Origin of the sequence: Streptococcus chenjunshii, assembly GCF_003086355.1 — a bacterium.
Classification (GTDB): Bacteria; Bacillota; Bacilli; order Lactobacillales; family Streptococcaceae; genus Streptococcus; species Streptococcus chenjunshii.
Map to the genome: position 1 here is coordinate 57,672 of NZ_CP031733.1, position 230,686 is coordinate 288,357.

A 230,686-nucleotide genomic window follows, 5' to 3' on the forward strand; every position below is an offset into this window, starting at 1 on the left:
ACTCCCAACAAACTGCTAAAAGCTACCATATCTCTATAATCATTAAATTGATAAGGGTAGTGCACATCAATAAAAGGTATATATCATTATGTTCACCCCATTTAATAAAGAAATTTAGTAGAAAAATCGTTAAAAATAATGCAGTATTAAAACTATAAACCATAAATTTAAATTTTCGAGAGGGGGAAATAGCCCGTTTCAGTCTAAATTCTTGTACACTGAAAATTCCTTGGAGAAAAGTTAAACTGATTGCAGGGACAGCCCACATCAGAAGTTCAAGCGCATCGTCATCATTGGAATAAAGAAGAACAGCAGAAATGCTAATAACAGCTAGAAAGTAGGACAATCCTGTTACAAGATAAAAACTTAGTTCTTCTTTTGGAATAGCAAACTGTTTATAAAGCAAAGGATTGATATAAAGTAAAATTATATACAGAAGAGGATAAAAGAGAATTGCTATTATCTTACCTACAAAATTTAGAGAAAGGTGTAAACTGTAATCGAAATTAACGAGAATAGAGAGAAAAGCTAGAAATGAAAAAATTTCACTGAATATATAATAGTTATCATTTAGTGTAAAAGAAAATTTCTTATTGTGTAAACTAACAATAATGATACATCTTAAACCAATCAAAGTGATAATCAAAAATGTAGTTATTATATGTGGAACTTTTGGGAACCACGCAGCCAATAAGTATAATAATGGGACTGTTAAAATATCTGTAACAACACGTATCCAAGGTTTACTGTTGATAAACCATTTACTAAAATAGAAAACAATCAGGATTAAGCATAAAATAAGACATTCAAATATTAGCTTATTTAACTCAAAATGATAGAATGCTAAATTTCAAGTTGAAGTTAGCCACTGAATACAATTTCTCTAGGTGTCTTGTAGTTTAATATTCGTTTGGGATAATTGTTTATCCACCATTCAATCTGAGTGGCCAGTTTTCTGGTCGCTCTTGTTTTTCCCTTGGGTAGGAAACGTCGAATAAGACGGTTGTGATTCTCATTAGAGCCTCTTTCCCAAGAGCAATAAGGGTGAGCATAGTAGATCTTCTCTTCACTAAAAATCTCGCTTAGTCTAGCAAATTCTGCCCCATTATCAGCTGTGATTGACGTGATCTGATATTCCTGTAAAATGCTCGACAAGGCTTCGTTAACGGCTTGTGCTGTCTTACTGGGCAAGTAACGAATGATTTCATACCTGGTTTTTCGATCTGTTAATGTCAGAAAGCAAGGCGCTTTAGCCCGTGTCTGAACAACCGTATCAATCTCATAATGCCCAGCCTCCAGTCGTTGAGTGATCGCTTCAGGCCGCTCCTCAATCGACTTTCCAACAGGCATGAAATTAGGACTGGCTGTTTTCTTAGGGGATTTGCCTTTTCTTGGATACAGCCTATCTGCCTTAGTCAGCCCCAGGTACCCCTTGTCCATCCAGTAGTATATGGTGGATTGTGGGACGTTGACTTTACGTTTTGAAATCATCTCAGGTGACCACTTCAGCTTGATGTAGTGGACAATGGTTTCCTTGACTTTCTTCGTGAGACTAACAGCTTTACGGCTATTTTTTCGATTAATCTCATACACTTCCTGAGCTCTATCCGCCCTATAAAGCTTCTCAAACTTCCCCTTACGCACCTGTTGGAGGACCAGTCCACGTTTCATCTCGTTGTTTATCGTTTGAGGAGCTTTGCCTAAGAGACCTGCAATCTCACGATTAGATTTCCCTTCTTGCTTCCAGCGTTCAATCAAGCGGCGATCAGCTATTGTCAAGTGCTTGCCTGTTGGTGTATAATGGTCTTGCATCTCTATGTCCTTTACTTGTGTTTTCGTCAACTACAAGTGTAACATAGAGGTGTTTTTTTGCATCTAAGTGGCTAACTTCATTTTAGAACTTTCAAAAATGATAGAATAAATAAAATTCTGCCAAGGTTAGTTCGCCGAAAATAAAAGAGTAGGCAGGAATTATCCATATCAAATCATTTTGTCTTATTTTAGATTGAAAGGCTTTTGGAAAAAACTTTAACAATAAGAAACATCTTAAAAGAGTGATTATCAAGATAGTAGCAAAGATTAAATAATAGTACGTAAAATGAGCTGCTATAGCACAAAGCGTATTAAGCAAGGAAATCAACAAAAAATAAATTATATATCGCCAATTATTTTTTAGAAAATCCACTATTAATTTCTTGTTACTAGCTATTTCACTTACGAAATTCTTCAATGACGGTTCCTCCTTTTTTAGTGTTCATTATAGCATACGTAGACGAATCACGACACTGTCTTGTAACTTGATATTTGTTGTGCTGGAATAAGGATTTCGTGAGTTGGAAAGTTTGCTTTTAATGAACAGGAGAAGTTTATAAGAAGTGATACCAATTTATTAATACCACAATGAATACTAAGTTTTTGGTATAATTAACTAGAATAGAATTTGATAACTATAAGGAGGAAATTTATGTCTAACATTTTAAATGATGAAATTTCAAAGATTATTTCAATCGCTGCTCAACATGGTGAAAAAATTGCTGAAGAAAAGGCATTTGATATTTTAATATGTTCACTTTATTGCTATAACTCTTTGGATTATGAAAAAAATTGGTTTGATATATATAATGAAAATATTACAGATGAAAAATCCGATGGAGGCATTGATTTTGTTTATTTTGATGAGGAAAATTCAAAGGTTATATTTGGACAAAATAAATATTCTCAGAATATAGATGTTAATGAAGCAGTAGCTGAATTGAGGAAATTAGATGCAACAGTTAAAGATTTTCAAAATAACTCTACAAGTAAATTAAGCAAGGAAGTGAAAAAAAGGATTCTTAATGCCTTAGATAGGTTAACAGAAGAAAACGAAGGAAATTTTGATTATGTATTTGCCTCACTGTCTACTTTTAAAACAGAGAATGTAATCTCAAAAGTTGAATCAGATAGTCAATATGCTGATTTATATTTTTATAATTTAAAAACAATTGAGAAGACAATTATAGATTTGAAATCAAAGTTGAAAGTTGTCCGTGAATATAAATTTAATTTAGATAGGTCTAAGAATGCTTTAGAATATAGCTCAGATAGAAGTGAAGGGATTGTAGTTAATATTAGTGCCGGAAGTTTAAAGAAAGCCTTTGATCAGTATGAAAGTGAAGGGTTGTTTAATTTAAATATCAGAAGGTACATCAAATCTAAAAATGTGGATGAAGCAATAAGAAGTACTATTACAAAAGACAGCGAGAACTTTTGGTTTAAGAATAATGGCTTAACAATTGCTTGTAAAGATTATATTTTAGATGGAAATAGTATAAAAATTTATGATTTTTCAATTGTCAATGGGGGGCAAACGAGTACTTTAATCGCTAAAGATTATAAATCAAATAAGGAAGATTTTTATGTAATGTGTAAAATTGTAAAAAGCAGTGAGGAATTAGATGAAGATGCAACAATGAGATTTTACAACGAAATTGCTGAAGCGACCAACTCACAAAAACCAATCCAGCCCAGAGATTTAAAATCTAATGCCCCAGAAATGCTAAAATTACAGCAATTACTAGAGGGCAAAGATTATTTTTTGGAGATAAAAAGAGGAGTTTACGCTCCACGAAAATATGGAGATAATAAGATAAAAAACGAAGAACTGGCTCAACTGTACTTTTCGTTTGTTTTACAAAAACCTGGAACAGCTCGTTCAAATAAAAGATCACTATTTTCAAACAACGCTCATTATAAACAAGTTTTTTTGCAAAAATTTGAAAAACAACCAGAAAAAATAGAATTTTTAGTTGATTTAATACAGCTGAGTAAGAGAATTGATAAAGTTATTTTGAGATATAAAGCAGAAGATTATAAGAAGTTGAACAATGATCAGATGAATGTACTCGCTAATTCTAAGCAAACCCTAATGGGATTACTTGGCTTCATCTATTCTCTTGTAAATAAAGATTCTGATCTTTCACAAGTCAGAGATATCACCCAATATTTTGAATTTGGATCTTTTATCTCAAATTATAAGGAGGATGATATTGATGAGAAAATCTCACAATTGATTTATGAATTAATTGATTGGTTAACAGAAATATATATAAATGAATTTGAGTTTGGAAGAGTAACAAGTGTAAGTAATTTTTTGAAAACAGACAAAAAGTACAGTGAAGCAATCTTAGAGAAATATGCAAATCATTTGAATAAGAGGAAAAATAAAGAGGAATTAATAGACTACTATGGTAGCTTATTTAGAAGGTGAGAAGCCGGAGTCTTTTTTTACCTTTGTCTAATTCTATGAGATTGTTCATTAGCATTAAAAGTCAATCACAATTTATAACTATAATTGTGGTTTTTCTTTAATACGATTTATCCACAACCCCATATTCCCGAACAAATATGCTATAATAATCCTATATAATTCGTGAAATGGGATTGTTTTGCGAAAGGATTTTAGTTTTTGGATAATGGTTGTCAGGATTTTCATGTGAGGTATCTGAGTTATGAAACTTTTGGTTGTTGGGTCTGGCGGTCGTGAACACGCGATTGCGAAGAAATTGTTGGAGTCTCCTCAGGTAGAGCAGGTCTTTGTGGCACCTGGGAATGATGGGATGGTGCTTGATGGTCTGGATGTGGTCGATATCGGAATTTCCGAACATTCTGCCTTGATCGCTTTTGCTCAGGACAATGGTGTTGCCTGGACCTTCATCGGTCCGGATGATGCTTTGGCTGCGGGTATCGTTGATGATTTTAATAAGGCTGGGCTCAAAGCGTTTGGGCCAACCCGACTAGCGGCGGAGCTGGAATGGTCCAAAGATTTTGCTAAGGAAATCATGAGCAAATACGGTATTCCCACAGCGGCTTACAGGACGTTCTCCGATTTCGAAAAAGCTAAGGCTTATATAGAAGAGCAGGGAGCTCCCATTGTGGTTAAGGCTGACGGTCTGGCGCTGGGTAAGGGCGTGGTTGTGGCTGAAACAGCTGAGCAGGCAGTTGATGCTGCGCGGGACATGCTGCTGGACAATAAATTTGGCGATGCAGGTGCACGTGTGGTGATTGAGGAATTTCTGGAAGGTGAGGAGTTTTCGCTTTTTGCCTTTGTCAATGGTGATACATTTTATGTTATGCCGCCGGCTCAGGACCATAAGCGTGCTTATGACGGTGACAAGGGGCCTAATACAGGCGGTATGGGGGCTTACGCACCTGTGCCTCATCTGCCTCAAGATGTAGTAGATGCTGCGGTGAAAACTATTATTAAACCGGTTTTGGAAGGTATGCTGGCAGAAGGCCGTCCTTATCTTGGGGTGCTTTATGCCGGCCTTATCCTAACAGCTGATGGTCCTAAAGTTATCGAGTTCAATTCGCGTTTTGGCGATCCGGAGACGCAGGTGATTTTGCCGCGTCTGACTTCCGATTTTGCCCAAAATATTACGGCTCTTTTGGCAGGGGAAACACCCGATATCATCTGGACTGATAAAGGTGTAACGCTTGGTGTAGTTGTTGCCTCAGAAGGTTATCCGCTGGCTTATGAGAAAGGCGTAGCGCTGCCTGCCAAAACAGACGGCGATATTATCACCTACTATGCAGGAGCTAAGTTTGCTGAAAACAGCAGGACACTGCTGTCTAATGGAGGCCGGGTCTATATGCTGGTCACCACAGCAGATACTGTTCAGGCTGCACAGGACAGCATATATAGTCAGCTGGACTATCAAAAGACCGCAGGCCTCTTCTACAGAACAGATATTGGGAGTAAAGCTCTTGGAAAATAAATCTTGTATCTTAGTCAGTGCCTGTCTGTTAGGTGAAAACTGCAAGTATAACGGCGGTAATAATTATAATCAGCAGGTTGTTGATTTTGTGTCCGATAAGGAAGTTATCGCAGTTTGTCCGGAGGTTGCTGGCGGTCTGCCAGTTCCCAGGAAGCCTGTGGAGCTCTCCGGCGGGCATGTTCTTGATGCTGAAGGCAAAGTCTATGATAAGCCGTTTCAGGACGGGATTGCTCGTACACTTGCTTGTCTGGAAGGAAAAAGGGTTGATTTAGCTGTCCTTCAGTCCAGAAGTCCATCCTGCGGTGTCCATCAGATTTATGATGGCTCCTTTTCCGGTAAGAAAAAAGCAGGGAGCGGCCTTTTTGCTCAAAAGCTTAAGGACCTTGGGTATCAGGTTCTCGATGCTGAAGATATGAATCAAATGAAAGGAAAACGATGAAACCAGTAATTTCCATTATTATGGGATCCAGCTCCGACTGGACTACCATGAAAAAAACAGCAGATATGCTGGATACATTCGGGGTCAGCTATGAGAAAAAGGTGGTCTCTGCTCACCGCACACCGGACCTTATGTTTAAATATGCTGAGGAAGCGCGCGGCCGCGGGATTAAGGTGATTGTCGCCGGAGCAGGCGGAGCCGCTCACTTACCTGGCATGGTGGCCGCCAAAACCACTCTTCCGGTTATCGGGGTTCCTGTCAAATCCCGGGCTCTGTCCGGACTGGACTCTCTTTATTCTATTGTGCAAATGCCTGGGGGTGTGCCTGTAGCAACTATGGCCATCGGTGAAGCAGGAGCGACTAATGCGGCGCTGACAGCTCTGCGTATCCTCTCTGTTGAAGACAGTGCGATAGCAGACAAACTGGCCGATTTTGCCCGTAAACAAGGAGAAATTGCGGAGGCTATGACAGATGAGCTCGACTAAAACGATTGGGATTATCGGCGGCGGCCAATTAGGGCAAATGATGGCCATATCAGCCATTTACATGGGCCACAAGGTGATTGTCCTAGACCCAGCAGCAAATTGTCCGGCTTCGCGTGTGGCAGAGATGATTGTGGCACCTTACAACGATGTAGAGGCTCTTCGCCAACTGGCAGAGCGCTGTGATGTGCTCACTTATGAGTTTGAGAATGTCGATGCCGATGCGCTGGATGCTGTCATCAGGGAAAACCAGCTGCCTCAGGGAACAGATCTATTGCGCATTGCCCAAAACCGCATTTTTGAAAAAAATTTTCTGTCAAAGGAAGCAGGTGTACCGGTGGCCCCTTACAGAGTTGTTACCTCCAGCTTGGATTTAGAAAATCTTGATTTATCCCGAAGCTATGTTCTTAAAACGGCAACGGGAGGCTATGACGGCCATGGACAAAAAGTTATCCGCGGGCAAGCTGATCTTGAGGAAGCCAGCCGGCTGGCCAATTCGACCGAATGTGTTTTGGAAGAATTTGTCACTTTTGACCGTGAAATTTCGGTCATTATCTCTGGCAATGGGACCGATATGGCTGTTTTTCCGGTTCAGGAAAACATTCACCGCAGCAATATTCTTTCCAAAACCATTGTCCCGGCTCGGATTTCAGATGAGTTGGCTCAAAAAGCCCAGTCTCTGGCGGTACAAATTGCTAAAAAATTGGGACTGTCAGGGACCCTCTGCGTGGAAATGTTTGCGGCAGATGATAGCATCATCGTCAACGAAATCGCACCGCGCCCACACAATTCAGGTCACTACTCTATCGAAGCCTGTGACTTCTCGCAGTTTGATACGCATATTTTGGGGATTCTTGGCCAACCACTGCCCGAAATCAAACTCCATGCGCCTGCTGTCATGCTCAATGTCCTTGGTCAGCACATGGATAAAGCCCAGGCCTATATTGCTGCTAATCCTAGCGCCCACCTCCACCTTTATGGTAAACTAGAGGCAAAGCCTAACCGCAAGATGGGGCACGTGACGGTGTTTAGTGATATGCCTGATGAAGTTGAAGAAATGGGAAAAGGAACAGATTTTTAATGATAATGCAATCATTCATGTCCTGTTGAAAATAGTCAAACAGGCGTAGTTAAGGTAGCCTTGCTTCAGCAAACGCGGCTGTATAGGGATTTAAGTAAGTTTATTCAACAGTTGCTAGTAGGCAATACGCGTTTAAGGAAGACAATTAGTTATAAAGTTGAGTTTTAGGTGAATACTATGAAAACTATCGGTCTTATCGGTGGGATGAGCTGGGAGAGTACGGCTTCCTATTATCAGCTCATCAACGAAGCAATCAAGGAAGAACTTGGCGGTCTCCATTCAGCAAAAATTCTGCTCTATAGTGTAGACTTTGCTGAGATTGAACACTATCAATCCAGTGGTGATTGGGGCAAAAGTGCTCAGGTCTTGTCTGAAATCGCTCAGAAGTTGGAGCAGGCTGGCGCAGATTTCATTGTCATCTGCACCAATACCATGCATAAAGTAGCTCCGCAGATTCAGGAAAAGATTTCAATTCCTATCCTGCATATTGCACAAGCCACTGCTGAGGCACTGCTTGAAAAGGGGATTCAAAAAGTTGGTCTCCTAGGCACTAAGTACACCATGACTCAGGATTTTTACAAGGAAAAGTTACTTGAGGCAGGTTTGGAGGTAGTCATTCCGGATCAGGCTGGTGTTGAGGAAGTCAACCGCATCATTTACGACGAGCTCTGTCTCGGTCAAATCAAAGGAAGCTCCAAACAACTCTATCTCAGCGTTATCGATGATTTGAGAAAAGCTGGCGCAGAAGCAGTTATCCTAGGCTGCACCGAGATTGGTCTTCTAGTCAAACAAGAAGATACAGATATGCCCCTCTTTGACACAACAGCTATTCATGCACAGAAGGCAGCGAAATTTGCTATCAGCAGTGTAATCTAGATAAAAGAGAAAGCCAAGAGATGACAGTGTTTGGTGACGGCTTGTCACTCCTAAAATAATCTGGAGACAGACTGCTGTTATTTCTTTTTAGTATTTGGCTGGTTATAGTTGAAAACTGCTGCAGGGAAAGGATTTGCTTTTGATATGAAAATTTGCATTTTGGGCTTAGGTGTCATAGGAACAACTTACGGTCATGTGTTTCAGCAGGCCGGACATCAAGTAGAGCATCTTGTGAGAGATGGCAAGACGGTTCCTGAACAGTTAACTGTTGATTTATTAGACGGCCGTTATTCCAATAAGGGGGAAGAAAAAAGGGCCTTTTACCATGTTCATTTAGCCCAGCCTGATACGGCATATGACTTTATTTTTTTAAGCGTCAGGAACGGTAAGGTCAATGAGGCCGTTGAGACACTCAGACAGAAAAAAATAAGAGGGAATCTTGTTATCTTCTGCAATTTTTGGATGACCGGTGACGAGATTGCTGAACTTGCCAGAGATTATAACTATGTTATTGGTTTCCCGACCGCTGGCGGCCATCTTGAAGGAAACCATCTGGAAGCCGTTCTATTTGACCATGTGATGCTCGATGATGAGAAAAAGACAGCCATTACTAACTATCAAGATTTAAAAAGTCTGCTGCAGTCAGCTGATATTAAGGTAGAGGTTCCTTATGATATGGTAGAATGGATATGGATTCATATGGCTATTAATGCGGGAGTTACTTCAACGGCAGCTGGTCTTGGCCATTTGGATAATCCGCAGAAACTGGCGGTTGATTTGATGAAGGATTCGCAAAAGCTGGCATTGGCAGTTAAGGTGATTCGCGAAACGACCCGAGTGACATCTGCCTATGGCGTTGATTTGAAAAGGTATAGGGGAGAGCTGCTTCCTTATAAGCTGCCTGCATGGCTGGCTGGGAAAATTATGAAAGCAATGTTTGCCAGCAATCAACTGACCAGACGGATTATGACCCTGCATAATGATAAAGATGATATCTTCTATGGCTGCCAAAAGGTTTACAGTGCCGGGAAAAAAGCTGGAGTTTCGATGCCTCTCTTTACCGAAAATATCAAAAAGCTTGTCCCTTATTTCCAAAATTATTGAAGGAGACTTTATGATTCAGATCATAACTCATGCTTTTATTGCAAATGGTAAGACTGGTGTAGTTGAAATTGTTTTTGCCTCGGCTGATAAAAAAGCTGTTAACAGCAAAATGGCAGAACTGAAAACCCAGTTTCCAAACGATTATCTTGCTGTCTATGACCTTCCGCTGGATACGGATTTGAATAAACTTCCTCATTATCCATCAGTGGCCATTGGGAGAGAGGATTTTGAATGATTAGTAATCGGTCTGAGAATATAAATGCAGATAACCGGCTTAATAAAAGGAACAAGCTAGGAGCAAGGGCACCGCTGAACTGAATCCGGGCTACAGACTGTGCCAAAAAGATAACCATGACCTATCTTCCTTGATATAGTCATAAAACATACTTAAGATAAAACTGAAAGGAGTGAGAGGGTCCCGAGATTTGAACTCGTGCTAAAAGTGTCAGAAAAAAGATGGACTTCCTTGTGTGCAAGCACACGGCGTCAGTCTCCTATTTTTCTCTCGCTTTCTTAACACCCTCTGTATCATAATTATGCTAGAACGTTATTCCCGCCCTGAGATGGCGACTATTTGGTCGGAAGAAAATAAATACCGCGCATGGCTGGAGGTTGAAATCCTCGCAGATGAGGCCTGGGCGGAACTGGGGGAAATTCCTGCGGAAGATGTGGCCCTCATTCGGGAGAAGGCTGACTTTGATATTGCCCGCATTCTGGAGATTGAAGAGGAGACCCGCCATGATGTGGTGGCTTTTACTCGTGCGGTGTCTGAAACCCTTGGCGAGGAGCGCAAGTGGGTTCACTATGGTCTGACCTCTACCGATGTGGTGGATACAGCTTATGGCTACCTTTATAAGCAGGCCAACGATATTATCCGTCGCGACCTTGATCATTTCACCGAAATTGTGGCGGAAAAGGCGCGTGAACACAAGTATACCATTATGATGGGCCGTACGCATGGTGTTCACGCGGAGCCGACAACCTTTGGGCTCAAGCTAGCGACTTGGTACAGCGAAATGAGGCGCAATATAGAGCGGTTTGAGCATGCCGCCAGCGGTGTGGAAGCTGGGAAAATTTCTGGTGCTGTGGGGAACTTTGCCAATATTCCGCCTTTTGTGGAGAAATATGTCTGTGAAAAATTAGGTATCCGTCCGCAGGAAATTTCGACACAAGTACTGCCCCGTGACCTCCACGCGGAATACTTTGCCGTATTAGCCAGCATCGCCACATCAATTGAACGCATGGCGACTGAAATCCGCGGCCTGCAGAAATCCGAACAGCGTGAAGTGGAAGAGTTCTTTGCCAAAGGTCAAAAAGGGAGCTCAGCTATGCCCCACAAGCGCAACCCAATCGGTTCTGAGAATATGACTGGGCTTGCCCGTGTTATCCGCGGGCATATGGTGACGGCTTATGAAAACGTTGCGCTTTGGCACGAACGTGACATCTCCCATTCATCGGCTGAACGTATCATTGCGCCGGATACAACCATTCTGATTGACTATATGCTCAACCGTTTCGGCAATATCGTTAAAAATCTTACGGTTTTCCCAGAGAATATGAAGCGCAACATGAATTCGACCTTCGGTCTGATTTACAGTCAGCGCGTTATGCTTAAGCTTATTGAAAAAGGCATGACCCGTGAGCAGGCCTACGATCTTGTCCAGCCAAAAACAGCCCAGTCTTGGGACGAGCAAATTGATTTTAAACCTCTTCTTGAAGCCGATAAAGAGGTCACTGGCAAGCTCAGTCAAACAGAGATTGATGACCTCTTTGATCCAAGCTACTACGCTAAACGTGTGGATGATATCTTTGCTCGGATTGGTTTGTAAGCAAGATATTTTGCTTAGAAACCTGTTATACTGTAAGATTTTAAAGTTTTTACGGGACAATATCTGGTGCCTAAACACTGCTATGAGCTATAGTTCAACGGAAAATGCCTTTTTCATACATCTCCAAAATAAACACTTGTTTTCGTAAATTTTTAGGAGCATTATAAAAAAGAGGAGAGGTGATTAGATATGGAGTATCAAACAGAAGTCGTTATTGTTGGTGCCGGAGCAGCCGGTTTTGGAGCAGCTCTCAGCTTGGTCGATGCAGGTAAAAATGTTATTATGCTTGAAAAAGGCGATCGGTATGGCGGTGCTGGCATGTTTGGAGCAGAAGGTTTATTTGCTGTTGGCAGCAAACTTCAGCAGGCTTCAGAAGATGATAAAACGCGTCATTACAAGCTTCAGGATGCCATAGAAGAAATGCTGAATTATACCCACCATCGTTCAAATGCCCGTATAACGCGTGCCATTCTAGAAAAATCTGCTGATACAATTGCATGGCTGCAAGAACATGGTATGGAAACTGAGCTGGTAAATAATACGCAGGAAGTCCATCAAGACCATGCAATGGTTTATCACCAATACATTGATAAATTTGCTGCATTTGACAGAATGAAAGACTATTTTGAAGCAAAAGGCGGCCTTCTTTTAACCGAAACAGCCGGTCAAGATTTGATTTATCAAGAGAATCAGATCAAAGGAGTAAAAGCGGTTAAGGCTGATGGTGAGACAATTGAAATTAGCTGCCAAGCTGTTGTTCTAGCAGACGGCGGTTTTGTTGGGAATGCAGAGATGGTTGCTGAGGCTTTGACCATCGCCCCAGAATTCCTTTATAGCATGGGAGAGCGTAAAGCGACAGGGGATAGCTTCACAATGTTAGAAAAGTTGGGGGTTGAAACGCGTCAACACCGCTACTTTGAAAATCATGCTGCTACAGTTGTGTCAAAAACGAATCCTAAATGGCGAAATATAGCTGTATTTACCTTGACGAATTTGCCTTTTCTATGGGTCGATGCACAGGGCAAACGCTTTGTTAATGAAGAAATTGTCTATGATTTTGCTCTATGGGGGAATGCAACTTATACAGCCGGCGGCTATTATTACTACATTATGGATCAGGCGCAGGTTGATTTTCTAAAAACAAATGTTTTAGATTGGACCCAGTCCTTTGAACGTACTTTTGTGACATTGGCACATCAGCCTATGACACATCAAGTTGGGCCTTTTCCGACTTTAGACAGTGATTTGGAAGAAGCTGCTGAAAACGGCGCAGCTTTTAAAGCGTCAAGTTTACAAGCATTAGCAGAACAAATCGGCTGTTCCTCCCAATCCTTGAAAGAAACAGTTGAGACCTATAACACAGCTATCCAGCAAAAGTCGGATACAGAATTCGGGAAATCCGAAACGTTTCTGAAATTTCCTATCGCAGAAGGGCCGTTCTACGCGGTTTGTCCTATTTCTACCTCATTAGGTACTATTGGCGGTATTCCGGCTAATGAAGCTTTTCAGGTGCTGTACCCTGATCAAAAACCTGTCAAGGGAGCTTTTGTAGCGGGTAATAATGCAACCGGTATGTATGATAACTCCTATCCGACCCTAGAGGGAATCAGCTGTGCGTTTGCATGGAATTCCGGCCGGATTGCAGGTGAATCAGCCGTTAAATTACTGAACCAGGGAGTATCAGCGTATTATTGTTAGAATATATTTGAGTCTTCTTTAACGGATTTGCCTATTGTCTAAACTATATTTTTTGCTTAAATTTTCGGAGATGAGGCAGGGACAAAAAGTCCTGCCTCGTTTTACTTTTTTAAACAGATGAGTTTGGCGAAGTGATTGATTGGAGGTGGGATAACAAAACCGAAATCATCATGTTATGACAATTGACCGATTTTTGTCCCACTCTCATTTTTAGTAAAGCATGCGGTCTCTAAACTTAAAATCGACCAGTTTAAACAAAAGGGAATATCCCTTGTTTTTTTTAGTCAAAATGATTTGTTAAATATGTCAGTCCGTGTTAAAATAAGCTAATAAAAAACGAAAGAAATTTTAGGAGCAAGTGTGAAAAAGTTTGGTGGGAAAATTAAACGTTTAAGGCTTGCAAATAAGCTGACACGGGAAGAACTTTGCGGAGATGAGACGGAGCTGTCTGTCAGGCAGCTGGCGCGGATTGAATCAGGGCAGTCAGCCCCTACGCTTAATAAAATAAGGTATATTGCTAAATGTTTGGGAGTAACTGTTGGTGAGCTGACAGACGGTGAAAGTTTTGCCCTGCCTGCCCGTTATGAGGAACTGAAATACCTCATTATGAGGACACCGATATATGATGACAGCAGCCGGGTTGAATTGGTTGAGACTTACTTTGATGAGATATATGAATATTATTACAATAGCCTGCCCGAAGAAGAACAGCTGTCCATCGATGTTCTTCAGTCTTCTTTAGATGCCCACATGACGGATAATATTGAATTTGGCAGCGGACTGCTGCAGGATTACTTTGAGCAGGTCAAAGCTAAAAAAGTTTACGGTATCAATGATCTGCTGCTTATCGGACTCTATTTTTATCAAAGTTCGTCTGATCACATTTACCTTGATGATACTTCTTTAGAAACTTTGGATATGCTGGCCGGCCGTCTGGTTCTTCAAACCAGATATATCGTCCCCAGTCATCTTTTTCTGCTGCGAGATGTCTTGCTGCAGTGCAGCGGCCTGCTTTTACTGACCAAATCTTATCAGCATCTCTTAACCATTGTTCAGGAACTGAATACCATCATCAGTAAAACTCAGGACTACCAAAAGAAACCGCTGGTTGATATGATCGAATGGAAATATTATCTGTATGTGGATCAGGATTTCAGCGCAGCTCAGCTGAAATATCAGCAGGCTGTGCAATTCTCTGTTATGATTGATGACGAGATTTTAAAAGAAAATTTAGAGAAAGAATGGCGGAACGACAGCCTGCAGTTAAGAACATGACATTTTTGTCATGTTCTTCTTGCTTTGGCGCATGTATAATAAATGCAGTTTATCAGAAAGGAGGGGTGAAGATGTTCCAAGCCTTTTTAGGGTCTATTTGGTGGTTTAGATAAAACCAAAAGTCTCCGAAATGAGAAATTGCATCATGTCATTTCTTACTTGTCTCAAAACAAAGGATGAGGTCTTCTCATCCTTTTTCTGCTGTTGGCGGAACGCTTAATGCTGCAATGTTTGAAACGAAAGGACAGGTTGTCATTGAAAATACGGTCCGGACTTGCTATACTAATCTCATGACAAGAATTTTAGACAATCATTTAATGGAAGATGAAGAAGCACTTGAGCCGACCCTCCGTCCTCGTTATTTAAAAGAGTATATCGGCCAGAATAAGGTGAAAGAGCAGCTGAAAATTTTCATTGAGGCTGCTAAAATGCGGGATGAAGCTCTGGATCATGTTCTTTTATTCGGTCCTCCGGGACTTGGCAAAACGACAATGGCTTTTGTTATCGCCAATGAACTCGGCGTAAATCTCAAGCAGACTGCGGGACCGGCGATTGAAAAAGCCGGAGATCTGGTTGCTGTACTCAATGATTTGGAACCGGGAGATGTTCTTTTTATCGATGAGATTCACCGGCTTCCTATGGCGGTTGAGGAAGTTCTCTACAGTGCCATGGAGGATTTTTACATCGATATCATGATTGGAGCCGGGGATACCAGTCACAGTGTTCATTTGGATTTGCCTCCTTTCACGCTTATTGGGGCAACGACACGCGCCGGTATGCTGTCCAATCCTTTGCGTGCTCGGTTTGGTATCACGGGGCATATGGAGTATTACAGCACTGAGGCTCTGACTGACATTGTTGAACGGACAGCGGCTATTTTTACGATGGCCATTGAACATGAAGCGGCTGCGGAGTTAGCTAGGCGCAGCCGCGGGACACCGCGTATCGCTAACCGTTTGCTCAAGCGCGTGCGGGACTACGCCCAAATTATGGGAGACGGGAAGATTAATAGAGACATGACAGACAAGGCCTTAAACATGCTCGATGTCGATCATGAAGGGCTGGATTATGTGGATCAGAAAATCTTAAAAACCATGATTGAAGTATACAAAGGAGGACCGGTCGGTCTGGGAACCTTATCTGTCAATATTGCCGAGGAACGTGACACGGTTGAAGATATGTATGAACCCTACCTGATTCAAAAAGGCTTTATGATGCGGACTCGAAGCGGGCGAGTGGCTACAGCCAAGGCTTATGAGCATCTGGGTTATATTTATCCTGGAGAAAATTAATAATTTTAACATCTTTATGCAACCAGACTGTCATTTATATGACAATCTGGTTATTTTTATTTAGTCAAAAATTTTTTCTTTATTTTTTTGTTATAATAAACGAATAGGAGGATGATATATTTATGAAAAAAACAATTAAGTTAACCTTACTGACTGCCAGTATCTTGGCACTTGCTGCCTGCAGCAGCAATAATCAGACAGAAAACTCAAAGACCGCCTCTTCCAGTTCCAGTGTAACTAAGAGTACGAGTTCTGATAAAACGACATCAAGCAGTCAGTCTGATACTGGCAGCGGTAAAGGCATAACTTACAGTGATGGCAGCACAATTTTAGTTAGCGGTTCCAATAATTTTAAGGTAACGTTGAATGATGGGACGGATATAACAGCAACTGATGATGGAACCTACACCATTCTTGATTCGGACGGAACAACAGTAACTAAAGCAGCTGACGGCAGCTATGCGATTGTTTTATCTGATGCTACAAACATAGCAGCCAAAGGAGACGGCACATATGTCATTACAAGCGCGAGCGGGGAAGTTAAAATGGGCTCCAACTTAAGTGAGATTGATGACTATTTAACAGAAAACGGCTATCCGACTATTGAGGACTATGACGAAAAGGTAGAGGATATTAAGGACTATATTGACAGCCATTAAAGACTATTGGTCTTGTTGCTGGATTTTAACCAGCAATGGGGAAATCAGCAATTGATCAACAGCCAGCTGAGTTTTTTGCTGCCGACAGGCGCAGAAAGCTTGGCTGTTTTTTTGAGGTAAAGCCTTATTTAAAGTGGAAAATCCGTTAAAAATAGGGTAATATTAAAGGAGGAAAGTAACATTAAAAGGAACCTCAAAGATGAAAAAAATCTGTTTTGTTTGTCTGGGCAATATTTGCCGTAGCCCTATGGCTGAATTTGTGATGAAGGATATGGCTAAAGGGCAGCCTGTCCTTGTAGAAAGCCGGGGGACCTCAGGCTGGGAGCACGGCAATCCTATTCATTCCGGGACACAGACTGTTTTGAAGCAACATCGTATCGTTTTTGATAAAACGAAAGTTTCTCAGCGCATCAGTCTGAAGGATTTTACGGATTTTGATTATCTTATCGGCATGGATAAGGATAATGTGCGTGATTTAAAGCGTTTGTCTGATGGCAGATTTACTGAGAAGATCTTTTTATTTACAGAAAATGGTGTACCTGATCCTTGGTACACAGGAGACTTTGCTGCAACTTATGATCTGGTGAAGCAGGGCTGCCGGTATTGGCTGTCAGTGCTTTCTGAAAAGGCGGAAAATTGATAAAGAAGAGGAAGGGATAATAATGAGAAGGTTTAAGCTGACACGGGAGAAATTAGAACTTGCAAGTGTGCTTCTTATTGTAGTCTGCGGACTTTCTGTGCTCCCTCTTGCTTTTAAAGAAAAGACGGCGCTGACCTATGATGATGGGAAAATAAGCTACACAGGCTATGTTGTTAATAACCGGATGAACGGCCAGGGAAAGCTGACTTATGAAAACGGCGATGTCTATGAAGGGCAGTTTACTAATGGGGTGTTCAACGGTCAGGGGACGTTTACATCAAGTCATGGCTGGTCTTACAGCGGCAGTTTTAAAAACGGTCAGGCTGACGGCCAAGGGACTCTGAAAGCTAAGAACGAAGAAGTCTATACAGGCACCTTTGTACAGGGGATTTATCAAAAATGAGAATAAAATGGTTTTCTTTAATACGTGTTTGCGGCCTGCTGCTGGTGCTGCTTTACCATTTCTTTAAAAACACTTTTCCAGGCGGCTTTATCGGTGTTGATGTGTTTTTTACGTTTTCAGGCTATCTGATTACAGTCTTGCTGATAGATGAATATGCCAGAAATAAGCGCATCAACCTGCTGGCTTTTTTTAGACGGCGGTTTTACCGAATTGTTCCGCCTTTGGTATTAATGATTCTTTGCATTATGCCTTTCGTCTACTTAGTTCGTTCAGATTTTATTGCGGGAATCGGCCGGCAGATTGCGGCAGCTTTGGGTTTCGCCACTAATTTTTATGAGATTATTACGGGCGGGAATTATGAAACACAGTTTATTCCCCATCTTTTTGTACATACGTGGAGTTTGGCCATCGAGGTTCATTTTTACATTATTTGGGGCTTTTTAGTCTGGTGGCTGGCCAGACAAGGTTACGATAAGAATAAATTAAGAAGTCTTGTTTTTATCTTATCAGCGGCTCTTTTTGCGCTTAGTTTTGGCAGCATGTTCATCAGAGCCTTTTTCGTAGACAATGTATCGCGTATTTATTTTTCAACACTTTCTCACACCTATCCCTTCTTTTTAGGAGCCATGGTTGCTACACTGTCAGGTGTAGCAGAAACAACAGCGCGCTTCAAGCGCAATTCACGGCTCTGGTCCGTGAGGCGCACGCTTTCTGTTTTTGCTGGCAGTTTTTCTCTTTTGCTGATATTGAGCCTGCTGCTTGATTTTAACAGCCTTGTAACTTATCTTTTTGGCTTTTTCCTGGCAAGTTTCTTTACGGTGCTGATGATTTATGCGGCGCGCGTGCTTCATGATAAAACAGCTGATCTGAAAGAACCGCTTATTATAACCTTTTTAGCAGATATCAGCTATGGCATGTATCTCTTTCACTGGCCTTTTTATATTATTTTCAGCCAGCTTTTGCCTAATGTGTTGGCCGTTCTGTTAACCCTCTTTTTCTCACTTGTCTTTTCGGCTTTATCTTATTATATTATTGAACCATTTATTGCAGGTAAAAAAATCAGGCTTCTTGGAGTTGATTTTAATCTCACTCCTTATAAAAAATGGCTTTATGGCACAGTCGGTTTCCTGAGTGCCCTAACGCTTGTGACAGTGATTGTGGCTCCCAGAGTTGGTGCTTTTGAAACGGAATTAACTGTTAATTCTTTAAAACAAGCCCAAATGAATCTTGAACGTACACATACATTAGCTGCAGGAGATGCAAGTGCACTCAGTGATGTTATGGTTATTGGAGATTCGGTTGCTTTACGTTCCAGCGACGCTTTTGCTTCACTCTTACCGGAAGCACAGCTGGATGCTTCAGTAAGCCGCGATTTTGATGATGCCTTTACTATTTTTCGGAATCATCTGGACAGCGGGACCTTGTCAAAAGTCGTTGTACTGGCTGTCGGTGTCAATTCGCTGGACCAATATAAAGAAGATCTCGACCAGTTTGTGGAGGCTCTTCCTGATGGTTATCGTCTGGTTCTGGTCACCCCTTATAATTCTAAAAACATAACTCAGGTTTCAGAAGTCAGGGAATACGAACTGCTGCTTGCTAAGACCTACGATTATCTTACTGTTGCCGACTGGTATCAGGCTGCTGTTGATAATCCCGATATCTGGAACGGCACAGACGGTGTTCATTACAGCGATGCTGATGAAGAGGGAGCTAACCTCTATGTAGAAACTATTCAGAAAGCTGTTCAAAAAGCAGCAAAACATCCAGCTAAAGGGGAGTCGGAATGATAATGAAATGGAGAGTGGGACAAAATCGGTCAATTGTCATAACATGATGCTTTCGATTTTGTCGTCCCGCCTCCGCACAGTTGCTTAGAGAAACTACTATTCTGTTGTGCCGCAAGGGATGGGAACTTCCACTGCGCCAAACTCATCTGTTTAAAACAGTAAAACGAGGAGGACTTTTGTCTCAGCCTTGTCACTGTTTTTTTATTTGAAGTCCGTCTTTTACAGATTAAAAAACTTCAAAAAAATGAAATCGTTTACTGCTCAAAAAGTTTCTGATTAGCTGTTTACAAATAAAAATGATAGAGCTATAATAAAGGTGACAGAGGATGTCAGAAAAATAAGGGGGATAAAAATGACTGAATTGTTCTATGATGTTTTAGCAACAGTTTGGATTTCCATTGCTGGGGTAGACTCGCGCTGGGAATATTAATTAATTGACTTTACTAGTAGCGAAATGATTCAACACCGCGCCTTTAGACAGGTTTTGCAGCTGATTCAGCTGCAGGTCTGCCTAAGGGCGTTTTTATGATAGCGGTTTTTAATTTCTAGGTAAGTTTTGTCTGCCTCTGGTTAAGTTCAGACCGCTAATTTTGATGTGGTGCAGACATAGTTGGTTTCCTCTGTTTTTCATTCTCGTGCCTAACGCTCAGTCATTTTATTGCAGCGAAAAATTTCTAATGCCTGCCTCTTCATAAAGCAGATCCTTATTGCTTTTAATATAAAGCTTTTGCTATTTTCCGGCACTTCACTCAAATATTCAGAAAATTATGGTATAATGCATGTACAAGACTATCTAGATAAAGAGGAAGAAGTATGACCTTGATATACCAGTCAACACGTGATGAAAACAATAGAGTAACGGCCAGTCAGGCTATTCTGCAAGGCTTAGCAGCTGACGGCGGACTGTTCACCCCCCTGTCCCTGCCCAAGCTCAATCTTGATTTCGATCAGCTTCAGCAGGCATCATATCAAGAAGTTGCTAAACTTGTTTTAGCCGCTTTTCTGGATGACTTTACAGAAGCAGAACTGGATTACTGTATTGAATCTGCTTACGATGATAAGTTTGATACTCCTGCCATCGCACCCTTGGTTAAAGTTGAAGGACACTATAACTTAGAACTGTTTCACGGCTCCACTATTGCTTTTAAGGATATGGCTCTGTCCATTTTGCCTTATTTACTAACAACATCTGCCAAAAAACAGGGGGTAGATCATAAAATTGTTATTCTGACTGCGACATCAGGTGATACAGGAAAAGCTGCTATGGCTGGTTTTGCTGATGTTCCGGGAACGGAAATCATTGTTTTTTATCCTAAAGGCGGGGTCAGTAAGATTCAGGAACTCCAGATGACCACCCAAGAAGGAGCTAATACCCACGTTATTGCCATAGAAGGAAATTTTGATGATGCTCAGACCAATGTCAAAGAGATGTTTAATAATTCAGATTTAAAGCTGAAACTTCAGGAGCATCAGATGCAGTTCTCATCAGCAAATTCGATGAATATCGGCCGTTTGGTGCCACAGATTGTTTACTATATCTATGCTTACGCTCAGCTGATTAAAACAGAACAGATTAAGAGTGGGGATGAAATTAATGTAACCGTCCCGACAGGAAATTTCGGCAATATCTTAGCCGCTTACTATGCCCGCCAAATTGGTCTGCCTATTGGCAAGCTGATTTGTGCTTCCAATGAAAACAAGGTTTTGGCAGACTTCTTTGCGAGCAGAACTTATGATAAGAAGCGTCCTTTCCGTGTGACAACGAGTCCTTCTATGGATATTCTAGTGTCGTCAAACTTGGAGCGTCTGCTTTTTCATCTGCTGGACAATGATGCTGCTGCAACGAAGCGTTTAATGGATGAACTGGCAGTCAAAGGAGAATACCATTTGCCTGAAGCGGTGAATCAGGATATTCTGAATTTATTTGCAGCGGGTTCTGCAACAGAAGAAGAGACGGCAGCTGAAATCAAACGTGTTTACGAGCACTCTGCTTACATTGAAGACCCACATACGGCAGTTGCTTCTGCGGTTTACCGGGCTTATGCTGAACGTACAGGAGACCAGAGACCGACAGTTATCGCTTCAACGGCCAGTCCTTACAAGTTTCCCCGTGTCGCAGTAGAGGCTGCTACAGGAAAAGATGCAGGGAATGATTTTGCAGCTGTACGTGAACTGCATGCCTTGTCAGGTGTTGCTGTTCCTAAGGCTGTAGCTGGCTTGGAAACGGCAACTGTCCGCCACAGAGCGGTTGTTGCCAGCAAGGCGATGCAGGAGGCGGTTGAAGACTGTCTCGGTCTTTCCTGATAAAAAAGCACAAGCAGTCAGAAAGACTGAAATACAGAGGCACATGATGCGTACCCCTTTCTTTTGGCTGCGGTGCTTTTCTTATGTAATAGTATGAATTCAAAAAAGAACATTATTCAGCTGGCTCTGCCTGCTATGGGGGAAAATATTCTGCAGATGCTTATGGGAGCTGCAGATAATTTCTTGGTAGCTCAGGTAGGTTTAGCTGCGGTTTCCGGAGTATCAGTTGCCAATAATATTATCACGGTATATCAGGCTTTGTTCATTGCCCTTGGTGCTGCGGTTTCCAGTTTGATTGCTAAAAGCTATGGCGAAAAAAATCTAGCCCAGACCAAACGTTATCAGTCAGAATCAGTTTTTGTGACGTTAATTCTTGGGCTGGCTTTAGGTCTGTTTTCTTTGGTATTCGGCAAAACGGTTCTGAGATTGCTGGGGACAAGCCCGTCAGTGACACAGAATGGCGGGCTCTATCTAATTATTGTGGGCGGTCTGATTTTCGGTTTAGGGCTAATGACGACTTTCGGGGCACTTCTGCGGGCACAAGGCAAATACGTACTGCCTATGACGGTCAGTTTGCTGATTAACTTGCTTAATGCCTTGCTGTCCGCTTGTGCAGTTTTGGTTTTTAACTGGGGCGTTGCGGGTGTCGCGGCTGCAACTGTTTGTTCACGTTTGCTCGGGGTCTTGCTTTTGGGCAGCCAGCTTCCTGTTAGAGAGATTTTCAGCCAGATAAGGCTGCGGGCGGATAAAGAGTTGCTGGGCTTGGCTCTGCCTGCTGCAGCTGAGCGTCTGATGATGAGAGCCGGCGATATTGTCATTGTAGCGATAATTGTGAAATTTGGTACGGAAGCTGTTGCTGGCAATGCCATCGGAGAGACCCTGACTCAATTTAATTACATGCCTGGGATGGCTGTCGCGACAGCGGCTGTCATTTTAGTAGCCCATAGTCTGGGTGAAGGCAATAAGAAAGACATCAGACTTCTGGTTAGAGATTCTTATCTTATTTCTTTATTGTTAATGCTGCTGATCGGGGCCTTGATTTTTTTCTTTGGCCGCAGTTTGACAGGCCTGTTTACTGTAAACACAGCAGCTGTTCAGGCTAGTCTGATTGTTTTGTTTTATTCTTTTATCGGCAGCCCTGCAGCAGCAGGAGCGCTTGTTTTCACAGCTGTCTGGCAGGGACTTGGTCAGGCTAGGCTTCCTTTATATGCGACGACTATTGGAATGTGGGGAATCCGCATTGTCCTCGGCTCTGTTCTGGGTCTTTTTCTTGGTCTGGGTCTGGCTGGTGTTTGGCTGGCGACACTTATGGATAACGTATTTAGGTGGTTTTTTCTCTACTGCAGATACAGACAGTTTATACAGGAGAAGTAGAATATAGTAAAAAACGCAGCTTCGGCTGCGTTTTTTTGAAACCCTTTTCCTGAATAAAATCAAAAAAAATAATAAAAACCCCTTGCAAAGCCTTGTCAAATCTGATATTATAGGTGGGTGCTGTAAAAAAAAACAGCTTTAGCTATGATGCAAGAGGTTGCGACACGCTCGGTTGCATTGCCACGCAATCGCCTGTCGGTTTTCTTGAAGAGCTAGCCTATTATCGTAAATAGACGAGAGGAGAAAAGATGGCAAATAGAAAAATCCGTATCCGCCTGAAGGCTTACGAACACCGTACATTAGATGCGGCTGCTGAAAAGATTGTTGAAACTGCAACACGCACCGGTGCGACAATTGCCGGACCTGTTCCGTTGCCAACTGAACGCAGTCTTTATACAGTTATCCGTGCGACTCACAAGTACAAGGATTCTCGTGAGCAGTTCGAAATGCGGACACACAAGCGTTTGATTGACATTATCAACCCGACACAGAAAACAGTGGATGCTTTGATGAAACTGGATCTGCCAAGCGGTGTCAACGTGGAAATCAAACTTTAATTAATATAAGGGCCTGTAAGTGCTCTTGTGAAAAAACTGAGCAGGAAAGCTCGGAAAACAAAAATAAAATATAGTAAAGGAAATAGTTCTCATGACAAAAGGAATCTTAGGGAAAAAAGTGGGAATGACTCAAATCTTCACAGAAAACGGTGAATTTATTCCTGTAACAGTCATTGAAGCAACACCTAATGTTGTGCTTCAGGTTAAAACTGTCGAAACAGACGGTTATGAAGCTGTTCAAGTAGGTTTTGATGACAAACGTGAAGTGCTGAGCAACAAACCTGCCAAAGGCCATGTAGCAAAAGCTAACACAGCTCCTAAGCGCTTCATTCGTGAATTCAAAAACATCGAAGGCTTGGAAGTTGGTCAGGAAATTACAGTTGATACTTTCGCAGCCGGTGATGTTGTTGATGTCACAGGAACAACAAAAGGAAAAGGTTTCCAAGGGGCGATTAAGCGTCATGGACAATCGCGCGGACCGATGTCACACGGCTCACGCTATCACCGCCGTCCGGGTTCGATGGGGCCGGTTGATCCTAACCGTGTCTTCAAAGGCAAAAAATTAGCCGGACGTATGGGTGGCAACCGTGTAACAGTACAAAACCTTGAGGTGGTACAAGTGATTCCGGAAAAGAACGCTATCCTTATTAAAGGTAACGTACCGGGAGCTAAAAAGTCACTTGTTACCATCAAATCAGCAGTTAAAGCTGCTAAATAATAAGGAAAGGGGAAATCAGTAAAAATGGCCAACGTAAAACTATTTGACCAGACTGGTAAAGAAGTCAGCGAAATCACTTTAAACGATGCTGTCTTCGGAATTGAACCAAATGAAGCGGTTGTTTTTGATGTATTAATCAGCCAGCGTGCCAGCCTTCGCCAAGGAACACATGCGGTAAAAAACCGTTCTGCTGTTCGCGGCGGTGGGCGTAAGCCGTGGCGCCAAAAAGGAACTGGGCGTGCCCGCCAAGGTTCTATTCGTGCGCCTCAATGGCGTGGCGGCGGCGTTGTTTTTGGACCGACTCCGCGTTCGTATGCCTACAAACTTCCGCAGAAAGTTCGCCGTCTTGCTTTGAAATCAGTTTATTCAGCAAAAGTTGCTGAAAATAAATTTATCGCTGTGGACGCTCTTTCATTCGCAGCTCCAAAAACTGCTGAGTTTGCAAAACTTCTCGCTGCGCTTGATGTTGATACAAAAGTGCTCGTTCTCCTTGAAGAAGGCAATGCATTTGCTGAACTGTCAGCTCGCAATCTTCCTAATGTGACGGTTGCTACAGCCGGAACTGCAAGTGTTCTTGATATTGTCAACAGCGACAAGGTTTTAGCTACTAAAGAAGCGATCTCTACGATTGAGGAGGTTCTTGCATAATGAATTTGTACGATGTCATTAAAAAACCAGTTATCACTGAAAAAGCAATGTACGACTTGGAATCAGGAAAGTACACATTTGAAGTAGATACACGTGCACATAAGCTTTTGATTAAGCAGGCTGTCGAAGCTGCTTTTGAAGGGGTTAAAGTTGCCAGCGTTAATACTGTCAATGTTAAACCGAAAGCAAAGCGTGTCGGCCGCTACACTGGTTTTACAAGTAAAACTAAAAAAGCGATTATTACACTGACAGCTGATTCTAAAACAATTGATCTGTTTGAAACAGAAGCTGAATAATCTAAGGAGGAAATAAGGTGGGTATTAAAGTTTATAAACCAACGACCAATGGCCGTCGTAATATGACTTCTTTGGATTTTGCAGAAATTACTACTACAACTCCTGAGAAATCACTGCTTGTTCCTTTAAAGAACAAGGCAGGCCGCAATAATCAAGGCCGCATTACTGTCCGTCACCAAGGCGGCGGGCATAAACGCCACTACCGTTTGATTGACTTCAAACGTAACAAAGATGGTGTCGAAGCAATTGTTAAAACAATTGAATATGATCCAAACCGCACAGCTAATATCGCTTTGGTGCATTACACTGATGGCGTGAAAGCTTATATCCTTGCGCCGAAAGGTCTTGAAGTTGGCCAGCGTATTGTATCAGGGCCGGATGCAGACATCAAGGTCGGCAACGCGCTTCCTTTGGCCAACATCCCTGTTGGTACTGTTGTTCACAATATTGAGCTGAAACCTGGAAGAGGGGCTGAACTTATCCGAGCTGCTGGTGCTTCTGCTCAAGTGTTGGGACAGGAAGGCAAGTATGTGCTTGTCCGCCTTCAGTCTGGTGAAGTCCGGATGATTCTCGGGACCTGCCGTGCTACTGTTGGTACTGTCGGCAATGAACAGCAAAGCCTGATCAACATCGGTAAAGCAGGGCGCAGCCGCTGGAAAGGGATTCGTCCTACAGTCCGCGGTTCTGTAATGAACCCTAACGATCACCCGCACGGTGGTGGTGAAGGTAAAGCGCCGGTTGGACGCAAAGCGCCATCAACTCCTTGGGGCAAACCTGCACTTGGTTTGAAAACACGGAGCAAAAAAGCTAAATCAAATAAACTTATTGTTCGCCGCCGTAACGAAAAATAGGCGTCTGAACATCAGAATACATGCTTATGGCGGCTGAATTGCCGTAAGCTCAGAGTGCAGTCTTTTTATGCACAGGCACTCTGTTGATATTATCCGCCAGCTCGGTAGGGCAGTGATAGTTTAAACTGCTGCAGCTTATCTAAAAGCCTTTGCTGGTTTTAAAGTCAGAAGAGGTTTCTTCTGGTTGAGCCTGATGCAAAGAAAGCAGTTCGTTTTCTATCTCTTCTCAAGCCGCTGTGGTATCTATTTTAAAGGAGAAAAATAAAAATGGGACGCAGTCTTAAAAAAGGACCTTTCGCCGACGAGCATTTAATGAAAAAAATTGAAGCTCAGGCTAATGACGAAAAGAAAAAAGTAATTAAAACTTGGTCGCGCCGTTCAACGATCTTCCCAAGTTTTGTCGGATATACAATCGCAGTTTACGATGGACGCAAACATGTTCCTGTTTATATTCAGGAAGATATGGTAGGCCACAAACTTGGTGAATTTGCACCGACAAGAACTTACAAAGGTCACGCAGCTGACGATAAGAGAACACGTCGTTAATAGGAGGAGAAAACACAATGGCAGAAATTACTTCAGCTAAAGCAATGGCTCGTACAGTGCGTGTTTCCCCTCGGAAAACACGTCTTGTGCTCGATCTTATCCGCGGTAAGAACGTTGCTGATGCAATTGCAATTTTAAAATTCACGCCTAACAAAGCCGCTCGTGTAGTTGAAAAGACACTCAATTCAGCTATCGCTAATGCAGAAAACAATTTTGGCTTGGAAAAGGCAGATTTAGTGGTGTCTGAAACATTTGCAAACGAAGGACCGACGATGAAACGTTTCCGTCCGCGTGCGAAAGGGTCAGCTTCACCGATTAATAAACGGACAACTCACGTTACCGTAGTTGTAGCAGAAAAATAAGGAGGTAAAATCGTGGGTCAAAAAGTACATCCAATTGGTATGCGTGTCGGAATCATCCGTGACTGGGATGCGAAATGGTATGCTGAAAAAGAATACGCGGATTACCTTCATGAGGATCTGGCAATCCGTAAATTTATCAACAAAGAGCTGGTGGATGCTTCAGTTTCAACCATTGAAATTGAGCGCGCTGTAAATAAAGTTATTGTTACAGTTCATACTGCTAAACCTGGTATGGTTATCGGGAAAGGCGGCTCAAATGTTGATGCACTTCGTGCTCAGCTCAATAAACTGACAGGCAAACAAGTTCACATTAACATCATTGAAATTAAAGCGCCGGACTTAGATGCTCACCTTGTGGGTGAAAATATTGCCCGCCAGCTTGAGCAGCGTGTTGCTTTCCGCCGCGCTCAAAAACAAGCTATTCAGCGGACAATGCGTGCGGGAGCTAAAGGAATTAAAACACAAGTATCAGGCCGTCTGAACGGTGCCGATATTGCCCGCAGCGAAGGCTATTCAGAAGGGACTGTTCCGCTTCACACACTTCGTGCCGACATTGATTATGCCTGGGAAGAAGCTGACACAACTTACGGTAAGCTTGGCGTTAAAGTTTGGATTTACCGCGGCGAAATTCTTCCAGGCCGTAAAAACACTAAAGGAGGGAAATAACAGATGTTAGTACCTAAACGTGTTAAACACCGCCGCGAATTTCGCGGAAAAATGCGCGGTGAGGCTAAAGGTGGCAAACAGGTGGATTTTGGAGAGTACGGTCTTCAAGCTACAACAAGCCACTGGATTACCAACCGTCAGATTGAGGCTGCCCGTATTGCTATGACACGTTATATGAAACGTGGCGGTAAAGTTTGGATTAAAATTTTCCCTCATAAATCATATACAGCTAAAGCAATCGGTGTGCGTATGGGATCTGGGAAAGGTGCGCCTGAAGGCTGGGTAGCTCCGGTCAAACGTGGCAAAGTGATGTTCGAAGTAGCCGGTGTTTCCGAAGAGGTGGCACGGGAAGCACTTCGCCTTGCCAGTCACAAACTGCCGGTTAAGACTAAATTCGTAAAACGTGAAGCAGAGTAAGGAGAAGACATGAAACTTCAAGAAATTAAAGATTTTGTTAAAGAGCTTCGTGGCTTGTCTCAAGAAGAGCTTGCTAAAAAAGAAAACGAACTCAAAAAAGAATTGTTTGATCTTCGTTTCCAAGCCGCAGCAGGTCAGCTTGATCAAACTGCCCGTTTGCGCGAAGTGAAAAAACAGATTGCCCGAGTTAAGACAGTTCAGGCTGAAACGAAAGAATAGATTGGGAAAGGAGTCTTCTAACTAATGGAACGTAATCAACGCAAAACCCTTGTTGGACGTGTTGTCTCTGACAAGATGGATAAAACAATTACTGTTATAGTTGAAACTAAGCGTAACCACCCAGTCTATGGTAAACGTATCAACTATTCAAAGAAATATAAAGCACATGATGAAAACAATCTTGCTAAAGAAGGCGATATCGTTCGTATCATGGAAACTCGTCCATTGTCAGCTACAAAACATTTTCGTCTTGTAGAAGTGATCGAGAAAGCTGTTATTATCTAATATTAAAACTAAAAGGAGAAAAGTGAAATGATTCAACAAGAAACTCGCTTGAAAGTTGCTGATAATAGCGGTGCCCGTGAAATCTTGACTATCAAAGTGCTTGGTGGCTCAGGACGTAAAGTTGCTAATATCGGTGATGTTATCGTTGCTTCAGTGAAACAAGCTACTCCTGGTGGTGCAGTAAAAAAAGGTGAAGTTGTTAAGGCTGTTATTGTTCGGACAAAATCAGGCGCACGCCGTCCGGATGGATCTTACATCAAGTTCGATGAAAATGCAGCAGTTATTATCCGTGATGACAAAACCCCACGCGGAACCCGTATCTTTGGTCCGGTTGCCCGTGAATTGCGTGAAGGGGGCTACATGCGGATTATCTCCCTGGCACCAGAAGTGCTTTAATGCGAAGCATACTCTAAGTATCAAGCATAAATTTATTTTGAACAACAAGACACTGCCTTGTCTTAAACAAGCCTGTCTTAATGTTCTCAACTAACCCCCTCTTTAAAAAGCCTTAGTCCCCTAGCTGTTGGTTAGGGTGCCCTCAGGGCGTAAGAAATATAATAGGAGAAAACGTAAATGTTTGTAAAAAAAGGCGATAAAGTTCGTGTTATTGCTGGTAAGGACAGAGGTGTTGAATCTGTTGTCCTCAAAGCTCTTCCAAAAGTAAACAAGGTAGTTGTTGAAGGTGTTGCAATTGTAAAAAAACATCAGAAACCAAATGCCGAAAACCCTCAAGGGGCTATTGTTGAACAGGAAGCACCTATCCATGCATCAAATGTTCAGGTGCTTGATAAAAATGGCGTAGCAGGCCGTGTCGGCTATAAATTTGTTGACGGCAAAAAAGTCCGTTACAACAAAAAATCAGGCGAAGTGCTTGATTAATCACGAAGGAAAGGAGAGGCATAATGGCAAATCGCTTAAAAGAAAAATATATCAATGAAGTTGTTCCTGCACTGACAGAAAAGTTCAATTATAGTTCTGTGATGGCTGTTCCTAAAGTTGAGAAGATTGTTCTCAATATGGGTGTGGGCGACGCTGTTTCAAATGCGAAGAACCTTGAAAAAGCAGCTGAGGAATTGGCTCTTATTTCAGGGCAAAAACCCCTTATTACCAGAGCTAAGAAATCAATTGCTGGCTTCCGTCTTCGTGAAGGTGTCGCAATTGGAGCAAAGGTTACGCTTCGCGGTGAGCGAATGTATGAATTTTTAGACAAACTGGTTACTGTTTCACTGCCGCGTGTACGTGATTTCCATGGTGTTCCGACAAAATCATTTGACGGACGTGGTAATTATACGCTCGGTGTGAGAGAGCAGCTGATTTTCCCAGAAATTAATTTTGATAATGTTGATAAAGTCCGCGGACTTGATATCGTTATCGTTACAACTGCCAATACTGATGAAGAATCGCGTGAATTATTGACAGGTCTTGGTATGCCTTTTGCAAGATAATAAGGAGGTTGTGAATTGGCTAAAAAATCAATGATTGCTAAGAGCAAACGCCCTGCGAAGTTCTCTACGCAAGCTTATACACGCTGTGAACGCTGCGGCCGTCCGCATTCTGTTTACCGCAAATTTAAACTTTGCCGTGTCTGCTTCCGTGAATTGGCTTATAAAGGCCAAATTCCAGGAGTGACAAAAGCTTCTTGGTAAACCGATGGCATGAAGAGCGCTGTGGACAGGCAAATTAGGGAGATGTGGCTGTCTGGCGTGCAGACTTCTATATTTACCTGTTCATCGTGTGAACCCGAATTGAGCTGGTGCTCAAAACGGACTTAAACAAAAGGATACAAAGCTGTTCATTATATTTGGGCACGGGTCTAAAGCCTATGTGAAAAGGATAAACGTTTTAGAACGGTAAGGCTTCTTTAGCAAATTTCCTATTCTGCATTGTAGTTTTAGGTTCCCTTTGTATCGTCAATTAACTAGCAAGTGAAAAGCATCAAACTACTAGCTAAGAGGAGAAAAATAAAATGGTTATGACTGACCCGATTGCAGACTTCCTGACACGCATTCGCAATGCTAATCAAGAAAAGCATGAAATGCTTGAAGCTCCTGCATCAAACATTAAAAAAGGTATTGCTGAAATTCTTAAACGTGAAGGCTTTGTTAAAAATGTTGAAGTGATTGAAGACAATAAGCAAGGTATTATCCGTGTTTTCTTAAAATACGGACCAAATGGCGAACGTGTCATCACGAACTTGAAACGTATCTCAAAACCAGGTCTTCGTGTTTATGCTAAAAGCGATGATCTTCCTAAAGTTCTTAACGGACTTGGAATTGCAATTGTTTCTACATCAGAAGGACTTTTGACAGATAAAGAAGCCCGTCAAAAGAATGTCGGCGGAGAAGTGATTGCCTATGTATGGTAATCTCGTCAGAGCTTACCCCTTAAAAGACTGTTGATATTAGGTTGAGCTGTGGTGAAAAAAGGGTTTCTGATGTGCTCAGACACTCAGTTGATGACTCTGTTTTTGCTTTAGCTTTTGAGGCCCTTTAATCATAAGTCGCCCCGTGAAAACTAGTCGCAGTTGCAAGCGGCTTGATAATCTAACAGGAGAAAATAAATTATGTCACGTATTGGTAATAAGGCAATTGTACTGCCTGCCGGTGTTGAAATCACCAATAAAGATAACCTTGTTACTGTCAAAGGTCCCAAAGGGGAACTCAGCCGTGAGTTCAGCAAGGATATTGAAATCAAGGTTGATGGCAGTGAAATCACACTCCATCGTCCGAACGATTCTAAAGCAATGAAAATGATCCACGGAACGAGCCGTGCTAATTTAAACAATATGGTCGTTGGTGTTTCAGAAGGTTTCAAAAAGGAACTTGAAATGCAAGGGGTTGGGTACCGTGCCCAGCTTCAAGGCCAAAAATTAGTTCTTTCGGTTGGTAAATCGCATCAAGATGAAGTGACTGCTCCAGAAGGAATTACTTTTGAAGTGCCGTCAGCGACATCAATCATTGTTTCTGGAATTAATAAAGAAGTTGTCGGTCAGACAGCTGCTTACATTCGCAGTCTTCGTACCCCTGAACCTTATAAAGGCAAAGGTATTCGCTATGTTGGTGAATATGTCCGCCGTAAAGAAGGGAAAACAGGGAAATAAGATTGTGGCAGAATATGCGGTTTGGTTTTTCTGCTGCATATTGAACGTTTTATATCCTGTCAATAGACAAAGAAAAATAATATTTAAGAGGTGAAAATTGTGATTTCGAAGCCAGATAAAAATAAACTCCGCAAAAAACGCCATCGTCGTGTCCGCGGTAAAATCTCTGGAACTGCTGATCGCCCACGTTTGAACGTTTTCCGTTCTAATACAGGCATCTACGCTCAAGTAATTGATGACGTAGCGGGTGTAACGCTTGCAAGTGCGTCAACTCTTGATAAAGAAGTTTCTAAAGGAACGAAGACAGAACAGGCCGCTGTTGTTGGCAAATTAGTCGCTGAACGCGCAGTAGCTAAAGGTATTTCTGAAGTGGTGTTTGACCGCGGTGGATATCTCTATCACGGCCGTGTTAAAGCTTTGGCTGACTCAGCTCGTGAAAACGGATTGAAATTCTAAAAGGGAGGACACTGAATAATGGCATTTAAGGATAATGCAGTTGAACTTGAAGAACGTGTAGTTGCGATTAACCGAGTAACAAAAGTCGTCAAAGGAGGCCGCCGTCTTCGTTTTGCCGCTTTGGTTGTTGTCGGAGACCGCAACGGCAATGTTGGATTTGGTACTGGCAAAGCTCAGGAAGTACCGGAAGCTATTCGCAAAGCATCTGAATCTGCTAAGAAAAATATGATTGAAGTCCCAATGGTGGGAACTACAATTCCTCATGAAGTCCGCTCAGACTTCAGCGGAGCACGCGTTCTGCTGAAGCCTGCCGTTGAAGGGGCAGGTGTTGCTGCAGGCGGTGCGGTACGTGCTGTTGTTGAACTTGCAGGTATTGCAGATGTATCATCAAAATCATTAGGATCAAATACACCGATCAACATTGTGCGTGCAACAGTTGAAGGTCTGAAACAGCTTAAGCGTGCTGAAGAAGTTGCTTCTTTGCGCGGGCTTTCAGTTGCTGATTTGGGATAAGAAAGGAGATTAACATGGCTCAAATTAAGATTACTTTGACTAAGTCTCCGATCGGACGCAAACCAGAGCAAAGAAAGACAATCGCTGCTCTCGGACTTAGCAAGATAAATAGTTCGGTTGTTAAAGATGACAACGCAGCCATTCGCGGCATGGTCAACAAAGTTGCACATTTGGTTGCTGTTGAAGAAGCTAAATAAGATAGGTCCGTCAAATACAGCCGGTCTTTTGCCAGCAAACAGTTTATTTGCTGGATGTAAAGCCGTGCAGGTGTTTGGCTGACTTTGCATATAAGCAGTTGAGTCGCGGAGGTCTTCCTGCGGCTTAAACTGAACTAGTAAGTATAGGCGAGTTGATGCAGCAGAGTTCCTTTTTGCTGTATTGGCGCTAGCATTTTACAAATAAGGAGAAAAAATAAATGAAACTTCATGAACTCAAGCCTGCTCAAGGCTCTCGTAAAGTTCGTAAGCGTGTGGGCCGCGGCAGTTCATCCGGTAACGGCAAAACTGCTGGCCGTGGACAAAAAGGACAAAAGGCTCGCAGTGGCGGCAGCATTCGTCCTGGATTCGAAGGTGGACAAACGCCGTTATTCCGCCGTCTCCCAAAGCGTGGATTTACTAACATCAATGCTAAGGAATATGCTATTGTCAATCTTGAACAGTTAAATGTTTTCGAGGATGGTACTGAAGTAACACCGGCTCTTCTTAAGAAAGCCAGAATTATTCGTGCTGAAAAATCAGGCGTAAAAATTCTTGGCAACGGTGAATTAACTAAAACCTTGACTGTCAAAGCAGCAAAATTTTCGAAATCTGCTGAGGCAGCAATCACTGCTAAAGGTGGTTCTATCGAAGTCGTTTAATGAGAGGTAACTCATTATGTTCTTTAAATTACTCAAAGATGCTTTAAAGGTAAAAAATGTAAGAAATAAGATTTTCTTCACACTTTTTATTATCCTTGTCTTTCGGATAGGCACCCATATTACAGTCCCCGGAATCAATGCTAAAAATCTCGGCCAGCTCAGCGATCTTCCTTTTTTAAATATGCTGAATCTGGTGAGCGGTAATGCTTTGGGCAATTTCTCTGTTTTTTCAATGGGGGTCAGCCCTTATATTACAGCTTCTATCATTGTTCAGCTGCTGCAAATGGATATCGTGCCGCGCTTTGTTGAATGGAGTAAGCAGGGAGAAGTCGGACGCCGAAAATTGAATCAGGCGACACGCTATATTTCCCTGATATTTGCCTTTGTGCAATCGATAGGTATTGCTTACGGTTTCAATGCTTTATCAAGTGTAGGTATCGTAGCCACCCCTAATCTGCAAACCTATTTGCTGATCGGGGCTTTATTGACAACCGGCAGTATGATTGTAACCTGGCTGGGCGAGCAGATTACGGATAAAGGCTTTGGGAATGGGGTTTCGATGATTATCTTTGCCGGGATTATTTCTTCGATTCCCGATACTGTCCGTACGATTTATGAAGATTATTTCGTTAATATCCGGTCCGGTCAGTTGAACCATTCGTTAATCGTTGTTGGTATTTTGCTTCTTGCGACACTTGCAGTGATTTTCTTTACGACTTTTGTTCAGCAGGCTGAATACAAAATTCCGATTCAGTACACAAAACTGTCTCAAGGAGCACCAACCAGTTCTTATCTTCCTTTGAAGGTTAATCCGGCTGGAGTGATTCCTGTTATTTTTGCCAGTTCTATTACTACTATTCCCAGCACGGTTATTCCTTTCTTTCAAAATGGAAGAGATATTCCTTGGCTGACGACTCTGCAGAATCTTTTGAACTATCAGACGCCATCAGGTATGTTAGTCTACGCTCTGCTGATTGTGCTCTTCTCTTTCTTTTATACGTTTGTTCAGGTCAATCCGGAAAAAACGGCAGAGAATCTGCAGAAGAACTCTTCCTACATACCTAGTGTGAGACCTGGCAGAGAGACCGAAGACTATATGTCATCGCTGCTCAAAAAGTTAGCAACAGTTGGCTCTGTTTTTCTGGCTTTTGTTTCATTGAGCCCAATTATTGCCCAGCAGTGGCTGGATTTATCCTCCAGTGTTGCTCTGGGGGGGACCAGCCTGCTGATTCTTATTTCAACGGGTATTGAAGGCATGAAGCAGCTGGAAGGCTACCTTTTAAAACGACAGTATGTCGGTTTTATGAATACAGCGGAAATTAACTGATGCTGCAGTGTTTGAATTTCAGATAAAAGCGGGCTTGAGATAGCTTTCTGGCTTATTCATGATTAACTGAAAGAAGCTTAGATTGTATATCGTCAGGTTCGCTTGTTTTTAAAGTGTAAGCTGAAAGCGTCTTATGCTCAGTCTTTTGCATGATTATATGTACTGACTTTTACTGGCACTTGAATCAAACAACAGGCTGTAGATACTCGGTAAGGCTTTGACCTAAGAATAACGAAAAAAAAGCTCTATGGCTGACGGGAGCGGCAAGGTATTTGTACGGCCGTTTCAGACTAAAATTTTGGGGACAAACAATGCAGCTGTCCCTGCTTAAAGGGGCTTACGTTTGGCCCTCGCTTTAAATTAAGGAGACTAGCATGAATCTTTTGATTATGGGGTTGCCCGGTGCAGGAAAAGGCACTCAAGCAGCTAAGATTGTTGATGAATTCGGAGTAGCGCACATTTCTACCGGTGACATGTTCCGTGCTGCTATGGCTGAACAAACCGAGATGGGACTGTTAGCTAAATCCTATATTGATAAGGGGGAGCTTGTTCCGGATGAAGTGACAGACGGAATTGTCAAAGATCGTCTTTCTCAGGATGATATCGCAGCCAAAGGTTTCTTGCTCGATGGCTATCCGCGTACGATAGAGCAGGCACATGCTCTTGATGACATTTTGGGGAGCCTCGGTTTGAAACTTGATGGCGTCATCAACATTGATGTTGATCCGTCGTCTTTGCTGGAACGCCTAAGCGGACGTATTATTAACCGTAAGACTGGTGAGACATTCCACAAAGTTTTTAACCCTCCAGTAATGGATGATAGCTATCATGAAGAGGACTATTATCAGCGGGAGGATGATAAGCCCGAAACTGTCAAACGCCGTCTTGACGTTAATATTGCTCAGGGAGAGCCCATTCTTGCCCATTACCGTAAGGCAGGTATCGTTTTTGATATCGAAGGAAACCAGGATATTGAGGCTGTCTTTCAAGATATTAAAAAAGCGCTTGAAGCGATGAAATAATTGCTCAAACTTACTTGCGTATGCGGGGAAGTCGTGATATAATAGGCTAGTCTGGCTTATAAATGTATCTCTGTGCTCAGAGGACAGCAAATCGAAATTTAGGGGGTGCTTTTGCGTGGCAAAAGAAGATGTGATTGAGATTGAAGGTAAGGTTGTTGAAACGATGCCTAATGCAATGTTCACTGTTGAGTTGGAAAATGGACACCAAATTTTAGCAACTGTATCAGGAAAGATCCGGAAGAACTACATTCGTATTTTGGTAGGTGATCGTGTTACCGTTGAAATGAGTCCTTATGACTTAACGCGTGGGCGGATCACATACCGCTTTAAATAATCGAAATAATTGGAGGGATTAAAGATGAAGGTAAGACCATCGGTTAAACCAATTTGCGAATACTGCAAGGTTATTCGCCGCAATGGCCGTGTTATGGTAATTTGTCCGACAAATCCAAAACACAAGCAACGTCAAGGATAACGATAGATTAGAAAGGAGAAAAAATGGCTCGTATTGCTGGAGTAGATATCCCAAATGATAAACGTGTAGTGGTTTCATTAACCTATATTTATGGAATCGGTTTGTCAACAGCGAAAAAGATTTTAGCGGCTGCTGATGTGTCAGAAGATATCCGTGTTAAAGATTTAACAACAGATCAAGAAGATGCTATTCGCCGTGAAGTTGACAATGTCAAGGTTGAAGGAGATCTTCGCCGTGAAGTTAACTTAAACATCAAACGTTTGATGGAAATTGGTTCATATCGGGGAATCCGTCATCGTCGCGGTCTGCCTGTTCGCGGACAAAACACCAAAAATAACGCTCGCACCCGTAAAGGCAGAGCAGTTGCAATTGCTGGTAAGAAGAAATAAAATAGGAGGTGGCAAAAATTGGCTAAACCAACACGTAAGCGTCGTGTAAAGAAAAACATCGAATCCGGTGTTGCTCATATTCACGCTACATTTAATAACACTATTGTTATGATTACAGATGTGCATGGTAATGCGATTGCATGGTCATCAGCTGGAGCTCTTGGGTTTAAAGGTTCTCGTAAATCAACTCCATTTGCGGCTCAAATGGCTTCTGAGGCTGCTGCAAAATCTGCACAAGAACACGGTCTTAAAACTGTTGAAGTTACTGTCAAAGGCCCTGGTTCAGGCCGTGAGTCAGCTATTCGTGCACTCGCCGCTGCCGGTCTTGAAGTGACTGCAATCCGTGATGTGACTCCTGTGCCGCATAATGGTGCCCGTCCTCCAAAACGTCGTCGTGTATAATCATATAATTAGGTAAGTAGTACACAAGATTCGTTTCGAGGGGGAAATAAATGATTGAGTTTGAAAAACCAATAATAACAAAAATTGATGAAAATAAAGATTATGGCAGATTTGTTATCGAACCGCTGGAACGCGGCTATGGAACAACTCTAGGTAATTCTCTTCGTCGTGTGCTTCTGTCTTCACTTCCGGGTGCAGCAGTAACATCAATTAAGATTGATGGAGTACTCCACGAATTTGACACAATCCCGGGTGTACGCGAAGATGTTATGCAGATTATCCTTAATATTAAAGGACTGGCAGTAAAATCTTACGTAAATGATGAAAAAACTATTGAACTGGATGTTGAAGGCCCAGCAGAAATTACTGCCGGTGATATTTTGACTGACAGCGATATTGAAATTGTTAATCCTGATCACTATTTATTTACAATCGCAGAAGGCTATAATTTGAAAGCAAGTATGACCGTTGCAACAAATCGTGGCTATGTTCCTGCTGAAAATAATAAAAAAGATGACGCACCTGTGGGAACACTAGGAGTGGATTCCATATACACACCAGTGAAAAAGGTTAATTATCAAGTGGAACCTGCCCGTGTCGGCAGCAATGATGGTTTTGATAAATTAACAATCGAAATCATGACTAATGGAACAATCATTCCGGAGGATGCTCTTGGTCTTTCTGCCCGTGTTCTGATGGAACATTTAAACCTGTTTACTGATTTAACCGAAGTAGCTAAGACAACTGAAGTAATGAAGGAAGCTGAGACAGTTAACGATGAGCAGGTGCTTGACCGTACTATCGAAGAATTAGACTTATCAGTACGTTCATATAACTGTTTGAAGCGAGCAGGGATCAACACTGTTTTTGATTTAACTGAGAAGACAGAACCGGAAATGATGAAAGTCCGCAACCTTGGCCGCAAGAGTCTTGAAGAGGTTAAAGTTAAACTTGCAGACCTTGGTCTCGGCTTGAAAAATGATAAATAATAATATAGGAGGATGAAATGGCTTACCGTAAATTAGGACGTACGAGTTCACAGCGTAAAGCAATGCTTCGCGATCTGACTACAGATTTGATTATCAACGAGTCAATTGTTACAACAGAAGCACGTGCCAAAGAAATTCGTAAAACGGTTGAAAAGGTGATTACTTTAGGTAAACGCGGTGATTTACACGCCCGCCGTCAGGCTGCTGCCTTTGTTCGTAATGAAATTGCGTCAGAAAGCTATGACGATGCTACAGATAAGTATACATCAACAACAGCATTACAAAAACTGTTTGATGAAATCGCACCTCGCTATGCTGAACGCAATGGAGGCTATACACGTATTTTAAAAACAGAACCACGCCGTGGTGATGCTGCTTCAATGGCTATCATTGAATTAGTATAAATCATCAATTTTGTTGAGTGTTATGATGATGGGTTTATATCAGTAAATCTTAGTCTAGCTCTGGTCTGCCGCTAGGTTTGTCCTAGCGGTAACACTCATCATGATGTTACGAAACTAACGCTTGTTTGCGAAAACACTCTCCCCCCTAGAATGTTTTCGCAAGCAGGTGTTTTTATGTCCTATTTAGAAATGCAAATCATTATTCAATAAAAAATCAAAAGCTGACTAATAAACTTAAAGATTGACTGCCGGGACTTTTGCGACAAGAAGCATAGTGCAAAATCCTAATAAACAAGATATCTGAACTCATTTCTGCCTATGTTTGCCACCTGGTCTATGATTCAGCTTGACACACTGCACTTTGGTATTGGAAGGACAATAATATATCTGTGTAAACAAGATACCATAGAAATGGCCAGGCAGGCTTTTTATGCTTCCAAAAAGATTTAATGGTTTTCGTTAAACAACAATCGTTGGTTTTTATACTTATTTTTGCTATAATAGTGCTCAAACACCAAAGGAGGAGCCTATGAGCATAGCGGTCGATCTGTTAAAAGAAAAGTATATGCTGCCGATAAAGGAAAATCCGGAACTTTATGTGGGAGTGGAATTAGAGTTTCCTATTGTCAATTTAGCTCAACAAGCTACTGATACGGCTGTTGCTAAAGGCCTTTTTTCTTATTTAGCCAAGAGCGACTTAGGCTTTGAGACTGAAGAACAGGACTGGGAGGGAAATCCTGTTCAGCTGGTAAATAACAGTGGTGATCGCATTTTATTTGAAGTCTCATACAATATTTTAGAATTTGCCTTTGCTAAAGCAAAGACCGTGCAGGCTGTAGAAGCAAAATTTTCTGCCTATCTCAAGGTTATTCAAGCCTATCTGAGGGAGCGGGGACATGAATTACAAGGATTGGGAATTCATCCTAACTGGCATCTGAATGACAACTCTGCTGTGCGTTTGCCGCGCTATCAGATGCTTTTAGCATTTTTAGATCTTTCTAAGAAAAAAAGAAATCCCTTTTTTCATTCTTATCCTCAGTATGGTTCTTTTATCTGCGGAAATCAAGTACAGCTAGATGTCAGTCGGAACAATTATTTAAAAGTCATCAATGCTTTTAACAAAATTGAATCGGCTAAAGCCTATCTTTTTGCAAATTCAGAATTTAGCAGTGAAAACTGGGATACTAAAATTGCCAGAGACATTTTTTGGGAGCAGTCTATGCATGGCTGTTTTCAGGAAAATGTGGGAGTTAACAGCCATGATTTTCAGAGTGAAGAAGATTTCTTTGCTCATTTAGCACAAACAGCAATCTTTACCGCAGAAAGAAAGGGAAAATCTCTGTATTTTGAGCCGATTAGAGTTGTGGATTATTTGGACAAAAAGGCTATACTTGCTTATGACATAAAAGGGAAGGAAGTTGAAATAGAGCCTGAACAAAGGGATTTACAGCTTCATCGAAGTTATCAGTACCAAAATCTGACGAAGCGGGGAACAGTCGAGTTTCGCAGTGTCTGCACTCAAAAGATGGAGAATACATTTGCTCCAACTGCTTTTCACTTGGGATTAATTGCCAATTTAAGTAAATTGGATCAGCTTTTGGCGGACAGTCTTTTTTTAAAAAAATATGGATCGGATTACAGGAATTTACGAAGGTACTTTTCCAGAAAACAGCTGGCTGCTGCTGATCATGATCATATCAGCGCATTCAGCCGGCAATTGCTGGAGTGTGCGGAGCAGGGATTGATTAAAAGAGGTTATGGAGAAGAAAAATATTTAAAAAATCACATAAATAGCTTGACATAATCGGCAGAGAGATGCTATACTAATGAAGCTGTCAGAGGGGGGAAGGGTTTCTGTAGGCCCAATCTTTCTTTAAGAGGCTTTTGATATGTGATGAGCGTGAAAAAAAGTCCAAAAGGTTCTTGACAGCCGAGTCGGGATTTGCTAGAATAAAGGAGTTGGTCTCGCAGGAGGACATGACCTTTGAAAACTGAATAAAAACCAAGACGTGCGGGTTAAGGAATTAACCTGTCAAAAAAAGAATCTGTCAGCGGACAGAAAAGACGAGCAAGAACAAGCTCATATTAGTGATGAGAGTTTGATCCTGGCTCAGGACGAACGCTGGCGGCGTGCCTAATACATGCAAGTGGAACGCTTCTTTCTTACCGAGTGCTTGCACTCACAAGGAAGAGGAGTCGCGAACGGGTGAGTAACGCGTAGGTAACCTGTCTTTAAGAGGGGGATAACTATTGGAAACGATAGCTAATACCGCATATTTTTCTCAGACGCCTGTTTGAGGGAAGAAAGGGGCAAGAGCTCCGCTTAGAGGTGGACCTGCGTTGTATTAGCTAGTTGGTAGGGTAAAGGCCTACCAAGGCGACGATACATAGCCGGCCTGAGAGGGTGAACGGCCACACTGGGACTGAGACACGGCCCAGACTCCTACGGGAGGCAGCAGTAGGGAATCTTCGGCAATGGGGGGAACCCTGACCGAGCAACGCCGCGTGAGTGAAGAAGGAATTCGTTTCGTAAAGCTCTGTTGTAAGTGAAGAACGTGCTTGAGAGTGGAAAGTTCAGGCAGTGACGGTAACTTACGAGGAAGGGACGGCTAACTACGTGCCAGCAGCCGCGGTAATACGTAGGTCCCGAGCGTTGTCCGGAATTATTGGGCGTAAAGGGAGCGCAGGCGGTTTTGTAAGTCAGAAGTCAAAGGCATTGGCTTAACCAATGTATGCTATTGAAACTGCAGGACTTGAGTGCAGAAGGGGAGAGTGGAATTCCATGTGTAGCGGTGAAATGCGTAGATATATGGAGGAACACCGGCGGCGAAAGCGGCTCTCTGGTCTGTTACTGACGCTGAGGCTCGAAAGCGTGGGGAGCAAACAGGATTAGATACCCTGGTAGTCCACGCCGTAAACGCTGAGTGCTAGGTGTTAGGCCCTATCCGGGGCTTAGTGCCGGAGCCAACGCAATAAGCACTCCGCCTGGGGAGTACGACCGCAAGGTTGAAACTCAAAGGAATTGACGGGGGCCCGCACAAGCGGTGGAGCATGTGGTTTAATTCGAAGCAACGCGAAGAACCTTACCAGGTCTTGACATCCCTCTGCTAGGTCTAGAGATAGACTTTTCCTTCGGGACAGAGGAGACAGGTGGTGCATGGTTGTCGTCAGCTCGTGTCGTGAGATGTTGGGTTAAGTCCCGCAACGAGCGCAACCCTTATGGTTAGTTGCCATCATTCAGTTGGGCCCTCTAGCCAGACTGCCGGTAATAAACCGGAGGAAGGTGGGGATGACGTCAAATCATCATGCCCCTTATGACCTGGGCTACACACGTGCTACAATGGCTGGTACAACGAGTTGCGAGTCGGTGACGGCAAGCTAATCTCTGAAAGCCAGTCTCAGTTCGGATTGGAGGCTGCAACTCGCCTCCATGAAGTCGGAATCGCTAGTAATCGCGGATCAGCACGCCGCGGTGAATACGTTCCCGGGCCTTGTACACACCGCCCGTCACACCACGAGAGTTTGTAACACCCGAAGTCGGTGAGGTAACCTAATGGAGCCAGCCGCCGAAGGTGGGATAGATGATTGGGGTGAAGTCGTAACAAGGTAGCCGTATCGGAAGGTGCGGCTGGATCACCTCCTTTCTAAGGAAAAGAAGTCGCAAGACTTTAGAACGGATACGTCAGAGGTTTTTATTCAGTTTTGAGAGGTCATGTGGGGCCTTAGCTCAGCTGGGAGAGCGCCTGCTTTGCACGCAGGAGGTCAGCGGTTCGATCCCGCTAGGCTCCATTATCTAGGGGAACCTAGATAAAGAGATAGGACGTATGCCGCCTCATGCGCAAGTCGCAGGGGGGATGGTTCTATGCTTTAGTCCATTGAAAATTGAATACCTCAACCACATTTATGATGGCAGGTCAGAGAGAGGTCTGTGCCTGCCATGATAGAACATAAAAAGAAACCGAAACGCTGAAAGAAGACCGAAGAGAGAAAATAAGGTTAAGTTAGTAAGGGCGCACGGTGGATGCCTAGGCACTAGGAGCCGAAGAAGGACGTGACAAACAACGAAATGCTTTGGGGAGCTGTAAGTAAGCGAGGATCCAGAGATGTCCGAATGGGGGAACCCACCAGCTAGAGGCTGGTATCCCACACGATAGCGTGTGAGGAAGGAAGACGCGGTGAACTGAAACATCTCAGTAGCTGCAGGAAGAGAAAGCAATAGCGATTGCCTGAGTAGCGGCGAGCGAAAGGGCAGGAGGGCAAACCGGAGTGTTTACACTTCGGGGTTGAAGGACTGCCGTCAGGTTACATAGAGCTATAGAAGAATTATCTGGGAAGATAAGCCAGAGAGAGTAAGAGCCTCGTATTTGAAATAGTTATATATAACCGGCAGTATCCTGAGTACGTCGGGACACGAGGAATCCCGACGGAATCTGGGAGGCCCATCTCCCAACCCTAAATACTCCCTAGTGACCGATAGTGAACCAGTACCGTGAGGGAAAGGTGAAAAGAACCCCGGAAGGGGAGTGAAATAGCCCCTGAAACCGTGTGCTTACAAGAAGTTCGAGCCCGTTAATGGGTGAGAGCGTGCCTTTTGTAGAATGAACCGGCGAGTTATGTTTAGATGCGAGGTTAAGCTGAAGAGGCGGAGCCGCAGGGAAACCGAGTCTGAAGAGGGCGGATGAGTATCTAGATGTAGACCCGAAACCAAGTGACCTACCCATGAGCAGGGTGAAGGTGCGGTAAAGCGCACTGGAGGCCCGCACCAGGGCACGTTGAAAAGTGCTTGGATGACTTGTGGGTAGCGGAGAAATTCCAAACGAACTTGGAGATAGCTGGTTCTCTCCGAAATAGCTTTAGGGCTAGCGTCGGTGTGAAGGAGTCATGGAGGTAGAGCACTGTTTGGGTAAGGGGTCCTTCCCGGATTACCAAACTCAGATAAACTCCGAATGCCATAGACTTCCGCCCGGCAGTCAGACTGCGAGTGCTAAGATCCGTAGTCGAAAGGGAAACAGCCCAGACCACCAGCTAAGGTCCCCAAATAACTATTAAGTGGAAAAGGATGTGGGGGTGCAGAGACAACTAGGATGTTAGCTTAGAAGCAGCTATTCATTCAAAGAGTGCGTAATAGCTCACTAGTCGAGTGCCCCTGCGCCGAAAATGTACCGGGGCTGAAATAGTTTACCGAAGCTGTGGATACCGCAAGGTATGGTAGGAGAGCGTTCTATGTTCGGCGAAGGTGTACCGTGAGGAGCACTGGAGGGCATAGAAGTGAGAATGCCGGTATGAGTAGCGCAAGACAGGTGAGAATCCTGTCCACCGCAAGACTAAGGTTTCCAGGGGAAGGTTCGTCCGCCCTGGGTTAGTCGGGTCCTAAGGAGAGACCGAAAGGTGTATCCGATGGTCAACAGGTTGATATTCCTGTACTGGTATCAGGAGAGAAGGAGGGACGCAGGAGGCTAGCTCAACCGGACGAATGGAAGAGTCCGGCCAAGCAGTGAGGTGAGTGAAGAGTCAAATGCTTATCACTAATGACACTGAGCTGTTAAGGGGAGCGAAGTTAATAGTAGCGAAGTGAGTGATGTCCCACTGCCAAGAAAAGCTTCTATCGTAGAGAGATACCACCCGTACCGCAAACCGACACAGGTAGTCGAGGCGAGTAGCCTCAGGTGAGCGAGCGAACTCTCGTTAAGGAACTCGGCAAAATGACCCCGTAACTTCGGGAGAAGGGGTGCTGACTAAGGTCAGCCGCAGTGAAGAGGCCCAAGCAACTGTTTATCAAAAACACAGCTCTCTGCGAAATCGCAAGATGATGTATAGGGGGTGACGCCTGCCCGGTGCTGGAAGGTTAAGAGGAGCGCTTAGCGGAAGCGAAGGTGTGAATTGAAGCCCCAGTAAACGGCGGCCGTAACTATAACGGTCCTAAGGTAGCGAAATTCCTTGTCGGGTAAGTTCCGACCCGCACGAAAGGCGTAATGATTTGGGCGCTGTCTCAACGAGAGACTCGGTGAAATTTTAGTACCTGTGAAGATGCAGGTTACCCGCGACAGGACGGAAAGACCCCATGGAGCTTTACTGCAGTTTGATATTGAGTATCTGTAAGACATGTACAGGATAGGTAGGAGCCAAAGAAGGAGGGACGCCAGTTTCTCTGGAGGCGTTGTTGGGATACTACCCTTGTGTTACGGCTGCTCTAACCCGGTAGGTTATCCCTTACGGAGACAGTGTCTGACGGGCAGTTTGACTGGGGCGGTCGCCTCCTAAAAGGTAACGGAGGCGCCCAAAGGTTCCCTCAGATTGGATGGAAATCAATCATAGCGTGTAAAGGCAGAAGGGAGCTTGACTGCGAGACATACAGGTCGAGCAGGGACGAAAGTCGGGCTTAGTGATCCGGTGGCACCGTATGGAAGGGCCATCGCTCAACGGATAAAAGCTACCCTGGGGATAACAGGCTTATCTCCCCCAAGAGTTCACATCGACGGGAGGTTTGGCACCTCGATGTCGGCTCGTCGCATCCTGGGGCTGAAGTCGGTCCCAAGGGTTGGGCTGTTCGCCCATTAAAGCGGCACGCGAGCTGGGTTCAGAACGTCGTGAGACAGTTCGGTCCCTATCCGTCGCGGGCGTAGGAAATTTGCGAGGGGCTGCTCCTAGTACGAGAGGACCGGAGTGGACTTACCGCTGGTGTACCAGTTGTTTTGCCAAGGGCACAGCTGGGTAGCTAAGTAGGGGAAGGATAAACGCTGAAAGCATCTAAGTGTGAAGCCTGCCTCAAGATGAGATTTCCCATAACAGTAGGTTATTAAGAGCCCTGAGAGAAGAACAGGTAGATAGGTTAGGAGTGTAAGTAGTGTGAGCTATTAAGCGGACTAATACTAATTGCTCGAGGACTTAACCAAGGCGTAAGGAGAGGGAGAGGTATTCAATTTTGAGTAGACTAGAGGTTTATTCATCGAGTTAAGTGACGCTAGCCTAGGGGATACACCTGTACCCATGCCGACCACAGCAGTTAAGCCCTAGAACGCCGGAAGTAGTTGGGGGATGCCCCCTGCGAGATAAGGAAGTCGCTTAGCAAGGGGGAGTTTAGCTCAGCTGGGAGAGCATCTGCCTTACAAGCAGAGGGTCAGCGGTTCGATCCCGTTAACTCCCATAGTTCTAAAAAGAACATTTAACTAGGAATACGTTCCAAGTGAAAAGCGGGTGTAGTTTAGTGGTAAAACTACAGCCTTCCAAGCTGTTGTCGCGAGTTCGATTCTCGTCACCCGCTTTTTAATTTCTACTTCCCAAGTTTTTCTTGGGCGCGTAGCTCAGCTGGTTAGAGCGCACGCCTGATAAGCGTGAGGTCGGTGGTTCAAGTCCACTCGTGCCCATTAATATAATATGATGGTCCGTTGGTCAAGGGGTTAAGACACCGCCTTTTCACGGCGGTAACACGGGTTCGAATCCCGTACGGACTATTATCTGGAGGATTACCCAAGTCCGGCTGAAGGGAACGGTCTTGAAAACCGTCAGGCGTTTAACAGCGTGCGTGGGTTCGAATCCCACATCCTCCTTTTTGGCTTCCCAGTTGTATGGACGCTTTAGGAATTGTCCCTATTGTTAGGGCAAACTTATTTTATTAGTATCATCGCGGGATGGAGCAGTTAGGTAGCTCGTCGGGCTCATAACCCGAAGGTCGTAGGTTCAAATCCTGCTCCCGCAATTGGAAAAACATTTGGCTCGGTAGCTCAGTTGGTAGAGCAATGGATTGAAGCTCCATGTGTCGGCGGTTCGATTCCGTCCCGCGCCATCTTTCTGCGGAAGGGTAGCGAAGAGGCTAAACGCGGCGGACTGTAAATCCGCTCCTTCGGGTTCGGGGGTTCGAATCCCTCCCCTTCCATTTTACGGGCATAGTTTAAAGGTAGAACTAAGGTCTCCAAAACCTTCAGTGTGGGTTCAATTCCTACTGCCCGTGTTTTTCGGATATTATGGCGGGTGTGGTGAAGTGGTTAACACACCAGATTGTGGCTCTGGCATGCGTGGGTTCGATCCCCATCACTCGCCTTTAGTATTGGGGTATAGCCAAGCGGTAAGGCAAGGGACTTTGACTCCCTCATGCGTTGGTTCGAATCCAGCTACCCCAGTTCATAATTTTGCCGGCGTGGCGGAATTGGCAGACGCGCTGGACTCAAAATCCAGTGTCCGCAAGGACGTGCCGGTTCGACCCCGGCCGCCGGTATAGTTTAAAGTAAGGCAAAACTCTTGATACACAAGAGTTTTTTGCTATTTTCTTTGTATTCTGTCCCAAATTTTATCCCAATTATATCTGGTTCATAATTTCTTCAACTACTTTGAATTCAGTATCTATTCTTTCAGCCATGGTATGACCATATACCTTTATCAACATTTGGATATCTTTGTGACCTAGTATTTTTGCAACCACACCCATATCAATATTATTATGGAGTAAGTATGAGTCGCCGGTATAGCTTAAAGTCTTCAAATGTTAGTTTGAAGGCTTTTTATTTATGTTATAATTAGTAATAATAGTATTTAAAAATTTTTATGGAGATTAATTAACGTGACCAAAGCTTTGTTACTAATAGATATTCAAAAAACATTTCGAGATGGTTCTTGGGGCCATAGAAATAATGAGTCTGCTGAATTAAATGCAGCAAAATTATTAAATAAGTTTAGACAGCAAAATGATTTAGTGATTCACATTAATCACAGAAGCGAAAATCCTAGCTCTCGTTTTTTCTTTGAAAATGCTGGCTTTGAATTTCAAGATTTGATAATGCCATTAAATAATGAAATAGTCATTTCAAAATATGTTAATAGTGCTTTTATTGGCACTAATTTAAAGGCTCTACTAGATAATCATAAAATTGATACACTTGTTATTGTTGGTCTGACGGCTCCCCATTGTGTTTCAACTACAGCACGTATGGCAGCTAATTATGGTTACAGAACGATATTAGTTGAAGATTCTACAGCTTCTTTTGCAATAGAAAACTATAATGGTAAAACGTTTAGTGCTCAAGAGATTCATGACATTACTATTGCTACTTTACACGATGAGTTTGCACAAATTTCTTCGACAAAAGATTTTTTAGTAAATTATCACAACTATTGATATAATAAATTTAATTTTTCTGCTAAACTTTTTTGTTTTGATGGATATAAATGAGAATATGTATCTATTGTGGTAGTGACAGAAGCATGTTTTGGATGCTCTTTTACAACTAGATATTAGTGACGAAACATGTGAATGTCTGAAATCATGGTTCCTTATCCTTATTAAATCAAAATTTATTAACTTTAAAAAGCACTTGGCAGCACTCAAAATCCAGTGTCCGCAAGGACGTGCCGGTTCGACCCCCAGTTGCCGGTATAGCTTACGGTCTTCAAATGTTAGTTTGAAGGCTTTTTTATTGTGATCATAATAGAACATCTAACCTCCGTAATCTTTAAATTTTTTAGTGAACCGCTTGTTTTTGATAATGTAACAGCTGTGTTTTACTCACTATTTTTAATTTTATAAAGCAGTCTGTGATGTTACTAATAGCTGCCAAAAGTTCTGAGAGAATCTAAGGGAATGAATTGCATTACCAGCTTAATATAGTTGGGGAAGATATTAACATAGATTTTAAGTTCAGCTGAGAAGCACGGTTTTTTAGTTAGAAAGTTGTAAATTGGGATGATATAAAACCGTGTGACAGTGATTTATTAAAACTCATTTTAGAAAACTATCATTTTTTGATATAATTTTATTATGAAAACAATTAAAGAAATTTATGCTCAGCATGCTGAGTTTCCCTATATTGCTCCGCAATATAAAGCTGACTTACAGCGCAAGCCGATTCCTAAGCGCAATATGGTACGGACGGCAGAAGGACTTTTACCGGGACATGTTATTTTACTGTGGCGCATTCAGTTTGGAACCTATACTACTAAATCTGCCTTGCATAAGTATTTTTATACTACTTACGGTATTGATGCACAAAAAGAGCTTGTTTGGTTAATTAGTGAGGATTATATCAAGATTGACAGCGCATTTGGTTCGTTAAAACACATATCAGCTTTGCAGTTGAAAGCGTTTCTCAAAGATAAACAAGTATCGGGGCTGTCTAAAATGAAACGCTCTGATTTGGAGGCTGCTGTACAGAAGTATTTTTCGGAAGAAGAACTCTCAAAATATTTTGATTTACGGGGCTATAGTCTGTTGCCGAAAGGGAAAGAAATTTTAGCGCAGCACACTGAGATTGTTGACAGGCACCCAAAGAAAACGTTCTAATAGTTCCCCGTCGTACTTTTCAGGTTATTGCTTGTTTAAAGAGTTAACCTCTGCTTGACACAGATTGCGATTTTAGAAACAGCAAGAAGTTAATATCGTTTAAAAAGGAGCTAATATGTATGCGGAAGCGGGGGAAGTTAATCCTTGTACAGAAAAAGTGCTTGCTGAAACATCCTGTATTGACTTATCCATTAACCCGCCTTAATTTGAAGTGTTTAAGGTTCTCATAAGAGAACTATTTTTGTTATAATACTGATAAGTTTTATATCTTATTAAAGGATTTGTAGTATGTCAATCATAGAAAAAGCACCTGCAAAAATTAACTTAGGGTTGGATATCGCTGGAAAAAGAGCTGATGGCTACCATGATCTGTCAATGCTGATGGTAAGTGTTGATTTGAATGACTATATCACTGTTTCTGAAGCAGAGGGGAGTAGTATTATCATCGAATCAAACAGTCTCCGCATGCCGCTGAATGAAAAAAACGATGTTTATAAAGCAGCTCTTTTGCTGAAAAAACGCTGTAATGTTGATGCAGGTGTTAAAATAACTGTGGAGAAGAGGATTCCTATTTGTGCCGGTCTTGGCGGCGGTTCTACCGATGCTGCGGCTACTCTCAGAGCCTTAAATAAATTTTGGGGACTGCATCTTCCTGATGAAACATTGCTGGATTTAGGTTTTACAATTGGCAGTGATGTTCCGTATTGTATTGGAGGGGGATGTGCGCTTGTCAGCGGGAAAGGGGAGATTGTCGAACCGCTGGAGGTTTCTCTTTCTGCTTGGGTTGTTTTGGTTAAACCGGACTTCGGTGTTTCCACACCATCTGTTTTCCGTGACATTTCTCCTTCTATTTCGCGTGTTGATATTTCGGCATTGCGGGAGGCAGCTGAAGCGGGAGACTACCAGCAGCTGCTCTGCCATATGGGAAATTCTCTGGAAGATATTACAATAGCAAGAAAGCCCTTTATCCAAAAGGTTAAAGACCGTCTTCTAAAGTGCGGTGCTGATACCGCTCTTATGACCGGAAGTGGTCCGACGGTGTTTGCCCTCTGCCAGAGCGAGAAAAAGGCAGACCGGCTTGTTAATAGTATGAAAGGGTTTTGCAAAACGGTTTATAAAGTGAGAATGCTATAGGAGCAAAAGAGTTTGCTTCTTTTTTTCTTTCGTGCTATAATTGATTAACTGGTTAACAAAAAAACAAGGAGGTGCTAAATGCTATCTTTGGACAGGAAATTAGATCATCTTATTAAAAAAGTTTTATTAAAGTCAGAGAATCAGCATGAATTGCTTTTTGGCCCCTGCAAAAGCGGCGAAAAACTGACCAATACCCAAGAACACATTCTGATGTTATTGGCTGAACAGCAGTTAACAAATTCTGATTTAGCTAAAAAGCTAAATATTAGTCAGGCTGCAGTGACTAAGGCTGTTAAAAGTCTTGCTAAAAAAGGCATGCTGGTTTCTGTTAAAGATAAGGAGGATGCCCGAGTGACCTATTTTACCCTGACAGATCCTGCATGGCCTGTTGCTGAGGAGCATAGACGGCATCACCATCGCACATTAGCTGTTTATCAGGAGCTGCTGGCTGCGTTTACAGAGGAAGAGCAAGCTATTATTCAACGTTTTTTAACTGTTTTTGAAGAGCGATTAGAAAGGTAAAAATGCGATACATTACAGTTCAGAATTTATCGTTTCAATATGATAACGACCCTGTTTTAGCTGAAGTAGACTATCATCTGGACAGCGGGGAATTTGTGACCTTAACCGGAGAAAACGGGGCAGCTAAATCAACGCTGATTAAGGCTACCTTAGGCATTTTACGGCCTAAAGTAGGTTCGGTCACAATAGCTAAAAAAAATATAAAAGGCCAAAAATTGCGTTTGGCTTATCTGCCGCAACAGATTTCCAGTTTTAACGCCGGATTTCCCAGTACCGTTTATGAGTTTGTCAGATCCGGACGCTATCCCCGAAACGGATGGTTCAGACGTCTGACAAAACATGATGCAGCCCATATCAAAGCCAGTTTAGAATCCGTTGGGATGTGGGAGAGCCGGCAGAAGCAGATTGGCAGTCTTAGCGGCGGTCAAAAGCAGCGTGTCATTATTGCCCGTATGTTTGCCAGCGATCCGGATATTTTTGTTTTGGATGAACCCACAACCGGTATGGATGCAGGCACTACAGAAACCTTTTATGAATTGATGGCTCACAGTGCGCATCAGCACCAAAAAGCTGTTTTAATGATTACGCATGATTCCGAAGATGTCAAGGATTATGTGGATCGTAATATTCATCTGGTACGCAATCAGAATCTGCCTTGGCGCTGTTTTAATATTCATGAGGGAGATGGGAGGGCCGCACAATGACTGAGCTCTTGTCTTATGATTTTATGCAGCGGGCCTTGATGGCAGTCGTTGCAATCAGTGCGTTTTCACCAATTTTAGGTATTTTCCTTATCTTACGCCGTCAAAGCCTGATGAGCGATACCCTGAGCCACGTTTCTCTCGCCGGAGTAGCTTTTGGTATTTGGCTAGGCTATTCACCAGCTTGGACGACTATTTTAATCGTTGTCTTAGCGGCTGTTTTGCTGGAGTATCTCAGTCAGGTTTACCGCAGTTATATGGAAATTGCTACGGCTATTTTAATGTCTTTGGGTCTAGCAGTTTCACTGATTATTATGAGTCAGGCGGATAATGCGGGAAGTATCAGCCTGGATCAATACCTATTCGGCTCAATTATTACTATCAGTCAAGGTCAAGTGACTGCACTTTTTATCATTGCTGCCTTAGTGTTGCTGCTGACCTTATTATTCTTTAGGCCCATGTATATTTTGACTTTTGATGAGGATACTGCTTATGTGGATGGTCTGCCTGTACGGCTGATGTCGGTTCTTTTTAATATTGTAACAGGAATCGCTATTGCTTTAATGATTCCCGCAGCAGGAGCCCTGCTTGTGTCAACTATTATGGTTCTTCCTGCCAGTATCGCAATGCGTTTGGGAAAAAGTTTTAAGGCTGTTATTGGCTTGGCTATCGGAATTGGTTTTATCGGCATGGTGTCAGGAATCTTTATCTCCTATTATGCGGAAACTCCTGCAAGTGCGACGATTACTATGATTTTCATCAGTATTTTTTTGGTGGTCGCTTGCTTGAAAAAAGCGTTAAAGCACAATTAGCACTGTCAGTGCTTTTCGCAGCTTATCTTTACTGCATTTATACAGCTTTCAGAAGCTGGATAGGAGGCGGTTAGATTTCCCCCGTCACTTGAGAATATGATTTTGGACTCACAGTTTGGCATAATCTCAATAAGAATCAGTTAACTGATTATACATTTTATAACTAAAAAACAAGGGAAGTATTTATCTTCCCTTGTTTTTAAATTAATAGGTTAAAACAAAGTATTTTTTCTTGCCGCGTCGGATAACGGTCAATTCATCATCAATCTTATCCTTATCTGAAAGGTTGTAAGCGGAATCCTGGATACGGCTGCCATTAATGTAAATGGCACCGTTTTGCAAGTCTTCCCGTGCCTGCCTCTTAGAATTGACAATTCCTGCCTTGACTAGGATTTCAACAATATTAAAGGATTCCTCCGGTTGGACAGCGTAATTGGGAACATTGCTGAGACCCTGTTTTAATTCTGCGGCAGAGAGGTTTTGAATGTTGCCGCTGAAAAGTTGTTCAGTGATATTAAGTGCCTCTTTATAGGCCGTTTCACCGTGAACAAGTGTAACAACCTCCCGCGCCAGAACTTTTTGTGCCAAACGCTTATGAGGTTCTGCTTCAAATTCTTGACGGATGTCTTCAATTTCTGCTAAAGGCAGAAAGGTAAAGATTTTTAGGAAACGGACGGCATCTTCATCCATGACATTGAGCCAAAACTGGTACATTTCATAAGGGGAAGTTTTGCTGGCATCAAGCCAGACAGCATTGCCTTCAGATTTGCCGAATTTCTTGCCTGTTGCATCAGTAATTAGCGGAACAGTGATAACATGGCCGGTTTTATCAGCTTTACGGCGCAAAAGTTCGGTTCCGGCAGTCATATTTCCCCATTGATCAGAGCCTCCAACTTGGAGTGTCACACTATGACGGCGGTTAAGCTCATAAAAATCATAGCCCTGCATGATTTGATAGGCAAACTCTGTGTAAGAAATACCACTCTCGATACGTTTCTTGACCGATTCTTTACTCATCATATAATTGACAGTAAAGTATTTACCGACATCCCGTAAAAAATCAATAAAGCTGATATCAGCAAACCAATCATAATTATTAACCATTACGGCCTTATTGTCTCCGTTCTCAAAATCGAGAAAACGGGAAAGCTGTCCTTGAATTTTAGCTGCCCAGCCGTCTACAGTCTCTTTAGTCTGCAGGCTGCGCTCAGTGTCTTTAAATGATGGATCGCCGATAAGACCTGTCGCACCTCCTACAAGAGGGTAGGGCTTGTGCCCCGCAAGCTGCAGGTGGCGGCAGACTAAAATTGGGACCAGATGTCCCAAATGAAGGCTGTCGGCAGTTGGATCATAGCCTGAGTAAAAGGCCAGCTGCCCCTCCGTCAGCGCTTCTTTCAATGCTTCTTCATCAGTTGTTTGAAAAATCAAACCGCGTTCTTTGAGCTCTTCAAAGATAGTCATGAGCTTCTCCTTATTCAGAAATATATGTCACAGGCCATTATACCAAAAATAAGTCTTTATATGCAAGTGCTGCTAAATTTGATATAATATAAACTGAGGTGCTGTCATGTTCAAGTGGAAAAAAATAAAAACCAAACAAAATCTATCCCTTTGGGATTTGGGGTCTGTCTGTCTCAGAACCTTAAAATTAATGACGGACTTTTTCTATGTGGTTATTTTGTTGTTTGCTATGTTGGGAGCAGGTCTGGCTCTAGGTTATCTGGCCAGTCAGATTGATTCAGTTAAAATTCCCAGTAAAGCCAGCTTGGTCAGCCAGGTGGAGTCTTTAACGATGATTTCTGAGATGACCTATGCTGATGGGAGTTCAATTTCTGAGATTGATACTGACTTATTAAGAACTCCTGTTGACGGTGATGCTATTTCAGATAATATTAAAGAAGCCGTTATCGCTACAGAAGATGAGAATTTCACCAGTCACGATGGAGTTGTTCCTAAAGCTGTTTTTCGGGCTACTTTAGCTTCAGTTTTGGGTCTGGGAGAAACAAGCGGCGGTTCGACTTTGACACAGCAACTCTTAAAACAGCAGGTACTGGGTGATGACCCTACTTTTAAACGGAAATCAAAGGAAATCATCTATGCATTAGCGCTTGAGCGTTACTTAAGCAAGGAAGAAATTCTGACGGACTATCTGAATGTATCTCCCTTTGGCCGCAATAATAAAGGAGAGAATATTGCTGGAGTCGAAGAAGCTGCCCAAGGTATCTTTGGTGTTTCTGCCAAAGATTTAACGATTCCTCAGGCGGCTTATCTGGCTGGGCTTCCGCAAAGTCCGATTGTCTATTCTCCTTATACTGCAGAGGGGAGCTTTAAATCTGATGAAGATATGGAGTACGGTTTGCAAAGGCAGGAAAACGTACTCTATAACATGTATCGGACAGGTGTACTGACTAAAGCAGAGTATACAGAATATAAGGGCTATGATATCCGTCAGGATTTTATCGAGCCGGAGACTGCAGAGGTCGCTGACCATGATTATCTTTATTACGCTGTGTTAGAGGAAGCTCAGGATGCTATGTACAGTTACCTTATTGAAAGAGATGAGGTTTCTAAACAAGATTTAAAAAATGATGAAACCAAGCTTGCTTACCGCAAAAAAGCACTTGAAGAGCTGCAGCAAGGCGGATATACAGTTCAAACGACTATCAATAAAAAAGTTTATGATGCGATGCAGTCAGCTGTCAGCCAGTACGGCAATGTTTTAGATCAAGGGAGTTCTCAGGCTGTTGAAGTCGGCAATGTGCTGATGAACAATAAAACAGGAGCGATTCTAGGCTTCATTGGCGGCAGAAACTACAGTCAAAATCAAAACAACCATGCCTTTGATACTGCCAGATCTCCAGGTTCCAGCATCAAACCGATTATTGCTTACGGACCTGCTATCGATCAGGGACTTATGGGAAGTGCTAGTATTCTGTCGAATTACCCAACCACTTTTTCCAGTGGACAGAAAATTATGCATGGCAGTGATGAGGGAACTGCTATGGTGAATCTGCAGGAAGCGCTCAATACCTCATGGAATATTCCTGCCTACTGGACTTACAAGTTATTGAGAGAACAAGGTGTTGACGTTGAGAGCTATATGACTAAACTGGGTTATGATATTGCAGATTATTCGATTGAGAGCCTTCCTCTGGGAGGAGGAATAGAAACTACGGTTGAGCAGCAGGTCAATGCTTACCAGATGATTGCTAATCAGGGAATCTACCAAGAAGGCTATATGGTAGAGAGTATTGTTGACAGTGAAGGCAAAACCATTTACGAACATAAGGAAAATCCTGTACGTGTTTTTTCTGCAGCTGCAGCAACAATTTTGAATCAGCTGTTGAGAGAACCGATTACAAGCGGAGGAACAACTAAATTTTATGAAGATTTAAAGGGGCTTAATGAGAATGCCTCAACCGCTGACTGGACGGGAAAAACAGGAACTACAGACAATTATTCAGATGTCTGGCTGATTGTCTCTACCCCAACAGCCACTCTTGGCGGCTGGGCCGGGAATGATGATAATGCGTCTTTAGCAGATTCTGCCGGTCATACTTATAACGCTCAATATATGGCCTATTTAGTAGATGCCATTCACGATGCTGATCCAGGTGTATTTTCTGTTTCTGAAAAATTTGGTTTAGATGAAAGTGTTGTGAAGTCAACCGTGCTCAAGTCAACCGGTCTCCAATCAGGAACCGTATCGGTTAACGGCCGCAATATTACAGTTGGCGGTGAAACTACTACAAGTTACTGGGCTAAAAACGGTGCTGGCTCCATGACTTACAAATTTGCTATCGGCGGGACTGACAGCGATTATGAGAAAGCTTGGGCAGCTCTGGGACGCTGATACAGTCTATTTGGCTTTATCTTTTAAAAAATAAATAGTGAATTTCAAAAAGGCAGTGTTGAAGTATATCATATTTGCTTTTTTGGAGGAAATACGTTATAATAATGACAGTTATTTGTCGTCTGATTCGGCTGAAATATTGTCCAGCCGAAGATTACAGCAGTTAAATCAAGCTTTGAAGAGTCGATTTAGCTGCTCTTTTTGTGCCTATTTTTTGGGAAAATTGATATTGTAACATATATTTAAAGATTCTGAAAAATAGAAAATCAGAGGGCAATTTTTTGAATTGATGTTCATCAAGCTTGTGAGACTGGGAAACAAAAATTAGTCTTTTTGTTTTACTGGGGAAACTCACCATCATATTTTTAAAGGAGCGAAAAACGTGGCAGGACATGAAGTGCAGTACGGGAAACATCGTACACGTCGCAGCTTTTCAAGAATTAAAGAAGTTCTTGATTTACCTAATTTGATTGAAATTCAAACAGACTCATTTCAAGAATTCCTGGATAATGGTTTGAAGGAAGTTTTTGAAGATGTGCTTCCGATTTCAAACTTTACCGATACCATGGAACTTGAGTTTGTCGGTTATGAGTTTAAAGAGCCTAAATATACGCTTGAGGAAGCACGTATCCACGATGCAAGTTATTCAGCGCCTATTTTTGTGACTTTCCGCTTGATTAATAAGGAAAGCGGCGAGATTAAAACACAGGAAGTCTTCTTCGGCGATTTCCCGATTATGACTGAAATGGGAACGTTCATTATCAATGGCGGTGAGCGGATTATTGTCAGCCAGCTGGTTCGTTCGCCTGGAGTTTACTTTAATGATAAAATAGACAAAAACGGTAAAGTGGGTTACGGTTCGACTGTAATCCCTAATCGCGGAGCTTGGCTGGAATTAGAAACTGACGCCAAAGACATCGCTTATACACGGATTGACCGGACGCGAAAAATACCGTTTACAACATTGGTTCGTGCTCTGGGCTTCTCGGGAGATGATGAGATTGTTGATATCTTTGGTGACAGCGATCTTGTGCGCAACACTATTGAGAAAGATCTTCATAAGAATCCTAATGACTCTCGGACAGATGAGGCGTTAAAAGAAATATACGAACGTCTTCGTCCGGGAGAACCTAAAACAGCTGAAAGTTCACGCAGCCTCTTAATTGCGCGTTTCTTCGATCCGCGCCGGTATGATTTGGCGGCAGTGGGACGCTACAAGATTAATAAAAAACTCAATGTTAAAACTCGGCTTCTGAATCAAACTCTTGCTGAGAATCTTGTGGACAGTGAAACAGGTGAAATTCTTGTAGCTGCCGGTACAGTAATGACACGGGATATTCTTGATTCAATTGCTGAGAAGATTGATCAGGGCTTAAACAGTTTTGTTTACACTCCTAACGATTATGCTGTTATCACAGAGCCGGTTGTTCTTCAAAAATTTAAGGTTCTTGCTCCTAATGACCCGGACCGCATCGTTACCATTGTTGGCAATGCCAATCCGGGAGATAAGATTAGAGCTCTCACACCTGCTGATATATTAGCTGAAATGAGCTATTTTCTGAATCTTGCCGAGGGTCTTGGCAAAGTTGATGATATTGATCACTTAGGGAACCGCCGGATTCGGGCGGTCGGAGAACTCTTGGCCAATCAGTTTCGGATCGGGCTGGCCAGAATGGAACGCAATGTCCGTGAGCGAATGAGTGTGCAGGAGAGCGAAGCTTTAACGCCTCAGCAAATTATCAATATCCGTCCTGTTACTGCAGCGGTCAAAGAGTTTTTTGGCTCTTCGCAGCTGTCTCAGTTTATGGATCAGCACAACCCCTTGTCAGAATTATCGCATAAGCGGCGGCTGTCTGCCCTTGGTCCCGGCGGTTTGACACGCGACCGTGCCGGCTATGAAGTGCGTGATGTGCACTATACTCATTACGGCCGTATGTGTCCGATCGAAACACCTGAAGGTCCAAATATTGGTTTGATAAATAATTTATCTTCGTACGGCCACTTAAACAAGTACGGCTTCATTCAAACGCCTTACCGTAAGGTTGACCGCAAGAGCGGTATTGTCACAAATGAAATTGTTTGGCTGACGGCAGATGAAGAGGATGAATATACGGTAGCGCAAGCTAATTCAAAACTTAATGAAGACGGAACTTTTGCCGATGAGATTGTTATGGGACGCCACCAAGGAAATAACCAGGAATTTCCGGCAACTGCTGTTGATTATGTTGATGTCTCGCCTAAGCAGGTTGTTGCGGTTGCAACCGCATGTATTCCTTTCCTAGAGAATGACGACTCTAACCGTGCGCTTATGGGAGCTAACATGCAGCGTCAGGCTGTGCCTTTGATTGATCCTCATGCGCCTTATGTTGGCACAGGAATGGAATATCAGGCTGCTCATGATTCGGGTGCTGCAGTTATTGCGCAGCATGACGGACGCGTAACTTTTTCAGATGCCGAAAAGGTCGAAGTTCGCCGCGAGGATGGGTCGCTTGATGTTTACCATATTACGAAATTCCGCCGCTCCAATTCAGGCACTGCCTATAACCAAAGAACATTGGTTAAGGTCGGAGACCTTGTTGAAAAAGGGGATTTTATTGCCGATGGTCCGTCTATGGAAAAAGGAGAAATGGCTCTGGGTCAGAATCCGATTGTTGCCTATATGACTTGGGAAGGCTACAATTTTGAAGATGCTGTTATCATGAGCGAACGGCTGGTTAAGGACGATGTCTATACCTCAGTCCATTTGGAAGAGTTTGAATCAGAAACACGCGACACCAAATTAGGCCCTGAAGAAATTACACGTGAAGTTCCTAATGTTGGTGAAGATGCTCTCAAAGATCTTGACGAGATGGGTATTATCCGCATTGGAGCTGAAGTTAAAGAAGGTGATATCCTTGTTGGGAAGGTAACTCCTAAGGGTGAGAAAGATCTTTCTGCTGAAGAACGTCTGCTTCACGCTATCTTTGGTGATAAATCACGGGAGGTTCGCGATACTTCTTTGAGGGTTCCTCACGGGGGAGACGGTGTTGTCCGCGATGTGAAGATTTTTACTCGGGCTAATGGCGATGAACTGCAGTCGGGTGTCAATATGCTGGTGCGTGTTTACATCGCTCAAAAACGGAAAATCAAAGTCGGAGATAAAATGGCCGGCCGTCATGGAAATAAAGGTGTTGTCTCACGAATCGTTCCTGTTGAGGATATGCCATATCTTCCAGATGGAACGCCAGTTGATATTATGCTGAATCCGCTTGGGGTTCCGTCACGGATGAACATCGGTCAGGTTATGGAACTTCACTTGGGGATGGCTGCCCGCAATCTTGGCATCCATATTGCTACACCTGTCTTTGACGGAGCCAGCTCAGAAGATTTGTGGGAAACTGTAGGTGAAGCCGGTATGTCTTCTGATGCTAAAACAGTCCTGTATGACGGCCGCACGGGAGAACCGTTCGATAACCGTGTGTCTGTTGGAGTGATGTACATGATTAAACTGCACCACATGGTTGATGATAAGCTTCATGCGCGTTCAGTGGGACCTTACTCTCTGGTTACGCAGCAGCCACTTGGCGGTAAAGCGCAGTTCGGCGGTCAGCGGTTTGGAGAAATGGAAGTTTGGGCTTTAGAAGCTTACGGTGCTTCAAATGTTCTGCAGGAAATCCTGACTTATAAATCAGATGATGTTAACGGCCGTCTGAAAGCTTATGAAGCTATCACAAAAGGCAAGCCTATTCCAAAACCGGGTGTTCCCGAGTCTTTCCGGGTGCTTGTAAAAGAATTGCAGTCACTTGGCCTTGATATGCGGGTGCTTGATGAAGATAATCAAGAAGTGGAGCTTCGCGATCTGGATGACGGTGAAGATGACGACGTCATGCATGTTGATGATCTTGAAAGAGCGCGGCAGAAACAGGCTCAGGAAGCAGCTGAATTTAATGATGAGGAAAAATAATTCTCCTTATCTGCTCTGCAAGAAATAAAAATACTAGTGCTAAAGTTTGTTAAACATTAAAACTAGTCTTATAGCTATATCAAAGAAAGGTAAAATTAGTGGTTGATGTAAATCGTTTTAAAAGTATGCAAATCACATTAGCTTCACCCAATAAGGTTCGTTCATGGTCTTACGGTGAGGTTAAGAAACCTGAAACAATCAACTACCGGACGCTGAAACCGGAGCGTGAGGGGCTGTTTGATGAAGTTATCTTTGGTCCTACCAAAGATTGGGAATGTGCCTGCGGAAAATATAAACGAATCCGTTATAAAGGCATTATCTGCGACCGCTGTGGTGTAGAAGTGACTCGGGCTAAAGTCCGCCGTGAACGGATGGGGCATATAGAATTAAAGGCTCCTGTTTCACATATTTGGTATTTTAAAGGGATTCCCAGCCGTATGGGCTTGACTTTGGATATGAGTCCGCGTGCACTTGAGGAAGTTATCTATTTTGCGGCTTATGTGGTCATTGACCCGATGGATACACCGCTTGAGCCAAAATCGCTCTTGACTGAACGTGAATATCGAGAAAAACTGCAGGAATACGGCCATGGTTCTTTTGTAGCGAAAATGGGAGCTGAGGCGATTCAGGATCTGCTTAAGCGTGTAGATATTCAAGCTGAAATTGCAGAACTTAAGGAAGAACTTAAGACGGCCACTGGTCAAAAGCGTGTTAAAGCTGTTCGCCGTTTGGATGTCTTGGATGCTTTTCAGAAGTCTGGAAATAAACCAGAATGGATGGTATTAAATATTCTTCCTGTTATTCCGCCGGATTTACGACCGATGGTTCAGTTGGACGGTGGCCGTTTTGCCGCTTCTGACTTGAATGACCTCTACCGGCGTGTTATCAATCGTAACAACCGTTTAGCTCGACTGCTGGAACTTAACGCTCCCGGCATTATTGTTCAAAATGAAAAACGGATGCTTCAGGAAGCGGTTGATGCACTTATTGATAATGGCCGCCGAGGCCGTCCGATTACAGGTCCTGGGAGCCGTCCGCTTAAGTCGCTCAGTCATATGCTGAAAGGAAAGCAAGGGCGCTTCCGTCAAAATCTGCTCGGAAAACGTGTGGACTTCTCCGGCCGTTCTGTTATTGCTGTCGGTCCGACTCTCAAGATGTATCAATGCGGTGTCCCGCGTGAGATGGCTATAGAGCTATTTAAGCCTTTTGTAATGCGTGAGATTGTCGCGCGTGATTATGCCGGTAATGTTAAGGCGGCTAAACGGATGGTTGAACGCGGGGATGAGCGTATCTGGGATATCTTGGAAGAAGTAATCAAAGAGCATCCTGTCCTTTTGAACCGGGCACCAACTTTGCACCGTTTGGGAATTCAAGCATTTGAACCAGTGCTTATCGATGGTAAGGCTCTGCGCCTCCATCCGCTTGTTTGTGAGGCCTATAATGCTGACTTTGACGGAGACCAGATGGCTATCCATGTACCGCTTTCGGAAGAAGCTCAGGCAGAAGCCCGTCTCTTGATGCTGGCTGCAGAACATATCCTTAATCCTAAGGATGGCAAGCCGGTTGTAACACCTTCACAGGACATGGTGCTGGGAAATTACTATCTGACAATGGAAGATGCAGGCCGTGAAGGCGAAGGGATGATCTTTAAAGACCATGATGAAGCGGTTATGGCTTACCGAAATGGCTATGTGCACTTGCACAGCCGTGTTGGTATTGCAGTAGACAGCATGCCGAATAAGCCTTGGACAGACGATCAGAAACACAAAATCATGGTGACAACAGTAGGCAAGATTCTGTTCAATGATATCATGCCTGAGGACCTTCCTTTCCTTCAGGAACCTAATAATGCCAATCTGACAGAAAAAACGCCGGACAAGTATTTCTTAACACCAGGTCAGGATATTCAGGAGGCTCTTGCTGAACTGGATCTTAACCAGCCTTTTAAAAAGAAAAACTTAGGGAATATTATCGCTGAAACCTTTAAACGTTTCCGGACAACTGAAACGTCAGCTTTCCTTGACCGTTTGAAGGACCTCGGTTATTATCATTCTACTCTTGCCGGTTTAACGGTAGGAATTGCAGATATTCCGGTTATTGACAATAAAGCTGAAATCATTGAAGCTGCCCATCACAAAGTAGAAGAAATTAATAAAGCTTTCCGCCGCGGCCTGATGACAGATGATGACCGCTATATCGCCGTAACAGCGACATGGCGTGAAGCTAAAGAGGAACTTGAAAAACGTTTGGTTGAAACTCAGGATCCTAAAAACCCGATCGTTATGATGATGGACTCAGGAGCCCGCGGAAATATTTCAAACTTCTCCCAGCTTGCGGGGATGCGCGGTTTGATGGCTGCGCCAAACGGCCGGATCATGGAACTTCCTATTCTGTCCAATTTCCGTGAAGGTTTATCTGTCTTGGAAATGTTCTTCTCTACCCATGGTGCCCGTAAAGGAATGACCGATACAGCCCTTAAAACGGCCGATTCAGGTTATCTGACCCGCCGTTTAGTTGATGTTGCTCAAGATGTTATTATTCGTGAGGATGACTGCGGTACGGACCGCGGACTTGATATTACAGCTATTACTGATGGCAAGGAAGTGACCGAAACCTTGGCGGAACGTTTGGCTGGCCGTTATACCAAAAAATCTGTTAAAGATCCAAAAACTGGTGCTGTCATCGTTCCGGCTAACACCTTACTGACAGAAGACATGGCAGCTGAAATTGCTCAGGCTGGTGTCGAAAAAGTCACAATTCGTTCGGTCTTTACCTGCAATACACGCCATGGTGTCTGCCGCCACTGCTATGGTATTAACCTTGCAACAGGGGATGCTGTTGAAGTGGGTGAAGCTGTTGGGACTGTTGCTGCTCAGTCTATCGGAGAGCCAGGAACTCAGCTTACTATGCGGACTTTCCACACAGGTGGTGTTGCTTCGAATACTGACATCACTCAGGGTCTGCCGCGGATTCAGGAAATCTTTGAAGCACGCAATCCTAAAGGTGAAGCTGTTATCACTGAGGTTAAAGGAACAATTGCTGATATTGAAGAAGACGCTGCTACGCGTACCAAGAAAGTCTTTGTTCAAGGTGAAACAGGCAGCGGAGAGTATGTGGTGCCATTTACGGCTCGCATGAAAGTGGAAGTGGGAGACACTGTCCATCGCGGTGATGCTCTGACAGAAGGTTCTATTCAGCCTAAGCGTTTGCTTGAGGTGCGGGATACCTTATCTGTGGAAACCTACCTTCTGGCCGAAGTACAGAAAGTGTACCGCAGTCAGGGTGTAGAAATCGGTGATAAGCATATTGAAGTTATGGTTCGCCAAATGCTCCGCAAGGTGCGTGTCATGGATCCAGGCGACACTGAGCTGCTTCCGGGAACTCTTATGGATATCGCTGACTTTACAGATGCTAATAAGGAAATTGTCATCACGGGCGGTGTTCCAGCAACAAGCCGGCCTGTTCTTATGGGAATTACCAAGGCTTCGCTTGAAACAAATTCATTCTTGTCAGCAGCTTCATTCCAAGAGACAACACGTGTTCTTACAGATGCTGCTATTCGCGGGAAGAAAGACCATCTGCTCGGCCTTAAAGAAAATGTCATTATCGGAAAAATTATTCCTGCCGGTACTGGTATGGCTCGTTACCGTAACCTTGAACCGCAGGCTGTCAATGAAATTGAAATTATGGATGATATTGACAATATTGACGTTGTTGAAGCAGAGCCTCTTGCTGCAGAATAATGTTTTGGTTTTGATATCAAACGGTTTACCCAAAGTCCAACGACTTTGGGCTTTTTAAATGGCAAAAGGCCTATATAAAAGAACGGTTTAAAGCTTTAGCGACAGCAAAAAAGCGAAAAATAAAAACCCTTGTTTCACAGGGGTTTTAGACGCTTTTCAGCTCTGTCTCAGCTTTATCCCTTGGCAGTTATCGCTTAAAATATCGCCACTGTTTTAGCAACCAGATTGTTGATAAGATGACGGCCATTAACAAAGGGATTGGTTTCGTGCTTTGTCCGAAATATGTACAGAAGACTTGTATCAGACCAATGATTATCCCACTGTATTTCCAAAGGGGACGGGATAGTAGTCCAGCCCAGGAAATCATGAACAGCCCCAGTAAAATATCACATAAATGCCAAGCAGCGTAAATTTCAGCTAAAGCTGCCGAGAGATTATCGCCTGTGACGACAGGCAATCCGTTGACAGGATAGATAAGCCTGCCCGTTTTTACTACGATTAATAGCCATACCATTAACATTAGTATAAAACTTGTCACTAGAAGTCCTGTCAGTATTTTTTTATTTTGAAAATACAGTTTGCGTACATTATAAAAGGTGCTTCCAAAGAGAATAGTTGAGAACATGAGTAATTCATCTACGGCCATCAGTAAGCTGCTGTGCCGTTCTACGGTTTGCTGCAAGGAATTTGTCATCTCTAGCTGGAAACTGAAATATAAAAAACCAATCCTCACCACCATATATATCAAGCATCCAGCAAGAAACATTCCCAGGACTGAGAAATATTTTCTATTTTGCTTAAAAACTTGTTCTTTCATAGCTTCTCCTACTATTTAATTTTTCTTCCGGCAGACATAGTATATGAGGATACTCTTATTAGTGAGTTTACCACATACGCTGATAGTTTTAAAATAAAAAATTAATTTCTTCTTAAAAGGGCATAAAAAATGATCTCCCACACTGTGTGGAATTGATAGTATCAATGTTTTCTTAGTAATTCTCTTGGTTTTGCTCTATTTTAATATATTGACTGTATCTATTCGAATATTGAGATGCCAAGCTTGTTTAATCTTTATGAAAATAACAATAAAACTGCAATTTCTAACAACCTATTGCACTCCTGGCTGGGAAATCGGCAGACTGTGGCAGGGGGCAGGTCGTCCTATCTTTATTTAAGTCAAATAAGCAAATTTTTTCCCAAAAAAAATATTTTTTTATATAATAGTTTTTATAAGGAAGTAAGTGTTATGTATCAAGTAGTTAAAATGGAGGCTGATTTTGAGCCTTGGTGGTTTTTTGAGGAATGGCAGCAAAATGTCACTGAATCGGTGAACTTCACACGGTTCGATGACGCTTTAATTTGTTTTGAAAAAGAATGGGGAAAGCTCCGTCAGCAGCTGCCCAGTTACCAAAGCAGGCAAAATTTATTAGCCGCTTTTTGGAATAATGAGGAACAGTACTGGTGTGAAGAGTGTGATGACTATCTCCAAAATTATCATTCTCTTTTACTTTTGGAAGACTGGGAGACTGTTTCTCAACATTATTATATGCCTTCTTTCGAACAGCGCAATGATTTTATATTGCCTTACAGCTGTTCCTTACGTACGTAAAAAACCTTTACTTTTTGTAAGGTTTTTTTCTTTTGTTTACGAATAATATGGTGAGGAGGCCAAGATGGTTCAGGATTTAGCAAAGACGATTATAAAAGAGGCTGTATCAGTTAATGCTCAGGACATTTATATGATTCCTAAAGGGGAACGCTATGAATTATATATACGTGTTGGAGCTGAAAGAAAGAAGCTTGATTGCTTTGAGCCTTCTCATATGTTTAGTATCATTAGTCACTTTAAATTTGTAGCAGGGATGAATGTTGGTGAGAAACGTCGCAGCCAGTTAGGATCTTGCGATTATGTTTTCGGTGAAGGAAAGGAAATTTCTCTGCGTTTATCAAGTGTTGGCGACTACCGGGGACGGGAAAGTTTAGTGATTCGACTGCTTTATCCTGGAATTTATCGCACAAACTACTGGTTTGATAATCTGGAGCGGTTGCAGACCAATGTTGGCAGCCGAGGCCTCTACCTTTTTTCGGGACCGGTTGGTTCTGGGAAGACCACTCTCATGTACCAGCTGGCAACTGAGAAGTTCCAAAATAAGCAGATTATTTCCATTGAAGATCCTGTCGAAATCAAAGATGAAACGATGCTGCAACTGCAAATCAACGAAAGTATTGGTATGACTTATGATCATTTAATTAAGCTCTCGCTCCGCCATCGTCCGGATATTCTTATTGTTGGTGAAATCCGTGACGAGACAACAGCTCATGCTGCTATTCGTGCCAGTTTAACCGGCATTGTTGTTTTTTCTACGATTCATGCCAAAAGTATTGCTGGGGTTTATGACCGCCTAGAGGAGTTGGGAGTCAGTCAAGGAGAGCTAAGCAGCTGTTTACAGTTAATTGCTTATCAGCGTCTAATCGGAGGGGGAGGAGTCATTGATTTTGCTGCTGAAAATTTTCAAAACCATGTCCCGGACAGTTGGAATAAACAAATTGATAGGCTTGTTAAGGGTGGATATATTACCAAAGAAGAAGCGAGGCTTGAGAAAATTAAGGCTTAAAGAACAGAGGAAAATCATTCAACTGTTCAATAACCTTCTTGAAAGTGGCTTTACATTAACAGAGATGGTTATCTTTCTTAAACGCAGTCAGCTTTTAGCGGATAAATATACGGATAAAATGTATCACGTATTACTCAATGGGCAGGGGCTGGCAGAAATGATGGCAGTCCTGGGTTTTTCCGATGCTGTTTTTACGCAGCTTACTTTAGCAGGTATTCACGGCAACACGAGAAAAAGTCTTCTTAGAATTGAATCCTATTTAAAGAGTCTGCTTTTAGTCAGGCAAAAACTGATAGAAGCTGGAACCTATCCTTTACTGCTTCTGAGCTTTTTAGTTCTGTTAATGCTAGGCCTAAAAAACTATTTGCTTCCGCAGCTTGAAGAGAATAATTTTGCCAGTCAGATTCTAAATCATTTTCCGGTATTTTTGGTATCGCTAATGTTTATTTCAGTAGTACTTGCTTTAATTGTTTATCTCTTCGCTCAGCGTTTGCCGCGGATAAGATTTGTGGCGTGGCTGAGCCGTCTGCCTTTACTAGGAAACTATATCCGTCTTTATTTGACTGCTTATTATGCACGTGAATGGGGAAATTTAGTCGGTCAGGGAATCGAACTGACCCAAATTGTACAGATTATGCAAAATCAGAAAGCTCGATTATTCAGTGAGTTAGGAATTGATATGGAAGAAGGATTAATTTCAGGAGAAGAATTCCATACCAAGGTTCTGGATTACCCTTTCTTTTGCAAAGAGCTAAGTCTGATAATTGAATATGGAGAAGTAAAATCTAAACTGGGAAAAGAACTGGAGATTTATGCTCAGGAAACTTGGGAAGCATTCTTTAACCAGCTTATAAAAATAACACAGATTATTCAGCCTATCGTTTTTATTGCTGTTGCCTTGATGATTGTGATGATCTATGCAGCTATGCTGCTGCCAATGTATCAAAATATAGGAGGGAATTTTTAAATGAAAAAAATATTAATAGCCATAAAAGAAGGTAAAGCACCAAGTTTTACTCTGCTTGAAATGTTATTTGTTTTACTCATCATCAGTGTTTTACTTTTGTTGTTTGTTCCAAATTTAGCTAAACAAAAAGATAAAGTTAACAATACCGGAAATGCTGCTGTTGTCAAAGTGGTTGAGAGTCAGGCTGAACTTTATGAATTAAACGAGAATGCACCGGCAACGCTAAGCAAATTAGTCGCCGAAGGCAGTATCAGTGCAAAACAGCAGAAGGCTTACAATGACTATTATGCAAAAAATTCTAAAGAAACACGTCGTATCGCAAATTAAAGGATTTACACTTTTGGAGAGTTTACTGACTCTTTCTGTGACTGTCTTTTTGATAATTAGCTTTTCAGGGACAGTAAACGGGGTCTTACGTAAAGTTCAGGAACAATTATTTTTTTTAAATTTCGAATACATATTTAGGGACACACAAAAACTGAGTTTGGCTAATCATCAGCAAATGATGTTAACTGTTTCTGATAAGGAAGTCAGCAATGGTGTTACCGCTCTGGCATTGCCAGAAAGCATCAGTCCCCAGGCGAATTACCGTCTTCTTTTTGATCAGGAGGGAGGTAATTCGTCTTTAGCTAAACTTATTTTTAAAACTGCTGATAAAACAGTCACTTATCAGCTGTATTTAGGGAGTGGTAATTATAAAAAAGTTGAGACTACGGGCCTATATTCTCCTTGAAAGTCTAATCTTTTTGGGGGTTTTAGCTTTAATCAGCAATCTTATTTTAGGCCAAATAGATGACAATAGGCGGCACATTGAAAGGAATTTGCATCGGCAGGAAGTTTTGCAGACGGCTGCTATGGCTGTCCAAACCAAACAAGATCAGCTGAACTTAAATGGCATTCATATTAAAATTTCTAGGGATGGTAACCATATTTATGTCTATGAAAATGAACAAGAAATTCTGCGTGCTGAAAAATTTTAGAGTTCGGAGTTTTACCCTTTTAGAGTGTATTATAGCCCTTTTTGTGATATCAGGATCTGTTCTTGTCTATGAGGCTTTGACAGCATCATTAAGTACTAATATCCGCTATCTATCTGATAATTATCAAGAAAACTGGCTTCTGTTTTCGCAGCAGTTGCATACAGAGTTGGCTGGGAGCCAATTAGAGAAAGTTGAAGGCAACAAGCTTTATATAAGCAGGGATGGGCAGCAACTAGCTCTAGGGCAATCTAAAGCAGACGATTTTCGGAAGACAAATGCTGATGGACGCGGTTACCAGCCGATGCTATTCGGATTAGCTGACAGCCATATCAGCCGAGAAAGCAATATAGTAACAATAAGACTGACCTTTAAAAATGGTTTGAAAAGGAGTTTTATTTATGCTTTTACATAGGAAAGCTAAAGCAGGAGTTTTATTATATGCCCTACTTATGTCCGCGGTATTTTCACTCTTACTGCAATTTTATCTTAACCGAACAGTTGCTGCAGAGCGCCAATATCAGGCACAAAACACAGCCAGCCAAGCCTTTTTGATGGCAGAACTTACCCGCGATTTGGCTGATTCGGGCTCAGGGACAGTAATTTTTACTCAAGGCAAAACCAGCTATAAACAGGAAGCTGGGAAACTGGAAATTCAAGTTCAGATGGCTAATGGAAAACAATACCATTATTATTTTCTTTACAAGAAGCAGTCTGATAAGGAACAAAAAACAGAGTTGCCCGAAACGCCTGGAGAAGAGAATAATGAAGCGAATTAAATGAAAAAAAGCAGTAAACAGAGCTGAAGTTAAAGAAACGTATTCTCAATATGAAAAGTTTGAAATCAGCACTCAGCAGCAGACAGCGCTTTGCTTATTTCTCTGAGCTCTTTGCCTTGACATAGGTTTTGACAAGTGATTTTCAAGTTTTAACAAAATTGCCAGACTTGGCGGAGCCAATGCTGCTTGCTTTTAAGAATATAAAAAGGGAATAAGAAATGAGTGAAGAGTCGCAAGTCAATTAGACTTGTAATGTACTTTTACGTCTCTTTCTAAAGCACTTACGTCTATTAGGATAGACTTGCTGAGCTAAGAGATTTGCTTATATTCAGACAATATGAGTGATTTTAATAAGTATATGGTGAATAGAGGTGCTTGGATATTAAGTATTTCCAGAAATAGCTAATACTTGTAGCAGTATGGTTTAATACAGTAAGACAGCCGGAGGAATACGCAGACCTTTTCATCCATCATGATTTTTGATATCATAAATGCGGAGGAAATCATGAATTTTAAAAAAATTGAGACAGCTTATGAATTGGTTTTAGAGAATATCCAAATTATTGAAAATCAAATAAAAACTCACCTCTATGATGCCCTTATCGAACAAAATGCTTTCTACCTTGGCGCCAGCAGTACAGATCAGCAGGTTAATGACAACAATCAGCGCCTGCATCAGCTGAATTTGACAAAGGAAGAATGGCGCCGTGTTTTCCAATTTATTTTTATCAAGGCAGCCCAGACTGAACAGCTTCAGGCTAATCATCAATTTACACCGGATAGTATTGGCTTTATTCTGTTATTCTTAATAGAACAGCTGACAGCTTCAAATGAACTGGATGTTCTGGAAATTGGCAGTGGGACAGGAAATCTGGCAGCCACTCTGGTGAACAACAGTCAAAAAAAATTGGACTATTTAGGTATAGAGATTGATGATTTGCTTATTGATTTAGCTGCCAGCACTGCAGAGGTTATGGATTTGTCTGTCCGTTTCTTACAAGAAGACGCTGTTCGCCCGCAGATTCTGAAAGCGAGTGATATTATCATCAGTGACTTACCCGTTGGCTTTTATCCCAACGATGAAATTGCCAAGAGATATCAAGTTGCGAGCCCTGAAGGCCATACCTACGCTCACCATTTGCTGCTGGAACAGTCGCTTAAGTATCTGAAAAAAGATGGCCTTGCTCTTTTTTTAGCACCGGGGAATTTGCTCACCAGTGATCAGAGCGGCTTGTTAAAAAATTGGCTGAAAGATTATGCTGATATTATTGCAGTGCTTACTCTGCCGGATTCTGTTTTTGGAAATCCTGATTATACTAAGTCCATTTTTGTTTTACAAAAACAGACTGACCATAGGGCAGAAACATTCCTTTATCCATTGTCAAGTCTGCAGGATCAGAATATTCTCGCTGATTTTATTGAAAATTTCCAAAAATGGAAAATTGATAATATGCATTTATGAAATTTTATGATAGAATAAAAATAGATTATGAAAACGCTTCAGAGGTGAATTATGTCAAAAACTATTGCAATCAATGCGGGGAGTTCGAGTCTTAAATGGCAGTTATATAATATGCCGGAGGAAGAAGTCATTGCTAAAGGGTTAATTGAGCGGATTGGAATTGAGGATTCTGTTTCTACGGTTAAATTTAAAGGGCAAACGGAGACAGAAACGGTTGATATTGCTGATCATACTCAGGCTGTTAAGATTCTTTTGGATGACCTTATCCGTTTAAATATCATTTCGGATTATAAGGAAATCACAGGTGTTGGCCATCGGGTTGTAGCAGGCGGTGAATACTTCAAAGATTCGGCTCTGGTTGATGACAAGGTTATTGAGCAGGTTGAGGAGTTGGGGCTATTAGCTCCTTTGCACAATCCAGCTAATGCTGCGGGGATAAGAGCTTTTAAAGAGCTTCTGCCCGACATTACCAGCGTTGTAGTGTTTGATACAGCCTTTCATACAACGATGCCTGAAGTGGCTTACCGTTATCCTATTGCCAACCGGTACTATAAGGATTACAAAGTACGTAAATATGGAGCGCATGGAACTAGTCATCGGTATGTTGCTCAAGAAGCTGCGAAGATACTAGGTAAGCCGATTGAAGATTTAAAACTGATTACTTGCCACATCGGGAACGGTGTTTCCATTACAGCGGTTGATGGAGGCAAATCGGTTGATACTTCAATGGGTCTAACTCCACTCGGCGGGGTAATGATGGGGACGCGTTCTGGTGATCTAGACCCTGCAATTATACCTTTTTTGATTGACCGTGAACCAGAACTGGCTAATGCCGAGAAAATTCGGACTGTCTTTAACCGTGAATCAGGTCTGCTTGGGGTTTCAGGAAAATCAAGCGATATGCGTGATATTATTGCCGGACAAGAGGCTGGGAATCATGATGCTGGCTTAGCTTTTGATATGTTTGTTGATCGCTTAAAAAAGTATATTGGTCAGTATGTTGCCGTTTTAAATGGTGTTGATGCGATTGTCTTCACAGCTGGAATTGGAGAGAATTCTCCTGAAGTTCGGGAATCAGTAATTTCGGGGATGACTTGGTTTGGTGCTGAGCTTGACTTAGAGAAAAATGCTTCCGGAGCAGAGGGGATTATTTCCAAAGAAGGTGCTGATGTGAAGGTTCTTGTTATTCCGACAGATGAGGAATTGGTTATCGCTCGTGATGTTGAGCGCTTTAAGAATCATTAAGCTAATAGAAAAAATTAGGTAAGTGAGAGGATTGAAAAGTGTGCTGCTGAAAAAGTCACCTCAATGAAAATATCAACAAACAAACTGATAGAAAAGCAATAAAAACAAAATAAAAAACGAACGATATAAACTTAGTCCTGTTTGACTAGTATAAAACGTTCGTTTTTTATTAGCTTGATTTTTCTTTCACAGGCTTTTTCAGTGGTCTCCTTTCCCTTTAGAAGGGGCAAGTGACGGTTTGCAGTGAGGAATGAAGGGAAAGAGAGCGGCAGGCTCTGGTTTTCCATAAAAGCCTCCTAAAGAAAAACATGAAAGCTGTCAGTGTGCGGCGGAAGAACTGTCAAATCATAAAACTCGCCGCGGGCTTGTGAAAAGGCAAATACTTCCAGTACCTTGCGGCTTTCTTCTGTGGGGTAAATATCATACAGATAAGGATTTTTCTTGAGTAAGACATCCAATTTTTCCTTGCCAAGATGGCGAATTGTTCCTGTCAAAGAAATCATTTTTCGTTCCATAGAGCTTTTTCCTTGTGTCAGACCAGTGATTGATATAAAAGGCTTTTCTTGCAGCTGCTTGTAAAACGATTTTGAATTGGCGGTTAAGAAATAAACTGTTTTGCCGTCTTCGTACATCATATCGATGACACGAGTTGCGGGATTGCCTTGAGGATCAACGGTTGCTGCAACAACTGAATGAATATCATCAACCAATAAGGTCAAATAATCTGATGTCTGCATATTTTCCTCCATGTCTTTTGGTAAATAATCCCTCTGGAACAGGTCTAGCTCAGGGAGTATGATTTCAGGGGAAGGGCTGAAAGCTTTAGCTTGTTGGGGGATACTGATTGTGATAAAAGATTTTAAAGTATGGTCAAAGCAGTTTTCGTTCGAGTGAGAGTGGAATGCTGGTTGAAAAGTGCAGCTAATATTAATTTTGTTTTAGTTAGTAAGGTGAGATACTAATGCTGGAGAGCTTCAGATTATTTCAGAGCTCTTTGGCCTTAGCGATGGTTGCATCAATGCCTGATACGAGAGCAGCTGTAAAACCGCTTTTTTCAAGATCAAGGAGTCCAGCAATTGTAGTACCTCCAGGACTTGAAATGCTATCAATTAAGTCATTCGGGCTGTCTGTTCCAAGCCATAAATTTTGGCTGCTGGCTAAAACTGTTTGTGTGATAATTTCCAGAGCTTGTTTTTTATTTAGACCGTATTTGACACCGGCTTTAGCCAAAGCTTCAATAAAGAGGTAAACATACGCCGGACTGGATCCTGCTAAAGCAGTAAAGGTATCAAAATCTTTTTCAGGGAGCTCAAAAGTGGTACCAAAACAGTCTGTAATCGTTTTGGCGGTAGTCATTAATTGTTCAGAAACATGCTGGTTTCCACAGATGGCAGTTGTGCTTTTAAGAATTTGTGCATTGAGGTTAGGCATGATGCGAATTAAAGGCAGATTGGGATTAGTCAGTGTGCTTAAGCGGTCCAGACTGACGCCGGCGGCCATTGACATCAAGGGCTTATCTATTTTTAGATGGGCCAGAACAGTCTCTATTATTTGCGGTTTAACACCTAGAATGATGAAATCAGCTTCATCGGCTAGTTCCTGATGTGACTGGGCGGCTTTAACCCCTAATCTCTCAGCAGCGGCTTGACTGGTTTCAGGGTCGCGGTCTGAAATAATAACAGTGAATGGTTTGGCTTTCACACCCTTTATGATGGCACTGGCCATTTTGCCAGCACCTATAAACCCGATTTTCATAATTTATCTCCTTAGTATTTTTTAATTAAGTCAACAGTTGAACGGTCTAGTTTTTGAATAATGGCTTGCAGGAAGGCTTGAGCCTGCAGAAAATCATCCATAGCATAAAGGCTTTGATGTGAGTGGACATAACGGGCGCAGACGCCTATTGTTGTTGAAGGGATTCCGGAATTTTTGAGGTGAGCAGCCCCAGCATCTGTCCCCCCTTTGGCACAATAGTATTGGAAAGAAATTCCTGCTTCCTGTGCTGTACTGATTAGAAATTCCCGCATATTTTTCAGCATAATATGGCCAGGATCGTAAAAACGCAAAAGCGTTCCCTTGCCGATGGCTCCCTGTTCACCGTAGATATCACCAGCAGGTGAGCAGTCGACAGCTAGAAAGATTTCAGGTTGAAAAAGATTTGTTGACACCTGAGCTCCGCGCAGTCCGACTTCTTCTTGCACATTAGCTCCGGCAATAAGTGTGTTGGGGAGCGGCTTATTTTTGATGGCTTCCAGCAATTCTGTGACCATGAGTATACCATAACGGTTATCCCAGGCTTTTGATATAATATTTTTTTGATTGGCGGTCAGAACCGCTTCTGACTGCGGAACAATAATATCGCCGGGCAGCAGTCCGTAGCTTTCTGCTTCCTCTCTATCAGTAAAGCCAGCGTCAAAAATCAGCTCCTCTATTTTGGGCAGATTAGAATTGTTGCTATTGCGCAGAAAATGAGGAGGCAAAGATCCCGAAATAACTGGGATGCTTTGTCCTGTTTGGGTGTAGAGTGTGAAACGCTGGGAGCTGACTACTAAAGGGTTCCATCCCCCGATGGCTACTGCTCGCAGTGTTCCGTCAGGCTGAATATGGCTGACCATAAAGCCGACTTCGTCCATATGCGCAGCGACCATAACTCGCGGGGCGTCTTGAACTATGCTGCTTTTGATGCCGAAGATGCCGCCAAGTCCATCGGTTTCTATCTGATCAACCAGAGGGGTCATTTTAGCACGCAGGAAGTCACGTACTGAGTGTTCATAGCCTGCTATAGCATCAAGTTCTGTCACTTCTTTTATCTTCTGAAATAGGTTTGACATCTTATTTATTACCTCAATTCTTACTTTCTATTTTAGCATCTTTTGTGATAAAATAGAGGTTATGAAATATAAAAAAGTTGTCCTTATTTCCAGTGTTGCTTTTTTAGGGCTGGGCAGTGCCTTTTTGCTTGGGGCTGCTCTGGTGAAACACAGGCAGATAAAACAGTACAGTCGTGCTCAAGCGGAGCTTCGGCGTTTTTTTGGCAGTTTAGGGGAAATAGAGGTTCTCTATATCAAGGAATTTGTTTCTGATAGTCAGGCTGTTCGCGGCGGTGTTGTCATGAGTGACGGTAAGAACTATTGTTTTATTTACCGTGACGGACAAGTTGAGTTTTGGGAAGAATGACAAGTTGTCGTAAAGCAGCGTCAGATAAGAGAAATACAGCTATTTGTAACAGGAGAGATTAAATAATGATTTTTACTTACAATAAAGAGCATGTTGGCGATGTGCTGATGGTGATTGTTAAGGACAGCAAAGGTGGTAAACTTGCTGCTGAGCGCAGAGGTCAGGCCGCACGTGTTTTTCTTTCTGAGACGGGAGAAACAGTTGCTTGGAATATCTTTGCAGTGTCTGAGTTAATAACTGTAAAAGGGAGCGGTCAGGTGACGCTGACTGATGAAGAGGTTGCGGTTTTAAACACTGTTCTTACAAATGAGGGTTTCACAGAAAGCTTGATTAATGATGCGGCACCTAAATTGGTGGTCGGTCAAATTACAGCCTTAACTCCTCATCCTAATAGCGACCATCTCAATATCTGTCAAGTTAAAGTCGGTACTGACACCTCAATACAGATTGTAGCCGGGGCTCCTAATGCTGCTGTTGGTCTAAAGACAATCGTTGCTCTCTCAGGTGCTATGCTGCCAAATGGAGAACTTATTTTTTCTGGGAGCCTGCGGGGAGAGAAAAGTTTTGGTATGATGTGTTCTCCGCGGGAATTATCACTGCCTAATGCTCCGCAAAAGCGCGGGATAATTGAGCTTTCTGATGTTGCTGTAGTCGGTGATGCTTTTGATAGGGCTAAACATTGGCAAGCTTAAGTTTTTGGCAGTATAATCTGTTTCTGCAACCCGATATTGGGTTGCAGAAACAGATTTTTTTATTTTAGCGGATAATGGAATTTGCAAAACCGTAAAAAAATATGAAAAAAAATTAAAAAAAATGACAATATGCTATTGAATTCGCTTGCATAACGTGCTAAAATGAGGTTATAAAATAAGGAAGGTGACAAAATATGAAATTAGCAACACGGATTAATTCGTTTCTGCCTGTTAATGATAACGATTTAAGCAAGGTATTGGCCCGTTTTAAAGAACTGCATTTGGATTATGTCGATTTAAACTATCCAGAGCATGTTGAACAGTATCAAACTGAGACAGTTAAGGCAATGCTGGCAGATAATCAGCTGACTTTAAATGGTTTGGCACTGCGTTTTAGAAATCCATTTATTAATGGGGAGTTGGGTAACGCTGACCCTAAAGTTGCTCAGGAAGCCTTACAGCTGTGCAAAGATGCTGTAGATTACTGCCGCAGCCTTGACGGAAAAGTTATCACAATTTGGCTGGGATATGATGGCTTTGATTACAGTTTTCAGATCAACTACCGCAAGGTTTGGGACCAGCTGGTTCAAGCCTATCAGGAAATTTGTGATTATGCTGGGGATTTGCAAATCAGTATTGAATATAAACCCTTTCAGCCGCGTGCCTATGCCTTTGTTGAAGGGATGGGGGTAACAGGTATGCTGCTGCATGATATTAACCGTCCTAATATTGGCGTGACTTTGGATTACTGCCATATGCTGATGAAGCATGAAAATCCGGCTTTTGCTGCTGATATTTTCGGAAGCCGGCAGCAGCTTTACGGAATCCATTTAAATGATGGCTATGGTCTTAATGATGACGGATTGATGGTGGGAACCGCTACACCGTTTAAAACGCTGGAACTTCTTTATTATTTGAAAAAACATGATTATTCAGGAGTAGTTTATTTCGATACTTTCCCAGTTATTGAAGGCGCTGATGAAGAGTGCGCTCGTAATATAGAAATGATTAATTATATGGACAGTCTAATTGATCAGGTCGGTTTGGATACTATTCAGTCAGTAATTGATAAAAATGATGCTATCGCTGCTAACAAATTAATGCTGCAGTTTTTTAAAGGGAATAAATAATAATTAGTAATTGAGGTGATAATTATGGCTGATTATAAAGCAACGGCTCAGGGGATTTTAGCCCATATTGGCGGTGCTGAAAATGTGGTAAATATGTCTCATTGTGCGACGCGCCTGCGTCTTAATTTAAGAGATGCCTCGCTGGCTGATGATGAGGCGGTGCAGAATGTAGAAGGGGTGGTCAATGTTATCAATAAGGCAGGGCAGTACCAAATTTTAATCGGTACCGAAGTTCCCCATGTCTATGATGAATTTGAAACCTTAGTGAAAGGCAGTGAAAAATCAGATTTGGATGAAAGTGACAGCCAAGGAGGGAGTGTCATTAGTAAAGTCTTTGCAGCTATTTCAGGTATTTTTGCCCCTTTGCTTCCAGCTTTAGCAGGTTCGGGGATTCTAAGAGGTCTGCTGATTCTGTCTGTACAGCTAGGTCTCATTGCTGAAAACAGCGGTACTTATACGATTCTTTATGCTGCATCAATGGCTGTCTTCTATTTCCTTCCGGTTTTATTAGCCTTTTCATCGGCTAGACGTTTTGGAGCCAGTCCCTATATTTCGGCCTTAATCGGGGCAGCGCTGCTGCATCCGGACTTTATTGCTCTGATGGGTGATACCGGAAATGGTGCAATGTCATCCTTCTTTGGAATTCCTGTGGTTCTGATGAACTATAATTCAACAGTCGTTCCAATTATTTTGGCCATCTGGGCTTACTCCTATCTTTACAAATGGCTGGATAAACACATTCCGGAAACTTTAAAACTCGTTCTCGTCCCTCTGATTTCACTGGCTATTATGGTTCCTTTGACCGTAATTGTTATCGGGCCGATTGGGGTTTACAGCGGGGAATGGATTGCCCGTATTGTCAATTATCTGATTGAAAGGAGCGGCTTACTGACAGGCGTTCTGATCGGCGGAGGCTGGAGTGTACTTGTCAGCTTCGGTATCCACTGGGCGGTCAATCCGATTATGATCAACAATATTTCACAAGTCGGCTATGACTATATTTGTCCGCTTACCTTTGCCTGTAACTTTGCTGTTATTGGAACGGCCTTTGGCGTATGGCTCAAAGCTAAGGACAAAAACCTGAAAAATTTTGCGATGACAGGTGTTGTCACAATTGCTTTATCGGCCATTATTGAACCGACTTTGTTTGGTATGCTGGTCAAAAACAAAAAATTATTCTTAGCACAGATTATTGCCGGTGCAGTTGGCGGTGCTTATCTCGGTTTGATGAAGGTGGTCACTAATGCTTTCGTATTTGGCAGTGTGACAACTTTCCCAGCTTTTATCGAAAGCAGTGCCAATGTCATTAACGGAATTATCGGTCTTGGTATCGCTACGCTTGTCGGCGCAGTCCTTGGTTTTATTTTCACGGACAGGGAAGATAAGCTGGCTTAAGGTAAGTTATATGAAATAATTCGTTGAATATGGTATCATGGTTAGCGAGGTGAACGCAATAAATGATTCCATATGAAAGACAACAAAAAATACTCAGTCTACTGAAAGATACCGAGTTAGTTAAATTTGATGAGATCCAAGCTGTTTTTCCGAAAGTTTCATCTTCTACTCTCCGTCGTGATTTAAAAGAACTGGAAAAGAATAATAAGGTGGAATATCTTTCAGGCGGTGCTGTCAAATTGATGTCAACTGTTGGAGAAATCCCTATCACAACAAGAAACACGCTGTATCAAGAAGAGAAGGAGAAAATTGCCTCTCTGGCAGCTAAGGAAATTCAGGATGGCGATGTCATTTATCTGGATTCAGGCTCAACCTGCTCTCTCCTGTTTGAAAAAATTCTTACTAAACGCATTACAATCTACACAACCAATACAGATATTTTTTCAATAAAAGGGGAGATTCTGGCAGAAATCATTATGCTGGGCGGTCAGTTCAATCCGATAAATTCTTCTGTCAGCGGTGCTTTAACTGAGGTCAACTTAAGAGATATTTATTTCAGCAAGTCTTTTTTGGGAGTCAACGGGATTGATGAAAAGTTTGGGGTAACCACTCCAACAATTGTCGAGGCGACGAAAAAAAGATTGGTAAAGGAGCATTCTGATAATGTTTTTCTCCTGTGTGACAGTTCGAAATTTCATAAACTTTCTAATGTCAAGGCCTTTGCCTTGCAGGACATTACAGTCGTTTCCGACCGTTTTGATGAGAGAATCAGCAAACTGGTGCCGCTGGTTGCTGCCAGGAGCGGTCAGGATATGTAAAAATCATTAGAGAGCGGGCCAAAAATCGGTAAATTGTCCTAACATGACGATTTCGATTTTGGCGCCCGCCTCCAATTAACCACTGCGCTAAACGCATATGATGAGGCAGGACTTTTGTTCCTGCCTTTTAATGATTTATCTTAAAGTTTGGCTGTCTCTTGTTTAAAAATTTTTGCCCTTTAGTGCCTGCATTTGTTTAATTCCTGCTTCTTTTTTCGAATGATAAAGTAGGAGGGTAATATGTATAACAAAGTTATTATTATTGGACGGCTGACGGCGATGCCTGAGCTTGTTAAAACAACAAATAATAAATCTGTCACGCATGTCACTATGGCGGTTAACCGTCGATTTAAAAAGCAGAACGGTGAACGGACTGCTGATTTTATTAATATTGTTATTTGGGGACGTTTAGCTGAAACGCTGGTTTCTTACGCCGGCAAGGGCAGTCTTATCTCACTGGATGGGGAACTGCGTACGCGCAGATATGAAAAAGATACACAAACGCATTATGTCACTGAAGTGCTCTGCCATTCTTTCCAGCTTTTGGAGAGCAGGGCACAGCGGGCGCTGAGGGAAAATAATAGTACAAGCAATTTGACGGATTTAGTTTTAGCAGAGGAAGAGCTGCCTTTTTGATTAAAGCTGGTATTTGAAGCAAATCCCAATCGATAGCTCTGTCTGCTCAGAACTTTTTTGCCGGCTGCATTGTCATAAAAAGCAGTTAGTTTAGGAAAAACGTATTTTTTTAGATGGAAAATGGGTCAGAGATCAGTCTCTGGCCTTTTGCTTGCCTCGTCAGACTGTTTAAAACAAATATCAATTGGGCCGATCTGAAAATTTTGTTATACTAAGGATAAGGCTGTAAAAATGAATGGTCTTTGTTTTCCTGAAAAGTCCGTATTTGATATACACTTAACGAAAAAACAAAACATGTTATAATAAGGGTAAGCTGATACTGGACGCATACAAAATGATACTGTACAGCTGATAAAGTTGGCTGTTTAGGTTTAACTGACTGTGAGTGTTACCTCTGTTCTGCTGGATGTGAGCAAATTTCGAGACCGTTGCCGTTGGCTGCGGCTTGTATTTTAACGGCCTTTGTATCTTGTGAATTGAACACGGCCTAAGAGCTGTGCAAAAAGGACAGTCTGTCCTAGAACCCTATGGTTCTTCGTCCAGCCTCCTATTTTTGCTTTGCTCTTTACACGGCCTTTGTATCTTAATGAAGGGGGTGTGGGATGAGGCTGCATTTAAATTATAAAAAAGCATTTTTTTGGCTTATTGGGATAGTATCGGTTTTAGTGCTTGGACTGATCTATGTTCGCGGAACAGCTTCGCCTGCCATAGCTAATCAAAAGAAAATCGGGGTCACCTATATGACCATGAATAATGATTTTTATAAAATTCTGAATGCTGAAATCAAGAAAAGTGTCAGTGAGCATCATGATATTCTTTATGTCAGAGATCCGGAGCTTGATGAAAAAAAGCAGAGTCAGCAGATTACCTATTTTATTGAACAGAAGGTAGATGTTATTGTCATTAATCCTGTTAAAAGTGACAGCAATCAAGTTATTGCGGCTTTAAAGAAAGCGCAGAAAAAAGGTATCAAGATTATAGCTGTTGATACGCAGCTTCAGGGGATCAAAGCAGATTCTACCATTGTCTCAGATAATTATCGGGCCGGCGTTCTAAATGCACGGAATATGATGAGTGTTCTCAAAGAAGCCGATATTTTGCTTTTAGAACATTCCAATACGATTTCTGCTACCGAGAGGATTAAGGGCTTTCTGGATACGATTGCTGGACAGGATAATTACCGCATTGTTGCCCGAAAAGATACACTTGGTCAGACGGAAGTGGGTTTGCCTGAAGTTAGGGAAGTTATCGAACAAGGGACCGCATTCAATGTAGTTATGGCTCTGAACGATCGCAGCGCTTTAGGAGCACTTGCTGCAATAAAAGAGACCAAGCTGTCGGGAAAAATTTATATTTATGGAATTGATGGTTCTCCCGACATGAAGAATTTACTGGCCGGAACAGAAGATGTTCAGGCTACAGTTGCTCAGTCCCCAATTGCTATGGGTGAAAAGACAGCTGAAGTTATTTATCTTTTAACTGCAGGTAAGAAAGTTAAGCAGGAATATGTGATACCTGTTGAGCTGATTAGCAAAGAAACGATTGATGAGCATGATATAACGGGGTGGCAGTGATGAATAATATTAGGATTATCAGATACAGTAAGCTGGCCTTAATTCTTATCAATCTGGTTGCTATTGTTTATAATGTCTCCCTTTACCTTTTCGCGACTAACTACATTGTCGCAAAAGGGCTGTCGCATGACTTATTGGAAAAATTAGATCGTATTCCCAATTCTCCTGTCAATGTTTTTCTGACGACCATATTTTTCTATGCTGCTCTTTTGTTAGTCATCGCTTACCGTGATCGGCAGGAAAAGTATCGTTTATCTGTATATGACGGGCTGTCTGTTCTTGAAGTCGGGCTTATGCTTGCAGTTTTTATAGCTTCGCAATCCTCTTATAATGGTCTTATTTTATTGGTGTTTACAGATATTTTTTACAGCTCTAAAGAATTTGGTGCTTCTCAGGGGAGAAAATCCTGGCTGGTTTTTATCTTCTTCAGCTTTACTGCGCTTCTGCTTTCCAATTATGATATCCTGTCACTTTTTGTTCGGCTGCCTTCTTTAGATACCTTCATCAGTTTTTACCCCCATTCAACTCGGCTTGCTATTTTATTTTTTAAAAATTTCTTGGTTTCCTTGAACATAGTTGTGTTTATTACATCGCTTTTATCTTATATCATGTATTCGGTCACGCAGAGACACAATATTGAGGAAGAACTGAAGATGGTCTCCAAAGTTAATACGGAATTAAACAGCTATGTTGCTTTGACAGAAAAAATTGTTGAGGATCGTGAACGCAAACGTATTGCCAGAGAGATTCACGATACGCTGGGTCATGCATTGACTGGAATTTCGGCTGGAATAGATGCGGTCAGAGTTTTAGTTGATATAGATCCGTCGCGGGCAAAAGAACAGCTGCAAAATATGTCGCTGGTTGTGCGTGATGGTATTCGTGATGTCAGAGGGTCTCTTAAAAAGCTGCGTCCTGGAGCTTTAGAAAACGGCAGTTTAAAAGAAGCCCTATTGCAAATGATTAAGGAATACGAGGCAGTTTCTCATATGCAGATTGAATTGTATTACCGATGGGATAAAGTTGATTTGGACAGCATGAAGGAAAATATTGTTTTTCGTGTCATTCAGGAATCTATTACCAATTCACTGAGGCACGGTCATGCGAATAAGATTGTTATCCATCTCCTCAATCAGGAGAAGTATATAATCAGTATACAGGATAACGGCATTGGTTTTACTGAACTGCACTATGGATACGGCCTTAAACAAATGAAAGAACGTCTGGCTGTTGTTGGCGGCAGTGTACGTTTTGAAAATAGGAATGGCTTCTTTACTTGGATTGAAATTCCTAAAAGAAATGGAGAAATAGATGATTAAAGTGATGATTGTTGACGATCAGGAGCTGATTCGGGAATCGCTAAAGATAATCTTGTCCGCTTACACAGAAGTTGAAGTCATTGCTCTTGTCAATGATGGCGAAGATGTGCTGGAAGCCATCCAGCAAAAAAAGCCTGATATTATCTTAATGGATATCAGGATGCCTAAGATGGACGGCGTTCTCTGTACAAAACTGGTCAAAGAGACTTATCCGGATATCAAGATTATTATTTTAACAACTTTTGATGATGATGAATTTATTTTCAGTGCTCTGAAATATGGGGCTTCTGGCTATATTCTCAAAGGGGTATCAACAGAAGAGCTTCATCAGGCTATTTTGACAGTTTATAATGGCGGGGCTATGATCAACCCTGATATTGCGACTAAGGTCTTTAAACTTTTTTCACAGATGGCGCATTCAAATATTGATGTAGCCGTTGAAGAAAAAAATGTAAAGGAAATGAGCCAAAATGAATGGCGGATTATTCAGCAGGTAGGTTTCGGTCTGTCCAATAAAGAAATTGCTGCTAAGCTCTATTTATCAGAAGGCACTGTTCGCAATTATCTATCGGGGATTTTATCTAAGCTGAATCTGCGTGATCGGACCCAGTTAGCTCTCTGGTCTGTGCAGACAGGTGTAACGATGAAGGATTTAAATAAGGATGACTAATATACTGAATGTGTTGAAAAAGAAAAAGCTTAGGCTGCCTCTGCTGCTGTTTTTCTTAACTGTTCTTTTGGCTGGTGCTTATTTTTGGCAGCGCAGAACCATTGTTATCCGTTTAGGGATTTATTCCGGCAGCAGCTGGGATGTCCCTAACAGCAAGGATAATCGTGTCATTGATTCGGCTATTGCTGTTTTTGAAGCGGAACACCCTAATGTTAAGGTTGTTTATGACAGCGGTATTCCTAAAGATGACTATTCTTCATGGCTGTCAGATAGCATTTTGAGAGGAAAGCAGCCTGATCTCTTTATGGTGCCGGAAGATGATTTTAGCCTGCTTTCGTCAGCTGGAGCTTTGAGAAATCTTTCGTCATTAATTGAGAACGATTTGGATACCGGTGCTTACTACAGTTCGTCTTTAACAGCGGGTCAGTATAAGGGGGAATATTATGCCCTGCCTTTTGAAGCGAATCCGATTATGATGTGTGTCAATAAGGACTTGCTCGAAAAAGAAGGTCTTTCCCTTCCTGATAAGGACTGGACCTTGGCAGATTTCTACCGTATATGCCAGGCAGTTACTAAAGATACTGACGGCGATGGTGTTGTAGATCAATATGGCAGTACAGATTATACTTGGCAGCAAGCCCTTCTTGCATATGGCGGTGAGATTTATGACCAGAATACGAATCAATTAACCGTGGCCAGCGGCAAAATGAGAAAAGCGCTGTCTTTTATTTCTAAATTAGAAGCTTTAACTGATAATATCAAGGTTTCTTCTGAAGACTTCGACCAAGGGAAGGTCGCTTTTTATCCTATGACTTTAGCCCAGTATCGAACCTATAAACCTTATCCTTATCATGTTGCCAAGTACTCCAGTTTTTCTTGGACCTGCATTCAGATGCCGGCAGAAGAGAAAAACGATAATGCGACTGAGATTCAGACTTCTCTTTTTGCTATGTCCGCCAAAACACGGCATTCAGATCTGGTCTGGGATTTTTTAAAAATTCTCTCCAGCCGTTCAGAAATTCAGCAGGAACTGGTTGATAAATCTCAGGGGATGTCTGTTTTACAGCCGGTCATGACCAGTGAAAAAACTCAAGATGCCTTAAATTCGGACGAGTTAGGAACGAATTCTTTAAGTATCAGCACCCTCAACCAAATGATGTCAGATTCAAAGATTCCCCCGAGATTTAAGCATTATGATGATGTTATGTTAAAACTGGACCATCTTATTGAGCAGGCTCTGGCTGCAAAAACAATTGACAGTGAGCTCTGGACAATTCAACGGGCTGTTGAAGAAGAACTGGATGATTAGAGCAGTACAGAGCTGTTTAAAAAAAGTATAAAGATATAAGCCGAAGTCTGGGATACTGCGGTCTGGTTTTTTGAGTTATATAAAAATAGGGGAAGGTAAGCGGCAATAGGCACTTGCTTCCCCTTATTTTCATTTCGTCTAGTTTTTTTGATCTGGTTTTATCATCGAGCGGTAATGACATTTGTCATGTGACTATTGACAATCGTCAATTTAATTTGATGACATTCGATAGTAGGAAAACGATTTCCTTTTAAGTAAAATAAAGACAAGTAAAACAAAAGTTCAGTATTTTCAAAGCTTTAAAACTAGTGAATTTGTTAAACTGAACACGGCCTGAAAGCTCGGCAAAAGACAGCCCTCCTAGAGTCTTTGGGGACTCGGCGGTCAGGCTCCTATTTTTCAGCCGCTTTCTTAACGGCCTTTGTATCTTGATTAAAGGAGATGGTGCAATGAAATATTTAGTACTGGTGAGCCATGGTGGCTTTGCGGCCGGTCTAAAGACATCTTTGGCTATGTTTGCAGCAGATAAGATCGACCAAGTGATTGCTGTCGGGCTTGAGGACGGGAAGTCGGTTGACGATTTTGCGGCAGATTTCAGAGAAGCAGTGTCTGTGGTACAGGATGCTGACTCAGTAGTTCTTTTAGCCGATATTGTCGGCGGCAGTCCTCTGACTACAGCCTGCGGTGTGCTTAGTGATTTGGGCAAATTGGACAGCGCTCTTGTCCTTGGCGGTATGAATCTGCCGATGGCTCTGAGTTCTCTCGTCATGAAAGACAGTCTGACAGGTGCAGATTTTATAAACGCTGTTTTACCGGAAGCACAGGCTGCTTTGCAGGAGTTTAAAGTGGCGGATGATGGCGAAGAAGCCGAAGATGACATTTAAAAAATATTTTTACATTATATAAAGGAGAAAAACAAACATGTCAGTATCATTTGTACGTATCGATGACCGGATGATTCATGGTCAGACAGTTACCCGCTGGGCCAAGGAATATCCTTGTGACGGCTTGATTGCTGTAAATGATGCAGCAGCGGCCAATAAGGTTTTAACTCAGGCTTATAAAGGTGCATCAGATAAAAAAACCTTCGTCTGGACGGTAGATGCCTTTGGTCAAAAGTCGCAAAAGGTTTTGGACTCTGATACACGTTATTTTGTCATTACTAAAAATCCAATTGATATGAAAAAAATATTAGTTGATCAGGGGTTTGTTCCAGATGGGGTAAAAGAAATCATTGTCGGTCCGGCAAATGATCGGCCCGGCGCAGTCAAGCTGGGGAATAATCAGTCCATTACTCAAGAGGAAGCAGAAGCTTTAGAAGCCATTGAAAAAGCTGGCTATAAGGTGAAATTCCAATTGCTGCCCGATGTGTCTATCGGCTACTGGTCAGATTTTAAATCAAAATTTGGTTTTTAAAACTATATTAATGAACTGAATGCGGCCTAAACGCTGAGGGAAAAAAAGACGCAATCGTTGGAGGCGTCAGCGACTTACGAGTGTGGCTACTCTGTGAGTATAAAACTTCCTAGAAACTAAAGTTTCTTCGTCAGTTTTCCTATTTTCCCATTGCGTTCTTGACGGCCTTTGTATCTTATTTAAAGGAGTTTATTATGACAATATCTTGGTTGCAGGCAGCTCTTTTAGGGCTATTTGCTAGTTTGTCTTCGATGCCCGGTATGGGCGGTTCAAGTATTGGGAACTATACTTTGGGACGGCCTCTGGTCGGTGGTTTGGTCTGCGGTATTATTCTTGGTGATCTTAAAACAGGAATTGTCTGCGGGGTAGCCATGCAATTGGTTTATATTGCTCTTGTAACTCCCGGCGGAACCGTGTCGGCTGATGTCCGTGCTGTTTCTTATATCGGTATTCCGCTGGCTATGGTTGCTATACGTTCTCGAGGAATTGATGTGGATTCCTCAGGAGCAGCAGATTTAGCTAAATCGATGGGGACTTTAGTTGGAACGATTGGTACCGTCCTCTTTTATGGAACGGCGACTTTAAACTTGGCTTGGCAGCATATTGGCTGGCGTGCCGTTGAGAAGGGAGAGTTTAAACGGCTTTACACTGTTGACTGGGGTCTTCCTTGGATTTCGCACTTACTTTTTTCGTTTCTGCCGACCTTCATTATGTGTATGTTCGGCGCTTCAGCTGTAAAAGCCTTGCAAGAAGCACTGCCTATGGATGGTCTTGCGATGAAAACCCTCTTTACAGTAGGGGCATTGCTTCCTTGTGTCGGGATTGCTATCTTGTTGAAGCAAATAGTTGAGAAAGCAACTGATTTTATTCCGTTCTTTGTCGGCTTTACTTTAGCAGCTTCATTAGGACTTAATCTGGTATCATGTGCTGTCATTTCACTGATTTTTGCCTTCTTATTCTATGAAATTGATATGGTTAGACTTAGAGGCACAGCAGCTGTTTCCGGTTCTGATTATGATGACGATGATGAGGAGGATATTTAAATGGCAGACGTTAAAAAAATATCAAAAAAGACACTGGTTAAATCATTTCATCATTGGTATTACGGACATTTAACCTGTTTTTCACAGGAACACATGCAGACTTTTGGTTATCTGACTTCTATGCTTCCTATTGTGGAAGAGCTTTACGATCAAAAGGATGACCAAAAGAAATCCATGCAGACCTATACCGCTTTCTTTAACACTGAACCACAGCTGGGCAGTTTGATTGTCGGTGTGACTGCTGGTTTAGAAGAAGCCCGGGCCAATGGGGAACCAGTGGACGATGAGACTATTAATGGAATGCGGGCCGGTTTGATGGGACCGATTGCCGGTATAGGTGATTCACTAGTTGTTGGAACACTGATTCCTATCCTTTTGGGCGTAGCTTTGGGCCTGTCTAATGGCGGATCGCCGGTTGGTGCGATTTTCTACATTATCGTCTGGAATCTGCTGGCTTATTTTGGAATGCGTTTTGCTTATTTCAAGGGATATGAGCTGGGGGATAAGGCCGTTGAATTTTTGGTTGGGCCTCAAGGTCAAGCTATCCGCAAAGCTATTGCTATTGTCGGTGGTATGGTTATCGGTGGTGTTGCAGCAACTTGGGTATCAGTAACGACAGCCTTCCAGTTAAAAGATAGAACAGGCGAAGCCTTCTTGGTGCTTCAAGATCAATTTGATGCTGTTTATCCGGGACTTTTAACGGCCTTATTCATTGTTTTTTGCTGGTGGCTGATGGCTCGGAAAAATCTTTCACCAATTAAAGTGATGCTGCTTTTGGTTGTGATTGCCTTTGTTGGTGTTTTAGTCGGATTCTTCAATCCAGGCCTGTCTTATTAGAGACTGCCTGACTTTCATAAATTAAAGAGAAGAGGTAAGCAATGACAAAACAGGAAATGGTTCAAGGATATGAAGAAGAAATTAATTATCAGAAACATATGCTTGAAAATTTAGGACGCTGGTTCTCCTTGTTTTTTATCCTTGCAAGTATCGGTATCGTTCTATATTATTTCTTTTCAGCCAGCCTTTTTGGTTTGGTTACAGGACTTATCTTAACTTCTTTAGGAATTTTAGGAATGCTGATTTTCGGCTATGGCATCTACAAAGGACGGCTTAATGTGCAGAAGGTCATCGCTGACTTTGAGCTAAAATTAAGCCATTTGCAAAAATAAAAGACCTTTTTCTGAAAAGCGATAATCTCCAGCTTTTCAGAAAAAGTGTTTTTTTATTTTTAAATTAATATCTGAAAGATAATTCTTTTCGGCAAAAAGAGTAAAGCCAACCATGATTTAGCAATGCTTGTTTCTGTTCTATTTTAAATGTATTGGGAAGAATATAGTAAATGTGGTATAATAAATCCAGACAAAGAAAACGCTTTCTTTTCGGGCTGACTTGCTGAAGATTAGGCGGCAACTGCATCTAAGAGATAAGAGGTGAGCGATGAAACTATCTGAGCTGGTTCTGGATAACTACACAAAATTAAACGAAACCGATTTGCTTATTTGGAATTATATAGCTGCTCATAAGGAGGAAGTATCTCAGCTGACTATCAATGATTTAGCACAAAAGACTAATGTTTCGCGTACAACTATCTCACGTTTTGTCCGTAAAATTAAGCTGAGAGGCTACAGTGAACTGAAAGTCCTTTTGCGGTTAGAACAGGAAAGTCTAAATTCTTTTGATACAAAAGTATTCGATTTCACATGCGATTCTCTCATTCAATATATTGATAACCAAAAACATAAGAATTATAAAACGGTCTGTCAGCTGATTTATCAGGCTAAGCGTGTTTTTGTTTACGGATCAGGTGATGTTCAGATGTCTGTGGCTAAGCAGATTAAACGTATGTTCACATCGGCTAAGGAAGTTATTTATGATTTTGCAGGGACAACTTTTGACCATGCAATGTATGAAGTTTTTACTGAAAAAGACGTGATTATAATGATTTCGCTCAGCGGCAATAGCAAAAAAGTAGTTGAGATTGCCCGCCGCCTAAAACTTCTGGGAGTTAAGATTATTTCAATCACTGAGTTCAAAAATAATCAGCTGGCTGAATTCAGCGATGAAAATTTATATATTGATTCGATAAATTTGAATTTTTTGCAGAATCATCCTAATTATAAAATTACAATGCCCTATTTTTTATTAGCTGAGTTGCTTTTTATTCAGTATGCAATCTATAAAAATGAGCAGCTTCTACTGCAAGGCAAAAAAGAAATATTATGATAAAAATTCACACAAGTTGTGAATTTTTTTTAGTTGCAGGGAAAAATCCCAAATGCTTTAAAAGCGCTTGCAAAACCATGTTTGGCATTGTACTATTGTCACAGAAGGTACCTGAAAGATAATAACTGAAAACCAAAACTAAATGCAGAGAAGAGCAGGTGTCTGCAGATCAAAATCTGGACTGCTTCTTGTTTATATCCTGTATTGAAACGCCGGCTTTCATATCTTAATAAAAGAAAGGAGCGTCAAATTGTTATGATGAAAAAAATTCAACGTCTGGGCGGCGCAATGTTCACTCCGACGCTGTTGTTTGCTTTTTCCGGTATTATGGTAGGGCTGTCAATAATTTTCACGAATCCAAATTTAATGGGAAGTTGGGCAAATTCTGATCATGTTTGGTATCGTTTTTGGCAAGTTATCTCTGCAGGAGCATGGATGATTTTCTTACAGCTGCCGGTCTTATTTGCTCTGGCTTTGCCTATCTCTCTTGCAAAGAAGCAACAGGGACGAGCCTGTTTGGAGGCAATGGCAACTTATCTGACCTTTAATTATTTTGTTAATGCTATGTTGACACAGTGGGGGTCGTTCTTTGGTGTGGATATTAGTGCAAAGGCTGGCACAGGTTCTGGTTTAACGATGATTGCCGGTATCAAGACCTTGGATACAGGAATGGTTGGAGCACTATTTATTTCTGGTATTGTCGTTTGGCTGCATAACCGTTATTTTGACAAAGAACTGCCGGAGACACTGAGCATTTTTAGGGGATCTACCTATGTTGTAGCTCTTGCTTTCTTTGCGATGATTCCTATCGCCTTTCTGACTTGTGTTGGCTGGCCGCTTATCCAAGATGGTATACGAAGCATGCAGGGCTTCTTTATTAACAGTGGTTCCTTGGGCATTTGGGTGTATGGCTTTCTGCAAAAAATTCTCATCCCTACTGGACTTCACCACTTCATCTATGCCCCCTTTACTTATGATAATGCTATTGTTCAAGGTGGGACATCCGCTTACTGGGCAACCCATCTGCACGAATTTGCCACATCATCATCCAGTTTAAAAGAACTTTTTCCCATCGGCTTTTCCTTATCTGGTATGGCTAAGATTTTTGGATCTGTTGGTGTTGCAGGAGCTTTTTATGTGACTGCACGTCCGGAAAAGAAAAAACGGGTTCTTGCGCTCATGATCCCTGCAACTTTAACGGCAGTCTTAACAGGTATTACAGAACCGCTTGAATTCACCTTTCTCTTTATTTCACCATTTCTGTTTGCCGTTCATGCTTTGTTAGATGCTACTTTACAAGCTTTGGCTTTTACTTTTGGTATTGTTGGTGATTTTGGCGGGGGGATTATAAACTGGATTTTCCTAAATTGGCTGCCTTTAGGCTATTATCATTGGCCGACCTATCTTATACAAATCATCATGGGACTGGTCTTTACGGTGATTTGGTTTGCTGTCTTTGTTTTCTTGATCCGCCGTTTTAACATGAAAACACCAGGTCGTGAAGATGATGATGAAGAAACTAAACTCTACAGTAAGGACGATTATCTGACTAAAAAGGATAGCACCGTTGATACCAATAAATCAGCAACTATGATTCAAGCTGAGAAATACTTAGCTTTAATGGGAGGTGCTGCCAATATTGCCGATGTAACAAACTGTGCCACACGTTTACGTGTAACAGTAAAAGATGAAACGAAGTTAGGCAGTGAAGCTGCTTTTAAAGCTGCCGGAGCTCACGGTTTAGTACACAGCGGCAAAGCTGTCCAAGTTATAGTTGGTCTTGATGTTCCTTACGTCAGAGATGATTTTGAAAGTTTATTGATCGTTAAATAATACTAAAAATTGGAAACAGAGGCGCGTCAATATCTGATTACTGTCATTTTCCTACGGCTTTCTGATCGAATTTGAAAATTGGAGAATGAGGGAAGCTATGATTTGAGACTCTGCCTCAATGCTTACCAGATCGTAGATGTCTGAGGGATGATTTAAAAAATAGCCTTTAAATGTTATTAGTGTTATGTACGGGATGCGTCTGCGAAATCAAAGCTTTCGGACTTACCGTCTATTTTCCTTTTGCGTCCTTAACGGTCTTTGTATCTTATTGGAATTGAACACGGCCTAAGCTCTGTGCAAAAAAGAGAAAATCTCCTAGAAACTGACGTTTCTTCGTCTATTTTCCTATTTTTGCTGTGAGCTTCATACGGCCTTTGTATCTTAATTAAAGGAGTTTTATTTATGTCACGTCAAAAACAAAATATTGTTATTGCAGGTGGCGGCAGCACCTATACTGCAGGAATTGTCACCATGCTTCTGGATAACTATGAAAATTTTCCGATTGCCTCTATCAAGCTATATGACAATCTGGAGGAACGGCAGACACGTGTAGCGAAAGCCTGTGAAATTATTGTGAGTGAGAGGTATCCGGAAATTAAGTTTTCTTATACCACCGATCCTGTTGAAGCTTTTAAGAATGTTGATTTTGTAATGGCGCAGCTGCGTGTCGGTCTTTTTGCCATGCGGGAACTGGATGAAAAAATCCCATTCAAGCATGGTGTCATCGGTCAGGAAACATGCGGGCCGGGAGGCATTGCTTATGGGCTGCGCACTATCGGTCCGTTGATTGAAATCATTGACTATATGGAAAAATATTCTCCTAAAGCTTGGATGCTTAATTATTCAAACCCTGCAGCTATAGTAGCTGAAGCCTGCCGAATTTTACGTCCTGATGCGCGTGTTATTAATATTTGTGATATGCCGGTTTGTTTAGAAGAAATTTTTGCTCGTATTTTGGGCTTAAATTCCCGTAAAGACTTTGATGTTCGCTATTATGGGCTTAATCATTTCGGCTGGTGGACGCAAATTCGTGATCATGAAGGGAACGATCTCATGCCGCGTTTGATGGAGTACGTCAAAGAAAACGGCTATGAAGAATATACTCCGCAGGGTCAGCATAAAGAGTCATCCTGGCTTGAAACGATGCGGGCGGCTAAAGACCTTTATGCCATGGATCCAACTAAATTATGGAATACTTATCTCAAATATTACCTTATGGCGCCTGAAACAGTTGAACACTCCGATCATAACTATACTCGGGCCAATGAAATTATGGATCGCCGCGAAAAGGATACGCGTGAGGAGTGTGAGCGTATTGTGGCTGCAGGAACAGCTAAAGATACTTGGTTTGCTTCCAATGAGCATGCTCAATTTATTGTGGATTTAGCCTGTGCTTTGGCTTTTAATACGAAAGAACGCTTTTTGCTTATCGTACCGAATAACGGAGCTATCGCTAATTTCCCGGATGATGCCATGGTTGAAATTCCATGTATTGTCGGCAAAGATCAATATGAACCGCTGTCCATTGGCAATATTCCTACTTTCCAGAAGGGCCTGATGGAGCAGCAAATTGCTTCAGAAAAATTGGCTGTTGAGGCATGGATTGAAGGAAGCTACCAAAAGCTATGGCAGTCTTTCATGATGAACAAATCAGTGCCTAGTGCAAAAATTGCCAAGGAAATCTTAGATGATATGATCGAGGCTAACAAAGACTTTTGGCCGGAATTGCATTAAGCTTGTTAAAGCAGAAGCTGGGACCAAGGAGTCTCAGCTTCGTTTGCTTTATAAATAAGATACAGACCGCTAAGAAAGCGATTGAAAATAGGGATTGGCTGATGTGCAGCAAGGAAGAGCCCCACAGAGCGGTCGCATTGTAAATCGCTGACCTTCTAAGATACATTTTTTCTGAGCTTTCAGGCCGTACTTACTTCCGATAAGATACAGGATTATCTTAGCCAGGTGTGAGAAGGTGCCGGTGATATGATACAGTGAAGGATATGGACACCAACTAAAAACAGAAGAGTGAAGGAAAACGACTTTTTAAAAACGTGATTTTTGTTCGCTCTTTTCATTAAAGGACAGAATAATGAACAAAAAGAGAGACATATTTGCTTTAGTACAACTTTTTTCCTACATTAGCTTTGGTTTGTGCATGACAGCCTTGATTCCTTTTATGGCAGATTTAGGCTATAATTCTTACCAAAGAGGCTATGCTCTCTCAGGCTACGCTGTGCTCAATATTGTCTTGCAGCTGATATTTGGGTATTTATCAGATAAATGGAGTACAGCAAAATGGATTACTTTGGTTTCAATGCTGATTTTTGTGCTTGCCGCTGCTAGACTATTTACTTGGGAAGAACCATCTTTTTTTCTGTTATTAGGGCTCGTTTCAATTTCCGGAGGCTTTTTAAACTGTCTCTGCGGTCTTCAGGATACTTGGGCGATCGGAATTAACCCGTATTTTCGTAAAAAATTATCAATTTTAAAAGCTTTTGGTTCTGTCGGCTGGGCTTTGGGCAGCATGGGAGGTGCTTTGTTTCTCCCCAAGTTTGGTTATCGCGGAATTGGTCTGCTTATCGCAGGATTAGGTTTCTGGGTTTTAGTTATGATGTTTTTTCTTCCAGATATTGCCAAATTTGATAAAAAATCAACAGTTTCGGGCAAAGATTTAATAGGCTTTTTCCGAATAAAAGCCTATATCATGCTGTTGCTGATTTTATTCTCCCTTTATGCAATGGTAGTGGCTAACACCAGTTTGGTAGTCGATAAAATGCTGTTTTTAGAGGCAAGCCGCATCGAAATTTCGTTAAAATGGGGAATGGGAGCTGTTTTGGAAATTCCAATGTATCTTTTTAGTATGCGTTTTATCAATAAGTACGGAGCCTTGGCTATGTTAAAGGCAAGTGCTGTTGTCTCAGCTCTGCAGTTTTTGCTGTTTGCCTTAGCACAGCATAGCTTTTTGATTGTTTTAATTTGTATCTTACAAGTATTTACGACACCTATCATTTTGATTAGCTCCAAATGGCTTATTGCTGATTTGATACCACCCCATCTTAGCAGCAGCGGACAGCTGCTAGCACTTAGCTTGTATATGGGGCTGTCATCGCTTTTTATTCCTCTCTTAAGCGGTGTTATGGGACTGAATCTTGGCTATTCCTTAAGCTTAGCCCTGTTTTCCCTGTTTGGTTTGCTGGCCTTTGTGCTATGTTTATTTTTAGAAAAGGAGCTGCATTCGAAATAAGGTGCAAAAAAGTAGAGTTGATTTTTCTGAATTTGCTAAATTTCAAGTTGAAGTTAGCCACTGAATACAATTTCTCTAGGTGTCTTGTAGTTTAATATTCGTTTGGGATAATTGTTTATCCACCATTCAATCTGAGTGGCCAGTTTTCTGGTCGCTCTTGTTTTTCCCTTGGGTAGGAAACGTCGAATAAGACGGTTGTGATTCTCATTAGAGCCTCTTTCCCAAGAGCAATAAGGGTGAGCATAGTAGATCTTCTCTTCACTAAAAATCTCGCTTAGTCTAGCAAATTCTGCCCCATTATCAGCTGTGATTGACGTGATCTGATATTCCTGTAAAATGCTCGACAAGGCTTCGTTAACGGCTTGTGCTGTCTTACTGGGCAAGTAACGAATGATTTCATACCTGGTTTTTCGATCTGTTAATGTCAGAAAGCAAGGCGCTTTAGCCCGTGTCTGAACAACCGTATCAATCTCATAATGCCCAGCCTCCAGTCGTTGAGTGATCGCTTCAGGCCGCTCCTCAATCGACTTTCCAACAGGCATGAAATTAGGACTGGCTGTTTTCTTAGGGGATTTGCCTTTTCTTGGATACAGCCTATCTGCCTTAGTCAGCCCCAGGTACCCCTTGTCCATCCAGTAGTATATGGTGGATTGTGGGACGTTGACTTTACGTTTTGAAATCATCTCAGGTGACCACTTCAGCTTGATGTAGTGGACAATGGTTTCCTTGACTTTCTTCGTGAGACTAACAGCTTTACGGCTATTTTTTCGATTAATCTCATACACTTCCTGAGCTCTATCCGCCCTATAAAGCTTCTCAAACTTCCCCTTACGCACCTGTTGGAGGACCAGTCCACGTTTCATCTCGTTGTTTATCGTTTGAGGAGCTTTGCCTAAGAGACCTGCAATCTCACGATTAGATTTCCCTTCTTGCTTCCAGCGTTCAATCAAGCGGCGATCAGCTATTGTCAAGTGCTTGCCTGTTGGTGTATAATGGTCTTGCATCTCTATGTCCTTTACTTGTGTTTTCGTCAACTACAAGTGTAACATAGAGGTGTTTTTTTGCATCTAAGTGGCTAACTTCATTTTAGAACTTTCAATTTTTCTGAATTTTATCAATTTTCAAAAGTATGAAGCTAAAAGTATTGACAGAAAGGAAAAATAAGGGTATACTACAATCAATCATAAACAAGGAGCCAGCAATGTTCAAGCACACTTTGTCTCTGCATAAACAATTGCATAATCGCTATTACTTTAGTTTCTTTAGATAGACGTTTGTATGTGTTACTGGTACAAACGTCACTTCAGGTTTGTATCTATGAAGCTAAAGCATTTTGTTGTGACAAGGCCGATTAGATAATAGTTCTAACTGGCTCAAAAAGAATGAAATTTTTCATTTTATCTGCAATCAACCGGTTAGAAAAGGGCTAACTGGTTTTTTATTTGTTTGATGATAACATTTCTCTGTTCTGCCGATGTGCCAAAAGGCAGAGCGCAAAAATATAAAGAAGAGGTAAATGGGATGAAACGTTTAATGAAAACAGTACTTGGTTTAGGTTTTGCCTTGCTTTTGCTGGCGGGCTGCTCGCAAAAGTCCGACAGTGCAAAGACAGCAGCAAGCGATGCTAAGCATATCGGCATTTTGCAGTATGTGGAACATGAATCCCTGACTGCTGCCCGGAAAGGTTTTATCGATGAACTGAAGAAAGAAGGCTATGTTGATGGTGATAATATTGTCATTGACTATGAGAATGCGCAGGGGGATCAGGCAAATCTGCAGACAATTTCTGAGAGTCTGGTTCAGGACAATGATCTTGTTTTAGGTATTGCAACTCCTGCAGCTCAGGCTTTAGCAACAGCTACATCAGATCTTCCTGTCTTATTTACTGCTGTTACCGATCCTGTGTCAGCTAAGCTGGTTGATTCTATGAAAAAGCCTGGAGCCAATGTGACAGGAACGAGTGATCTTTCGCCTATTGATAAACAGGTTGAACTGCTGCAGGAAGTCCTGCCAGATGTCAAAAAAGTGGGAATCATGTATACGACTAATGAGCGGAACTCAGAGGTTCAGGTTGACGAAGCGAAAAAAGCTTTCAAAGCGGCTGGGATCGAAACGGTTGTTAAGGGCATCTCATCGACTAACGATGTTCAGGATACGGCTAAAAGTTTGATGAATCAGACCGAAGTGCTCTTTATTCCGACAGATAACACGATTGTCAGCTCTATTTCCTTGATTACCGATCTGTCCAAAGAAATGAAAATTCCGGTTGTCGGAGGCTCTGCTGATGTTGTGGAGAGCGGTGTGCTCTTTTCCTATGGGGCTGATTACGAGGCCCTTGGCCGTCAGACCGCCCAGCTGGCTATCAAAATTTTAGAAGGAGAAGAGCCGAGTGATGTTCCGGCTGAGTACCCTGATACACTGCAGGTCGTTGTCAATGAGGAAATGGCAGAAACATTGGGTATTGATATAAGCGTTATCAAAGAATAAAAGGAAATTGGACTGAAACTGAATTTATGCAAGAGAGGAAATCATGACAGATATAGTATTATCAAGTGTTTCACAGGGGCTGTTGTGGTCGGTCATGGCTATCGGCGTCTTCTTAACTTTTCGTATTTTGGATATTGCTGATCTTTCGGCTGAGGGCAGTTTTCCTATGGGAGCCGCTGTTTGTACCTTGCTGATTGTGAATGGTCTGCATCCTTTTTGGGCTACTATTGCCGGTATGCTTGGCGGCATGCTGGCTGGAGCGGTATCTGGTTTTATGCATACGAAGATGAAAATTCCAGCGCTTTTGACAGGGATTATCACTTTGACGGGACTGTACTCTGTTAATCTGCTGATTCTGGGACGTTCTAACCTTTCTCTTTCCGGACAAACCACTTTGGTCAGCATCGTTCAGGATTGGGGATTGGAAAAAACAACGGCCGTTCTGCTTATTGGCGCTGCTTTTGTCGGAGCTGTTATTCTTAGTCTGGTAGTGCTGCTCAATACACAGATTGGTTTAGCTCTGCGGGCTACCGGCGACAATCTGGCTATGGGTGAAGCAAATGGTATCAAGGTTGACCGTATGAAAATTATTGGCTATATGCTGAGCAATGGCCTGATAGCCCTTTCCGGTGCACTTTTAGCTCAGAATAATGGCTATGCTGATTTAAATATGGGAGTCGGAACAATTGTTATCGGCCTTGCTTCTATTATTCTGGCAGAAGTTATTATTAAATATCTTCCTTTAGGGAAGCGTCTGCTGTCCATTGTCTTGGGAGCTGTGCTTTATCGCTTGATTATTGTTATTATTCTGGCTATGAACGTAGATGCCCAGATGATTAAGCTGGTTTCGGCACTTCTTTTAGCCTTGATTCTCTATGTGCCTGAAATCCGTGCGAGATTAAAAGTTAAACCGGCCAGCATGCTGAAAACAGAGGGAGATAAGCGATGACTTTATTGACTTTAACCGATATTCATAAAATTTTTGAAAAAGGTACGGTAAATGAGAACCATGTTTTACGCGGTTTAAACTTAGAGATTAACCAAGGAGATTTTATTTCAGTTATCGGTGGTAACGGTGCCGGAAAATCCACGCTGCTCAACAGTATAGCCGGTGTCATCGATATCGATCAGGGAGATATCCTGCTGGAAGGACAGTCGCTCCGCAAAGACTCTGTTGCAAAGCGCTCTCAAAAAATCAGCCGTGTTTTTCAGGATCCGCGCATGGGGACAGCAACTAATCTATCTATTGAAGAGAATATGGCAATCGCCTATTTTCGCGGGAAAAAACGAAGTCTTTTCAAAAAGGCTGTGACTGATAAAGATAGGGCCCTTTTTAAAACAGCTTTATCTGAATTAGGTTTGGGACTGGAGGACCGTCTGAAAACAGACGCTGCCTTTTTATCCGGCGGACAGCGTCAGGCTTTAACTTTAGCAATGGCTACTCTGGTTCGTCCGAAGCTTCTTCTGCTTGACGAACACACCGCCGCTCTTGATCCGAAAACCAGCGATATGGTTATGGCTCTGACCAAAAAGATCGTCGAAGAACAGCAGCTGACAACATTGATGATAACGCACAATATGGAACATGCCATCGCTTACGGCAATCGTTTAGTGATGCTTTACCACGGGAAGATTGTCGTTGATATCGGAGGTAAAGAAAAAGAGTCTCTGACGGTTGCTCAGCTCATGGATCTCTTTCATAAAAACAGCGGTGAAGTTCTGTCAGATGACGCTTTAGTTTTAGGCTGAAGAAACCCTAATGGTTCATCTGCCGGCTACCTCTTAGACATTTGACTTGCTAGCGGCCTTAGGGCCGCTTTTTGACGTTTGATGCCCCCCTCTTTTTAAGCTTGGAATCGGGGTGTGTCCGTGGCTCCTCTCCCTGTCTTTGATGGATTTTCTAAAAAAATGAGTTTTCTTCTTGACTATTTTTGACCAAGTGATACAATAGATTTTGTAAGTTAGCACTCAGGGATTAAGAGTGCTAAAAAGAAAGTATTATTTGGAGGTAAAAGGATGTTAAAACCATTAGGTGACCGCGTAGTCTTAAAAGTAGAAGAAGCAAAAGAGCAGACTGTTGGCGGTTTTGTTCTTGCTGGCAGCAGTAAGGAAAAAACACAATTAGCAACTGTACAAGCTGTTGGAGCCGGGACTCGTGCTTTAAATGGTGATTTGATTGAGCTGAGCGTCAAGGCTGGCGATACTGTTGTCTTTGAAGAGTTTGCAGGTGTAGAAGTAAAAGATGAAGGCGAAAGCTACCTGCTGGTTCATGAGTCAGATATTTTGGCTGTTGTCCAATAAGCAAAATAATGCAAGGGACCGGTTTTTCTGTCTTTCTGTTCTACCTTACACCGTAGGAAATCTCAGTGCATTTTTTGCTGAGAAGCCTAAAAGTAGGATGAACAAGGTCTGGACAGTGTTCGCCTCTTGAAATAAGCAGGGGTGCTATGAAAAGCCGGTATGATTAAAAACTTCGAATGACTGTAATATTAATGTGATTTTAGAATGAGGTATATAGAGAATGGCAAAAGAAATTAAATTTTCATCAGATGCAAGAAGCAGCATGGTACGCGGTGTCGATACCTTGGCTGATACAGTTAAGGTAACCTTAGGTCCTAAGGGACGCAATGTTGTCCTTGAAAAGTCTTTCGGTTCCCCCTTAATTACAAATGACGGGGTGACAATCGCTAAAGAAATTGAATTGGAAGATCATTTTGAAAATATGGGCGCTAAACTGGTATCAGAAGTAGCGTCTAAAACAAATGATATTGCAGGGGATGGGACGACAACAGCTACTGTTTTAACACAAGCTATTGTGCGCGAAGGCTTAAAAAATGTCACTGCGGGTGCTAATCCTATCGGTATCCGCCGCGGTATTGAAACAGCTGTAACAACTGCTGTAGAAGAATTAAAGGCGATTTCACAGCCCGTTTCAGGTAAAGAAGCTATTGCTCAGGTTGCTGCTGTTTCATCGCGTTCTGAAAAAGTCGGCGATTACATTTCTGAAGCTATGGAAAAAGTCGGCAATGATGGTGTTATCACTATTGAAGAGTCACGCGGTATGGAGACTGAACTGGATGTCGTTGAAGGGATGCAGTTCGACCGCGGCTACCTCTCTCAATACATGGTGACAGATAATGAAAAGATGGTTGCTGAACTGGAAAATCCTTATATTCTGATTACTGATAAGAAAATCACGAATATTCAAGATGTATTGCCTTTGCTGGAGGAAATTCTTAAAACCAGCCGTCCGCTTTTGATTATTGCTGACGATGTGGAAGGTGAAGCTCTGCCGACCCTTGTTCTCAATAAGATCCGCGGGACATTCAATGTTGTTGCCGTTAAAGCACCCGGTTTCGGTGACCGCCGCAAGGATATGCTGGAAGATATTGCAGTATTGACAGGCGGTACCGTGATTACCGAAGATTTAGGTCTGGAACTGAAAGATGCCACAATGGCGGTTCTTGGTCAGGCGAATAAGGTTACTGTTGATAAAGATTCAACAGTCATCGTTGAAGGTGCCGGTGACAGCGATGCTATCGCTAACCGTGTTGGCATTATCAAATCACAGATTGAAACAACGACATCTGATTTTGACCGTGAAAAACTGCAGGAACGTCTGGCAAAATTATCCGGCGGTGTTGCTGTCATCAAAGTCGGTGCAGCTACGGAAACCGAGCTGAAAGAAATGAAACTGCGTATTGAAGATGCTTTAAATGCAACACGCGCAGCTGTTGAAGAAGGAATTGTTGCCGGCGGCGGAACAGCTTTCGTCAATGTAATGAGCAAAGTTGCGGCACTTGACCTGGACGGTGATGAAGCAACGGGCCGCAACATTGTGCTGCGTGCTTTGGAAGAACCTGTCCGCCAAATTGCTGTTAACGCAGGTTATGAAGGTTCAGTTGTTATCGAACGTCTGAAAAACAGCCAAGCAGGAACTGGTTTCAATGCAGCAAGCGGTGACTGGACTGATATGGTTGAAGCTGGTATCATTGACCCTGTCAAAGTGACTCGCTCTGCTCTGCAAAACGCAGCCTCAGTTGCCAGTCTGATTCTGACAACAGAAGCTGTTGTGGCGGATAAACCGGCTCCTGAATCTGCAGCTCCTGCGGCTCCAGCGATGGATCCTTCAATGATGGGCGGCATGATGTAAATATAAAATGAAACCCTTGATTTATCAGGGGTTTTACTATTTATTTTTGTCTTTTGATTATGATAAGGGGCACTTTGGGGGCAAACTATAATTGATCGAGTCTATCAATGATATTTTTGGGGCTTGCTTAGTTACATGGCTATAGATTGATAAAGCAGTCCCTGCATCCGAATGTCTGAGGTTTAAAAGCATGTTTTTCAGCGAGTAGTAGATCGGCAGGGGCTAAGGACATGAGGGCTGGATATTTTTCCAGTACTAACCCCTTCTCCTCTGCTTTGCTTTAAAATAGTGTTGTCATAGGAAGGCTGATAGGGTGCCTTTTGCTGAGGGACACTGATGAGTAGCGTTCCGTTGATTTTATAGCTTTATTCTGCCTTGCTTATTCTATAGCCGTCTAAGATATTCTATATCAGTCTGTATAGCTGCCCTTAAATTTGCTGTCCATTACCGGTTCTTTCAGCAAGGCTGTTTGAACGGAAACCGCCGGCCTTTAATTGTTTGGTATAAGGTTTGTAATAGGACTGTAAGGGAACTTTTGTTATAATGACATTATTACCATATGTTTTTTGACAAAGGAAGGTTTTATTTTGGGTAAGAAATTATGGCTGAGACTTACTGAAACTGCAGGTACTTTATTTGCTAGAAAAGGTGTGCAAATCAGTCTGGGCGTTCTAGTGATATTGCTCTTGCTCTTTAGCGTTTGGGGACGAATGGTTTTTTCTAAAACCAATCTCATTAAGGACTACGTAGCTGCAAGAAGCGATAAGTCAGGTGATGCTTTTGAGAATATAAAAGGCTATTTAGTCTGGGCGGATACTAAAGAGCAAGTGACCAATGATGATGTCAAATATGCTAAATACAGTGCAATCAGTGATAAAGAAGCTCAGCAACTGGAAGAGGAACTTGGAAAAGCTGATGAATCCGACGACTATTATATTACACGAGTTGGTACGCGCTTTCTCTTTTTTCCGGACTACCGTATTGCGATGAAACCTATGAGTCTGACTGTAAAAACAAATCTGCCCAATATGGATGTTCTGCTGAATCAAAAACGCCTCGCCTTCAGCGATTCGGAAGATTACAGTGTAACCGTTGACCGTCTGCCGGTATCGGATAATTATACAGCCAGCATTTCCGGCAATTATAATGGTAAACCTGTCGAATTGAGCAAATCTTATGACGGTGAAAATCAAGTCTTGGATTTGCATATTTCTTTCAAGAATTTTACTGTTAACAGCAACTTAACGGATGGTGATCTATATTTTGGAGAAACCAAAGTGGCTTCTTTGGCAGACGGAACTTATCAAGTTGAAGATTATCCTGTTACCGATTCGGTTGATGCTTACGTTAAAAAAACCTTTGAGGACGGAGATCTTGAATCCAATAAGCTGCCTCTTGCTGAGATTGCTGAAGGCAGCACAGTAGACTTAAACGTGGATAATCTGCTGGATGAAACGGGAGCTGTTCAGTATTTGCAGACCGTTTTTGACCAGCTGACTGCATATGCTGAGACAAAACAGGATTCTAATAATTTGTCGGCTATTTTTGAAAAAGGGGCCGCTAATGATTTCTACAAGGGACTTAAAGACAGTGTTGCTGACAAATTAGAGAAGGACAGCCGCAAAGCTTCCAATTTTAGTATCAGCGATCTGACTTTAAACAGCTTAGAACAGATAGGCAAGGACAGCTATTTATTGGATTTTTCTGTCGCTTATGCATTTTATTATGATAAGGCAACAGATACTGAGAAGAGCACTTATGGCAATATCGTTCAGGCTCTGACGGGACAATTGACCCTGAAAAAGACGGATTCGGGCTATCTTGTTTCTCAGTCTGGTCAGAAAAATCTTACTGTGACATGGGAAGATAATCAAGTGGAGGCTGATCCGGATCTGCCGGATGGTTTGCTTGGCAGCTGGGAGGCCAAACAGTCTGATAAAACAATCAGCATAACCTTTGCAGAGGATGGGACAGTAACGAAGACTATTGATTATAAGGACAGTAATAAAGAAGATAAAACAGTTACCGCTGTGATCGAAAGCGTAGAAACGGCGGGTGATAATACATATCGTTATACTTATGAGTCAGGAAGCGATCCGTCAGCTTTTGTTGCAGCAGATACAGTGGAAGACGCTGATAAATACCAGTACGGTGTCAAACTCAATGGCTCTAAGCTTACTTTGCTTATATGGGAAGACGGCAAGGAAAAGACTGACCTGACCCTAAAGAAAAAATGACAGGTCTTCTGATAGTTCTTTACCTTTAAAAAAGGATTGAAAACACTGAAAATATTAATATGAGGATTGCCTTCTGCGTTGAAGCATAGAGGCAGTCCTCTTTACTTAATTTTAGTAAATAGATTTCAAATTATCTGAGGGAGCGGCTAATTCAGCACTTAAAGAATCAAACAGTTTAAATGCAATGGCTGCCATCTAAGCCTGAAATGGCACCTGCCAGTACTGCAGACTTCAAAAGTATCAATACAAATAAAGCTTATAGAAACAATACAAAAAGGAGCAGCCGCGCAACTCCTTCGAATCATTTAGGGAAGGACAGACTAAGACGTGATTTTTACAGTACAAATTTATGGCAGCCGGTAATCGTGTCAGATAAAAATCACTAAAAACAATAAAGTATCATTTTGAGACTCAATCTTCAAGGGTATTGATGAAGTCATCAAAATTTTTGGTAGTAGCTGGGTTAATGGCACGGTAATCAAATTTGCAATGGATTAAGTTCCTTAACTCAGCAATTTTTTTATTGACCGCAGGATTTTTCGACTGATCTAACAGTGTTATTGTTGTGCGGCAAGTAGCAATATTATGATGGATCTCATCGCCAAGGGCAAAAGCGCCAATTAAGATTTTATCTTTGAGGACAACAACAATAGAAACGGGGCCTTTATAAAGACGTTCTGGACGAATTTTCCAGCTAGCCCCTACTTCAGCATTAAATTTGTCAATAGAATTTCCAGCCAGCAGGTTTGTGGTTGTTTTAATAATTAAAATTTTCATCAATTTATCTCTCTTTTCAAGATACAAAGACCGTTAAAAAATCCGTATGAAAAGGCGGTAAGCCAGAAATCTTTGATTTCGTCTGCGCACCCCTGCCAGGACGACTAGAATGGTGCGGTCGGCTGTTAAGACGACAAAGCCTTCAGACGTCTACGGCTGGCGGTAAGCCAGAAATCTTTGATTTCGTCTGCGCACCCCTGCCAGGACGACTAGAATGGTGCGGCCGGGCTGTTAAGACGACAAAGCTTTCAGACGTCTACGGCTGACGGTAAGTCCGAAATCTATGATTTCGCAGACACACCTCCCGCTGGGATGAATAAAAAGCTACAGTCTTATAAACATTTAAAGCAGCTGAAATAAACGTCAAGCGGCTTAGAATAGCAGCAGCGCTGTTTACAGGCTGAGCCATCAGACATTAGGTGTTAGGTTTCGTTAGCCCATAGCGCTGCCATCGTTTTAAAACTAGCTGACTCTGCCTTAACCGTCACAGATTTTAAGGTCAGGGGATGTCTGAAACTCAGCTGATAGGCATGCAGCATCAGACGGCTGCATGTGACTGTACTGTAGAGGGGATCGCCTATCACAGCGTGCCCATGGTGAGCCAGATGGACACGGATTTGGTGAGTTCGGCCAGTCTCTAAGGAGCAGTCAAGCAGGCAGGATTCACGATATTGTGCCAACCGTTTCACCTTGGTGATGGCTGATTGCCCTTTTTGGTCTACCAGCCGTTTGCGGCGGTCGTGGCGGTCACGGCCGATTTTTTCCTTATAGACCCGGTTGGCAAGAGGGAACTGTCCTTGGGCTAAGGCTAGATAATGGCGGACAATCTGTTTGTCTTCCAACAGGCGGTTCAGAATAGGAAGAATAAAGGGATTTTTTGCAAACATCAGAGCACCGCTGGTTTCTTTATCCAAACGATGGACCACATAGCAAGTTTGACCAGCGTAGGCAGAGACATGGTTAAGCAGAGCAAGTTCACCTGGTTCATTACCATGTGTTTTCATGCCTTCTTCTTTATTGACGATAATGATGTGCTCATCTTCATATAGGCAGTGAACCTGTTTTTTATCCCCCATTATAATAGTTTTGACAGGATAATCCTCTTCGTCAAACTGTAAATAAAGGGTATCGCCGGGATTGGCCTGATTTTGCCAGTGTACTGGCTGACCATTGAGCCAGACATGTTTTTTACTGCGCAGAAAATGCCGGATTTTCCGTGGAATAAGCAGATGCTTTTCTAAAAGTTCTTTCACTGTACAAGATTCGTAAGGATTTATGATGGTTACTGCAAATGTCATGCTTTTATTATAGCATGATGTCTCTCTGCTGAGAATATCGAGCTCAAAAGAATCACTGCTGCTTTCTCTTTTTTTGCCAGCAGCTTATGCTTCTTAGCTGGTTTTTACAGTTTCCGGCTGTCGATTTGCGGTAAAATTGCTATAATAAATTTATGACTATTATTGAATTACTGAAAAAAAAGTTTTTTCCGAAACGGTTAAATCAGCCGACTACTGATGAAAACTCTCAGTTCGGCGGCAAAACGACTGATTTTTCCGAACAGGATCATTTGGATGAGACCAAAATTTTTCAAGAAGAGAGCTTAGATGAAAGCGAGCTGGCTGGGGAAAGTGACAAAGCCAGTGCTTATCAGCGCAGCCGCAGCTATCGGGAAAAAGAAAAAGAACGCCCAGCCTGGCTGCAAACCCTAAGCCGTTTTGTACCATCGCCCAAAAACCCTATCCGTCGTTTCTGGCGTCGCTACCGTATTGGTAAAATTCTGCTGATTGCCGCTGCTGTTTTTGTTTTGGTGGTAGGCTCTTATCTTTTTTATCTGGCCAAAACAGCCAAAGTTTCTGATTTACAGGAGGCACTGAAAGCGACTACAGTTATTTATGACCGTAATGAGGAATATGCTGGCAGCTTGTCCGGCCAAAAAGGCAGCTATGTAGAACTGGACGCCATTTCTGATGATTTAGAAAATGCGGTCATTGCGACTGAGGACAGGAGTTTCTATAGCAATAACGGCATTAATATCTCTCGTTTTCTATTAGCGGTCGTCACTTTTGGAAAATTTGGCGGCGGATCAACTATTACGCAGCAGCTGGCTAAAAATGCTTATCTGACTCAAGACCAGACCATCAAGCGGAAAGCACGGGAATTCTTTTTGGCTTTAGAGCTGACCAAAAAATACAGTAAAGATGAAATTCTAACCATGTATTTAAATAATGCTTACTTTGGCAATGGTGTTTGGGGAGTTGAAGATGCCAGTCAGAAATATTTTGGGACCAGTGCGGCCAATCTTAGTCTTGATGAAGCTGCAACCTTAGCTGGAATGCTGAAAGGTCCGGAAGTCTATAATCCTTACTACTCTATTGAGAATGCTACTAACAGACGGGACACTGTTTTGGCTAATATGGTGGCTGCGGAAAAAATTACAGAGGAAGAAGCCGATCAGGCAGCAGCAGTAGGTTTGGGCAATCAGCTGGCTGATACCTATGTTGGTAAATCTGATGATTACCAGTATCCTTCCTATTTTGATGCTGTGGTCAATGAAGCGGTTGAAGTCTACGGTCTGTCAGAGGAAGATGTTGTCAACAATGGTTATAAAATCTATACAGAACTGGATCAGAATTATCAGTCCGGTATGCAGCTTACCTTTGATAATGACAGCCTCTTTCCTGTCTCAGCCTATGACGGAACCAGTGCCCAAGCCGCCGGTGTCGCTCTTGATCCTAATACTGGCGGTGTTCGCGGGCTTATCGGCAGGGTCAACAGTACAGAGGATGTCTCTTTCAGAAGTTTTAATTATGCCACACAGTCTTCCAGAAGCCCCGGTTCCACCATTAAACCTCTGGTTGTCTACGCGCCAGCAATCGCGGCCGGCTGGAGTGTAGATAGAGAGCTGCCTAATACGGTGAGGGATTATGACGGCTATGCGCCGACCAATTACGGCGGTTATGAGTCAGAGGATATTCCTATGTATCAGGCTTTGGCAAATTCTTATAATATCCCGGCTGTCTATACACTGAATGAACTGGGAATTAATAAAGCCTTCTCTTATGGCGAAAAATTTGGGCTTAATATGGATGCTGCCAGCAAAGAACTAGGTGTTGCTCTGGGCGGCAGTATGACGACCAATCCGCTGGAGATGGCTCAGGCATATGCTACCTTTGCTAACGGAGGGGTTATGCATACGGCTCACCTCATTACCCGTATTGAAACAGCCAGCGGAGATGTGATTAAAGAGCACAAGGATAAATCCAAACGTGTCCTCAGTCAGTCTGTAACCAATAAAATGACCAGTATGATGCTGGGAACTTTTTCCAATGGATCAGCAGTTAATGCTAATGTCTACGGGTACACATTAGCTGGAAAAACAGGGACCACGGAGACAGAGTTCAATCCGGATTTGAGCAGTGATCAATGGGTAATCGGCTATACCCCAGATGTTGTTATCAGCCAATGGCTTGGTTTTAATGAGACGGATGAAAACCACTATCTCAGTGATGCCAGCTCGGGGACAGCCTCTTATATTTTTAGCACACAGGCCTCCTATATTCTGCCTTATACAGATGGGACAGCATTTAAAGTGGAGAATGCCTATCTTCAAAATGGGGAAAGCTTGGTTTACGATGCTGATAACAGCAACGATACAACGGAAAATAACTCGCAAAGTATTATTGACAGCATAAAGGAATCAGCTGATAAAGCTAAACAGAGCATCCAGGATGCTGTTGATGAGTATGGACTCAAGGAAAAAGCAAAAGAAATATGGGACGGGATTGTGGATTACTTCAGGTAGCTTGCGCGAAAATCTGAATCGTGATAGAATAGGTAAGGATTACGGAGGCATTATGGCACAGAAAAAAGCAAGTCTGGCTTGTACGGTCTGCGGGAGCCGCAACTACTCAATTACAGTCAGCAGTACTCCCAAGCCGACAAGGCTAGAGGTGAATAAATTTTGTAAGTACTGTAAAAAGTACACTCTGCATAAAGAAACTCGTTAACTATGATACCATCAAAGGAGCAGGCTGAAGTTTCCTGCCCCTCATCGGAAGGAGATACTCGTGACATTTATTAAAGGTGTTTTTACAATTTTAAAAGAGACGACTTGGCCCAGCCATAAGCAGCGCTGGAAAGACTTTTTTTCGGTTATGGAGTATACAATCTTTTTCACAATCGTAATCTTCATATTCGACCAGCTGCTCTCTATCGGTATTTTAGACCTGCTCAATCGTTTTTAAAAAGCAAAAGAAAACGAAGCATTCCTTGCTACCATTTTTCATCGAGGGATAATGTGTAAAAGAGGGACTGGGAAACGCTGCTGTACATGGTGCCGGCGCATATCTTTGAAAAAGCAGGAAGAGCTTTTCGGCAGAAAATAAATTGACATCAAGAAGAGCTTTTACTATAATGGAATAAGAAATCTACTTCTATAAAGCCCTAAAGGGCTTTTTTATAATGAAAAAATGATCGGCCGTGAGGATTATTTAAGCAAAATGGCAAGTTGTCTGATCTGCTCATTATTTTTTCAGCATCTCAGAAAGGAAAAAATATGTTAGATTCATTTGATAAAGGCTGGTTTGTGCTGCAGACCTACTCAGGTTATGAAAATAAAGTGAAAGAAAACCTGTTACAGCGGGCAAAAACCTACAATATGCTGGAAAATATCCTGCGCGTAGAGATTCCGACTCAAACGGTTAACATTGAAAAAAACGGTAAAACCAAAGAAGTTGAGGAAAATCGCTTCCCAGGCTATGTTTTAGTGGAAATGGTCATGACAGATGAGGCTTGGTTTGTGGTGCGTAATACTCCTAATGTTACTGGGTTTGTCGGGTCTCACGGCAATCGTTCTAAACCAACACCGCTTTTGGAAGAAGAAATTCGCTCAATCCTGATTTCAATGGGGCAAACGGTAGATGTGATTGACACCAATATAAAACCCGGCGATGTGGTCCAAATTATTGACGGTGCCTTTATGGGACAGGAAGGCCGTGTGGTTGAAATCGAAAATAACAAAGTGAAAATCATGATTAACATGTTTGGTTCTGAAACAGCAGCCGAGCTGGAACTCTACCAGGTTGCAGAACTATGATAAAAGGAAGTCGGAGTCTGGCTGTCGAACACTGTTTGATGACGACCTGCCATTTGGGAATAAAATTTGCTGTAGCGTTTGAACAGCCTAAGTCTGACTAATCATTATGGGAGTGGAGTAAGTTCTTAAAGACATAGCTGCTCCCTAATAATTTCTTAAACGAGCCGGGAATAATTATTTCCGGCTCGTTTTTGAGGAGAAGCTATCTGCTGCACTAAACTCAATAAGGTCAGTTACAAAATAATTTTTACTGCTTTAAGCTGCATTTAAGGTCTTACTTATATACTATAACCATCGGAACAGAACTGCTGATTTGCCGCTCGGTTTCTCAGACAGGATTTGTTCTGGTAATCCCTAAAACTTTTCTTTTTCATAAATCTCCTAGGAGAGGCCGGGACAAAAGTCCCGCTCTCTTTTTGTTGTTTTATTGTGTTTTAGCTTACAGCTGGTAAAGCAGAAAATTTGGCAGCCTTGTGCTTGCTTTTGTGAGCTTAGTTGTTGCTATCGTACATTTAGGCAATAAAAAATAACCGTTCTTAACTTTGGCTAGTTAACGGTTATTTTTACATTATAAATAATCAGTTACGACCACCGTCTTAAACGGGTCTGCTATCGATAATCTATCATACCCCTACAGGGCTCGAACCTGTGACCCATGGATTAAGAGTCCACTGCTCTACCAACTGAGCTAAGGAGGCAATAAAAAAGCTGTATTGGTACCGGTAGCCCGCGTTTTGTATTGAACCCGCATATTAACGCAGGTGGGCAACGCGCTTCTCACTTAGCTGCTTCCGCGTGAAACGGCTTGCATACTGTCAGAAAGACCTATGTTTCCCAAAAATACAAAGATTTAGTCGGTCAACACATTGATGTGGGCTCGTATACCACAGCATTTATTCTATGGTTTTATCATTGTCACCAGTCTTCTCGTATCAGTCAAAAGAAAAGGCACTAGTGCTAAAGGAAATTCGTCAATATACTCGATGTCATTCTTAATGAAAGCCCAGTGCTTATTTAAAATCTGCCATCAATTCATTGACAACTTCCTGGACCGTTCGGACAGCCTTAATTGGTGTGATACCTGTCCCGACAGAGATAAAGCCTTCTTGAGAATTGCCTTCAACCATGCCTTTGAACATGCCAACACCGCCATTTTGAAGTTTAGCCAGTTCTTCACGAGAGGCTCCCGCTTGGTCGCGTTCAACAATCTGATGGACAAGTTCAGTTGGAAGAGAGCGGTAATAGGCTGGGAGTGTACGAAAGAGCAGAAGATCTTCTGCCGTTGCATTGACAATTTTTTCCTTAACAGACTGGTGTGCAGGGCTTTCTACTGTTGGGAGGAAGACCGAACCTGCAAAGACACCTTCAGCACCGAGCGCAAAGGCAGCCCGAACACCGCGAACATCACCGATACCGCCAGCTGCCATGACTGGAATGGAGATAGCATCCACAATCATTGGCACGATAGAGAAAGTTCCAATAATTTTTTCAGGTACAGTGCCGCCTTCGTCAAAACCGGTCGCTACATAGATATCAATTCCAAAATCTTCAGCAGCTTTTGCATCAGCAATGGTTGGATTGCCGGGGCGATAAACGATTTTAATCCCTTTTTCTTTTAAAGGAGTAAAGATACGCTCATCCAAGATACCATTAATGAGAACAATAGGAACTTTTTCCTCTATAACCACTTGTAGGATTGGCCAAGTATAGGTTAAGTCATAATCAACTACAAGAGTAGAAGCAAATGGTTTATCAGTCAGAGCTTTGACCTTTTGAATTTCACGGCGCATGCGTTCAGCCGTTTCCTGAGGATCACGGGTAATGGTGGTTTGGCCAGCATTTGGGCCTAGAATACCTAGCCCACCTGCATTGCTGACAGCAGCGACAAATTCAGCATTTGTTAACCAAGCCATTGGTCCCTGAATAATAGGATATTGAATGCCGAGAATTTCGGTCACACGGGTTTGCATCATGGGTTTGTCTCCTTTTTCTAATGAATACCATCATTATAACAGGGAGACGGGTCATTGAGAAGACGGCAATTTTAAAAGACCTAGTACACTTTTGTGTACCTTAGGTCTTGATGTGCGATTTATAGCTGCCGCCTTTGGTGTGTTTTTCACCGTATGCAACCATCATTTCTAAGATAGGCAGGAGGTCACGGCCTTTCTCGGTCAATCGGTAGTCTACATGCGGTGGAACTTCAGGATGAATGGTTTTGATGATCAAGCCATCCGCATCCATCTCTTTAAGTTGCTTAGTGAGGGAACCTTGGGAGAGATTATCTAGGTGTTTTTGGATTTGGTTAAACCGCTGAGCCCCTCCTGATAGAAAATCAAGAATCATTAATTTCCAGCGGCCATCCATAACCGTCTGAGTGTAGAGGAGATGGAAAATCGGAGTAGGGTTTTCTAAATCTTCTGGGCGAAAGCCCTTGGGACAAATCTTGGCCATAAACATTCCTTTCTTTTTGCGCTGAAAAATTTGATGGGCACCAAAAACAACAAAAAAGTGTACTTTGTTATTAATTTTTGCCTTCTTGTAGGGTATTAGCTGGTCTGTTATACTCATTTTATCATAAAAAATAAAAAGGATAAAAAAATGACTACAGACCAAAAACAAATGAAAATCGTCCTCCAAATGGTTTCAGGCTATGGTGGGGAATTTAAGACTTGGCGGTTGCCAGAAGCTAAAGCTGATGCCTATACGGATATGGATCTCTATGTTGAGATGGCTCAGTTAGCTGAAAAAGGAAAACTCCATGCTCTTTTTATGGCTGATACGCCGGCTTTAGTGAATAACTTGAACACAGAGACGCCTATGCATTCCATGGATCCTCTCATTGCTATGACATCCGTAGCACGTGCAACCAATCGTATTGGCCTTGTTGGAACCTTTTCAACAACCTTCAATGAGCCTTATAACTTAGCCCGCCACCTGAAGACACTCGATGTTGTTAGTCATGGTCGTGTTGGCTGGAATACAGTCACGACCTCAACAGGAGCGACAGCAGATAATTTTGGTTCCCATATTGCTAGCCGTAAGGAACGTTATGGGCGAGCTCATGAAGTGATTGAGGCGGTGCAGTCATTATGGGGGTCTTGGGGAGAGAGCGCCTATGTCCACGATAAGGAAACTGGTCAATTTGCGGACCTAGACCAGATTAAACCGGTCAATTACCGCGGCGAGTATGTTAAGACGTCGGGTCCCCTTCCGATCCCACCATCGGAGCAAGGTCAGCCAGTCCTCTTCCAAGCAGGCCCAAGTGGTGAAGGGGTCGAACTCGCAGGTCGTTTTGCCTCAGGGGTTTATGCCAACCCTTTTACCATCGAGGAATCACGTGAATACCGTGACATTTTGAGAGAAGCTGCTGTCCGCCACGGTCGTGAAGCGGATGAAATCAATGTTTTTACAGGCTTTATGTTTACCATCGCTGATAGTAAGGAAGAAGCCTTGGCTCGCCGCCGTCAGGTCATGGCCTTTGATCTCGAAGAAACCAATCAACGCTTGCGGTATCTCTCCGCCATGGTCGGGGTTAATTTGACCAGTTTAGATGTTGAAAAACCATTGCCAGAGGGTGTACAAAACATGCTTCAAGCCAATTGGCAGGACCCGCGTTCACCAAGGGCAGTAGAACTGCTACAAGAAGGCTATTCACCACTTGACACCTTGGCTATGGGCGTTATCAACTACCATCCTGTGGTTGTCGGAACGGCTACAGATGTGGCAGACTTCCTGCAAGAATGGTTTGAGTCTGGCGCAACAGATGGTTTCTCTATTGTACCTGATTTAGCTCATGACGGAGTCAGACGCTTCGTCGAAGAAGTGGTCCCAATCCTTCAAGAACGAGGTATTTTCCATAGAGACTACGAAGGATCAACGCTCCGCGAAAACTTAGGCTTGCCTTATCAGTATGGGGTAAAAGATTAGTTTATTACCACTTGTCATATAGACAGGTGGTTTTTCAGTCGTCTTGTGCTATAATAGGGACAATAAGGGGTAAGGAGGCTGGACGGATATGCTCATCAAAGAACGCTTGCTGGATCAGACGGAGATGACAGAGGTTGAAGCAGAAGTGGCTAATTTCTTTTTAGAGACAGGTCGTGCTCTCAAATCCATGAGTTCTCGTGCGATTGCCAAAGAGCTCTTTGTAGCCCCTTCAACAGTCACCCGTTTTTGCCAGTGGTTAGGCTTTGGAGGCTTTAATGCTTTCAAAGAGGCTTATTTGGCAGAAGTAGACTATCTGGACACGAATTTTCAAGAGATCGATCCTAATAAACCCTTTGGCGAGCGAGATCAGAATATGGCTGTAGCTTCAAAAATAGCCAGCCTTTATCAAGAAACTGTTCAAGACAGCTTGTCGCTTCTCAATCACGATATCTTGCAACAGGCGACTCGTATGCTTGAACGGGCAACCAATATTCAATTTGGAGTGGTTGGCGATGCTTTTGAGATGGCCGAGACCTTTAAAAACAGAATGGTGAAGTTGGGGAAGCCTGTCACTATTGAGCGACGTTTGGATAACCTCTTTTTCGCTGCCCTTCAAGCTAGTCATGAGTCCTGCTTTATCCTAGTCTCTTATTCAGGAGAGACGGAGTCAATTTTAAAGGTAGCTGAAGTTTTGAAGAAAAGACATTTACCGACCATTGTCTTGACCTCTTTTGGAGACAACAGCCTGTCTCAGATGTTCAATATGGTTATTCGGATTTCGACACGGGAAACTTTGGTGGAAAATCTGGGGAATTTTAGTTCTCTGATTTCGATTTCCTTTATTTTGGATAGCCTATATGCCAGTTATTTTCAAAGGGACTATGACAAGCATTACAGACAGAAAATTAAGCTGTCTCGAACTTTCGAGCAAAAACGTAAATCCAACAATCCCTTATTAAGAGGATCTTCAGACAAAAGCTAGTCCGCAACAGTGTTGCGGATTTTTGCTGTTTTTAGGGGACAATTTGGCAACGGTTGTGAAAGCGTTTCAAAAATTATTGTAATAAGACATGAAAGGAAATACAATCATATCATTAAATTATTAAGGAGCGGACGTCATGGCTAAAGATTATACGGCATTGGCACAAACGATTATTGAAAAAGTAGGGGGTGAGGACAATATTAATGCATTGATTCACTGTGCAACTCGCTTACGCTTTAATCTCAAGGATGAAAGCAAGGCACAGACAGAACGTCTCAATAACACACCTGGGGTCATCAATGTGGTTCAGAGTGGGGGGCAGTACCAAATTGTGATTGGTCCAGAAGTAGCCTCAGTTTTTAAGGCTATCAATGCACAAGCTCATTTTAGCGCTGGAGAGGGATTATCTGAAAAGGATGACGGCAAGGGCAAGATTGTTAAAATCTTAGATACAATCGCTGGTATGTTTGTCCCAATTGTTCCTGTCATGGCTGGTGCCGGGATGATTAAGGTCATCAATTCTTTGAGCCTTATGTTTGGCTGGTTGAGCCCTGAAGACACAACCTATCAATTTTTGAGTATTTTTGGAGACACGGTATTTTACTTCTTGCCGGTGATTTTGGCAGCATCTGCCGCTAAGAAGTTTAAAACTAATCAATATTTGGCTATGGCAGTTGGTGCTAGCTTGATCAGCCCGACCTTTGTTAATATGGTAACAGCAGCGCGTGAAGCAGGTACTGGACTTGATTTTTTAGGGCTGCCTGTAACATTGGCCAACTACAGTTCATCTGTTATTCCAATTATTATGGCAGTTTGGTTCTTATCCTATGTAGAACCAATAGTCACTAAGTACACACCAGCTATTTTAAGGATTTTCTTGGCACCGATGGTAACACTCTTGATTGTTTTACCACTAACCTTCTTTTTGATTGGTCCATTGGGAACTTGGATGGGTGATGGACTCAATGCAATCGTCTCGTTTTTGAATACTGTAGCACCGTGGTTAGTTCCAATGCTGATTGGAGCAACGTCACCGCTTCTCGTTATGACAGGGATGCATTATGGCATCATCCCAATCGGTATTAATATGCTTGCGACGAAAGGCATTGACACCGTAGCTGGACCTGGTATGATGGTGTCTAATATTGCTCAAGGTGGTGCAGCGCTTGCAGTAGTCTTCAAGACTAAGGATAAAGTTCTCAAGGGTCTGTCTACCTCGACAGGTATTTCGGCTGTTTTAGGTATAACTGAACCTGTTCTTTATGGGGTTAACCTCAAGTACAAGCGCCCTCTTTATGCTGCTATGATCGGCGGTGGTGTGGCAGGGCTCTATCTTGGAATCATGGGTGTTGGTCGTTTTGCCCAAGTACCGCCAGGTTTACTGTCATTACCAAGTTACTTTAATGCAGAATTTCCAAATATCATTGTTCATGCAGGCATCGGCTGTGTTATTGCCTTTGTGGTCGCATTCGTTGCTTCCTTTGTCCTTGGACTGCCTAAAGAAGCTGAGGCGAAAGAAGTGCCAGCGACAACTGTCTCAGATAAAACCTTTGTAGCAGTAGCAAATGGTGAATTACTTCCCCTTGAAGCAGTGAAAGATGAAGTCTTTGCTAGCAAGGCTATGGGTGATGGGGCTGCTCTTGTGCCAAGCTCAGGTGAAATTGTAGCTCCTGTCAATGGTGTGCTTTCTACCGTTTTTCCAACTGGTCATGCTTATGGCATTGTTCGCCCGGATGGTGTCGAAGTGCTGGTTCATATCGGTATTAACACCGTTGATTTAGCAGGTCAAGGCTTTAAAGCCCTTGTGCAACAAGGCGAATCGGTCAAAGCAGGCCAAAAGATTGCCACAATTGATCTTGATTTAATTAAAGAAAAAGGCTATGATACTACCATCATGACCATTATTACAGATACCAAAGGCAAAAGCATTTCACTTAAAAATACTGGTGATGTCTTTGCTGGAGATTTGATTTAATAATACAATCTGAGGAGGGGGCTCCCTCCTTTACTGTCAATCAGTCATAAAAAGGAGTTTGAGATGGGATTTAAAAAAGATTTTCTCTGGGGTGGGGCAACAGCGGCCAACCAGATTGAAGGGGCGTATGACAGAGATGGACGCGGGCTGACAACTATGGACACTTTAACTGTGGGGGACAAGAATACCCCGCGCCAGATTACCTTTAAAACTCTGGAAGGAGAGATTAAGCACGCAGAGCGTTTAGCTGAGGTGCCAGAAGGTGCTGTTGGCCATATTGCTCCGGATGTTTTCTATCCATCTCATACAGGGATTCAATTTTACGACTATTACAAGGAAGACATCAAGCTCTTTGCTGAGATGGGCTTTAAGGCCTATCGCATGTCCATTGCCTGGACCCGTATTTTTCCAAACGGCAATGATATGGAGCCAAATGAAGCAGGGCTGAGTTTCTACGATGCGGTCTTCGATGAATGCCTCAAGTATGGGATTGAGCCTGTCGTGACACTGTGCCACTTTGACATGCCTCTTTACTTGGCAGACCACTATGATGGTTGGTCCAGTCGTGAGGTCATTGATTTTTTTACCCGTTACTGTGAGACAGTTTTTCAACGCTATAAAGGCAAAGTCAAATATTGGCTGACCTTTAATGAAATCAATGTGCTAAGGTCCTGGTTGCAGATCGGTATTCATCAAAATGATGACCAAACCAAGTTTCAAGCCCTTCACCATATTTTTCTAGCCTCTGCTAAGGCTGTCCAACTCTGCCATGCCATTATTCCAGACGCCAAAATTGGCAACATGGTTATGTATGCCCCAAGTTATGCTATGACCGCTAAGCCAGAAGATGTTCTGGAAAATATTACTTATAAGCGACAAGTTGAATTTTATCTGGACATTCAGGTAAAAGGGTATTACCCAGCTTACAAGTTCAAAGAATTTGAACGCAAAGGTATCACCATTACCATGGAAGAGGGAGACCTAGCCTGTCTGGGTCAAGGAACAGTTGATTTCATCGGCTTTAGTTATTACATGTCCACTATGTCCACGACAGATACCACAGTTCCCAAAACGCCTGGCAACAATGTCCTTAGCTATAAAAATCCTAATCTAGAAGTTTCAGAATGGGGCTGGACTTTAGATCCGCTAGGTCTCAGGATTGCTTTGTCTGAAATGTATGATCGCTACCATGTGCCCCTCTTCATCGTTGAAAATGGTTTGGGGGCTGTGGATACCTTAGAAGCAGATGGCAGCATCATTGATGATTACCGCATTGACTATCTTTATATGCACATCAAGGCCATGAAGGATTCGGTAGATTTAGATGGTGTGGATCTCATGGGTTACACCCCTTGGGGCTGTATTGATTTAGTAGCTTGGTCGACCGGTGAGATGAAAAAACGTTACGGTTTTATCTATGTGGATGTGGACGACCGTGGTCAAGGTAGTTTCAAGCGCTACAAGAAAAAATCCTTTAATTGGTACAAAAACGTTATCGCGACTAATGGTGAAGCTATTTACTAGAGATAAGAAAGAGGGCTGACGTGGAAATTATTCTCTACACACTGATTGTATTGTTTGCAACAGCTATTGGAGCAACGTCTGGTGCAGGAGGAGGTGCCATTATCAAGCCCCTCTTCGATTTGATTGGGATTGACAATGCTACCGTGATTGGCATCTATGCGACGATTGCCGTTTTTGCCATGTGCCTGTCATCTATTTACAGGCATGCCAAAAATGGCGTAACTTTTGATAAGAAAGTTCTCTTTGGACTGTCCATTGGTTCAGTCATCGGTGGGATTTTAGGTGAGATGGTCTTTAAACGCTTGACCCAAGCTGTGTCAAACCACACCGTCACCTTGGTCCAGTCTATCATGCTCTTTATCGTTTTGTTGTCAGTTTTAGTTTTTACCCAATTTCGTGAGCGCTTACCCAAATATCGTCTGATGCATTTCCCAACAATTGTGGTTGTTGGAATGCTAATAGGTGCCCTATCTGTCTTTTTGGGCATCGGTGGCGGCCCGCTTAACATCATTGCCCTTGTCGGCATGATGTCTTACACAACCAAGGAGTCTGCCCCCTATTCTATCGCAATGATTTTCTTTGCTCAAATTTCCAAAGTTATTAAGCTCGTGGCAGCAGCTCCTCCTGAGAATTTCAGATGGATTTTAGTACCACTTATCGTCGTTGCAGCCATTCTAGGCGGTCATCTCGGCACCATCATCAATCACAGGAGCACGGATAAACAAGTCAATCGTATCTATGCTGTCCTTATGACTGGGCTTCTAATAGTTTGCTTTTACAATATTATTAGCAATCTTTGAAAGCAGCAAAAGGTGTTTTACTTTTGACAGGAAACAGTGAGGGTAAATGGTTTGCATCTAAATTTTTCTAGATATATTTCAATAACTTAATTAAAATAGAAAGATTGAAAATACATCAAAAGATTAAATCGATTAAGGCGATTTGTCACAGATTACCCTAATTGAAAGGGAATTTTTATTTGGATGTTATCTACCTAACTAAGCCATTAAGACTTTCCGAGTTTGCAGGAGAGGGACGGGTTTCTCCGTCAGCAACGACTCATATTGTTTAGTTATTTTTAAACCAAGGGGTGTGTGGAAAAGAAGAGATCAGCCTCCGAAGGCGGATAGGGTAAGGTACTTCTTTATTGCTAAAAAAACATAGCTGTTCCCCAATAGTTTCTTAAACGAGCCGGGAATAATTATTTCCGGCTCGTTTTTGAGGAGAAGCTATCTGCTGCACTAAACTCAATAAGGTCAGTTACAAAATATTTTTTACTGCTTTAAGCTGCATTTAAGGTCTTACTTATATACTATAACCATCGGAACAGAACTGCTGATTTGCCGCTCGGTTTCTCAGACAGGATTTGTTCTGGTAATCCCTAAAACTTTTCTTTTTCATAAATCTCCTAGAAGAGAGCGGGACTTTTGTCCCACTCTCTTTTTGCTGTTTGATTGTGTTTTAGCTTACAGCCGGTAAAGCAGAAAATTTGGCAGTAATACAAAGAAAAAGCCCGTTATAACGGGCTTTTTATCGATAATCTGTCATAGCTCCTATAGGCAAAAATAGTTAAAATTTAGTATAGATTAAGAATAAAAATAACGATATATCAAGACTTTGTCATTTGTTTGATAGTATTGAGTTTCTGAAGGTTGACCAAAAGTTTATAGAATACAGCATAAGGTAGATTGCTCTTGTGTTTTATTTTACAAATTTCTGTGTTATAATGAATCCGCAGAAAGTTAAGACGGTGGCTGCTTTCATTTTTAGAAAGGTGGTGGTGCTTATGAGCATAAGTACTAAAATCTGGATAGAAAGGAGCAGCAAGTTGACTATTTATGAAGCTTTACAGCTAATGTTAACATTTGGCAGCCTTATGGTTGCTCTTGTAGGGTTAGTTGTGTGCCTTATAAATTTTCATAATAAAAAATAACCGTCTCAACTTTAGCACGTTGACGGTTATTTATAACTAACAACAGCTACCGTCTTAAACGGTCTGCTTAAGGAGTTGTTTTGCAACTCCTTTTAATTTATATCTTACACTATTATTCTATATATTTTCGTGTTTTTTGTCAAGCTTTTGTTGAATTATAATATTTGAGTAAACTAATAATGAGAAATTTTTTGGGCACTAGAATAAAATATAACTAAAAAGCCCGCTGTAACGGGCTTTTTATCGATAATCTATCATACCCCCTACACGCCTGAATGTTTAGATGTTTAAAAGGCTCTTGTTGTTATATCAGGGGTTTAGAGGTGGTATTTTTTGGCAAAAGGTGTTAAAAAAGTTTATTTTTTTATATTGAAGTGGGCAAAAAGTAGGTAAATAAAAATTCATAAACTAAAGTAAAAAGTGATTTTATTTTAGTTTATGAATTTTTATGCTATAATGAATTCGTAGAAAGTTAAGACGGTGGCTGCTTTTATTTTTAGAAGGGTGGTGGTGCTTATGAGAATGAGTGCTAAAATCTGGATAGAAAGGAGAGCAGTAAATGTCGATTTATGAGGCATTGCAGCTAATTTTAACATTTGGCAGCTTTGTTGTTGCTTTTGTTAGTTTAGTTGTTGCTATTGTATATTTAGACAATAAAAAATAACCGTCCTAACTTTGACTGATTGACGGTTATTTTAATAATTGTTGACAGCCACCGTCTTAAACGGTCTGCTCAAGGAGTTGTTTTGCAACTCCTTTTATTTATACTTTACACTATTATTTTATATATTTTTGTGTTTTTTGTCAAGATTTTGTTTTTGGAAGATGTTGCTGAATTGTAATATTTGGATAAAAAATAATATGATAGAATATTTTTTTAATAGGGGGTAATAATATGGAAGAAGAAAAAGTTTTTAATAAAAAATTTGTTTATGGCATTTTAGGCGCTTTAGCTGTTTTAGGTTTAGTTGTTTATTTATTAACTATTAATGCTAATGGCGGGGGTACTGGCAATAGTTTAGATGGAGAGTATTATCGTTATGAAGCAGGACAAAATGTTGTTATTACAGATAATATTTTGATTATTGATGGTAAAACAGCTTTATATAAAGATGCTTATTGGGTGGATCATGGTGATGAAAACGATGGAGAACTGTATAGTGTTGATATTGATAAGCAAACGATTACTAAGCCTAAAGAAGGTGAGTATCCCTATACTTTTGAAAATGGTATTTTGACATTTGGTTATTATCAAGATCAGTATGTCAAAGAAAATTCTAAGGAGTACAGAGAGGCTACTAAGATGACTGAAATGAAATTTAAATATGATTGGTAGTTTGTTAACTGGTTTTTTATTGAGAAAAATAAGCAAGAAAAGAATAAAGACTAGAGGAAAAATTATTATCTCTAGTCTTTTTTTCTATACTTCGCATATGATTTAAAAACGGGCTGGAAATCCTTAGCTTTATATTGAGCAGTACAGTTTGTACATTTGTAAGTAGGAATGTTTCCGTAATAAATGAGTTGTAATTTTCCATGCTGGCATTTGACACAATTGTGTTCAAGACTGTGTAAAGAAAATGCATTTAAAGCATATGTTGTTTCGTTTGGAAAATATTTAGTTAATAGCTGTATTAATCCAATACGGTCAATGAGGGTAATCTTATCAGAAAAATCTTCAACTGTTCCTTTTTCAAAGTATGAAGACGTTATAAAGATTCTGTTATGTTTGAATTTTTCAGTATAGCCCATAAAAGCTGCGACTTCATTTTTTGAAATTCTTGAATGGTTGGTTTGTGGACTGTATGATTTACACTGTATGACAAGATGAGGGATTGTTTCATTTTGTTTGTAAACAAGAATGTCTTTCTTATGGTCTGTTAATCCATCATTATTTTTAGCTTCATATCCCATTTTTTGAAAAATATGTATGACTAGATTGACTAATTTTTGTCCTGTAGTATCGGATTTTGAACTTAAAACATCAAATATCCAGTCTTCAATCATAAAGGAATATTTATCAAAAGGCCGTCTTACTGTAATATCTGTATAATTTAGCTGTTCTTGAAGATTATTGTTATTAGAAAGGTTTTGAGTATTACTTTGCTTATCTTTCAAGAAAAATTTGAATAAATTTATCATAGTTTCGTCCCTTTGGTTTTATTATTCAAATCAATTTTTTTGCCTTATTCTCCTGATAAAGTTTTTCAGCGGTTTCTTTAACAAGGTTTTCGTATTTATCAGGAATGAGTGCATTTTTCATGTAATTAATGTAGTTAAAACTTTTATCAATAGGATAGGTAGTGTTGATAAGGTTCATGAAATCAACAATCCTATCACGTTCTGCTACATTTTCTAATCTATGGGAATAAGCTGGTAGTTGACTTAAAATGTTTTCCGTATCATGATTTTTAAGGTGGACGCGTTCATGTAAAATGACATTGATTTTTGCATTATCATCTAAATCTGCTTTAACGAAAATAAAATGTTTATTATAAATTTTGTCGTATCTACCATCTTCATTTAGATTTTCAAGAAAAATAATCTCACAGCCCAATCCTTCTGTCGCTTTGATGATTTGAGCTAATTTCATAAAATGGTTTTTTTATTTTTCCTTATCTTTTGGAGGTTTGTTATCAAAGTAATTTTTTAGAAATTCCTTGATGACTGCTCTGTCGTGGTCACTGATAGGATTACCATTGTAGGCAACTGATCGGTCAAGAGATTCATCTATGTCATCTTCCAGGATTTTTTCGGGAGTGCGTTTGTCATCTGTCTTGCCTAAGAGATAATCTGTTGAAACATTGAAAAAAGTTGCAAATTTTTCTAGGGTTTTTGCTGAAGGTTCTCGTTTTCCTTTTTCCCAACTTAAGTATGCTGGTTGACTCATATTGAGTTTTTCAGCAATTTGTTTTTGAGTCAGTCCTGCTTCTTTTCGCAGTACTTTTAATCGTTCCGGGAACATGATTTTTTACCTCTAAAAAAATATTTTTGTTTTTTTGCAAAAAACGCTTGACAGTATAAGCTATTAGTTATAAAATATTAATATAAGCAATAGCTTATGTAGTTTGTTTGGCACTACTCAGATTGTGAAATAGAATTGATTTTGATGAAATAATACAGAAGTAGGGTTAGGCAAATGATAAAATTTGACCTTTGACAATTAAATAAAAAGTGCGTCAGACAGTCCCGCTAGGCAAGACTGAATAACACACTAATCTAACATAAGCACTTAGATTATATGTTATTTTTTGGGAAAAGTCAAGAGTGGGCTGGAGTTGATAGCAGATTTATTGGAGCTTAGCTTGCTGGTGAGGTAGTTATAGCCAGTTATGGATAAAGAGGATTGTTAATCCTATTGTAATTATAGGGCGCTTCTGAATTTGTTCAATATAAAGACCAATTAGAGTAAGAATGCCTTTTACGATAGCATAAAGAATTTCTGTTAGAATATCCGAAATGTACATATAATTTACCTTCTTTCTTATTTCCTTTTCAGGAATAAAAATCCAGCAAGGGGTGGAGACCATCTGCCCAAGCTGTTTTGTTCTATTTAGTTTGTTGTAATTATTATTTTATTAGAAGATAAAATAAAAGGCAAGCTAGGTTCTGCTAAGTCTGTTATCAAACGTACTCGGCTTTTGCCTAATGAGCCGGCTTGGATAAATCATTGGGAACTGCTGGCGTTGGTGGCGTCGGAAATGCTGAGAGGTAAGATAAGTTCTGCTGGGGTAAGCATAGGCGGTAAGCTAGTCTATAGTGAGTGAGAAGTACATATTAACAGAGAGTGTACTAATATTGCTATAGAAAAGTAACAAATTTTTGAAATGTGCGAAGATAAGAGCATGTATTTTAGATGAATTAGTGTGCTAACACTAAAATAAAAAGCGGCTTTGTAAGTCGCTTTTTTGTTTTGGAAAGACTGTTAATTTAGCAGTTTTTCCAGAGCTTATTGAGTTTTAGGCTATTAATGAAGGGAGTGTTTGTTATTGAGAGGAGAAATTTTTTATAGCCTTGAGAATAGTCGAGGAATAGATTTAGTAGGTGAAGATGTTGTTCAAAAGAATAGTGTCAATCCTAATATTTTTATTATGGGAGAAGCTGGTGAAGGAAAAGGTTTTTTTATTCCAAGTCTGCGCTTAAATCAGGTATGACATCAAAAAAATTAAATTTTGAGTTTGTTAAATAACTTCGTGATAAAAGTTCTTTGTCTTTCATTTGGTGGTTTTTTTTACAATGATAAAGATAGTAGAGTTCATTTTGAAAAATGAAAAATAATTTATCGAATTTACTTCTGAAAAAATTGTCGTTTAGCATTATATTTGGTCTTAAAATGAGAGTTTTAATAGTTTTTTGATGATTTTTAGTAGCTTGTGATAGTCTGTGATTTCCATCAACGAGAAGAAAACCGAATGCCTGAGCATTGTAAAAATGGACTAGTAGGATAGGAAGATCTTTAGGAGTTCTGCTATCGGTTTTTGGAACAGGTGTCCATGTGACAAATTTTCTGGATTTTTCAAAGTAAGTTAGTGGTATATCAGAGGCATATTGTTTATTTTTTTTAGCTATTTCAATAAGGGGAGTGATGTTGAAATTAATAGCTATGTTGTTATCTCCAAAAATAGTTTGTTGTTGAAATGATTCTTCTGTGCTGAGAGTATTTAGAAGGGCTTTTAATTTATTGGGTTGTTTGAGAATTTTAGTGCTGTTTGAATCAGCTTTTTTAAGGGTAATTTTCCATTGGTTTAGATATTGTTTTTGGAGATTGAAGTTAGTGAATATTGGGAATAGTTCGAGTTGTTTCATTAAATTGTTATAGTCAATAGAATAAGGTGACATAGTTGAGAAGTCAATAGGCATGAAGTTCTCCTTAAATTTTATTATATTTTTTGAGTAGGGACTATTTGCTTAATGGAAGTAGAAACAAAGGATTTTTGTTGTGATTTTTTTATTATATCATTTTTTATTTTGTTAAGAAGAGATGATTGTTTGTTGTAATGGCTTTATAGCTGTCTTTTTTTGTGGGATATATTGAAGTATGATAGAATAGGAGGAAAAAATGATTGGAGATTATTCTATTATGGATTTAGCAACATTTTTAACGGTTATTATTGCTCTTGCTGGAGTTATAGGTGGTATTCTTAAAAATTCTAGAGATACACAGGCTATTTTGAGAGAATTTACAGCACAGACAAAAGAACATGGCGGTTTACAAGAGAAGATTTCTAGTGAGGGACAGGCTATTACAACTCGAACTGAATCTATCAAAGGTGATACAAAGTATCTTAAAGAGGCGATGTTGGAAGAAAAATGGGCTCGTAAAAGTTTGTATCAAAATACGTCTCGTGCTAAAGAAATATTAGAAACAATAGATATTATGGAAGAGGTTGTCCATCAGAATGCTGCTCTTAATGCTGAGGTCGCTAATTTAAAGGTCAAAAATCATGAGTTAAATAGGAAACAAGATGATAAATCCTCTAATCTATTGAGTGCTATTAGTCGATTTGAACAAAAATTAGGTGAGTTTGAAATGTATGGAGAATCTGAGGAAATCCGTAGTATTTTGAAGCACATTAGGAATGAATTATCTGAATATATTGATTAAAAAGGCGGTTTGATAACTGTTTTTTTGTATGAAAGTGAGGCTGAAATGTTAAGTGCTAAGGAGTTTTTAATTAAGCAGCGGTTGCTGTGGCTATTAAAAAGTAGATGTAGGCGGACTTATGTGTCTGTCTTTTTTGATGGGACAGATGTTGTTTTTTTAAAATCAGGTAAACGTAGAAATGAATGTATTGCTGTAGAGTTGCCTGTGGAAGACATAGATGTATTGCGTAGTCATCTGTATGATGGTGATTTTATTGTTTTTGCGGGTGGCAAGCATGTGATTTTGCAATTTGTTTTGGCAAATAGGCGGAAATGGCGGAAATTAGTTCATTGGTATAGGAAAGGAGTTAATACATGAAGAAATGAAGGGTAATTTGGGTTATTATAAAAAATCGTATCGCAGGGTTTATGAAAATTTTATTTTTTCAGTTGGCATTTATCGTTCAAATACTGTTTTATTAAAACGTTTGTGCCAAGAAAGTTTGAAGGAGTTAGATAGGCTGAATCGGCGTTTTATGGAACAGGATAAAGTGTCAACTTATTACTTACTTAAGCCTTATAGTGAGGTAATAAAAAGGTTTTATTTGAGTTTGTGAAAGGAAATGTTTATGGATTATTTTGAAAAAAAGATGGAACAGATATTTAATCGTTTTAGTTTTTCTCTTGCTATTTATAAAGGCAATGTAACCAAGTGTGAAAAATGCTATCAAGAATCTTTGAAGGAACTTGATGGTCTTTTTTTGTGTGATGAAGAAGGGCGGTTTAAGACTGAACTAAAGGATAGTGTTGCTCGCTTTAAAGAGCGTTTGTATGAAAGTTATGTAGGGGGTTGATATGGTAGATAAAAAAGGAACTGATGAGGAAGAACAAGAATTTGTGGTTTTAGTTTTTAAATTACTTTGGGGTTTGTGGTTTATTTTTTGCTGTATTTTACTTTATGTTTTGTTTTTTTAAAAAGGGGAATAGATGGTTAGAGTAAGGGCTCCTGTAGAAAGAGGTTAAAAGGTTAATGTGAAAAATAGAGGGTCAAGATTGTATCAAAGAATGAAACAGCAAGATAAAGGGGAAATGAGTGATAGCGGTTTAGAGTGGTTATTTTATTTCGTACTTGTTCCTATTGTTTTTCTCTTTGTCTGTGTATTTTTTTAGAATAAAGTGAAATGAATTGAGGTTTTTTTATGGATATTAAAAAAGTTTATGTGGATCAAAATGAAGTTTTAGGAAATGAAGTGTTTGCTTCTGCGACTGAAGAAGTTAGGGCTAATGATTATAATCCTGTTTCTTATCGTGTTTTTGAAATTTCAAGTCGTAAGGAGCCTTCTGCATATTTAATCGTTGAAGGCTTTAAGATGAGTGATGTACCTGAAGGACGTCAAAAGATTGTTTTTCCTCGTGGTATCGCGATTGAACATCGTCAATTCCGTTTTGGTGGAAAGCGTAAGCGGGAGAATGTGATTGTTGCTGAAGAAATGCGTGTGATTAAGAATAAATAATTGTGATAAGAAAAGGAGAATAGATTATGGCTATTAAGTATGCTGCTGATGTGATTAATAAGTTTGATGTTGTAAAGACACTTGGAACTCTTAATTTTTTGGAGAATGTACCTGTAAAGCGTTGGGAAGATTATGTTGATGAAAATACCGGTGAAGAACGTCGCCGTGAAACAGATATTGTTGATTACATTGATGTAAAATTGTATTCTTCTGTTGTTAATGGGAATATAACGGTGACTGTTTCTCCAGAAGCAAAGGTTGCTCAGATGACACCTGAAAAAAACTATAATGATGTGGTAAATTTGGTTAATCCTACTGCTCGTTTTTGGTCTAATTCTGAGGTGGTGAATAATCGTAGGGTTGTGACTAGTGGTGTGAAGCTGCGTGCTGCAGATGTTGTTAGGGCAGATTCTAAAGATAAGCAAGAGAAATGATATGATTTAAGGGATTTTTTATGATAAAGAAAATCATGCATTGGTTAGTTGCTGATGTTTATGTTTATAAAGGCAAAAGGGTAAGGAATATTTACAAGTATGCTAGGGGCACTCAAATTGCCCTTTTTTTCTTCCCTTTTTTGTTGTCAGTCGGAATTTTGCTTTATTTCCATCAGGTACAGGTTATGCAGCAACCTTATTTATATGGTGGCGTTGCTTTATTTAGTTTATTATTGCTTTTTGGACTAGTTGTCCTGCTGGTTTTAAAGCTGGAAGTACATGTGCTTTATTTTGCTAGACTGCGCTCTTTGTTTTTGTTACGTCGATTCTTGATTAGCCATAATTATTACACAACTAAAGAAGTAATTATTAAGCAGGAGAACGGGTCTATTACGAAGACTAAAATTTTGCTGCCAAAAGTTTACTTGAAGCAGGGTAAGTTTGGGGTTGATGTTTTCTTTGAATTGCAAGGCAATCAGTTCCAGGAAAAGTTTCTAAAACTCGGCCCGGAGTTGGAAATAACTTTTGGCGGTGATTTTATGTACCGTAAAGAGATTAAAGGTTATACTTACTATCATTTAGCGATTGATCGTTTTTCGTCTCGCTTGAATATTGCTGATGTGAAGGTGGATAAGAATGGCTTACGGCTTATGAAGGATATTTGGTGGGATTTTGATTCTCAACCTCATATGTTGGTGGCAGGCGGAACTGGCGGTGGTAAGACGGTTTTGTTAATGTCTATAGCTTTAGCTTTGGTTAAAGTTGGCGATGTTGCATTGTGTGACCCTAAAGAATCGGATTTAACAGTTTTGAAGAAAGCGCCTGTTTTTAAAAATCATGTGTATTCTGGCAAAGAGGAAATGGTTGGTTGCTTACGTGATTATGTGACTACGATGGTTGATAGGTATCGTTTTATGGCGCAGCACCCTGATAATCGTATTGGTAAAAAATATTCTGATTATGGTTTACGTCCTATGTTCTTGATTTTTGATGAGTGGGCAGCTTTTATCGCAATGCTGGATAATGATTATAAAATGCTATCTGAAGTGATACAGCTTTTAACTCAATTAATTTTAAAAGGACGTCAAGCCGGTGTATTTGTCATCGAAGGCTTGCAGCGTCCAGACGGTGAATTTATCAAAACTGCCTTGAGAGATAATTTTATGATACGGATTTCTGTAGGCGTGCTTGAAGATACTGGTTATACTATGCTGTTTGGAGACGCTAACCGTGATAAGAATTTCAAAAATATTGATGAGATTAACGGTGAGAAATTTAAAGGTCGTGGCTATTTTGCTCATGCGGGTGAGATGGCTGGAGAATTCTTTTCGCCTTATGTGCCTTTTGATAAAGGGTTTGATTTTTTGGAAGCTTTTCAAGCGGTTGAAGCTTTACCTGAGGACCTTGTGCCTTATCATAAATCAGAAGCACCTGATGAATTTGCTGGTGTTTTGAAAGAGCTTGAAGAATTGCCTATAGACAGTGTGTTTGAGGAAGCGACTAAGCAACATCAAACATTAGATGATTTAGCTAAGCGGTTATCGAAAAGTTTTAGTCAAGTCAAACATGTTGTTTCGTTAGTTGAGGAAGGAGATTATTATATATTTGGCCGTGATGATGAAGGGAAATATAGTTTTACTCCTGTTGAATCTGATATGATTATTGCCATTGTTGAAACTAAAGAAGCTGGTGAGAAGCGTTATAAAGAAGTCATTAGCGACTTTTTTTCTAAAAATGAAGAGGCTGCTTAATGCTATTGTAGTCTTTATTGAGGAGTGCTGTGCTGAAAGGTCAGGGGCAGCTGGCGACCAAAGGGAGCCAGCGTACGCCCCGGTACGACCTGGAAGCACAGTTCTTCTCAATAACCCCCCGATACTAATAGGGGGGTTAAAACTAACACAAGCCTTAAAAATGACCTCTTAAATGCTTTAAGAAATAGAAAGGAGATTATTTGTGATTAGTCATGCAGATTTGAAGCGAATACGGCTTGAGTTAGGTTTTACCCAAAAAAAGATGGCAGCGATTATTGGTTATAGTTATTATAATTATCGCAATATTGAGCAAGGTCAGCGTAATATAACTAAAGAGTTTGAAGAGACGCTTTTTCATTTTTTAAATCGTAAATCTAAAACTAAATTAGAGGGGTCTGTTGATTGGCTGAAAATCCGTTTCAAGACTTTAGATTATAAGCTTGTGATTGAAAATGTTTTGAAGTTGAAGCCTATTGATTTTTTTATGGAAGAAAAGGCGCTCTATAGTTATAGTCATATGGTGACTTATGGTGCTATTCGTGTGCTTTATTCAGATTCGGTGAAAAAAGCAGAGACAGGAACATTGATTGATTTAACAGGCGGTGGTTGCCGTGAGTTGGAACTTCTGCTTATTGAGCAAGGCCGGAATTGGTTTTCGTTTTTGCATGATGTATTTCTTTTTGCGGAAAATGAGCGTAAAGATAGGCTGTTAGAAGATTTTTTAGCCTTTCCTCGTTTTGATATCGCTTTAGATGAGCTTTATAAAGAATCTGGAAATCTTGATTTGTATGATATTAAGGCAAGGATTTTTGATAATAAAATTGTTATGCGTCGGATTAAAACTTTTACTGCTATTGAGGGGTTGAAGAAAGTTGAAAATCGTTTTGTCAATCAAGGGTTGACTTTGAATTTTGGTAGCAGGCAGTCTAGTTTGATGATACGCTTTTATCAAAAAGATTATGAGCAGGCTTTGCTCAAAGATGTTTCGGTGGAATATATCCGTGAAGTTTATAATTTTAAAAATCGTTATGAGATTGAATTGCATGATAGTAAGGCCTATGATGTGCTCAAGGAATGGTATGTTATGGAATCTGACCTTACCAAAATTGGGGCGCGGATTTTAAATAATTATTTTGAAGTTAAGGATTGGGAAGGTCATTATGATACGGCGTGGGATAACTTGTTAGGCACTCAAAAAGGTTTTAAATTTGTGACACGGCCTCGACAAATTGACTATGCCAGAACTAAACATTGGGTGACAAAACAAGTTTCTAGTGCTTTGAAATTGATGAAAATTGCAGATATGGTTTATCAGACTGATGAGTTATCAGAAATCATTTCTGAGGCTTATCTGAGTAACAAACATACGAAACTAGCAGAAGAAATTTGTGAACGAAATGGAGTTGATTTTGATGTCCTTATCGGTCAGATATAATTTTATTAATGTCCCTGAAAAATTTAATCGGCCTATTCAAAGACAGGTGCTTAGGTCGGGGTATGAAGAACTTTATTTGCTATTTTATGATTTTGAGTTAGTTAAGGATTTAATTGATTATTGGGGTTTGCTTTATATTCAGCCTAAAAAAGACTTAGAGCTGAAATATGTTGAACAATTTAGCATGGTGTCTTTTAATGATGGTGAACACCGGCAAAATGCAGTTAAGAAGGCAGCTAGGCAAGAAGCAAGGCAGCGTTTTTATGATGAATTGACTGTTAAGCCTTTAAAGCTTATGTCAGTTAATGTAAGATGGGTGGCTGAATTACTAGTGAAGACTGGTTATGCGGAATTAGTACTTTAATAAGGAGTGATTTATGGAAGATTTGAGGTTTAGATATTCTATGCTTGATCGTTTGCGGAGTGATTGTGATTATTTTTTGGGAAATGGGCATAGAAATGAGTCAAGATTGTGGGCTGGTGATGTTGTAACTCATATTGCAGAGATGAAAAGGTATTGGTTATTGTTTGAAGATGATGAAAAGCCAGAATGGCTGACATGGGAACAAATATTGGATTATGAATATAAGATGGCGCCTGATTTCAATAAGAAAGTGCAGGAATTGTATCATATTAAGGCTACATTTGAAATATGGAGAATGTCTGGTGTTTTAGGGCAGCGGCTTGAAGAGTTGGAACAGTTAGCTAAAAAGGCTAGAAGGCTTTATTATTCGTTGCCTGAAGATGTTCGACCGGGCGATGTTGTGGTAGACCATAATCAGCAGTTGATTTTTTATTAAAGGGGATTAGATGACTGTAAAAAATAGAAGTCCATCTTAAAAATGGTGAAAATGGTGGGTGTTGTATTTAGAAAGAGTTGTATCAAAAGAGAGGTTGAAAATTATGGCACAAAATGAACAAGATAAAAAAGTATTGCATGTAGCTCAGGAGCTTGCAGAATTACTAACAACACATAAATATGAGGAATCGTGGGAAAAAGCTGGAGAGCTCAATGGCTTGTTAAAATCGAGAGAAGGTCTTACGTTGCCAAGTTATATGCTTGATATGCTCAATCAACATTTAAAATCTTATTATTATCAAAATAATGTGATTAATAAGGCACATAAAGCTCAATCAGCTATTGGTCATAAATTGGCTGAATTTAGATAGTTGATAATCTAAGCGATTAGTTTTAAACGGCTAATCGCTTTTTTATTTTTAAGGAGGGTTGAAATGGAACAATGCTATGTTGCTCTGTTGAGTGATGAGGAGAGGTTAAGGTTTGATTGGTTTTATTTTTATAGTGAGCATAAGGCTGGATCAAATGCTAATAAACTAGATTGTTTGCGTGCTATGACTAGGAAAAAGGGCTATGCTTTTGTTGGTAATCATAATATTGAAGTCATATATGAGTATTATGGTTTATGAGGGGGAATATGCTTAAAGTTGATGATTATATCCAGTATAGATTTAGGGAGTTTAATATTGAAGCTTGGGTTGTGGGGGAATGCGATGAATTATTGCGGATTAGGTTGACTAAGTTTGAAGGTGAAGAATGGTTAGAAAATTTTGTTTATGCAGCTAACACTGATGAAAATATCAATTTATTAAGAGTGCCAGTTTATGGATTGCTTAATTTTTTGTTTAATAGTCCTAGAAATAAACATTTTTATCGTTTAGGGTGGTGATGGAATGATTGCGACTGTACGGGTAAGAGATGAGACTGGTTCAATTGCTTTATGTGAGTTGGACCTCATGCGGTTTAGTGAAGGGCAAGTCAGAGAAAGAATGAGAGAACGGGGGTTTAGAGATGACTCCTTTTTTGTTTGTGGTTTTTCTGATTGGGGTGTTGACCGTGTGATGAGTTTGAAAGAAGCTTATGCTTTGAAGAAATGTGTTTTGGAACTTTATGATAGCGATGATTTTATTGTTAGATATTTATTGAAAAAACAGGCTAGTATAAAGCAGATTTTATCAGCTTATTATACTTTTTTGACCAAGAATGAACAGGAGCTTGTCAAATATTTTTTGAAGGGTAAAGGCAGTGATTATGCGGTTAGCCTTTTTTATAATTGCGGTAATTGGGTTGGTTTAGTGCAAGCATACATAGAAACAGGCCTTGTATTGAATACAACAAAAGGTTTTTATATTAAAAGTTTGTAGAAAGGAGTAAGATGGGTAAATTTAAGAATTTTATCAGTAAAAGTTTTGGTCGGATACGCTCTTTTTTTGTAAAGAGTGAAAATAAAAATGTTAAATTTCGAAAGGCAGACAAGAAACTTGTTGAGGTAAAACTTAAACGTATTAGTCAAACTACAGCTAATAGGATTTTTGTTGGTTTTATTGCTGGCTTAATTTTGTTATCAGCGTTGACTATTATGTCTAATGCATTTCGGGCTGTTAAGAAGCCAGAACAAACTCAGGTTGTTGCTGCAAATGGTGAAAAGAGAGCTTATGCTAATCAGATTAATCTATTTATGACAGGCTTCTTAACAGCTTATTTTTCCGGTGATGAAAATATTTCTGATTATTATGGGCCTGGTGTTGATATTAGAAGTATTAATACTAACTGGCAAGAAAGGCAGTTAACAAATTTTGTTTTGGTTGAAACAACTGATGAAGTGGCTACTTATCGAGTAACTTATGTGGTTAAACAAGAAGATGAGTGGCTGTCTGAAACAAAAGTCATTAGTGTCCCTTATAAAGAGAAAAATGGTAGGTTTTATGTGTCTGACTTGCCTTATTTTATTAATTGGGATAATTATATTGCAAAAATCAAAGGTAATTATCAGTTAAAAAATCAGGATTACAGCGATGGAGATTATGATGAGGCTAAGCGTTATGTAGAAGCCTTCTTTAAAGCTTATTGTAGTGGAGATGATACACAGTTATCCCCTTTTTCAAAAAATGTTAAGGCATTAGGGGGAGTTAAATTTGTGTCGGTTGATTATTTTTATTTTGTAGAAGAAGAAAAGCAATTAGTTGCGATTGCTCAAGTTAGCTTTTCGGATAAGTTTGATGTGATTTTTTCGGAAAACTTCACGTTGTACTTAACAACAGATAAGAACAGAGAAACTTATCATGTAAAAGAAATGGTTAATGGCATTGTAGAAAAATATAAAAGTGAGGTGCAATAATGGAGCAGCTGTATTTAGATGTAGCTAATCAGTGGTTGTATTGGGTGTTTGTTGGTGCTGGGATTTTATTTGGTGCTATTGTTTATTTTAAAAGCCGTTCTGCAGGTAAAGCAATTGCGACGGTACTCATTGGTTTTGCATTAGCAGCAGTTTCTAAGGACCCTCAACGCTACACCGATTTACTAGGACGTGGCTTGACGTGGGTAGCAGATCGGGTGACGTTTAATTAATGGAAGGAGCTAAGTATGGAAAAGGAACAGCGGCCGGACAAACAGGTTTACAACTATACAGAAGCTTTGAATCAGCCAGTTTGGGTTCAGAAGATTACGGATAGAGTGTCTCTTCCTTATGCAGTGAAAATGTCCACTCTGATTTGGCTAGTTCTTTTTGTGGGGCTAGCCGTTTTATTGTGCAGAAAGTTAGGCGAGTGGACGCCGCTGCCTCTTCCTTTTTGGCTGGTTTTTGGTATAGCTGGGGCAGTTTATTTGTCTATTTTAGTAGCTGACTTAAAAATTGATGAAAAGAATTTTGTGAAGTTTTTTGTGGACTATCTTATTTTTTACTTTCGTTTTGGCCGAAAGGCTAAAATGTACTATTTTAACAATGGTTTGTTGTACAGAAAGCAAAAGCAGATTCTAGAAAGAGAGGTTAAACGTGTCTTTAATAAATAATGATATGTTGTTAGGAAATGATATTGCGGATATTCAGGATAATTTGCTGCTGAAAAAAGATGGAAGTGTTTTTGCTTTATATGAGATTAAACCTTTTGTGATTAATAAAGTTGATCGCAAGAAACAAGAAACAGCTAAAGAAGCTGTTGCAGCTATGCTGGAAAATATAAAACCTTATGTTGATTTTGATATTGTGATGTTGCCTTTTTCAAAGGAATTGGAATCTCGTTATATTAGGTTAGCAAAAGATTTTGCCCATGATGAAACGGAAGATTTGGCTTATACAATATTGGATAAGTCTTTTGAAAAGTTGATGTATCAGCAGGAGTTGTGTGATTATCATTATTTTATGTCAGTGCCTTTAAAATCTTTGAATGTTTCGGTTGATTTAAAGACTGTGCTTAAAGATTCGGTGACTACTTCTGCTGCTCGTATGGTGGAATATCTTGGTTTTCAATCTACTGTTTTTGAGGGGTGGCAAAAAGATTATGATTTAGCTAAAGCTGAGCTGGAAAAGCAGTTGGATATATTAGATATTCAGGCTTTGTCAACGATGGAGACGATTTTTGTCAATCGTTATCTTTATTTGAGAACTTTGGTTTTCGACAAAGAACATGAATTAAATTTGGTGGATAGCTATATTGATAATCTGGGAGATACTTCTATTTGTTTTGATGAGTTAAGTGTTTTAGAATTTCATAATGATTCTGGTAAAAATTATGTAGCCTTTATTCCTTTGGCTCGAAGTCCAGAAAATATGTCTTATATTCATACTTTTGATGAAATTCTGACTTTAGGATTTCCGGTAGAGGTTTTTACAAAAGCTCGGTTTTCAAAAACAAAGGGGTTGCCTAATCATAATATTAGATATAAAGGTCGGGTGTCTAGGGCTCGCTTGAAAAATGCACAAGGTGAGGCAGCTCAAGCAGGTTCTGTTGGTAAAAAGTCTATTGCTCGCTCGAAGTTTTTGGTTGAGAATATGGAGCAAAAAATTGATGACGCTGTCCCGATGATTTCGTATTTGCAGACCTTTGTTGTTTTTGACAGTGATTATCAATTCTTGCTTAAGAAAATTGACAATTTGATAAAAAATCTCAAGAATGCTCATTTAGCATTATCTCGTGCTAATGCAGACCAGCTGTATTTATTTGGTAAGAATAAGTTTGGTACGCTTTTGTCAGCCAGTGATAAAAATTTTGTGCAGCATGTTGAGTTATCAGCATTTGCAGAAAATCTCTTTTTTGTTAATCAAGAAGTCGGTCAAAGAACCGGCTTTTATCTTGGAAAAATTGATAGTCGGATTAAATCTTGGCATTCTAATTATGAAGAGGCTCTGGAAGCCAGTGATAAGCCAGTGTTTTTCAATCTTTTTGAGGCTAATAAAGAGGGGGTAGATGGCAAAGAAACCTCTAATCCTCATATTCAGGTTTCCGGTGATTCTGGTGTTGGAAAGACCTTTTTGGTTAGTCTTATTCATTTGTATTCATCGCTCTTAAAAAGTCAGACATTGTACATTGACCCTAAAGCTGAAAAGCGGAAACGTTATAAAGAAGTTTTAGAAGAGTTGGAAGATGAGGAGCGTTTTCCTGAGTTGCAGCGTTATATTAGAAGTCTTAATTTTGTGACTTTAGACAGTGATGACCCTAAAAATATAGGGGTATTGGATCCTTTGGTTTTTCTTAAGGAAACGGAAGCCAAAGACTTAATTGTTTCCATGTTAGGTGAGTTGCTTAATATGGATAATGAAAAAGCTTTTAAAATTGCTTTACTGCCTTTGATTGATAAATACAGTCGGAAACGTTGGGCAGGTGAGCAGGTTGGGACTTTATCTATATTCAAAGAGTTACAGCAGTCAGAAAATATAGCTGTTAAAGAAACGGCTGATTTGTTAATCGAAGAAATTAAAAATTCTGTGTTAGGACTTGTATTTGGTGAAGGTCAAAATCCTGCTGTTGATTTAACCGCTCGCAATACAATACTAGAGGTTGCTGGTTTGGAATTGCCGGCTAATGAACATGTGCGTTTGACAGACCAAAATAAAAAGGCCTTAGTGATTATGTATGCTTTGGGGCGCTTCTGTGAAGAGTTTGGAAAGCGGGATTACAGAAAAGAAACAGCAATCTACATTGATGAAGCTTGGTTTATGCAAGTTACTTCGTACGGTCGTGCAATCGTTGATAAGATTAAACGCGTTGGTCGGTCTCAAAATAACTTTTTAATTTTTGTCAGTCAGGAACCTGACGATTCAAATCGTGCAAATGGTGAGGCTAATGCGTTTGGTACCTACTTCTGCTTCTATAATGACGCAGATAAAGCTGATGAAAAGGTTTTGCGCCGGTTAAAAGTAGATGTGACTGCAGAAAGCAAACGTTGGTTCAACCAAATGACTAAGGCACAATGTTTGTATAAGGACACTTACGGCCGTGTTGAACGCATTACAGTAGATGGTTTGTTGCCCGAATTTGGAGAGCTTTTCAAAACAGTTGAATCAGAAATGGAGGCTATTGGATGAAGTTTAGAAAGTGGCTAGTGCTGGCAGTCTGCTTTATCAGTCTGTTTAGTTCTGCGACTGTTTACGGAAATGGAACAACGCCGTCAACGGGGAATGGAACGACACCTAGCAGCGGTTCTTTTCCCGGCTCTAGCGATAGCAATACTGGCTATCAGCCACCAAATGTTGAGGAAGCGTCCGGTCAAAAAGCGAAAGCTAAAAAGGAGAAGGCTGATAAGAAGGAAAAACAAGAAAAAAAGATTGAAGATGATGATAATTACCAGACCGCTAAAGAGGCGGCAGACGCAATTGATACGCTTCTGGAAAAGGACAATCCGACTTTAGAAGATGTAGATGCTTTAGAAGGCCATTATGTAACTGTCAGTAAATTTGTGGAAGATAATGAAAAAAAGTATAAAGAGAGCAGTCAGCTAGCAGAGCTGAAACAAAGTTTAACAAGCTATGATGAGAAGATTGGCTCGGTTTCAGAAGCGGCTGAAAATAGAGCAGAGGCTGAAGGTGCTTTAGAGAAAGCGAAAACCTCTACAGATCTTAGTGATTTGTCTGCATTAACGTCTTATGTTTATGTAGAAGATGGTGGCTTTTGGGGGACAGGTGAGATTTTCCCAAAGATTGTGAATAGTATTGTTCAGGCCATTTTTTTCTTGGTAAAGGCTATTTACATATTAGTTATTATTGTTCTGTCGACTGTTTTTAGTGCCAAAGTTTATGGTGGCCTAGATAAAGTGGTTGAGTTTTCGGCTAAGTTATTTCATACTTTCATGGCTGACTTTGGCATGGCTATTGTGGTGATGGTGCTTTGTGTGATGGCCTATCAGTTTTTACGTTATCGCCGGATTGGTTTGAGTGTTTTTTCCTTTATTCTAGTTTGGCTGACAGCCTTAGTGCTATACTCTGAAAGTGACCATACAATGGATTTTGGTGGGGACTATGAAGCTAAGTATAATTTGTCTAAGGTCGTTAAAACGGTAGATACTTTTGGTTCTGAGCTGACAAGTAAGGCGATTGCTAACTTTGATGAGGTAGATGGTACCGTTAATAATAAGATTGGCGATACAAGCGAAAAATCGGTTAATGCGGTTCGGGAAGCTATATTTGATACGCTGGTTTATCAGCCTTTTTTAGCGCTTAATTTTGATATGGCTAAGGTTAAAAAAGCTGATAAAAGTGAAGGAACAGAAGAAATGGCTTATGAACTTTTTAAGTCAAAAGGGGCTAACGATAAAGTTAAAGATTTTGCTAAAAATGATGCGAAAGATTATCAGCGCCTGTCTTGGACGGCTATTGGAACAAAGTTTATGGTGGCTTTTGCGGCCTTATTTAAAGCGATTGTTATTGGCTTTGCTCTGATTTTATTAGGCTTGATGTCTCTTGTTTTTAAAAATTTAACACTGATTTTGATTGTCTTTTCGGTCATTTTAGCGCTGATTGCGATGGCTCCCGGTCTTGGGCATATTATTGGTAATGCCGGTAAAAAAATGTTGCAGTTTGCTTTGTTAGGCTCTTTAGGGCTCTTTTTTATTCGAGGCTTTTTATTTGTTAATACCTTGATTGAAGCGGCTGCTGATAGTCTTTCTGACGCTTATCGTTGGTCGGCTATCATACAAGGTTTGATTTGGTGGGTAATTTATCTGTTTAGAGGGGCTTTAGGTAGTTTGTTTACACGTGGCACCTTGTCTGCCTTAGAATTAAAAGACCGAGCTCAGCAAGGTCTGTCATATATGTCTAATCGTGAGCTATATCACCCTTTTCATCGTGATAAACTGGCTTTTGGTATGGATAATATGTCATCAGAGGATTATAGTGCTCAAAGAGAGAGCACTGAACCGCTTTATCCGGGTTATAATGATTTATTGGCAACTGACCGTCGGCGGCCATCACGCTTTAGAACATTGACCCGTGCCGGTAAGAATGGGTTAGTCAGAGCTTATGATCGATTGCGCTATGGTGCTGGAGAAAGCCCAGAGAAGGCTTATGCGCAATATAAGCGAGCTGATTTTCGTCAAAAAGTAGTTGATAATATTGGTGCGACAAAAGACCAGCTGTTTTCGGCTATGCGTTTTGAACGGGCAAGGGCCGGTTATCATGATTTGGCTGGAGAAACGAGCAGTCCTGTTCAGCAACGTTATGAGGAGAGACAGCGGCGGCAGATGGAACGCCGTGAGCGCCGTCAGGAAAGAGATGAACAGGCTAATGAGTGGACCCGCTATCGAAACAGCCAAGATGGACAGAGCAAAATTCAGGAGCAGCAACAGGTCTTTTCTAATCGTCGGTCAGCTGAGCGACATGTTAAACGAGAGTTTGATAAAGAGCGTTTTATGGAACGTACAGGAAATGTTTCTCCGTTATTTAAAAATCAGAAAGAACGTTCTCATGTGAGTGAAGATGGAGAGAATGCCAGCGCTGTTAAAGAAGAATTGTTTAATCAGAGGAGATAGCCTATGAAGAAATGGATTATCATTATTATTGCTGTGCCTGCTTTATTATTATTTTTAATTATTGGCGGTGTGACAGGTGGCCCGCCTAGTAATGCGGAAACATTATCCGGAAAGCTGACAACATTGACAGCTTCGGAAGTTGCAGATAAGACGGGGATTTCTGAGGAGAGGGCTGCTGACGTGATAAAAATACTAAATTATGTTCTTTCAAAAGAGGAGTTTAGTGTGGCTGGCGCTACGGGTGTTCTAGCGGTGGCAGAACGTGAGAGCGGTTTTGACCCAAAAGCGGTTAATACGGGTGGCGGTGTTGCTGGTTACTTCCAATGGTCTGGCTGGTCGTCGACAATTAACGGCAACCGTTGGGGTCAAGCCAGAGAAAAGAAGCTTGACGCGGATATTGAATTGGAGCTGCTTTCAACGGAGCTTAATGGGGTTTACAGTAAGTCTAAAGAAGAAATGCAAAAAGCTACTGATCCGGCGGAAGCAGCGCTTTTTTGGTCTGAACATTATGAAGGTGTTGCATTGTCTGATGGTCAGACTAAGGCTGAACAATTGAAAAAAGATGCTAAAAAGTGGTATGACTTGTTTAAAGACACACTCTCAGGCGGTGAGTCGTCTGCTGAAACGAGAGATGGTGGGGGTGTTAGCGCTGATGGGGTGCCTGAGGGTTATAGTTTAACTAAAGCAATTGATACATCGGGTTATGTAGCCTCAAGTTATCCTTGGGGGCAATGTACATGGTTTGTCTTTAATCGTGCTAAAGAATTAGGAATTACTTTTGACCCTTATATGGGAAACGGTGGCGACTGGAAAAGTAAAGCTGGTTATCAAACGACCAATACACCAACAGAACACTCGGCTCTGTGTTTTGCGCCAGGTCAAGCCGGTGCTGATGGGACATACGGTCATATTGCTTTTGTGGAGCAAGTTAAGTCAGACGGGTCTATCCTTATTTCAGAATCAAATGCCAATGGGTTGGGAGTTATTTCCTATCGTACATTTGATAAAGCAGCAGCTAATCAGTTTACTTATGTGATTGGTAAATAAGGTTATGTATAGTTATTTGTGGGGCAAGGAATTGAGGAAAATAAATGTATGTCATGATTGAATTCATGGCTTTTCTTTTTGTTTAGAAAGGTGGTATAATAATGCCAACGATATATCTTAATAATGGGTTGAGAATTTATATGAATAATAGAGAAAAGGGGCATAATCGTCCTCATGTTCATGTTTTATATAAAGACGAAGATTATTCTTTTGCTTTTGATGGGGAACAGTTAGCAGGAGGGAAATTGCCTCGTAAACAGTTTAAAGAAGTGCAGCTATATTTATCAAACCATCAGGATTATTTAGAAACTTTATGGCAATCTGATTTTTGAAAGGCGGTTTTCATATGAGAGTAAGAGCAATTGCAGTAAAGGCTTTGGCTAATTATTGTATTCAGGTTACTTATGAGGATGGTAAAACATTTATCTATAATGTTCAGGAAGATATAAGGACAATAAAAGCTTTTCATTATTTGAAAGATGAGGGTGCCTTTAGTAAAGTGTATTTGCAGTATAATGGCTACTCAATTGCTTGGGGTGATGGAGATGAATTCGAAGATGTTACCATGGATTGTGAAGTTCCTTATCTTGAAGGCGAATTAGTTTTATCAATGGGGTGAAGTCATGAGAAATCATGGCTTTTTTATTTTATAGAAAGAGGCTACATATAAACGTTTATAGCAAGTTAATGGCTTGCTTTTTTTGTAGAGGGAGTGATATTAATGAGAGATACGGTAAATAAGCAAGATTTGCTAAAAGAAATGAGTGATTATAGAGCTTCTAAGGTGATAAATCAAGCAAAAGCTTTATTGGTGGCTGATGGATTTGAGTTTTACCGAAAACAACGAAAAGCAGAAATCCCACAAGATTATATTTTTAAGGTGTTGGGAAGGAAAATTCACAATGGCTAGAATAAGGAAACGTAGAGGTGTTTGGGAGTTTGAAATACCTAAAACAAAAAAACATCGGACATTTTATAAAAATGGCTATAGAACGAAGAGAGAGGCTGAAAAAGCTGCAAAACGGATTGAAGTAATGATTGAGCAAGGGGATTATAATATTGAGCTTGCTGATTTAACATTGCCTGATTTGTTTGAAAGGTGGCTGCAAATTGAAATTGACCCTCAGCCTTTGGATCCCGAAACAAAGAAACGTTATCGCAAGAGATTAGGCTGGATTGAGGATTTTTTTCAAAATCGTTTGATTAGTCAAATTCGAAGGTCAGATTATCAAATGTTTTTGAATCGTTATGGAGAACATTATGAAATCAATGAAGTTGGACGCATGCATGCTAATGTTGTTAAAGCGATTGAGTTTGCTAAAGGAGATTTAATTAATGTAGATGATAGATTTGTTCTTAACATTAAGTTACATTCTCAAAAACGACCTAAGGATATTGAGAAGAAGTATCTTAGTAGTCGTGCAGATTATGAAAAGTTAATTGATTATTTGCTGATTCATATGGATTATCGCAGAACGGTTTTATTGTTTGTTATATATCTTATTTTTACAGTTGGTTTAAGGCCTTCAGAAGCTTTGGCATTAACTTGGCCGGATTTTGATTTTGAGAATCAGGAAGTTTATACATATAGACGGTGGAGTTCTTCGAAGCATATGTTTGTACCAGCAAAGAATGACCATTTTTATCGTAAGTTAAATCGGAAAAATCCATCTAAGCGAAGCTGTCCGCTAAATAGTCAAGTTTTGGAAGTTTTCTTGGAATTAAAATCTTTGCAAGAAAGAATGTTGAAACTGCTTGGTTTAGAAAATGAGGAGCAATTTGTTTTTTTTCAGATTGGAGCAAAACACCCTGTTCCTGACGAATCAACTTTAAATACTTGTTTAAAAAGGATTTTGAAAAAGCTTAAGATTGAGCCGGTTATAACAGTTTATGGTGGCCGTCATACTTATGGCAGTATTAAAGTTCAAGAGGGTGTTCCGCTTGAAGTTTTGGCTAAATGGTTTGGTCATAAGGATACTACAACATTGCGTGAGACATATGTGCATTTGTTAGATGAAACACGTGATGAGTGGTTTGAGCGGGAGAAAAATAACATGGGCCAAAACATGGGCCAAAGGAAAAAAGGCACAAAGAAAAGCCCGAAATGACGGGCTTTTTGGCGATAATATACCATACCCCCTACAGGGCTCGAACCTGTGACCCATGGATTAAGAGTCCACTGCTCTACCAACTGAGCTAAGGAGGCAATAAAAAAGCTGTATTGGTACCGGTAGCCCGCGTTTTGTATTGAACCCGCATATTAACGCAGGTGGGCAACGCGCTTCTCACTTAGCTGCTTCCGCGTGAAACGGCTTGCATACTGTCAGAAAGACCTATGTTTCCCAAAAATACAAAGATTTAGTCGGTCAACACATTGATGTGGGCTCGTATACCACAGCATTTATTCTATGGTTTTATCATACCATTTTTAAAAAATTTTTCAAGCCTAAATGTTTTATTTTTCCGATAACTTATTTGATAAGTGATCAATTCTGTCTTTATTGCTGCCCAAAGCCCGTTCGTATTTTCCAGTCTCATTAGGCTGAAAGTAATTTTTTCCAATTAGTTTATCAGGCAGGTACTGCTGTTTGACCCATTTTTCCGGATAGTCATGGGGATAGAGATAATTTTTGGCATTGCCGAGTTCTTTGCTGCCGGCATAATGGCCATCGCGCAGATGGCGCGGAATCGGGAGATTGCCTGAAGTTCGTAAATCTGCAAGAGCTGCTTCTAAAGCTGCGTAAGCAGAATTAGACTTTGGGGAAAGAGCTAAGTCAATAACAATATTGGCAATAAGAATACGAGCTTCTGGGAATCCAATACGTTGAGCTGCTTCTAAAGCTGTGACAGTGTGGATTTGTGCATCGGGATTGGCCAGACCGATGTCTTCATAGGCGATGACGGTCAGCCGCCTGGCCAAGCTGGGGAGATCACCTGCTTCAATGAGCCGTGCAGCGTAATGAAGACTGGCGTTGACATCTGAACCGCGAATGGATTTTTGCAAGGCTGATAGAATATCATAATGGCCATCGCCGTTCTTATCCATGGTGAGATAGCTGCGCTGAAGGCTGTTTTTCATAACATCGAGAGTGATATGGCGCGCTTTATCTTTTTGAGGCTGTGTTGACAAGACGGCTAGCTCCAAAGAGTTAAAAGCTGACCTTAAATCGCCGTTAGTGGCCGTCGCCAAGAAATCAAGAGCTTCTTCATCTAAGAAAATATCAAAATCAAAACCGCGTTTTTTATCAGTTAAAGCGCTTTTAACCGCTTTTTTAATATCTGTGTGTGTCAGCGGTTCCAATTCAAAAATCTGGACACGGGAACGAACAGCTGGAGTAACCGAGAAAAAAGGATTTTCAGTGGTCGCTCCGATCATAATAATATTGCCGTTTTCTAAAAGAGGCAGCAAAAAATCCTGTTTCGTTTTGTCGAGGCGGTGAATCTCATCCAGCAAGAGCACAAGTCCGCCGGAAAATTTAGCTTCTTCGGCAATCTCCTGCAGCCGTTTTTTGCTATCAGTAGTTGCGTTGAAAGTGCGGAAGGCGTATTGGCTTGTACCTGCTATGGCTGAAGCGATAGATGTTTTTCCTATCCCCGGCGGTCCATAAAGAATCATAGAAGACAGCATGTTAGCCTCGGTCATTCGCCGAATAATTTTTCCCGGCCCGACCAGATGTTCCTGACCGACAATTTGATCAATTGTTTTTGGGCGCATGCGTAAGGCAAGATTATCAGGCATCCTTTTCCTCCAGTTATAGCTATCAATACAGTTGATGGTTACGCTAAAGTTAGATTTGCTATATCCTCATTAATAGTTTAATGTACCATTGACAGCCCGGACTTTGTTCCAGTAAGAATATAGTGCCTCTTTACCGTAAGTATGTTAAAATAATTGTAACATAAATTAAGAAAAGGGATGATTTCAAGATGGCTGGTTATGGTTTTTTATCTGTACTGGAAGAAGAAATGTCGACTCATTTTGACTATGATTTTGCTATAAACTGGGATAAGCGTCGCCATGCAGTAGAGGTCAGTCTTATCTTGGAAGCCAAAAATCCAGGCGGAGTTGCAACTGTTGACAGTATTGGAGAGGATAACAGCGGTGACATTGTTTTTGAAGACTGTATCCTTTTTTATAATCCTGCAAAGTCAATAGTTAATAGGGAGGACTACCTGGCGGTTATTTCTTATGAACCAAAGAAAGGTTTATCGCGTGAATTTTTAGCTTATTTTGCACAGTTTCTTAATGAGACGGCTGTTCAGGGATTAGAGGATCTTAGGGATTTTTTGGAAAATCCGGATTCTGAAGAGTTTTCCCTTTTCTGGGACAGCCAAGCTTTCGCTAGAGGCAGGGCAGTGCTGGAAGAGACGGACTTTTATAGCTATCCGCGGTATTAACGATGAATGCGTTTTTGCGTATTAGGGAATCATTGATATTTTTTAATAATCAGCTTAGGAGTTGTGCATATGGAGACGAACTGGCAGGAATTAATCATAACAATCAATCGGGAAGCCGAGGAGGCTGCTTCTAATATTTTAATAGAATTAGGCAGTCAAGGGGTTGCTATTAACGACAGTGCTGACTATCTGGGTAAAGTCGGTAAGTACGGTGAACTTTTTCCTGAGGTTGAGCAAGATGAGAGGGTAACCGTTACAGCTTATTACCCAGAAACAGCTGATATGGAAAAAATCTGTCACAGTATTAATGAACGCTTGACAGAACTAGCTGATTTTGGCTTGCAAACTGGAGAAATCACATTATCAACTCAAGTTTTGGCTGAAGAGGACTGGGCTGAAAACTGGAAAAAATATTATCAGCCGGTTCGTATTACGCACGATTTAACGATTGTGCCAAGCTGGACAGACTATAAGCCAGGGGCCGATGAGAAGACCATTAAACTTGATCCCGGTATGGCTTTTGGTACGGGGACGCATCCAACAACTAAAATGAGTCTTTTTGCTTTGGAACAGGTGCTGCGCGGATACGAGACAGTTATTGATGTTGGAACAGGCTCAGGAGTGCTTTCCATTGCCAGTTCACTCCTCGGAGCTCAAACGATTTATGCCTACGATTTGGATGAAAGGGCAGTGAGCGTCGCCCAAGAAAATATCGACTTAAATGAGGGAAGGGGAGCTATTCGTGTAGAGACCGGTGATCTTCTAAGAGGGGTTACGACCGAGGCCGATGTGATTGTGGCTAATATCTTGGCGGATATTTTGCTGGACTTGGTAGAGGATGCTTACCGTCTGATTAAGGATGAAGGCTACCTGATTATGTCTGGTATTATCTCAGAAAAACTGAGACTGGTGCTGGAAGCCTCTCAAAAAGCCGGTTTTTTCCTTGAAACACATATGAGTCAGGGAGAGTGGCATACGCTGATTTTGAAAAAAACGAACGCTCCTGAAGGGGTAATTGGAGGATAAATGCAGCAGTATTTTGTAAACGGAGAAGCCGGCCGCTTTGTCACGATTGAAGATGAGAACACACTCAAACATATGTTTTCTGTTATGCGTCTGCAGGCTAATGACCAGGTGGTTTTGGTCTTTGAAGATGGTATCAAACGTTTGGCTAAGGTAGCAGACAGTACTTCATATACCTTTGAAATCCTTGAAGAATTGCAGGACAATACAGAGCTGCCAGTCGATGTCACTATTGCTGCCGGCTTTCTCAAAGGAGATAAGCTAGAGTTTCTGACTCAGAAAACAAGTGAGCTGGGAGCTAGAGCAGTTTGGGGCTTTCCGGCAGATCGCTCAGTCGTTAAATGGTCAGGCAAGAAACTCATAAAAAAAACCGAGAAGTTAAAAAAGATCGCCCAAGGTGCTGCAGAACAGAGCAAGCGCAATCAGATTCCCCGTATTAGGCTGTTTGAAAAAAAGCAGGAATTTCTCAATTGCCTAAGTGAATTTGACAGGATTTTTATTGCTTATGAGGAGTCTGCCAAAACCGGAGAAAAAAAAGTGTTAGCGCGTGAGTTAGCGCTTCTTCCCAAAGGAAGCAAGATTCTTTTTGTCTTTGGACCGGAGGGAGGCATTGCTCCTGAAGAAGTTAATCTTTTAGAAAAACAAGGCGGACTTAAAGTTGGTCTTGGGCCGCGGATCATGAGAGCCGAGACTGCTCCCTTATTTGCTTTGAGCAGCGTATCCTATGCTTTTGAATTAATGACATAGAGCCCCTGCACTGGTATGTGTTTATTATACCAGCAGCAAACTGTACTTTCGCCCCTTCATTCATTTTATAAAAAGCAGTTGACAGAAGCAGGCAAAATGTTATGCTAAAGAAAACAGAGGAACTTAGAAAGAAAAAATAATGGCAACCATCAAAGATGTCGCAAAATTAGCAGGAGTTTCAGCCTCAACCGCTTCGCGGGCTCTGCATGACAGCAGTATGATCAGCGAGGCTACCAAAGAGCGTGTCCGCCAAGCTATGGCCGAACTTGATTACTCTCCTAATTATTCTGCTCAAAATTTAGTTAACAGGCAGTCCAATACCATTGGTATCGTTTTGCCGGTTCGTGAAAGTCAGGAATCGCTGGGCAACAACCCTTTCTTTATGCAGATTATTCAAGGTATTTCCAGTGTTTGCAGTGAGAACAATTATATGGTCAGTTTAGCCAGCGGGCGTACAGACGAAGAACTGAAAAAAAATATCGAAACCTTAATTCGCAGCGGAAATATTCGCAGAATTATTTTCCTGTATTCTAAAAAAGGCGATCCTGTTTTTCAGTATGTTAAAAAGCAAAAAAACATAGCCTGTGTTGTTGTCGGTGAGGCCTATGAAAAATCGGCAGTTGGTATTCAGTACGTTGATAATAATAATATTCAGGCAGGAAAGGATGCAGCTGATTTTTTAATTAACAAAGGCTATCGGAAAATTATTTTTGCATCTACGGATATGGATGAGCTTGTTCAGGCGCAGCGTTACCAAGGCTACTGCCAGAGTCTCGCAGAACATAGTTTAGAAGGGAAAAATCTGACTCTGTCACGTATTGACAGTCAGGGTAATACCCAGCATTTACAGGCTCTTCTGGCGGAGCATCCCGGGATTCAGGCATTTGTAGCCTGTGATGATATCATGGCGATCCGCTTGCAGCGCCTTTTCAAAGAAATGGGAGTATCTGCAGATGACTATGCTATCCTAGGTTTTAATAATTCCTGGGTGACAGAGATAGCCAGTCCTGCTTTGACTTCTGTTGATATTTTCCCCTATGAGTTGGGAGAAAAAGCTGCCGGTCAGCTGCTGCAAACAGCAAAACAGGATGGCCGATCAGCTGCTGTAATCATCCCGCATCGCATTATCGAAAGAGAATCAACACCTAAGCTGGAACAATAAGGTTCCGGCTTTTTTGAATGATTAAAAAAGCTGCTAAACTGTAAAGCCGATTTTTTTATTCCTGTTTCCTGCACAAAAAAGATTTACACCTGTATTTTACCGTACGATAAGATATAAAGACGGCCAAAATATTATAGCAAAAATAAACCGATGAAAATAGAGTCGTTTCGAGAAAGTTTTACACCCTCAGAGCGGCCACACTGACATGTCGTCAATGCTTCCTCCAGATGTATCTCTTTTTCTTAAACCTTTAAATCCTGCTTCATTTATCAAGATATAAAAGCCGTTAAAAATGTAGAAGGAAAATGACGGTAAGCCAGAAATCTTTGATTTCAGCACCCTGCCAAGACGGTTAGAAGGGTAAAGTAAAATTTGAACTTCTAACCCTTTTTGTCATATTTTGCAAGACGCAGTTAGCCTAGTTTGTTAAGCAAAGCTCTGGTTCTGAAGTACCAGAGAGACTTTTTCAGGTTAGCTTAAAAAGAAAGTATGGCTGAGATTTAAGCCGATTTTAAATTTTTTTGAGAAAACGCTTTACAAAGTAAAAATAAGTGCTATAATAAAATTGTTCAAAACGCAAACGTTTGCGTAAATTTTAATTGGGAGGTTTCACATGAAAAAATCAATTAAACAATTTTTCAGTTTTGAATTCTGGCAAAAATTTGGAAAATGTTTGATGGTGGTTATTGCTGTCATGCCGGCAGCCGGACTGATGGTCAGTATCGGGAATTCTATTCCTTTGCTTAATCCAGATTCATCTGTATTGACAACAATCGGTACAGTTGTTGCGCAGATTGGCTGGGCCGTTATTGGCAATTTGCATTTGCTCTTTGCATTGGCAATTGGCGGCAGCTGGGCTAAGGAGCGTGCCGGCGGAGCCTTCGCGGCTGGTCTGTCTTTCTTGCTGATCAATCGGATTACCGGTGCCGTTTACGGTATCTCAAGTGAAATGCTGACTGATTCTGATGCGGTTGTTAAAAGTTTTCTAGGAACAAAAATGGTTGTTGCGGACTATTTTACCAGTGTACTTGAATACCCAGCTCTCAATATGGGCGTGTTTGTTGGTATTATTGCTGGTTTTGTCGGAGCTACAGCCTATAATAAGTACTACAATTACCGGAAACTCCCGGAGGTGCTTTCATTTTTTAACAGTAAACGTTTTGTGCCTTTTGTTGTTATTATACGTTCAGCTGCTGTAGCGCTTATTTTAGCTACCATCTGGCCTGTTATTCAGTCAGGAATCAATGGTTTTGGAATGTGGATTGCCAGTTCGCAGGATACAGCGCCGATTTTAGCGCCATTTCTGTATGGAACATTAGAACGTCTCCTCCTGCCTTTCGGCCTGCACCATATGCTGACGATTCCTATGAACTATACCTCTTTAGGCGGGACCTATGAAGTGCTGACAGGATCTGGTGCTGGTTCACAAGTCTTTGGACAAGATCCGCTGTGGTTAGCTTGGGTAACGGACTTAATCAATCTTAAAGGAGCTGGCAGTACAGCTGCTTATAATGACTTATTTACCTCTATTACACCTGCTCGTTTTAAAGTCGGACAAATGATTGGAGCTACTGGTATTCTGATGGGCGTCGCCTTTGCGATGTATCGTAATGTTGATGCTGATAAGAAACGGAAATACAGGGCAATGTTTATCTCAGCGGCAGCGGCAGTTTTCTTAACCGGTGTTACGGAGCCTTTAGAATATATGTTTATGTTTGCAGCACTGCCGCTTTATGTTGTTTATGCTCTGGTACAGGGTGCGGCTTTTGCTATGGCAGATATTGTCAATCTGCGAGTTCATTCTTTTGGTAATATTGAATTACTGACCCGTACACCGATGGCGATTAAAGCAGGACTTGGCATGGATCTTATCAACTTTGTTTGGGTATCGCTGCTCTTTGCGGTTCTGATGTATTTTATTGCTGATTTTATGATCAAAAAAATGAATCTGGCAACAGCTGGACGCCGCGGCAATTATGATTCCGACTTATTAGAAGATAATGCAGCTGCTCCGTCAGAAAGCAATCTGGCAGCTAATACACAGATTGTACAGATTATCAATCTCCTTGGCGGCCGTAATAATATTGAAGATGTTGATGCCTGCATGACCCGTCTGCGTGTGACCGTTAAAGATGCCGGTCAGGTTGGCGCTGAAGACTTGTGGAAAAAAGCAGGTGCCATGGGCTTAATTATTAAAGGGAATGGTGTTCAGGCTGTTTACGGTCCTAAGGCTGATATCCTGAAGTCCGATATTCAGGATCTGTTGGATTCGGGTGCTGAAATTCCTCAGGCTGATTTGACGGACGAAAAACAAGTTCAGCAGCCAGCTGAATTTAAGGGCGTCACAGCGGATGTATACACTGTAGCGGATGGCCGTGTTTTATCAATTACAGAAGTTAAGGACCCTGTTTTCTCGCAAAAAATGATGGGCGATGGCTTTGCTGTGGAACCGAGCGATGGGAAAATTTATGCTCCTGTTTCCGGTATAATAACCAGTGTGTTTCCGACAAAGCATGCGCTTGGGCTCCTAACGGATGACGGGCTGGAAGTTCTGGTCCATGTTGGCCTAGATACGGTTGCTCTCAATGGAGTGCCTTTCTCTATTAAAGTATCGGAAGGACAGCGTGTTCAGGCTGGTGATTTACTGCTTGTTGCCGATTTAGAAGCTATTAAATCAGCAGCGCGGGAGAGAACGATTATTGTAGCCTTTACCAATACAGCAGAAATTAAAGCTGTGCACTTGCTTGAAACAGGGGAGGTCTCAGCTAAGAGCCTTGTGGCCAAAGTTGATCTTTAGATGATTCCTAGTTTTAATGCTTATTATCTGATGAAACAGTTTCTTCTTACTGTGTGCCAGCCTTAGTTCGGAGTTTAAGCTGAAATTAGTAAGATAAGAAGTTAAAACAATGGATTTAACATTTGGAGCTTATTCATACATATGGGGAAAGGAGCTAAGGCAGTTATTGGAAAGCTGTCCGTAGAAACAGATTTGTCTTTCTCCGGTTTGAGAGGAAATAAATGGCAAAATACTTAACTCTTAATGCGCATTCATGGCTGGAGGCGAATGCCTTAAAGAAGCTGTTCGATTTAGCAGAGCATATCTACAGTGAAAATTATGACCTTATCAGCTTGCAGGAGGTTAATCAGAGTTTAGAGGCCCCTTTGACTGAAAACGCTCCTGGTTACAGAAAGCTAACAGACAGTCCGCCGCTGCGCAAAGATAACTTTGCTCTGCAGCTGGTCAATTATCTAAGGAGTCAAGGCCGGTATTATTACTGGTCATGGGCTTATAACCATATTGGTTATGGCAAATATCAGGAAGGAGTTGCCGTCTTATCACGAAATCCGCTGACAGTTCAAGATATTCTGATATCAGCAGCAGCTGATGAGAAGGATTACCATACTAGGCGGGTTTTGCTTGCCCAGACACAGCTTTACAGCAGAAAGGTGACAGTTGCCTGCCTACATATGTCATGGTTTGGTAAGGGATTTGAAGCTGAGTGGAAAAAACTGGAAGATGCTTTACTGACCTATCCGCAGCCGCTTGTTTTAATGGGAGATTTTAATAATCCAACCAATGCGCAAGGATACCAGATGATTTTAAACAGCCCACTGCGGCTGCAGGACAGCCATAATGCTGCTGAATACTCAGCAGGCGGCCATACTATTATTGAAGATATTGACGGCTGGGAAGACAACCGGCAGGCTCTCAAGGTAGATCACATTTTTGCCAGCCGGGATATTCATTTTAAGACTTCGCAGATTGTCCTCGATGGAGGAAACTCTCCTATCGTGAGCGATCATTTCGGATTAGCCGCAGAAATTGAAATCTGAGCCTGTTTACATTCACCTATCTTTTTAAAAATAGCAGAAAAAAAGAGAGTGGGACGAAAAATCAGTAAATTGTCATAAAATGATGCTTTCGATTTTGCAGCCCCACCTCTGCACAGTTGATTAGGCAGGTTGCTGTCCCTTTGCGCAGCAAGGGATAAGAACGTCCAATCAACCACTGCGCCAAACGCATCTGTTTAAAGAAGTCAAGCGAGGCAGGGAATTTTTATCCCTGCCTCGTTTTTATTCTCACCCCCGTTTTTGAGGTGTTTCCTACTGTTCTAATAAAGAAACTTGATTTGAAAAAACGAGTTAACATTCCATGATATGTTATAATGACTATATTGATAACTTAAAAATATTATACGAAAGTTTAAGGATACAACATGAAAGAGAAATTAACGATAAGTGATATCGCAGAACTTGCAGGCGTAGCCAAAAGTACTGTATCACGTTATTTAAATGGTGGAAGTGTTAAGAAAGAAACAGCAAATCGTATTCAAGCGATTATTTCCAAACATGGTTACGAGCCAAATTTATTTGCTCGACTAAATGCCAAAAGTAGCAAGATTATTGGTCTTGTGGTACCAGGGTTTAATTCAGTAACCACTCCTCGAATTGTTGAAGTGATTGTAGCTTACTTGAAAGAAAATTACTATAATCCCTTAATCTTACACACAGATCATTCTACAGAAGAAGAAATTCGTAGCATTGAAAGACTTAGTAAAATGAACGTTGATGGCATTTTGGTCATTTCTACAGGGATTACCTCAGAGCACCAGAAAATTGTTGAAAGCATTTCGCAACCAGTCCTTTTTATTGGTCAAAAATATGATGGTCTTAAAACGGTCGTTAACGATGATTACAATGCTGGTTATGCAATTGGGCAATTGATTGCAAAAAGTGGTGCTAAGTCAGTTCTTGGAGTATGGGTTGATGAGAATGATAAGGCGGTCGGTAAAGAACGAAAAAATGGTGTTGTTGATGGTCTAGCGTCAAGTGGTGTAACCAATGTTGAATTTGTTTTTTCTAGTTATTACTATGAGGAATCTGTCCATATTCTTGAAAACTTTTTAGAAGAAGATAAATTACCAGATGCGATTATTTGTGCGACAGACCGCATCTCACAAAGTGTTTATAAATTATTTTTGCAATCTAAAAAAGTGATTGGTAAGGATGTGTCGGTTACTGGGTTTGGTGATTATGAAACGAGTGAACTTTTGAATCCACCATTAACAACAGTTAAATTTGATTGGTATAATACGGGAAGAATCAGTGCGGAGACGATTTTGCAGATGATTCATGGTAAGCCAGTCAGTCAATTACAGATTATTCCATTTGAATTAATAAAACGCCAAAGTGTTGTCAATAAGAATAGTTGATTTGAACTGTTCTTTTTAATAAAAAATGGAACCGTTTTTATTTTTTAGATAAAAACTATTGACATTGAACAAAAATAGCGCTATAATGTAGTCAATAAATAAAAGGAACCGGTTCCAAAATAAAAGGAGACATTATGGCAGACTTAAACAAAATTAGTCAGGATATTGAAAAATACGTTGGCGGTAGGAAAAATATTTCAGGTGTTGCTCACTGTGCGACTCGTCTGAGGATTGTTTTAAAAGATAACAGTTTAGCTGATCTTAAAAAACTTGAAAATGTTGATTTAGTTAAAGGAGCCTTTGTTGCTGGAGATCAAATCCAGTTGATTTTTGGACCTGGGCTAGTTAATGACGTGTACGAGGTTTTTTCAAAATTTGTCGGTATAGCAGATATGACACTTAATGAGCTTAAACAAGAAAGTGCCAAAAAAGCGAATCCTGTTCAAGCAGTTATTAAATCTCTATCTGATGTATTTGTTGCGATTATTCCAGCAATCCTTGCAGCTGCACTTTTGATGGGTATTACTGGTGTTCTTAGTAATTACCCGATTGTTAAGGAAAATGAAACCTTATATGCTATCAACAGACTAGCAAGTCTTGCATCTACAGGTATTTTTGCCATTTTGCCGATGGTAGTTTGTTATTCAGCGGTTAAACGCTACGGTGGTAATCCAGTTCTTGGTATGGTCGTTGGGGCTATCATGCTTGATTCTTCACTTGCAAATGCTTATTCAGCTGCATCTGGAAGTGTTCATGTTGAAGTGATTCATTTATTTGGCTTGCCAATCGAAATGGTTGGCTTCCAAGGTGGTATTTTAGTCGCTTTGATGATTGGTTTTGTTGTTGCTAAACTCGATATTTACTTCAATAAGATTGTACCAAACTCTGTTAAGCTTTTGCTTGCTCCTTTGTTCACTGTATTTCTTTCAACTTTGCTCTTGTTTACAGTTGTAGGACCTATCGGACGAGTCCTTTCACATGGTTTAACAACAGGATTGGTTTGGTCTGCTGAAAATCTAGGATTTGTTGGTTATGCTTTATTTGCTGGTGTTCAACAATTATTAGTTATTACAGGTCTTCACCACATTATTGGTGCCGCAGAAGCACAATTACTTGCTGATACAAAACATAATTTCATCAATCCATTGATGTCAGTTGCTTTGATTGGACAATCTGGTGCAGTTATTGGTTATTTGATTACTCATTGGAAAGATACTAAAGCTCGTGAACTTTGTTTGCCAAGTTTTGCATCAACATTGTTTGGTATCAGTGAACCAGCTATTTTCGGTGTTAACCTTCGCTATCGTTACCCACTAGCTGCAGGATGTATCGGTGGTGCAGTTGCAGGCATTTACGTTTACTTTGCAAAATTAACAGCGCTTGGTTTTGGTACAACAGTAGTACCAGGTATTACTATTTGTGATCCTGCTCATAATGGTTATTTAAATTATATTATTGCCCATTTAATTGGCTTTGGAGTTGGGCTAGCTGCTACAATTATCTTAAAACCATTTTCCAAAGAAGAGAACTAAAAAAATAAAATCAAAGCCTCCTTACATTGTTTAGGGAGGCTATACTATTGGAGGAAACATGTATACGAAAGAAGATTATGCCAAAGAATGTCAAATCTATAATGACATGCGGAGAATTGTTAATTCAGATTTTAATCGTTTAAATTATCATTTGATGGCACCGACTGGATGGCTTAATGACCCAAATGGTCTGGTTGAAAAAAATGGCACTAACCATGTTTATTTTCAATATACTCCATTTGATGCTGGTTGGGGGATAAAGTCTTGGGGGCATTATACTACAAAAGATTGGATTACTTATAAAGAAGAAGAACCTTTTGTTTTTGCGGATAATAAACTTGATCGTGATGGCGCTTATAGTGGTTCAGCAATTGTTAAAGATGGAATTATTCATTATTTTTACACTGGAAATGTCAAATTATTAGATGGGGATTATGATTACATCTTGAATGGACGTGAGCAAAATACCATTCATTTGATGAGTGACGACGGCTTTCATTTTTCTGGTAAAAAACTTGTGCTAGCAAATAGTGATTATCCAGATGATATGACTACACATATCAGAGATCCCAAAATTTCAAAAGACGGCGAAAACTATGTAATGGTTTTAGGGGCAAGAAGTGTTGAAGATAAAGGTTGTACTCTAGTTTATCATTCAACTGATTTGTCGCACTGGCACTATGTGACACGCATACAAACAAGTGAAAAATTTGGGTTTATGTGGGAATGCCCAGATTTATTTAAACTGGACAATCAACTTGTTCTCTCAGTTTCACCCCAAGGTCTTGAAAAAGAGGAAACTAGATACCAAAACGTTTTTCAGAGTGGCTATTTTTTGGTAGATGAGAATCAAGGCGATTACACTGTAGGAAAATTTGAAGAGTTTGATTATGGCTTTGATTTTTATGCAGTGCAGACGTTTGAAGATGAAAGTGGTAGACGGATTTTGATGGCTTGGATGGGCTTGCCAATGGAGTCAGAGTACCAAGAAGACCCAACTGTAAAATACCATTGGCGCCATGCCTTGACAATGCCAAGAGAGCTAGTTTTTAAAAATGGTGCTATTTATCAGAGACCTTTGAAGGACTTTGAAAAGCTAAGAAAGAACGAGTTTCAAAGTCAAATCTCTGAATTTACACAATGGCAAACAAAAAATTGCTGTTTTGAAATGAACGCCGCATTTAGCAACCCTACAGAAAGTTTTTCTCTTCATTTAAGAGACGACGTTGTTTTGACGTTTGACGGCTCACTATTGTCACTAAAAATGGGAGAATCAGGATTTGGACGTACACAGCGAAATATTGTGTTAGATAAAGTTAACCAATTGCAAGTTTTTTCTGATATGTCATCGCTAGAAATTTTCATAAATAGTGGTCGTTATACAATGACATCTAGGGTGTTTAGCGACTCATTGCAACAAACAATTACATTTGATTCGAAATCAGACGGTCAGTTGACTATCTATGATTTGAAAAAGTTTAATATTGAATAAAGAGAAATCCAGCAGAATTTTCTGCTGTTTCAGATTGAAGACAAACTTCATTTTGAGGTTTGTCTTTTCGGCTCTATAATTTCTGTAGTGGGTAAAACCACTGAGGAGATTATACTCGGGGAGTCTTTGTGAAACATAAGATTACCTCGCAAGCTCTTTTAACTCTATTATACTCCTAAAAATACCAAAAAGCCCTTAAAAGTATCATTCTAAGGACTTTGTCTTCAGTCTGAGCAACGGTTTTAATGCCGTTGCTTTTTGATTATGTGACTTTCAGTCCGTCACGCTCCGTAAGGTGCGTGACAAATAAACCACCCGCTATGCGGGTGCGCGATGAAGGTTATACCCAAAAAACTCCAAACGCGCTACAATAAAGGTGTTCAAGCCTAATGTAAAGCGAAAGGAGCAAAATATGGCGCAAAAGGCACATAGTTTATCACATACAAAGTGGCTGTGTCAATACCACATTGTCTTCACCCCTAAGTATAGACGAAAAATTATCTATAATCAATATCGAAGTAGTCTGGGAGAGATATTCCGACGATTGTGTCGTTATAAAGGTGTTGAAATTATCGAAGGTCATCTGATGCCAAACCATGTTCACATGTTAGTGAGTATTCCTCCGAGAATAAGTGTATCAAGTTTTATGGGCTATTTAAAAGGCAAGAGTGCTCTTACGATGTTTGATAAACACGCCCATCTCAAATATAAATTTGGCAACCGGCATTTATGGGCAGAGGGCTATAACGTCAGTACGGTAGGACTTAATGAAGCCACAATTAAGAAATATATACAAGAACAGGAAAAACATGATATCGCACTTGATAAGTTGAGTGTGAAAGAATAGGAAGATCCCTTTAGGGATAATGGCAAGTAGTACGAACGCCTCTTTAAGAGGCTAGTGACGAGTCAAAAGCAGTAAGGCTTGAACAAAGTGAAAGCCAGCGCCTTTAGGCGCTGGCTGGTAGTGTGGGCTTATAGCCCTTGTTCAAACCATCCGTTTGACGGGTGGTTATGATTAAGTTTTTAGGCTATCAAAATCAGGACGCTGACTGACAGTTCACGAGATTACTGAAGAAGGTTTGGTTCTTCAACGCTTGTTTCAGCACTGCCAGAAACTGGGGGCTTATCGGTTATTGATTTTCATTACATCTTTTATAGCTGAGTGGATTAATTAGCGTTGGAAAAACCGCTGAATCCTTCCGGCTTTCCGGTATTTAGATGCTGGATGGATTCAATGTTAGGAATAGGCGGCAAGCCAAAGGAGCCTTCGGATGTAAAGGCTTGCAGGAGTCCCGGGGTCCAATGGGCTTTTTCCAGCTGTTCAGGACTAATCTCATGGACAATGCTCTCCCCCTGTCCTCGGTCAATTTTATAACCGAACTGCGGGTCAACAATAGTCCCGCGGCCGACCGCGATAAGATCTGTATAATGCTCGACGGCATCACGTGCAGCGTCTTCACTGAAGACACCGCCCACTACAATAAGTTTGGTCTGTACATCCAATATTTCTTTAAAATAGTCAGCGAAAGTCCGATCTGCTCCCTGTGGTTTGGAGGCATAGCCTGTCCAAAGCGAGAGATGAATATAGTCTAATTCATGTTTAATGACTTCTTTGATTAATTCAAGAGCTTCCTTATAGGTATAGCCGACAGCTTCACCATGGATTTCTTCAGGGCTGATACGATAGCCAATGATAAAATCTTTTGGTGCATATTGAGCAACAACACGTTTAACTTCTTTTACAACTGCCAGAGGAAAGGCCATGCGCTTGGCGAGAGAACCGCCCCATTGGTCTGTCCGCTGATTAGAAATCTTGGAAAAGAACTGCTGAATACCATAATGATTAGCACCGTGAATCTCAACACCATCAAACCCAGCATCGATAGCCCGTTTGGTAGCCCGGCCGAAATCTTGGATAATCTCCTCAATTTCTTCATTTGTCATTTCACGGACTGGATAAGACAAAAAAGAATAATCAATAGCAGAGGGAGCCAGAACCTCTTTGCCTTTGGCAGCCCGCCCCATAGCCTCACGTCCGCCATGATGAATCTGCAGAATAGCCTTGCTGCCATCCTTCTTTAATGCTTCAGCAATCGCTTTAATAGACTCAAAATGGTCATCATCATAAATACCCAGCTGTTCGGGAACACCTGCTGGCGTACAGGGGCCTCCGCTTTCGCTGACATAATGATATTCTGCAATCAGCAGTCCGCCAGCTTGGGAGCGTGCCCGATAATATTCTAAAGTAGCAGGCGAGGCAAAACCACCCGGTTCACCAGAAAAAGTCAGCATTGGCGGCAGGACAATACGATTATGTACTTGTGCCCCATGACGAAAACTTACGGTATCTGTTAATCTGTTTACCATCTCAAATTCCTCCTTTCACCAAGATACAAAGGCCGTTAAAAGCTCACAGCAAAAATAGGAAAACTGACGCAGAAACTTTAGTTTTTAGGAAGTTTTATCTTTTTTGCAAAGAGCTTAGGCCGTGTTCAATTTCACCAAGATACAAAGGCCGTTAAGAACGCAAAGAGAAAATAGGCGTCCGACCGCTGAGTCACTAAAGACTCAAGAGAGGGCAATCTTTTTCTCACAGCGTTTAGAGCGTGCTCGACCTTGCAGTTGTTCGTTTTAAAAGTAACCCCCAAACAAAAATTTTTTCCATTAGGTCAGTGCTTAATATAGTTCTGTAATCGTTTACATCTTTATTGTAACACTCTGCTAAGCTTTTGCAAGAAAAAATCGGCTTTCTGCACTGCAGAAAGCCGATAACTGATTGATATTGGCGGCAAACGAATTTTGAATTCCCCGTGGTTTAATTATCTTGCCAACGGTCTGTATAGCCGGTTTTATTTGTTGGAAAACCGTCTGGGGCTCAGCCTTGCTGGCGGATAAAGAAATAAATATTAAAGGGGAAGGGGTGCCAGACTCACTTGCAGTCATCGATTGATTGATTTTGGACATGCGTTTTTGCAGCCAGTTCATCTTTGCCAAATATGGCTCATCTTCTTTCAATACAAGAGAGATAAAAAGGTTGTTCGAATAGTCCGTCAGCTGTACCTCAGCAATATCCTCCCAAGGAATAAAACCGATAGCGCTTAAGCTGCTGTAATCGCTAATTCCTTCTTGATTAACCAGTAAAAGCGGTCTTGAATCAAACAGAAATTTTAAATACCTAAAGGCAGCTGCACCAGATAAGAGACTGATTAGAATTCCTGCAATTTTAATCAAGGCAGAGGAACCTAAGAAAACAACACGCGCAAAAGCGCTACTGCTGATCTGGTCTGTATAAAAAAGCATAAAGAGCCCTGCTGCTGAAAAGGCTAAAGAAATGAAGAGATAAAAAACAAGTTTGTTTTTTTGAGAGTAAATAATAATCGAATCGGTCATATGGCTGTAAAACCTCGTGTTTTTGACTGTAAAAGTTACTGAGTATATTTATACTACAGTTTTTTCTTTTCAGAATGATTATGGGTTTCTAACAGTCGGTTTTCAATAATTGAATCAGTCTTTTTTCTATGACCTACCAGCTGCCTTACTGTGTTTAAGGTAGAAAAACAGAAGATCAGCCGCAGCATTCATAAATAAAGAGACATTTTTTCTGAACTTTAAGACTTAGGCTATCTGCAGCCGTTTATTCGGCAATTCCGCTGGAACAGTACACTATTTAGCCGGTGAATGCATCCAAAGTCTGTAGGATTTTTTCAGCAATACGTTCGATATCCCTGCTTGTTCCCCGCAGTTCAAACTCATCCAGAACAGGAAAACCAAAACGCTTGGCATATTGTTTGGCTGTCAGGCAAAACTGGTTGTTAAAGTTACGGTTGCCCGAACCGATGATACCAAAACAGTGCTGATAATTATTATGAGCGGCTATAAAATCTCCTAGAGGTGTTGTCAGGATTTCCTGATCGCCGTTGTCTAAACCGTTTCCGCCTTCGAGGTAAGTAGGAAGGACGGCGACAAAAGGTTCAGACAGGGAAAAGGTCTCATGCCGGAGATCTTTGATGTTGATCAGGCGTGGAGACAGGCCGTAGTTAGCATTAAGATAGTCACTCAGGCGCGTTACAAAACTATGGGTGTTACCGCTGAGGCTGATATAGACAATGGTTAATGACGACATAAGAGCTCCTTGTACTATATATTGTGATAATATATCAAGTTTAACACAATATATAGTGATAGACAAGTTTTGATGAAGCAGCTGTTTTGAGCATAGAGTAAGGCCATTTTCTTAAAGAAGGCATTCATAAAAACTTTTTTGTTTTTAAGCTGAAAAGTGTTAAAATAAGTATAAGGTATATACTATAAATAAGAGGTCTCTATGGCTAAAGAAGTAAAGTTAAGCGGAGAAGAGGTTGTTGCTCTTGTCAGACAGTATATGAATGATGCAGATGTTGCCTTTGTCCAAAAAGCTTTGGACTATGCGACAGCTGCACATTTTTATCAAGCCAGAAAATCCGGCGAACCCTATATTGTTCACCCTATTCAGGTTGCTGGTATTTTAGCAGAACTTCATTTGGATGCTGTAACAGTTGCCTGCGGCTTTCTGCATGATGTTGTTGAGGATACGGATATCACCTTAGAAAATATTGAATTTGATTTTGGCAAGGATGTCCGGGATATTGTGGATGGTGTGACGAAGCTGGGGAAAGTGGAGTATAAATCGCATGAAGAGCAGCTGGCTGAGAATCACCGCAAAATGCTGATGGCTATGTCAAAAGATATTCGTGTGATTCTGGTCAAACTGGCTGACCGTCTGCACAATATGAGGACCTTAAGGCATCTGCGCAAGGATAAGCAGGAGCGGATTTCGCGTGAAACAATGGAAATCTATGCACCTTTGGCGCACCGTTTGGGGATCAGCCGCATCAAATGGGAACTGGAAGATTTAGCCTTCCGCTATCTCAACGAGGTGGAATTCTACAAAATTTCCCATCTGATGAATGAAAAGCGGCGGGAGCGCGAAGCGCTGGTTGATGAAATTGTGGCTAAAATCAAAGATTATACTGCTGAGCAGGGGCTTTACGGTGATATTTACGGCAGACCCAAGCATATTTATTCCATTTACCGCAAAATGCGGGATAAGAAAAAACGTTTTGATCAGATTTATGACCTGATTGCCATTCGCTGTATCATGGAAACACCCAGTGATGTTTATGCCATGGTCGGCTATATTCATGAGCTCTGGCGTCCAATGCCGGGCCGTTTTAAAGATTATATTGCTGCTCCCAAAGCCAACGGCTACCAGTCCATTCATACCACAGTTTACGGTCCTAAAGGGCCGATTGAAATCCAGATTCGAACGAAAGAAATGCATGAAGTAGCAGAGTATGGGGTCGCTGCCCACTGGGCTTACAAAAAAGGAGTTAAAGGGAAGGTCAGTCAGTCTGAGCAGGCTTTGGGGATGAACTGGATTAAAGAACTGGTTGAACTTCAGGATGCTTCTAATGGCGATGCTAAAGAGTTTGTAGATTCCGTCAAAGAAGATATCTTTACCGAACGCATCTATGTCTTTACACCGACAGGTGCAGTCAAAGAACTTCCAAAAGACTCCGGACCTATCGATTTTGCCTATGCTATCCATACGCAGGTGGGTGAAAAAGCAACCGGAGCTAAGGTTAACGGCAGAATGGTTCCTTTAACGGCTAAACTTAAGACCGGTGATGTGGTCGAAATTGTGACCAATCCTAATTCTTTTGGACCAAGCCGCGACTGGATCAAGATTGTTAAAACGAATAAGGCCAGAAATAAGATTCGTCAGTTTTTTAAGAACCAAGATAAGGAAATGTCCATAAACAAGGGCCGCGAAATACTGGTGGATTATTTCCAAGAACAGGGCTATGTCGCCAACAAATACTTGGATAAAAAGCATATTGAAGAGATTCTGCCGCGTATCAGCGCCCGCAGCGAAGAAGCTCTCTATGCGGCAGTCGGCTTTGGCGATATCAGTCCGGTCAGTGTCTTTAATAAATTAACAGAAAAAGAGCGCCGGGAAGAAGAGCGGGCTAAAGCCAAGGCCGAAGCTGACGAACTCATTAACGGCGGTGAGGTTAAAACCGAGAAAAAAGAAGTCCTGAAAGTAAAAAGTGAAGACGGGGTCATTATTCAGGGAGCTTCAGGACTGCTGATGCGGATTGCCAAATGTTGCAATCCCGTTCCCGGGGATAAGATTGAAGGTTACATCACTAAAGGCCGCGGGGTCGCTATCCACCGGGCTGACTGCCATAATATCAAAAGTCAGGCTGGCTATGAGCAGCGGCTGATCGATGTTGAATGGGATGATGAGAGTTACAGCAACAAGGACTATTTGGCCGAAATCGATATTTACGGCCTAAATCGGAGCGGCCTGCTCAACGACATCCTGCAGATTTTGTCCAATACCAGTAAAAACATCTCTACTGTCAATGCTCAGCCGACCAAGGATCGAAAGTTTGCCAATATCCACATTACCTTCGGCATTCCTAATTTAGCCACGCTGACGACGGTAGTTGATAAAATTAAAGTAGTTCCGGATGTCTATTCAGTAAAACGAACAAACGGGTAAGAAAAATGAAAATAGTTATTCAGCGTGTCAGCAGCGCCAGCCTTTCTATCGAAGGCCGCCAAACTGCCGTCATTAAGCGAGGCCTCCTCTTATTGGTGGGGCTTGCCCCTGATGACAGTCAGGCCGACCTTGATTATGCGGTTCGCAAAATTGTTCAGATGCGGATTTTTGCTGATGATAAGGGTAAGATGAATCTATCAGTCCAAGATATAAATGGGGAAATCCTTTCCGTTTCCCAGTTTACCCTGTTTGCCAGCACCAAAAAAGGCAATCGGCCCGCTTTCACGGAAGCCGCTCCGCCTCATCTGGCTGAACAGCTTTATCGAACTTTTAATCAGATGCTGCAGCAACATGCCCCAGTTCAAACCGGCCTGTTTGGAGCAGATATGCAGATTACCCTGGCTAATGACGGTCCTGTAACCATTATTTTAGATACTAAAAACCGCTGAATTCCAGCGGTTTTTCTAGTAAAATAATACTGTAGTAAAACTATTTTACAAAACATAATAATACTGTAAAATAATATTATTTTTTTTGCAAATGAATTGTGTTAAACTCTTAACGGTTGACAAATGAATGTTTTCAGGGAGGATTTATGAATGAGAAGAAGTCGATAGAGCTAGGAGAGCTCTATAAGGAACTGCGTATGGCCAGAGGTCTGCGTTTAAAGGATATTGCTCAGGATAATTTATCGATACCCCAGCTGTCCAGATTTGAAAACGGACAGACCATGCTGGCAGCTGATAAGCTGCTTCTGGCGATTTCGGCAATTCATATGAGTTTTGCGGAATTCGGCCATGCTGTCAATAACTATGAAACGACAGATTTTTTCAAAATGGGCAGTCGGATCATGAATCTGCACCAAGATCAGGATATTGAAGGATTAAAGCAGCTTTTGGAGGATTACAAGGATTATGAAACCTATGATGTATACAACCGTTTGAATCTTCTGGTCATTAAGGACAGCATCCATTCACTGGATAATTCCTACACTATTGAAAAAGAAGAGGTAGAATTTTTAACTCAGTATCTCTACAGTATTGAAGAATGGACAGAATATGAACTCTATATTTTTGGCAATACTATGAGTTTTCTGTCTAACGAAGATTTAATTTTTTTAGCTAAAGCTTTTGTAGAGCGTGATAAATTTTACCACTCCATTCCTAGCCACGATAGCACTGCCAAGTTAACCCTTTTAAACATCATTGCGGAGCTAATCGAGAGGAATGCCTTTTACTATGTTTCTCATTTTACAAATATTTTGGAGAGTCTCATCACTTATCAGGATATGTTTATTATAACAACCATCAATTTTTTTAAACTGATAGTAAACTATATAAAAGGAGAACAAAAAAACAAACAAAAAATAAGAGACTATCTATTAGCTCTTGAAACACTGGGGAATACGCAACTAGCAGATTTTTTTGCTACCAAGTTTCGGCATTATACCAAAGTCATACTCTGATTTTTATAGTTTACAAAAAAGCAAGCAGACTGCAACTGTTTGCTTTTTTTAGGTCCAAAAATGAAGAAAAGAAAAGTTTATTAACAGGATTGAATGAAAAACCATCTAAGAAAAACGAAACCTAACATAGCACACCTCCTTATATAATATGTTTTTTATTATACCATCAAAAATCTCTGAAAAAGATTTTTTCAGATATGAAATTTATTTTATTGATTTTTCCATATATGGAAAAATCAATAAAATAAAAATAGAAATGATACGATAAAGGTATCAGTATTACTAATATGTACCTAACCTATTAGCTTGAATAATTATTAGCGATTAAAAAAACACACTATATAAAATTTTTGTTAAAAATTAGTAATTTTTAGCGTCAAGGAACAAAACGAATTTGGAGGTTATGTAAAAATGGAGCTAAGAGATTTACTTTATAAAATTTCAGACTATGTAAAGGTACCTAGTGAAAAAATCGATTTGGATAAACCATTTATGGAAATGGGCTTTGATTCTCAAACATTGGTTCAGTTTGTTGGTAAATTAGAACAAGAGTTAAATGTTAAACTAGATATGGCAGCATTGATCGATTATCCTACCGTTAACAAATTTTATAAATACTTGAATGAATGTATTGAAAATAGAGAAGCAGTTAATGTATTAAACAAAAAAACCGTTAGAAAAGAAAAGATAGCAATAACGGGAATGGCTTGCAAATTTCCAGGAGCTAATAATATTGATGAATTTTTCAATAATTTAAAAAATCAGACATTAAGCGTTAAGCCATATCCAGAAGAAAGAAAAAAATTATGTCCAGAAATCTCGCCTAAAGAAAACAAAAAAATATATGATGGTGGGTATATTGATGACATAGAAGTATTCGATAATGTATATTTTAACATGTCTGAAACGGAAGCAGCTAATATTGATCCTCAGCAAAGAATACTCTTGCAAGAGATTGTACATGCACTTGAGGATGCTGATATTACTGAAAAAGATATTCAAAACACGGAAATAGGAGTCTTTGTAGGAGCTTCAAATACTGATTACTTACGAACAGTTATTTCAAATGAGAAAGACATTAATGCGATTGTGGGAAATTCTATGGCAATGTTATCAAACAGAATGTCCTTCTTTTTTGATTTTAAAGGGCCAAGTATGACAATAGATACAGCTTGCTCGTCATCTTTGGTTGCTGTAAATGAAGCAATAGAAAGTATCAATAGAGGAGAATGTGAAGTAGCAGTTGCAGCAGGCGTCAATATCATTCTTGATGCTGAACTCAATAGAGCTATGGGAGAAGCTGGGATGCTTTCACCGGATGGTTTGTGTCAAACCTTTGATGAAAAGGCAAATGGTTATGTACGCGGAGAAGGCGTCGGGGTTTTAATCCTTAAACGTCTTACTGCTGCAGAAGATAGAGGTGATAGAATTTATGCGACAATAATTGGGAAGGCAATAAATCAAGATGGGCGTTCTGCTTCATTAACTGCTCCTAATAAAAATATGCAGGTTGAATTGCTTAAAAAATCTGCTGCCGATGCTGGGCTCTCAACATCTGAAATACGATATATTGAAACACATGGTACAGGTACTTTTTTAGGAGACTATATTGAAGTTTCTGCGATTGATGAGGCCATTAACCAAGATTTACGACGCAAGCATCCTCTTCTTCTTGGTGCAGTGAAAACAAATATCGGACACTTGGAAAGCGCTGCTGGAGTTGCATCGTTGATTAAAACGGCGTTATGTCTATTTTATGGTGAACTTGTTCCAACAAAAAGTATTGATAAAATAAATGACAAACTGGAACTAGAACAAAAAAATATACACATTGTTCAAGAGACTGTAAAGATTAAAGATAAACAATTTATATGTGGAGTCAGTTCTTTTGGATTTGGTGGTACCAATTGTAATGTTATTCTTGAAAAATACAATAGTACAGTAAAGAAACAAGAATATAGTAATAAAGAAAACTATGTGTTACCTTTATCTGATGTAAGCCAAGATGCGCTTTATAGAAAAATTAAAAGATTTCATAATTTCGTTCAGGACTATAATGGTTCTTTAAATGATATTGAGTATGCGATGACTCAAAGAACAAACTTGAGAAAATATCGAACTGGATATATCGTAAAAGATAAAGATGACTTACTTAAGAAACTTGCTAGAGCTCTTAAGATTCCTGAAAAAAATGAAGAAATAAAAAACAATAGTAGAGTATCTTTAATCTTTTCTGGTCAAGGAACTCAATGGATTGGAATGGGGCGTCAGCTTAGTCAATTTCCTGCATATCGAGAAATGTTTGAGAAATGTGTAGAAAAATTTAAAGAGATTGGTCAATGTGATTTAAATGAAATTATTGCTAGCAATAATGAAGACATCTTACAGGATTCTTACTTTGCCCAACCCGCTATTTTTGCTATTCAAGTTTCTATAGCTCATTTGTTAAAAGAAATGGGAGTTCACTATGACCTAGTTTGCGGACATAGTCTTGGTGAAGTAGCTGCGGCATTTACTAGCGGTTCACTATCTCTCAATGCAGCAGTTAAAATTATTCATTCTCGGAGTACTATTCTCAGACGATTTACAGGAAAAGGTAAAATGTTGTCTGTATCATTAAGCGAAGAGAAAGCTTCTGAATATCTGACAGGCTATGAAAACACCTCTATTGGTGTCATTAATTCGGTTGATTCTGTGGTTATTTCTGGTATTAATGATGAAGTCGCCAGACTTAAGGAAGCATTCCAAGCTAATAATATTAGCTGCCAATATTTACCTGTTAATTATGCCTTCCATTATGTAGGATTAGAACCATTTAAGGAAGAATTTATTGAAAAAACAGGTAAAATTAAAAGCAAACCAACAAATATCGAGTTTGTCTCAACAGTAACGGGGAATTCCCTTAATTCAAAAAAATTAGATGCAAACTATTGGGCGGACAATATGAGAAATACAGTGCGATTTGCTGATGCAGCTGCCTATATTGCAAATAAAAGTGACATTATTATTGAAATTGCTCCTTCTTCGGCTTTGATGTTTTACCTTTTCAAATATAAAAAATCGTCCAAGGTTAGCCTTATCTCAACACAGCAGAAAAAAACATCACCAGATAAAGCCTTGTTAGATGCAACTATTGATTTGTTTAATTTAGGAATAGATATTAATTGGAATGCTTTAAACATTACAAAAGGCAATAGAGTTCACCTTCCAAAATATTCATTTGCCCAAAATAAAATATGGGCTAAAGTTGAGGAAGATGTTATTACACCTGAACTTCCAACAGTCCAAAAGACTTTTACAAAAGACGAGATTGAAGAATTTATAACTGATTTAATCTCTTCAGTTACTTATGAATCGATAAGTATAACATCTGAAAGTGAAATTGCTGATTTAGATATTGATTCACTCAAGCTATTTCAACTAAATTCTAAAATTAACACACAATTTGATATTGCACTTAAAATAACTGATTTAAGCACATTAAAAACAGTTGGAGATCTGATATTAAAGATTAATAGCTATCTTCAAAAGAACAGAAAGATTCAAGATACTGATAAAGTATTAGATACAGATATTCAAAAGTTAGTTACAGATGGGCAAGCAGCTATTATACGTGATCAATTATTAAATAAAACAAGTAATAAGTACAATATGGCTGCTGCTTGGAAAATGGGAACAGAATTTGATGCAGAAAAGTGGAAATTGGCTTGTGAAGCTGTTATCCAAAAGCATGTAGCATTAAATCTAAGGTTTTCTGTGGATGGTCAGCAGATTGTTCAAACAGAATCCACATCTAATGTTGAAGTACAGATAGCAGACTTTTCACACATTGATGATATTGATGGATATATTAATGAGGTGTTGAATCAGCCATTTGATTTAGAAAAAGAAACTGTACGTGTGGTTTTAGGAGCAAAAGCAAATGACTGGTATTTTGGTTTATCTATTCATCATAGTGTCATTGATGGCGTTTCGATTTTCTTCCTATTAAAAGAAATTATTGCTGCATATAAGCAATTACAAAGTGGGATTCCTCTTACTTTGGAGAAAGATAAAACATACTTTAATTATCAAAAACACGAGCTATCTGTAAAAGAGTCTGATCAGTATGAAATTGCAACAAATAAGTTGAAAAAGGACTTAGCTGGGTGTGAGTTGGCAGAAGATTTTGGAGTTTTTTCGAATCCAGATCGTACAAAATCCAGTAGCTCAGAAAAGTATTTACAAATTGATAGTAGACTTTTTGAAAAGTTAAAGAATTTCAGTAAAGCATATGGCTATACGCTTTTTGAAACTTTATATAGTATTTATCAGCTTCTTTATTATAAGCTCAACAATGATAACAATTTTATTACATGTACCTATAGCTCTGGACGAGAAAATGCAACATACTATGATACAATTGGTTATCTTGTCAAAAACATTCTTGTTTCTAGCCAAATTAATCCACAAGAAACGATTAATGATTTTATTAAAGGAACACGTGAAAAATTATTTGAAGCATATGATTATCCTGCAGGTGTACCATTAAATTATTTAAAAAATGTTAGTTTAGAAACAAGGAAAAATCTCTCCCATGTTTTTGCATATGAAAAAACAATTGGAGAAGTTAATAGTGCGCCAGTATTCATGAATGGTGATGATAAAGAAAATATATTTACCGTTGATGGTATGAACTTTGAAAAGATGAATATAGGATGCTTGGATTCACAATACAATCTTGTATTTATGCTTGAAGAGTGCTCAGATAAAGTAATTGTTAAGTGTCAATTTAAGGATGCAGTATATGAAGACAAAGCAATAGAGGTTTTATTAGATAGCTATGAGACACTACTTGAAAGCATTTTAACTAAACCTAAACTTCCAATTAAAGACCATAGCATTTCTAAAAATATACCAGCAAATGAAACTAGTGTCGAAATGCAAGGGATCAAATATCATCAATATCTTGAGTATTTCGCTGAAAAGCTTCCAGAAAAACTAGCTGTAAGCTATGATGGAGAAAATATTTCCTATGCCGAGCTCAACCGTAGAAGTAATATTTTAGCAAAAAAACTTATTCAGTATACTCAAGGAAAAAATATTGCTGTCGGTGTTGCAGTAGAAAAATCCCAGGTATTTTTAACAAGTATATTTGCTATTATGAAAGCAGGAGCTTACTATGTTCCATTAGATAAGAATTATCCACGTGAGCGATTGCAGTATATAGTGGATAATTCTGGTATGAAGTTTTTAGTTTCAGATGGAACTTTTGATGATATGGGATTAGATTATTCTAAAGTTACCGTAGTATCTCCAGTTATCACAGATGAAGTTTCTTCTAATCTTACTGTTAATAACGGCCTAGCAAGTACTGCTTATATGATTTATACTTCTGGAACAACTGGTAGACCAAAAGGTGTCAAAGTCACACATGCAGGAGTTGAAAATGTTGTAAAAGAGCAAGAACGTCTGTTCAATGTTAATTCAAAGGATAGAGTTACATTCTTTGCTTCTGTGTGTTTTGATGCTTCTGTTTTTGATATCTTAATGGCCATTGGACATGGAGCTACTTTAGTATTCTCTTCCCGAGAAAAAATGGGAACGGGTGTGAGGTTACACGGTTTTCTTAAAGATGAACAAATAACTGTTACAACCTTACCTTCATCAGTTTTAGCATCAATGGAAAATGAGAATCTTCCAGATTTAAGAGTTATTGTAACTGCTGGGGAGCCTTGTACAGATGATATCAAGAATAATTGGTGTATAGATCATGAATTTTATAATGCGTATGGGGTCACAGAAGCGACAATATGGAATACAACAAGTAAATGCGATGTAAATAAAAAGGTAATGATCGGAAAACCAATAGCCAATACTGATTTACGTATTGTAAATCAAGATGGAAATTTTTGCCCTAAAGGAGTTACAGGTGAATTGTTAATTGGTGGAATATCATTAGCGGAAGGATATGCTGGATTAAAGGAATTAAATGAAAAACGCTTTATCTATATAGAAGGAAATCGTTTTTATAGAACAGGGGATCTGGTTCGATTAGACTATTCAGGTGAAATTGATTATGTTGCACGAGCTGATAATCAAGTTAAAATCCATGGTTATAGAATTGAATTAGAGGAAATTGAAAAAGTAATTCAGAATCTTTCCAAGGTAAAAAATGCAATTGTTCTTCTTATACAAAAAGGTAATGATAAACAACTTGTTTCTTACGTAGAGCCAAAACCGCAGGAGAATTTGTCAGAACAAAATCTTAGAAATGATTTAGAACCTATTTTGCCACATTATATGATTCCTGATAAGGTATTTCTGACAGAATATATGCCGCTAACGCAAAATGGGAAAATTGACCGCGAACGCTTAAAACAACAAGCTCTGGAAGAAAGTCAAAATCGGAATGTCATTTTACCAGCAACTCCAAAAGAAGTTGCAGTAGTAGCGGTCCTCCAAAAGTATGTGGAAAATGATGAGATTTCAATGACAGATACTCTATTAGAATTGGGAATTGACTCGATCAATATCTATAATTTGATGGTAGATATTGAAAAAGAATTTGGAGTGGACTTAAAGATTGAGGACTTGCTCAAAAATATAAGTGTATCTGCATTATGCCAGATTATTTATGATGAAAACAATCAGTCAAACCTTATTCTACAGAAAAAACCACAAGATGTACCAACTAGATTATCTGAAAAACAAAAGGGAATTTGGATTGCTAGTCAATTGAAAAAGGAAACACGTGAATATAATATTCCGATTGCTTTAAAATTAACTGGTACATTGGATAAATCAGCTTTGAATAAAGCTTTGAATAAGATTGTGGAGCGACATAATATATTACATACTAGATACTATCTATCTGGTGATGATATCTTATGTGATTTAGATGATAACTTTTCTTTTGAGATTCCAGTTGAAAATATATCAGAGTTAACAACTGAACAAAAACATCTTAAAATTCAACGTGAAATCACAGCTATGAAGCTTGTTAATTTAAGGCCTGATGAATATCCATTATTCAAGGTTAAGCTTTTACAAGCAACTGCTGATGAGCATTATTTCTTGTTTACAATTCATCATTTTATCGCAGATGGATGGTCATTCAAGATTATCTTTACTGAGCTTAAGCATTATTATAACTTTTATCGTACTGGAACGAATTTTGAAGAAGAACCTTTGGAATATCAATATGAGGATATCGGCTATACAGAGTACATTAAGCATGATGAAGAACTTGATAAAAAACGTGAAACCTATTGGCAAAACAAATTTGAAAATGAAAATTCTATTCTCAGTATGCCCGAAGATTATCCACGTCCTCTTGTTATGGATCACGTAGGTAGAAATGTTTATACAATTATAAATTCTAGAAAGTATGCAGAAGTTGAAAAGTTTGCACAGCAACATGGAATAACCGTATTTAGCTTCATGACTTCAATTTTGGGAATTTTACTTAGAAGATATTCTGGAAAAGAAAGCATTAATATTGGTTTCCCAATGCTTGGTCGTGATAATAAATACAGTCAAAAAATGATTGGAATGTTTATCGATACGACCGTTGCTAAGCTGAATGTAGATCCAAATCTCAATTTTAAAGAATATCTTAATACGGTGGCGAATGAAATTATTTCTTCTATGGATATGGGAGAAATTGGTTTGAATCGTATTGTTGAAGCTGCCAATCCTCCTCGGAGTTCTGATAATACTCAACTATTTCAAGTACTCATCAATATGATTGATTTTAACATTGATGTAAATGGTTTAGATGGTTTGACATTAGATGTTATAGAAGATGATGTTCAAGAAGCTAAGTATGATTTTACATTCTATCTTACAGAAAATACAGATGGTCTTCAAATAAGATTGAATTACTATTCAAGCGTATATAGTCAAGAAACAGCACAACTCATTTTAAATCAGTATGTTTGGTTAATTGAAACGATTATTGAAGATGCTTCTAGAAGAGTTGGTGAGTATAGGCTAGCAAAGAAAATAGCTTTTTCTGAAGGTATGATGACTAAAAATTGTAATGATTCGAATTTGTTAGCTTATACAGCGCTAGAAAACATTACAAATAATAGCGAAGGGCTTAACTTTGAATACAGAAATAAAGTCTACCATAGTAGAGATATCCAAGAACAAGCAACTCAAATTTTCGAAGAACTTAAAAATAGGAATGTTCCTAAAGGATGTGTCATTGCCATCAGTGGTTTAAGAGAACCACGAATGATCGCTGCCATTTTAGCCGTTTTGAAATGTGAATCCTTATTTACAATTATTGATTCACAGTGGCCAAAGGGAAAGATTGACGAAGCCTTGCAGGCAACAAATAGTTCGTACTTTATTGATTTAATGGACCGTGAAACTAAAGTTCTAGAAGTACAATCACAAAAAGTACAATACTCACTTAATGATAGCAGTTATATTGCTATGACTTCTGGTACTACAGGGAAACCTAAAGCTATTTTAGGAAGTAATAGTACAGTTAATCATTTTATTGATTGGGAAATTCATCACTTTGATTTAAATTCTAATGATAGGTTTGCTATACTTTCAGGAATTTCGCATGATCCGATTTTAAGAGATATATTTGTACCTTTAACATTGGGTGCGTCACTTGTTTTTCCAGATGAATCCGAGTTGGTTCAAAATGATTTATTCAGATATTTAAAAGAAAGTAATATTAGTGTTGCTAACATTACTCCAAGCTTAGCTGAAGCGATTATTTTAGGGGCTAAACGCCATCCAAACAAAAAACTGTCACACCTTCGCTTCTTATTTTTTGGAGGCGAAAGGTTGAGGAAATCAACAGTTCAAGCTCTAAAAAAGATTGCACCAAATTGTCGAATTGTTAATTATTATGGAACAACAGAAACACCGCAAGGAATGTCATTTATTGAGTATAGTGAGGAAGCTCTTAATAGTTTAGGAGAATATCTGCCAATAGGACCTGGTATTGACGATGTTAAGATTGTGTTAACAGATGAATCAGGTGAAGAGGTATCTATTGGAGAAATTGGGACAGTTCATGTATGTACAAAGTATTTGGCTAAAGGGTACTTGACAGAAAATTCAAATCAAATCACCCCATTTTCATCTCAGTCCAATATTTATAATACTGGAGATCTTGGCCGTTATAGACTAGATGACAGTATTGATATTTTAGGGAGAAAAGACGGTCAGATAAAACGATACGGACAGCGAATTGAACTTGGTGAAATTGAAAGTGCAGTGACACGCTACGGTGATGTAGATTATGCTAAAGCGCTTTTCTACAAAGATAATATCTATGTTTTTGTAACTACAGTTAATGAATTTGATGAGCAAAAGTGTAAGGATAGTCTTCTTAATTATCTTCCTGTATATATGATACCAAGTAGGATTATAACGATACCTTCTATTCCGCTAACAAGAAATGGAAAAATTGATAGCAGACAACTTGAAAAACTAATCGATAATACTAGTGCTTTGGTTGTTGATAAACAAGTTTTATCAGAAACAGAAAAAATGGTTAAAACAGCCTGGGAAGAAGTTCTTGAACTTCATATGATTCCGTCTGACAAAGCATTTTTTGAGGTTGGTGGGACTTCTATGAAGCTTTTAACCTTACAACAAAACTTAGAAGAACAATTCCAAAGAGAAATCCCGATAACGGTCTTATTTAATAATCCGACAATTAGAGCCTTATCTAAATATTTAGATAAAGATAAAAAACAAGCAGAAAGCAACATACAATCTGCTTTTGAAGAAGCTCAACAGCGTAGGAAGAAAGCAACATTATTTATGAAACATAATGCTAAAAGGAACTAATAGAAAGGGAGATGAAAATGGAAAATGCTATTGCTATCGTAGGGATGGACTGCAAATTTCCGGGTGCAAATAATCTTGATGAGTATTGGGAAATATTAAAAAATGGAGAATGCGTAATCAAAGACTCTATTGATGATAGTGATGATAAAAATTTTGTTAACAAAGCTTTCTCTTTAGATAATATTGATAAGTTTGATGCAAAATTCTTCAACATTAGTAAGAGAGATGCTGAATATATGGATCCTCAACAAAGATTAATGCTGGAATCAGCTTGGAAAGCTGTGGAAAATGCTGGTTATAATACTAAAAACATAACAGAGAAAACCGGAGTTTTTATAGGTAGTGGAATCAGTTCATACTTAGTTCATAATGTCATCCCTAGCCTAAAAAATAATGGGATTAGTTTAGACAAAGTTATGTCGCAAGCTTTTCATGGGAACAGCTCTGATTATATTTCTAGCCGAATTTCATATAGTATGAATTTAACGGGGCCATCTTTAACGGTTCAAACTGCATGTTCTTCGTCGTTAACAGCGCTTCACATGGCTTGTCGCAGCTTATTAACCTATGAATGTGACATGGCTTTATGTGGCGGAGTTTCTGTTAATGCCGCACAAGGAAAAGGCTATAGATATGTTAAAAATGAAATTTATTCACAATCTGGCCACTGTCTTCCATTTTCAGAGGATGCAGATGGAACTATCTTTAGTGGAGGCTTAGGAACCATTGTTTTACGACGCCTGGAAGATGCAATTGAAAACAATGATTATATCTATGCGGTAATTCGTGGAAGTGCGATTAATAATGATGGATCTGAAAAGATGTCCTATACTGCTCCAAGCGAAACTGGACAAACCAGTGTTATTTTAGATGCTTTAGCTTTTGGTGACATTTCTCCAGAAAGTATTTCTTATATTGAAGCACATGGAACAGGGACTAGTATGGGGGATCAAATTGAAGTTGCTTCATTTAAACGAATTTTTGAACATTCAGGCAATGAAGTTAAGCTTGGGTCAGTAAAAGGTAATATAGGACACGCACTTGCCGCTGCCGGGATAGCATCGCTTGTTAAAACTGTACTGTGCTTAGAAAAAAAGCATCTTTGTCCATCGTTATATAATAATCAAGAAAATCACCAATTTGGACTTTCAGGTAGCAACCTAAATCTCGTAAGTGATTTTGAAGAATGGGAGAATAAAGATTACCCATTACGAGCATGTATTGGTTCTCTTGGCATGGGTGGTTCAAATGCATATGTTGTCTTAGAAGAATATAACAGGAAGCCGGTTGAGTGTTTAAAAATAAAAGAAGATAGAACAATAAAATTTCTTAAACTATCTGCGAAATCCGAAAATTCTTTAAAACAGATGAAAAAGGCCTTGTATCAATATTTATTGGAAAATGCAGTAGATGATCAGGTTCTTAATCTTATTTATAATTTCCAACGCGAGACGTTCTCATGCCGAACACTTATTTATTATCAAGATCGTAAGGAATTATTGGATAAATTAAAAGAAGATAATGTAGAGGACGATACTTCCATCTTTGAACAGGCTGATAATACTCAAGAAATTCTTGATATTGGAAAGCGCATGGACATTGAAACATCCGAAATTATACAAATATGTAAAGCAATCAAGAACTCTTGGGAAGAAGGTATAGACATTCAATTTGAACAGACTGTTCCAAGTACTGTAATGAAGCAGCCTCTTCCTGGCTATTTCTTCGAACATAAATCATTTTGGATGCAACCAGAGTCAGAGGAGATTATTGAGGCAGCAGAGACTTCATCCTCAAAAGAAGAGACTGCTATCAGTCAAGAGGAGGTTAAACTTGAGTACTATGTGAAAGAAGTCTGGACAAATTATCTAGGTGTAGATGAAGAGGACTTTTCAACAGACTTTTTCGAGCTAGGTGGAAATTCTATCATAGCTTATCAAATGCTTGCAGATATTGAAGAGCATTTTAACATCGAGTTAGATGTTGAAGACATGCTTGAAAATCCGACAGTAGATCATATGACAAGTATAATTCAGAAATTACTTGTCTAGAAAGGAGGATAAGACAAATGGAATATTATCCATTATCATATCAACAACAAAAATTATATAGGTATTCTAAAGTTCATGCAGATGATACTGAGTATAATGTTCTCCAAGGAATTGAACTAAAGCAGCCACTAAATAAAAAGCATTTTGAGCAAGTAGTTAGAAGAATTCTGATAGAAGAACCTATCTTAAGATGTCGAATTGTTGAAAAAGATTTTGCTCCTGTTCAATTTGCAGCAGATATTACCGACTATGCAGTAACATATAAAAATATAAACGATGAAGAATTAAAAACAGAGATTAAAAATTTAGAGACTGAACCGTTTAAAGTCGAAGGTGGTCCATTATTCCAAATAGTTGTCTTTTTGCTCAGTAGTGGTAAGACAATACTGTTTTTAAGATTACACCATATTATTTGTGATGGATGGTCATTTCAACTTTTAATGAAGAAGTTTACTACATATTATTTTGATACAGATAAAGGAAATGCTTCGTCAATTAAACCGCCCGATTATACATATTATGATTATGCTTATGAACAGACTCTTCCATCTACAGCCGAGAAATATGTTAAACGTAGAGACTTTTGGGAGAAAATGACAAATGAAAATACTACAGAATTAAATCTTCCATACAGTTTTGCTCAAAAGCAAAAGTATACACGTATTGGAAATCGTAAATTGTATCACATGAGTCGTAAGCAAAGTAAGAAGATAGAAGTTTTTTGTAGGGAGCAAAAGATTTCACCATTTACACTTTTAGTCAGTGCTTATGGTGCTTTATTCTCGCGCTTGTCTGGTGAGAAGAAATTAAGTATTGCTGTTCCAGTTGCTAATCGTTTTAAGAGAAATACGATGGTTATCTGTGGTTATTTTACAAATACTATTCCTTTGGATTTTGATTTTTCTGAGAAAAAATCAGTTCAAGAAAGGTTAAAACAACAACACAGAGATTTCATGGGAATGATTTCAAAATCGGATGTAGACATTGATTGTCCATGTAATACAATGTTTGTCTTTCAAAATCGTCCTAACATAGGAATTGAAGAAAGAAATGATTTAAAATATTTACGTCTTAGCAATGGGAAGAGTAAATATGATGTGAGTCTATCAGTAACGTTTGAAGATGCTTGTTATGTATTTGAATGGGAATATATGTGTGAGCTTTTTAGTGAAGTTCGAATAGATGATTTCAATCGATATCTTTTTCAACTTCTAGATGGATACGTAGATCAGCCCAATGAATTTACGAGTCGAATAAGTCTTTTAAATGATTCGGAAATCGAACTTCAGAAAAAAAATTGGAACGAAACAACTGTAGATTTTCAAGATTCAGATAAATCTCTAAAAGAACTTTTTGAAACGGCTGTTCAAAAGTATAAAAAACAACCTGCCTTGATTTTTGAAGACGACTCTCTCAGTTATGAAGAATTAAATAGTTTAGTTAATGTTTTATGTCAAAAGTTGCGGCAAAAAGGGGTTAAAAAAGGGCAAATTATTCCTATTTTGTTTGATAGAAGTTTTGAAATGTTGGTAGCAATTCATGCGATTCTTAAGCTAGGATGTGCGTATTTGCCTCTGGATACTGAATTACCAGATGAACGGATGAAATTTATTGTTTCTGATTCGGGGAGTCATATTATTCTTACCTCGGAAAAATTTGCGTCTCGTCTTCCCAAAGATATTAAAAGTTTTTGTATAAGCCTCAAGAATTTAACTGGACAAGCTAATAATCCTGATACGATGATAAATGGAGATGATAAAGCTTATGTGATATATACTTCAGGTTCTACTGGTAATCCCAAAGGGGTTATTAATACTCAAGCTGGAATTGTAAATCGCTTATTGTGGATGCAAAAGCAGTTTCCACTTGAACCTAATAAAAGAGTTCTTCAAAAAACTTCATATACATTTGATGTTTCTGTATGGGAATTGGTGTGGCCATTACTTACAGGAGCGACTATAGTAATTGCTAAACCTGATGGTCATAAAAATCCAGAGTATATTACTGATATTATTACTTCAAAAAGTATTAATACTATCCATTTTGTACCTTCCATGTTAAAGAAATTTTTAAGTACAGATAAGTGTACTGAATGTTACTCATTGGAATATGTTATCTGTAGTGGAGAAGCACTAGATGCGACAACGTGTTTTGATTTTTATTCCAAGCTTGATGCTCAATTAGTTAATTTATATGGTCCGACAGAAGCCGCTATTGATGTTTCATGTTGGTTAGTGAAAAAGCAAAGTGAGAATCCTATAATTCCTATCGGTAAACCTATTGCAAACATGAAGTTGTATAAATTAAATGATGAGCTAATGTTTGAACCACCAGAAGTACCAGGGGAACTATATATTTCTGGAATTGGATTAGCAAAAGGATATTTAAATAATGAAGAAAAGACCAAGGATAGCTTTTTAGAATGTCCGTGGTCCAGTGTTAAACCATTTGAAAGACTCTATAAAACAGGGGATATTGTCAAAATTGATGAAAATGGGAATTTTCTATACATCAATAGAAAAGATTTCCAAGTCAAAATTCGGGGACAGCGTGTTGAACTTGCAGAAATTGAAAATAAAATTCAAGAACTGGATTTTGTAGATGATGCAATAGTTATGGTAAGAAAAAAATCTGATGGGCAACAAGTATTGGTTGCTTTTGTCAAGGCAAGTAAGAAAGATAAAAAGTCTATCACAACGTTCTTATCTAAGCATTTGATGGACTACATGATTCCTCGAGTATTTTGTTTTATTGATGAAATTCCAACAAATGTCAACGGGAAAGCAGATCGTAAAAAATTGATGACTTACTCTATAGAATTTGAAATTGAGCAGTACAGTAAGCCTCAAACTTTCTATGAAGAATTGGTTTGTTCGACTGTTGGTCAAGTTTTAGGTATTTCAAGGGTCAGCAGAGATGCAAACTTTTACGATTTAGGCGGTACTTCTTTAAGCATATACGATGTAAAAATAGCTCTTGAGAAAAAATTACAGAAAAAAATTCCATTTGAGCTTATCCTTGGCAAAGATATTGTTAAAGATATTGCGCTATCTTTGGAGAACTATCTTGATCATAAGGCTAAAAAATCGGATCTTATTGAAATTCAGTCGGAGCTTGATGAGTTTCAAAATTTACCATATGAAGTACGTGCCCGAAATGATGATAATCAAAACATTCTCTTGACAGGTGCAACTGGATTTTTAGGAGCCTATCTTTTGCGACAATATCTTGACAAAGCTCCAGCGGCAACAATGCATTGTCTAATTAGAGCTGAAAACTTAGATCTAGGTTTCAAACGTATCAAAGAGAATATGCAATATTGGGGCATATGGAAAGATGAAGACAGTAAGCGTTTAAAAGTTTATTGTGGTGATCTTACTAAATATAATTTAGGTTTATCTCAAGAACAGTTAGATTTCTTAAGTGATAACATTGATGTCATCTGTCACAATGGTGCTAATGTTAATTTTGCCCTCTCGTATGATCAGATAAAAATTACGAATGTTGAAGGTACTAAGAGAATTCTAAAATTATTGGAATCTGGAAAAAGGAAGAGCATGGCCTATGTATCAACAATTTCAATTTTTGCAAAACAGGATTATAAAAAAGGCCTTGTTACCGAAGAACAACAACCGTTAGACGTTAATAATTTAAAACTCGGCTATGCAAAATCTAAATATGTAACAGAAAAGATTCTTCGTGAGTATATGAACAGGAATTACGACGTTGAAATCTTTAGAGTAGGTCGAATTATGGGTTCCAATGATGGAGGAAAAGAGAACAAAGACATGTTCTACAAAATGGTAGAATTTTGCCAGCAAATACAAATGTATCCAGATATTTCTATGAATTTTAATGGAATACCAGTAGATACTGTAAGCAGTTTAATTGTCTATGCCTCGCTTTATCAAAAACACTCTAAAATATATCACATAGTTAATCCTGATGTAAACGTAACAGTAAAGCTATTTGATGTTTTTGGAGATAATGATATGGCTAAAGTTTCATGGGATATTTGGTATGAAAAATGTATGGAATATTCCGATTTAGGAGATCCTCTAGCAAGACAGGTAGCAGTTGGAATTGGTAAAGAATTGGACAGACAGAGTATCTTACTTGATCTAAGTAATACTCAGGCTCTTGCGTGGGAAGCAGGAATAGAACTTCCTGATATCAAGAGAATTGTTCAAAAAAAGATTAACAGTTGATTTTAATATAAAAGTAAAGGAACTTACAATAATTGTAGGTAAGTAAGAAAGGTGAATGCTATGCAAGCAGAAAAATATACACGTTTAATCCAAAGAATGGAAGTTCAAGCAAAATTAACTTGGAATCGAGAAATTAAGTTAATTCGAGAAAATATTACAGATCCGAACGCTAAACTTAGAATTTTAGAAATTGGAAGTGGCCCAGGGGTTATTACAAAGAAACTTTGTGAATTATTCCCTGATGCTCAACTTACCTGTCTTGAATTAGATAGTGATTTTGTTGAGTATAGTAAAACAGCACTTCCAGATGACTATAAAGAACGTGTAGAAATTTTAAAGGGTGATATCACTCAGATTGATCTTGATGAGGAAGTCTATGATATTGTTTATGCAAGACTTGTTTTACAACATGTTCATGGCGTTGATAAGGCATTAACAAATGTCTATAAGGCCTTGAAGAAAGGCGGTAAAATGTTAATTACTGATATTGATGAAGGTTTATTTGGGATTATTGACCCAGAGGTTCCTGAATTGTCATATGTATATGGACAGCACATCCAAGAACAAGTATTAGAAGGAGGAGATCGCTACATTGGTAGAAAATTATGGAGAATGTTGAAAAATGCAAACTTTAGCACAGTTGATCTTGATTTGATCCCAGTTAATAGTGATGAAGTTGGTATTAATACTTTTCTTCCACAAGTTGATTATGAAGAAATGGAAACAATGATTGAGAATGATTTGTTAAATCAAGATGATATTGACAAGGTGAAAATTGCTGCTGATAAATTCTTGAAGTCGGATTATCCTTTTGCATTACTCGTTCTTTTCTTCGTTGTCGGTATAAAGTGAGGAAGATATGACAAATAAAAATGCTCGCCTTTATACAATTCAAGTACTAAGTTCGCTTTCTATTTGGGTAACATTGGTTTCTTGTTTTTGGAAGATTGGCTTTTCTCAAAATTTATCGCCGATTAAATTGGGGTTAATGTCATTTAGTTTTTCTGGAGCAATGGCCTTATTTAACGCTTTTATGACAGTGTTAGTGAAACCAATATATTCTAAAATTATCATGTTGGTCACTTTGGCTATAGATATTGTCCTTTATATGCTATTATATTCGGCAAATCTAAATCAAAGTATTATTTATGTATATATTTTTTTAATCGCAGCATGCTTTTCAAGTGTTAGTATTTCTAAAGATAAAATCTTTGAAGTTACTTCACTGAAAGGTGCAGATGCAAGTGAGAAAATTTTTAAATTCATGCGGTTTATTGGGCCTATTGTTGGTGGAATTATAGTAGAATTTCTCAATTTTAAAAATATTATGTTATTAAATGTGATATTGCTTTTTCTAAGTATCCTTACCGTTTTAACAATTGAAAGTCCAGTAACGAATATTGAACTTGAAAAAAAAGAGTCAAAATATATTACAAGTAACATATATGAGAAAAATGCTGGAGTCTTTCATGTGTTTTTGCTAATGGCTTTTATTATCTCTATTACTATTCAAATGATTGATGCACAACTAGTAACAGTTTTTCATCTTATAACAAATGTTTCTGCTGTTTCCTTTGGTTTATGTATTGGGATTTCAGGCATTGGAGTATTTTTAATCTCGTCTTATTTTGAAAAATATTTTATAAGAGAATTATTTTTATATATTGGTTTTCTTGTTATGGGAATTTTAATGATTTTTGCGGGCTCATATTTTGCAAGTCATCAAACAATACCTCTTTTACTTATATTTTCTATGTTTTTAATTGGTGGGCTTAGTTGGCAAATGATTATGACAACTCAGGAAAATATTATTAAGAGTATATCCAATCGTGAAAAAATGCTGACACTTTTTTCAATTATAGGCATCATACTAGTCATCTCATATTCTTTAGGAGCACTTAGCAGTGGATTTATAGTAACTAAAATTGGAATTGCGACTTTGTATTCATGGGTTGGTTATGCCTTGACTATAACTGGAGTTTTGGGAAAAATTATCGTAACTACTATCTTTAATTCTAGGAACCAATTAACCGAGGATGTAAAAAAATATCAGTGAAGAAAAATGTTTGGAGGTTTTAAGTGGAAAATATTATGCGAATAGACAATATCACAAAAACTTACGATGGGGTTGCTGTGGTAAATAACTTAAGCTTTAGTCTAAAAAAAGGGCATATTTTAGGATTTCTTGGACCGAATGGAGCAGGGAAAAGTACAACCATCAACATGATTAGTTCACTAATACATCAAGATGCAGGTCACATATATTATAAAGAAGTTGATGTAGAAAAATGTCGAAAAAAATTTAAAAATGAAATTGGAGTAGTACCACAAAGTCTAGCAATTTATGAGGACCTAACAGCTTATCAAAATTTAAAATTTTTTGCAGAGCTATATGGAGTATCTAAAGATAAAGTTGAAGAAGTCTGTATTTATGCTCTCAATTTTGTCAATTTGGAGAATGTTAAAGACAAAAAGGCGAAAACTTTTTCAGGTGGCATGAAGCGTCGACTTAATATCGCCTGTAGTCTTGTCAATTCACCGGAATTAATAATTCTTGATGAACCTACAGTAGGCATTGATCCGCAATCACGAAATTTTATACTTGAAGCAATAAAGAAACTTCGAGATCAAGGTGTATCTGTTATCTATACGACGCATTATATGGAAGAGATTGAAGCAATAGCTGAGGATGTTATTATTGTTGATCACGGTCAAAAATTAGTTGATGATACGATTGACAATATTCGAGAGAATTATTCTAAACAATCTATTGTGTCCATCAGAGCAGATAAGTTTGATCAAAATTTGAAAGAAAAAATCCTAACAATAGCAGGTGTAGACTCTGTGTCAATTGATGGAAACCTTATTAAAATCAACATTAATACTGAGGTAAATGATAAAGTACTTAATGATATAACAAGCACATTTAGTCAAAGTAACTCTTCTATATCATCTATTAATTCTTTAAATTTAAACTTAGAAGATATCTTCTTAGAATTAACTGGAACAAAATTGAGAGATTAGGTGATTTTATGATGAAAAAATGGAATCTAATTAAATTTGACATAAGTTATAATATTGCAAAAAAACCAGTTATTTTAGTCTACCTTTTTGTATTTCCATTCTTAATATTTGCATTATTGGGGTACTTAACTACTGCTAATTTTTCAGGGGGGATATCATCTTTTGATTACTATGGTTTGACTATTATAATTTACTTTCAACTAACAATGGGAACTATGGTATCTAATATGATTATGGAAGAAAATGTTAAGCTTCCTAATATGAGAATTGCCTATAGCTTAGAAGATGAAAACTATATTTATATATCAAAAATAATTGCTTTAACATTGGCTAATGCTATTTCAATTGGAGTTTACATGCTTTTATTAATGGGAATTTATCATGTCAATTTTGGTACCAATCCATTGATGGTTTATATTACGTATATGATACTTGGGTTTTTCTCAACTTGTTTGGGAGCTACTCTTTGTATAGGCCTTAAAGATGAATCTGCATGTAATAATATTTTAGGTGTTGTTCAGATTATTCTTTGTATATTTGGTGGAATCTTTTTCCCAATAACTTACCTTGGGAAGATCGGTATATTTTTATCTAATTTCTCAATTGTAAAGTGGATTAACTTTGGTATAGGTAGTTATGTGTATGGTCAAAATATAAAAGGGCAACTAATTGTTTGGGTATTTTCTTTACTTTTGGCAGTGCTGCTTTTATTTGCGGCTCGGAAAATGTTTAAAATTCAGCTTTTTATACACTGAGTTATTTATCTGACAGTTATGTTTTAAAAGGAAAATTATGAGAAAAATATTTAAATGTTTTCAAATCAATATTACTCGCAATTTTAACGATAATATGGGAGTAATATTTTCGGTAATTATTATGCCATTAGTCGTTGTTGCATCTTTTTATGCGACAAACTTACCTAATGCAACTGAAAAAATTGCTGTGATTGGGGGAACTGAAACATTTACTCAATATCTTGATAACAATCAGATTTCTTACGATAAGCTAAAAGCTCTCCCAGAAAAACAAGATATTTATATGAGAAATTACAGCGGTGTCATTAAAAAACAAAACGGGAAAGTAACAGTTATATCATATAAAGGACCACAATATAGACGGGGACTTCAACTTATCACAAAACAAAAGTATCGTTCTGATGAAGAAAAAAATAATTCAGAGAAATTTCCAAATGCCTTTTATTTATCACTGAGTATTCTTCTGGTTCAAGCAGTTCTTAATATGAGGTTGTTTGTCAATGATAGAATTAATGATACTTTCAAAAGATTGCGAGTAATCGGTATAAAGAACAGTCAATACTTGAGTTCTCATCTGTTATTTAATTGGGCAGCTTTATTTATCCCTTTTGGTCTTGTTAATGTCATTTGTAATCGATTATTTTTCGGATCTTCTATGACAGAGGATTTGAAAGTTATTTTAATCAGTTTTATAGTTACTGGACTATTTTCAGCACTCGCAGTTTTGATTTGTACACTTGTCAAGGATAATGGTTCTGCTATTATGGTTGGTAATATTGTTGCGTGCTTTACTGTATTATTATCAGGGATGTTTGGTAATTTTCATAATAAAATTTTGGGAGCTATCAGTCAGTGTATGCCTCAGAAAATCAGCTTTAATTGGGTTAACGAAATTTTTTATCATGGCGATATTGTAGGAGGAAACTTCTTATTAATTTTAATTATGTTTACAGTTTCAATGCTATTGGCAGTAGGACTCTGCAATAGGTCGAATCAATATAGTAGTTAAAATAAGGGGTGAAAGCATGGCAAAATTTATTGATATTTTTAAAAAAAATATATCCGAACATAGAGGCAAAAAACTTTATACCTATTATGAAGGATATGATGTTATAGATTCTGTAACATATAGTGAATTTGATTCTAGAGTAAAAGACTTTGGAGGCTATCTCCAGAGTCTTGATAGCAAAGGTGAACGTGCACTTATTTTATTACCGTCGGGAGTGGATTATCTGACTGCATATTTTGCATGTTTATTTACGCAAACAATTTGTATTCCAATGAATGTAGTTGATGATCAAAGTAAAGCTGAAATGGTAAAACAAATTATTGAGAATAGTGATGCTCAATATATTATTACCTCTACAAAATATCGCGCTAGTCTTGAGTATTGGTTTGGTAGTTTAGTTGAAGATTTAATGATTTGTTATATAGATGATTTTGTTAAATCAAGTTTTGTTGAAGAAGAAATTTGTGATGAGCAAATAGCTTACTTGCAGTATACTTCTGGTTCTACAAGTCAAGCTAAAGGTGTTAAGGTTACATATAACAATATTTATGCAAATTGCTTAATAATGAAAAATCACTTTGCTTTTAGTGATAAAGATATCTTTACTACATGGTTGCCGTTTTATTTTGATATGGGACTTATTGGCTCAGCAATTAATACTATTTTTAATGCCTCTTCAAACTATTTTACTTCTGCAGAAGGTTTTATGAAATCACCTATTTCATGGTTAAATGCAATCAGTATTTATCACGGTACAATACTTATTGCTCCCAATTTTGCCTATGAGATGTGTTCTAATATCCCCACGGAAGAAATGAAAGACATCGATTTATCATCAGTTAGATTAACAATTAACGGTTCTGAACTTGTTAGGTATAGCACATTACATGCATTGGCAGAAAAAATGAAAAAATATAAACTAAATCCTCTGTCATTTAATCCTGCATATGGGCTTGCAGAAAATACCTTAATTGTTTCGGCGCACTATCCTGAAAAAGGCTACCAACATGTAACTATAGATGGTGAAAAATTGAGAAATAACATTATTGAATTCAGTGATGAGGGATTAGATATTGTCTCTTGTGGTGCCACCTGTGAAGGTGTTGAAGTCAAAATTGTTGGGTTAGAGAATAAACATTTACTTACTGAAGATGAGATTGGAGAAATTTGGATTTCTGGTCAGAGTGTTACACAAGGATACTGGAATCTTGATGAAGAAACTAGTTTTAATAATTTCCTCCCAAATGAAAACCAACCATATTTTGCAACAGGTGATTTAGGCTTTCTGCATAATGGTTTCCTTTATGTCGTAGGACGAAAAAAGGATATGGTTATTATAAGAGGGAAAAACTTTTATTCGCAAGATATTGAAGAGATTATTTTGAAAAATACAGATAATAAGCTAAAAAACGCAATTGCTTTTGCTATAGATATTAATAATACAGAAGAACTTACTATTATGGCAGAATTAAGTGACAATGTTACAGATATTCATGAAGAATTAGCATCTATGATTAAAAATATAGTAGCAATGAATTGTAAGATTGTTCCATATGATATCGTACTTTATCAGGAAGAAGCTTTACCGCGTACAGGTAGCGGCAAAATTCAAAGACAAAGTTGTAAAAAATTATACTTAGAATATAACACAACAAATGTGAAAGGTAATTAGCAATGGAAGCTATAATTGAAGTAAGTGAAGTTGTAAAAAATTATAATGATCGTGACCATGTTTTAAAAGGAATTAATTTAAGTTTTGAAGCTGGTACATTTAATGTATTACTTGGTCAAAGTGGTTCAGGAAAATCTACTTTATTAAATATCATGTCTGGATTACTAAAGCCAACTTCAGGGACAATTTTAATTAACAAGAAAAATATTAATAATTTTAAAGAGAAGCAATTAGCTTCTCTACGTAGAAATACGATTAGCAATATTTATCAGGATTATATGCTTTTGCCAGAGTTAACTGTTCAGGAAAATATTGAGCTTGGGATGAGTAAAAACAATTTAAATCTTAATGATATAGCAAATAAATTAGGAATTATTAATTTGTTAGATAAATACCCTGATGAATTATCAGGAGGCCAAAAACAGCGCACGGCAATTGCGCGTGCAATAATAAAAAAACCTGATCTGCTCTTTTGTGATGAAGCAACAGGGGCATTGGATGAAGAAAATAGCAAACAGGTTATAGAGTTGTTACATGATGTTGTTAAAACTTATGGTATAACTGTTATTTTTGCAACACATAATCTAAAAATATCTTTGACAGCGAATAGAATTATAACAGTTGGAAATGGATTAGTCGTTCAGGATAAGCAGAATGAGTCTCCGCTTTTACCATCAGAAATAAATTGGGGGATTAATATATGAGAAGTATTTGCAAACAATCATTAGGATATTTTAGGAGAAACAAATTAAATGTTTTGATTTTATCTATCCTTGCTTTCCTGACTTCATTTATGTATTTCTTTGTGGAATGCTCCATTGATGGTAATTTAACTTGGCTCTCTCCTAAAACTCAATTAAATAATGGACAAAATGAGTTATTAATTGGTCTTAATTCAAATAAAATATTGGCTTTAACGTTTCTTATATGTCTAACATCAGTTTCTTGTTTTATTTTTTATATGTTTTATAAAAAATGTTTTGATTTAAATCGAAAAAACCTTGGTTGTTACCGTGCTTTGGGTTTTACCCAGAGACAAATTACAGGTATTTACATTGCAATTACTTCAATCATTAGTTTTGTTTTTTTGTTACTGGGATTAGTGGTTGGTTATTATTATTCGTATATATTACTTGATACTTATCAAGTATCTTACAATGTGAATAATGTTGTGAGAGGTCTCTCAGCATCTAGTTTTGCTATTGGCATAATAATTCCGACAATTTTGTTTTGTATTATGACATATTTAGCATCTGGGGTGTATCGTTGTGTAGAGATTTCTAACTTACTTGCTGGGCAGGGAGAAAGTAATAAGAACTTAAGGATGATGCGGTTATTTGAAAAGGTCGCTAAGGTTTTACCATCTAAATATTCTTTTTCAAGTAAGTTAGCTTTGAGAAAGCCGTTTAATATTTTCCTCATTCTAGTTTCTGTATACATATATCTAGTCTTGATAGTGATAAGTATCTCACTCAATATGAGTAGTTCAAAAGTTTATCAGTCACAAACCGCTTTTCGTCATTACAAATATGAAGTTACCCTCTCAACTGTAAAAGTAAATTCTGCTCCAGAAGAAAATGGAAATCAGTATTTTTTAGAAAAAAAGTAAAGTTAGCTACTATTAGTAAAAATATAGGACAGCAGAATTTGGTGGCAATGGATAACGATGGAGATCGTTTTCGTCTAGTAAATAAGCAGAAAAAAATCCAGCTAAATAATGGTGAATTAGCTATTAATCCGCGAATTGCTGAGATTTATAACATTAAACCAGGAGATAAAGTCTTAATAAAATATAAGAATTTCGAAAACTATTTAATTGTTAAAGCAATTGCGGATAATGGAAATACAAGTAGTATTTATATTAAACGTACTTATTTTAACAAATTGATTGGTAATCCTGCCAATACTTATAATGGTTTATGGTGTAATAAGCTTAATGACACATTATCAAAAGAGCATATTAAAACATATAGTAGTTATAAAAAGGAACTACAAAATAATAATGTGTCCAATAGAATGAGTGCGATAATAAATCAAATTTTAGCTTGTGTTTTTAGTGTTCTTTTAATTTTTCTAGTCTTGTTGCTCAATTTTCAGGACAATATAAATAATTTTATTTACTTACGTAAATTAGGATATTTACATAAAGAGATTAAGAACATGTTGATTAATATTTACTTACCACTTATTCTTTTTACTTTTGTTGTTATGACTATTCCAAGTATGCTAACTAGTCAGCAGATTCTTCGAATGCTGTCTTTAGAGACGGGAGATTATATGCCATTTAACAGTAATATATATGTATTCTTATATGCATTAGTCATTTTAGTATTTTTATATTTAGTGGTTATTAAAATTTTTGATGTTAAACTAAAAAATACATTTAATAGAATTGATTTAGGGCAATATAGATGATCTATCAATATTCCATTAAAATAGATAAATTTTTATCTTCTAATCAAATAGAGAAATTGATGACTATAGTTTCTGAAAAGCGTTGTTTAAAAGCAAATCGTTTTATTCATCAAAAAGATAGAGAACGATGTCTACTTGCTGAAGCATTAGTACGCTATGCTTTGATAAAAGATTATGGAATAAAGGAAGAGAAGATTTTATTTAACCATTCTAAACATGGCAAACCATTTCTTATGGAAAGCAATTTACATTTCAATATTTCTCATTCTGGTAAGTGGATTGTCTGTGCTATTGGGGACTCGCAACTTGGAGTTGATGTCGAACTAATACGGTTGTTAGAATATGAGGATATATATAAATCGTTTTCTTCAACTGAAAGAATACACCTTGATGCTTTATCTCCCCAAGATAAGCAAATTTCTTTCTTTAAATTATGGACCCTTAAAGAAAGCTTTGTTAAGTTTATTGGGACGGGATTAAAATGTCCATTTGATAGTTTTTCTATTGACATTAATTCACTAGAATTACTAAAAGAGAAGCAGCAAGACACAAATCTTTCATTTTTTAGTAAAAAACTTGATGCGGAACATTGGTATGCATTGTGTTGTGAGTCTGATATAGTCAATAAAAAGATAAAACAAATTGATTTAGATGAAATACTGAGTTTTTGGCAATGAAAATTTAATGATTATAAATAAGTTTTTATACCTTTACTTAGAAAGAATTGGGAATCTCACTATTTTATGAGAACTTAAGGAGTCATTAAAATATTTCAGGAGGAAAATTTAATGAAAATAAATGTTATTGTAATTCCTCATGCAGGAGGAATGGCCTCAACATATTATAAGTTTAAAAAATATAATAAAGAGCTGTTTAATTTTCACATTGTTGAATTATCTGGAAGAGGAAAAAGGGTTCATGAACAATTATATTATTCTTTTGCTGAGGCTGTAGATGATATATATGAACAAGTAAAAGAAATTATTCATGAGGGACCCTATATCTTATTTGGTCATAGTATGGGAAGTTGGTTAACTTATGAATTATACTATCGTATTCTTGAAGAAGAGGCACCTCTTCCAATTCACATATTCTTCTCAGGTAATCGTTCACCTTTCACCAAACAAGAATTAAGTGTTATTAACTTAGATGATGATGAGTTTGTTGAGTATATTATAAAAAATCATGAAGCAACTAAAAAAATTTTTGAAGTTAAAAAATTAAGAAAAATATTTTTGCCTATATTGCGGTCTGATTATACAATAATGGAGAAATATGAGCCGCTAATGGATAGAGAAAAAATTAAAGTTAATATTTCTGTTCTAGGTGGAGAGCTAGATCCATTGTTAGATAGGGGATTCTACGATTGGAAAGAACTTACTTTGGAAAATTGTGATTATGTAAAATATGGTGGTAAACATTTTTATATTTTTAATAAATTTCAAGAAGTTAGTGATTATATGAGCCAAACGATAAAAAAATTATATGAATTAGTCTGATGATATAAGATATGAAAATCAATTAATTATATTTCAAATTGTTAATTTATTTCTTTGGGTTTAAGAAGTTGACTAATTAGAAATTCTTAAAAAGGGGGACATTTTTATGTCAGAACGTAAACTATTTACGTCTGAATCAGTATCTGAGGGACATCCCGATAAGATTGCCGATCAGATTTCAGACGCTATTTTAGATGCTATCTTAGCACAGGATCCCGATGCCCATGTGGCTGCTGAAACAGTTGTTTATACAGGATCTGTGCATGTCTTTGGTGAGATATCAACGACTGCTTATATTGATATTAACCATATAGTGCGCCGTACCATTACTGAGATTGGTTATACGAATACTGATTATGGTTTTTCAGCTGAAACGGTTGGAGTGCATCCGTCATTGGTAGAACAGTCTCCTGACATTGCTCAGGGAGTTAATGAAGCTCTTGAGATACGCGACCATGATGAACAAGACTCACTTGATTTGATTGGTGCAGGTGACCAAGGGCTCATGTTTGGCTTTGCTGTTGATGAAACACCTGAGCTCATGCCTCTGCCGATTTCTTTGGCGCATCGCTTGGTTAGACAATTGGCAGAATTGAGAAAGTCTGGTGAACTTACTTATCTGCGACCAGACGCCAAAAGTCAGGTAACGGTTGAGTATGACGAAAATGATAAGCCTGCTCGTGTGGATACTGTTGTTATCTCTACGCAGCATAATCCGGAAGTACCTAATGAACAAATTCACTGTGATGTCATAGAAAGGGTTATCAAGGCAGTTATTCCGGCGGAATATCTGGATGATGAGACTAAGTATTTGATTAATCCGACTGGACGTTTTGTCGTTGGTGGTCCTCAAGGGGATTCTGGTTTGACAGGACGTAAAATTATCGTAGATACTTACGGCGGTTATGCTCGTCATGGAGGTGGAGCCTTTTCAGGCAAGGATGCGACAAAAGTTGATCGCTCAGCATCTTATGCGGCGCGCTACATTGCTAAAAATATTGTGGCTGCTGGTTTGGCCAAGAAGGCAGAAGTCCAGTTGGCTTATGCTATTGGGGTAGCTCAACCTGTTTCTGTTTGTGTGGATACTTTTAGCACTGGGAAGGTTGCTGAGGACCGGCTGGAAAGGGCAGTTCGCCAAATTTTTGACCTTCGTCCTGCAGGTATCATTAAGATGCTTGATCTGAAGCGTCCTATCTATCGGCAAATAGCCACTTATGGACATATGGGGAGGATGGATATAGAACTTCCATGGGAAAAGTTGGATAAAGTTAATGAATTAAAGATATTTCTGCAAACCTAATACTTTTTATTTATAATGCTAGTCGATATAAAATTGTTATTTTTAACTACTGCGGTATACATAGGTGGGTTTTTATATTAAACTTTAGATATCTGTAACCAACTTGACTGCATATACGTCATCGTCAGTATACTCGCAAGTTATCTCATACCTATATATAAATAAGGATTAAGTAGTAGATAATGTAAATATTAGTGTAGGGGTGTCTATACTGTACTCTGTAATAGTAGGCTTTGTAGAGATCCCAACTGCTGTTAATCAAGCTATTAATTATATCTGTTCTCAGCTGTGAAAGTCGTATTCAACATTTTATTTTAATAATAAAATTAAACTGAGGTGTAAATTGGGATAATTTTTAATATCAATTGTTTAAAAGGAGAAAATATGCTAAGCCTTATTATCAGTGTCCGTTTTATTTTAGAAGTTGTAACAATACTGGGCTTGGTTGGCGGACTTTTCACCAAAAAAGTTTGGGGCGTCAAATTTATTTTTTCTATTTTAGGAATTGTAATTGCTGGTATTTGGAGCCGTTATGGGGCTCCAAAGTCACCAGATGTGTTGACAGGATTACCTAGACTAGGACTGGAACTGTCAGTTTTTGGCTCTGGCGCTGTCGGTGCTTTTGTTCTATACGGAAAAAATATTGCTTGGATTTATACAGCAATTGTGGTTATTGACCTTATAGGCTTGTATGCCTTAGGCTTAAATTAATTTTTATTTCTGAGCTGATAAATAGCCATAAGTTAAGGGGATTACAAAATCAATTAAATGGAGAATTTATATGAAGAGTTATTGTAAACAAGGCAAAATGCAAAAGTTTTTTTGGGAAATTTCTATGACAGCTGCAGCTGTTTGTACTCTGTTAACCCTAGGGCTGACAACTACAAATGCAGATGATAGCCTGTTTTCTGCAGACAGACAAACGGTTGATTACGACAGAGCGGCAGTTGTGGAAATGCCAATTGCTCCAGATAGTACGGAAGAGCAATTGCCAAATTCTAGTGCAGACGAAAACAGTGAATCAATCTCTTCTGTGCGTTCCGTGATTTCCGCCAGCAGCCCAGAAGAAGCATCTGAAAGGGATGAGCAAATAGAAGAATTTGCTTCAAGTGAAGCATCAGAAGCAGGAGCTGTCCCCGCTAATGAAGAAATTGAGCTGACGGGTAATGCGAATCAGGAAGAATTGCCGGATGAAGCAGCTGTTTTTAACGAAAAAAATTCAGACTTAGGAGAGCAAAGAACCGATATTAAGGAGGTTTTAGCTGAGCAGCCCTCCAGCATCTCCACTCTTGATGCTGCTGCTTTGACTTATGCATTTGAAAAGGCCCGTTTAAAAGGGGCGACGGATGATACTATTTTAGAAGAGATCCAAAAAAACGGGCAAGTTATTCCTCCTCATTTGATTTATCTCAGCGATTTTTATGATGAAAAAACGGGAACCAGCGGGACAGCTTTTAAAGACAGGTTTACTGATAAAGTCCTTATTGCTTATACTGGTACTAATACTGATGGCAATGATCTGCAAGATGCATTGGGAGCAGATGTTATGGGAATCGGCCTAGCTCGAGGCCAACACTATCAGCCGGCCTATGATTTTTATGATAAAATCGCTAATCAGTATGGTTCTGACATTATTGTCATTACAGGACACTCTCTAGGAGGTAATATTGCTCAGCGTGTTGCGTTGAAAAAGAATGCCTCTGAGACGGTTGTCTATAATGCTGCTCCTCTCTATATTCCAGCTGTTGCCTATCTAGGTAATAAAATTTATGCTTCTCTTCAGAAGCGTTTCGATTTACCTTCAAATAAGGCAGAAGCAAAACAAACCATTACTGATATCAAAAATGAACTGAAGACCTTTACGGGGCAAGTCACTAGAGTTACAACTCAGAAAGATTGGCTTAATAATGTTATGCGCCCTTTAGGCGCTGTATATTTGGGCAAAGAATATATTGTTCCTAATTCTGGCAATCACGATTTAAAAAGTATTGCCAATGATGTTAAACAAATTGCCAGCATAAAAACATGGGTTAGTGTTTAATAGCGAAAATGATTAATTTTATTGTGATCTGACCTGAGATATAATACATAGCAAGTGGTTGTACAGTATAAAAAATAGTTAACTGTTTCGTTAGATAAAATAGAAAAACAGAGGGGAGAGGGCTATATGTCTTTTGCAATGTGGCTTCTTATTGTCGCTGCGACTTTTGGTGCGGTTTCTGCATCTAGTGATGATTTACGTAAAAAATCACACAAACATAAAAACAAAAAATAACAATCTTATACTTAATGATTTCGGTGTGATATGTTTGAATCTTTCCGTATAGTATAAAAATTAGTGATTATAAGGCGATGGATTATTTTCCTGACAAATTCCAGTAAATGCCCCAAAATCTCACTAAATTTTCAGACTTGCAAAAAAAGCAAGCAGCTTTCCTGCCGCTTGCTTTTTTAGGTCCAAAAATGAAGAAAAGAAAAGTCTGTTAACAGGATTGGATAAAGATCAATCCTGCAGGAAAGATATTAAAAAACATAAATTACCTCCTTAAACATTGGGTACGCCTTTTATCATATCATTAAAAATTAAAGGTAAGACTTTTTTTCGAATATGAAATTCTTTTATTAATTTTTTTATTTGAAAAAACCAATAAAAAAGGTGTATCTTACGACTGAGATATAAATTATGGGGTTTTAAAAACAAAATTTCTCGTTTAGAATCTAACTTTAGTAAGACAGTAGGCTGCTTATTTGACGATATAAGGTACTATCTTCAAGAAAATAAATCTTATTCAATATATGGACATAGTCAGTTTAGCCTTCTTTTTTGTAAAAAGGTTTTACATTATTAATTTAGGCAATTGTTTGAATTGGAGCTATCTGTATAGGCTTTATACCGCTTTGTTTCTTTATCGTTTGCGCTGGGCAAAGTCAACAAAACGGAACTTGTCCAGTTTATGGCGGCTGTCTGTGAATTGAAACTGCCTGCCGTCTCTCAGGTATCCTTTGGACTTAACAGAGACAACATGGTGCTCTGAGCCGATATCCAGCAAAAGTTTATCGCGTTCGTTAATCTGGTCAATGGTAATTTCTTTTTTAGTATAGGCAATATCTAAATGCAGCTGATTTTCCAGATAGTGATAGATAGAGTATTCGGCAGCCGCTCTGCTGATTTGGGGAACGAGAGTCTTGCTGAGGTAATCGATATCCAGGATGGATGCGACATCGTCAACGATACGCTGGCGAATAAGGCGCCAAACGAGGCTGTTCACTTTAAAACCGGTCAGAAGTGAAAGTTTTTCATCAACGATTAATTTGTCGATGGCAATCAGGTTGGTCTGGGAATTGATAGCTAAACTCTCTACCAATTCCTGATAGCTGGTCAGTGCTGAGACCGGAAAGTTAATGGGTTCATGCTTAATAATTTGTGAGCCTGAACCCTGCCTTTTTTTAATTAAGCCGTTTTCAGCCAAAAGTGTCAGAGCTTTGCGGACAGTATCGCGGCTGACAGCATGCTGAGCGGCCAGTTCAGTTTCGCTGGGGAGATAGTCGCCGATGGCATAAACACCTTTTAAGATATCGGCTTCCAGCAATTTATAAATGTGTTCATATTTTTTCATTTACCGTTTTCCTTTGCTGACTTGTTTTGAAATAAGCAGACAAGTTACTTTATTTTACCAAAAATATCCGCCAAAGTCTCCAAACGACTTGCAGACAAATTTGCAATCGATTACAATAAAGTTGTAACTCACCTATGCATAGGATTACAAACAAAAAATAAGAGACTTTGGCCGTGTTATGGCTTTAGAAATTCAGCAGATTATCTTATTTTTTGAACCATTTGTCTGGAGCAGAGACTTTCTTGTCCGATACGGGAAATGTTAGGCTGGTACTAACTGCTATCTGCTTTTGCTGCTTACGTTTTTATAAGGAGGGCTAGTTTTTCTAGCAAGGTATTATGGGAAAATTTGAAAAAGAGGCTCGAGATTTGCTGTCGGCAATCGGGGGCAAGGAGAATGTCTCGGCTGTAACACACTGTGCGACACGGATGCGCTTTGTTTTAAACGATGAAAGCAAGGCTGATGTCAAAACGATTGAAAGTATTCCTGCAGTCAAGGGAACCTTTACCAATGCCGGACAGTTTCAGGTCATTATCGGCAACGATGTTCCGATTTTTTACAATGATTTTACGGCGGTTTCCGGTATCGAAGGCGTGTCCAAAGAAGCGGCTAAATCAGCTGCTGCAGGCAAGCAAAATCCTGTTCAGCGTGCGGTCACTATGCTGGCTGAAATTTTTACGCCGATTATTCCGGCTATCATTGTCGGAGGTCTGATCCTGGGCTTTCGTAATATTCTTGAAGGAGTGGCTTGGTCGGCTTTAGATGGGAAAACAATTGTTGAAGTTTCTCAATTTTGGAGCGGGGTAAACAGTTTCCTCTGGCTGCCGGGTGAAGCTATTTTTCATTATCTTCCGGTTGGTATTACCTGGTCGGTTTCGCGTAAAATGGGGACTTCACAGATTTTGGGTATCGTCCTTGGGATCTGTCTGATTTCACCGAATCAGCTGCTCAATGCTTATAATGTAGCCAGCACATCGGCCGCTGAAATTGCTAAAGACTGGGTGTGGGATTTTGGTTATTTCACTGTTAATAAAATCGGCTATCAGGCTCAAGTTATTCCAGCGCTTCTTGCCGGGCTGTCCTTGGCTTATTTGGAACGCTTTTGGCGTAAAGTTATTCCGGAAGTTGTTTCAATGATTTTCGTGCCTTTTCTGTCTCTGCTTCCGGCTTTAATTTTGGCTCACACAGTTCTTGGTCCGGTCGGCTGGGTTATCGGGCAATGGATTTCGACGGTTGTCCTTGCCGGCTTGACAGGTTCCTTCAAATGGCTGTTCGGCGCCGTGTTCGGTGCACTCTATGCTCCGCTTGTTATCACTGGGCTCCATCATATGACTAATGCCATTGATACACAGCTGATTGCTGACAGCGGGGGAACCGTGCTGTGGCCAATGATTGCCCTGTCTAATATTGCTCAAGGTTCAGCAGTCTTAGCTTACTATTGGATGAACCGCCATGATGAACGAGAGGCACAGATTGCCCTGCCGGCCAGCATCTCTGCTTATTTGGGTGTTACAGAGCCAGCGCTCTTCGGGGTTAACCTGAAGTATATCTATCCTTTTGTAGCCGGAATGATTGGTTCTGGTATTGCCGGACTTTTATCAACGACCTTTAATGTGACAGCCAATGCGATTGGTATCGGCGGTCTGCCGGGTATTCTTTCTATTCAGGCACGCTATATGGGTATTTTTGCTTTGCTGATGCTGGTTGCTGTTGCTGTTCCATTTGTCTTAACCCTCTTTTTCCGCAAAGCCGGCTTTTTCACTAAGGCAGAGGATCAAACGGTTAAGGCGCCTCAGGCAGAAGCTTTGGCTCAGGCAGAAGCAGCTGCTGAAGCACCAAAAGGAACATTGGTTAAGATTCAGAGCCCTTTAACAGGACAGGCAAAACCTTTGGCAGAAGCCGCTGATCCGGTCTTTGCTGAAGGGGTTATGGGACAAGGTGTTGTTATTGATCCTGGTGAAGGAGAGCTGACCGCTCCAGTTGCCGGTGAGATATCTGTTCTGTTCCCAACCAAACATGCAGTAGGCTTGGTAACTCCTCAAGGTGTGGAACTGTTGATCCATATCGGTATGGATACCGTTAACCTTGAAGGACAAGGTTTCACAGCTCATGTTAAACAGGGCGACAGTGTTCAGGCCGGAGACAGACTGATTAGCTTTGACATCAAACAGATTAAAGCAGCAGGCTACGTGATTGAAACACCTGTCATTGTGACTAATCAAAATGATTTTCAGGCTGATGCAGCGCTTGCTCTGCCGCAAACAGTTCAGCGAGGCGATGATTTGCTGACCGCTACTAAAATTTAGGTCTCAGTGTTTTTAACGAACAAGGCCTTCAATGTGAAGAAAAAGACGGACAAAAACTGATTTCAACATAAACTGAAAAAGGTACTGTCCGTCTTTTCTCTATAGTGTCACAGCTTATCTTAATTTTTGCGAAAAGCGGCTGTGTTATTGTTCAAGCGTTTTAATCTTCAAGATGCTGTCCGAAACCGTATTGATGCTAATCTGATAACAATTAACGAAAAAAAAGGAGAAATGATGTCCTTCGATAAAAGACAAGTCGTTTATCAAATTTATCCCAAGTCCTTTAAAGACACAACAGGCAATGGTATCGGCGATTTAGGCGGTATTATTGCCAAACTCCCCTATTTAGCAGAGCTGGGCGTAGATGTTATTTGGCTCAATCCTTTTTACCCCAGTCCTCAGCGCGATAATGGTTATGATGTTTCCGACTATAAAGCAGTGAATCCTTTATTTGGCACAATGGCCGATTTTGAAAAACTGTCACAGCAGGCTAAGGAATACGGCATTGAAATCATGCTGGACATGGTGCTCAATCACTGTTCAACTGATCACGAATGGTTCCAAAAAGCTCTTGCAGGCGACCGTTTTTATCAGGATTTCTTTATTTTGAGAGATGAACCGACAGACTGGCAGTCTAAGTTTGGCGGCAATGCTTGGACGCCTTTTGGCGACACAGGAAAGTATTATCTGCATCTTTTCGATGTCACTCAGGCCGATCTCAACTGGCGCAATCCCCATGTCCGCGAAGAACTTTTTAAAGTGGTTAATTTTTGGCGCAGTAAAGGGGTTAAAGGTTTCCGCTTTGATGTTATCAACTTAATCGGTAAAGATGAAGTGCTCAAAGATAATCCCAATTTTGACGGCAAGCCGGAATACACTGACCGGCCGATTAACCATACCTATCTGCAAATGCTGAACAAAGCTACATTTGGCGATGATGAGATGGGGATAACCGTGGGGGAAATGAGCTTCACAGACATTCCAAACTGTGTGCAGTACAGCAATCCCTCCAGCCATGAATTGGATATGGTCTTCAATTTTCATCATCTTAAAGTTGATTATGATAATGGTCAAAAATGGACACGCAAGCCCTTTGATTTTATTGAGCTGAAAAACCTTTTTCATACTTGGGGGGAGGGTATGAGCCAGGGCGGCGGCTGGAATGCCTTGTTTTGGAACAACCACGACCAGCCAAGAGCGCTCAACCGCTTCATTGATGTTGAGCATTTTCGCAATGAAGGGGCAACAATGCTGGCGGCCAGTATCCATCTGTCACGCGGAACCCCCTATATTTATATGGGGGAAGAGATCGGTATGCTTGACCCGGACTATGATTCCATGACTGACTACGCAGATGTAGAAAGTCTGAATGCTTATCAGGATTTGCTGGCAGCTGGGAAGTCTCCGGCAGAAGCATTCGCCATCATTAAAGCAAAATCAAGAGATAATTCACGGACGCCGATGCAGTGGGACAGCAGTCCGAATGCCGGCTTTTCTGACACAGCTCCTTGGCTTAAAGTTGGCAAGTCTTACCCGCAAATCAATGTGGAAAAGGAAAAAGAAGGAAAGATTTTTCCATTTTATCAAAAATTGATTCGTCTGCGCAAAGCGATGCCGATTATCGCAGAAGGAGCTTACCGAGCGGCTTATCAGGACAGTGACAGGGTTTACGCTTTTGAGCGCTTGTTTGGCGACGACAGACTGCTGGTTATCAATAATTTCTTTGGCCAGAATGTCACTCTTAATCTCTCTGAACAGTACCGGACGGGAGAGATTTTGCTCAGCAATTATGCGGATACTGTCCTAGACGAAAAAATCACTTTGAAACCTTATCAAACCTTAGCCATTTTAGCGGCCCAAAATTAGATGAAGCGGACAGAGAAAAAGTCTAAGAAATGCTTTTCTTAGGCTTTTTTGGTACAATGTAAAAGATGAGCCTAAAAAGACAAGTTACTTTTCAACATAAGGAGCAAGCAAGTTATGACAAACTATCAAGATGATTTTTATCGAGCGGTTAATGGCGAATGGGAAAAGACAGCTCAGATTCCGGATGACAAGCCGCGGACAGGCGGTTTTTCCGACTTAGCAGATGAAATTGAAGAGCTGATGCTGGAAACGACTGACCGCTGGCTGGCTGGCAAAGAGCTTCCCGATGACCGTATTTTGCAGAATTTTATTAAATTCCACAGAATGACAGCTGATTATGCCCAGCGGGAGCGGGACGGTGTCAGCCCTGTTCTGCCCCTAATTGAAGAGTATCAAAATCTTTCTTCTTTCAAAGAATTTACAGCTAAACTGGCGGACTATGAATTGGCCGCTAAACCTAATCTGATGCCATTTGGCGTAGCTCCTGATTTTATGAATGCTCGGATGAATGTGCTGTGGGCCGAGGCACCAAGCATTATTCTGCCGGACACCAGTTACTACGCTGAAGATAATGAAAAAGGGCGTGAGCTTCTGGCTATTTGGCGGCAGACTCAGGAAAAGCTCCTGCCGCAGTTTGGTTTTTCCGCAGAGGAAATCAAGGACATGCTGGACAAGATAATCGCTCTAGATGCGAAACTGGCCCAGTTAGTCCTCTCAAGTGAGGAAAGTTCCGAATATGTCAAGCTCTACCATCCTTATGCTTGGGAGGATTTTAAAAAATTGGTTCCCGAGCTTCCTTTGGACGATTTCTTCAAGCAGATTCTCGGCCAGCTTCCCGATCAGATTATTGTTCCGGAAGAGCGGTTTTGGCAGGCTGCAGCTGATTTTTATACAGAAGACAACTGGGATTTGCTCAAAGCCTATTTGGTTCACAGTGCGGCAACCAGCTTTAATGCCTATCTGACTGATGAGATTCGGGTTGTATCAGGCACCTACAGCCGCGCTCTATCAGGAACGCCTAAAGCTCAGGATAAGAAAAAAGCGGCCTTTTATTTAGCGCAGGGGCCTTACAATCAGGCATTGGGGCTCTGGTATGCCGGCGAAAAATTTTCGCCTCAGGCTAAGGCCGATGTTGAACAGAAAGTGGCCAGCATGATCGCTGTCTATAAATCGCGTTTGGAAACAGCGGACTGGCTGGCACCAGCGACACGCGAAAAAGCGATTACCAAACTCAATGTCATCAGGCCGCATATCGGCTATCCGGAAAAATTACCAGAAACATATAAAGAAAAGATAATTGATGAGCAATTGACTTTAGTCGAAAATGCCCAGAATCTGGCTAAGATTTCAATCGCCTACAGCTGGAGCAAGTGGAACAAGCCGGTTGACCGTGAGGAGTGGCATATGCCGGCTCACATGGTTAATGCATACTATGATCCCCAGCAAAATCAGATTGTCTTCCCAGCAGCTATTTTGCAGGCACCGTTTTATTCGCTGGAACAGAGTTCTTCAGCCAATTACGGCGGCATCGGTGCGGTTATAGCGCACGAAATTTCACACGCTTTTGATACTAACGGCGCTTCATTTGATGAAAACGGCAGTCTTAACAACTGGTGGACAGATGCGGATTACAAAGCCTTTGAAGCAAGGACAGATCGGGTTGTTGAGCAGTTTGACGGCTTGGATTCCTATGGAGCTAAAGTCAATGGGAAACTGACCGTGTCAGAAAATGTTGCGGATCTCGGCGGTTTGGCCTGTGCTTTGGAAGCAGCCAAAGCGGAAGCAGATTTTTCAGTTCATGACTTCTTTGTCAATTTTGCAACAATCTGGCGGATGAAGGCTCGGCCGGAATATATGCAAATGCTGGCCGCAGTGGATGTCCATGCTCCGGCAGAGTGGCGGACCAATATAACAGTGACCAACTTTGACGACTTTCATGCAGCGTTCGGGGTAAAAGAAGGCGATGGGATGTGGCGGGCTCCGCAAGACCGTGTCATCATTTGGTAAGAAGCCGATCTTGCTCCTTTCCTTGCTGTTAGCTTAAAGCCGCTGAATTTTTTAAAACAAAAAAAACCTGTTTAAAAACAGGTTTTTTATTGAGATAAAAGGCTGTTCAGCCCGTATTTCATACTAATTAAGGCGGTAGACGGATTTGAACCGACGATCAAGCTTTTGCAGAGCCATGCCTTACCACTTGGCTATACCGCCGTAGACAAATAGTATTCTACCTTAAAAAAAGCGATTCGTCAAGCTCGAACCCCTTGCATTTTTGGGGCAAATTTGATATAGTAAGAGAGCTGTTATAAACAGCGAATACTCATTTTAGATGGATTGTGAGCTTGTTGCTCTTGGCAGAGTGGGCTTGCAAGCTGATATCTGAAAGAGGGAAGGCAGGAAACCTGCCGCAAAAAACATTTTAAAAGGAGAAATACTCATGGCAGTCATTTCAATGAAACAACTTCTTGAGGCCGGTGTTCACTTCGGCCACCAAACACGTCGCTGGAATCCTAAGATGGCGAAATACATCTTTACAGAACGCAACGGGATTCATGTTATTGATTTGCAGCAAACCGTAAAATTGGCAGATCAAGCTTACGATTTTGTCCGTGATGCTGCAGCAAACGATGCTGTTATCTTGTTTGTAGGAACGAAAAAACAAGCTGCGGATGCTGTTAAAGAAGAAGCAGAACGCGCAGGACAGTTTTATATCAACCACCGCTGGTTGGGTGGAACGTTAACGAACTGGGATACCATCCAAAAACGGATTGCCCGTCTCAAAGAAATCAAAGCAATGGAAGAAGATGGCACTTTTGACTTGCTTCCTAAAAAAGAAGTGGCTCTGCTCAACAAACAGCGTGCCCGTCTGGAAAAATTCTTAGGCGGAATCGAAGATATGCCGCGTATTCCGGATGTGATGTATGTTGTTGACCCGCATAAAGAACAAATCGCAGTTAAAGAAGCTAAGAAATTAGGAATTCCTGTAGTGGCTATGGTCGATACTAACGCTGATCCTGATGATATCGATGTTATCATCCCAGCTAATGACGATGCGATCCGTGCCGTTAAATTAATTACGTCTAAATTGGCTGATGCCGTTATTGAAGGCCGCCAAGGTGAAGATGCAGAAGTAGATTTTGCGGAAGCACAGGCAGAGACCCAAGCTGATTCAATTGAAGAAATTGTTGAGGTTGTTGAAGGGTCAAACGAATAAGACGACAGTCGTAACCAAGCTTATTAAACGGGCAGCAGGAGAACTGTTCTGTCCCGTTTTTTGTAAAAGTAAATAATCTTTGGAGGAAATCACAAATGGCAAATATTACTGCAGCCCTTGTAAAAGAATTGCGTGAAAAATCCGGTGCCGGTGTCATGGATGCTAAAAAAGCATTGGTTGAAACCGACGGCGATATGGATAAAGCAATTGAGCTGCTTCGCGAAAAAGGGATGGCTAAAGCAGCTAAAAAGGCAGACCGTGTTGCTGCTGAAGGTTTAACCGGAGTTTATGTTGACGGCAACGTGGCAGCAGTTGTGGAAGTTAACGCTGAAACAGATTTCGTTGCTAAAAATGCGCAGTTCGTTGAACTGGTTAATGAAACAGCGAAAGTTATCGCTGAAGGCAAACCAGCCAATAATGAAGAGGCCTTGGCTTTGGTGACAGCTTCGGGTGAAACATTAGAAGCGGCCTATGTCAATGCGACAGCAACTATTGGTGAAAAAATCTCTTTCCGCCGCTTTGCCCTTCTGGAAAAAACAGATGAGCAGGCTTTCGGTGCTTACCAGCACAATGGCGGCCGTATCGGTGTTATCAGTGTGCTTGATGGCGGTGATGAGGCATTAGCTAAGCAAGTGTCTATGCACATCGCTGCAATGAAACCAAAAGTTTTGTCCTATAAGGAACTGGATCCGCAATTTGTCCGCGATGAATTGGCGCAGATGAACCATAAGATTGAACAGGACAATGAAAGCCGCGCATTGGTTGACAAACCAGCCCTTCCGCTCCTGAAATACGGTTCAAAAGCTGAATTGACTGATGAAGTGCTGGCGCAGGCTGAAGCAGATATTAAGGCAGAATTGCAGGCTGAAGGCAAGCCTGAAAAAATCTGGGATAAGATTATTCCTGGCAAGATGGCTCGCTTCATGCTTGACAACACTAAGGTTGACCAAGAATATACTTTGCTGGCACAGGTTTATATCATGGATGACAGCAAAACCGTTGAAGCCTATCTTGATTCAGTAAATGCTAAAGTTGCAGATTTTGCCCGCTTTGAAGTTGGGGAAGGTATCGAAAAAGCTGCTAATGATTTCGAATCAGAAGTCGCGGCAACTATGGCAGAAGCCCTGAACAACTAATACGTTTATACAAAAGAACTCTTACGGAATGCTGTCTGTAAGAGTTCTTTTGTATGATAAATAAAATCAGCGCTAAAAAACGCTCCTAAAGATAGTTTTATATCTACCTTTAGGAGTGTTTTTGTTTTTTCCTATAAGAAAGCTGAGAGTCCCAGAACAGTTAATGAAGCCATAATAAAGCCGGCTAAAATAACCCCCAGCATAACTGCAACAACACTGCGCTTAAAATCCCAGTCTAGAATACTCGCAGCCAGGGTCCCGGTCCAGGCTCCGGTTCCGGGAATAGGAATGCCAACAAACAGCAGGAGCGCCAGAAACAGCCCCTTTTCTCCGGCTGCCCTGCTTAACTTTTGTCCGCCGCTGTGACCTTTCTTTAAACACCAGGTGAAAAAACCGCCAATAACTGGTTTGTCGGTGCCCCATTCCAGAACACGGCGGGCAAAGAAGAAAATAATCGGAACAGGCAGCATATTGCCGATAACGCCAATTATAATGGCCTGCCACATAGGAATTCCTGAGGCAATAGCATAGGGAACAGCTCCCCGAAGCTCGATTAGAGGAACCATTGAAATGAGAAATGTAATAATGTAATTCATGGATTAAGGGCCTTTCTTTTCGTACATGTACCATTTTATCCTAAGCAGCGAATATTCTCAACTAAAAGCATTTTTGGAGGCAGACTTTAAGGATGTCTGGCAGCTTTCCATTCTTTTGGGAGAGATTTAAACAGAAATGGATGGTTTTCATTTAAAAATAGTGTAATTTTTGGTATAATAATAGTCAGTTATAGTCAAACGGCTGAAAGGAAGTGACACCATGGCATCAAAAAATACATCTGACAGTATTGAAGAATATATCAAACAATTGCTGGCTCAATCAGGAATTGCTGAAATTAAGCGTTCTAACCTAGCAGATGCCTTTCGTGTTGTTCCCAGTCAAATTAACTATGTGATTAAAACCCGTTTCACAGAGAGCCGCGGCTATATTGTAGAGAGCAAACGAGGAGGCGGCGGCTACATCCGTATTGAGAAAGTCTGCTTTTCTGACCAGCATCAGATGCTGGGCAGCCTGATGGCCAGTATTGGCGATCGAATCAGTGAGCAGGTGTTTGCAGATTTGATTCAGCTGCTGTTTGAAGAAAAAGTTGTCAGCCGGCGCGAAGGCCAGATTATTTTAGCCACATCGTCTGATGAGGTTTTAGGCAAGGATGGCCCTGAAATTCGTGCCCGTATGCTGCGTAAAATTTTACAGAGATTAGACAGAAAAGGGTAAGGAAATGAGCAATTATTCGTTTAAAATGCAGGAAGTTTTTAGACTGGCTCTCTATCAGGCGGCTCGGTATGAGAGCCCTTATCTTGAGAGCTGGCATATCTTGCTGGCTATGGTTTTTATTCCTGATTCTGTTGCCGGACTCAGTCTGGCAGAGTATGAGGCTGATATCAATACAGAAGAATATGAAGCAGCGGCTATCTTGGCTCTGGGCAAAGTTCCCAAAGAAGATGTTGAAACGATTGATTTTGTTGAGCAGTCTCCGGCAGTGAAGCGTCTGCTGCAGCTGGCTGAGGGCATCAGCCAAGTAACAGGGGGCAAAGAAGTCGGGACAGAGCATGTTCTGTTTGCCATGCTGCTGACTATGGATATCACTGCTACACGGCTTCTGGAGATGGTCGGATTTAAAATGAAAGACGACGGGGAATCGGTCCGTTTATTAGATCTGCGCAAATCTTTGGAAAGGCAGGCCGGCTTCACTAAGGAAGATCTGAAAGCTATCCATAATTTACGTAAACCCAAGAAAACGAAAGTCAACACCAATTTTTCCGATATGATGAAGCCGCCTGGAACTGCTGGTGAACTTTCTGAATTCACACGGGACCTGACAGAGATGGCGCGTCTGGGACAGCTGGAACCTGTTATTGGCCGGGAGAAGGAAATTTCCCGCATGGTGCAGATTCTCAGCCGAAAAACGAAGAACAACCCAGTTTTAGTCGGTGATGCCGGGGTAGGGAAGACCGCTCTGGCTTATGGTTTGGCTCAGCGCATTGTTAACGGCTCTATTCCTTATGAGCTGCAGGATATGAAGGTTCTTGAACTGGATATGATGAGTGTTGTTGCCGGAACACGTTTCCGCGGTGACTTTGAAGAGCGGATGAATCAAATCATTGCTGATATTGAGGAAGATGGCCACATCATCCTTTTTATAGACGAACTGCATACGATTATGGGTTCTGGCAGCGGCATTGACAGCACACTCGATGCCGCTAATATCCTGAAACCTGCACTTGCACGGGGAACACTTCGGACGCTTGGAGCAACCACTCAGGAAGAATATCAAAAACATATCGAAAAGGATGCAGCTCTGTCGCGCCGTTTTGCTAAGGTGCTGATTGAAGAACCGAATGAAGCAGCGGCATATGAGATCGTGCTTGGGCTAAAAAAATCTTACGAAGATTATCACAATGTTGTGATTTCAGAAGCAGCGGCCCTAGCGGCTGTTAAAGCGGCTCACCGTTACCTGACAAGCAAGCATTTGCCGGATTCAGCCATTGATCTCTTAGACGAGGCGAGTGCACAAGTCCAGAATATGGTCAAAAAAGAAAAACCGGCTTATTTAACACCGGCAGATGAAGCGATTTTGGCAGGGGATTTTAAGAAGGCTTCGCAATTTTTAAAAGCAGCAGCCAAGTCCAGCCGTCCTGAACCAACTCCGGTGACGGAAGCTGATATTATGAGCACTTTGAGCAAGCTGTCTGGCATTCCGGTTGAAAAACTGACACAGGCAGACAGTAAAAAATACCTTAATTTAGAAAAAGAGCTGCATAAGCGTGTTATCGGTCAGGCAGCCGCTGTCTCCGCAATCAGCCGGGCTATCCGCCGGAACCAGTCTGGGATCCGCAGCGGCAGACGCCCGATTGGATCTTTCATGTTTCTGGGGCCGACAGGTGTCGGTAAAACGGAATTGGCAAAAGCTTTGGCAGAAGTCCTTTTTGATGATGAATCAGCTCTGATTCGTTTTGATATGTCAGAATATATGGAGAAATTTGCAGCCAGCCGTCTCAATGGAGCGCCGCCCGGATATGTGGGCTATGAAGAAGGCGGTGAATTGACTGAAAAAGTCCGCAATAAACCTTATTCAGTCCTGCTTTTTGATGAAGTCGAAAAAGCCCATCCGGATATTTTCAATGTTCTGCTGCAAGTTCTTGACGATGGAATGCTGACCGACAGCCGCGGCCGCCAGGTTGATTTTTCCAATACAATCATTATTATGACCAGCAACTTAGGAGCAACAGCTCTGCGCGATGATAAAACTGTCGGTTTTGGTGCCAAAGCTGTCAGTCAGGATTATCAAGCGATGCAGGGCAGGATTCTAGAAGAGCTCAAACATGCCTATCGGCCAGAATTTCTTAATCGAATTGATGAAAAGGTGGTTTTCCACAGCTTAAGCCAAGACGATATGCGTGAAGTGGTTAAGATTATGGTGCAGCCTTTGATCAACAATCTGGCAGAAAAAGAGATTAGTCTTAAGTTTCAGCCTTCAGCCTTAAAACATCTGGCTCAAGACGGCTATGATCCTGAAATGGGGGCTCGGCCTCTGCGCCGGACCCTGCAGACTCAGGTTGAGGACAAACTGTCTGAGCTGGTTCTCTCGGGAGAATTAACCAGCGGCAGTGCGGTCAAGATTGGCTTCTCAAAAGGGCGATTAAAATTTGCCCTCGCCTGATAGATGAATAATTTCCGGCCAGTCCTATTTGAGCCGGGCCGTCTGTATACTGCAAAGACAGTTTTTAGACAGGCTGCAGGTATATTGACAAAGTTCTTAGAAATGCTATTTTCTAAGGGCTTTTTTATGTTGGTCTATTCTTTTTTTGTTATAATAAAGCTAAGAAAAGCAAAGGGAGGGAATGCTATGAAACTAACAACTATCGGCTGCTGGGGCGGCTATCCTTATAAAGAGCAAGGGACCACTTCGTACCTGCTGACCGGAGAAAATGGGTTTCAGCTTCTCATTGACGCTGGCAGCCGAGCCCTCAATGAATTGGAAAAAGAGCTCAGCCCCTTGGATTTAGACGCTGTTATTATCAGCCATTATCATCCTGATCATGTAGCAGACTTGGGCGTCCTTCGCCATTACCGTCAGCTTTACCCTAAAGCCCTTTGGCAGTCTAAAGTTTTGCCGACTTACGGCCATAATGAAGATAAGAGCGAATTTGCTAAACTGACTTTGGAAGGTGTTGCTGAAGGAATTGCCTATGATGTTAACGGGATTGAAACAATCGGGCCTTTTTCCGTCAGTTTTATCAAGACAGTGCATCCGGTAGTCTGCTATGCCATGCGTATTGTTGAGCGTGACAGCGGTCAGGTATTGGTCTTCACGGGAGATACAGGCTATTTTGCGGAACTGCTTCCTTTTACAAAAGGAGCAGATCTTTTCTTGGCTGATGTCTATCTTTATGAAGGGCAGGAAGGCCATCCGGCCCATCTAACTTCTAAGGAGGCTGGGAAAATCGCAGCTCAGGCTGGAGTTCAGAGACTGGTTTTAACTCATTTGCCGCAGTTTGGCCCTGAAAACACAGATTCGGACAATCATCTGGAAGTTCTGCGCCAGCAGGCTGCTCATCATGCCCAAGGTGTCCCGGTTGATTTGGCTGAACCGCATAAAGCTTGGGATTTAGGAAAATTATAATGTCTCTTTTTACACAGGAACAAAAAGAATATTTCATGCACGAGGCCCTCAAGGAAGCTCAGATTTCACTCGCTAAAGAGGATATCCCAATCGGCTGCGTGATCGTCAAAGAGGATAAAATCATCGGCCGCGGCCATAATGCGAGGGAAGAGTTAAATCAGGCAGTGATGCATGCTGAAATTATGGCTATTAATGCGGCCAACCGCCATGAAGGTAATTGGCGGCTGCTGGACAGCACGCTTTTTGTCACAATCGAACCTTGTGTGATGTGCAGCGGTGCCATAGGTCTCGCTCGTATCCCGCATGTTGTCTATGGGGCTAAAAATCAGAAATTCGGTGCTGGCGGCAGCCTCTATGATGTTTTGCAGGATGAGCGTCTCAACCATCGTGTCAGTCTTGAAACCGGCATCTTAGCTGCCGAGTGTGCTCAAATCATGCAAGACTTTTTCAGACAGAGAAGATTGAAACGGTAAGCGGAAAAAGGTTCATCTTATCCGAATTTTTGGGACTTGGCAGACTTAGCAGAAGTATGATATAATAATTAGTGGAGCAACAGTCTTGCGTGAAGTGGGTCAGGGGAGGAATCCAGCAGCCCTAAGCGAGTTAGGCTGTGTGCTCTTTTTGCTTATATAAAACACCCCCTTTGAAATCAACTTTTCAAAGGGGTTTTTAGCTGGGTAAAATACAATGTTTGACTATTATTATGCGCTCAAACGCACCTGAACTCTCAGAAGTTGCTTTTTTTGATAAAATTTCTAATTGACCTGCAAGAAAGGACATTACTGTGTTCTTTTTTTAATTCCTATTTCCATGACACTCTCTTTTTGCGCTTATATCACCGGCATTTCACTCCTCATGATTGCAATAAGTGATACCTACTTTTTATATAAAAGGATAAAAACGTTAGGATAAAATCTCAATTATTTAAAAAAGCTGATGAGGAGATTGATAAGCGATAGTAGGACATTGATTGTCAGCAAGATGCTAAGTTGTTTTTCGTCTTTCATTGCTTTTCCCTTCCTTTTTTATAATTATTTTTTACGTTAAGTAAACTGTATAGCTAGTAATTTTTTAAATGGCTAAGTGAAATGAAGCAAGATTAAGCAAAGATACAGCCAACAGTAAGGAGAGCAGTTTAAAAAGCTTATTAAATCTTTTTTTGTTTTGACGGAAGAGCATATTAAGCGGAGAGTCCATGCTGCTTTTTGTGAAATTTAAAAACAAATAGTGTCAAATGCTATATATAGCAGTGTTTTTGACAAAAGCGTTTGTGAAAAAAATAATTTATAAAACATTTGACAAAACTGTTGACAAATGTCGAAAAAGGATTTACAATGTTTCATAACAAATGATAAATATATTGTCAAATGACAGAAGGAGGGGAGTTATGACATTATATGGTAAGCTGTTGGAGCGTGAAGCACAGCATAATCCTATTAAAGTTGGGGTTATCGGTGCCGGACAGATGGGAACTGGGATGGTTGCACAGATATCAACAATTCCCGGAATGGAAGTCCGGGGGATCAGCGATATTCGGCTGGAAAATGCTCAGAAAGCGGCACAAGCCTACAATGCTTCTGCTAATGAGGCGGTTGATATTTTAACAAGCACAGATTTCAAGGAAATTATTGATTCCGATGATGTGGAAGTTCTTGTTGATGCAACAGGAGTCCCTGAGGTTGGTGCGAAAATAGCTTTGGCGACTCTGATTGCTAAAAAACATTTAGTTTTGCTCAACGTTGAAGTAGATATTACCATCGGTCCTCTAATGAAAAAGATGTATGATGCTGCAGGGCTTGTCTACACAGGTTCAGACGGTGATGAGCCAGCTGCGACTGCTCAGCTTTATGAGTTTGCTAAGAGTATGGGAATGACTGTTCTGGTTGCTGGCAAAGGGAAAAACAATGCACTGAAAGTCAGTGCAAATCCGGATACAGCAGCTGAAGAGGCAGCCTCTAAGCGGATGAACGCTCATATGCTGGCTGCTTTTCAGGACGGCACTAAAACGATGGCAGAGATGAATCTTTTAGCCAATGCCATCGGTTTTGTCCCTGATGTAACGGGAATGCACGGCATTTCTGCTGATCTCCAGGAAACGGTTGCTAAACTGGATTTGCAAGATAAGGGCGGTGTTCTGAATCGTTACGGAGTTGTAGAGTATGTTGATGGGATTGCACCGGGAGTCTTTGTTATTGTAGAAGGGCAGAATGCCGGTGTTAAGCACGAAATGAACTATCTGATGAAGGTAGGTGACCGAGATCACCATATCTTGTACCGTCCTTATCATTTATGCAGTCTGGAAACACCGCTGACAGCAGCCCGTGCTGTATTAGAGCATGACCATGCAATTGTTCCTTTAGGTGCTCCTATAGCTGAAACAGTAGCAGTTGCTAAACGGGACATCAAGGCTGGTGAACGAATTGATGGTATCGGCGGTTACTGTGTGCGCGGTGTTATTGAAAAACACAGTGATACACGCAAACACAATCATATACCAATCGGTCTTGTAGGTGGTGCCTCTGTTGCTAAGCGTGATATTAAAGACGGTACTTTCCTAACTGATGATGATATCGCTGTTGATGAGACAACAACTGTTTATAAACTGCGTAAACTGCAGGATGAAACTTTCGGCTGATCCTTATTCCTAGTGGGATATTATCATCTGATTTTACAGAGCAGAACCGGATTATGGGAAAGAAGGAGGCGAGATGGCTAATTTAGCAATTATCCTGACTCTTATTATATTTTTACAGCTAATTTTCAGTCTCTATCAGCTGCAGTACTATCAGCGGTTTATGCGGCAGTTAATTGATAAGTATCAGGATAGGCCAAACTGTCGTCTTGTTTCAGAAATTATCAAAACAGGTTTGTCATCACATGTTCTTGTTGTGGTTTACGATGGTGAAAAAAGGATAACAGAAGCTTATTATTTAGATGGTATCATGATTTTTTCAAGGTTTAAGCCTTACGACGCTATTGTTGGACTGCCTTTAGATGAGCATTCGGTAGCAATTGCTGAAGCGGAAAAACAAACAGCTAAAACCAGAGCCCTAGCTAATCTGGTTGCCAAGTACAAATGATCGGAGATGAGGGAATGCAAGAATTTAAGATTGTTGAAATCGGAGAAATGGTTCCTGATTTTGCAGAAGAAATGCTTCTGGTACTGTTTGGCGAGTCCGCTCCGCCGGAATTGCGGGGGATTTCTGTCATCCATGATTATCAAGCAAAACAGAAAAATGTTCTCAAAGTGGGAACCCGTCTTGTTATGGGAAACCAGACATATACAGTGACAAAAGTCGGCAGTGCGGCCAATGCCAATTTTGAGGAATTAGGGCACATTGCTATTTATTTCCGAGAAGGAGACAGCGATATTCTGCCCGGTTCTATTATGGCCCGGCCTGTTGTTTTCCCAAAACTCAAAGCGGGCGAGTCAATCCAGATTATCAATGACTAGCAAATGTGGTATAATTCTCATATATACTGTATATAAGAAGGCATATGATGGATAATTATACTGAAAAAGATTATGTAAAAGTTGCAGTCATGTATTATGACGAAGGCATGACACAGGCTGAGATTGCTAAGAAAATCGGAGTTTCACGTTCCTTGGTGTCTAAAATGCTTATTGATGCCAGAGAAGCTAAGATTGTGGAAGTATTTATCAACAGTCCGTCAGTTTTTACCACAAAACTAGAGCGTGAATTGGAAGAGACCTATGGGCTGAAGGATGCCGTTGTGGTTGATACGGTAGGTCTGACAGCTGTGGAAGTCAAACGCAAAGTCAGCAGGTCTGCAGCTAAATACCTTGAAGCTTATCTTAAAAAACATCCGGAACTTAAGCGCTTGGGCATATCATGGGGAGAAACGCTGCGTCATGCAATCGATTATTTTCCTTATACCAATCATTCACAGCTCCATATTTATCCTTTGATTGGCGGTATGGGAAATGAGCACTTTTACCTGCATTCCAACCAGATTGTCCAGACGCTGGCCCAAAGAATGCGGGCTGAAGCTCACTATCTGTATGTTCCTGCCATGGTTTCCAGTGCAGCCTTGAAAAAGGAATTAGAACGGGATGCAACGATTTCTTCTGTCTTAAATGAAAGCAAGCAGGTGGATCTTGCCCTGCTGGGAATGGCTCCTCTGGAAGAAGGAAGTACAATGACTGTTACAGGCTATATTAAGTTAGAAGATATCAAGCGTTTTAAGTCTTTGGGGATTATCGGCGATATCAATTCGCAGTTTTTTGATGCCAAGGGTGCGTCTGCTTTGGAAGTAAACCAGCGTGTTATGGGGCTTAATTTAGAAGAGCTGCGCCAAATTCCGACAAGGCTTGTGCTGGCTTACGGTGAAAAAAAAGCCGGAGCGGTTCGGGTCGGTTTGGAACATCACATGCTGGATATCCTTATTACAACAGATGCAACAGCACAGGCTATATTGGCGCATGCTTGACTATCGTTGCTGAAAGGTTTATGAAATGGGGCTGAGAAAAACTCAGCCCCATTCTTTAAAAAAGCATTGCAAGCGCTTACCTTAAGGTGAGCGGGAAAGAGAGTAAGAAATGAAATATATTGAATGGTTTGGCGAGAATTTTATTGGAATATTTCAGGCAGGCGGAGAACAGTTTGTCAGCTATCTGACCGGCATTATTCCTTTGTTAGTAGCTCTGCTGACATTTACGAATGCGCTTATTGCGCTCATTGGCCGTGAACGTGTCAATACATTTATGAGGGCCAGTGCTAAATATACGGTACTGCGTTACAGTCTGATGCCTCTGCTGGCTGTCTTGATTTTGACAAACCCTATGGCTTATACATTTGGACAGTTCCTGAAAGAAGAAGAAAAGCCGGCCTTTTATGATGCAACTGTCAGCATGGTACATCCCGTGACCGGTTTATTTCCTTATGCTAATGCAGGAGAACTGTTTGTTTTTCTTGGAATTGCCAACGGTGTCGTTGAATCCGGGCATTCTCAGGGGAGCCTCGCTGTACGGTATTTCCTTGCCGGCTTAGTTGTGATTCTTCTGAGAGGCATTGCCACCGAACGGATGACGAAATTCTTAATGAAGCGCACAGCCTAGAAAAAATAAGTTAGAGAGGAACAGAAGATGACAGCACTTAAAACAGTATTTGTCAAACGCGGCGAAAATGGCTGGGGAAAGGGTTTACTGATCCAGCCGACTCCTGAAAAAAATAAAATCGTTTCTGTAACAGGCGGCGGTATCCATCCAGTGGCCCAGCGCGTGGCAGAACTAACGGGAGGCGAGGTTATAGACGGTTTTAAAAATACAGTACCTGATGAAGAAATTGCAGCTGCGGTGATTGACTGCGGAGGAACCGCCCGTATCGGTGTCTATCCTATGAAGAATATTTTAACTCTTGATATTCTGCCGTCCTCGCCATCAGGCCCTTTATCCAAACATATTACCGAAGAAAATTTTGTATCCGGAGTCACCCCTGACTGTGTGGAATTGAGGGAGGAAGCTGCAGCTGAAAGTGTTTCTGCCGAAGACTCTCAAGCAGCAGCTGAAGAGAGCTTTCAAGAGAAATATGCTGCCAGCAAGGAAAAGCATGAAGCGGATCAGGCTGCAAGCGATAGTTTTATTGTCCGTTTTTCCCGCGGCATTGGTAATGTAATGGGAATCTTTTATCAAGCGGGCCGTGATACCGTAGATATGCTGATAAAAAATATTATCCCTTTCATGGCTTTTATGAGTACCATTATCGGTATTATCAATTATACAGGGGTAGGTAATATTATTGCCAATCTGCTGGAGCCTTTATCAGGATCTATCCTTGGTTTTATCCTGATAGCTTTTATCTGCAGTATTCCGTTTATTTCTCCAGTACTGGGACCGGGGGCCGTCATTGCTCAGGTTATCGGGGTGCTGATTGGCACTCAGATTGCTCAAGGGACGATTCCTGTGACCTATGCCCTGCCGGCTCTCTTTGCCATTAATGCTCAGGTCGGCTGCGACTTTATTCCTGTCGGCCTGTCTTTAGGGGAAGCCAAACCGGAAACCGTTTCGGTCGGAGTTCCGGCCATCTTATACAGCCGTGTGGTAACAGGAGCCTTGGCTGTTGTTGTCGGCTGGATATTCAGTATCGGTATGTATTAGATTTTAACAATGCTCATTTTTGAGCTGGAAAGGAAAGCACAATGAAAGTAGATTCAAAGCTATTGTATGATGCAGCCAAACAGGGACAGTTTGCCATTCCTCATGCCAATTTTATTGATTTTCACTCGGCAAGAGCCTATGTCGCAGCAGCAGAAAAACGCCAGCTCCCCTTTCTCTTGGCCTATGCCCAGTCGCACAGTTCAATCATAACTTTAGAAGAAGCAGCTGCCATCGGCAACTATTTTGCTGAGGCCGCCTCTGTTCCGGTCGTACTGCACTTGGATCATGGGGAAGATACAGCGTTTATCGAGCGGGCGATTGAATTGGGATTTACCTCTGTCATGATTGATGCTTCGCAAAAATCTTTTGCAGAAAATACAGCGATTACCCAGCAGGTGGTTGATTATGCTCATGATCGGGGAGTTGTTGTCGAAGCGGAGCTGGGACATGTCGGGGCCAATGAGACATCTGAAGCAGCAGAACTGACAGGTTCCGTCTATACAGAGGTAGATAAAGTACAGGAATTTGTTGCAGCAACTCATGTGGATTCTTTGGCGGTGTCTATAGGGACAGCCCACGGTGTTTATAAAGGCAGTCCCAAGATTAATTTTGAACGGCTGCATGAAATCGCTGCTTTAACCGATGTACCGCTTGTTCTGCACGGCGGATCCTCGTCAGGAGATGAAAATCTCGGCCGCTGTGCCAGAGAAGGGATCACTAAGATAAATATCTATACGGATTTTATAGTCGGAGCTTACCAAGCGATAGTAAAAGAACAGCCGAAAGATTATATCAGCTTGCAGCAGACAGCTGAAGAAGCTATGGCTGCAGTGCTGGATCATTATTTTGACGTTTTCGGCACACAAAAAGTTTAGGAGAAAAAATCATGGGTAAAAGAAGCGTTCAAGCACCGTTTTTTATGTTTAATCCAAAGTCTTACTTATATGGAGAAGACTTGGCTGCTATGGCTCAAACTGCAGAAAAAGCCGCTGCAGCTCGTCCGGAAGTCACCGTTTTTATCACTTGTCCTTTTGCTGATCTTGCCCGGACAGCAAGCCTGACAGATAAAGTCATTGTATCAGCGCAGCATATTGATGGCATTAGTCCTGGACGCGGTATGGGCCATGTTTTGCCTGAAGCTGTCAAAGCCGCTGGGGCAGAGGCAACATTTTTGAATCATGCCGAGCGGCCGCTGACCTTTGAAGAGATTATAAAGGCTATGGAACGGGCGGACGAGTTAGATATGCTGACGATTGTCTGTGCCAATTCGCTTAAGGAAGCGCGGGCCATTGCGACGCTGGAGCCGGATATTATTCTGTGCGAGCCAACAGAATTGATTGGGACCGGCAATACCAGTGATGTTTCTTATATTGCGGCTACCAATGATGCCATTAAGGCAGTTTCGCCTAAAACGCTGATTATGCAGGCAGCAGGAATCTCGAGTGCTCAAGATGTTTTTGATGTGATTAAACTGGGAGCTGACGGGACCGGCTGCACCAGCGGTATTACAGAAGCGCTTGATCCTAAGCAGATGCTGGCTGATATGGTGGCTGCAGCTGACGAGGCTGGCCATTCAGAAAGGAGCAGTTAATGAAATGTTATAAAACAAAGTTTTCGGTGGACACACAAGCTGGCAAGGCCACTTATGTCAATATTACAGAAAAACTTCGTGATATTATCGCAAAAAGCGGCATTCAAAACGGCCTGCTGGCCATGATTTCTCCCCATACGACCTGTGCGGTCTTTTTTGAAGAATTCGCACACGATTATACTACAGACGGTGATGAATCGCTGCAGGCTGATTTAAACACTGTTCTGGCAAAGATTATTCCGGATCATACGGGGAGCGACAGTTACATCTATCCCGGGGAGGCGCATTATCAGGCCGTTGAATCCTGGCCTGATGCTGCAGCTTATCTTCCCGGCGGTGACCGGACATCTTTATGGAATGGTGATGCCCACCTTAAAGCGACCTTGATCGGCTCCAGTCAGCTAGTTGATGTAAGTGACGGTGATTTGGGTGTTGGCAGTACAGGCTATTTTTACTTTGTTGACTATGACAAAACACGCGCCCGTACACGAACCTGCCAAGTGACAGTATTTGGGGAATAAGAGACAGACGCCGTTCTGTCTTCTCTGTTTTTAGCAGAAACCGAAAAGTCTGGGAATGTTTATTCTCGGACTTTTCTTCTGAAAGCTATAGAAAAATTCTCATATTTGCGAATTTTCGCAAATGGAAAATGGAGCTGGTATACTTTATAATAGATTATTTATGAAAAAGTTAAGTTATTTGTAAATAACTCATCGGCTGCTGGCTGCGCTTCTTTTATTAATGCCGATTAAAGAGGAGCTTCTGCTGGTTTTTACTGTTTAAACTAAAAATGGTATACTGATAAGAAAAAATGTTGGGTTAAGAGTGAAGGAGCCTTCATGAAGACAAAAGAAATTATAGGAGCGAACATCAGAACCGAGCGGGAAAGGCAAGGGTTATCCCGTGAGCAGGTTTGCGGGCTAGAGTCAGAACTGACTGTCAGACAGCTGATGCGTATCGAGCTGGGGCAGTCCCTGCCGACGATTGTTAAACTGGAATATTTGGCAGATAGGCTAAAGGTTGATATGGCCAGTCTGTTGGGAGAACAAAGCTTGGAGATTCCACAGGCCTATTTTGAGCAAAAATATAAGCTGATAAAATTTCCCTCCTATGGTGACGCTGAGCGTTTAGCCCAAAAAACGCAGCTGTTGGAAGATATTTACAATCAATATTTTGACTATCTGCCGGAAGAAGAACTCTTTACTTTAGATTTACTTGAAAATTTTTTGGATTATATTACAGTTGGGAAGCCGGAATCAGTTGAGCTTATTTATGAGGATTTTTTTAAACAGCTTCTGTTAAAAGAAACTTATTCCTTAAATGATATCTTACTTGCTAGGCACTATTTAACACAGTGTCAGGATTATGCTTATGATAGGGAGACTGTACTGCTTATTGTAGATAGACTTCTAAAACAGAGGACAGGTAGTAATGATTATTATAACCTAGCACTTTTAGGAGCTTTATTTGCATTAGCTGGTGTCTATGTTGTATCAGCTGATTATTCTGATATGAAGCCGGCTCTTGATAAAATGGACGATGTGGTTAATCAAACCATGCAGCATGTCTATAAACCGGGTTTGCTGATGTTTGAAGCTAAATACCATCTCTATCAGAGGCATAACTTTCAGAAAGCTAAGTCCTGCTACGATTTAGCGCTGACTTTAGCAGAAAATTTCGGCGACACGGTTTTGATAGATAATCTGAAAAAAGAAAAAGCGAAAGATTTACAAGAAAAAGAAGAATAGTGACACGGATGTCCTGTTCTTCTTTTTTTCTTTGCTTTATAATAGGGACATAAAGTTTGAGAGGGAAATAAAGGAAATTTCCTAACACTTACACTGTAATTTTTAAAAAATTCAGTGAAACGTTACAGCTGGGCTTAAGGCATCGCTGACAATGATCTGGTTAAAACGAATAAGGAGGAAATACATGAGTATTAAAAAACCATTTCAAAGAGGTTCAATGGCTGAAAGACTGAAGAGGTTACAACTTTCTTTTGCTGCCATCAGTTTACTAGCGACCTTATCAGTTATTCTCATGGACAGTCGGCCGCTGGTATCTTTGTTAGTAATAGTTTTTGTTATTCTGGTAGCATTTATCAATATCATCTGGATTGAACAATTTACTAAAGAAGTTAAAAGGAAAACTGAGGTTTGAGACTTTATTTTTGTGAAAAGGGATAAGTAGTTTATTTAAATCGCTATTGTATCATGTGTACTCAGCACTGGTTTTAGAGTAATGGGCTTATATACAGCCTCAATTAAAAGAAAGGAAAAAGATGGAAACACAAAATATTGCTACTGATAAGCTCTTCTTTGAAGAGGTGGATGCAAATGAATTGAACGGTAATGCGCGTGATGCTATTACAGGATTTGGGATTGGCTTAGGTGCTGTTGCAGCAGTAGCTACTATCACTACTTAAATAATATGGATAGCAATACGTAAGTACACTATGAATGGGATGTTGAACGGATTATGGACGAGACTCCTAGCGAAAAGATGGAACTATTACAGGCAAGTCTTGATAAGAGCTCATAGCTTTTTAGTTCCTGACAGGGGTATGACTGACAAAATTAGAGAGTTTTGGCTTATCACCATTTCATAGCGGAATCAAAATGGTCTTTATATCTTGATAAAGGAGGAAAATATGAACATGACTGTAAGTGAAACACAAGATTTGCTTTTTGAGGAAATTGACACGAATGAACTTTACGGAGACGGCTATTTTATTGGAGGTGCGGCCGCAGGAGTGATTGTAGGTGCAGCTATTTGGGCAGGTGTCACGTTAACTTAAACAAGTCTTTTGCTTTTATAAATCAGAGCTGCAAATAGACTATAACAATTAAGGGGAGAGATAAAATCTTAGTGAAATTTATTCTTCCTCAACCATTATAATCAATAAAGCAGTAAAGAAGGGTTGGGACAATAATAGTGTTCCAGCTTTTTTTAGACATAAGGCTTGTTTTCCGCTTCCGGGCTTCTTTTGTCAGCTTGAAGAGCACTTCTGCTGAAACAAAAGTCTCAAAACACTTTTTCTGATAGACTTTCCATAGCGGACAATGACTAAACAAGACTTCTTTTATTATTTCCTTGTCTACTTGGCAACTTGACAGGGATCGTTTTTTCACTGTGAGTTATTTGCGTATTTATCTGTATCATTCCATAATAAGTGGGTATTAAGTGGATCTTCCAAAGTTTTTCGGCATTTCTGGGGTCAGCCTCTCCAGTGTTTTTTCCTTTCTGATGTGATTGATATGCTTTTAGAGCTGGCACAGTTTTTGGGCAAATTTATCCAAATCATTGAAAAAAAGCCTATAAAGGGGTATGATAATAGAGAGACTGAAACGCAAAAAAGGAGGATTCAGATGACCCATATTAAATTTGATTATTCAAAAGTGATGGACCGTTTTGTTGCAGCGCATGAGCTGGATTATATGCAGGTGCAGGTTTCTGCGGCTGACGCGGCCTTGCGTCAGGGAACCGGCCCCGGTGCGGAGATGACCGGCTGGCTTAACCTGCCGGAAGATTATGACAAAGAAGAATTTGCCCGTATTCAAAAAGCAGCGGCTAAAATTCAGGCCGACAGTCAGGTTTTGATTGTTATCGGTATCGGCGGTTCTTATTTAGGGGCGCGTGCCGCAATTGATTTTTTAAACAGCTCTTTTGTGAATTTACAGACTGATCATAAAGCACCTAAAATTCTTTATGCCGGCAACTCAATTTCTGCTAATTATTTGGCTGACCTTGTTGACTATGTAGCGGATAAAGATTTTTCCGTTAATGTCATTTCAAAATCAGGGACTACGACAGAGCCGGCTATCGCCTTTCGGGTATTTAAAGAGCTTTTGGTTAAAAAATACGGCCAAGAAGAGGCCAATAAGCGGATTTATGCGACAACTGACCGGCAAAAGGGAGCGGTCAAGGTTGAAGCAGATGCTAACGGCTGGGAAACCTTTGTTGTGCCGGATAATGTCGGCGGCCGTTTTACTGTACTGACAGCCGTTGGTCTTTTGCCGATTGCAGCTTCTGGAGCTGATATCAGCCAGCTGATGGCAGGAGCAGCGGCAGCCCGCAAAGATTACAGTTCTGATAAATTAACTGAAAATGAAGCTTATCAGTATGCTGCTGTCCGCAATATCCTTTACCGCAAAGGGTATATTACGGAAGTTTTAGCCAACTATGAGCCATCACTGCAGTACTTCAGCGAATGGTGGAAACAGCTGGCCGGAGAGTCTGAAGGGAAAGATCAGAAAGGGATTTACCCGACTTCTGCTAATTTCTCCACAGATTTGCACTCACTTGGTCAGTTTATTCAGGAAGGCTATCGCAACTTATTTGAAACGGTTATCCGTGTCGACAAGCCGCGGAAGAACATCACTATTCCTGCGGAGGCAGCAGATCTTGATGGTCTCGGCTATCTACAGGGTAAGGATGTTGATTTTGTTAATAAAAAAGCAACGGACGGTGTGCTTCTGGCTCATACAGACGGCGGTGTACCTAACACTTTCCTGACTCTGCCGGAACAGGACGAATTTACTCTGGGCTATACAATCTATTTCTTTGAATTAGCTATCGCTCTTTCCGGCTATCTCAATGGGGTTAATCCTTTTGACCAGCCAGGTGTTGAAGCTTATAAGAAAAATATGTTTGCTCTGCTTGGCAAACCAGGCTTTGAAGACTTAGCAGCAGACTTGAACTCACGTCTGTAATTGAGCTTCTGTCTATAAGGAATCCGAACTTCAATGCTGAAGTTCGGATTTTTCTTTGAATTAATACACCTTTTTTTGCTGCTAAAGAAAAAATGCTGTCTTAATTATTTTGTGTAAGCGTTTTATAATAAAGCCATAAACAAAAATAAACTAAGTAAGATCAAAGAGCTGTGCAGCACCACATAGCGGCCCGAACTCAGAAATGGGGGGAGGGGAGATTTGTCTCGTTAACTGGCTTACCGCCAGCTGTAGACGGTCTAAAGGCTTTGTCGTTTTGACAGCCGAGCGTACCTTTCTAGCCGTCTTGGCAGAGGTGCATCTGCGAAATCAAAGATTTTGGGCTTACCGTCACTTTTGCTTTGTTCTTTTCACGGCTTTTGTATCTTAGTAAAGGAGTTTGATATGACAGATTGGTTAAATATTGCAGGCAAAACAGTGATTGTAACGGGTGCTTCTTCTGGAATCGGCCGGGCAATTGTAGAAGAACTGCTGGCTTTGGATGTTCATGTGGCGAACTTTGATATTGCGGATAACGATCTGAAGCATGATAATTTGCTTTTCGTCAAAGTTGATGTCACATCACGGGCAGAAGTGGAAGCAGGCGTTGCTTTGGTAGTTGAACATTTTGGAACGGTTGATGCCGTGGTTAATAATGCCGGAATCAATGTTCCCCGCCTGCTGGTTGACCCTAAAGACCCGCATGGCAAGTATGAGCTGGATGATACTGTTTTTGAAAAAATAACCATGATTAATCAAAAGGGACTGTATTTGGTCAGTCAGGCTGTCGGCAGAATCTTAGTTGACAAGAAAAAAGGCGTTATTATCAATATGGCTTCCGAAGCCGGTCTGGAAGGCTCTGAAGGCCAAAGTGCTTATGCAGCTACTAAGGCAGCGGTATACAGCTACACACGGTCGTGGGCTAAGGAATTAGGCAAGTATGGAGTGCGCGTTGTCGGTATTGCACCGGGAATTATGGAAGCAACTGGTTTGAGAACGCTTGCTTATGAGGAAGCCCTAGGATATACTAGAGGCAAAACAGTTGATGAAATTCGTGCTGGTTACGCATCTACCAGCACAACACCGCTTGGCCGCAGCGGAAAATTAAGTGAAGTAGCCGATCTTGTCGCTTATTATATTTCAGACCGATCAAGTTATATTACAGGCATTACTACCAATGTGGCCGGAGGGAAGACCCGCGGCTAATTGTAAATGCTAAAGGAGATAGAAGTGGCATTAGTTAATCGTTGGTATCAAATTTTAAATGCATTGATAGCACAGCCTCAGCTTTCGATTGACGAGATGCTCGAATTGCTGGCTGTCAGCGAGAAAACCTTGCAGACGAGTATCAGCCAGCTTAATGAGCTTTTGGATGAGGATGTGCAGATCAGGCAGGAAGGAAATCAGCTTTATATAGATGTTTTTGATTATGCCAGACTGGAGGAAATTCTGTCGGGCAGTTTACGCAAAGAAAGTGATTTTAATTCGTCAGGAAAACGGGTTTCTTATATCATTAAGAGGCTGCTGCAGAGTTCAGAACCCTTGCTGATTGATGATTTAGCAGAAGAGATTGCAGTCAGCCGTACGACAATCAATAAAGATTTAAAACAAGTTAAGCATCTGGCTTCGGACTATCAGATTTCGGTCAAAGGAAAACCCAACCGGGGCATAGAGATTAACGGTGATGAACTGTCTCTACGTCTCTTTTACTGCCAAAATGTCTATGCTTATTTCGATACAGCCGCTCTGCAGCAGGAAACTCAGACCTTTCTGCAGGAGCTCAGCCGGGACTACCATTTGCCCAGAAAAATGCAGGATTTACTCAGTAAAGTGGTGGCTATTACTGTTGCACGCATTAAGCGCCAAAAGCAGATAGACCATGCTATTGCTTATTACTGCAATGGGCTGAAGAATGCCGAAATTATTGAAAAATTGGTTTATCATCTTGAAGTGGTTTATCACATTACATTAAGTCAGTTTGAACAGGATTTTCTGAGTTTTCCGCTTAATACCCAGTTTATTGCAGGACTTTCGTATGAAAATACTGATCATCCGATGCTGGAGCCATTTTATCGGACTGTCATCAGGAAAGTTCGAACAGCCTTGAATGTAGATTTTGATGAAGAAAAACTCTTTCATGATATGTATGGGCACTTGACATTTTTGATTAATCGTTTGATTTTTCATGTCCAAATCACGGATATCTTTCATGGTGAGGTTAAGAACAAATATCCGCTGGCTTTTGAAATGGCAAGAGCTGCCGGTGATGAGCTCAGGCATTATTTCGGCTATCCGCTTGCAGCGGCTGAAATCAGTTACTTAGCCCTTTACTTTGAAATGGCAGTGCGGGAACATGAGGATGAGCAGCTGAACCGCAGACGCCGGATAGCAGTTGTCTGCACAACTGGCCGAGGGACTGCAGCAATGATTCATCGTCAGCTGACACGCGTTTTAGGCAGCGACATCGATATTGTACAGTATTCAGAGGAAACCTTTAATCCGCAGGCAGATGATGATTATTTTGCTGTCTTTACAACTATTCCGCTTAAATATCCGCAGCTTCAGTCTCCGATTATCCATATTACCAATCTTTTTGATGATCAGTGGCTGCAGGCAGAGTGGCAGAAAGTGAATGTTTTTCATCAAAAAAACCTTGAAAGCGTAACCTTAAAATTTATCCGCTTATCTGAAGGATCGTCTTATCAAGACTATCTTAGACAAATGACTGCAGTGCTTGCTGATCAGGATCTGGTGGATTCAGATTTTGGCTGGCGGGTGCTTGAGAGAGAGATCAAACAGCCGACCGTATTTGGCGGCGGAATCGCTTTTCCGCATACTGTCAATCGACTTAAACAGAAGAAGACTATCATGATGCTGGGGCTTGTTGAAGCGGGTGATGAACCGGAATTTATTTTTCTGGTAGCGATCCCTGAGTCTGTTGAAAGTGAGATGGAAACGGAATTGCTGACCCTGTATGATGATATTTTTCGAACAGCCAATGACGAGCAGCTAAAAAATGCCCTGCGCCAAGTGCAGACAGAAGCAGATTTGCTCGCTTTATCAAAAAACAAAGGAGTGTTTTAATGAATCCAGCAATAACTCTAGGGCTATTGGTTACAACAGCTTACATCATCCAGATTTTTCTGGGCTTGAGGCAGATTAAACATTTTAATCAGGTTTATACGGCTATGCGGCGTCAAGGGCGTGTTGCTATCGGCCGCCGTGCCGGGAAAATAAAATCAGGGACGATTGTTCTTTTCGCTATTGATAAAGCAGGTAAGGTTCTGGATGCCAAAAGGATGCAGGGAGTAACCATTGGAGCCCGTTTTAAGACAATGCCAGCTTATATTGGCCAGGATATTCATTATTTTGACCGCTATAATCCGCTTGTCCGTAAGGAAAATAAACTGCTGCAGACGGCTATTGAAGATGCACGGGAGGTTTTCCTGCGAACAGAAGCCGGCAGTTATGAAGAAAGCCCTCAGCCGGCCCCGTTGACTGGTTTGGCTGCGCAGATTAAACTGCTGCCAGCACAGTTGAAATTACAGCTAAAATCTAAAAAACGTTCGGGTTAAGGTCCCGAAGCAAAGGAGTATACAATGAACTATATCACAAAATTCGCAGAAGCTTTTATGAATCTCTTCACTCTGGGAGGAGAAAATTTCATCGGCTGGATGACCAGTATTGTACCGGTGGTTCTCATGCTGCTTGTTGCTATGAATGCGATTATTGCCTTGATCGGTGAAGAGAGGATGAATAGACTGGGGGAACTGTCGGCTAAAAATCCGCTGACCCGCTACATGATTTTGCCTTTTATTTCAGCTTTTATGCTGGGCAATCCGATGGCTATGAGTATGGGGCGTTTCCTGCCGGAATATTATAAACCGAGCTTTATTGCAGCCCAGATGCAGTTTTGTCACACTTCAAACGGAGTCTTTCCGCACATCAATCCCGGAGAATTGTTTGTCTGGATGGGAATTGCTTCAGGCATCAAAACGCTGGGGCTCAACGAAATGGAACTGGCTATTCGTTACCTTCTGGTCGGCCTGATTATGAACTTTGTCGGCGGCTGGGTCACAGACTTTACGACTGCTTTTGTCGCCAGACAGCAGGGTGTGACTTTAAGTAAATCAGTTGAATTATAAAAAACAGCATGAAAGAGAGTAAGAGACATGGCATATAAAAGTATAAAAGTTGTCAAAGGCAACGGCGGTTTTGGCGGCCCCTTAATCATTACACCGACAGAAGAAAAGCATAAGTTTATCTATGTGACAGGCGGCGGTGAAAAGCCTGATATTGTAGATAAGATTGCTGAACTGACTGGCATGGAGGCTGTTAACGGGTTTAAAACCTCCATTCCGGATGAAGAGATTGCCTTAGCGATCATTGACTGCGGCGGGACTTTGCGCTGCGGTATCTATCCAAAGAAAAAAATCCCGACAATCAATATTGTGCCGACCGGTAAAAGCGGGCCTTTAGCACAATATATTACAGAAGATATCTATGTTTCTGCAGTCGATTTGGATCAAATCACTCTAGCCGATACTGATGAAGCGGCTCCTGTTTCTTCGGCTCCGGAGATAACTGAAACTGAAACGGGAACTCAAACAGCAGAAACCGGTTTTGATACCAGCAAAAAGATTACAGAACAAAGAGCAGAGTCCAGCTTTATTGCCCGCATCGGCATGGGCGCCGGTAAAGTTGTTGCAACCTTCAATCAAGCAGCGCGTGAAGCGATTCAGACCATGCTGAACACCATCTTGCCTTTCATGGCTTTTGTTTCGCTGATTATTGGGGTTATTAATGGTTCGGGTGTCGGCGACTGGATTGCCAATCTTCTGGCCCCTCTTGCCGGTAATATTTGGGGCTTGATTTTGGTTGGCTTCGTTTGCTCTCTGCCATTCTTGTCTCCTTTGTTAGGACCAGGGGCAGTCATTTCACAAATTGTCGGAACTTTAATCGGTGTGGAAATCGGTAAGGGCAATATCCCACCGCAAATGGCTCTGCCAGCTCTGTTTGCTATCAACACACAAAATGGCTGTGATTTCATTCCGGTTGGTCTTGGTTTGACTGAAGCAAAATCCGAAACGGTCGAAGTCGGAGTACCGTCAGTGCTTTACTCCCGCTTCCTGAACGGTGTGCCTCGTGTTATTGTCGCTTGGATTGCCAGTATCGGGCTTTACCAGTAAAAATGTTTAATAGTTAAAGAAAGGTTAGAAAAATGACAAAAATTTTTGAAGCGACTGTACTTGCAGTCGGTCCTGAAGCTCCAGGAATGATTACTGACGCCAATATGCTGATTCTTTTTGGTGAAGAAGCACCGGATGATCTGGCGGAATACTGTTATAAAATTGATAACAAAAACGTAACCGGCCCTATTCAAGTTGGAGGCCGGCTGGTTGTTGACGGGGTCAACTGCGCTATTACAGCTGTCGGAAACGTTGTTGAAAAAAACTTACAAGGACTCGGTCATATTACCGTTTCACTGGACGGATCTGAGCAGGGAAGCCTGCCCGGAACCCTGCATGTCGCACCGCAAACAGAAATAAAACTCAAGGAAGGCTCTGTTATTCAGCTGTTTGATAGCTGAGGCAGCTAAACACAGTGAAAAAGAGACGCAATCGCAGAAAGCGCAGGCTGACATACGAGTGCGGCTGCTCTGTGAGTATGCCTGCCAGCGTGAAGCAATGCTAATCTAGAATAACCCTAGCCGTAGACGTCTGAAAGCTTTGCGGTCTTGACAGCCTGCCTTAGATTTCTAGTCGTCTTGGCAGAGGTGCGTCTGCGAAATTAAAGATTTCGGACTTAGTGTCATTTTGCTGTGAGCTTTAACCGGCCTTTGTATCTTGTGAATTGAACACGGCCTAAAATCCTAATGAAAAAGATGGCTGTCATCGTGATGCTTAGGCATCACTTGCCATCCCCTATTTTCATACGGATTTTTACACGGCCTTTGTATCTTATTATAATAGGGGTGTGTGATGAAATTAATGTTGGATACTGCTAATTTGGAGGCTGTTCGCTGGGGGCAGGATTTTCTGCCGTTGGCGGGAGTAACAACCAATCCTTCAATTATAAAAAAGGAGGGGCAAATGGATTTTTTTGCCCACCTGCGCCAGATTCGCCAGATTATCGGCTATGACCGCACTCTGCATGTTCAGGTTGTGGCTTTAGAAGCAGAGGATATGCTGGCGGAGGCTCGGGCTATTCTGAATCATGTGGACAAAGAGGTTTATATCAAAGTTCCTGTTACTGTCGAAGGTTTAAAAGTCATTAAACTGTTGCATGCGGAAGGGATTTATACTACAGCGACCGCTATTTATTCCAAAATGCAAGCTTATTTGGCAATTGCTGCTGGCGCGGATTATATCGCACCATATTACAATCGCATGGAAAATTTAAATATTGATGCCGCTTCTGCTATTGCAGATATAGCTGAGGAAATCAAGCGAACAGGTGCTGCCGCACAGATTTTAGGAGCCAGCTATAAAAATATTGAACAGATTAACCGGACTGTAGAAGCTGGCGGACAAGCTGTTACTGTCGCTCCGGATCTCGTTAAGCAGTCTTTGCAGCTACCGGCTGTCACACAGGCTGTTCAGGATTTCAGAGAAGACTGGTTTGCCAGTTTTGGTCCAAATCAAGCCATTACAGATTTGTAAGGATGCTTTCTTTTGCAACCCTATACGTAAGAGAGTAGGATAAATTGTCATAAAAATGATGCTTTCGATTTTGTCGTCCTGCCTCCGCACAGTTGATCAGGGAAACCGCTATCCTTCGCGCAACATGGAATAAGAACTTCCCATCACTTACTGCGCTAAACTCATCTGTTAAAAAAGGAAAACGAGGCAGGACTTGTCCTGCTTCTTTGATGTTTGTAAACGGTAAAACAGCATTATTTTGTTATACTAATCTATATGAAGAAAATAGTCAAAGCAGCAGGGCTTCTTTTTTTAACCTGCGGTATGCTGTATTTAGCAGCCACAAATGGCCAGTCATCCAGAAATGGTAAGGGCGTTTTTAGATTAGATGCCAAGTCAAAAATCGGACGCACTAAGGAAAAAACAGTAGCCGCTTACCTTGCGGAAATGTCTGTTGAGGAAAAGGTAGGTCAGCTTTTCTTTGCCAGAGTGCCGGAAGAATCCGGCCTTGAGGATATTAAAAGTTACCATTTAGGGGCTTATCTTTTATTTGACCGTGATTTTAAAGACCGGAGCTTAGAAGATATTAAGGCGCTGACAGCTTCTTATCAAGAAGTTTCTGCTGTTCCTATGATTATCGCTTCTGATGAAGAAGGCGGTTCAGTGACACGGATTAGCAGTATCCTTCCCAAAGCTTTTGAGGTTCCTATGACTCTCTACCAGTCAGGAGGTCTGTCTGCCATTGCGGATGATACAGCTGCCAAAGCTCAGCTTTTGAAATCTGTCGGTATCACAGCAGGCTTATTCCCCGTTGCTGACGTTGCCACTGATAAGCAGGCTTTTATCTATGATCGGACTCTGGGACAGGATGCTTCTGCAACAGCAGATTATGTTGCAGCAGTGGTAAAAACTCTAAGACAGGAGCAGTTCGCCTCAACACTTAAACACTTTCCCGGTTATGGCAATAACACGGATGCTCATGCTGATCTGGTCTATGATCAGCGCAGTTTGAAAGAACTTGAGTCTCTTGATTTTCTGCCTTTTATAGCTGGAATTGAAGAGGGTGCGGACAGCGTTCTGATGAGTCATCACATTGTGAGTACTGTTGATGCAGTCCCTGCCTCTTTATCATCCAAGATGTACGCTATATTGAGAAATGACCTTGGCTTTACAGGAGTGACGATTACTGACGATATGGATATGGCTGGCTTAAATAAATTTATCAGTCAGGAAGAGGCGGCTTATCAGGTTATTCTGGCAGGCGGGGATATGATTATGAGTTCTGAATATGCCAGCCAAACGGCTTACCTTCTCGAGAGAGTGAAGGCGGGAGACCTGAGTGAAGAACGGATTGATGAATCTGTCAAACGCATTTTATCATGGAAATATGATTTAGGCTTACTTAAAGGACAGGAAAAGTAGAGAATTCCCAAGTTTGTTTAGCCTGCAGCTTTAAAAACGTATTGACAATCTTCTCAAGTCTTTATATAATAGCTTTTATAGACGTTTGACACAATGAGATGCAGAGAATCTTTTTAGTCTGAGGTCTGAAAGGAAGCTGTTGGCCTGTAGCCTAAAGGCCCAGCAGTTTAAAATGATGGGCTGCAATTTAAAGCAGCTATAAGGAGGTTTATAAGTTTGAAAACAAAAACACTGGCGCTGGTAAACGGGATTGTAGGCTTAATTGGAGGAATTGTTCTCCTGCTCGGTATTTGGTTTATTTTTGGAGCTGCTGCGACAGGTTCAGATAGTGCTTTAGGGACTGTTAGTGTGCTGTTTCTTTTGCTGAAACTGGCTATTCTGGCTTTAGGAATCGTAGGGGCAGTTTACTACAAAGATGATGTGAGAGTCAGCAGCGCTCCCAATGTGCTCCTGATTGTCGGCGGAGCTGTCGGTCTGATTCCGTTTTTTGGCTGGATAGGCGGCATTCTTGCGATTATCGGCGGCTCAATGTATCTGAGTGCACTGAAAAAATTTGCCGAATAATTTAAACTGTCAGTCCTTAATGTAAGGTCTGATTTTTTATTTATGTTTTTGATAAAATGGTATTCCAAAACACTAAGTAAATGGCCAGAATTTTGGTATAATGGAGATAATCATTGTTTAACAATGTTCCTTTAAAACGTAAGAGGCCTAAGAGCTGTGCAAAAAAGAGATAGCTAAGTTTAGAATTGATTTCAAGTTAATAGCCGTAGACGTCTGAAAGCTTTGTCGCCTTAACAGTCGACCGCAGCTTTCTAGTCGTCTTGGCAGAGGGGCGCAGACGAAATCGGAGATTTCTGGCTTACCGTCAGCCGTAGCTGACTGAAGGCTTTGCAGTCTTTACAGCCTACCGCACCCTTCTAGTCATCTTGGCAGGGGTGCGCCAACGAAATCACAGATTTCTGGCTTACCGCCATTTTCATACGGATTTTTATACGGCCTTTGTATCTTAATGGAACTGAACATGGCCTGAAAGCTCGGAAAAAAGAGACGCAGTCGTTGGAAGCGCAAGCTGACTTACGAATGTGGCTGCTCTGTGAGTATAGCCCTCCCTAGAGTCTTTAGTGACTCTTCGGTCAGGCTCCTATTTTTCAGTCGCTTTCTTAACGGCCTTTGTATTTTAATGGAACTGAACACGGCCTAAAATCCTAGTGAAAAAGATGCCTGCCAGCGTGATGCGGGCATATTGCAAAACAACCCTAGCCGTAGACGTCTGAAAGCTTTGCAGTCTTAACAGCCTGCCGCAGCTTTCTAGTCGTCTTGGCAGAGGTGCGCCTACGAAATCGGAGATTTCTGGCTTACCGTCATTTTCACACGGATTTTTACACGGCCTTTGTATCTTAATGTGAGGAGAGAGTTATGACTGCACAGAAAATGAGTGCGCAAGAGATTATTGCTTTTATTGGAAATGCGGAGAAGAAGACAAGAGTCAAGGTGACTTTTGAAGGAGAGTTGGCCGCTGCAGTACCGGATGGGGTACTCAAGCTGGGGAATGTTCTTTTTGGAGACTGGCAGGATATTGCACCGCTTTTAGCCAATTTAACGGAAAATAGCGATTATGTAGTTGAACAAGACGGCCGCAATTCAGCTGTGCCGCTTTTGGATAAGCGTCACATTAATGCCCGAATTGAACCGGGAGCCATTATCCGCGATCAGGTAACTATTGAGGATAATGCGGTTATTATGATGGGTGCTGTGATTAATATTGGTGCGGAGATTGGTGCCGGAAGTATGATTGACATGGGCGCTGTTCTTGGAGGCCGGGCTTGTGTTGGGAAGAACAGTCATATCGGTGCTGGGGCTGTCCTAGCTGGGGTTATTGAGCCTGCTAGCGCAGAACCTGTCCGTGTTGGTGATAATGTGCTTGTAGGAGCCAATGCAGTTGTCCTTGAAGGTGTTCAAGTTGGCAGCGGTTCAGTGATTGCTGCCGGTGCAGTTGTCACTCAGGATGTGCCAGAAAATACAGTTGTTGCTGGTGTACCGGCGCGTGTGATCAAACAAATTGATGCACAGACACAGCAAAAAACAGCCTTGGAAGATGCTCTGCGCAATCTTTAAAAGAACTGAACTATTCTGACTATTAAGAGTTGTCCTGATAAATACAAGAAATATATTATAAGGCCTCGCTTATCTTTCATTTTGAGGTCCGGTTGCCTTATGGCATTTCTTGCTCTTACGCAGCTGCTTGAACTGGCTGCTAGGGCTGCGGAGCAGTTCAGTGGACCGTTTAAGGTGGGAACCGGAAAATAAAGAGACTGTCGGATAAGGGGTTCCAACAATATTACGTAAAAAGTAAACGCAGCTGGGCTATTTTGCCCCAAGCTCTGAAACTTTTTGCCGGAGGGTAAAGAAAAATGCTTGATTTAATTGCAACACGGCGTGCGCTCCATCAAATACC

At 40.5% G+C, this 230,686-nt stretch carries 213 protein-coding genes, 16 tRNA genes, 3 rRNA genes, 3 other RNA genes and 2 pseudogenes (1 of these 237 running past the window's edge); 209 read left to right on the plus strand and 28 right to left on the minus strand.

The features are described from left to right. Positions 1 to 861: 861 nt before the first annotated feature. Positions 862 to 1,812: an IS30 family transposase gene (locus DDV21_RS00355; RefSeq protein ID WP_116879182.1), complete on the minus strand. Its 951-nt coding sequence runs from the start codon at positions 1,810 to 1,812 to the stop codon at positions 862 to 864. Positions 1,813 to 2,464: 652 nt separating this feature from the next. Between DDV21_RS00355 and DDV21_RS00365 the strand changes: the two genes are divergently transcribed. The 64 genes from DDV21_RS00365 to DDV21_RS00680 all read left to right on the plus strand — a co-directional run bounded on the left by DDV21_RS00365 (position 2,465) and on the right by DDV21_RS00680 (position 46,709). After that, entirely contained in the window at positions 2,465 to 4,249 is a 1,785-nt protein-coding gene (locus DDV21_RS00365; RefSeq protein ID WP_116878500.1) for an AIPR family protein, read from the plus strand. A gap of 241 nt (positions 4,250 to 4,490) precedes the next feature. Beyond that, on the plus strand, positions 4,491 to 5,756 hold the full coding sequence (gene purD / locus DDV21_RS00370; RefSeq protein WP_116878501.1) for a phosphoribosylamine--glycine ligase: 1,266 nt from the start codon (positions 4,491 to 4,493) through the stop codon (positions 5,754 to 5,756). Next, the gene (locus DDV21_RS00375) at positions 5,746 to 6,195 is read left to right on the plus strand and encodes a 2-thiouracil desulfurase family protein (RefSeq protein WP_116878502.1); all 450 of its coding nucleotides are present in this window, start codon (positions 5,746 to 5,748) and stop codon (positions 6,193 to 6,195) included. Before purD ends, DDV21_RS00375 begins: the two co-directional genes overlap by 11 nt. Then, positions 6,192 to 6,680, plus strand: coding sequence for a 5-(carboxyamino)imidazole ribonucleotide mutase (purE, locus tag DDV21_RS00380; protein ID WP_116878503.1), 489 nt, complete (start codon positions 6,192 to 6,194; stop codon positions 6,678 to 6,680). Before DDV21_RS00375 ends, purE begins: the two co-directional genes overlap by 4 nt. Continuing rightward, positions 6,667 to 7,758, plus strand: coding sequence for a 5-(carboxyamino)imidazole ribonucleotide synthase (gene purK, locus DDV21_RS00385; RefSeq protein ID WP_116878504.1), 1,092 nt, complete (start codon positions 6,667 to 6,669; stop codon positions 7,756 to 7,758). Before purE ends, purK begins: the two co-directional genes overlap by 14 nt. Positions 7,759 to 7,935: 177 nt before the next feature. Next, positions 7,936 to 8,634, plus strand: coding sequence for an aspartate/glutamate racemase family protein (locus DDV21_RS00390; protein WP_116878505.1), 699 nt, complete (start codon positions 7,936 to 7,938; stop codon positions 8,632 to 8,634). A gap of 144 nt (positions 8,635 to 8,778) precedes the next feature. Next, entirely contained in the window at positions 8,779 to 9,738 is a 960-nt protein-coding gene (locus DDV21_RS00395; RefSeq protein ID WP_116878541.1) for a ketopantoate reductase family protein, read from the plus strand. 10 nt (positions 9,739 to 9,748) lie between these two features. After that, complete coding sequence (locus DDV21_RS00400) at positions 9,749 to 9,973, plus strand: phosphoribosylaminoimidazole carboxylase (protein WP_116878506.1); 225 nt, start codon at positions 9,749 to 9,751, stop codon at positions 9,971 to 9,973. 301 nt (positions 9,974 to 10,274) lie between these two features. Continuing rightward, positions 10,275 to 11,567 carry an adenylosuccinate lyase gene (purB, locus tag DDV21_RS00405; protein WP_116878507.1) on the plus strand — a complete coding sequence of 431 codons (1,293 nt, stop codon included), beginning with the start codon at positions 10,275 to 10,277 and terminating at the stop codon, positions 11,565 to 11,567. Positions 11,568 to 11,756: 189 nt separating this feature from the next. Further along, the gene (locus DDV21_RS00410) at positions 11,757 to 13,265 is read left to right on the plus strand and encodes an FAD-dependent oxidoreductase (protein ID WP_116878508.1); all 1,509 of its coding nucleotides are present in this window, start codon (positions 11,757 to 11,759) and stop codon (positions 13,263 to 13,265) included. A gap of 360 nt (positions 13,266 to 13,625) precedes the next feature. Continuing rightward, the gene (locus DDV21_RS00415) at positions 13,626 to 14,540 is read left to right on the plus strand and encodes a helix-turn-helix domain-containing protein (protein ID WP_116878509.1); all 915 of its coding nucleotides are present in this window, start codon (positions 13,626 to 13,628) and stop codon (positions 14,538 to 14,540) included. A 290-nt stretch (positions 14,541 to 14,830) separates the two neighbouring features. Beyond that, positions 14,831 to 15,832 (plus strand): Holliday junction branch migration DNA helicase RuvB, encoded by a 1,002-nt coding sequence (gene ruvB, locus DDV21_RS00420; RefSeq protein WP_116878542.1) that lies wholly within the window; start codon positions 14,831 to 14,833, stop codon positions 15,830 to 15,832. Between the two features lie 122 nt (positions 15,833 to 15,954). Beyond that, positions 15,955 to 16,491 carry a hypothetical protein gene (locus tag DDV21_RS00425; RefSeq protein WP_116878510.1) on the plus strand — a complete coding sequence of 179 codons (537 nt, stop codon included), beginning with the start codon at positions 15,955 to 15,957 and terminating at the stop codon, positions 16,489 to 16,491. Positions 16,492 to 16,690: 199 nt separating this feature from the next. Continuing rightward, on the plus strand, positions 16,691 to 17,131 hold the full coding sequence (locus DDV21_RS00430) for a low molecular weight protein-tyrosine-phosphatase (RefSeq protein WP_116878511.1): 441 nt from the start codon (positions 16,691 to 16,693) through the stop codon (positions 17,129 to 17,131). Positions 17,132 to 17,153: 22 nt separating this feature from the next. Continuing rightward, positions 17,154 to 17,534, plus strand: a complete 381-nt coding sequence (locus DDV21_RS00435) for an MORN repeat-containing protein (protein ID WP_116878512.1) — start codon at positions 17,154 to 17,156, stop codon at positions 17,532 to 17,534. Beyond that, a complete protein-coding gene (locus tag DDV21_RS00440) occupies positions 17,531 to 19,321 on the plus strand; it encodes an acyltransferase family protein (RefSeq protein WP_116878513.1) in 1,791 nt (596 codons plus the stop codon). Before DDV21_RS00435 ends, DDV21_RS00440 begins: the two co-directional genes overlap by 4 nt. 813 nt (positions 19,322 to 20,134) lie before the next feature. Beyond that, positions 20,135 to 21,625: a threonine synthase gene (thrC, locus tag DDV21_RS00445; protein ID WP_116878514.1), complete on the plus strand. Its 1,491-nt coding sequence runs from the start codon at positions 20,135 to 20,137 to the stop codon at positions 21,623 to 21,625. Between the two features lie 93 nt (positions 21,626 to 21,718). Continuing rightward, entirely contained in the window at positions 21,719 to 22,999 is a 1,281-nt protein-coding gene (locus tag DDV21_RS00450; protein ID WP_116878515.1) for an MATE family efflux transporter, read from the plus strand. A gap of 248 nt (positions 23,000 to 23,247) precedes the next feature. Continuing rightward, positions 23,248 to 23,556 carry a 30S ribosomal protein S10 gene (rpsJ, locus tag DDV21_RS00455; RefSeq protein ID WP_116878516.1) on the plus strand — a complete coding sequence of 103 codons (309 nt, stop codon included), beginning with the start codon at positions 23,248 to 23,250 and terminating at the stop codon, positions 23,554 to 23,556. Positions 23,557 to 23,647: 91 nt separating this feature from the next. After that, positions 23,648 to 24,274, plus strand: coding sequence for a 50S ribosomal protein L3 (gene rplC / locus DDV21_RS00460; RefSeq protein WP_116878517.1), 627 nt, complete (start codon positions 23,648 to 23,650; stop codon positions 24,272 to 24,274). Between the two features lie 24 nt (positions 24,275 to 24,298). Further along, the gene (rplD, locus tag DDV21_RS00465; RefSeq protein WP_116878518.1) at positions 24,299 to 24,922 is read left to right on the plus strand and encodes a 50S ribosomal protein L4; all 624 of its coding nucleotides are present in this window, start codon (positions 24,299 to 24,301) and stop codon (positions 24,920 to 24,922) included. Then, the gene (locus tag DDV21_RS00470; protein ID WP_116878519.1) at positions 24,922 to 25,218 is read left to right on the plus strand and encodes a 50S ribosomal protein L23; all 297 of its coding nucleotides are present in this window, start codon (positions 24,922 to 24,924) and stop codon (positions 25,216 to 25,218) included. Before rplD ends, DDV21_RS00470 begins: the two co-directional genes overlap by 1 nt. A 17-nt stretch (positions 25,219 to 25,235) precedes the next feature. Beyond that, on the plus strand, positions 25,236 to 26,069 hold the full coding sequence (gene rplB / locus DDV21_RS00475; RefSeq protein WP_116878520.1) for a 50S ribosomal protein L2: 834 nt from the start codon (positions 25,236 to 25,238) through the stop codon (positions 26,067 to 26,069). 267 nt (positions 26,070 to 26,336) lie between these two features. Beyond that, entirely contained in the window at positions 26,337 to 26,615 is a 279-nt protein-coding gene (gene rpsS, locus DDV21_RS00480) for a 30S ribosomal protein S19 (protein WP_116878521.1), read from the plus strand. 17 nt (positions 26,616 to 26,632) lie between these two features. Then, positions 26,633 to 26,977: a 50S ribosomal protein L22 gene (gene rplV, locus DDV21_RS00485; protein WP_067064805.1), complete on the plus strand. Its 345-nt coding sequence runs from the start codon at positions 26,633 to 26,635 to the stop codon at positions 26,975 to 26,977. Positions 26,978 to 26,989: 12 nt separating this feature from the next. Then, positions 26,990 to 27,643: a 30S ribosomal protein S3 gene (gene rpsC / locus DDV21_RS00490; RefSeq protein WP_116878522.1), complete on the plus strand. Its 654-nt coding sequence runs from the start codon at positions 26,990 to 26,992 to the stop codon at positions 27,641 to 27,643. A gap of 3 nt (positions 27,644 to 27,646) precedes the next feature. Beyond that, entirely contained in the window at positions 27,647 to 28,060 is a 414-nt protein-coding gene (gene rplP, locus DDV21_RS00495; RefSeq protein WP_116878523.1) for a 50S ribosomal protein L16, read from the plus strand. Positions 28,061 to 28,069: 9 nt separating this feature from the next. Next, positions 28,070 to 28,279 carry a 50S ribosomal protein L29 gene (gene rpmC, locus DDV21_RS00500; protein WP_067064813.1) on the plus strand — a complete coding sequence of 70 codons (210 nt, stop codon included), beginning with the start codon at positions 28,070 to 28,072 and terminating at the stop codon, positions 28,277 to 28,279. A 24-nt stretch (positions 28,280 to 28,303) separates the two neighbouring features. Beyond that, positions 28,304 to 28,564: a 30S ribosomal protein S17 gene (gene rpsQ / locus DDV21_RS00505; protein ID WP_116878524.1), complete on the plus strand. Its 261-nt coding sequence runs from the start codon at positions 28,304 to 28,306 to the stop codon at positions 28,562 to 28,564. 27 nt (positions 28,565 to 28,591) lie between these two features. Further along, the gene (gene rplN, locus DDV21_RS00510) at positions 28,592 to 28,960 is read left to right on the plus strand and encodes a 50S ribosomal protein L14 (RefSeq protein ID WP_116878525.1); all 369 of its coding nucleotides are present in this window, start codon (positions 28,592 to 28,594) and stop codon (positions 28,958 to 28,960) included. Positions 28,961 to 29,137: 177 nt separating this feature from the next. After that, positions 29,138 to 29,443, plus strand: a complete 306-nt coding sequence (rplX, locus tag DDV21_RS00515; RefSeq protein WP_116878526.1) for a 50S ribosomal protein L24 — start codon at positions 29,138 to 29,140, stop codon at positions 29,441 to 29,443. Positions 29,444 to 29,466: 23 nt separating this feature from the next. Beyond that, the gene (gene rplE / locus DDV21_RS00520) at positions 29,467 to 30,009 is read left to right on the plus strand and encodes a 50S ribosomal protein L5 (protein WP_116878527.1); all 543 of its coding nucleotides are present in this window, start codon (positions 29,467 to 29,469) and stop codon (positions 30,007 to 30,009) included. A 15-nt stretch (positions 30,010 to 30,024) separates the two neighbouring features. Further along, positions 30,025 to 30,210, plus strand: a complete 186-nt coding sequence (locus tag DDV21_RS00525; RefSeq protein WP_067064824.1) for a type Z 30S ribosomal protein S14 — start codon at positions 30,025 to 30,027, stop codon at positions 30,208 to 30,210. 320 nt (positions 30,211 to 30,530) lie between these two features. Next, positions 30,531 to 30,929, plus strand: coding sequence for a 30S ribosomal protein S8 (gene rpsH, locus DDV21_RS00530; protein WP_116878528.1), 399 nt, complete (start codon positions 30,531 to 30,533; stop codon positions 30,927 to 30,929). 198 nt (positions 30,930 to 31,127) lie between these two features. Next, positions 31,128 to 31,664 (plus strand): 50S ribosomal protein L6, encoded by a 537-nt coding sequence (gene rplF / locus DDV21_RS00535; RefSeq protein ID WP_116878529.1) that lies wholly within the window; start codon positions 31,128 to 31,130, stop codon positions 31,662 to 31,664. A gap of 99 nt (positions 31,665 to 31,763) precedes the next feature. Then, complete coding sequence (gene rplR / locus DDV21_RS00540) at positions 31,764 to 32,120, plus strand: 50S ribosomal protein L18 (RefSeq protein ID WP_116878530.1); 357 nt, start codon at positions 31,764 to 31,766, stop codon at positions 32,118 to 32,120. Positions 32,121 to 32,138: 18 nt separating this feature from the next. Beyond that, a complete protein-coding gene (gene rpsE, locus DDV21_RS00545; protein ID WP_116878531.1) occupies positions 32,139 to 32,633 on the plus strand; it encodes a 30S ribosomal protein S5 in 495 nt (164 codons plus the stop codon). 14 nt (positions 32,634 to 32,647) lie between these two features. Beyond that, positions 32,648 to 32,830, plus strand: a complete 183-nt coding sequence (rpmD, locus tag DDV21_RS00550; protein WP_116878532.1) for a 50S ribosomal protein L30 — start codon at positions 32,648 to 32,650, stop codon at positions 32,828 to 32,830. Positions 32,831 to 33,048: 218 nt separating this feature from the next. Beyond that, the gene (rplO, locus tag DDV21_RS00555) at positions 33,049 to 33,489 is read left to right on the plus strand and encodes a 50S ribosomal protein L15 (protein ID WP_116878533.1); all 441 of its coding nucleotides are present in this window, start codon (positions 33,049 to 33,051) and stop codon (positions 33,487 to 33,489) included. Between the two features lie 16 nt (positions 33,490 to 33,505). Further along, positions 33,506 to 34,816: a preprotein translocase subunit SecY gene (gene secY / locus DDV21_RS00560; RefSeq protein WP_116878534.1), complete on the plus strand. Its 1,311-nt coding sequence runs from the start codon at positions 33,506 to 33,508 to the stop codon at positions 34,814 to 34,816. A gap of 374 nt (positions 34,817 to 35,190) precedes the next feature. After that, positions 35,191 to 35,838, plus strand: coding sequence for an adenylate kinase (locus DDV21_RS00565; RefSeq protein WP_116878535.1), 648 nt, complete (start codon positions 35,191 to 35,193; stop codon positions 35,836 to 35,838). 115 nt (positions 35,839 to 35,953) lie between these two features. Continuing rightward, positions 35,954 to 36,172 (plus strand): translation initiation factor IF-1, encoded by a 219-nt coding sequence (gene infA / locus DDV21_RS00570; protein ID WP_001040189.1) that lies wholly within the window; start codon positions 35,954 to 35,956, stop codon positions 36,170 to 36,172. 24 nt (positions 36,173 to 36,196) lie between these two features. Beyond that, positions 36,197 to 36,313, plus strand: a complete 117-nt coding sequence (rpmJ, locus tag DDV21_RS00575; protein ID WP_000868345.1) for a 50S ribosomal protein L36 — start codon at positions 36,197 to 36,199, stop codon at positions 36,311 to 36,313. 23 nt (positions 36,314 to 36,336) lie between these two features. Next, positions 36,337 to 36,702 (plus strand): 30S ribosomal protein S13, encoded by a 366-nt coding sequence (gene rpsM, locus DDV21_RS00580; protein WP_116878536.1) that lies wholly within the window; start codon positions 36,337 to 36,339, stop codon positions 36,700 to 36,702. Between the two features lie 18 nt (positions 36,703 to 36,720). Next, on the plus strand, positions 36,721 to 37,104 hold the full coding sequence (gene rpsK / locus DDV21_RS00585) for a 30S ribosomal protein S11 (RefSeq protein ID WP_116878537.1): 384 nt from the start codon (positions 36,721 to 36,723) through the stop codon (positions 37,102 to 37,104). Positions 37,105 to 37,154: 50 nt separating this feature from the next. Beyond that, positions 37,155 to 38,093, plus strand: coding sequence for a DNA-directed RNA polymerase subunit alpha (locus DDV21_RS00590; RefSeq protein WP_116878538.1), 939 nt, complete (start codon positions 37,155 to 37,157; stop codon positions 38,091 to 38,093). Between the two features lie 17 nt (positions 38,094 to 38,110). After that, positions 38,111 to 38,497 (plus strand): 50S ribosomal protein L17, encoded by a 387-nt coding sequence (gene rplQ, locus DDV21_RS00595; RefSeq protein ID WP_116878539.1) that lies wholly within the window; start codon positions 38,111 to 38,113, stop codon positions 38,495 to 38,497. A 529-nt stretch (positions 38,498 to 39,026) separates the two neighbouring features. Next, positions 39,027 to 40,301: a glutamate-cysteine ligase family protein gene (locus DDV21_RS00600; protein WP_116878540.1), complete on the plus strand. Its 1,275-nt coding sequence runs from the start codon at positions 39,027 to 39,029 to the stop codon at positions 40,299 to 40,301. A gap of 283 nt (positions 40,302 to 40,584) precedes the next feature. Beyond that, positions 40,585 to 42,141, plus strand: a 16S ribosomal RNA gene (locus tag DDV21_RS00605). Positions 42,142 to 42,213: 72 nt separating this feature from the next. Then, positions 42,214 to 42,286: transfer RNA gene (locus DDV21_RS00610), tRNA-Ala, on the plus strand. Between the two features lie 205 nt (positions 42,287 to 42,491). Beyond that, positions 42,492 to 45,390: ribosomal RNA gene (locus tag DDV21_RS00615) — 23S ribosomal RNA — on the plus strand. Between the two features lie 58 nt (positions 45,391 to 45,448). After that, positions 45,449 to 45,564: ribosomal RNA gene (gene rrf, locus DDV21_RS00620) — 5S ribosomal RNA — on the plus strand. The 16S, 23S and 5S rRNA genes sit together here with 13 tRNA genes alongside, the layout of an rRNA operon. Positions 45,565 to 45,568: 4 nt before the next feature. Beyond that, a tRNA-Val gene (locus tag DDV21_RS00625) sits at positions 45,569 to 45,641 on the plus strand. A gap of 46 nt (positions 45,642 to 45,687) precedes the next feature. After that, positions 45,688 to 45,758: transfer RNA gene (locus tag DDV21_RS00630), tRNA-Gly, on the plus strand. 29 nt (positions 45,759 to 45,787) lie between these two features. Beyond that, positions 45,788 to 45,861: transfer RNA gene (locus DDV21_RS00635), tRNA-Ile, on the plus strand. A 15-nt stretch (positions 45,862 to 45,876) separates the two neighbouring features. Then, a tRNA-Glu gene (locus tag DDV21_RS00640) sits at positions 45,877 to 45,948 on the plus strand. Between the two features lie 6 nt (positions 45,949 to 45,954). Next, positions 45,955 to 46,044: transfer RNA gene (locus DDV21_RS00645), tRNA-Ser, on the plus strand. 75 nt (positions 46,045 to 46,119) lie between these two features. Further along, positions 46,120 to 46,193 (plus strand) — tRNA-Met (locus DDV21_RS00650). Between the two features lie 14 nt (positions 46,194 to 46,207). Further along, positions 46,208 to 46,280, plus strand: a tRNA-Phe gene (locus DDV21_RS00655). Between the two features lie 9 nt (positions 46,281 to 46,289). After that, positions 46,290 to 46,370 (plus strand) — tRNA-Tyr (locus DDV21_RS00660). A gap of 4 nt (positions 46,371 to 46,374) precedes the next feature. Then, positions 46,375 to 46,445 (plus strand) — tRNA-Trp (locus DDV21_RS00665). A 16-nt stretch (positions 46,446 to 46,461) separates the two neighbouring features. Beyond that, positions 46,462 to 46,534: transfer RNA gene (locus DDV21_RS00670), tRNA-His, on the plus strand. Positions 46,535 to 46,542: 8 nt separating this feature from the next. Next, positions 46,543 to 46,614 (plus strand) — tRNA-Gln (locus DDV21_RS00675). Positions 46,615 to 46,625: 11 nt separating this feature from the next. Further along, positions 46,626 to 46,709 (plus strand) — tRNA-Leu (locus DDV21_RS00680). Between the two features lie 81 nt (positions 46,710 to 46,790). Here the strand turns inward: DDV21_RS00680 and DDV21_RS11845 are convergent. Then, a pseudogene (locus DDV21_RS11845) lies at positions 46,791 to 46,955 on the minus strand (site-specific integrase); the annotation flags it as partial. Between the two features lie 96 nt (positions 46,956 to 47,051). Between DDV21_RS11845 and DDV21_RS00690 the strand changes: the two are divergent. From DDV21_RS00690 to DDV21_RS00720, 6 genes are all read left to right on the plus strand, one after another. Further along, positions 47,052 to 47,606 (plus strand): cysteine hydrolase family protein, encoded by a 555-nt coding sequence (locus tag DDV21_RS00690; RefSeq protein ID WP_116878382.1) that lies wholly within the window; start codon positions 47,052 to 47,054, stop codon positions 47,604 to 47,606. Between the two features lie 639 nt (positions 47,607 to 48,245). Further along, positions 48,246 to 48,767, plus strand: coding sequence for a hypothetical protein (locus DDV21_RS00700; RefSeq protein WP_116878381.1), 522 nt, complete (start codon positions 48,246 to 48,248; stop codon positions 48,765 to 48,767). 288 nt (positions 48,768 to 49,055) lie between these two features. Further along, entirely contained in the window at positions 49,056 to 49,901 is an 846-nt protein-coding gene (gene ispE, locus DDV21_RS00705; protein WP_116878380.1) for a 4-(cytidine 5'-diphospho)-2-C-methyl-D-erythritol kinase, read from the plus strand. A gap of 78 nt (positions 49,902 to 49,979) precedes the next feature. Next, positions 49,980 to 50,423, plus strand: coding sequence for a zinc-dependent MarR family transcriptional regulator (locus DDV21_RS00710; RefSeq protein ID WP_116878379.1), 444 nt, complete (start codon positions 49,980 to 49,982; stop codon positions 50,421 to 50,423). A gap of 2 nt (positions 50,424 to 50,425) precedes the next feature. Further along, entirely contained in the window at positions 50,426 to 51,127 is a 702-nt protein-coding gene (locus DDV21_RS00715; protein ID WP_116878378.1) for a metal ABC transporter ATP-binding protein, read from the plus strand. Continuing rightward, positions 51,124 to 51,936, plus strand: coding sequence for a metal ABC transporter permease (locus tag DDV21_RS00720; protein ID WP_116878377.1), 813 nt, complete (start codon positions 51,124 to 51,126; stop codon positions 51,934 to 51,936). The genes DDV21_RS00715 and DDV21_RS00720 overlap by 4 nt, the downstream gene beginning before the upstream one ends. Before the next feature lie 204 nt (positions 51,937 to 52,140). Here DDV21_RS00720 and tyrS read toward each other — a convergent pair whose 3' ends face one another. Next, positions 52,141 to 53,397 (minus strand): tyrosine--tRNA ligase, encoded by a 1,257-nt coding sequence (tyrS, locus tag DDV21_RS00725; protein ID WP_116878376.1) that lies wholly within the window; start codon positions 53,395 to 53,397, stop codon positions 52,141 to 52,143. 106 nt (positions 53,398 to 53,503) lie between these two features. On the opposite strand from tyrS, the gene pbp1b reads away from it, so the two are divergent. From pbp1b to rpoC, 3 genes are all read left to right on the plus strand, one after another. Further along, positions 53,504 to 55,789: a penicillin-binding protein PBP1B gene (gene pbp1b, locus DDV21_RS00730; RefSeq protein WP_116878375.1), complete on the plus strand. Its 2,286-nt coding sequence runs from the start codon at positions 53,504 to 53,506 to the stop codon at positions 55,787 to 55,789. 382 nt (positions 55,790 to 56,171) lie between these two features. Continuing rightward, positions 56,172 to 59,732, plus strand: coding sequence for a DNA-directed RNA polymerase subunit beta (gene rpoB / locus DDV21_RS00735; protein ID WP_116878374.1), 3,561 nt, complete (start codon positions 56,172 to 56,174; stop codon positions 59,730 to 59,732). 98 nt (positions 59,733 to 59,830) lie between these two features. Continuing rightward, positions 59,831 to 63,475 (plus strand): DNA-directed RNA polymerase subunit beta', encoded by a 3,645-nt coding sequence (rpoC, locus tag DDV21_RS00740; RefSeq protein WP_116878373.1) that lies wholly within the window; start codon positions 59,831 to 59,833, stop codon positions 63,473 to 63,475. Between the two features lie 187 nt (positions 63,476 to 63,662). On the opposite strand, the gene DDV21_RS00745 is transcribed toward rpoC, so the two are convergent. Beyond that, the gene (locus tag DDV21_RS00745) at positions 63,663 to 64,292 is read right to left on the minus strand and encodes a hypothetical protein (protein ID WP_116878372.1); all 630 of its coding nucleotides are present in this window, start codon (positions 64,290 to 64,292) and stop codon (positions 63,663 to 63,665) included. Between the two features lie 429 nt (positions 64,293 to 64,721). Here DDV21_RS00745 and DDV21_RS00750 point away from each other — a divergent pair, with 429 nt between their 5' ends. The 10 genes from DDV21_RS00750 (at position 64,722) to DDV21_RS00795 (ending at position 71,520) form a co-directional block, all read left to right on the plus strand. Then, the gene (locus tag DDV21_RS00750) at positions 64,722 to 65,084 is read left to right on the plus strand and encodes a DUF1033 family protein (RefSeq protein ID WP_116878385.1); all 363 of its coding nucleotides are present in this window, start codon (positions 64,722 to 64,724) and stop codon (positions 65,082 to 65,084) included. Between the two features lie 64 nt (positions 65,085 to 65,148). Continuing rightward, positions 65,149 to 66,090, plus strand: a complete 942-nt coding sequence (comGA, locus tag DDV21_RS00755; protein WP_116878371.1) for a competence type IV pilus ATPase ComGA — start codon at positions 65,149 to 65,151, stop codon at positions 66,088 to 66,090. Next, positions 65,996 to 67,057 (plus strand): competence type IV pilus assembly protein ComGB, encoded by a 1,062-nt coding sequence (gene comGB, locus DDV21_RS00760; protein WP_116878370.1) that lies wholly within the window; start codon positions 65,996 to 65,998, stop codon positions 67,055 to 67,057. The genes comGA and comGB overlap by 95 nt, the downstream gene beginning before the upstream one ends. Next, positions 67,058 to 67,384: a competence type IV pilus major pilin ComGC gene (comGC, locus tag DDV21_RS00765; protein ID WP_116878369.1), complete on the plus strand. Its 327-nt coding sequence runs from the start codon at positions 67,058 to 67,060 to the stop codon at positions 67,382 to 67,384. Beyond that, entirely contained in the window at positions 67,335 to 67,790 is a 456-nt protein-coding gene (gene comGD, locus DDV21_RS00770; protein WP_259293365.1) for a competence type IV pilus minor pilin ComGD, read from the plus strand. Before comGC ends, comGD begins: the two co-directional genes overlap by 50 nt. Continuing rightward, the gene (gene comGE / locus DDV21_RS00775) at positions 67,744 to 68,037 is read left to right on the plus strand and encodes a competence type IV pilus minor pilin ComGE (RefSeq protein WP_116878368.1); all 294 of its coding nucleotides are present in this window, start codon (positions 67,744 to 67,746) and stop codon (positions 68,035 to 68,037) included. The genes comGD and comGE overlap by 47 nt, the downstream gene beginning before the upstream one ends. Beyond that, the gene (gene comGF, locus DDV21_RS00780) at positions 67,991 to 68,449 is read left to right on the plus strand and encodes a competence type IV pilus minor pilin ComGF (RefSeq protein WP_116878367.1); all 459 of its coding nucleotides are present in this window, start codon (positions 67,991 to 67,993) and stop codon (positions 68,447 to 68,449) included. Before comGE ends, comGF begins: the two co-directional genes overlap by 47 nt. After that, positions 68,436 to 68,813 carry a competence type IV pilus minor pilin ComGG gene (gene comGG / locus DDV21_RS00785; protein WP_116878366.1) on the plus strand — a complete coding sequence of 126 codons (378 nt, stop codon included), beginning with the start codon at positions 68,436 to 68,438 and terminating at the stop codon, positions 68,811 to 68,813. The genes comGF and comGG overlap by 14 nt, the downstream gene beginning before the upstream one ends. A 505-nt stretch (positions 68,814 to 69,318) precedes the next feature. Then, positions 69,319 to 70,275, plus strand: coding sequence for a class I SAM-dependent methyltransferase (locus DDV21_RS00790; RefSeq protein ID WP_116878383.1), 957 nt, complete (start codon positions 69,319 to 69,321; stop codon positions 70,273 to 70,275). Between the two features lie 51 nt (positions 70,276 to 70,326). Beyond that, complete coding sequence (locus DDV21_RS00795) at positions 70,327 to 71,520, plus strand: acetate kinase (RefSeq protein ID WP_116878365.1); 1,194 nt, start codon at positions 70,327 to 70,329, stop codon at positions 71,518 to 71,520. Positions 71,521 to 71,651: 131 nt separating this feature from the next. Here the strand turns inward: DDV21_RS00795 and DDV21_RS11695 are convergent, their stop codons facing one another. From DDV21_RS11695 to pepA, 4 genes are all read right to left on the minus strand, one after another. Continuing rightward, complete coding sequence (locus tag DDV21_RS11695) at positions 71,652 to 71,807, minus strand: hypothetical protein (RefSeq protein ID WP_162886265.1); 156 nt, start codon at positions 71,805 to 71,807, stop codon at positions 71,652 to 71,654. A gap of 9 nt (positions 71,808 to 71,816) precedes the next feature. Beyond that, the gene (locus tag DDV21_RS00800; protein WP_116878364.1) at positions 71,817 to 72,257 is read right to left on the minus strand and encodes a pyridoxamine 5'-phosphate oxidase family protein; all 441 of its coding nucleotides are present in this window, start codon (positions 72,255 to 72,257) and stop codon (positions 71,817 to 71,819) included. 247 nt (positions 72,258 to 72,504) lie between these two features. Then, positions 72,505 to 73,275: a pyrroline-5-carboxylate reductase gene (gene proC, locus DDV21_RS00805; RefSeq protein ID WP_116878363.1), complete on the minus strand. Its 771-nt coding sequence runs from the start codon at positions 73,273 to 73,275 to the stop codon at positions 72,505 to 72,507. A gap of 11 nt (positions 73,276 to 73,286) precedes the next feature. Then, positions 73,287 to 74,351 (minus strand): glutamyl aminopeptidase, encoded by a 1,065-nt coding sequence (pepA, locus tag DDV21_RS00810; RefSeq protein ID WP_116878362.1) that lies wholly within the window; start codon positions 74,349 to 74,351, stop codon positions 73,287 to 73,289. A gap of 61 nt (positions 74,352 to 74,412) precedes the next feature. Here pepA and DDV21_RS00815 point away from each other — a divergent pair, with 61 nt between their 5' ends. The 19 genes from DDV21_RS00815 to DDV21_RS00905 all read left to right on the plus strand — a co-directional run bounded on the left by DDV21_RS00815 (position 74,413) and on the right by DDV21_RS00905 (position 93,996). Then, positions 74,413 to 74,697, plus strand: a complete 285-nt coding sequence (locus DDV21_RS00815; protein WP_116878361.1) for a DUF4651 domain-containing protein — start codon at positions 74,413 to 74,415, stop codon at positions 74,695 to 74,697. Positions 74,698 to 74,762: 65 nt separating this feature from the next. After that, positions 74,763 to 75,389, plus strand: a complete 627-nt coding sequence (gene ytpR, locus DDV21_RS00820; protein WP_116878360.1) for a YtpR family tRNA-binding protein — start codon at positions 74,763 to 74,765, stop codon at positions 75,387 to 75,389. A 194-nt stretch (positions 75,390 to 75,583) separates the two neighbouring features. Next, positions 75,584 to 76,519, plus strand: coding sequence for a sugar phosphate isomerase/epimerase family protein (locus DDV21_RS00825; protein ID WP_116878359.1), 936 nt, complete (start codon positions 75,584 to 75,586; stop codon positions 76,517 to 76,519). Positions 76,520 to 76,543: 24 nt separating this feature from the next. Beyond that, the gene (locus tag DDV21_RS00830) at positions 76,544 to 77,914 is read left to right on the plus strand and encodes a PTS transporter subunit EIIC (protein ID WP_116878358.1); all 1,371 of its coding nucleotides are present in this window, start codon (positions 76,544 to 76,546) and stop codon (positions 77,912 to 77,914) included. A 62-nt stretch (positions 77,915 to 77,976) separates the two neighbouring features. Next, entirely contained in the window at positions 77,977 to 78,732 is a 756-nt protein-coding gene (locus tag DDV21_RS00835; protein ID WP_116878357.1) for a DeoR/GlpR family DNA-binding transcription regulator, read from the plus strand. Between the two features lie 240 nt (positions 78,733 to 78,972). Beyond that, positions 78,973 to 79,368 carry a single-stranded DNA-binding protein gene (locus DDV21_RS00840; protein WP_116878356.1) on the plus strand — a complete coding sequence of 132 codons (396 nt, stop codon included), beginning with the start codon at positions 78,973 to 78,975 and terminating at the stop codon, positions 79,366 to 79,368. Positions 79,369 to 79,970: 602 nt separating this feature from the next. Then, entirely contained in the window at positions 79,971 to 80,942 is a 972-nt protein-coding gene (locus DDV21_RS00845) for a sugar ABC transporter substrate-binding protein (RefSeq protein WP_116878355.1), read from the plus strand. After that, positions 80,942 to 82,261 (plus strand): sensor histidine kinase, encoded by a 1,320-nt coding sequence (locus DDV21_RS00850; RefSeq protein WP_116878354.1) that lies wholly within the window; start codon positions 80,942 to 80,944, stop codon positions 82,259 to 82,261. Before DDV21_RS00845 ends, DDV21_RS00850 begins: the two co-directional genes overlap by 1 nt. After that, positions 82,254 to 82,931, plus strand: a complete 678-nt coding sequence (locus DDV21_RS00855) for a response regulator transcription factor (protein WP_116878353.1) — start codon at positions 82,254 to 82,256, stop codon at positions 82,929 to 82,931. The genes DDV21_RS00850 and DDV21_RS00855 overlap by 8 nt, the downstream gene beginning before the upstream one ends. After that, entirely contained in the window at positions 82,924 to 84,240 is a 1,317-nt protein-coding gene (locus DDV21_RS00860) for an ABC transporter substrate-binding protein (RefSeq protein ID WP_116878352.1), read from the plus strand. The genes DDV21_RS00855 and DDV21_RS00860 overlap by 8 nt, the downstream gene beginning before the upstream one ends. Positions 84,241 to 84,689: 449 nt before the next feature. Then, positions 84,690 to 85,124: a PTS sugar transporter subunit IIA gene (locus tag DDV21_RS00865; protein ID WP_116878351.1), complete on the plus strand. Its 435-nt coding sequence runs from the start codon at positions 84,690 to 84,692 to the stop codon at positions 85,122 to 85,124. Positions 85,125 to 85,161: 37 nt separating this feature from the next. After that, positions 85,162 to 85,656, plus strand: coding sequence for a PTS sugar transporter subunit IIB (locus tag DDV21_RS00870; RefSeq protein ID WP_116878350.1), 495 nt, complete (start codon positions 85,162 to 85,164; stop codon positions 85,654 to 85,656). A gap of 194 nt (positions 85,657 to 85,850) precedes the next feature. Then, positions 85,851 to 86,699 carry a PTS mannose/fructose/sorbose/N-acetylgalactosamine transporter subunit IIC gene (locus DDV21_RS00875; RefSeq protein WP_116878349.1) on the plus strand — a complete coding sequence of 283 codons (849 nt, stop codon included), beginning with the start codon at positions 85,851 to 85,853 and terminating at the stop codon, positions 86,697 to 86,699. After that, positions 86,700 to 87,536: a PTS system mannose/fructose/sorbose family transporter subunit IID gene (locus tag DDV21_RS00880; RefSeq protein ID WP_116878348.1), complete on the plus strand. Its 837-nt coding sequence runs from the start codon at positions 86,700 to 86,702 to the stop codon at positions 87,534 to 87,536. It begins immediately after the preceding gene. 41 nt (positions 87,537 to 87,577) lie between these two features. After that, a complete protein-coding gene (locus DDV21_RS00885; RefSeq protein WP_116878347.1) occupies positions 87,578 to 87,868 on the plus strand; it encodes a DUF202 domain-containing protein in 291 nt (96 codons plus the stop codon). A 268-nt stretch (positions 87,869 to 88,136) separates the two neighbouring features. Further along, positions 88,137 to 88,922, plus strand: coding sequence for a MurR/RpiR family transcriptional regulator (locus DDV21_RS00890; RefSeq protein WP_116878346.1), 786 nt, complete (start codon positions 88,137 to 88,139; stop codon positions 88,920 to 88,922). Positions 88,923 to 89,177: 255 nt separating this feature from the next. Continuing rightward, positions 89,178 to 90,755 (plus strand): alpha-glucoside-specific PTS transporter subunit IIBC, encoded by a 1,578-nt coding sequence (locus tag DDV21_RS00895; protein WP_116878345.1) that lies wholly within the window; start codon positions 89,178 to 89,180, stop codon positions 90,753 to 90,755. 402 nt (positions 90,756 to 91,157) lie between these two features. After that, on the plus strand, positions 91,158 to 92,489 hold the full coding sequence (locus tag DDV21_RS00900) for a 6-phospho-alpha-glucosidase (protein ID WP_116878344.1): 1,332 nt from the start codon (positions 91,158 to 91,160) through the stop codon (positions 92,487 to 92,489). A 352-nt stretch (positions 92,490 to 92,841) separates the two neighbouring features. Then, positions 92,842 to 93,996, plus strand: coding sequence for an MFS transporter (locus DDV21_RS00905; protein ID WP_116878343.1), 1,155 nt, complete (start codon positions 92,842 to 92,844; stop codon positions 93,994 to 93,996). Positions 93,997 to 94,049: 53 nt separating this feature from the next. Here DDV21_RS00905 and DDV21_RS00910 read toward each other — a convergent pair whose 3' ends face one another. After that, the gene (locus DDV21_RS00910) at positions 94,050 to 95,000 is read right to left on the minus strand and encodes an IS30 family transposase (protein ID WP_116879182.1); all 951 of its coding nucleotides are present in this window, start codon (positions 94,998 to 95,000) and stop codon (positions 94,050 to 94,052) included. A 517-nt stretch (positions 95,001 to 95,517) separates the two neighbouring features. Here DDV21_RS00910 and DDV21_RS00915 point away from each other — a divergent pair. The 6 genes from DDV21_RS00915 to DDV21_RS00940 all read left to right on the plus strand — a co-directional run bounded on the left by DDV21_RS00915 (position 95,518) and on the right by DDV21_RS00940 (position 102,873). After that, positions 95,518 to 96,483 carry an ABC transporter substrate-binding protein gene (locus DDV21_RS00915; RefSeq protein ID WP_116879031.1) on the plus strand — a complete coding sequence of 322 codons (966 nt, stop codon included), beginning with the start codon at positions 95,518 to 95,520 and terminating at the stop codon, positions 96,481 to 96,483. A 43-nt stretch (positions 96,484 to 96,526) separates the two neighbouring features. Next, complete coding sequence (locus DDV21_RS00920) at positions 96,527 to 97,432, plus strand: ABC transporter permease (protein WP_116879030.1); 906 nt, start codon at positions 96,527 to 96,529, stop codon at positions 97,430 to 97,432. Next, a complete protein-coding gene (locus DDV21_RS00925) occupies positions 97,429 to 98,232 on the plus strand; it encodes an ABC transporter ATP-binding protein (RefSeq protein WP_116879029.1) in 804 nt (267 codons plus the stop codon). The genes DDV21_RS00920 and DDV21_RS00925 overlap by 4 nt, the downstream gene beginning before the upstream one ends. A 267-nt stretch (positions 98,233 to 98,499) precedes the next feature. Next, a complete protein-coding gene (gene groES, locus DDV21_RS00930) occupies positions 98,500 to 98,784 on the plus strand; it encodes a co-chaperone GroES (protein WP_116879028.1) in 285 nt (94 codons plus the stop codon). A gap of 220 nt (positions 98,785 to 99,004) precedes the next feature. Continuing rightward, complete coding sequence (gene groL / locus DDV21_RS00935; protein WP_116879027.1) at positions 99,005 to 100,636, plus strand: chaperonin GroEL; 1,632 nt, start codon at positions 99,005 to 99,007, stop codon at positions 100,634 to 100,636. 587 nt (positions 100,637 to 101,223) lie between these two features. Next, positions 101,224 to 102,873, plus strand: a complete 1,650-nt coding sequence (locus DDV21_RS00940) for a zinc ribbon domain-containing protein (protein WP_241964682.1) — start codon at positions 101,224 to 101,226, stop codon at positions 102,871 to 102,873. Positions 102,874 to 103,284: 411 nt separating this feature from the next. On the opposite strand, the gene DDV21_RS00950 is transcribed toward DDV21_RS00940, so the two are convergent. Both DDV21_RS00950 and DDV21_RS00955 read right to left on the minus strand, forming a co-directional pair. Further along, on the minus strand, positions 103,285 to 103,650 hold the full coding sequence (locus DDV21_RS00950) for a hypothetical protein (protein WP_116879025.1): 366 nt from the start codon (positions 103,648 to 103,650) through the stop codon (positions 103,285 to 103,287). 422 nt (positions 103,651 to 104,072) lie between these two features. Continuing rightward, positions 104,073 to 104,948, minus strand: coding sequence for an RluA family pseudouridine synthase (locus tag DDV21_RS00955; RefSeq protein WP_116879024.1), 876 nt, complete (start codon positions 104,946 to 104,948; stop codon positions 104,073 to 104,075). A gap of 152 nt (positions 104,949 to 105,100) precedes the next feature. Between DDV21_RS00955 and pbp2a the strand changes: the two genes are divergently transcribed. The 4 genes from pbp2a (at position 105,101) to nusG (ending at position 108,745) form a co-directional block, all read left to right on the plus strand. Further along, entirely contained in the window at positions 105,101 to 107,452 is a 2,352-nt protein-coding gene (gene pbp2a / locus DDV21_RS00960) for a penicillin-binding protein PBP2A (RefSeq protein WP_116879023.1), read from the plus strand. Between the two features lie 52 nt (positions 107,453 to 107,504). Further along, positions 107,505 to 107,657, plus strand: coding sequence for a 50S ribosomal protein L33 (gene rpmG / locus DDV21_RS00965; RefSeq protein WP_116879022.1), 153 nt, complete (start codon positions 107,505 to 107,507; stop codon positions 107,655 to 107,657). 60 nt (positions 107,658 to 107,717) lie between these two features. Next, positions 107,718 to 107,894: a preprotein translocase subunit SecE gene (gene secE, locus DDV21_RS00970; protein ID WP_116879021.1), complete on the plus strand. Its 177-nt coding sequence runs from the start codon at positions 107,718 to 107,720 to the stop codon at positions 107,892 to 107,894. A gap of 311 nt (positions 107,895 to 108,205) precedes the next feature. Then, on the plus strand, positions 108,206 to 108,745 hold the full coding sequence (nusG, locus tag DDV21_RS00975; RefSeq protein ID WP_067063655.1) for a transcription termination/antitermination protein NusG: 540 nt from the start codon (positions 108,206 to 108,208) through the stop codon (positions 108,743 to 108,745). Positions 108,746 to 109,370: 625 nt separating this feature from the next. Here nusG and DDV21_RS00980 read toward each other — a convergent pair. The 4 genes from DDV21_RS00980 to DDV21_RS00995 form a co-directional block, all read right to left on the minus strand. Then, positions 109,371 to 109,444: transfer RNA gene (locus tag DDV21_RS00980), tRNA-Lys, on the minus strand. A gap of 2 nt (positions 109,445 to 109,446) precedes the next feature. Continuing rightward, a non-coding RNA gene (gene ssrS, locus DDV21_RS00985) (6S RNA) lies at positions 109,447 to 109,641 on the minus strand. 114 nt (positions 109,642 to 109,755) lie between these two features. Beyond that, positions 109,756 to 110,718: an NAD(P)H-dependent flavin oxidoreductase gene (locus tag DDV21_RS00990; RefSeq protein WP_241964683.1), complete on the minus strand. Its 963-nt coding sequence runs from the start codon at positions 110,716 to 110,718 to the stop codon at positions 109,756 to 109,758. A 100-nt stretch (positions 110,719 to 110,818) separates the two neighbouring features. Next, complete coding sequence (locus DDV21_RS00995; RefSeq protein WP_241964684.1) at positions 110,819 to 111,316, minus strand: winged helix-turn-helix transcriptional regulator; 498 nt, start codon at positions 111,314 to 111,316, stop codon at positions 110,819 to 110,821. 30 nt (positions 111,317 to 111,346) lie between these two features. On the opposite strand from DDV21_RS00995, the gene DDV21_RS01000 reads away from it, so the two are divergent. From DDV21_RS01000 to DDV21_RS01035, 8 genes are all read left to right on the plus strand, one after another. Continuing rightward, the gene (locus DDV21_RS01000; protein WP_116878609.1) at positions 111,347 to 112,675 is read left to right on the plus strand and encodes an NtaA/DmoA family FMN-dependent monooxygenase; all 1,329 of its coding nucleotides are present in this window, start codon (positions 111,347 to 111,349) and stop codon (positions 112,673 to 112,675) included. 88 nt (positions 112,676 to 112,763) lie between these two features. Next, complete coding sequence (locus tag DDV21_RS01005) at positions 112,764 to 113,657, plus strand: MurR/RpiR family transcriptional regulator (RefSeq protein ID WP_116878610.1); 894 nt, start codon at positions 112,764 to 112,766, stop codon at positions 113,655 to 113,657. Positions 113,658 to 113,793: 136 nt separating this feature from the next. Next, positions 113,794 to 115,632 (plus strand): beta-glucoside-specific PTS transporter subunit IIABC, encoded by a 1,839-nt coding sequence (locus DDV21_RS01010; protein ID WP_116878611.1) that lies wholly within the window; start codon positions 113,794 to 113,796, stop codon positions 115,630 to 115,632. Positions 115,633 to 115,695: 63 nt separating this feature from the next. Continuing rightward, positions 115,696 to 117,156: a glycoside hydrolase family 1 protein gene (locus DDV21_RS01015; protein ID WP_116878612.1), complete on the plus strand. Its 1,461-nt coding sequence runs from the start codon at positions 115,696 to 115,698 to the stop codon at positions 117,154 to 117,156. 20 nt (positions 117,157 to 117,176) lie between these two features. Beyond that, positions 117,177 to 117,956 (plus strand): sulfite exporter TauE/SafE family protein, encoded by a 780-nt coding sequence (locus DDV21_RS01020; RefSeq protein WP_116878613.1) that lies wholly within the window; start codon positions 117,177 to 117,179, stop codon positions 117,954 to 117,956. A 986-nt stretch (positions 117,957 to 118,942) separates the two neighbouring features. Continuing rightward, positions 118,943 to 119,089 carry a putative holin-like toxin gene (locus DDV21_RS11975; RefSeq protein WP_220431757.1) on the plus strand — a complete coding sequence of 49 codons (147 nt, stop codon included), beginning with the start codon at positions 118,943 to 118,945 and terminating at the stop codon, positions 119,087 to 119,089. 559 nt (positions 119,090 to 119,648) lie between these two features. After that, on the plus strand, positions 119,649 to 119,753 hold the full coding sequence (locus DDV21_RS01030; protein WP_116878614.1) for a putative holin-like toxin: 105 nt from the start codon (positions 119,649 to 119,651) through the stop codon (positions 119,751 to 119,753). Positions 119,754 to 119,984: 231 nt separating this feature from the next. Beyond that, positions 119,985 to 120,425 carry a hypothetical protein gene (locus DDV21_RS01035; protein ID WP_116878615.1) on the plus strand — a complete coding sequence of 147 codons (441 nt, stop codon included), beginning with the start codon at positions 119,985 to 119,987 and terminating at the stop codon, positions 120,423 to 120,425. A gap of 71 nt (positions 120,426 to 120,496) precedes the next feature. Here the strand turns inward: DDV21_RS01035 and DDV21_RS01040 are convergent, their stop codons facing one another. Genes DDV21_RS01040 through DDV21_RS01050 form a run of 3 tightly spaced genes read right to left on the minus strand, consistent with a single transcriptional unit; the run spans position 120,497 to position 122,054 of the window. After that, complete coding sequence (locus DDV21_RS01040; protein ID WP_116878616.1) at positions 120,497 to 121,231, minus strand: restriction endonuclease; 735 nt, start codon at positions 121,229 to 121,231, stop codon at positions 120,497 to 120,499. Positions 121,232 to 121,256: 25 nt separating this feature from the next. Continuing rightward, complete coding sequence (locus DDV21_RS01045; RefSeq protein ID WP_116878617.1) at positions 121,257 to 121,682, minus strand: ImmA/IrrE family metallo-endopeptidase; 426 nt, start codon at positions 121,680 to 121,682, stop codon at positions 121,257 to 121,259. Positions 121,683 to 121,694: 12 nt separating this feature from the next. Next, entirely contained in the window at positions 121,695 to 122,054 is a 360-nt protein-coding gene (locus tag DDV21_RS01050; RefSeq protein WP_116878618.1) for a helix-turn-helix domain-containing protein, read from the minus strand. Positions 122,055 to 123,078: 1,024 nt separating this feature from the next. Between DDV21_RS01050 and DDV21_RS11700 the strand changes: the two genes are divergently transcribed. Beyond that, entirely contained in the window at positions 123,079 to 123,243 is a 165-nt protein-coding gene (locus tag DDV21_RS11700; protein WP_162886264.1) for a hypothetical protein, read from the plus strand. Here DDV21_RS11700 and DDV21_RS01060 read toward each other — a convergent pair. Further along, positions 123,212 to 123,949: a hypothetical protein gene (locus tag DDV21_RS01060; RefSeq protein WP_116878620.1), complete on the minus strand. Its 738-nt coding sequence runs from the start codon at positions 123,947 to 123,949 to the stop codon at positions 123,212 to 123,214. The two genes, DDV21_RS11700 and DDV21_RS01060, sit on opposite strands and share 32 nt — an antisense overlap. Positions 123,950 to 124,148: 199 nt before the next feature. On the opposite strand from DDV21_RS01060, the gene DDV21_RS01065 reads away from it, so the two are divergent. From DDV21_RS01065 to DDV21_RS01185, 23 genes are all read left to right on the plus strand, one after another. Then, positions 124,149 to 124,694 (plus strand): hypothetical protein, encoded by a 546-nt coding sequence (locus DDV21_RS01065; protein WP_116878621.1) that lies wholly within the window; start codon positions 124,149 to 124,151, stop codon positions 124,692 to 124,694. 45 nt (positions 124,695 to 124,739) lie between these two features. Next, positions 124,740 to 125,051: a hypothetical protein gene (locus DDV21_RS01070; RefSeq protein ID WP_116878622.1), complete on the plus strand. Its 312-nt coding sequence runs from the start codon at positions 124,740 to 124,742 to the stop codon at positions 125,049 to 125,051. A 250-nt stretch (positions 125,052 to 125,301) separates the two neighbouring features. Continuing rightward, positions 125,302 to 125,526 carry a TetR family transcriptional regulator gene (locus tag DDV21_RS01080; RefSeq protein ID WP_116878624.1) on the plus strand — a complete coding sequence of 75 codons (225 nt, stop codon included), beginning with the start codon at positions 125,302 to 125,304 and terminating at the stop codon, positions 125,524 to 125,526. Positions 125,527 to 125,871: 345 nt separating this feature from the next. Beyond that, entirely contained in the window at positions 125,872 to 126,186 is a 315-nt protein-coding gene (locus tag DDV21_RS01085; protein WP_116878625.1) for a hypothetical protein, read from the plus strand. A gap of 26 nt (positions 126,187 to 126,212) precedes the next feature. After that, positions 126,213 to 126,620 carry a DUF961 family protein gene (locus DDV21_RS01090; protein ID WP_116878626.1) on the plus strand — a complete coding sequence of 136 codons (408 nt, stop codon included), beginning with the start codon at positions 126,213 to 126,215 and terminating at the stop codon, positions 126,618 to 126,620. 20 nt (positions 126,621 to 126,640) lie between these two features. After that, entirely contained in the window at positions 126,641 to 128,371 is a 1,731-nt protein-coding gene (locus DDV21_RS01095) for an FtsK/SpoIIIE domain-containing protein (protein WP_116878627.1), read from the plus strand. A gap of 202 nt (positions 128,372 to 128,573) precedes the next feature. Beyond that, positions 128,574 to 129,806: a replication initiation factor domain-containing protein gene (locus DDV21_RS01105; RefSeq protein WP_116878629.1), complete on the plus strand. Its 1,233-nt coding sequence runs from the start codon at positions 128,574 to 128,576 to the stop codon at positions 129,804 to 129,806. Further along, positions 129,769 to 130,170 carry a hypothetical protein gene (locus DDV21_RS01110; RefSeq protein ID WP_116878630.1) on the plus strand — a complete coding sequence of 134 codons (402 nt, stop codon included), beginning with the start codon at positions 129,769 to 129,771 and terminating at the stop codon, positions 130,168 to 130,170. Before DDV21_RS01105 ends, DDV21_RS01110 begins: the two co-directional genes overlap by 38 nt. A 13-nt stretch (positions 130,171 to 130,183) precedes the next feature. Further along, positions 130,184 to 130,606, plus strand: coding sequence for an LPD11 domain-containing protein (locus DDV21_RS11705; RefSeq protein WP_162886266.1), 423 nt, complete (start codon positions 130,184 to 130,186; stop codon positions 130,604 to 130,606). Between the two features lie 103 nt (positions 130,607 to 130,709). Then, on the plus strand, positions 130,710 to 130,976 hold the full coding sequence (locus DDV21_RS01120) for a hypothetical protein (protein ID WP_116878631.1): 267 nt from the start codon (positions 130,710 to 130,712) through the stop codon (positions 130,974 to 130,976). A gap of 63 nt (positions 130,977 to 131,039) precedes the next feature. After that, positions 131,040 to 131,234: a hypothetical protein gene (locus tag DDV21_RS01125; protein ID WP_116878632.1), complete on the plus strand. Its 195-nt coding sequence runs from the start codon at positions 131,040 to 131,042 to the stop codon at positions 131,232 to 131,234. A gap of 8 nt (positions 131,235 to 131,242) precedes the next feature. After that, a complete protein-coding gene (locus tag DDV21_RS01130) occupies positions 131,243 to 131,494 on the plus strand; it encodes a hypothetical protein (protein WP_116878633.1) in 252 nt (83 codons plus the stop codon). 4 nt (positions 131,495 to 131,498) lie between these two features. Then, on the plus strand, positions 131,499 to 131,969 hold the full coding sequence (locus tag DDV21_RS01135; RefSeq protein ID WP_116878634.1) for a hypothetical protein: 471 nt from the start codon (positions 131,499 to 131,501) through the stop codon (positions 131,967 to 131,969). A gap of 11 nt (positions 131,970 to 131,980) precedes the next feature. Then, positions 131,981 to 132,943, plus strand: coding sequence for a conjugal transfer protein (locus tag DDV21_RS01140; protein ID WP_116878635.1), 963 nt, complete (start codon positions 131,981 to 131,983; stop codon positions 132,941 to 132,943). Further along, on the plus strand, positions 132,943 to 133,173 hold the full coding sequence (locus DDV21_RS01145) for a TcpD family membrane protein (protein ID WP_116878636.1): 231 nt from the start codon (positions 132,943 to 132,945) through the stop codon (positions 133,171 to 133,173). The genes DDV21_RS01140 and DDV21_RS01145 overlap by 1 nt, the downstream gene beginning before the upstream one ends. A 15-nt stretch (positions 133,174 to 133,188) precedes the next feature. Then, positions 133,189 to 133,614 (plus strand): conjugal transfer protein, encoded by a 426-nt coding sequence (locus tag DDV21_RS01150; protein ID WP_116878637.1) that lies wholly within the window; start codon positions 133,189 to 133,191, stop codon positions 133,612 to 133,614. Beyond that, positions 133,598 to 136,126 (plus strand): ATP-binding protein, encoded by a 2,529-nt coding sequence (locus tag DDV21_RS01155; RefSeq protein WP_310590873.1) that lies wholly within the window; start codon positions 133,598 to 133,600, stop codon positions 136,124 to 136,126. The genes DDV21_RS01150 and DDV21_RS01155 overlap by 17 nt, the downstream gene beginning before the upstream one ends. Next, positions 136,123 to 138,564 (plus strand): DUF4564 domain-containing protein, encoded by a 2,442-nt coding sequence (locus DDV21_RS01160; RefSeq protein WP_116878638.1) that lies wholly within the window; start codon positions 136,123 to 136,125, stop codon positions 138,562 to 138,564. The genes DDV21_RS01155 and DDV21_RS01160 overlap by 4 nt, the downstream gene beginning before the upstream one ends. Before the next feature lie 3 nt (positions 138,565 to 138,567). Beyond that, entirely contained in the window at positions 138,568 to 139,611 is a 1,044-nt protein-coding gene (locus tag DDV21_RS01165) for a phage tail tip lysozyme (RefSeq protein ID WP_116878639.1), read from the plus strand. Between the two features lie 101 nt (positions 139,612 to 139,712). Continuing rightward, entirely contained in the window at positions 139,713 to 139,943 is a 231-nt protein-coding gene (locus tag DDV21_RS01170; RefSeq protein WP_116878640.1) for a DUF4160 domain-containing protein, read from the plus strand. Between the two features lie 14 nt (positions 139,944 to 139,957). Continuing rightward, positions 139,958 to 140,230 (plus strand): DUF2442 domain-containing protein, encoded by a 273-nt coding sequence (locus tag DDV21_RS01175; RefSeq protein WP_116878641.1) that lies wholly within the window; start codon positions 139,958 to 139,960, stop codon positions 140,228 to 140,230. Between the two features lie 102 nt (positions 140,231 to 140,332). Continuing rightward, the gene (locus DDV21_RS01180; protein ID WP_116878642.1) at positions 140,333 to 140,521 is read left to right on the plus strand and encodes a DUF3173 family protein; all 189 of its coding nucleotides are present in this window, start codon (positions 140,333 to 140,335) and stop codon (positions 140,519 to 140,521) included. Then, positions 140,514 to 141,719 (plus strand): tyrosine-type recombinase/integrase, encoded by a 1,206-nt coding sequence (locus DDV21_RS01185; protein WP_116878643.1) that lies wholly within the window; start codon positions 140,514 to 140,516, stop codon positions 141,717 to 141,719. The genes DDV21_RS01180 and DDV21_RS01185 overlap by 8 nt, the downstream gene beginning before the upstream one ends. 25 nt (positions 141,720 to 141,744) lie before the next feature. On the opposite strand, the gene DDV21_RS01190 is transcribed toward DDV21_RS01185, so the two are convergent. The 3 genes from DDV21_RS01190 to DDV21_RS01200 all read right to left on the minus strand — a co-directional run bounded on the left by DDV21_RS01190 (position 141,745) and on the right by DDV21_RS01200 (position 143,350). Next, a tRNA-Lys gene (locus tag DDV21_RS01190) sits at positions 141,745 to 141,817 on the minus strand. Positions 141,818 to 141,820: 3 nt separating this feature from the next. After that, positions 141,821 to 142,015: non-coding RNA, 6S RNA (gene ssrS / locus DDV21_RS01195), on the minus strand. A gap of 51 nt (positions 142,016 to 142,066) precedes the next feature. Continuing rightward, the gene (locus tag DDV21_RS01200; protein WP_116877604.1) at positions 142,067 to 143,350 is read right to left on the minus strand and encodes a replication-associated recombination protein A; all 1,284 of its coding nucleotides are present in this window, start codon (positions 143,348 to 143,350) and stop codon (positions 142,067 to 142,069) included. A 188-nt stretch (positions 143,351 to 143,538) separates the two neighbouring features. Here DDV21_RS01200 and DDV21_RS01205 point away from each other — a divergent pair, with 188 nt between their 5' ends. From DDV21_RS01205 to tnpA, 10 genes are all read left to right on the plus strand, one after another. Further along, positions 143,539 to 144,009 (plus strand): DUF3013 family protein, encoded by a 471-nt coding sequence (locus DDV21_RS01205; RefSeq protein ID WP_116877603.1) that lies wholly within the window; start codon positions 143,539 to 143,541, stop codon positions 144,007 to 144,009. Positions 144,010 to 144,078: 69 nt separating this feature from the next. Beyond that, on the plus strand, positions 144,079 to 145,035 hold the full coding sequence (gene prmA / locus DDV21_RS01210; RefSeq protein WP_116877602.1) for a 50S ribosomal protein L11 methyltransferase: 957 nt from the start codon (positions 144,079 to 144,081) through the stop codon (positions 145,033 to 145,035). Further along, on the plus strand, positions 145,036 to 145,779 hold the full coding sequence (locus DDV21_RS01215; protein WP_116877601.1) for a 16S rRNA (uracil(1498)-N(3))-methyltransferase: 744 nt from the start codon (positions 145,036 to 145,038) through the stop codon (positions 145,777 to 145,779). 139 nt (positions 145,780 to 145,918) lie between these two features. Further along, positions 145,919 to 146,941: a LacI family DNA-binding transcriptional regulator gene (locus tag DDV21_RS01220; RefSeq protein ID WP_116877600.1), complete on the plus strand. Its 1,023-nt coding sequence runs from the start codon at positions 145,919 to 145,921 to the stop codon at positions 146,939 to 146,941. Between the two features lie 613 nt (positions 146,942 to 147,554). Then, the gene (locus DDV21_RS01225) at positions 147,555 to 149,738 is read left to right on the plus strand and encodes a PTS transporter subunit IIBC (protein WP_116877599.1); all 2,184 of its coding nucleotides are present in this window, start codon (positions 147,555 to 147,557) and stop codon (positions 149,736 to 149,738) included. A 221-nt stretch (positions 149,739 to 149,959) separates the two neighbouring features. Continuing rightward, entirely contained in the window at positions 149,960 to 150,775 is an 816-nt protein-coding gene (locus tag DDV21_RS01230) for an endonuclease/exonuclease/phosphatase family protein (RefSeq protein WP_116877598.1), read from the plus strand. 383 nt (positions 150,776 to 151,158) lie between these two features. Further along, on the plus strand, positions 151,159 to 152,154 hold the full coding sequence (locus DDV21_RS01235) for a LacI family DNA-binding transcriptional regulator (protein WP_116877597.1): 996 nt from the start codon (positions 151,159 to 151,161) through the stop codon (positions 152,152 to 152,154). 134 nt (positions 152,155 to 152,288) lie between these two features. Continuing rightward, positions 152,289 to 153,686: a PTS transporter subunit EIIC gene (locus DDV21_RS01240; protein ID WP_116877596.1), complete on the plus strand. Its 1,398-nt coding sequence runs from the start codon at positions 152,289 to 152,291 to the stop codon at positions 153,684 to 153,686. Between the two features lie 58 nt (positions 153,687 to 153,744). Beyond that, positions 153,745 to 155,178: a glycoside hydrolase family 32 protein gene (locus tag DDV21_RS01245; RefSeq protein ID WP_116877595.1), complete on the plus strand. Its 1,434-nt coding sequence runs from the start codon at positions 153,745 to 153,747 to the stop codon at positions 155,176 to 155,178. Between the two features lie 412 nt (positions 155,179 to 155,590). Continuing rightward, positions 155,591 to 156,025: an IS200/IS605 family transposase gene (gene tnpA, locus DDV21_RS01250; RefSeq protein WP_116877594.1), complete on the plus strand. Its 435-nt coding sequence runs from the start codon at positions 155,591 to 155,593 to the stop codon at positions 156,023 to 156,025. A 323-nt stretch (positions 156,026 to 156,348) separates the two neighbouring features. Here the strand turns inward: tnpA and DDV21_RS01260 are convergent, their stop codons facing one another. The 3 genes from DDV21_RS01260 to nrdI all read right to left on the minus strand — a co-directional run bounded on the left by DDV21_RS01260 (position 156,349) and on the right by nrdI (position 159,304). Continuing rightward, the gene (locus DDV21_RS01260) at positions 156,349 to 157,548 is read right to left on the minus strand and encodes an NADH-dependent flavin oxidoreductase (protein WP_116877593.1); all 1,200 of its coding nucleotides are present in this window, start codon (positions 157,546 to 157,548) and stop codon (positions 156,349 to 156,351) included. Positions 157,549 to 157,902: 354 nt separating this feature from the next. Further along, positions 157,903 to 158,571 carry an STM3941 family protein gene (locus DDV21_RS01265; protein WP_116877592.1) on the minus strand — a complete coding sequence of 223 codons (669 nt, stop codon included), beginning with the start codon at positions 158,569 to 158,571 and terminating at the stop codon, positions 157,903 to 157,905. A 277-nt stretch (positions 158,572 to 158,848) separates the two neighbouring features. Then, positions 158,849 to 159,304 (minus strand): class Ib ribonucleoside-diphosphate reductase assembly flavoprotein NrdI, encoded by a 456-nt coding sequence (nrdI, locus tag DDV21_RS01270; protein WP_116877591.1) that lies wholly within the window; start codon positions 159,302 to 159,304, stop codon positions 158,849 to 158,851. Positions 159,305 to 159,505: 201 nt separating this feature from the next. Here nrdI and DDV21_RS01275 point away from each other — a divergent pair, with 201 nt between their 5' ends. The 20 genes and pseudogenes from DDV21_RS01275 to DDV21_RS12040 all read left to right on the plus strand — a co-directional run. Continuing rightward, a complete protein-coding gene (locus tag DDV21_RS01275) occupies positions 159,506 to 161,728 on the plus strand; it encodes a RelA/SpoT family protein (protein ID WP_116877590.1) in 2,223 nt (740 codons plus the stop codon). A gap of 5 nt (positions 161,729 to 161,733) precedes the next feature. Continuing rightward, positions 161,734 to 162,177 carry a D-aminoacyl-tRNA deacylase gene (gene dtd, locus DDV21_RS01280; protein WP_116877589.1) on the plus strand — a complete coding sequence of 148 codons (444 nt, stop codon included), beginning with the start codon at positions 161,734 to 161,736 and terminating at the stop codon, positions 162,175 to 162,177. 146 nt (positions 162,178 to 162,323) lie between these two features. Continuing rightward, complete coding sequence (locus DDV21_RS01285; protein WP_116877588.1) at positions 162,324 to 163,193, plus strand: Rgg/GadR/MutR family transcriptional regulator; 870 nt, start codon at positions 162,324 to 162,326, stop codon at positions 163,191 to 163,193. 411 nt (positions 163,194 to 163,604) lie between these two features. Then, positions 163,605 to 172,997 carry a non-ribosomal peptide synthetase/type I polyketide synthase gene (locus DDV21_RS01290; protein ID WP_116877587.1) on the plus strand — a complete coding sequence of 3,131 codons (9,393 nt, stop codon included), beginning with the start codon at positions 163,605 to 163,607 and terminating at the stop codon, positions 172,995 to 172,997. A 17-nt stretch (positions 172,998 to 173,014) separates the two neighbouring features. Continuing rightward, a complete protein-coding gene (locus DDV21_RS01295; protein ID WP_116877586.1) occupies positions 173,015 to 175,048 on the plus strand; it encodes a type I polyketide synthase in 2,034 nt (677 codons plus the stop codon). Between the two features lie 17 nt (positions 175,049 to 175,065). Continuing rightward, positions 175,066 to 179,256 carry a non-ribosomal peptide synthetase family protein gene (locus DDV21_RS01300; protein WP_116877585.1) on the plus strand — a complete coding sequence of 1,397 codons (4,191 nt, stop codon included), beginning with the start codon at positions 175,066 to 175,068 and terminating at the stop codon, positions 179,254 to 179,256. 60 nt (positions 179,257 to 179,316) lie between these two features. After that, a complete protein-coding gene (locus DDV21_RS01305; RefSeq protein WP_116877584.1) occupies positions 179,317 to 180,108 on the plus strand; it encodes a class I SAM-dependent methyltransferase in 792 nt (263 codons plus the stop codon). A gap of 7 nt (positions 180,109 to 180,115) precedes the next feature. Continuing rightward, positions 180,116 to 181,312, plus strand: a complete 1,197-nt coding sequence (locus DDV21_RS01310) for an MFS transporter (protein WP_116877583.1) — start codon at positions 180,116 to 180,118, stop codon at positions 181,310 to 181,312. 23 nt (positions 181,313 to 181,335) lie between these two features. Continuing rightward, positions 181,336 to 182,280: an ABC transporter ATP-binding protein gene (locus tag DDV21_RS01315; protein ID WP_116877582.1), complete on the plus strand. Its 945-nt coding sequence runs from the start codon at positions 181,336 to 181,338 to the stop codon at positions 182,278 to 182,280. A gap of 8 nt (positions 182,281 to 182,288) precedes the next feature. Next, positions 182,289 to 183,035 carry an ABC transporter permease gene (locus DDV21_RS01320; RefSeq protein WP_241964685.1) on the plus strand — a complete coding sequence of 249 codons (747 nt, stop codon included), beginning with the start codon at positions 182,289 to 182,291 and terminating at the stop codon, positions 183,033 to 183,035. Positions 183,036 to 183,072: 37 nt separating this feature from the next. After that, positions 183,073 to 184,044, plus strand: a complete 972-nt coding sequence (locus tag DDV21_RS01325; RefSeq protein WP_116877581.1) for an ABC transporter permease — start codon at positions 183,073 to 183,075, stop codon at positions 184,042 to 184,044. A 16-nt stretch (positions 184,045 to 184,060) separates the two neighbouring features. After that, entirely contained in the window at positions 184,061 to 185,716 is a 1,656-nt protein-coding gene (locus DDV21_RS01330) for an AMP-binding protein (protein WP_116877580.1), read from the plus strand. A 2-nt stretch (positions 185,717 to 185,718) separates the two neighbouring features. Then, positions 185,719 to 186,420: an ABC transporter ATP-binding protein gene (locus DDV21_RS01335; protein ID WP_116877579.1), complete on the plus strand. Its 702-nt coding sequence runs from the start codon at positions 185,719 to 185,721 to the stop codon at positions 186,418 to 186,420. Further along, a complete protein-coding gene (locus tag DDV21_RS11860) occupies positions 186,417 to 187,325 on the plus strand; it encodes an FtsX-like permease family protein (RefSeq protein ID WP_241964686.1) in 909 nt (302 codons plus the stop codon). The genes DDV21_RS01335 and DDV21_RS11860 overlap by 4 nt, the downstream gene beginning before the upstream one ends. A 38-nt stretch (positions 187,326 to 187,363) precedes the next feature. Beyond that, complete coding sequence (locus DDV21_RS11865) at positions 187,364 to 188,131, plus strand: ABC transporter permease family protein (protein WP_241964687.1); 768 nt, start codon at positions 187,364 to 187,366, stop codon at positions 188,129 to 188,131. Next, complete coding sequence (locus DDV21_RS01345; RefSeq protein WP_116877577.1) at positions 188,128 to 188,808, plus strand: 4'-phosphopantetheinyl transferase family protein; 681 nt, start codon at positions 188,128 to 188,130, stop codon at positions 188,806 to 188,808. The genes DDV21_RS11865 and DDV21_RS01345 overlap by 4 nt, the downstream gene beginning before the upstream one ends. 111 nt (positions 188,809 to 188,919) lie before the next feature. Beyond that, on the plus strand, positions 188,920 to 189,630 hold the full coding sequence (locus DDV21_RS01350; protein ID WP_116877576.1) for a thioesterase II family protein: 711 nt from the start codon (positions 188,920 to 188,922) through the stop codon (positions 189,628 to 189,630). Between the two features lie 106 nt (positions 189,631 to 189,736). Beyond that, positions 189,737 to 190,930, plus strand: coding sequence for a methionine adenosyltransferase (metK, locus tag DDV21_RS01355; RefSeq protein ID WP_116877575.1), 1,194 nt, complete (start codon positions 189,737 to 189,739; stop codon positions 190,928 to 190,930). A 384-nt stretch (positions 190,931 to 191,314) separates the two neighbouring features. After that, positions 191,315 to 191,641, plus strand: a complete 327-nt coding sequence (locus DDV21_RS01360) for a YrdB family protein (RefSeq protein ID WP_116877574.1) — start codon at positions 191,315 to 191,317, stop codon at positions 191,639 to 191,641. Positions 191,642 to 192,203: 562 nt separating this feature from the next. Beyond that, positions 192,204 to 192,971: pseudogene (locus DDV21_RS12040) on the plus strand (YqiA/YcfP family alpha/beta fold hydrolase); the annotation flags it as partial. An 865-nt stretch (positions 192,972 to 193,836) separates the two neighbouring features. Here the strand turns inward: DDV21_RS12040 and treR are convergent. Continuing rightward, positions 193,837 to 194,547, minus strand: a complete 711-nt coding sequence (gene treR / locus DDV21_RS01370) for a trehalose operon repressor (RefSeq protein WP_116877572.1) — start codon at positions 194,545 to 194,547, stop codon at positions 193,837 to 193,839. Between the two features lie 338 nt (positions 194,548 to 194,885). Here treR and treP point away from each other — a divergent pair, with 338 nt between their 5' ends. The 3 genes from treP to DDV21_RS01385 all read left to right on the plus strand — a co-directional run bounded on the left by treP (position 194,886) and on the right by DDV21_RS01385 (position 200,726). Beyond that, complete coding sequence (treP, locus tag DDV21_RS01375; RefSeq protein WP_116877571.1) at positions 194,886 to 196,853, plus strand: PTS system trehalose-specific EIIBC component; 1,968 nt, start codon at positions 194,886 to 194,888, stop codon at positions 196,851 to 196,853. A 234-nt stretch (positions 196,854 to 197,087) separates the two neighbouring features. Beyond that, positions 197,088 to 198,719, plus strand: a complete 1,632-nt coding sequence (gene treC / locus DDV21_RS01380; protein ID WP_116877608.1) for an alpha,alpha-phosphotrehalase — start codon at positions 197,088 to 197,090, stop codon at positions 198,717 to 198,719. Between the two features lie 114 nt (positions 198,720 to 198,833). Next, the gene (locus DDV21_RS01385; protein WP_116877570.1) at positions 198,834 to 200,726 is read left to right on the plus strand and encodes a M13 family metallopeptidase; all 1,893 of its coding nucleotides are present in this window, start codon (positions 198,834 to 198,836) and stop codon (positions 200,724 to 200,726) included. Positions 200,727 to 200,856: 130 nt separating this feature from the next. On the opposite strand, the gene DDV21_RS01390 is transcribed toward DDV21_RS01385, so the two are convergent. Further along, positions 200,857 to 200,927, minus strand: a tRNA-Cys gene (locus tag DDV21_RS01390). Between the two features lie 226 nt (positions 200,928 to 201,153). Here DDV21_RS01390 and rpsB point away from each other — a divergent pair. After that, positions 201,154 to 201,930, plus strand: coding sequence for a 30S ribosomal protein S2 (rpsB, locus tag DDV21_RS01395; RefSeq protein WP_116877569.1), 777 nt, complete (start codon positions 201,154 to 201,156; stop codon positions 201,928 to 201,930). 95 nt (positions 201,931 to 202,025) lie between these two features. Beyond that, on the plus strand, positions 202,026 to 203,066 hold the full coding sequence (tsf, locus tag DDV21_RS01400) for a translation elongation factor Ts (RefSeq protein WP_116877568.1): 1,041 nt from the start codon (positions 202,026 to 202,028) through the stop codon (positions 203,064 to 203,066). A gap of 131 nt (positions 203,067 to 203,197) precedes the next feature. On the opposite strand, the gene DDV21_RS01405 is transcribed toward tsf, so the two are convergent. Continuing rightward, the gene (locus DDV21_RS01405) at positions 203,198 to 203,662 is read right to left on the minus strand and encodes a COG2426 family protein (RefSeq protein WP_116877567.1); all 465 of its coding nucleotides are present in this window, start codon (positions 203,660 to 203,662) and stop codon (positions 203,198 to 203,200) included. A gap of 220 nt (positions 203,663 to 203,882) precedes the next feature. On the opposite strand from DDV21_RS01405, the gene DDV21_RS01410 reads away from it, so the two are divergent. The 30 genes from DDV21_RS01410 to DDV21_RS01550 form a co-directional block, all read left to right on the plus strand. Further along, a complete protein-coding gene (locus tag DDV21_RS01410) occupies positions 203,883 to 204,338 on the plus strand; it encodes a CtsR family transcriptional regulator (protein WP_116877566.1) in 456 nt (151 codons plus the stop codon). 4 nt (positions 204,339 to 204,342) lie between these two features. Then, positions 204,343 to 206,784, plus strand: a complete 2,442-nt coding sequence (locus DDV21_RS01415) for an ATP-dependent Clp protease ATP-binding subunit (RefSeq protein ID WP_116877565.1) — start codon at positions 204,343 to 204,345, stop codon at positions 206,782 to 206,784. Positions 206,785 to 206,970: 186 nt separating this feature from the next. Continuing rightward, entirely contained in the window at positions 206,971 to 207,747 is a 777-nt protein-coding gene (locus DDV21_RS01420) for an MBL fold metallo-hydrolase (RefSeq protein WP_116877607.1), read from the plus strand. Then, positions 207,747 to 208,220 carry a tRNA adenosine(34) deaminase TadA gene (tadA, locus tag DDV21_RS01425; protein ID WP_116877564.1) on the plus strand — a complete coding sequence of 158 codons (474 nt, stop codon included), beginning with the start codon at positions 207,747 to 207,749 and terminating at the stop codon, positions 208,218 to 208,220. Before DDV21_RS01420 ends, tadA begins: the two co-directional genes overlap by 1 nt. Positions 208,221 to 208,285: 65 nt before the next feature. Then, an RNA gene (gene ffs, locus DDV21_RS01430) (signal recognition particle sRNA small type) lies at positions 208,286 to 208,381 on the plus strand. 753 nt (positions 208,382 to 209,134) lie between these two features. After that, positions 209,135 to 210,382: an NAD(P)H-dependent oxidoreductase gene (locus DDV21_RS01435; RefSeq protein WP_116877563.1), complete on the plus strand. Its 1,248-nt coding sequence runs from the start codon at positions 209,135 to 209,137 to the stop codon at positions 210,380 to 210,382. A 73-nt stretch (positions 210,383 to 210,455) separates the two neighbouring features. Beyond that, positions 210,456 to 210,827, plus strand: a complete 372-nt coding sequence (locus DDV21_RS01440; RefSeq protein ID WP_116877562.1) for a transcriptional regulator GutM — start codon at positions 210,456 to 210,458, stop codon at positions 210,825 to 210,827. A gap of 14 nt (positions 210,828 to 210,841) precedes the next feature. After that, entirely contained in the window at positions 210,842 to 211,201 is a 360-nt protein-coding gene (locus DDV21_RS01445) for a PTS glucitol/sorbitol transporter subunit IIA (protein WP_116877561.1), read from the plus strand. A gap of 44 nt (positions 211,202 to 211,245) precedes the next feature. After that, positions 211,246 to 212,199 (plus strand): sugar-binding transcriptional regulator, encoded by a 954-nt coding sequence (locus DDV21_RS01450; RefSeq protein WP_241964688.1) that lies wholly within the window; start codon positions 211,246 to 211,248, stop codon positions 212,197 to 212,199. Positions 212,200 to 212,308: 109 nt separating this feature from the next. Then, complete coding sequence (gene srlA, locus DDV21_RS01455; protein ID WP_116877559.1) at positions 212,309 to 212,827, plus strand: PTS glucitol/sorbitol transporter subunit IIC; 519 nt, start codon at positions 212,309 to 212,311, stop codon at positions 212,825 to 212,827. Positions 212,828 to 212,854: 27 nt separating this feature from the next. After that, a complete protein-coding gene (gene srlE / locus DDV21_RS01460; RefSeq protein WP_116877558.1) occupies positions 212,855 to 213,865 on the plus strand; it encodes a PTS glucitol/sorbitol transporter subunit IIB in 1,011 nt (336 codons plus the stop codon). 41 nt (positions 213,866 to 213,906) lie between these two features. Then, positions 213,907 to 214,740, plus strand: a complete 834-nt coding sequence (locus tag DDV21_RS01465; protein WP_116877557.1) for a class II fructose-bisphosphate aldolase — start codon at positions 213,907 to 213,909, stop codon at positions 214,738 to 214,740. An 11-nt stretch (positions 214,741 to 214,751) separates the two neighbouring features. Beyond that, positions 214,752 to 215,456, plus strand: coding sequence for a triose-phosphate isomerase (locus DDV21_RS01470; protein WP_116877556.1), 705 nt, complete (start codon positions 214,752 to 214,754; stop codon positions 215,454 to 215,456). Further along, entirely contained in the window at positions 215,456 to 215,977 is a 522-nt protein-coding gene (locus DDV21_RS01475) for a YjbQ family protein (protein WP_116877555.1), read from the plus strand. Before DDV21_RS01470 ends, DDV21_RS01475 begins: the two co-directional genes overlap by 1 nt. A 318-nt stretch (positions 215,978 to 216,295) precedes the next feature. After that, complete coding sequence (locus DDV21_RS01480) at positions 216,296 to 217,204, plus strand: helix-turn-helix domain-containing protein (protein WP_116877554.1); 909 nt, start codon at positions 216,296 to 216,298, stop codon at positions 217,202 to 217,204. 184 nt (positions 217,205 to 217,388) lie between these two features. Further along, the gene (locus tag DDV21_RS01485; protein ID WP_116877553.1) at positions 217,389 to 217,616 is read left to right on the plus strand and encodes a hypothetical protein; all 228 of its coding nucleotides are present in this window, start codon (positions 217,389 to 217,391) and stop codon (positions 217,614 to 217,616) included. Positions 217,617 to 217,737: 121 nt separating this feature from the next. Beyond that, positions 217,738 to 217,881: a hypothetical protein gene (locus tag DDV21_RS11710; protein WP_162886268.1), complete on the plus strand. Its 144-nt coding sequence runs from the start codon at positions 217,738 to 217,740 to the stop codon at positions 217,879 to 217,881. 225 nt (positions 217,882 to 218,106) lie between these two features. Then, entirely contained in the window at positions 218,107 to 218,253 is a 147-nt protein-coding gene (locus DDV21_RS11715; protein ID WP_162886269.1) for a hypothetical protein, read from the plus strand. A gap of 571 nt (positions 218,254 to 218,824) precedes the next feature. Next, complete coding sequence (locus tag DDV21_RS01495) at positions 218,825 to 220,168, plus strand: glucose-6-phosphate isomerase (RefSeq protein WP_116877606.1); 1,344 nt, start codon at positions 218,825 to 218,827, stop codon at positions 220,166 to 220,168. Between the two features lie 402 nt (positions 220,169 to 220,570). Next, positions 220,571 to 221,371: an SDR family oxidoreductase gene (locus DDV21_RS01500; RefSeq protein ID WP_116877551.1), complete on the plus strand. Its 801-nt coding sequence runs from the start codon at positions 220,571 to 220,573 to the stop codon at positions 221,369 to 221,371. A gap of 24 nt (positions 221,372 to 221,395) precedes the next feature. After that, complete coding sequence (locus DDV21_RS01505; protein WP_116877550.1) at positions 221,396 to 223,249, plus strand: BglG family transcription antiterminator; 1,854 nt, start codon at positions 221,396 to 221,398, stop codon at positions 223,247 to 223,249. Beyond that, the gene (locus DDV21_RS01510; protein ID WP_116877549.1) at positions 223,249 to 223,740 is read left to right on the plus strand and encodes a transcriptional regulator GutM; all 492 of its coding nucleotides are present in this window, start codon (positions 223,249 to 223,251) and stop codon (positions 223,738 to 223,740) included. The genes DDV21_RS01505 and DDV21_RS01510 overlap by 1 nt, the downstream gene beginning before the upstream one ends. A 24-nt stretch (positions 223,741 to 223,764) precedes the next feature. Then, positions 223,765 to 224,310: a PTS glucitol/sorbitol transporter subunit IIC gene (gene srlA, locus DDV21_RS01515; RefSeq protein WP_116877548.1), complete on the plus strand. Its 546-nt coding sequence runs from the start codon at positions 223,765 to 223,767 to the stop codon at positions 224,308 to 224,310. A gap of 27 nt (positions 224,311 to 224,337) precedes the next feature. After that, a complete protein-coding gene (gene srlE / locus DDV21_RS01520; RefSeq protein ID WP_116877547.1) occupies positions 224,338 to 225,354 on the plus strand; it encodes a PTS glucitol/sorbitol transporter subunit IIB in 1,017 nt (338 codons plus the stop codon). A gap of 32 nt (positions 225,355 to 225,386) precedes the next feature. Continuing rightward, the gene (locus DDV21_RS01525) at positions 225,387 to 225,755 is read left to right on the plus strand and encodes a PTS glucitol/sorbitol transporter subunit IIA (RefSeq protein WP_116877546.1); all 369 of its coding nucleotides are present in this window, start codon (positions 225,387 to 225,389) and stop codon (positions 225,753 to 225,755) included. Positions 225,756 to 226,146: 391 nt separating this feature from the next. After that, on the plus strand, positions 226,147 to 226,827 hold the full coding sequence (locus DDV21_RS01530; protein ID WP_116877545.1) for a fructose-6-phosphate aldolase: 681 nt from the start codon (positions 226,147 to 226,149) through the stop codon (positions 226,825 to 226,827). 255 nt (positions 226,828 to 227,082) lie between these two features. Then, positions 227,083 to 228,228 (plus strand): glycoside hydrolase family 3 N-terminal domain-containing protein, encoded by a 1,146-nt coding sequence (locus DDV21_RS01535; protein WP_116877544.1) that lies wholly within the window; start codon positions 227,083 to 227,085, stop codon positions 228,226 to 228,228. Positions 228,229 to 228,444: 216 nt separating this feature from the next. Further along, a complete protein-coding gene (locus DDV21_RS01540; protein WP_116877543.1) occupies positions 228,445 to 228,792 on the plus strand; it encodes a hypothetical protein in 348 nt (115 codons plus the stop codon). A gap of 855 nt (positions 228,793 to 229,647) precedes the next feature. Continuing rightward, positions 229,648 to 230,346, plus strand: coding sequence for a 2,3,4,5-tetrahydropyridine-2,6-dicarboxylate N-acetyltransferase (gene dapD / locus DDV21_RS01545; protein ID WP_116877542.1), 699 nt, complete (start codon positions 229,648 to 229,650; stop codon positions 230,344 to 230,346). A gap of 296 nt (positions 230,347 to 230,642) precedes the next feature. Continuing rightward, positions 230,643 to 230,686: the start of an N-acetyldiaminopimelate deacetylase gene (locus DDV21_RS01550; protein ID WP_116877541.1), read on the plus strand. 1,084 nt of this gene lie beyond the right edge of the window; the window shows 44 of its 1,128 coding nt (coding positions 1–44); it begins with the start codon at positions 230,643 to 230,645; the stop codon falls past the right edge of the window.

Excerpts from the sequence above, each read along its gene's own strand:
- DDV21_RS00355 (WP_116879182.1), bottom strand. The coding sequence starts at position 1,812 with ATGCAAGACCATTATACACCAACAGGCAAGCACTTGACAATAGCTGAT.
- DDV21_RS00365 (WP_116878500.1), top strand. The coding sequence starts at position 2,465 with ATGTCTAACATTTTAAATGATGAAATTTCAAAGATTATTTCAATCGCT.
- purD (WP_116878501.1), top strand. The coding sequence starts at position 4,491 with ATGAAACTTTTGGTTGTTGGGTCTGGCGGTCGTGAACACGCGATTGCG.
- purE (WP_116878503.1), top strand. The coding sequence starts at position 6,192 with ATGAAACCAGTAATTTCCATTATTATGGGATCCAGCTCCGACTGGACT.
- purK (WP_116878504.1), top strand. The coding sequence starts at position 6,667 with ATGAGCTCGACTAAAACGATTGGGATTATCGGCGGCGGCCAATTAGGG.
- DDV21_RS00390 (WP_116878505.1), top strand. The coding sequence starts at position 7,936 with ATGAAAACTATCGGTCTTATCGGTGGGATGAGCTGGGAGAGTACGGCT.
- DDV21_RS00395 (WP_116878541.1), top strand. The coding sequence starts at position 8,779 with ATGAAAATTTGCATTTTGGGCTTAGGTGTCATAGGAACAACTTACGGT.
- DDV21_RS00400 (WP_116878506.1), top strand. The coding sequence starts at position 9,749 with ATGATTCAGATCATAACTCATGCTTTTATTGCAAATGGTAAGACTGGT.
- purB (WP_116878507.1), top strand. The coding sequence starts at position 10,275 with ATGCTAGAACGTTATTCCCGCCCTGAGATGGCGACTATTTGGTCGGAA.
- DDV21_RS00410 (WP_116878508.1), top strand. The coding sequence starts at position 11,757 with ATGGAGTATCAAACAGAAGTCGTTATTGTTGGTGCCGGAGCAGCCGGT.
- ruvB (WP_116878542.1), top strand. The coding sequence starts at position 14,831 with ATGACAAGAATTTTAGACAATCATTTAATGGAAGATGAAGAAGCACTT.
- DDV21_RS00425 (WP_116878510.1), top strand. The coding sequence starts at position 15,955 with ATGAAAAAAACAATTAAGTTAACCTTACTGACTGCCAGTATCTTGGCA.
- DDV21_RS00430 (WP_116878511.1), top strand. The coding sequence starts at position 16,691 with ATGAAAAAAATCTGTTTTGTTTGTCTGGGCAATATTTGCCGTAGCCCT.
- DDV21_RS00435 (WP_116878512.1), top strand. The coding sequence starts at position 17,154 with ATGAGAAGGTTTAAGCTGACACGGGAGAAATTAGAACTTGCAAGTGTG.
- DDV21_RS00440 (WP_116878513.1), top strand. The coding sequence starts at position 17,531 with ATGAGAATAAAATGGTTTTCTTTAATACGTGTTTGCGGCCTGCTGCTG.
- thrC (WP_116878514.1), top strand. The coding sequence starts at position 20,135 with ATGACCTTGATATACCAGTCAACACGTGATGAAAACAATAGAGTAACG.
- DDV21_RS00450 (WP_116878515.1), top strand. The coding sequence starts at position 21,719 with ATGAATTCAAAAAAGAACATTATTCAGCTGGCTCTGCCTGCTATGGGG.
- rpsJ (WP_116878516.1), top strand. The coding sequence starts at position 23,248 with ATGGCAAATAGAAAAATCCGTATCCGCCTGAAGGCTTACGAACACCGT.
- rplC (WP_116878517.1), top strand. The coding sequence starts at position 23,648 with ATGACAAAAGGAATCTTAGGGAAAAAAGTGGGAATGACTCAAATCTTC.
- rplD (WP_116878518.1), top strand. The coding sequence starts at position 24,299 with ATGGCCAACGTAAAACTATTTGACCAGACTGGTAAAGAAGTCAGCGAA.
- DDV21_RS00470 (WP_116878519.1), top strand. The coding sequence starts at position 24,922 with ATGAATTTGTACGATGTCATTAAAAAACCAGTTATCACTGAAAAAGCA.
- rpsS (WP_116878521.1), top strand. The coding sequence starts at position 26,337 with ATGGGACGCAGTCTTAAAAAAGGACCTTTCGCCGACGAGCATTTAATG.
- rplV (WP_067064805.1), top strand. The coding sequence starts at position 26,633 with ATGGCAGAAATTACTTCAGCTAAAGCAATGGCTCGTACAGTGCGTGTT.
- rplP (WP_116878523.1), top strand. The coding sequence starts at position 27,647 with ATGTTAGTACCTAAACGTGTTAAACACCGCCGCGAATTTCGCGGAAAA.
- rpmC (WP_067064813.1), top strand. The coding sequence starts at position 28,070 with ATGAAACTTCAAGAAATTAAAGATTTTGTTAAAGAGCTTCGTGGCTTG.
- rpsQ (WP_116878524.1), top strand. The coding sequence starts at position 28,304 with ATGGAACGTAATCAACGCAAAACCCTTGTTGGACGTGTTGTCTCTGAC.
- rplN (WP_116878525.1), top strand. The coding sequence starts at position 28,592 with ATGATTCAACAAGAAACTCGCTTGAAAGTTGCTGATAATAGCGGTGCC.
- rplX (WP_116878526.1), top strand. The coding sequence starts at position 29,138 with ATGTTTGTAAAAAAAGGCGATAAAGTTCGTGTTATTGCTGGTAAGGAC.
- rplE (WP_116878527.1), top strand. The coding sequence starts at position 29,467 with ATGGCAAATCGCTTAAAAGAAAAATATATCAATGAAGTTGTTCCTGCA.
- rpsH (WP_116878528.1), top strand. The coding sequence starts at position 30,531 with ATGGTTATGACTGACCCGATTGCAGACTTCCTGACACGCATTCGCAAT.
- rplF (WP_116878529.1), top strand. The coding sequence starts at position 31,128 with ATGTCACGTATTGGTAATAAGGCAATTGTACTGCCTGCCGGTGTTGAA.
- rpsE (WP_116878531.1), top strand. The coding sequence starts at position 32,139 with ATGGCATTTAAGGATAATGCAGTTGAACTTGAAGAACGTGTAGTTGCG.
- rpmD (WP_116878532.1), top strand. The coding sequence starts at position 32,648 with ATGGCTCAAATTAAGATTACTTTGACTAAGTCTCCGATCGGACGCAAA.
- rplO (WP_116878533.1), top strand. The coding sequence starts at position 33,049 with ATGAAACTTCATGAACTCAAGCCTGCTCAAGGCTCTCGTAAAGTTCGT.
- secY (WP_116878534.1), top strand. The coding sequence starts at position 33,506 with ATGTTCTTTAAATTACTCAAAGATGCTTTAAAGGTAAAAAATGTAAGA.
- DDV21_RS00565 (WP_116878535.1), top strand. The coding sequence starts at position 35,191 with ATGAATCTTTTGATTATGGGGTTGCCCGGTGCAGGAAAAGGCACTCAA.
- rpmJ (WP_000868345.1), top strand. The coding sequence starts at position 36,197 with ATGAAGGTAAGACCATCGGTTAAACCAATTTGCGAATACTGCAAGGTT.
- rpsM (WP_116878536.1), top strand. The coding sequence starts at position 36,337 with ATGGCTCGTATTGCTGGAGTAGATATCCCAAATGATAAACGTGTAGTG.
- DDV21_RS00590 (WP_116878538.1), top strand. The coding sequence starts at position 37,155 with ATGATTGAGTTTGAAAAACCAATAATAACAAAAATTGATGAAAATAAA.
- rplQ (WP_116878539.1), top strand. The coding sequence starts at position 38,111 with ATGGCTTACCGTAAATTAGGACGTACGAGTTCACAGCGTAAAGCAATG.
- DDV21_RS00600 (WP_116878540.1), top strand. The coding sequence starts at position 39,027 with ATGAGCATAGCGGTCGATCTGTTAAAAGAAAAGTATATGCTGCCGATA.
- DDV21_RS00700 (WP_116878381.1), top strand. The coding sequence starts at position 48,246 with ATGAAAACAATTAAAGAAATTTATGCTCAGCATGCTGAGTTTCCCTAT.
- ispE (WP_116878380.1), top strand. The coding sequence starts at position 49,056 with ATGTCAATCATAGAAAAAGCACCTGCAAAAATTAACTTAGGGTTGGAT.
- DDV21_RS00710 (WP_116878379.1), top strand. The coding sequence starts at position 49,980 with ATGCTATCTTTGGACAGGAAATTAGATCATCTTATTAAAAAAGTTTTA.
- DDV21_RS00715 (WP_116878378.1), top strand. The coding sequence starts at position 50,426 with ATGCGATACATTACAGTTCAGAATTTATCGTTTCAATATGATAACGAC.
- DDV21_RS00720 (WP_116878377.1), top strand. The coding sequence starts at position 51,124 with ATGACTGAGCTCTTGTCTTATGATTTTATGCAGCGGGCCTTGATGGCA.
- tyrS (WP_116878376.1), bottom strand. The coding sequence starts at position 53,397 with ATGACTATCTTTGAAGAGCTCAAAGAACGCGGTTTGATTTTTCAAACA.
- pbp1b (WP_116878375.1), top strand. The coding sequence starts at position 53,504 with ATGTTCAAGTGGAAAAAAATAAAAACCAAACAAAATCTATCCCTTTGG.
- DDV21_RS00745 (WP_116878372.1), bottom strand. The coding sequence starts at position 64,292 with ATGAAAGAACAAGTTTTTAAGCAAAATAGAAAATATTTCTCAGTCCTG.
- DDV21_RS00750 (WP_116878385.1), top strand. The coding sequence starts at position 64,722 with ATGTATCAAGTAGTTAAAATGGAGGCTGATTTTGAGCCTTGGTGGTTT.
- comGA (WP_116878371.1), top strand. The coding sequence starts at position 65,149 with ATGGTTCAGGATTTAGCAAAGACGATTATAAAAGAGGCTGTATCAGTT.
- comGB (WP_116878370.1), top strand. The coding sequence starts at position 65,996 with ATGTCCCGGACAGTTGGAATAAACAAATTGATAGGCTTGTTAAGGGTG.
- comGC (WP_116878369.1), top strand. The coding sequence starts at position 67,058 with ATGAAAAAAATATTAATAGCCATAAAAGAAGGTAAAGCACCAAGTTTT.
- comGD (WP_259293365.1), top strand. The coding sequence starts at position 67,335 with ATGACTATTATGCAAAAAATTCTAAAGAAACACGTCGTATCGCAAATT.
- comGF (WP_116878367.1), top strand. The coding sequence starts at position 67,991 with ATGTCTATGAAAATGAACAAGAAATTCTGCGTGCTGAAAAATTTTAGA.
- comGG (WP_116878366.1), top strand. The coding sequence starts at position 68,436 with ATGCTTTTACATAGGAAAGCTAAAGCAGGAGTTTTATTATATGCCCTA.
- DDV21_RS00790 (WP_116878383.1), top strand. The coding sequence starts at position 69,319 with ATGAATTTTAAAAAAATTGAGACAGCTTATGAATTGGTTTTAGAGAAT.
- DDV21_RS00795 (WP_116878365.1), top strand. The coding sequence starts at position 70,327 with ATGTCAAAAACTATTGCAATCAATGCGGGGAGTTCGAGTCTTAAATGG.
- DDV21_RS11695 (WP_162886265.1), bottom strand. The coding sequence starts at position 71,807 with ATGGAAAACCAGAGCCTGCCGCTCTCTTTCCCTTCATTCCTCACTGCA.
- DDV21_RS00800 (WP_116878364.1), bottom strand. The coding sequence starts at position 72,257 with ATGCAGACATCAGATTATTTGACCTTATTGGTTGATGATATTCATTCA.
- proC (WP_116878363.1), bottom strand. The coding sequence starts at position 73,275 with ATGAAAATCGGGTTTATAGGTGCTGGCAAAATGGCCAGTGCCATCATA.
- pepA (WP_116878362.1), bottom strand. The coding sequence starts at position 74,351 with ATGTCAAACCTATTTCAGAAGATAAAAGAAGTGACAGAACTTGATGCT.
- DDV21_RS00815 (WP_116878361.1), top strand. The coding sequence starts at position 74,413 with ATGAAATATAAAAAAGTTGTCCTTATTTCCAGTGTTGCTTTTTTAGGG.
- ytpR (WP_116878360.1), top strand. The coding sequence starts at position 74,763 with ATGATTTTTACTTACAATAAAGAGCATGTTGGCGATGTGCTGATGGTG.
- DDV21_RS00825 (WP_116878359.1), top strand. The coding sequence starts at position 75,584 with ATGAAATTAGCAACACGGATTAATTCGTTTCTGCCTGTTAATGATAAC.
- DDV21_RS00830 (WP_116878358.1), top strand. The coding sequence starts at position 76,544 with ATGGCTGATTATAAAGCAACGGCTCAGGGGATTTTAGCCCATATTGGC.
- DDV21_RS00835 (WP_116878357.1), top strand. The coding sequence starts at position 77,977 with ATGATTCCATATGAAAGACAACAAAAAATACTCAGTCTACTGAAAGAT.
- DDV21_RS00840 (WP_116878356.1), top strand. The coding sequence starts at position 78,973 with ATGTATAACAAAGTTATTATTATTGGACGGCTGACGGCGATGCCTGAG.
- DDV21_RS00845 (WP_116878355.1), top strand. The coding sequence starts at position 79,971 with ATGAGGCTGCATTTAAATTATAAAAAAGCATTTTTTTGGCTTATTGGG.
- DDV21_RS00850 (WP_116878354.1), top strand. The coding sequence starts at position 80,942 with ATGAATAATATTAGGATTATCAGATACAGTAAGCTGGCCTTAATTCTT.
- DDV21_RS00855 (WP_116878353.1), top strand. The coding sequence starts at position 82,254 with ATGATTAAAGTGATGATTGTTGACGATCAGGAGCTGATTCGGGAATCG.
- DDV21_RS00860 (WP_116878352.1), top strand. The coding sequence starts at position 82,924 with ATGACTAATATACTGAATGTGTTGAAAAAGAAAAAGCTTAGGCTGCCT.
- DDV21_RS00865 (WP_116878351.1), top strand. The coding sequence starts at position 84,690 with ATGAAATATTTAGTACTGGTGAGCCATGGTGGCTTTGCGGCCGGTCTA.
- DDV21_RS00870 (WP_116878350.1), top strand. The coding sequence starts at position 85,162 with ATGTCAGTATCATTTGTACGTATCGATGACCGGATGATTCATGGTCAG.
- DDV21_RS00875 (WP_116878349.1), top strand. The coding sequence starts at position 85,851 with ATGACAATATCTTGGTTGCAGGCAGCTCTTTTAGGGCTATTTGCTAGT.
- DDV21_RS00880 (WP_116878348.1), top strand. The coding sequence starts at position 86,700 with ATGGCAGACGTTAAAAAAATATCAAAAAAGACACTGGTTAAATCATTT.
- DDV21_RS00885 (WP_116878347.1), top strand. The coding sequence starts at position 87,578 with ATGACAAAACAGGAAATGGTTCAAGGATATGAAGAAGAAATTAATTAT.
- DDV21_RS00890 (WP_116878346.1), top strand. The coding sequence starts at position 88,137 with ATGAAACTATCTGAGCTGGTTCTGGATAACTACACAAAATTAAACGAA.
- DDV21_RS00895 (WP_116878345.1), top strand. The coding sequence starts at position 89,178 with ATGATGAAAAAAATTCAACGTCTGGGCGGCGCAATGTTCACTCCGACG.
- DDV21_RS00900 (WP_116878344.1), top strand. The coding sequence starts at position 91,158 with ATGTCACGTCAAAAACAAAATATTGTTATTGCAGGTGGCGGCAGCACC.
- DDV21_RS00905 (WP_116878343.1), top strand. The coding sequence starts at position 92,842 with ATGAACAAAAAGAGAGACATATTTGCTTTAGTACAACTTTTTTCCTAC.
- DDV21_RS00910 (WP_116879182.1), bottom strand. The coding sequence starts at position 95,000 with ATGCAAGACCATTATACACCAACAGGCAAGCACTTGACAATAGCTGAT.
- DDV21_RS00915 (WP_116879031.1), top strand. The coding sequence starts at position 95,518 with ATGAAACGTTTAATGAAAACAGTACTTGGTTTAGGTTTTGCCTTGCTT.
- DDV21_RS00920 (WP_116879030.1), top strand. The coding sequence starts at position 96,527 with ATGACAGATATAGTATTATCAAGTGTTTCACAGGGGCTGTTGTGGTCG.
- DDV21_RS00925 (WP_116879029.1), top strand. The coding sequence starts at position 97,429 with ATGACTTTATTGACTTTAACCGATATTCATAAAATTTTTGAAAAAGGT.
- groES (WP_116879028.1), top strand. The coding sequence starts at position 98,500 with ATGTTAAAACCATTAGGTGACCGCGTAGTCTTAAAAGTAGAAGAAGCA.
- groL (WP_116879027.1), top strand. The coding sequence starts at position 99,005 with ATGGCAAAAGAAATTAAATTTTCATCAGATGCAAGAAGCAGCATGGTA.
- DDV21_RS00950 (WP_116879025.1), bottom strand. The coding sequence starts at position 103,650 with ATGAAAATTTTAATTATTAAAACAACCACAAACCTGCTGGCTGGAAAT.
- DDV21_RS00955 (WP_116879024.1), bottom strand. The coding sequence starts at position 104,948 with ATGACATTTGCAGTAACCATCATAAATCCTTACGAATCTTGTACAGTG.
- pbp2a (WP_116879023.1), top strand. The coding sequence starts at position 105,101 with ATGACTATTATTGAATTACTGAAAAAAAAGTTTTTTCCGAAACGGTTA.
- rpmG (WP_116879022.1), top strand. The coding sequence starts at position 107,505 with ATGGCACAGAAAAAAGCAAGTCTGGCTTGTACGGTCTGCGGGAGCCGC.
- nusG (WP_067063655.1), top strand. The coding sequence starts at position 108,206 with ATGTTAGATTCATTTGATAAAGGCTGGTTTGTGCTGCAGACCTACTCA.
- DDV21_RS00990 (WP_241964683.1), bottom strand. The coding sequence starts at position 110,718 with ATGATGCAAACCCGTGTGACCGAAATTCTCGGCATTCAATATCCTATT.
- DDV21_RS00995 (WP_241964684.1), bottom strand. The coding sequence starts at position 111,316 with ATGAGTATAACAGACCAGCTAATACCCTACAAGAAGGCAAAAATTAAT.
- DDV21_RS01000 (WP_116878609.1), top strand. The coding sequence starts at position 111,347 with ATGACTACAGACCAAAAACAAATGAAAATCGTCCTCCAAATGGTTTCA.
- DDV21_RS01005 (WP_116878610.1), top strand. The coding sequence starts at position 112,764 with ATGCTCATCAAAGAACGCTTGCTGGATCAGACGGAGATGACAGAGGTT.
- DDV21_RS01010 (WP_116878611.1), top strand. The coding sequence starts at position 113,794 with ATGGCTAAAGATTATACGGCATTGGCACAAACGATTATTGAAAAAGTA.
- DDV21_RS01015 (WP_116878612.1), top strand. The coding sequence starts at position 115,696 with ATGGGATTTAAAAAAGATTTTCTCTGGGGTGGGGCAACAGCGGCCAAC.
- DDV21_RS11975 (WP_220431757.1), top strand. The coding sequence starts at position 118,943 with ATGAGCATAAGTACTAAAATCTGGATAGAAAGGAGCAGCAAGTTGACT.
- DDV21_RS01030 (WP_116878614.1), top strand. The coding sequence starts at position 119,649 with ATGTCGATTTATGAGGCATTGCAGCTAATTTTAACATTTGGCAGCTTT.
- DDV21_RS01035 (WP_116878615.1), top strand. The coding sequence starts at position 119,985 with ATGGAAGAAGAAAAAGTTTTTAATAAAAAATTTGTTTATGGCATTTTA.
- DDV21_RS01040 (WP_116878616.1), bottom strand. The coding sequence starts at position 121,231 with ATGATAAATTTATTCAAATTTTTCTTGAAAGATAAGCAAAGTAATACT.
- DDV21_RS01045 (WP_116878617.1), bottom strand. The coding sequence starts at position 121,682 with ATGAAATTAGCTCAAATCATCAAAGCGACAGAAGGATTGGGCTGTGAG.
- DDV21_RS01050 (WP_116878618.1), bottom strand. The coding sequence starts at position 122,054 with ATGTTCCCGGAACGATTAAAAGTACTGCGAAAAGAAGCAGGACTGACT.
- DDV21_RS01060 (WP_116878620.1), bottom strand. The coding sequence starts at position 123,949 with ATGCCTATTGACTTCTCAACTATGTCACCTTATTCTATTGACTATAAC.
- DDV21_RS01065 (WP_116878621.1), top strand. The coding sequence starts at position 124,149 with ATGATTGGAGATTATTCTATTATGGATTTAGCAACATTTTTAACGGTT.
- DDV21_RS01070 (WP_116878622.1), top strand. The coding sequence starts at position 124,740 with ATGTTAAGTGCTAAGGAGTTTTTAATTAAGCAGCGGTTGCTGTGGCTA.
- DDV21_RS01080 (WP_116878624.1), top strand. The coding sequence starts at position 125,302 with ATGGATTATTTTGAAAAAAAGATGGAACAGATATTTAATCGTTTTAGT.
- DDV21_RS01085 (WP_116878625.1), top strand. The coding sequence starts at position 125,872 with ATGGATATTAAAAAAGTTTATGTGGATCAAAATGAAGTTTTAGGAAAT.
- DDV21_RS01090 (WP_116878626.1), top strand. The coding sequence starts at position 126,213 with ATGGCTATTAAGTATGCTGCTGATGTGATTAATAAGTTTGATGTTGTA.
- DDV21_RS01095 (WP_116878627.1), top strand. The coding sequence starts at position 126,641 with ATGATAAAGAAAATCATGCATTGGTTAGTTGCTGATGTTTATGTTTAT.
- DDV21_RS01110 (WP_116878630.1), top strand. The coding sequence starts at position 129,769 with ATGGAGTTGATTTTGATGTCCTTATCGGTCAGATATAATTTTATTAAT.
- DDV21_RS11705 (WP_162886266.1), top strand. The coding sequence starts at position 130,184 with ATGGAAGATTTGAGGTTTAGATATTCTATGCTTGATCGTTTGCGGAGT.
- DDV21_RS01120 (WP_116878631.1), top strand. The coding sequence starts at position 130,710 with ATGGCACAAAATGAACAAGATAAAAAAGTATTGCATGTAGCTCAGGAG.
- DDV21_RS01125 (WP_116878632.1), top strand. The coding sequence starts at position 131,040 with ATGGAACAATGCTATGTTGCTCTGTTGAGTGATGAGGAGAGGTTAAGG.
- DDV21_RS01130 (WP_116878633.1), top strand. The coding sequence starts at position 131,243 with ATGCTTAAAGTTGATGATTATATCCAGTATAGATTTAGGGAGTTTAAT.
- DDV21_RS01135 (WP_116878634.1), top strand. The coding sequence starts at position 131,499 with ATGATTGCGACTGTACGGGTAAGAGATGAGACTGGTTCAATTGCTTTA.
- DDV21_RS01140 (WP_116878635.1), top strand. The coding sequence starts at position 131,981 with ATGGGTAAATTTAAGAATTTTATCAGTAAAAGTTTTGGTCGGATACGC.
- DDV21_RS01145 (WP_116878636.1), top strand. The coding sequence starts at position 132,943 with ATGGAGCAGCTGTATTTAGATGTAGCTAATCAGTGGTTGTATTGGGTG.
- DDV21_RS01150 (WP_116878637.1), top strand. The coding sequence starts at position 133,189 with ATGGAAAAGGAACAGCGGCCGGACAAACAGGTTTACAACTATACAGAA.
- DDV21_RS01160 (WP_116878638.1), top strand. The coding sequence starts at position 136,123 with ATGAAGTTTAGAAAGTGGCTAGTGCTGGCAGTCTGCTTTATCAGTCTG.
- DDV21_RS01165 (WP_116878639.1), top strand. The coding sequence starts at position 138,568 with ATGAAGAAATGGATTATCATTATTATTGCTGTGCCTGCTTTATTATTA.
- DDV21_RS01170 (WP_116878640.1), top strand. The coding sequence starts at position 139,713 with ATGCCAACGATATATCTTAATAATGGGTTGAGAATTTATATGAATAAT.
- DDV21_RS01175 (WP_116878641.1), top strand. The coding sequence starts at position 139,958 with ATGAGAGTAAGAGCAATTGCAGTAAAGGCTTTGGCTAATTATTGTATT.
- DDV21_RS01180 (WP_116878642.1), top strand. The coding sequence starts at position 140,333 with ATGAGAGATACGGTAAATAAGCAAGATTTGCTAAAAGAAATGAGTGAT.
- DDV21_RS01185 (WP_116878643.1), top strand. The coding sequence starts at position 140,514 with ATGGCTAGAATAAGGAAACGTAGAGGTGTTTGGGAGTTTGAAATACCT.
- DDV21_RS01200 (WP_116877604.1), bottom strand. The coding sequence starts at position 143,350 with ATGCCTGATAATCTTGCCTTACGCATGCGCCCAAAAACAATTGATCAA.
- DDV21_RS01205 (WP_116877603.1), top strand. The coding sequence starts at position 143,539 with ATGGCTGGTTATGGTTTTTTATCTGTACTGGAAGAAGAAATGTCGACT.
- prmA (WP_116877602.1), top strand. The coding sequence starts at position 144,079 with ATGGAGACGAACTGGCAGGAATTAATCATAACAATCAATCGGGAAGCC.
- DDV21_RS01215 (WP_116877601.1), top strand. The coding sequence starts at position 145,036 with ATGCAGCAGTATTTTGTAAACGGAGAAGCCGGCCGCTTTGTCACGATT.
- DDV21_RS01220 (WP_116877600.1), top strand. The coding sequence starts at position 145,919 with ATGGCAACCATCAAAGATGTCGCAAAATTAGCAGGAGTTTCAGCCTCA.
- DDV21_RS01225 (WP_116877599.1), top strand. The coding sequence starts at position 147,555 with ATGAAAAAATCAATTAAACAATTTTTCAGTTTTGAATTCTGGCAAAAA.
- DDV21_RS01230 (WP_116877598.1), top strand. The coding sequence starts at position 149,960 with ATGGCAAAATACTTAACTCTTAATGCGCATTCATGGCTGGAGGCGAAT.
- DDV21_RS01235 (WP_116877597.1), top strand. The coding sequence starts at position 151,159 with ATGAAAGAGAAATTAACGATAAGTGATATCGCAGAACTTGCAGGCGTA.
- DDV21_RS01240 (WP_116877596.1), top strand. The coding sequence starts at position 152,289 with ATGGCAGACTTAAACAAAATTAGTCAGGATATTGAAAAATACGTTGGC.
- DDV21_RS01245 (WP_116877595.1), top strand. The coding sequence starts at position 153,745 with ATGTATACGAAAGAAGATTATGCCAAAGAATGTCAAATCTATAATGAC.
- tnpA (WP_116877594.1), top strand. The coding sequence starts at position 155,591 with ATGGCGCAAAAGGCACATAGTTTATCACATACAAAGTGGCTGTGTCAA.
- DDV21_RS01260 (WP_116877593.1), bottom strand. The coding sequence starts at position 157,548 with ATGGTAAACAGATTAACAGATACCGTAAGTTTTCGTCATGGGGCACAA.
- DDV21_RS01265 (WP_116877592.1), bottom strand. The coding sequence starts at position 158,571 with ATGACCGATTCGATTATTATTTACTCTCAAAAAAACAAACTTGTTTTT.
- nrdI (WP_116877591.1), bottom strand. The coding sequence starts at position 159,304 with ATGTCGTCATTAACCATTGTCTATATCAGCCTCAGCGGTAACACCCAT.
- DDV21_RS01275 (WP_116877590.1), top strand. The coding sequence starts at position 159,506 with ATGGCTAAAGAAGTAAAGTTAAGCGGAGAAGAGGTTGTTGCTCTTGTC.
- dtd (WP_116877589.1), top strand. The coding sequence starts at position 161,734 with ATGAAAATAGTTATTCAGCGTGTCAGCAGCGCCAGCCTTTCTATCGAA.
- DDV21_RS01285 (WP_116877588.1), top strand. The coding sequence starts at position 162,324 with ATGAATGAGAAGAAGTCGATAGAGCTAGGAGAGCTCTATAAGGAACTG.
- DDV21_RS01290 (WP_116877587.1), top strand. The coding sequence starts at position 163,605 with ATGGAGCTAAGAGATTTACTTTATAAAATTTCAGACTATGTAAAGGTA.
- DDV21_RS01295 (WP_116877586.1), top strand. The coding sequence starts at position 173,015 with ATGGAAAATGCTATTGCTATCGTAGGGATGGACTGCAAATTTCCGGGT.
- DDV21_RS01300 (WP_116877585.1), top strand. The coding sequence starts at position 175,066 with ATGGAATATTATCCATTATCATATCAACAACAAAAATTATATAGGTAT.
- DDV21_RS01305 (WP_116877584.1), top strand. The coding sequence starts at position 179,317 with ATGCAAGCAGAAAAATATACACGTTTAATCCAAAGAATGGAAGTTCAA.
- DDV21_RS01310 (WP_116877583.1), top strand. The coding sequence starts at position 180,116 with ATGACAAATAAAAATGCTCGCCTTTATACAATTCAAGTACTAAGTTCG.
- DDV21_RS01320 (WP_241964685.1), top strand. The coding sequence starts at position 182,289 with ATGATGAAAAAATGGAATCTAATTAAATTTGACATAAGTTATAATATT.
- DDV21_RS01325 (WP_116877581.1), top strand. The coding sequence starts at position 183,073 with ATGAGAAAAATATTTAAATGTTTTCAAATCAATATTACTCGCAATTTT.
- DDV21_RS01330 (WP_116877580.1), top strand. The coding sequence starts at position 184,061 with ATGGCAAAATTTATTGATATTTTTAAAAAAAATATATCCGAACATAGA.
- DDV21_RS01335 (WP_116877579.1), top strand. The coding sequence starts at position 185,719 with ATGGAAGCTATAATTGAAGTAAGTGAAGTTGTAAAAAATTATAATGAT.
- DDV21_RS11860 (WP_241964686.1), top strand. The coding sequence starts at position 186,417 with ATGAGAAGTATTTGCAAACAATCATTAGGATATTTTAGGAGAAACAAA.
- DDV21_RS01345 (WP_116877577.1), top strand. The coding sequence starts at position 188,128 with ATGATCTATCAATATTCCATTAAAATAGATAAATTTTTATCTTCTAAT.
- DDV21_RS01350 (WP_116877576.1), top strand. The coding sequence starts at position 188,920 with ATGAAAATAAATGTTATTGTAATTCCTCATGCAGGAGGAATGGCCTCA.
- metK (WP_116877575.1), top strand. The coding sequence starts at position 189,737 with ATGTCAGAACGTAAACTATTTACGTCTGAATCAGTATCTGAGGGACAT.
- DDV21_RS01360 (WP_116877574.1), top strand. The coding sequence starts at position 191,315 with ATGCTAAGCCTTATTATCAGTGTCCGTTTTATTTTAGAAGTTGTAACA.
- treR (WP_116877572.1), bottom strand. The coding sequence starts at position 194,547 with ATGAAAAAATATGAACACATTTATAAATTGCTGGAAGCCGATATCTTA.
- treP (WP_116877571.1), top strand. The coding sequence starts at position 194,886 with ATGGGAAAATTTGAAAAAGAGGCTCGAGATTTGCTGTCGGCAATCGGG.
- treC (WP_116877608.1), top strand. The coding sequence starts at position 197,088 with ATGTCCTTCGATAAAAGACAAGTCGTTTATCAAATTTATCCCAAGTCC.
- DDV21_RS01385 (WP_116877570.1), top strand. The coding sequence starts at position 198,834 with ATGACAAACTATCAAGATGATTTTTATCGAGCGGTTAATGGCGAATGG.
- rpsB (WP_116877569.1), top strand. The coding sequence starts at position 201,154 with ATGGCAGTCATTTCAATGAAACAACTTCTTGAGGCCGGTGTTCACTTC.
- tsf (WP_116877568.1), top strand. The coding sequence starts at position 202,026 with ATGGCAAATATTACTGCAGCCCTTGTAAAAGAATTGCGTGAAAAATCC.
- DDV21_RS01405 (WP_116877567.1), bottom strand. The coding sequence starts at position 203,662 with ATGAATTACATTATTACATTTCTCATTTCAATGGTTCCTCTAATCGAG.
- DDV21_RS01410 (WP_116877566.1), top strand. The coding sequence starts at position 203,883 with ATGGCATCAAAAAATACATCTGACAGTATTGAAGAATATATCAAACAA.
- DDV21_RS01415 (WP_116877565.1), top strand. The coding sequence starts at position 204,343 with ATGAGCAATTATTCGTTTAAAATGCAGGAAGTTTTTAGACTGGCTCTC.
- DDV21_RS01420 (WP_116877607.1), top strand. The coding sequence starts at position 206,971 with ATGAAACTAACAACTATCGGCTGCTGGGGCGGCTATCCTTATAAAGAG.
- tadA (WP_116877564.1), top strand. The coding sequence starts at position 207,747 with ATGTCTCTTTTTACACAGGAACAAAAAGAATATTTCATGCACGAGGCC.
- DDV21_RS01435 (WP_116877563.1), top strand. The coding sequence starts at position 209,135 with ATGACATTATATGGTAAGCTGTTGGAGCGTGAAGCACAGCATAATCCT.
- DDV21_RS01440 (WP_116877562.1), top strand. The coding sequence starts at position 210,456 with ATGGCTAATTTAGCAATTATCCTGACTCTTATTATATTTTTACAGCTA.
- DDV21_RS01445 (WP_116877561.1), top strand. The coding sequence starts at position 210,842 with ATGCAAGAATTTAAGATTGTTGAAATCGGAGAAATGGTTCCTGATTTT.
- DDV21_RS01450 (WP_241964688.1), top strand. The coding sequence starts at position 211,246 with ATGATGGATAATTATACTGAAAAAGATTATGTAAAAGTTGCAGTCATG.
- srlA (WP_116877559.1), top strand. The coding sequence starts at position 212,309 with ATGAAATATATTGAATGGTTTGGCGAGAATTTTATTGGAATATTTCAG.
- srlE (WP_116877558.1), top strand. The coding sequence starts at position 212,855 with ATGACAGCACTTAAAACAGTATTTGTCAAACGCGGCGAAAATGGCTGG.
- DDV21_RS01465 (WP_116877557.1), top strand. The coding sequence starts at position 213,907 with ATGAAAGTAGATTCAAAGCTATTGTATGATGCAGCCAAACAGGGACAG.
- DDV21_RS01470 (WP_116877556.1), top strand. The coding sequence starts at position 214,752 with ATGGGTAAAAGAAGCGTTCAAGCACCGTTTTTTATGTTTAATCCAAAG.
- DDV21_RS01475 (WP_116877555.1), top strand. The coding sequence starts at position 215,456 with ATGAAATGTTATAAAACAAAGTTTTCGGTGGACACACAAGCTGGCAAG.
- DDV21_RS01480 (WP_116877554.1), top strand. The coding sequence starts at position 216,296 with ATGAAGACAAAAGAAATTATAGGAGCGAACATCAGAACCGAGCGGGAA.
- DDV21_RS01485 (WP_116877553.1), top strand. The coding sequence starts at position 217,389 with ATGAGTATTAAAAAACCATTTCAAAGAGGTTCAATGGCTGAAAGACTG.
- DDV21_RS11710 (WP_162886268.1), top strand. The coding sequence starts at position 217,738 with ATGGAAACACAAAATATTGCTACTGATAAGCTCTTCTTTGAAGAGGTG.
- DDV21_RS11715 (WP_162886269.1), top strand. The coding sequence starts at position 218,107 with ATGAACATGACTGTAAGTGAAACACAAGATTTGCTTTTTGAGGAAATT.
- DDV21_RS01495 (WP_116877606.1), top strand. The coding sequence starts at position 218,825 with ATGACCCATATTAAATTTGATTATTCAAAAGTGATGGACCGTTTTGTT.
- DDV21_RS01500 (WP_116877551.1), top strand. The coding sequence starts at position 220,571 with ATGACAGATTGGTTAAATATTGCAGGCAAAACAGTGATTGTAACGGGT.
- DDV21_RS01510 (WP_116877549.1), top strand. The coding sequence starts at position 223,249 with ATGAATCCAGCAATAACTCTAGGGCTATTGGTTACAACAGCTTACATC.
- srlA (WP_116877548.1), top strand. The coding sequence starts at position 223,765 with ATGAACTATATCACAAAATTCGCAGAAGCTTTTATGAATCTCTTCACT.
- srlE (WP_116877547.1), top strand. The coding sequence starts at position 224,338 with ATGGCATATAAAAGTATAAAAGTTGTCAAAGGCAACGGCGGTTTTGGC.
- DDV21_RS01525 (WP_116877546.1), top strand. The coding sequence starts at position 225,387 with ATGACAAAAATTTTTGAAGCGACTGTACTTGCAGTCGGTCCTGAAGCT.
- DDV21_RS01530 (WP_116877545.1), top strand. The coding sequence starts at position 226,147 with ATGAAATTAATGTTGGATACTGCTAATTTGGAGGCTGTTCGCTGGGGG.
- DDV21_RS01535 (WP_116877544.1), top strand. The coding sequence starts at position 227,083 with ATGAAGAAAATAGTCAAAGCAGCAGGGCTTCTTTTTTTAACCTGCGGT.
- dapD (WP_116877542.1), top strand. The coding sequence starts at position 229,648 with ATGACTGCACAGAAAATGAGTGCGCAAGAGATTATTGCTTTTATTGGA.